187 protein-coding genes, 5 tRNA genes, 1 pseudogene and 1 riboswitch (1 of these 194 cut by a window edge) are annotated in these 230,686 nt (G+C 58.0%); of the genes and pseudogenes, 103 read left to right on the top strand and 90 right to left on the bottom strand.

Annotated elements, in window-relative coordinates; all coding sequences use genetic code 11:
• Window positions 1-1,382 carry the 3' portion of an ABC transporter ATP-binding protein gene (locus EKD05_RS00950; protein WP_129670424.1) on the top strand. Its footprint begins 508 nt before the window's first position, so only the last 1,382 of its 1,890 coding nucleotides appear in the window; its start codon lies off the left edge, out of view; the stop codon is at window positions 1,380-1,382.
• Between the two features lie 61 nt (window positions 1,383-1,443).
• On the opposite strand, the gene EKD05_RS25595 is transcribed toward EKD05_RS00950, so the two are convergent.
• Window positions 1,444-2,016 (bottom strand): hypothetical protein, encoded by a 573-nt coding sequence (locus EKD05_RS25595; protein WP_165360522.1) that lies wholly within the window; start codon window positions 2,014-2,016, stop codon window positions 1,444-1,446.
• A gap of 100 nt (window positions 2,017-2,116) precedes the next feature.
• On the opposite strand from EKD05_RS25595, the gene EKD05_RS00940 reads away from it, so the two are divergent.
• From EKD05_RS00940 to EKD05_RS00925, 4 genes are all read left to right on the top strand, one after another.
• On the top strand, window positions 2,117-2,377 hold the full coding sequence (locus EKD05_RS00940; RefSeq protein WP_129670422.1) for a hypothetical protein: 261 nt from the start codon (window positions 2,117-2,119) through the stop codon (window positions 2,375-2,377).
• 62 nt (window positions 2,378-2,439) lie between these two features.
• Window positions 2,440-3,372 carry a hydroxymethylglutaryl-CoA lyase gene (locus EKD05_RS00935; RefSeq protein ID WP_129670421.1) on the top strand — a complete coding sequence of 311 codons (933 nt, stop codon included), beginning with the start codon at window positions 2,440-2,442 and terminating at the stop codon, window positions 3,370-3,372.
• 2 nt (window positions 3,373-3,374) lie between these two features.
• Window positions 3,375-4,160, top strand: coding sequence for an SDR family oxidoreductase (locus EKD05_RS00930; RefSeq protein ID WP_129670420.1), 786 nt, complete (start codon window positions 3,375-3,377; stop codon window positions 4,158-4,160).
• Window positions 4,157-7,483 carry a S41 family peptidase gene (locus EKD05_RS00925; protein WP_129670419.1) on the top strand — a complete coding sequence of 1,109 codons (3,327 nt, stop codon included), beginning with the start codon at window positions 4,157-4,159 and terminating at the stop codon, window positions 7,481-7,483. Before EKD05_RS00930 ends, EKD05_RS00925 begins: the two co-directional genes overlap by 4 nt.
• Before the next feature lie 113 nt (window positions 7,484-7,596).
• Here EKD05_RS00925 and EKD05_RS00920 read toward each other — a convergent pair whose 3' ends face one another.
• The 5 genes from EKD05_RS00920 to EKD05_RS00900 all read right to left on the bottom strand — a co-directional run bounded on the left by EKD05_RS00920 (window position 7,597) and on the right by EKD05_RS00900 (window position 12,880).
• On the bottom strand, window positions 7,597-8,799 hold the full coding sequence (locus tag EKD05_RS00920; RefSeq protein ID WP_129670418.1) for an MFS transporter: 1,203 nt from the start codon (window positions 8,797-8,799) through the stop codon (window positions 7,597-7,599).
• 39 nt (window positions 8,800-8,838) lie between these two features.
• The gene (locus EKD05_RS00915) at window positions 8,839-10,482 is read right to left on the bottom strand and encodes an amidohydrolase (protein WP_129670417.1); all 1,644 of its coding nucleotides are present in this window, start codon (window positions 10,480-10,482) and stop codon (window positions 8,839-8,841) included.
• A 241-nt stretch (window positions 10,483-10,723) separates the two neighbouring features.
• A complete protein-coding gene (locus tag EKD05_RS00910; RefSeq protein WP_129670416.1) occupies window positions 10,724-10,882 on the bottom strand; it encodes a Flp family type IVb pilin in 159 nt (52 codons plus the stop codon).
• A gap of 156 nt (window positions 10,883-11,038) precedes the next feature.
• A complete protein-coding gene (locus EKD05_RS00905; protein WP_129670415.1) occupies window positions 11,039-12,112 on the bottom strand; it encodes a sensor histidine kinase in 1,074 nt (357 codons plus the stop codon).
• A gap of 9 nt (window positions 12,113-12,121) precedes the next feature.
• Window positions 12,122-12,880 (bottom strand): polyprenol monophosphomannose synthase, encoded by a 759-nt coding sequence (locus tag EKD05_RS00900; RefSeq protein WP_129670414.1) that lies wholly within the window; start codon window positions 12,878-12,880, stop codon window positions 12,122-12,124.
• A 124-nt stretch (window positions 12,881-13,004) separates the two neighbouring features.
• On the opposite strand from EKD05_RS00900, the gene EKD05_RS00895 reads away from it, so the two are divergent.
• The 7 genes from EKD05_RS00895 (at window position 13,005) to EKD05_RS00865 (ending at window position 21,299) form a co-directional block, all read left to right on the top strand.
• Complete coding sequence (locus tag EKD05_RS00895) at window positions 13,005-14,546, top strand: hypothetical protein (protein WP_129670413.1); 1,542 nt, start codon at window positions 13,005-13,007, stop codon at window positions 14,544-14,546.
• A gap of 30 nt (window positions 14,547-14,576) precedes the next feature.
• Window positions 14,577-16,121 carry a hypothetical protein gene (locus EKD05_RS00890; RefSeq protein WP_240695566.1) on the top strand — a complete coding sequence of 515 codons (1,545 nt, stop codon included), beginning with the start codon at window positions 14,577-14,579 and terminating at the stop codon, window positions 16,119-16,121.
• 66 nt (window positions 16,122-16,187) lie between these two features.
• On the top strand, window positions 16,188-16,943 hold the full coding sequence (locus EKD05_RS00885; RefSeq protein ID WP_129670412.1) for an NAD-dependent deacylase: 756 nt from the start codon (window positions 16,188-16,190) through the stop codon (window positions 16,941-16,943).
• 12 nt (window positions 16,944-16,955) lie between these two features.
• The gene (gene trpD, locus EKD05_RS00880) at window positions 16,956-17,984 is read left to right on the top strand and encodes an anthranilate phosphoribosyltransferase (RefSeq protein WP_129670411.1); all 1,029 of its coding nucleotides are present in this window, start codon (window positions 16,956-16,958) and stop codon (window positions 17,982-17,984) included.
• Between the two features lie 18 nt (window positions 17,985-18,002).
• A complete protein-coding gene (locus EKD05_RS00875) occupies window positions 18,003-19,862 on the top strand; it encodes a TrkA family potassium uptake protein (protein WP_129670410.1) in 1,860 nt (619 codons plus the stop codon).
• A gap of 3 nt (window positions 19,863-19,865) precedes the next feature.
• Window positions 19,866-20,666, top strand: coding sequence for an indole-3-glycerol phosphate synthase TrpC (gene trpC / locus EKD05_RS00870; RefSeq protein WP_129670409.1), 801 nt, complete (start codon window positions 19,866-19,868; stop codon window positions 20,664-20,666).
• Between the two features lie 162 nt (window positions 20,667-20,828).
• Window positions 20,829-21,299, top strand: coding sequence for a DUF4190 domain-containing protein (locus EKD05_RS00865; RefSeq protein ID WP_129670408.1), 471 nt, complete (start codon window positions 20,829-20,831; stop codon window positions 21,297-21,299).
• Between the two features lie 65 nt (window positions 21,300-21,364).
• Here EKD05_RS00865 and hpf read toward each other — a convergent pair whose 3' ends face one another.
• Window positions 21,365-21,946: a ribosome hibernation-promoting factor, HPF/YfiA family gene (gene hpf / locus EKD05_RS00860; protein WP_129670407.1), complete on the bottom strand. Its 582-nt coding sequence runs from the start codon at window positions 21,944-21,946 to the stop codon at window positions 21,365-21,367.
• Window positions 21,947-22,298: 352 nt separating this feature from the next.
• On the opposite strand from hpf, the gene coaBC reads away from it, so the two are divergent.
• The 7 genes from coaBC (at window position 22,299) to EKD05_RS00825 (ending at window position 32,192) form a co-directional block, all read left to right on the top strand.
• Window positions 22,299-23,519, top strand: a complete 1,221-nt coding sequence (gene coaBC / locus EKD05_RS00855; protein WP_129670406.1) for a bifunctional phosphopantothenoylcysteine decarboxylase/phosphopantothenate--cysteine ligase CoaBC — start codon at window positions 22,299-22,301, stop codon at window positions 23,517-23,519.
• On the top strand, window positions 23,516-24,667 hold the full coding sequence (locus tag EKD05_RS00850; RefSeq protein WP_129670405.1) for a HEAT repeat domain-containing protein: 1,152 nt from the start codon (window positions 23,516-23,518) through the stop codon (window positions 24,665-24,667). Before coaBC ends, EKD05_RS00850 begins: the two co-directional genes overlap by 4 nt.
• Before the next feature lies 1 nt (window position 24,668).
• Window positions 24,669-27,065 (top strand): glycosyltransferase family 39 protein, encoded by a 2,397-nt coding sequence (locus EKD05_RS00845; protein ID WP_165360521.1) that lies wholly within the window; start codon window positions 24,669-24,671, stop codon window positions 27,063-27,065.
• 165 nt (window positions 27,066-27,230) lie between these two features.
• Entirely contained in the window at window positions 27,231-29,468 is a 2,238-nt protein-coding gene (locus tag EKD05_RS00840) for a tetratricopeptide repeat protein (protein WP_240695565.1), read from the top strand.
• Window positions 29,452-30,363: a glycosyltransferase family 2 protein gene (locus tag EKD05_RS00835; RefSeq protein ID WP_129670403.1), complete on the top strand. Its 912-nt coding sequence runs from the start codon at window positions 29,452-29,454 to the stop codon at window positions 30,361-30,363. The genes EKD05_RS00840 and EKD05_RS00835 overlap by 17 nt, the downstream gene beginning before the upstream one ends.
• Window positions 30,364-30,378: 15 nt before the next feature.
• Window positions 30,379-31,359, top strand: a complete 981-nt coding sequence (locus EKD05_RS00830; protein ID WP_129670402.1) for a lysylphosphatidylglycerol synthase transmembrane domain-containing protein — start codon at window positions 30,379-30,381, stop codon at window positions 31,357-31,359.
• Between the two features lie 2 nt (window positions 31,360-31,361).
• Window positions 31,362-32,192, top strand: a complete 831-nt coding sequence (locus EKD05_RS00825) for a hypothetical protein (protein ID WP_129670401.1) — start codon at window positions 31,362-31,364, stop codon at window positions 32,190-32,192.
• Here the strand turns inward: EKD05_RS00825 and EKD05_RS00820 are convergent.
• The gene (locus tag EKD05_RS00820; protein WP_129670400.1) at window positions 32,155-33,456 is read right to left on the bottom strand and encodes a DNA methyltransferase; all 1,302 of its coding nucleotides are present in this window, start codon (window positions 33,454-33,456) and stop codon (window positions 32,155-32,157) included. The genes EKD05_RS00825 and EKD05_RS00820 overlap by 38 nt on opposite strands.
• 584 nt (window positions 33,457-34,040) lie before the next feature.
• Window positions 34,041-34,706, bottom strand: a complete 666-nt coding sequence (locus EKD05_RS00815) for an MBL fold metallo-hydrolase (protein WP_165360520.1) — start codon at window positions 34,704-34,706, stop codon at window positions 34,041-34,043.
• A gap of 439 nt (window positions 34,707-35,145) precedes the next feature.
• Between EKD05_RS00815 and EKD05_RS00810 the strand changes: the two genes are divergently transcribed.
• The 6 genes and pseudogenes from EKD05_RS00810 to EKD05_RS00785 all read left to right on the top strand — a co-directional run bounded on the left by EKD05_RS00810 (window position 35,146) and on the right by EKD05_RS00785 (window position 39,495).
• Entirely contained in the window at window positions 35,146-35,406 is a 261-nt protein-coding gene (locus EKD05_RS00810) for a type II toxin-antitoxin system Phd/YefM family antitoxin (protein WP_129670398.1), read from the top strand.
• Window positions 35,403-35,843: a type II toxin-antitoxin system VapC family toxin gene (locus EKD05_RS00805; protein WP_129670397.1), complete on the top strand. Its 441-nt coding sequence runs from the start codon at window positions 35,403-35,405 to the stop codon at window positions 35,841-35,843. The genes EKD05_RS00810 and EKD05_RS00805 overlap by 4 nt, the downstream gene beginning before the upstream one ends.
• A 195-nt stretch (window positions 35,844-36,038) precedes the next feature.
• A pseudogene (locus EKD05_RS00800) lies at window positions 36,039-36,191 on the top strand (VOC family protein); the annotation flags it as partial.
• Between the two features lie 719 nt (window positions 36,192-36,910).
• On the top strand, window positions 36,911-37,198 hold the full coding sequence (locus EKD05_RS00795; protein WP_129670395.1) for a DUF4212 domain-containing protein: 288 nt from the start codon (window positions 36,911-36,913) through the stop codon (window positions 37,196-37,198).
• Between the two features lie 14 nt (window positions 37,199-37,212).
• Entirely contained in the window at window positions 37,213-38,925 is a 1,713-nt protein-coding gene (locus EKD05_RS00790) for a sodium:solute symporter family protein (RefSeq protein ID WP_129670394.1), read from the top strand.
• Between the two features lie 99 nt (window positions 38,926-39,024).
• Entirely contained in the window at window positions 39,025-39,495 is a 471-nt protein-coding gene (locus EKD05_RS00785; protein ID WP_129670393.1) for a YcxB family protein, read from the top strand.
• A 1-nt stretch (window position 39,496) separates the two neighbouring features.
• Here the strand turns inward: EKD05_RS00785 and EKD05_RS00780 are convergent, their stop codons facing one another.
• From EKD05_RS00780 to typA, 3 genes are all read right to left on the bottom strand, one after another.
• Window positions 39,497-43,852: a hypothetical protein gene (locus tag EKD05_RS00780; protein WP_129670392.1), complete on the bottom strand. Its 4,356-nt coding sequence runs from the start codon at window positions 43,850-43,852 to the stop codon at window positions 39,497-39,499.
• Window positions 43,853-44,178: 326 nt separating this feature from the next.
• Complete coding sequence (locus EKD05_RS00775) at window positions 44,179-45,126, bottom strand: RNA polymerase sigma factor RpoD/SigA (RefSeq protein ID WP_129670391.1); 948 nt, start codon at window positions 45,124-45,126, stop codon at window positions 44,179-44,181.
• A 269-nt stretch (window positions 45,127-45,395) separates the two neighbouring features.
• Entirely contained in the window at window positions 45,396-47,228 is a 1,833-nt protein-coding gene (gene typA / locus EKD05_RS00770; protein ID WP_165360519.1) for a translational GTPase TypA, read from the bottom strand.
• A 267-nt stretch (window positions 47,229-47,495) separates the two neighbouring features.
• Between typA and EKD05_RS00765 the strand changes: the two genes are divergently transcribed.
• The 5 genes from EKD05_RS00765 to EKD05_RS00745 are packed head-to-tail and all read left to right on the top strand — an operon-like array spanning window position 47,496 to window position 55,728.
• The gene (locus tag EKD05_RS00765; protein ID WP_129670389.1) at window positions 47,496-49,916 is read left to right on the top strand and encodes a flippase activity-associated protein Agl23; all 2,421 of its coding nucleotides are present in this window, start codon (window positions 47,496-47,498) and stop codon (window positions 49,914-49,916) included.
• A 3-nt stretch (window positions 49,917-49,919) separates the two neighbouring features.
• On the top strand, window positions 49,920-53,372 hold the full coding sequence (locus EKD05_RS00760) for a flippase activity-associated protein Agl23 (RefSeq protein WP_129670388.1): 3,453 nt from the start codon (window positions 49,920-49,922) through the stop codon (window positions 53,370-53,372).
• Window positions 53,369-54,373 carry an aminoglycoside phosphotransferase family protein gene (locus EKD05_RS00755; protein WP_129670387.1) on the top strand — a complete coding sequence of 335 codons (1,005 nt, stop codon included), beginning with the start codon at window positions 53,369-53,371 and terminating at the stop codon, window positions 54,371-54,373. Before EKD05_RS00760 ends, EKD05_RS00755 begins: the two co-directional genes overlap by 4 nt.
• Window positions 54,370-55,101: a 6-phosphogluconolactonase gene (pgl, locus tag EKD05_RS00750; protein WP_129670386.1), complete on the top strand. Its 732-nt coding sequence runs from the start codon at window positions 54,370-54,372 to the stop codon at window positions 55,099-55,101. Before EKD05_RS00755 ends, pgl begins: the two co-directional genes overlap by 4 nt.
• A gap of 12 nt (window positions 55,102-55,113) precedes the next feature.
• Window positions 55,114-55,728: a sulfite oxidase-like oxidoreductase gene (locus EKD05_RS00745; RefSeq protein ID WP_129670385.1), complete on the top strand. Its 615-nt coding sequence runs from the start codon at window positions 55,114-55,116 to the stop codon at window positions 55,726-55,728.
• Between the two features lie 134 nt (window positions 55,729-55,862).
• Here the strand turns inward: EKD05_RS00745 and EKD05_RS00740 are convergent, their stop codons facing one another.
• Together EKD05_RS00740 and EKD05_RS00735 are read right to left on the bottom strand one after the other, a co-directional pair.
• The gene (locus EKD05_RS00740) at window positions 55,863-56,954 is read right to left on the bottom strand and encodes a hypothetical protein (RefSeq protein ID WP_129670384.1); all 1,092 of its coding nucleotides are present in this window, start codon (window positions 56,952-56,954) and stop codon (window positions 55,863-55,865) included.
• A gap of 224 nt (window positions 56,955-57,178) precedes the next feature.
• Entirely contained in the window at window positions 57,179-58,567 is a 1,389-nt protein-coding gene (locus tag EKD05_RS00735) for an FAD-dependent oxidoreductase (protein ID WP_129670383.1), read from the bottom strand.
• 90 nt (window positions 58,568-58,657) lie between these two features.
• Between EKD05_RS00735 and EKD05_RS00730 the strand changes: the two genes are divergently transcribed.
• Window positions 58,658-59,758 carry a hypothetical protein gene (locus EKD05_RS00730; protein WP_129670382.1) on the top strand — a complete coding sequence of 367 codons (1,101 nt, stop codon included), beginning with the start codon at window positions 58,658-58,660 and terminating at the stop codon, window positions 59,756-59,758.
• Window positions 59,759-59,886: 128 nt separating this feature from the next.
• A riboswitch (M-box (ykoK) riboswitch) is annotated at window positions 59,887-60,053 on the top strand.
• 358 nt (window positions 60,054-60,411) lie between these two features.
• The gene (gene mgtE, locus EKD05_RS00725) at window positions 60,412-61,764 is read left to right on the top strand and encodes a magnesium transporter (RefSeq protein WP_129670381.1); all 1,353 of its coding nucleotides are present in this window, start codon (window positions 60,412-60,414) and stop codon (window positions 61,762-61,764) included.
• 73 nt (window positions 61,765-61,837) lie between these two features.
• Here mgtE and EKD05_RS00720 read toward each other — a convergent pair whose 3' ends face one another.
• On the bottom strand, window positions 61,838-62,479 hold the full coding sequence (locus EKD05_RS00720; RefSeq protein WP_129670528.1) for a cysteine hydrolase: 642 nt from the start codon (window positions 62,477-62,479) through the stop codon (window positions 61,838-61,840).
• A 328-nt stretch (window positions 62,480-62,807) separates the two neighbouring features.
• On the opposite strand from EKD05_RS00720, the gene EKD05_RS00715 reads away from it, so the two are divergent.
• Window positions 62,808-64,187, top strand: coding sequence for an FAD-binding oxidoreductase (locus EKD05_RS00715; protein ID WP_129670380.1), 1,380 nt, complete (start codon window positions 62,808-62,810; stop codon window positions 64,185-64,187).
• A gap of 6 nt (window positions 64,188-64,193) precedes the next feature.
• Here EKD05_RS00715 and EKD05_RS00710 read toward each other — a convergent pair whose 3' ends face one another.
• Window positions 64,194-65,474: a DUF418 domain-containing protein gene (locus EKD05_RS00710; protein ID WP_129670379.1), complete on the bottom strand. Its 1,281-nt coding sequence runs from the start codon at window positions 65,472-65,474 to the stop codon at window positions 64,194-64,196.
• Between the two features lie 75 nt (window positions 65,475-65,549).
• Here EKD05_RS00710 and EKD05_RS00705 point away from each other — a divergent pair.
• A tRNA-Val gene (locus tag EKD05_RS00705) sits at window positions 65,550-65,626 on the top strand.
• A gap of 336 nt (window positions 65,627-65,962) precedes the next feature.
• On the opposite strand, the gene EKD05_RS00700 is transcribed toward EKD05_RS00705, so the two are convergent.
• From EKD05_RS00700 to EKD05_RS00675, 6 genes are all read right to left on the bottom strand, one after another.
• Window positions 65,963-67,198: a diaminopimelate decarboxylase gene (locus EKD05_RS00700; RefSeq protein ID WP_205703830.1), complete on the bottom strand. Its 1,236-nt coding sequence runs from the start codon at window positions 67,196-67,198 to the stop codon at window positions 65,963-65,965.
• A 48-nt stretch (window positions 67,199-67,246) separates the two neighbouring features.
• On the bottom strand, window positions 67,247-67,549 hold the full coding sequence (locus EKD05_RS00695) for a hypothetical protein (protein ID WP_129670378.1): 303 nt from the start codon (window positions 67,547-67,549) through the stop codon (window positions 67,247-67,249).
• An 82-nt stretch (window positions 67,550-67,631) separates the two neighbouring features.
• Window positions 67,632-68,351, bottom strand: coding sequence for an SDR family oxidoreductase (locus EKD05_RS00690; RefSeq protein WP_129670377.1), 720 nt, complete (start codon window positions 68,349-68,351; stop codon window positions 67,632-67,634).
• 607 nt (window positions 68,352-68,958) lie between these two features.
• Entirely contained in the window at window positions 68,959-69,864 is a 906-nt protein-coding gene (locus tag EKD05_RS00685; RefSeq protein WP_129670376.1) for an SPFH domain-containing protein, read from the bottom strand.
• A complete protein-coding gene (locus EKD05_RS00680; protein WP_129670375.1) occupies window positions 69,861-70,874 on the bottom strand; it encodes an SPFH domain-containing protein in 1,014 nt (337 codons plus the stop codon). The genes EKD05_RS00685 and EKD05_RS00680 overlap by 4 nt, the downstream gene beginning before the upstream one ends.
• A gap of 65 nt (window positions 70,875-70,939) precedes the next feature.
• Complete coding sequence (locus EKD05_RS00675) at window positions 70,940-72,115, bottom strand: zinc-dependent metalloprotease (protein WP_240695564.1); 1,176 nt, start codon at window positions 72,113-72,115, stop codon at window positions 70,940-70,942.
• Between the two features lie 118 nt (window positions 72,116-72,233).
• Between EKD05_RS00675 and EKD05_RS00670 the strand changes: the two genes are divergently transcribed.
• Both EKD05_RS00670 and EKD05_RS00665 read left to right on the top strand, forming a co-directional pair.
• A tRNA-Ala gene (locus EKD05_RS00670) sits at window positions 72,234-72,309 on the top strand.
• Window positions 72,310-72,319: 10 nt separating this feature from the next.
• A tRNA-Ala gene (locus EKD05_RS00665) sits at window positions 72,320-72,395 on the top strand.
• Window positions 72,396-72,463: 68 nt separating this feature from the next.
• Here EKD05_RS00665 and htpG read toward each other — a convergent pair.
• On the bottom strand, window positions 72,464-74,347 hold the full coding sequence (gene htpG, locus EKD05_RS00660; RefSeq protein WP_129670373.1) for a molecular chaperone HtpG: 1,884 nt from the start codon (window positions 74,345-74,347) through the stop codon (window positions 72,464-72,466).
• 373 nt (window positions 74,348-74,720) lie between these two features.
• Here htpG and EKD05_RS26995 point away from each other — a divergent pair, with 373 nt between their 5' ends.
• From EKD05_RS26995 to EKD05_RS00645, 4 genes are all read left to right on the top strand, one after another.
• The gene (locus EKD05_RS26995; protein WP_255426991.1) at window positions 74,721-74,843 is read left to right on the top strand and encodes a hypothetical protein; all 123 of its coding nucleotides are present in this window, start codon (window positions 74,721-74,723) and stop codon (window positions 74,841-74,843) included.
• Window positions 74,844-75,040: 197 nt separating this feature from the next.
• Entirely contained in the window at window positions 75,041-75,319 is a 279-nt protein-coding gene (locus EKD05_RS00655) for a hypothetical protein (protein WP_129670372.1), read from the top strand.
• The gene (gene rsgA / locus EKD05_RS00650) at window positions 75,300-76,271 is read left to right on the top strand and encodes a ribosome small subunit-dependent GTPase A (RefSeq protein ID WP_240695563.1); all 972 of its coding nucleotides are present in this window, start codon (window positions 75,300-75,302) and stop codon (window positions 76,269-76,271) included. Before EKD05_RS00655 ends, rsgA begins: the two co-directional genes overlap by 20 nt.
• A gap of 19 nt (window positions 76,272-76,290) precedes the next feature.
• Complete coding sequence (locus EKD05_RS00645; RefSeq protein WP_129670371.1) at window positions 76,291-76,506, top strand: hypothetical protein; 216 nt, start codon at window positions 76,291-76,293, stop codon at window positions 76,504-76,506.
• A gap of 109 nt (window positions 76,507-76,615) precedes the next feature.
• On the opposite strand, the gene EKD05_RS00640 is transcribed toward EKD05_RS00645, so the two are convergent.
• Entirely contained in the window at window positions 76,616-77,458 is an 843-nt protein-coding gene (locus EKD05_RS00640) for an MBL fold metallo-hydrolase (RefSeq protein WP_129670370.1), read from the bottom strand.
• The gene (locus EKD05_RS00635; protein ID WP_129670369.1) at window positions 77,455-78,366 is read right to left on the bottom strand and encodes an MBL fold metallo-hydrolase; all 912 of its coding nucleotides are present in this window, start codon (window positions 78,364-78,366) and stop codon (window positions 77,455-77,457) included. Before EKD05_RS00635 ends, EKD05_RS00640 begins: the two co-directional genes overlap by 4 nt.
• 284 nt (window positions 78,367-78,650) lie before the next feature.
• Between EKD05_RS00635 and EKD05_RS00630 the strand changes: the two genes are divergently transcribed.
• Window positions 78,651-79,409, top strand: coding sequence for an LLM class F420-dependent oxidoreductase (locus EKD05_RS00630; RefSeq protein WP_129670368.1), 759 nt, complete (start codon window positions 78,651-78,653; stop codon window positions 79,407-79,409).
• Between the two features lie 44 nt (window positions 79,410-79,453).
• Here the strand turns inward: EKD05_RS00630 and EKD05_RS00625 are convergent, their stop codons facing one another.
• Genes EKD05_RS00625 through EKD05_RS00615 form a run of 3 tightly spaced genes read right to left on the bottom strand, consistent with a single transcriptional unit; the run spans window position 79,454 to window position 81,764 of the window.
• Entirely contained in the window at window positions 79,454-80,533 is a 1,080-nt protein-coding gene (locus tag EKD05_RS00625) for a hypothetical protein (protein ID WP_129670367.1), read from the bottom strand.
• Between the two features lie 6 nt (window positions 80,534-80,539).
• Entirely contained in the window at window positions 80,540-81,517 is a 978-nt protein-coding gene (locus tag EKD05_RS00620) for a sugar phosphate nucleotidyltransferase (protein WP_129670366.1), read from the bottom strand.
• A gap of 4 nt (window positions 81,518-81,521) precedes the next feature.
• The gene (locus EKD05_RS00615) at window positions 81,522-81,764 is read right to left on the bottom strand and encodes a zinc ribbon domain-containing protein (protein WP_129670525.1); all 243 of its coding nucleotides are present in this window, start codon (window positions 81,762-81,764) and stop codon (window positions 81,522-81,524) included.
• Between the two features lie 378 nt (window positions 81,765-82,142).
• On the opposite strand from EKD05_RS00615, the gene EKD05_RS00610 reads away from it, so the two are divergent.
• From EKD05_RS00610 to EKD05_RS00600, 3 genes are all read left to right on the top strand, one after another.
• The gene (locus EKD05_RS00610; RefSeq protein ID WP_129670365.1) at window positions 82,143-83,936 is read left to right on the top strand and encodes a peptide ABC transporter substrate-binding protein; all 1,794 of its coding nucleotides are present in this window, start codon (window positions 82,143-82,145) and stop codon (window positions 83,934-83,936) included.
• Between the two features lie 231 nt (window positions 83,937-84,167).
• Window positions 84,168-85,172, top strand: coding sequence for an ABC transporter permease (locus EKD05_RS00605; protein WP_129670364.1), 1,005 nt, complete (start codon window positions 84,168-84,170; stop codon window positions 85,170-85,172).
• A gap of 59 nt (window positions 85,173-85,231) precedes the next feature.
• Window positions 85,232-86,215 carry an ABC transporter permease gene (locus EKD05_RS00600; RefSeq protein WP_129670363.1) on the top strand — a complete coding sequence of 328 codons (984 nt, stop codon included), beginning with the start codon at window positions 85,232-85,234 and terminating at the stop codon, window positions 86,213-86,215.
• Between the two features lie 158 nt (window positions 86,216-86,373).
• On the opposite strand, the gene EKD05_RS00595 is transcribed toward EKD05_RS00600, so the two are convergent.
• Window positions 86,374-89,544, bottom strand: a complete 3,171-nt coding sequence (locus EKD05_RS00595; RefSeq protein WP_240695562.1) for an AAA family ATPase — start codon at window positions 89,542-89,544, stop codon at window positions 86,374-86,376.
• Between the two features lie 166 nt (window positions 89,545-89,710).
• Between EKD05_RS00595 and EKD05_RS00590 the strand changes: the two genes are divergently transcribed.
• From EKD05_RS00590 to moaA, 4 genes are all read left to right on the top strand, one after another.
• Window positions 89,711-90,472 (top strand): MBL fold metallo-hydrolase, encoded by a 762-nt coding sequence (locus tag EKD05_RS00590; RefSeq protein WP_129670362.1) that lies wholly within the window; start codon window positions 89,711-89,713, stop codon window positions 90,470-90,472.
• Window positions 90,469-91,581 carry a glycosyltransferase family 1 protein gene (locus EKD05_RS00585; RefSeq protein WP_129670361.1) on the top strand — a complete coding sequence of 371 codons (1,113 nt, stop codon included), beginning with the start codon at window positions 90,469-90,471 and terminating at the stop codon, window positions 91,579-91,581. Before EKD05_RS00590 ends, EKD05_RS00585 begins: the two co-directional genes overlap by 4 nt.
• Before the next feature lie 83 nt (window positions 91,582-91,664).
• Window positions 91,665-92,756 carry an Mrp/NBP35 family ATP-binding protein gene (locus EKD05_RS00580; protein ID WP_129670360.1) on the top strand — a complete coding sequence of 364 codons (1,092 nt, stop codon included), beginning with the start codon at window positions 91,665-91,667 and terminating at the stop codon, window positions 92,754-92,756.
• A 411-nt stretch (window positions 92,757-93,167) separates the two neighbouring features.
• A complete protein-coding gene (gene moaA, locus EKD05_RS00575; protein ID WP_129670359.1) occupies window positions 93,168-94,229 on the top strand; it encodes a GTP 3',8-cyclase MoaA in 1,062 nt (353 codons plus the stop codon).
• 75 nt (window positions 94,230-94,304) lie between these two features.
• On the opposite strand, the gene EKD05_RS00570 is transcribed toward moaA, so the two are convergent.
• From EKD05_RS00570 to EKD05_RS00555, 4 genes are all read right to left on the bottom strand, one after another.
• A complete protein-coding gene (locus tag EKD05_RS00570; RefSeq protein WP_129670358.1) occupies window positions 94,305-95,030 on the bottom strand; it encodes a phosphate ABC transporter ATP-binding protein in 726 nt (241 codons plus the stop codon).
• Window positions 95,027-95,719 carry an ABC transporter permease gene (locus EKD05_RS00565; RefSeq protein ID WP_129670357.1) on the bottom strand — a complete coding sequence of 231 codons (693 nt, stop codon included), beginning with the start codon at window positions 95,717-95,719 and terminating at the stop codon, window positions 95,027-95,029. Before EKD05_RS00565 ends, EKD05_RS00570 begins: the two co-directional genes overlap by 4 nt.
• Before the next feature lie 329 nt (window positions 95,720-96,048).
• Entirely contained in the window at window positions 96,049-96,933 is an 885-nt protein-coding gene (locus EKD05_RS00560) for a substrate-binding domain-containing protein (protein WP_205703829.1), read from the bottom strand.
• Window positions 96,934-97,100: 167 nt separating this feature from the next.
• Window positions 97,101-98,216: a substrate-binding domain-containing protein gene (locus tag EKD05_RS00555; protein ID WP_165360517.1), complete on the bottom strand. Its 1,116-nt coding sequence runs from the start codon at window positions 98,214-98,216 to the stop codon at window positions 97,101-97,103.
• A 268-nt stretch (window positions 98,217-98,484) separates the two neighbouring features.
• Here EKD05_RS00555 and EKD05_RS00550 point away from each other — a divergent pair, with 268 nt between their 5' ends.
• Window positions 98,485-99,306, top strand: coding sequence for a tyrosine-protein phosphatase (locus EKD05_RS00550; protein ID WP_165360516.1), 822 nt, complete (start codon window positions 98,485-98,487; stop codon window positions 99,304-99,306).
• Window positions 99,307-100,059: 753 nt separating this feature from the next.
• Here EKD05_RS00550 and EKD05_RS00545 read toward each other — a convergent pair.
• Genes EKD05_RS00545 through greA form a run of 6 tightly spaced genes read right to left on the bottom strand, consistent with a single transcriptional unit; the run spans window position 100,060 to window position 105,030 of the window.
• On the bottom strand, window positions 100,060-101,415 hold the full coding sequence (locus EKD05_RS00545; RefSeq protein WP_240695561.1) for a lysophospholipid acyltransferase family protein: 1,356 nt from the start codon (window positions 101,413-101,415) through the stop codon (window positions 100,060-100,062).
• A complete protein-coding gene (locus tag EKD05_RS00540; RefSeq protein ID WP_129670354.1) occupies window positions 101,405-102,403 on the bottom strand; it encodes an NAD-dependent epimerase/dehydratase family protein in 999 nt (332 codons plus the stop codon). The genes EKD05_RS00545 and EKD05_RS00540 overlap by 11 nt, the downstream gene beginning before the upstream one ends.
• Window positions 102,400-102,804, bottom strand: a complete 405-nt coding sequence (locus tag EKD05_RS00535) for a type II toxin-antitoxin system death-on-curing family toxin (protein ID WP_240695560.1) — start codon at window positions 102,802-102,804, stop codon at window positions 102,400-102,402. Before EKD05_RS00535 ends, EKD05_RS00540 begins: the two co-directional genes overlap by 4 nt.
• Window positions 102,804-103,019 (bottom strand): hypothetical protein, encoded by a 216-nt coding sequence (locus tag EKD05_RS00530; protein WP_129670353.1) that lies wholly within the window; start codon window positions 103,017-103,019, stop codon window positions 102,804-102,806. The genes EKD05_RS00535 and EKD05_RS00530 overlap by 1 nt, the downstream gene beginning before the upstream one ends.
• A gap of 15 nt (window positions 103,020-103,034) precedes the next feature.
• Window positions 103,035-104,507, bottom strand: coding sequence for a lysine--tRNA ligase (gene lysS, locus EKD05_RS00525; RefSeq protein WP_129670352.1), 1,473 nt, complete (start codon window positions 104,505-104,507; stop codon window positions 103,035-103,037).
• Between the two features lie 49 nt (window positions 104,508-104,556).
• Window positions 104,557-105,030, bottom strand: coding sequence for a transcription elongation factor GreA (gene greA, locus EKD05_RS00520; RefSeq protein ID WP_129670351.1), 474 nt, complete (start codon window positions 105,028-105,030; stop codon window positions 104,557-104,559).
• Window positions 105,031-105,306: 276 nt separating this feature from the next.
• Between greA and EKD05_RS00515 the strand changes: the two genes are divergently transcribed.
• The 5 genes from EKD05_RS00515 to selA are packed head-to-tail and all read left to right on the top strand — an operon-like array spanning window position 105,307 to window position 111,785.
• Window positions 105,307-106,680, top strand: a complete 1,374-nt coding sequence (locus EKD05_RS00515) for a phosphomannomutase/phosphoglucomutase (protein ID WP_129670350.1) — start codon at window positions 105,307-105,309, stop codon at window positions 106,678-106,680.
• Window positions 106,677-107,819, top strand: a complete 1,143-nt coding sequence (locus tag EKD05_RS00510) for a phosphoglucomutase (RefSeq protein ID WP_129670349.1) — start codon at window positions 106,677-106,679, stop codon at window positions 107,817-107,819. The genes EKD05_RS00515 and EKD05_RS00510 overlap by 4 nt, the downstream gene beginning before the upstream one ends.
• A 14-nt stretch (window positions 107,820-107,833) precedes the next feature.
• The gene (locus EKD05_RS00505) at window positions 107,834-109,045 is read left to right on the top strand and encodes a 2-phospho-L-lactate transferase CofD family protein (protein ID WP_240695559.1); all 1,212 of its coding nucleotides are present in this window, start codon (window positions 107,834-107,836) and stop codon (window positions 109,043-109,045) included.
• A 3-nt stretch (window positions 109,046-109,048) separates the two neighbouring features.
• Entirely contained in the window at window positions 109,049-110,392 is a 1,344-nt protein-coding gene (locus EKD05_RS00500) for a putative sugar nucleotidyl transferase (protein ID WP_129670347.1), read from the top strand.
• A gap of 13 nt (window positions 110,393-110,405) precedes the next feature.
• Window positions 110,406-111,785, top strand: a complete 1,380-nt coding sequence (selA, locus tag EKD05_RS00495) for an L-seryl-tRNA(Sec) selenium transferase (RefSeq protein ID WP_370374865.1) — start codon at window positions 110,406-110,408, stop codon at window positions 111,783-111,785.
• On the opposite strand, the gene EKD05_RS00490 is transcribed toward selA, so the two are convergent.
• The 3 genes from EKD05_RS00490 to aspS form a co-directional block, all read right to left on the bottom strand.
• Complete coding sequence (locus EKD05_RS00490; protein ID WP_129670346.1) at window positions 111,782-112,516, bottom strand: PIG-L deacetylase family protein; 735 nt, start codon at window positions 112,514-112,516, stop codon at window positions 111,782-111,784. The genes selA and EKD05_RS00490 overlap by 4 nt on opposite strands.
• Before the next feature lie 2 nt (window positions 112,517-112,518).
• Window positions 112,519-113,499, bottom strand: coding sequence for a roadblock/LC7 domain-containing protein (locus EKD05_RS00485; RefSeq protein ID WP_129670345.1), 981 nt, complete (start codon window positions 113,497-113,499; stop codon window positions 112,519-112,521).
• A gap of 336 nt (window positions 113,500-113,835) precedes the next feature.
• Window positions 113,836-115,596, bottom strand: a complete 1,761-nt coding sequence (gene aspS, locus EKD05_RS00480; RefSeq protein WP_129670344.1) for an aspartate--tRNA ligase — start codon at window positions 115,594-115,596, stop codon at window positions 113,836-113,838.
• Window positions 115,597-115,898: 302 nt separating this feature from the next.
• Between aspS and EKD05_RS00475 the strand changes: the two genes are divergently transcribed.
• From EKD05_RS00475 to EKD05_RS00465, 3 genes are all read left to right on the top strand, one after another.
• Window positions 115,899-116,741, top strand: coding sequence for a WecB/TagA/CpsF family glycosyltransferase (locus EKD05_RS00475; RefSeq protein WP_240695557.1), 843 nt, complete (start codon window positions 115,899-115,901; stop codon window positions 116,739-116,741).
• A complete protein-coding gene (locus EKD05_RS00470) occupies window positions 116,674-118,227 on the top strand; it encodes an acyl-CoA carboxylase subunit beta (protein ID WP_129670343.1) in 1,554 nt (517 codons plus the stop codon). Before EKD05_RS00475 ends, EKD05_RS00470 begins: the two co-directional genes overlap by 68 nt.
• A gap of 141 nt (window positions 118,228-118,368) precedes the next feature.
• A complete protein-coding gene (locus EKD05_RS00465; RefSeq protein ID WP_129670342.1) occupies window positions 118,369-119,865 on the top strand; it encodes an aldehyde dehydrogenase family protein in 1,497 nt (498 codons plus the stop codon).
• Between the two features lie 122 nt (window positions 119,866-119,987).
• Here the strand turns inward: EKD05_RS00465 and ftsH are convergent, their stop codons facing one another.
• The 4 genes from ftsH to EKD05_RS00445 form a co-directional block, all read right to left on the bottom strand.
• Window positions 119,988-121,925, bottom strand: a complete 1,938-nt coding sequence (gene ftsH / locus EKD05_RS00460) for an ATP-dependent zinc metalloprotease FtsH (RefSeq protein ID WP_129670341.1) — start codon at window positions 121,923-121,925, stop codon at window positions 119,988-119,990.
• Between the two features lie 233 nt (window positions 121,926-122,158).
• A complete protein-coding gene (hpt, locus tag EKD05_RS00455; protein WP_129670340.1) occupies window positions 122,159-122,701 on the bottom strand; it encodes a hypoxanthine phosphoribosyltransferase in 543 nt (180 codons plus the stop codon).
• A gap of 13 nt (window positions 122,702-122,714) precedes the next feature.
• Window positions 122,715-124,142: a tRNA lysidine(34) synthetase TilS gene (tilS, locus tag EKD05_RS00450; RefSeq protein WP_240695556.1), complete on the bottom strand. Its 1,428-nt coding sequence runs from the start codon at window positions 124,140-124,142 to the stop codon at window positions 122,715-122,717.
• 219 nt (window positions 124,143-124,361) lie between these two features.
• Window positions 124,362-124,436: transfer RNA gene (locus tag EKD05_RS00445), tRNA-Met, on the bottom strand.
• Window positions 124,437-124,571: 135 nt separating this feature from the next.
• Here EKD05_RS00445 and EKD05_RS00440 point away from each other — a divergent pair.
• Complete coding sequence (locus EKD05_RS00440; RefSeq protein ID WP_129670338.1) at window positions 124,572-124,910, top strand: FHA domain-containing protein; 339 nt, start codon at window positions 124,572-124,574, stop codon at window positions 124,908-124,910.
• Between the two features lie 71 nt (window positions 124,911-124,981).
• Here EKD05_RS00440 and EKD05_RS00435 read toward each other — a convergent pair whose 3' ends face one another.
• Window positions 124,982-125,563 carry a DUF1997 domain-containing protein gene (locus EKD05_RS00435; protein ID WP_240695555.1) on the bottom strand — a complete coding sequence of 194 codons (582 nt, stop codon included), beginning with the start codon at window positions 125,561-125,563 and terminating at the stop codon, window positions 124,982-124,984.
• Between the two features lie 176 nt (window positions 125,564-125,739).
• Between EKD05_RS00435 and EKD05_RS00430 the strand changes: the two genes are divergently transcribed.
• A complete protein-coding gene (locus EKD05_RS00430) occupies window positions 125,740-126,006 on the top strand; it encodes a hypothetical protein (RefSeq protein WP_129670337.1) in 267 nt (88 codons plus the stop codon).
• Between the two features lie 72 nt (window positions 126,007-126,078).
• On the opposite strand, the gene EKD05_RS00425 is transcribed toward EKD05_RS00430, so the two are convergent.
• From EKD05_RS00425 to EKD05_RS00405, 5 genes are all read right to left on the bottom strand, one after another.
• Entirely contained in the window at window positions 126,079-126,582 is a 504-nt protein-coding gene (locus EKD05_RS00425) for a glutathione peroxidase (RefSeq protein WP_129670336.1), read from the bottom strand.
• A 112-nt stretch (window positions 126,583-126,694) separates the two neighbouring features.
• A complete protein-coding gene (locus EKD05_RS00420; protein WP_129670335.1) occupies window positions 126,695-129,763 on the bottom strand; it encodes a hypothetical protein in 3,069 nt (1,022 codons plus the stop codon).
• Window positions 129,764-130,170: 407 nt separating this feature from the next.
• Window positions 130,171-131,016 carry a TRM11 family methyltransferase gene (locus EKD05_RS00415; RefSeq protein ID WP_129670334.1) on the bottom strand — a complete coding sequence of 282 codons (846 nt, stop codon included), beginning with the start codon at window positions 131,014-131,016 and terminating at the stop codon, window positions 130,171-130,173.
• Entirely contained in the window at window positions 131,013-132,134 is a 1,122-nt protein-coding gene (gene carA, locus EKD05_RS00410; protein ID WP_129670333.1) for a glutamine-hydrolyzing carbamoyl-phosphate synthase small subunit, read from the bottom strand. The genes EKD05_RS00415 and carA overlap by 4 nt, the downstream gene beginning before the upstream one ends.
• A 156-nt stretch (window positions 132,135-132,290) precedes the next feature.
• Entirely contained in the window at window positions 132,291-133,538 is a 1,248-nt protein-coding gene (locus EKD05_RS00405) for a hypothetical protein (RefSeq protein WP_240695554.1), read from the bottom strand.
• A 236-nt stretch (window positions 133,539-133,774) separates the two neighbouring features.
• Between EKD05_RS00405 and EKD05_RS00400 the strand changes: the two genes are divergently transcribed.
• The 5 genes from EKD05_RS00400 (at window position 133,775) to EKD05_RS00380 (ending at window position 144,293) form a co-directional block, all read left to right on the top strand.
• The gene (locus EKD05_RS00400) at window positions 133,775-135,715 is read left to right on the top strand and encodes an ABC-F family ATP-binding cassette domain-containing protein (protein WP_129670332.1); all 1,941 of its coding nucleotides are present in this window, start codon (window positions 133,775-133,777) and stop codon (window positions 135,713-135,715) included.
• A gap of 3 nt (window positions 135,716-135,718) precedes the next feature.
• The gene (locus EKD05_RS00395) at window positions 135,719-136,489 is read left to right on the top strand and encodes a class I SAM-dependent methyltransferase (RefSeq protein WP_129670331.1); all 771 of its coding nucleotides are present in this window, start codon (window positions 135,719-135,721) and stop codon (window positions 136,487-136,489) included.
• Window positions 136,490-136,507: 18 nt separating this feature from the next.
• Window positions 136,508-138,079 carry an HD domain-containing protein gene (locus EKD05_RS00390; RefSeq protein WP_129670330.1) on the top strand — a complete coding sequence of 524 codons (1,572 nt, stop codon included), beginning with the start codon at window positions 136,508-136,510 and terminating at the stop codon, window positions 138,077-138,079.
• Between the two features lie 364 nt (window positions 138,080-138,443).
• Window positions 138,444-141,842, top strand: a complete 3,399-nt coding sequence (locus EKD05_RS00385; protein WP_129670329.1) for a S8 family serine peptidase — start codon at window positions 138,444-138,446, stop codon at window positions 141,840-141,842.
• A gap of 231 nt (window positions 141,843-142,073) precedes the next feature.
• On the top strand, window positions 142,074-144,293 hold the full coding sequence (locus tag EKD05_RS00380) for a serine carboxypeptidase (RefSeq protein ID WP_129670328.1): 2,220 nt from the start codon (window positions 142,074-142,076) through the stop codon (window positions 144,291-144,293).
• A gap of 39 nt (window positions 144,294-144,332) precedes the next feature.
• Here EKD05_RS00380 and EKD05_RS00375 read toward each other — a convergent pair whose 3' ends face one another.
• The 3 genes from EKD05_RS00375 to EKD05_RS00370 form a co-directional block, all read right to left on the bottom strand.
• Window positions 144,333-145,751, bottom strand: a complete 1,419-nt coding sequence (locus EKD05_RS00375) for a nitronate monooxygenase (protein WP_129670327.1) — start codon at window positions 145,749-145,751, stop codon at window positions 144,333-144,335.
• Between the two features lie 22 nt (window positions 145,752-145,773).
• A complete protein-coding gene (locus EKD05_RS25590) occupies window positions 145,774-145,932 on the bottom strand; it encodes a hypothetical protein (RefSeq protein WP_165360515.1) in 159 nt (52 codons plus the stop codon).
• Between the two features lie 123 nt (window positions 145,933-146,055).
• The gene (locus EKD05_RS00370) at window positions 146,056-146,439 is read right to left on the bottom strand and encodes a response regulator (RefSeq protein WP_097654913.1); all 384 of its coding nucleotides are present in this window, start codon (window positions 146,437-146,439) and stop codon (window positions 146,056-146,058) included.
• A 207-nt stretch (window positions 146,440-146,646) separates the two neighbouring features.
• On the opposite strand from EKD05_RS00370, the gene EKD05_RS00365 reads away from it, so the two are divergent.
• From EKD05_RS00365 to EKD05_RS00340, 6 genes are all read left to right on the top strand, one after another.
• Entirely contained in the window at window positions 146,647-147,552 is a 906-nt protein-coding gene (locus tag EKD05_RS00365) for an AEC family transporter (protein ID WP_129670326.1), read from the top strand.
• A gap of 303 nt (window positions 147,553-147,855) precedes the next feature.
• On the top strand, window positions 147,856-149,139 hold the full coding sequence (locus EKD05_RS00360) for a glycosyltransferase (protein WP_129670325.1): 1,284 nt from the start codon (window positions 147,856-147,858) through the stop codon (window positions 149,137-149,139).
• Complete coding sequence (locus EKD05_RS00355; RefSeq protein ID WP_129670324.1) at window positions 149,140-150,303, top strand: sugar MFS transporter; 1,164 nt, start codon at window positions 149,140-149,142, stop codon at window positions 150,301-150,303.
• Between the two features lie 401 nt (window positions 150,304-150,704).
• The gene (locus EKD05_RS00350; RefSeq protein ID WP_129670323.1) at window positions 150,705-151,640 is read left to right on the top strand and encodes a photosynthetic reaction center subunit L; all 936 of its coding nucleotides are present in this window, start codon (window positions 150,705-150,707) and stop codon (window positions 151,638-151,640) included.
• A gap of 71 nt (window positions 151,641-151,711) precedes the next feature.
• The gene (pufM, locus tag EKD05_RS00345; protein ID WP_129670322.1) at window positions 151,712-152,629 is read left to right on the top strand and encodes a photosynthetic reaction center subunit M; all 918 of its coding nucleotides are present in this window, start codon (window positions 151,712-151,714) and stop codon (window positions 152,627-152,629) included.
• A 68-nt stretch (window positions 152,630-152,697) separates the two neighbouring features.
• Window positions 152,698-153,501: a hypothetical protein gene (locus EKD05_RS00340; RefSeq protein WP_129670321.1), complete on the top strand. Its 804-nt coding sequence runs from the start codon at window positions 152,698-152,700 to the stop codon at window positions 153,499-153,501.
• A 186-nt stretch (window positions 153,502-153,687) separates the two neighbouring features.
• On the opposite strand, the gene EKD05_RS00335 is transcribed toward EKD05_RS00340, so the two are convergent.
• Window positions 153,688-153,996 carry an MGMT family protein gene (locus EKD05_RS00335; RefSeq protein WP_240695553.1) on the bottom strand — a complete coding sequence of 103 codons (309 nt, stop codon included), beginning with the start codon at window positions 153,994-153,996 and terminating at the stop codon, window positions 153,688-153,690.
• Window positions 153,997-154,001: 5 nt separating this feature from the next.
• A complete protein-coding gene (locus EKD05_RS00330) occupies window positions 154,002-154,760 on the bottom strand; it encodes an SDR family oxidoreductase (RefSeq protein ID WP_129670319.1) in 759 nt (252 codons plus the stop codon).
• A gap of 420 nt (window positions 154,761-155,180) precedes the next feature.
• Here EKD05_RS00330 and EKD05_RS00325 point away from each other — a divergent pair, with 420 nt between their 5' ends.
• The 7 genes from EKD05_RS00325 (at window position 155,181) to EKD05_RS00295 (ending at window position 163,649) form a co-directional block, all read left to right on the top strand.
• Window positions 155,181-157,043, top strand: a complete 1,863-nt coding sequence (locus EKD05_RS00325) for a VanW family protein (protein ID WP_240695552.1) — start codon at window positions 155,181-155,183, stop codon at window positions 157,041-157,043.
• Between the two features lie 264 nt (window positions 157,044-157,307).
• Window positions 157,308-157,775 (top strand): CBS domain-containing protein, encoded by a 468-nt coding sequence (locus tag EKD05_RS00320; protein WP_129670318.1) that lies wholly within the window; start codon window positions 157,308-157,310, stop codon window positions 157,773-157,775.
• A 15-nt stretch (window positions 157,776-157,790) separates the two neighbouring features.
• A complete protein-coding gene (gene pdhA, locus EKD05_RS00315; protein ID WP_129670317.1) occupies window positions 157,791-158,858 on the top strand; it encodes a pyruvate dehydrogenase (acetyl-transferring) E1 component subunit alpha in 1,068 nt (355 codons plus the stop codon).
• 1 nt (window position 158,859) lies between these two features.
• Window positions 158,860-159,837 carry an alpha-ketoacid dehydrogenase subunit beta gene (locus EKD05_RS00310; protein WP_129670316.1) on the top strand — a complete coding sequence of 326 codons (978 nt, stop codon included), beginning with the start codon at window positions 158,860-158,862 and terminating at the stop codon, window positions 159,835-159,837.
• Window positions 159,838-159,840: 3 nt separating this feature from the next.
• Window positions 159,841-161,127, top strand: a complete 1,287-nt coding sequence (locus EKD05_RS00305; RefSeq protein WP_129670315.1) for a dihydrolipoamide acetyltransferase family protein — start codon at window positions 159,841-159,843, stop codon at window positions 161,125-161,127.
• Between the two features lie 197 nt (window positions 161,128-161,324).
• Entirely contained in the window at window positions 161,325-162,596 is a 1,272-nt protein-coding gene (locus tag EKD05_RS00300) for a DUF190 domain-containing protein (protein ID WP_129670314.1), read from the top strand.
• Between the two features lie 12 nt (window positions 162,597-162,608).
• Window positions 162,609-163,649: an NAD(P)-dependent oxidoreductase gene (locus tag EKD05_RS00295; RefSeq protein WP_129670313.1), complete on the top strand. Its 1,041-nt coding sequence runs from the start codon at window positions 162,609-162,611 to the stop codon at window positions 163,647-163,649.
• Window positions 163,650-163,704: 55 nt separating this feature from the next.
• Here the strand turns inward: EKD05_RS00295 and EKD05_RS00290 are convergent, their stop codons facing one another.
• The 8 genes from EKD05_RS00290 to map all read right to left on the bottom strand — a co-directional run bounded on the left by EKD05_RS00290 (window position 163,705) and on the right by map (window position 169,657).
• On the bottom strand, window positions 163,705-164,241 hold the full coding sequence (locus EKD05_RS00290) for an adenylyltransferase/cytidyltransferase family protein (protein ID WP_129670312.1): 537 nt from the start codon (window positions 164,239-164,241) through the stop codon (window positions 163,705-163,707).
• Between the two features lie 253 nt (window positions 164,242-164,494).
• Window positions 164,495-164,872 (bottom strand): hypothetical protein, encoded by a 378-nt coding sequence (locus EKD05_RS00285; protein ID WP_129670311.1) that lies wholly within the window; start codon window positions 164,870-164,872, stop codon window positions 164,495-164,497.
• Complete coding sequence (locus EKD05_RS00280; protein ID WP_129670310.1) at window positions 164,869-165,198, bottom strand: hypothetical protein; 330 nt, start codon at window positions 165,196-165,198, stop codon at window positions 164,869-164,871. The genes EKD05_RS00285 and EKD05_RS00280 overlap by 4 nt, the downstream gene beginning before the upstream one ends.
• A gap of 182 nt (window positions 165,199-165,380) precedes the next feature.
• Window positions 165,381-167,462: a molybdopterin-dependent oxidoreductase gene (locus EKD05_RS00275; RefSeq protein WP_240695551.1), complete on the bottom strand. Its 2,082-nt coding sequence runs from the start codon at window positions 167,460-167,462 to the stop codon at window positions 165,381-165,383.
• Between the two features lie 79 nt (window positions 167,463-167,541).
• Window positions 167,542-167,904: a hypothetical protein gene (locus EKD05_RS00270; RefSeq protein WP_240695550.1), complete on the bottom strand. Its 363-nt coding sequence runs from the start codon at window positions 167,902-167,904 to the stop codon at window positions 167,542-167,544.
• Between the two features lie 104 nt (window positions 167,905-168,008).
• Entirely contained in the window at window positions 168,009-168,395 is a 387-nt protein-coding gene (locus EKD05_RS00265) for a YggT family protein (RefSeq protein ID WP_129670308.1), read from the bottom strand.
• A 200-nt stretch (window positions 168,396-168,595) separates the two neighbouring features.
• Window positions 168,596-168,868, bottom strand: a complete 273-nt coding sequence (locus EKD05_RS00260) for a hypothetical protein (RefSeq protein WP_240695549.1) — start codon at window positions 168,866-168,868, stop codon at window positions 168,596-168,598.
• 6 nt (window positions 168,869-168,874) lie between these two features.
• Complete coding sequence (gene map / locus EKD05_RS00255; protein ID WP_129670307.1) at window positions 168,875-169,657, bottom strand: type I methionyl aminopeptidase; 783 nt, start codon at window positions 169,655-169,657, stop codon at window positions 168,875-168,877.
• A 123-nt stretch (window positions 169,658-169,780) separates the two neighbouring features.
• Here map and EKD05_RS00250 point away from each other — a divergent pair, with 123 nt between their 5' ends.
• Window positions 169,781-170,152 carry a LysM domain-containing protein gene (locus EKD05_RS00250; RefSeq protein WP_240695548.1) on the top strand — a complete coding sequence of 124 codons (372 nt, stop codon included), beginning with the start codon at window positions 169,781-169,783 and terminating at the stop codon, window positions 170,150-170,152.
• A 134-nt stretch (window positions 170,153-170,286) separates the two neighbouring features.
• Here EKD05_RS00250 and EKD05_RS00245 read toward each other — a convergent pair whose 3' ends face one another.
• The 10 genes from EKD05_RS00245 to EKD05_RS00200 all read right to left on the bottom strand — a co-directional run bounded on the left by EKD05_RS00245 (window position 170,287) and on the right by EKD05_RS00200 (window position 183,887).
• Window positions 170,287-171,078 (bottom strand): hypothetical protein, encoded by a 792-nt coding sequence (locus EKD05_RS00245; protein ID WP_129670306.1) that lies wholly within the window; start codon window positions 171,076-171,078, stop codon window positions 170,287-170,289.
• Between the two features lie 55 nt (window positions 171,079-171,133).
• Window positions 171,134-172,090 carry a hypothetical protein gene (locus EKD05_RS00240; protein ID WP_240695547.1) on the bottom strand — a complete coding sequence of 319 codons (957 nt, stop codon included), beginning with the start codon at window positions 172,088-172,090 and terminating at the stop codon, window positions 171,134-171,136.
• Between the two features lie 14 nt (window positions 172,091-172,104).
• Complete coding sequence (locus EKD05_RS00235; protein WP_129670305.1) at window positions 172,105-174,084, bottom strand: ATPase, T2SS/T4P/T4SS family; 1,980 nt, start codon at window positions 174,082-174,084, stop codon at window positions 172,105-172,107.
• An 11-nt stretch (window positions 174,085-174,095) separates the two neighbouring features.
• Window positions 174,096-175,364: a P-loop NTPase gene (locus EKD05_RS00230; RefSeq protein WP_129670304.1), complete on the bottom strand. Its 1,269-nt coding sequence runs from the start codon at window positions 175,362-175,364 to the stop codon at window positions 174,096-174,098.
• A gap of 53 nt (window positions 175,365-175,417) precedes the next feature.
• Window positions 175,418-176,680, bottom strand: coding sequence for an ATPase, T2SS/T4P/T4SS family (locus EKD05_RS00225; protein WP_129670303.1), 1,263 nt, complete (start codon window positions 176,678-176,680; stop codon window positions 175,418-175,420).
• A 121-nt stretch (window positions 176,681-176,801) separates the two neighbouring features.
• A complete protein-coding gene (locus EKD05_RS00220; RefSeq protein WP_240695546.1) occupies window positions 176,802-177,632 on the bottom strand; it encodes an SAF domain-containing protein in 831 nt (276 codons plus the stop codon).
• 90 nt (window positions 177,633-177,722) lie between these two features.
• On the bottom strand, window positions 177,723-178,412 hold the full coding sequence (locus EKD05_RS00215) for a hypothetical protein (RefSeq protein ID WP_240695545.1): 690 nt from the start codon (window positions 178,410-178,412) through the stop codon (window positions 177,723-177,725).
• A gap of 9 nt (window positions 178,413-178,421) precedes the next feature.
• On the bottom strand, window positions 178,422-178,826 hold the full coding sequence (locus tag EKD05_RS00210) for a TadE/TadG family type IV pilus assembly protein (protein WP_129670301.1): 405 nt from the start codon (window positions 178,824-178,826) through the stop codon (window positions 178,422-178,424).
• Between the two features lie 30 nt (window positions 178,827-178,856).
• Window positions 178,857-183,677, bottom strand: a complete 4,821-nt coding sequence (locus tag EKD05_RS00205) for an SdrD B-like domain-containing protein (protein WP_165360514.1) — start codon at window positions 183,675-183,677, stop codon at window positions 178,857-178,859.
• 133 nt (window positions 183,678-183,810) lie between these two features.
• Window positions 183,811-183,887 (bottom strand) — tRNA-Pro (locus EKD05_RS00200).
• Between the two features lie 180 nt (window positions 183,888-184,067).
• Between EKD05_RS00200 and EKD05_RS00195 the strand changes: the two genes are divergently transcribed.
• The 12 genes from EKD05_RS00195 (at window position 184,068) to EKD05_RS00145 (ending at window position 196,621) form a co-directional block, all read left to right on the top strand.
• A complete protein-coding gene (locus EKD05_RS00195) occupies window positions 184,068-187,121 on the top strand; it encodes a S8 family serine peptidase (protein ID WP_129670299.1) in 3,054 nt (1,017 codons plus the stop codon).
• Window positions 187,122-187,233: 112 nt separating this feature from the next.
• Entirely contained in the window at window positions 187,234-187,359 is a 126-nt protein-coding gene (locus EKD05_RS26990; protein ID WP_255426990.1) for a hypothetical protein, read from the top strand.
• Between the two features lie 118 nt (window positions 187,360-187,477).
• On the top strand, window positions 187,478-188,329 hold the full coding sequence (locus tag EKD05_RS00190; RefSeq protein ID WP_240695544.1) for an alpha/beta fold hydrolase: 852 nt from the start codon (window positions 187,478-187,480) through the stop codon (window positions 188,327-188,329).
• Complete coding sequence (locus EKD05_RS00185; protein ID WP_129670297.1) at window positions 188,326-189,246, top strand: ABC transporter permease; 921 nt, start codon at window positions 188,326-188,328, stop codon at window positions 189,244-189,246. Before EKD05_RS00190 ends, EKD05_RS00185 begins: the two co-directional genes overlap by 4 nt.
• A 294-nt stretch (window positions 189,247-189,540) precedes the next feature.
• A complete protein-coding gene (locus EKD05_RS00180) occupies window positions 189,541-189,828 on the top strand; it encodes a hypothetical protein (RefSeq protein ID WP_097651011.1) in 288 nt (95 codons plus the stop codon).
• A 102-nt stretch (window positions 189,829-189,930) separates the two neighbouring features.
• Window positions 189,931-190,296, top strand: a complete 366-nt coding sequence (locus tag EKD05_RS00175; RefSeq protein ID WP_129670296.1) for a roadblock/LC7 domain-containing protein — start codon at window positions 189,931-189,933, stop codon at window positions 190,294-190,296.
• A gap of 75 nt (window positions 190,297-190,371) precedes the next feature.
• Entirely contained in the window at window positions 190,372-190,866 is a 495-nt protein-coding gene (locus EKD05_RS00170) for a roadblock/LC7 domain-containing protein (RefSeq protein WP_097651013.1), read from the top strand.
• Window positions 190,867-190,971: 105 nt separating this feature from the next.
• The gene (locus tag EKD05_RS00165; RefSeq protein ID WP_097651014.1) at window positions 190,972-191,559 is read left to right on the top strand and encodes an ATP/GTP-binding protein; all 588 of its coding nucleotides are present in this window, start codon (window positions 190,972-190,974) and stop codon (window positions 191,557-191,559) included.
• 44 nt (window positions 191,560-191,603) lie between these two features.
• Window positions 191,604-192,164, top strand: a complete 561-nt coding sequence (locus EKD05_RS00160) for a DUF4388 domain-containing protein (RefSeq protein ID WP_129670295.1) — start codon at window positions 191,604-191,606, stop codon at window positions 192,162-192,164.
• 234 nt (window positions 192,165-192,398) lie between these two features.
• The gene (purH, locus tag EKD05_RS00155) at window positions 192,399-193,916 is read left to right on the top strand and encodes a bifunctional phosphoribosylaminoimidazolecarboxamide formyltransferase/IMP cyclohydrolase (protein ID WP_165360513.1); all 1,518 of its coding nucleotides are present in this window, start codon (window positions 192,399-192,401) and stop codon (window positions 193,914-193,916) included.
• A 39-nt stretch (window positions 193,917-193,955) separates the two neighbouring features.
• Window positions 193,956-194,567 carry a bifunctional phosphoribosyl-AMP cyclohydrolase/phosphoribosyl-ATP diphosphatase HisIE gene (gene hisIE / locus EKD05_RS00150; RefSeq protein WP_129670293.1) on the top strand — a complete coding sequence of 204 codons (612 nt, stop codon included), beginning with the start codon at window positions 193,956-193,958 and terminating at the stop codon, window positions 194,565-194,567.
• Window positions 194,568-194,587: 20 nt separating this feature from the next.
• Window positions 194,588-196,621, top strand: a complete 2,034-nt coding sequence (locus tag EKD05_RS00145; protein ID WP_129670292.1) for an ATP-binding protein — start codon at window positions 194,588-194,590, stop codon at window positions 196,619-196,621.
• A gap of 31 nt (window positions 196,622-196,652) precedes the next feature.
• Here the strand turns inward: EKD05_RS00145 and rimM are convergent, their stop codons facing one another.
• The 4 genes from rimM to EKD05_RS00125 form a co-directional block, all read right to left on the bottom strand.
• On the bottom strand, window positions 196,653-197,171 hold the full coding sequence (gene rimM, locus EKD05_RS00140; protein ID WP_240695543.1) for a ribosome maturation factor RimM: 519 nt from the start codon (window positions 197,169-197,171) through the stop codon (window positions 196,653-196,655).
• Between the two features lie 78 nt (window positions 197,172-197,249).
• A complete protein-coding gene (locus tag EKD05_RS00135) occupies window positions 197,250-197,477 on the bottom strand; it encodes a KH domain-containing protein (protein WP_097651020.1) in 228 nt (75 codons plus the stop codon).
• Between the two features lie 47 nt (window positions 197,478-197,524).
• A complete protein-coding gene (rpsP, locus tag EKD05_RS00130; protein ID WP_129670290.1) occupies window positions 197,525-197,812 on the bottom strand; it encodes a 30S ribosomal protein S16 in 288 nt (95 codons plus the stop codon).
• A gap of 92 nt (window positions 197,813-197,904) precedes the next feature.
• Window positions 197,905-199,104 (bottom strand): VanZ family protein, encoded by a 1,200-nt coding sequence (locus tag EKD05_RS00125; protein ID WP_255426989.1) that lies wholly within the window; start codon window positions 199,102-199,104, stop codon window positions 197,905-197,907.
• A gap of 267 nt (window positions 199,105-199,371) precedes the next feature.
• Here EKD05_RS00125 and EKD05_RS00120 point away from each other — a divergent pair, with 267 nt between their 5' ends.
• The 11 genes from EKD05_RS00120 (at window position 199,372) to EKD05_RS00070 (ending at window position 210,476) form a co-directional block, all read left to right on the top strand.
• Complete coding sequence (locus tag EKD05_RS00120) at window positions 199,372-199,959, top strand: LysM peptidoglycan-binding domain-containing protein (RefSeq protein ID WP_129670288.1); 588 nt, start codon at window positions 199,372-199,374, stop codon at window positions 199,957-199,959.
• Complete coding sequence (locus EKD05_RS00115) at window positions 199,956-200,612, top strand: alpha/beta hydrolase (protein WP_129670287.1); 657 nt, start codon at window positions 199,956-199,958, stop codon at window positions 200,610-200,612. The genes EKD05_RS00120 and EKD05_RS00115 overlap by 4 nt, the downstream gene beginning before the upstream one ends.
• A gap of 251 nt (window positions 200,613-200,863) precedes the next feature.
• Window positions 200,864-201,562: a protein DA1 gene (locus tag EKD05_RS00110; RefSeq protein WP_129670286.1), complete on the top strand. Its 699-nt coding sequence runs from the start codon at window positions 200,864-200,866 to the stop codon at window positions 201,560-201,562.
• A gap of 118 nt (window positions 201,563-201,680) precedes the next feature.
• Window positions 201,681-202,361, top strand: coding sequence for a hypothetical protein (locus EKD05_RS00105; protein ID WP_129670285.1), 681 nt, complete (start codon window positions 201,681-201,683; stop codon window positions 202,359-202,361).
• A gap of 222 nt (window positions 202,362-202,583) precedes the next feature.
• On the top strand, window positions 202,584-203,474 hold the full coding sequence (locus EKD05_RS00100) for an acyl-CoA desaturase (protein WP_129670284.1): 891 nt from the start codon (window positions 202,584-202,586) through the stop codon (window positions 203,472-203,474).
• A gap of 220 nt (window positions 203,475-203,694) precedes the next feature.
• Window positions 203,695-205,170, top strand: a complete 1,476-nt coding sequence (locus EKD05_RS00095; RefSeq protein WP_129670283.1) for a circularly permuted type 2 ATP-grasp protein — start codon at window positions 203,695-203,697, stop codon at window positions 205,168-205,170.
• Between the two features lie 17 nt (window positions 205,171-205,187).
• Window positions 205,188-206,174, top strand: coding sequence for an alpha-E domain-containing protein (locus EKD05_RS00090; protein ID WP_240695542.1), 987 nt, complete (start codon window positions 205,188-205,190; stop codon window positions 206,172-206,174).
• 9 nt (window positions 206,175-206,183) lie between these two features.
• Complete coding sequence (locus EKD05_RS00085; RefSeq protein WP_129670282.1) at window positions 206,184-207,143, top strand: transglutaminase family protein; 960 nt, start codon at window positions 206,184-206,186, stop codon at window positions 207,141-207,143.
• Window positions 207,140-209,398 carry a hypothetical protein gene (locus tag EKD05_RS00080; protein WP_129670281.1) on the top strand — a complete coding sequence of 753 codons (2,259 nt, stop codon included), beginning with the start codon at window positions 207,140-207,142 and terminating at the stop codon, window positions 209,396-209,398. The genes EKD05_RS00085 and EKD05_RS00080 overlap by 4 nt, the downstream gene beginning before the upstream one ends.
• 3 nt (window positions 209,399-209,401) lie before the next feature.
• The gene (locus tag EKD05_RS00075) at window positions 209,402-210,256 is read left to right on the top strand and encodes a hypothetical protein (RefSeq protein ID WP_205703828.1); all 855 of its coding nucleotides are present in this window, start codon (window positions 209,402-209,404) and stop codon (window positions 210,254-210,256) included.
• A complete protein-coding gene (locus tag EKD05_RS00070; RefSeq protein ID WP_129670280.1) occupies window positions 210,222-210,476 on the top strand; it encodes a hypothetical protein in 255 nt (84 codons plus the stop codon). Before EKD05_RS00075 ends, EKD05_RS00070 begins: the two co-directional genes overlap by 35 nt.
• Window positions 210,477-210,676: 200 nt before the next feature.
• Here EKD05_RS00070 and EKD05_RS00065 read toward each other — a convergent pair whose 3' ends face one another.
• Together EKD05_RS00065 and EKD05_RS25585 are read right to left on the bottom strand one after the other, a co-directional pair.
• A complete protein-coding gene (locus EKD05_RS00065; protein WP_129670279.1) occupies window positions 210,677-211,579 on the bottom strand; it encodes a histone deacetylase in 903 nt (300 codons plus the stop codon).
• 8 nt (window positions 211,580-211,587) lie between these two features.
• Window positions 211,588-212,232, bottom strand: a complete 645-nt coding sequence (locus EKD05_RS25585) for an FHA domain-containing protein (RefSeq protein ID WP_165360511.1) — start codon at window positions 212,230-212,232, stop codon at window positions 211,588-211,590.
• Between the two features lie 315 nt (window positions 212,233-212,547).
• Between EKD05_RS25585 and EKD05_RS00055 the strand changes: the two genes are divergently transcribed.
• A complete protein-coding gene (locus EKD05_RS00055; RefSeq protein WP_129670278.1) occupies window positions 212,548-213,987 on the top strand; it encodes a M43 family zinc metalloprotease in 1,440 nt (479 codons plus the stop codon).
• A 279-nt stretch (window positions 213,988-214,266) separates the two neighbouring features.
• Here EKD05_RS00055 and EKD05_RS00050 read toward each other — a convergent pair whose 3' ends face one another.
• From EKD05_RS00050 to EKD05_RS00040, 3 genes are all read right to left on the bottom strand, one after another.
• A complete protein-coding gene (locus EKD05_RS00050) occupies window positions 214,267-214,605 on the bottom strand; it encodes a type II toxin-antitoxin system PemK/MazF family toxin (RefSeq protein WP_240695540.1) in 339 nt (112 codons plus the stop codon).
• Window positions 214,605-214,877 carry a hypothetical protein gene (locus EKD05_RS00045; RefSeq protein ID WP_205703827.1) on the bottom strand — a complete coding sequence of 91 codons (273 nt, stop codon included), beginning with the start codon at window positions 214,875-214,877 and terminating at the stop codon, window positions 214,605-214,607. Before EKD05_RS00045 ends, EKD05_RS00050 begins: the two co-directional genes overlap by 1 nt.
• A gap of 330 nt (window positions 214,878-215,207) precedes the next feature.
• On the bottom strand, window positions 215,208-218,609 hold the full coding sequence (locus EKD05_RS00040; RefSeq protein ID WP_129670276.1) for a tetratricopeptide repeat protein: 3,402 nt from the start codon (window positions 218,607-218,609) through the stop codon (window positions 215,208-215,210).
• A 344-nt stretch (window positions 218,610-218,953) separates the two neighbouring features.
• On the opposite strand from EKD05_RS00040, the gene EKD05_RS00035 reads away from it, so the two are divergent.
• Window positions 218,954-222,481, top strand: coding sequence for a hypothetical protein (locus EKD05_RS00035; RefSeq protein WP_129670275.1), 3,528 nt, complete (start codon window positions 218,954-218,956; stop codon window positions 222,479-222,481).
• Between the two features lie 74 nt (window positions 222,482-222,555).
• Here EKD05_RS00035 and EKD05_RS00030 read toward each other — a convergent pair whose 3' ends face one another.
• The 6 genes from EKD05_RS00030 to pepF (EKD05_RS00005) form a co-directional block, all read right to left on the bottom strand.
• On the bottom strand, window positions 222,556-222,969 hold the full coding sequence (locus tag EKD05_RS00030) for a MaoC/PaaZ C-terminal domain-containing protein (protein ID WP_165360510.1): 414 nt from the start codon (window positions 222,967-222,969) through the stop codon (window positions 222,556-222,558).
• A gap of 20 nt (window positions 222,970-222,989) precedes the next feature.
• Window positions 222,990-223,448, bottom strand: a complete 459-nt coding sequence (locus EKD05_RS00025; protein WP_129670273.1) for a MaoC family dehydratase N-terminal domain-containing protein — start codon at window positions 223,446-223,448, stop codon at window positions 222,990-222,992.
• 122 nt (window positions 223,449-223,570) lie between these two features.
• Entirely contained in the window at window positions 223,571-225,175 is a 1,605-nt protein-coding gene (locus EKD05_RS00020; RefSeq protein ID WP_205703826.1) for an acyl-CoA synthetase, read from the bottom strand.
• 99 nt (window positions 225,176-225,274) lie between these two features.
• Window positions 225,275-226,177, bottom strand: a complete 903-nt coding sequence (locus EKD05_RS00015) for a DMT family transporter (protein ID WP_129670271.1) — start codon at window positions 226,175-226,177, stop codon at window positions 225,275-225,277.
• Window positions 226,178-226,230: 53 nt separating this feature from the next.
• Window positions 226,231-228,042, bottom strand: coding sequence for an oligoendopeptidase F (gene pepF, locus EKD05_RS00010; protein WP_129670270.1), 1,812 nt, complete (start codon window positions 228,040-228,042; stop codon window positions 226,231-226,233).
• 283 nt (window positions 228,043-228,325) lie between these two features.
• Window positions 228,326-230,125 carry an oligoendopeptidase F gene (gene pepF / locus EKD05_RS00005; protein ID WP_129670269.1) on the bottom strand — a complete coding sequence of 600 codons (1,800 nt, stop codon included), beginning with the start codon at window positions 230,123-230,125 and terminating at the stop codon, window positions 228,326-228,328.
• Window positions 230,126-230,686 lie beyond the last annotated feature (561 nt).

The following is a 230,686-nucleotide window of genomic DNA, read 5'->3' as shown; positions in this document are numbered from 1 at the left end:
ACTGGCGTGCGATCAGTATTATTACGACCACCTTCAGCCTGATCCAGAATACGATCACGCTCAGTTCGTTTGCTGCTGGCATCCTTGCCTTTAGCCCCCTGGTCGCTTTGATTCTCTTTGGAGCAACTTTGCCCTCCTTTGTTGTCCAAACGCGTTATAGCCACCTGACTTTTCGCTTGCTTACCTGGCGTGCGCCGGAATCACGCCGCATGACCTACCTCGAACATCTGCTAACCGTTGATCAGAGTGCGAAAGAGATCAAGCTCTTTGCCCTCGGGGAACCATTGCTGGCGCGGTATCAGGAGATGTTTTTGAAGATTATGCATGAAGATGAGGATCTGGCCCGGCGGCGCTCACTGATCAGCACGCTCTGGGGGTTGTTGGCAAGCATCAGTTATTACGGGGCCTATGCCTGGATTGTCTGGCAAACGTTTGTGGGGGCGATTACGATTGGCAGTTTGACCTTCTACCTCACCCTTTTTCGTCAGAGTCAGGGCACGTTTCAGGGCCTCTTTTACAATGTGAATCAACTCTTTGAAAGCGGTCTCTTTCTTGAGAATCTCTTTGGCTTTCTTGAATTGCGTCCGCAGATGATCACTGGCGAAGGGCGACCAATGCCGCACCCGATCAGCCAGGGTATCGAGTTTCGCAATGTTGGTTTTCAGTACCCTGATCGCACCGAATGGGCGTTGCGCGGGATCAATCTGCATGTTAAGCCCGGTGAAAAGATCGCGCTGGTCGGGGCCAATGGGGCAGGCAAAACAACCCTGATCAAGTTGTTGACACGCCTCTATGATCCAACCGAGGGTCAGATTCTTCTGGATGGCGTCGATCTCCGTGCCTACAATCTTGAAGAACTACGTGCCTCAATTGGGGTCATTTTCCAAGATTTTGTGCGCTATCAAGCCTCGGCGCGGGACAATATCGGGTTTGGTCAGATCGAAGAACTTGCCAACGATGCACGCATCCGTCTGGCGGCTCAGCGCGGCGGCGCTGATGAGGTGATCGAACCGTTACCTCAGGGCTATGATACGATACTGGGGCGTTGGTTTGCCGGGGGGGCCGAACTCTCGGGGGGACAATGGCAGAAGATTGCCCTGGGTAGGGCATTTATGCGCAAGAGCGAAGTGCTGGTGCTCGATGAACCAACTGCGGCCCTCGATGCGCAACGTGAATACGAAATCTTTCAGCGTTTTCGTGAATTGACCGCCGGGCGCATCGCTTTTTTGATCAGCCACCGGTTTTCAACTGTGCGGATGGCCGACCGCATTGCTGTCATTGAAGAGGGCACGATTACGGAATGTGGTACCCACCGCGAGCTTATCCTGCTTGACGGTACCTATGCCCACCTCTTCAACCTACAGGCTGAAGGCTATCGTTAAAACAGGCACGACCACCAGATAACGGTGGTCGTGTCACGTGCAAGCTCCTGCGTCGGCGTGCTTACTTTTTGGAACTGTCGCCTGTGGCCGCTTTCATCATCATCTGGCTAAACTGGGTCTGCGCCTCAACCGCCTTCTGGGCGGCATCCTGCCACATCGCCATGATCTTCTGGCCCTGCGCCATATCAAACGTCTGCGCCATCATGCTTGGCTCAGCCTTCTTCAACATCTCGAACCAGTTCTCGGAAAAACGAACCTGCGTCTCAGTCCATGTCCGGGTCATCTCAAGCATCTGGCGTGTCCACTCAACCGAAGTTGCCGGCATACCAGGGATGGTTGGCATACCAGGGATGGTTGGCATACCAGGCATGACAGGCATGTTCGGCATGCCAGGCATGTTTGGCATGCTCACGGAAGAAGCGGCCACACTCTCGGCCCACAACTTGGTCAGTTCAAGTTGCTGCTCAAGAGCGTACTTTACGGTGCCACGCCAGGTATCAACGGTCTTCTGCCAGGCTTCTGGGCTCTGGGGTGTTGCCATCATTTGCATTGAGGAGACCCAACTCTCCCAGACCTTCTGCTGTGTGGTTGTAAAGGTCTTGAGCATATCATTCGCCTGCTTCGTCCAGTCCATGCCGACCCTCCTTGTATATTGCACTCGGTGTGCTGTTCTTAAAACCTTTGCGTCAATACATAGCTTATGTATGTTTTGAGCGTACCAGGAATGGTTACAGATGAGTTACGTAGGAATAAGAAAGATTATAACCACAGATTATGCACCTCGCAACCACCAGGATGATGAAATGCCAGATCAAGCTGTTTCGGCTGGCAATTTATTTGACACTCTGAGGTTTGACAAGCATCCTACGCTCATCTACCATGCAGATGAAGCCGCGTTTTTGCCACGTGTTTGGGGGCTTGCGGCCTCCAGGAATTTTGCTTGGGTTGGCGACAACGGCAAGCATTGCTTGCCGTTGTCGCCAACCCAAGCATAGGAGTGCAACGAAACGTGCATGCGTGCAGCAGAGCCGCTGGATGCACTACCAAGAGGTCGTTGATGACAAGCATTGCTAGCCCGATGGCCCTGCCTTCGTATGCCGCGATCCGCGAAGTCGGACCACGTGATGGGCTCCAGAATGAGTCGGTCGTGCTCACCACTGCCGAGAAACTTGAACTGATTGCGGCGCTTTATGCCGCCGGTCTGCGCCAGATCGAGGTCGGGGCCTTTGTCCGTCCTCAACAGGTGCCCCAGATGGCGAATACGGCCGAGGTGTTTGCCCAGTTGCCGCGCCATCCCGAGGTGATGTATTGTGCCATTGCTCCTAATTTGGTAGGGGCACGACGCGCGGTTGCGTCTCGCGTTGATCTTGTTCAGGTCTTTCTCAGTGCGACGGAAAGTCACAATCAGAGCAATGTCAACATGGGGGTTGCGCAATCGCTTGATCAGGTTGCCGAGATGAGTCTGCTGGTGCGCCAGGCTGGGATCGCTTTTGATGCTGTGCTCTCGGTGGCTTTTGGGTGCCCGTTTGAGGGCCATGTGCCGGTTGAACGGGTGCTCGATCTTTGTGGTCAGTTGCTCGATCTTGGAGCGGGCGAGGTGACCCTTGGTGATACGACGGGCATGGCCCATCCGCTGCTGGTGCAGCAGATCGTCCTTGCCTTCCGTGAGCGCTTTCCTCGCCAGTCCTTACGGCTCCATTTGCATAGCGCTCGTGGGGCCGGGCTTGCCAATGTGCTCGCAGCATTGCAACTTGGGATTACGACCTTTGATAGCAGCATCGGGGGTATCGGCGGGTGCCCATTTGCCCCCGGCGCTCCGGGCAATCTTTGTACCGAAGATCTGACGCATCTGTTGCACGAACTCGGAATTTCAACCGGGCTTGATCTGCCCGCGTTAATGCGTGCGGCCCGCCTTCTCGAACGCTTGCTGGGCCATGAGGTGCCGGGCCAGACGATCAAGGCCGGGATCTGTAAACATTTGACAGGATGAGTATGCCTACACTTGCAGGAAATGTTGTGGTTGTGACCGGGGCTTCGGCGGGCATCGGGGCCGCGACCGCGCAGGCTTTTGCGCATGCCGGCGCACACCTGGTGCTTGCCGCCCGTTCACCTGAACCGCTCACGCACTTGGCGGCGAGCCTGCCCGGCAACCATCTGGTTGTACCAACCGATGTGGCTGATCCGGTGGCCTGTCACAACCTGATCAGCCAGACGGTCAACCGATATGGCGCGGTCGATCTGCTGATCAATAATGCCGGCGTTGGCTTGTCTGGCCCGGTCAGCAGCCTCGCTCACGATGATCTCACCCGTGCCTTCGCCGTCGATCTCTTTGGCCCTCTCGCCCTGATGCAGGCGGTGCTGCCGGTGATGCGCGCACGCGGTCGTGGGCATATCATCAATGTTTCAACGGTGTTGGCGGTGCAACCCTTGCCCTATCTGGGTGGTTACGCTGCGGCCAAAGCTGGCCTTGAACGCCTGAGCGATGCCCTCCGCATGGAATTACAGGGCAGTGGCATCAATGTCTCGGTCGTACGCCCAGGCACAACGCGCACTGGCTTCAGCCAGAATCGTCTTGGCAAGGGGGGCGAACAGCGGCGCTTTTCACCCCCCGGCGTAGGTCCTGAGGTGGTGGCCCGTACTATCCTCCGGGTGGCCCGTCGCCCGTCGCGGGTTACCTATGTCACCGTTGGTGACCGTATCGGTGTGATCGCTGCGGCGCTCTTCCCGGGCCTGATCGAACGCATCCTTGGCAACGCGATTGGCTGGAAAGAAACATGAGCACACAACCCTATTTTCGGACTCCCAGCATCGATCCCGATGGTTCCCAGATTGCTTTTGTCTATGCCGGCGACATCTGGCTTGTGGCAGCCTCAGGTGGCAGGGCCGAACGCTTGACGGCCCACGCGGCCAGTCATAAGAACCCTCGGTTTAGCCCCGATGGTGCCAACCTCGCTTTTACTGCCGATCGCAATGGCAATGGTGAGATCTATGTGTTGCCCCTTGACGGTGGCGCGGTCCGCCAGTTGACCTTTCACGATGGTCGTTCAACCGTCGAAGCCTGGGCGCATGATGGTCAGGCGATCTATTTTACGGCGAACCGTGAGCAGATTGGTGACAGTATCTATCGGGTCAAGCTCACTGGCGGTACTCCGGCGCTCATCTATAGTGAACCCTACGAAAACCTTGGTGCGGTCAGCATCGATCCGACGGGTACACGTCTGGCCTTCTGCAATATCCGTGATCACTGGTGGCGGCGTGGGCCAGATCCCTTCTCGCCCGGTGAGATCTGGCTCGGCCCGAGCGCCGAGACCGATGCCTGGAAAACCGGGAATTATACGGCCTTGCAATTGCTTGCTGGCCCACAGCCAACTGGACTCGCAACCCAGCCTGTGACTGCTCTCCCTGGGGCCTATGCTGGCCGCAATGCCTGGCCGCTTTGGGCACCTGACGGGGCCGGGATCTATTTTGTCAGTGACCGTGATGGGGTCGAAAACCTCTGGTATCTCGCCCTTGATGGCGCCGAGCCACAACGCTTGACGACCTTTGAAGAGGGACGGTTGCTCTTTCCTCAGATCGCACTCAATGCTGGCTTGATTGTCTTTGAACGTGACTTCCAGATCTGGTGTCTCGATCTTGCTACGCGTGAAGCCGCTCCGCTCGCTATTACCGCCCGTGGTGATAGCAAGGTCACCCCGGTTCGTGAAGAGAGTTGGCCGCGCCATTTTAGTGAACTACGCTTGAGCCCTGATGGCAAGAAGATCGCCTTCGTTGCCCGTGGTCAGGTCTTTATTGATTTTGCTGATAAAGAGACGGAACGTGACGTGCGCCAGGGGCCTTCCTTCCGCGTCACCGATACCCGTGCGCGTGAACGCCAGGTCGCCTGGACGCCTGATAGCCGTAGCTTGATCTATCTCTCGGATCGTCACGGTGAAGATGAGATCTATCGCTACGATGTGGTTGCGCGCAAAGAGACACGGCTTACCACCGATCTTACCCCCAAAGCAATGCCGCGGATTTCACCCGATGGCAAGTGGATTGCTTATCTCAGCCAGACCGAAGCCGTGCATCTGGTCAGTCTGAACGGTGAAGAGGCCCGCGAATTGTGTCGGGCACGCTTTGTTGTCTCGGCCGATCTCTGCTGGTCGCCCGACTCGCGCTGGCTCGCCTATCTGGCTCAGGATGAGCACTTTTTTAGCAACAGTTATGTGGTGTCGTTGGACGGTGGTGAGCCTCGCCAGATCACCTTTTTGAGCAACCTCACGGGCAGTAATTTGCTCTGGTCACCGAACGGGCAGCACCTGATCTTTACCACCAGACAGTACCGCGCCGAGGCCCAAATTGTCTGTGTCGATCTGCGCCCTCAGAAGCCGCTCTTTCGTGAAGCCGAATTTGAGAAACTCTTTGAAGAGAAGGAGAAAGAGTCACCGCAGGAAGAATATAAGCGGCCAATCGAAAAAATTGCGGTTGAGTTTGAGCCGCCAACCGAGCCAGACGATCCCGATGAAACGCCCGATGCAACGGCACCACCGCAGCTTCCCGCTGATCGTGAGCCTGTTACCCGCACTGAGACGGCAGCGCAGGCGACGAACGCCTCATCTAGTGAACAGGCTGAAGCCAGCCCGATGATTGTGTTTGAAGGGATCGAGCGCCGCCTCCACTTTCTTACGCCTATCCAGATGGATGCCAGCGCCGCCGCGATCAGCCCTGATAGTCGCGATCTGCTGCTGCTCGCCGTTGTCGCCGATAAGGTTAATATCTGGAGTATGCCGCTCGATGTACTACGGTGGGGACAAGCACCACGTCAGTTGACCCATACCGAAAGCAGCAAAGCGGCTGCCCAGTTCACCCCTGATGGCCGAGCTTTTTTTCTCCTCGAAGATGGTACGATCACGATTCGCAAATTTCCTGCCGGCAATGAACCGGTCAAAGTGCATGTTCGTGGCGACGTAACGGTCGACTTCCACCGTGACAAGCAGCAAATCTTTCATGAAGCCTGGCGTGCGCTTCGTGACAATTTCTATGATCCTACCTTTCGCGGTCAGGATTGGGCCGTGTTGCGCGAGCGTTTCGCGCCCTTGATCGAAGGTGCCCAGACAAGCGATGAGTTGCACACCTTGATCAATTTGATGACCGGCGAGTTGCGGGCCTCGCATCTGGGTAGCAGTTCGGGTAGCTGGATGGGCAGTGATGGATATCTTGGGGTGCTTTTTGATCCAGTTGAACTCACCACAAGCGGCCGCCTGCGGGTGCAGCGTCTGATCCCTGATAGTCCGGTTGCCATGGGGCCTCAGCCACCGCGCCCCGGCGAATATCTCGTCGCGATTAATGGTACCTCGTTGACAACCGAGACGAGCCTGGGTCGCCTGATGCGCCGTAGTGTTGGCCGTCGTATTCGTCTGACGCTCGCCGAAGATCCTGACCATGATGGGCCAACCCGTGAGGTTGATCTGCGCCCCCTGAATGGGTACGACTACGCCTACCTACGTTATCGTGACTGGGTCATGAGCAATGAAGCCTACGTCCACCGGATCAGTGATGGACGGCTAGGGTATGTGCATATCGAGCGCATGAGTTACGATGCGTACCAGCAATTCCTAGCCGATCTTGATGCTGAAGCCCACGGCAAAGAGGGCGTCATCATTGATGTTCGCTACAACTCTGGTGGGCACACCGCCACCTTTATTCTTGATCTCTTGACCCGGCGTACCGTTGTGCTCAGCAGCTTTCGCCAACAAGCCACCATCGATGCGGCCCATATGTCTGGCAATCGTATTCTCAACAAACCAACCGTGCTCATCACCAACGAACATTCGGCCAGCAATACCGAAATGCTGAGCGAGAGCTATCGCCGGCTTGGGTTGGGCAAGATTGTCGGACGCCCGACCGCCGGGGCCGTCATCTGGACGCACAATATTCGCTTGATCGACGGCTCTTCCTTCAGGCTGCCGAGTTTTGCGGTGTTGACACCAGAAGGTGAGCACCTCGAGGGTCACGGGCGCCCAGTCGATGTTGATGTTACGCGTCCACTTGGTGACTGGGCGCTCGGACGTGACCGTCAACTTGACGCCGCCGTGGCGGTCTTGCTTGGCGAGAACGGGTGAGACTTACGGCCAATACCTTGCACAGAAGGTTGACTCGTGTTGACGCAAAGGCGCAAAGCTGCGCATACAGCTACTTCAAACCTCTGCGCCTCTCCGCCTTTGCGTCAAACAGCCTAATCCGTTGCTGATGCAGGTGCCGCCACTTCCCTGACGACACGCGGTGTCCCAGGCATTGCCAGTGCAAGCAGCGCCGCTGGCAAGCCCAGCAACGTCGCCCAGACCATCACCGTCTGCATGCCAACCTGGTTTGCGAGTTGACCAGCCACCCAGGTCCCGATGGCCCCACTGGCAAAGGTAAACCCAAGGATCAGTCCGGCGGCAAAACCTCGTTGGACGGGCAACATACGCTGGGCATGCACCACCAGCACGCTATGCTGACCACCAATCAGCAAACCTGCGCCTGCACACGCGATAAACGCAAGCGCAATCGATGGAGTCAAGAGACAAAGCAGACCAACCGGTACACTCAAGAGCAACGGGCCAACAATCGCCACGCGCATCCCGTGACGATCCGCGAGCATCCCATTGAGGATCTGCCCGACGGCCCCGGCAGCCATAAAGACACCGGCCAGCAACCCAAAGAGCGCTGGCTCCCAACCGCGCCCCTGGAAGAGTTGCGGCAGATACGCCTGATAGATTGCCTGGATCGACGAGCGCACTGCGACCAGCAACACAAACGCTGCAATCAGCACAACCCCAAGCAACGTCCAGGTACGTGCTGTCTGCTGGGCGGAGGTCTTCGGCTTTTGGCGTGGTTCTGCCTTGGTTTGCGTACGGGCCGAAGCGAGCAAGAGGCCAATGGGAATAACGGCAATTGCGGTTAACGGGAGCAACCCAATCGCGCCAAAGCGACCGGCGAGAATACCGGCGAGAAAAGGCCCCACTGCGAGGCCGACCTGGCCTGAAAAGAAGAAGATCGACGTCGCACTGGCCGCACGGTCAGGCAACGCCACTGACGAAGCTGCGGTGCCAATCGGATGAAAGAGGCCACTGCCAAGGGCGGCAAGCAGAAAAACGGGCAGAAGCCATGTCCAGGTGGGGGCAAGGGCTACCAGCGTAAAGAAGAACGCCATCCAGGCGACACTGACGGCCGCGAGCAGCATCGTATGGCCCTGGACCTTGTCGGAAAGCCAGCCAAACAATGGCTGTGACAATGAACCAATGAGCAGATAGATCGCCAGGGCCGTTCCGATCTGCGCATAACTCAACCCGAGTGGCTCTTTGAGCACAGCGAGCAACACGGCGCCCGTACTATTGAGCACATCAACCACAAAGTGGCCACTTGAAACAGCGATAAAGGCTCTATTCTTGTACATACCTACCGACGAAGGTCAAGCCTTCGCCTGCTCCTTTCCTCATCCGCCTGATGACGATCGTTCAAACACCACCTGCCCATCAACAAGCGTCATCGCTGCCGTTATCGCTCCAAGTTCATCCGCACGGCACTGCAAGGGATCACCGGTCAGCACCACAAGATCGGCCAGTTTACCGGGGGTCAGTGTCCCTTTCACTGCGGTTTCAGCACTTGCCACTGCCGGCCCATAACAATAGGCCCGTAGGGCTTCTTCGACCGTCAGGCATTGCTCGGCATACCAACCGTCTACCGGGGTACCATCGGGGCGTTGACGAGTTACCGCAGCGTGGATGCCCGACCACGGATTCATCGTCTCAACGGGCGCATCGGAACCAAAGGCGAGCGTCGCGCCACTGGCCTGGACACTGCGCCACGCATACGCCGAGCGACAGCGCTCACCCCCCCAGAGCTGCGAGGCGGCGGTGATATCGCTGGTACAGTGGATCGGCTGCATCGAGGCAATGATGCCGAGTTGCCCGAGACGAGGTATATCAGCGGGATGCAGCACCTGGACATGCTCAATCCGGTTCGGCAAGGCCAGCGACGGGAAAGCCTCAGGCTGAGCCTGGCGGTCGTGCAGCGCCCGTTCGATGGCATCAAGCACCTTGCGATTGGCGGCATCACCAATTGCATGCACTGCAACGCTTATCCCGTGGGCATTTGCCCGCCTGATTGTTGCCTCAAGCACCTCAGGTGGCATCATCGCCAGCCCCGTACTGCTCGTACCCTCATACGGCCTCAGCATCTCCGCGCTCTGCGAGCCAAGTGAGCCATCGGCAAAGAGCTTGAGCCCACCAAGGCGGAGCCAGGCATCGCCAAAGCCACTGCGCAACCCGAGCGCAATCGCCGCATCGAGATCGGGCTGAGCCATATAAACCAGACAACGTACGCTCAACCAGCCCCGCTGACGCATCGTTTGCAGATCACGTAAGGTAGTTGAGGCATCAGCAGGATCAGTGCCCGGAGGCACATGGATGCTGGTGATCCCATAGCTCAAGGCTTCATCGAAGGCCGCCTGCAGCGCACCGAGTCGGTCTTGCTCACTGAGTCGCGGTTCAACCGCACGCACCAGATCCATCGCTGTGTCAACCAGAATGCCGGTTGGTTCACCATCGTTGTCACGCATAATCTGCCCACCCGCAGGATCTGGCGTTGCTGCAGTAATGCCTGCCAGTTCGAGGGCGCGACGATTGACCCAGGCTGAATGACCATCCTTGCGCAACAGGATCACCGGGCGGTGAAGGCAAACCCGGTCAAGATCATCTCGGGTTGGCCAACGCCCCCCCCAGAGCACGTGATCCCACCCACTGCCGCGCAGCCAGGCCACCTGAGGCAACCGAGCATCCCGCTGGGCCACCATCTCCAAGGCCATCTCAAGCGTAGCAACGCCGGCCAGATTGGCTTCACGACGAGTAAAGCCTTGCCAGGTAATATGGACATGGGCATCGGTAAGCCCAGGCACAACCGCGCGACCAGCGAGGTCAATCAATTCGTGGGTTCCGCCAGCTATCGCCACGATCTCCTGAACCTGACGTTCGGTGCCAAGCGCAACGACTCGTCCGTCACGCACCGCAAGCGCCTGAGCCACTGGCAAAGCCGGGTCAAGCGTGTAAATCGGGCCATTGTAGAGGATCAGCGTTGTCATGCCATCAAGTTCCTGCACACGTGAACAATTGTTGTACTAGTCAAATAACCGGCACGACGAATTATACACCTTTTGCAAAGATCTTGCGCTCACCTCATGCACACAGGGCACAGCCCTCAAAATTGTTTGTGGGACGGCTCATCAACCAGCTTCGCTGGCTAATGAGATCGTCCCACAAAGAAATGTGCGACGTCCCTCGGTTTCGGAGGGGCGTCGCACATTAGGTTGACAGGAAAATAGACTATACCTTCAGGCCGCTATTAATACCCGAGAAGACCTGCGAAACCTTGTTGCCGAGTACTGTCAAAATACCAATAACAACAATAGCAATAAGCACAAGAATAAGTGCGTACTCGACGAGGCCCTGGCCCTCTTCTTTAGCAAAAAAGCTGCGTAGCATGTCTGTCACCTCCTTCCTGTTTGAGATATACCCCTGAGGGTTATTACCACATGCTCAGTATAATTTCACCCTGGCTCATCTGCAATAGTCTGAAAGTCCTGTCAACTCAGGGTACTGCCAGAAGTGATGACGTAGTCCAATAGACCACGCCATCGGTCAGGGTAAGGGTATGTTAGCCGCCACTCTGGTGCCTCGGTTTATCGCGCTCTCAATACCAAACTCGCCGCGCAGCAACACTTCGGCCTGTTGGCGCATATTGGCAATGCCCATACAGCGACGTGCACGGGCATGTTCCAGTGTATCACTCACGTGAAAACCCTGCCCATCATCTTCGATGATAATCTGCAACGTATGCCCAGAGCCATCGAGCAAGACGCGCACCTGATTGGCATTGGCGTGACGGGCTACATTATTGAGGGCCTCTTGAATGAAGCGAAAGATCATCACTTCATAGTGATTCGGCAAGCGTTGTTCAAGGTTCTGGATCATCAGATTTACCTCGAGCTTATTCTTTTCACTGAACTGAGTCGTATAACGGCGCACGGTCGGTACCAGGCCAAGGTCGTCGAGGGTCATTGGGCGCAAGTCAAAGATGAGCTTCCGGGTATCTTGCAGCGTTGTATTGATCGCGTTCTTGAGGGCGTTGAGTTCGGAACGAGCCTGTTCGAGATCATGATCAATCAGGCGATAGCAAATTTCAGCGCGCAGTACCAGGTTGCTCATGGATTGAGCTGGCCCGTCGTGCATCTGCAGTGAAAGGCGTAGGCGTTCGCTCTCTTGTGATTGAATGATATTGGCAATCATCGCTTCGGTGTCGATCCCGTTCTGGTTCTGTGCGCCAGCCGAGAAGCCTCCGGTCTGCATGGCTTCGAGGAGATCGCTGAGCAAGCCAACCACATTTGCGATTTGACCCTGTTGCGTCCGCAGCATATCACGCCGACTCTGGATCTGTTCCAGTTGCCCCCGCATGATCTGCAAACGCATCTGCACCTCCTGGGAGGTGGTGTAAAAGTTCTTGATCTCGTCTTTGCTGTAGCGTTCAAGGTTGACTTCGAGATCACGTACGCGATTGGAGACCGACAACTCGCGCTGGGCAAGTTTCTCGACCTCAATCGTGCTCTGGCGGACCAGAACTTCAACTTCACTGAGTTCGCGCCGCGAGCGTTCCTGGTCTTCACGATAGGTTGTCAGCGTGCCTTCGAGTTTCTGAATAAGCTCTTCGATTGACATAGATCTTCCTTAGATGCGCCCAAAGCGCAACTTCCAGACATTGATCAACGCTTCGAGGACGATGCGGCGCGACATTTTGGATCGCCCGACCCTGCGATCGGGGAAGATGATTGGCACTTCACGGATGGTAAAACCGGCCTGTAAGACACGGTAGACCATTTCAACTTGGAAGCCATACCCATTCGAGCGGATGCGGCTCAGCTCAAGGCGTTCGAGCACATGACGCCGGTAACAGCGAAAGCCCCCGGTCGCGTCAGCAACCGGCAAGCCGAGAATGAAACCAGCGTAGAGGTTGCCCCCACGGCTGATCAGTTGGCGACCAGGCCCCCAATCGGTGGTGCCACCCCCGGCAACATAGCGCGAACCAAGCACCAGGTCGGCTCCTGCTTCGGCTGCCGCCAGCAAGGCTGGCAAATACCCGGGATCATGGGAAAAATCGGCGTCCATCTCAAAGATGAACTCGGCACCTTCGGCGAGTGCCCGCTGGAAACCCGCAATGTAGGCACTGCCGAGCCCAAGTTTGCCAGGCCGACGCAATAAACCAAGGCGTGGTTGGTCACGCGCCATCTCTGCAACGAGATCACCTGTGCCATCAGGCGAACCATCATCAACCACCAGCACACGGAAGCGGTCATGCTCGAGAATGCGTGGAATGAGTTGCCCAATGTTCTCGGCTTCATTATAGGTTGGCACAATAACCGTACAGTTGGTGATAGCCACAAAATGAGGCAAAACAACTGGTCTGGTGGGTGAAATTGTAGTGAGCATAACAGGCCCATTCCTCCTCTCATATGAATATGCGACCGTTATCGTCTAATGGTATTATAACGATTGAGCGAACCAATAGCGATAGCCTGAGAGTATTGGTTTCTTACCTGACTGGATTACCCTCGTGCCCTCTACATCATCTGATCACACACGGCAGTTGCCCCTCGTGCGTCTGGATCACCTCTGGGTGTTGCTGGCGCTCAGTGTGATTGCGGTCTTCATCAGCCTTGCCCCGACAAGTCCCAACGATTTCTGGTGGCACCTCAAAGCTGGTGAATTGACCGCGACCACTGGCTTGCCCACAACGAATCTTTTTGCCTGGGGAGTGCCTCCCGAAGCCCCGTATGTCTATCAGAGTTGGCTCGGCGAGTGGCTCTTTTTTCAAATCTATACGTTTGGTGGCTTTCCCCTTGTGATCTTCGTGCGCAATCTTCTTGGCATAACCGCCTATACCCTGGTCGCGTATGAGACCCATGCCCGTAGTGGATCGTGGCGTCTGGCCGCCCTGGCGTCCCTCTTTGCGGCGGCTATGACGATTAATAACCTGACCACGCGAACTCAGAACTGGTCATGGGTGCCGTTTCTCGTTACTTTGTTTGTGCTGGGACGCTACGTTGATGGCCGCATCGGGCCACGCTGGTTGATCAGCCTGCCCCTGGTGATGATCTTCTGGGTGAATGTGCATGGTGCGTTCGTGATGGGTCTGTTGCTTGCCGGGGCTTTTGTGGTTGGCGAAACGTTGCGTCGCATCCTGCGGCAGCCACGTGCGCTGGCCTGGTATCGCCTTCGTCCACTCTATCTGGTCACTGGCGCAATGCTGCTTGCGACCCTGATCAATCCACTGGGCTTCGGCATTTTCAGCTACGTGCAGGCCTTGTTGAATGATCCGGCTAGTCAGGCGTTGATCGTCGAGTGGCAATCGCCCACGCCACGGAATCTTGCCGGGGCGGCTTTTTACCTTGGCGTGCTCGCCTTGTTTGCGGCGTTTGGGCTTGGACGCCGCCGCCCGACCATCACCGAGGTGATTCTGGTGTGTGGCCTTGCTTGGCAGAGCTTTCTTGGCGTACGCTATGTTGTCTGGTTTGGGTTTGCCGCTATGCCGATTATGGCCCAGAGCTTGGCGTCCGCACGGCCAACGGTCGGAACCACAGGGTTGCCAGCACGCAAAGAACGCGGCGGTGGCTCGGTCGCAAATCTGGCAGTGGCGCTCTTTTTGTTGATCGCAGTGCTTGCCGTGCAACCCTGGACAAAACCATATCTGGGTTTGCCCGCGCCCTATCAAGCGCTTTTTGTCGATATGCCTGGGGCGCCCCTGCTGTTTACCATTGATACGCCCGTGGCCGCAACTGAACACCTGCGCACCGAGCCGTGCGACGGTCGGCTCTTCAACGAAATGGGCTATGGTTCATATTTGGCCTGGGCACACTATCCCCAGGATCTGCATTTTATCGATCCCCGGATTGAGCTTTTTCCCTTTGAGCTTTGGCAAACCTATATCGACGTGAGTGCCGGGCGTGAGGTGGCGGCATTTCTTGATGACCACGACGTCAAGTGCGTGCTCCTGCACCAGACTCGCCAGGCAGGGCTGTCCACAACGCTTGCGACGTTCCCTGCATGGGAACGCACGTTTCAAGATGACACAAGTGAAGTTTGGCGGCGCCGTTGATTGCTTGGGGTGGTTGATGTAGTGGTAGATATGATGAAGGTCAAGCAGAGAGGACAAACTGGTCAGCGTGGCGTGAGCCTTGATCACGTCTGGCTTTTTGCTGGCGTCGCATTTGTTGCGCTCAGGGTTCTGTTGACGCCAATCCAACCCCACGATTTCTGGTGGCATATGGCGACTGGGCGCGTGATCGTCGCCACCGGGACGATTCCAACGGTCGATAGTTTTTCGTATACCCAGGCTGGGCAACCTTTTTATAATCAGAGTTGGCTGGCTCAAGTTGGGATGTATCTACTCTTTTCGGTCGGGGGCGCTCCGCTGATCATTTTCGTGCAGGCACTGCTGCTTGCATGTGCCTACGGGCTGTTGCTGCGTCTGGCGATCAGGCAGAGCGGGCGTCTTCGCTTGAGCGTGGGTGTGCTTTTGCTTGGTACGTTGCCTGCTTCGTTTGATAACTGGCTGGTACGCCCACAGAGTTATGCCCTGGTCATCTTTATTATCTATCTCTATCTATTGACGGTCTGGCGTGACCCTCACGAGCCACGACGACAACAGTGGCTCTGGCCGCCGCTGCTGCTGTTGCCCCTGCTTGGGATGATCTGGGTCAATGTCCACGGTTCATTTGTGCTCGGTGGTGCATTGATCGGGCTTGTCTTTGTGGGGGAAGTTTTGCGCCGTTGGATCGAGCGACGACGGGCACGGCGTCAGGGCAGCACCGCACCTTTGCGTCCACCCCTCGTGCAACTGATCATCATCGGCAGTTTGACCGGGCTGAGTTGGCTGATCAATCCTGGTGGGCTACAGGTGCTCGGGTATGTAGGCAATTTGCTGAGCAGTTCACAGGTGACGCAACTGGTCACTGAATGGGCGCCACCAACCACACGCGATCTCAATGGGGCGATCTTTTTTCTCTTTGTGATGGCGGGCATTGTCATTCTTGCGTATGCGCATACACGGCCTGATCCGGTGGATATGCTGCTCGCGGGGGCGTTTCTCTGGCTAGCGCTGGGGGCGGGGCGCAATAATATCTGGTTTGTTGCCGTTGTGAGTCCCTTGTTGGCACGGCAACTGGCGGCTTGGCGTTCCGCCGAGGTGCCGACACGTCCGCTGTATCAAGGGCTGCCGATGGCCAATGCCATACTCATTGGTTTGATCAGCCTCTTGCTCGTGCTTGCGTTGCCCTGGGTCAAACCCTGGCTTGACCTTCCACCCGAAGTGGGTTCATTGCTTGCGCCTGAGACACCAGTTGACGCGGTTGCCTTGCTCCGCCGGGATCCCCAGCGTCCTGAGCGGCTCTTCCATGATATGGGCTATGGTAGCTACCTAATTTGGGCTGCACCCGAGCAGAAGGTGTGGGCCGATCCACGGATCGAACTGTATCCTCTTGAGCAATGGCTTGACTATCAACGTCTTAACGCTGGAACGAAGGTCGAGTCCTTGATTGAAGCGTACCAGATTGACGGTCTCTTGCTCAGTAACGAACAGCAGGCAGCCCTGGTTGCGTGGGCCGAGGAACAGCCAGCCTGGGAATTGCGCTTTCGTGATGAGGTGAGTAGTTATTTTGTGCGCAGGCGCTAAATGGAGTCAATTGCAGCATCATGAGGGGCGCTGTATACTGTAGAAAGCATGCAGAGGAGGAAGGAGATGAACCAGATGCTTGAGCGGGCGAGCGAACTGGTTGCCCGGGCGCAACGAATTGTTGTGTTGACCGGGGCCGGGTACAGTCGCCCTTCCGGGATTCCTGATTTTCGCAGTGATGATGGGGTGTGGGCCTCGTATGATCCCGTGGAAGTTGCGTCGCTGCGGGCGTTTCGGCGTAATCCCGATACCTTTTACGCGTGGCTCGAAGGCTTGCTTGCGCCAATGCTTGCGGCTCAGCCGAACCCCGCCCATCTTGTGCTTGCCGAACTCGAACGTGCTGGCAAGATTCATGCGGTGATTACCCAGAATATTGATGGCCTGCATCAGGCGGGTGGCTCGCGCAAGGTTTATGAATTGCACGGTCATCTGCGCCAGGCAACGTGTCAGGGCTGTGATCGTCAGGTGCCGATGCCTTCTTTGCTCGGCGATGTACGGCGCGGCGCTGCCCCGCGATGCGAGTGCGGGGGGGCTTTCAAGCCCGATGTCGTGCTTTTTGATGAGCCACTGCCGCAGGGTATCTTCTGGTTGGCCCAGAAAGCGCTGGAAGAGTGCGATCTTGTCGTGGTCGCCGGAACATCGCTTGAGGTCGCGCCTGCGTGCGATCTTCCTTTGATTGCGCTGCGGCGCAAGGCGCGTCTGGTGATCGTCAATCTTGAGGCTACGTATCTTGATGATATGGCTGATGCTGTGCTGCGCGGCGATGTGGCAACAATCATGCCCGCCCTGGCCAACCAGGTGGCAAGAGTAATTGGTGGGTAGAGGGAGAAGATTTTGGAGATTCGTGAGGCGATTGTGGCGGTCGTTGCGGGCCGGGATTTGAGTCAGCATCAGGCGGCTGAGGTGATGGAGACGATCATGGCTGGGTCGGCGACCCCAGCGCAAATCGGGGCTCTGTTGACGGCCCTTCATTTGAAGGGTGAAACCGATGCGGAACTAGCGGGTATGGCTGAGGTGATGCGGCGTAAGGCGACGATGGTTGTTGCCGAAGGCCCTGTGGTTGATACGTGCGGCACCGGAGGAGATGGGTCGCTCAGTTTCAATATCAGTACAACCGCTGCGTTTGTTGTGGCTGGTGCCGGGCTGACCGTCGCCAAACATGGCAACCGGGCGATGTCGAGCGTCTGTGGGAGCGCTGATGTGTTGGAGGGTCTGGGGGTGCGCATTGAGATGAATGCGTCGGCAGTCGCACGTTGTTTGCGTGAGGCAGGCATTGGCTTTATGTTTGCGCCATCCTTTCATCCCGCGATGCGCTTTGCCGGGCCAGTCCGTCGTGAGATCGGAATTCGGACAGCCTTTAACATTCTTGGCCCGTTGACAAATCCGGCTCAGGCTCGCCATCAGGTGATCGGGGCAGCTTCAGTTTCCCTCGCCGAGAAACTGGCGCGCACCCTCGCCCGTCTTGACAGTGCGCATGCCCTCGTTGTCCACGGCGATGGTGGCATGGACGAACTAACCCTCAGTGGTACCAATCTGATTGTCGAAGTCCGTCATGGGCATCCAATCAGTTCATACGAGTTTACCCCCGAAGATGTGGGCCTTGCCCGTGCGCCCCAGGCGGCGCTGCGTGGGGGTGATGTCCTGGTCAATACGGCGATTGTACGGGGCATTCTGGAGGGCAGCGATATTGGCCCGCGACGCGATGTGGTCTTGCTCAACGCAGCGGCAGCCTTGATCGCAGGCGATAAAGCCTCTTCACTCAAAGAGGGGATCGCCCTGGCGCGTGCTAGCATTGACGGGGGCTCCGCGCTCGAACGGCTTGAGCGACTCATTGCGGTAAGCCATGCAACGCTTCACGACTGACTCGTGTGAGTTTGCACGATGAGCACACTCAACGCGTCGGAAGACGAAATTCGGCTTGAGCGCCTACGCCAGCGGCGACGAAGCTATTCGCTCTGGCGACTTTTGCGTGCTAATCTTTACGATCTGCGGATGCTCCTACGGCAAGCGTGGGTGCCGCTGGCGAGCCTCGTTGTTCTATTGCTTGCCAGTGCGTTGTACCTGCGGCTTGACTATTTTCCCCGCCTGTGTGTAGAATCTGGCGCATTCTGCGGGGTAGACGGCGACTTTGCGACGTCGCTCTATGCGACACTGCTGCTGCTTGTGTTTGAAGCTCCGACCGACTTTCCAAACGATTTGGGCGGGAGGCTCATCTTCTTTGGCGTTCCTCTCTTCGGGCTCTTCTTCCTGCTGCAGAGTGTGGTTGATTTTGCGCAGCGGCTCTTTGACAAGGGTTTGCGACGCGAAGGATGGCAGACCGCCCTCGCCAGTACCTTCAGTGGTCACGTGATTGTCTGCGGCATCGGGCGCGTCGGTTATCGCACGGTCTTGCAACTGCTTGATGTTGGGTACGAGGTGGTGGCGATTGATCATGACATGGGCAGCGAGTTTGCCATGACCATGAGCCGCTTGAAAGTACCGTTGATCGTGGGTGATGCACGTGAGCCAGAGGTCTTGACACAGGCCGGGCTCACGCGCGCACACAGCCTGATCGCAGCCATCAATGATGACCTGCTGAATGTTGAAATCGCGCTCGCTGCTCGCCGCAAATGCCCTGGCTTGCAGACAGTCATGCGGATTTTCAATCGTCAACTCGATGAGAATCTTGAGCTGACAATTGGACGCAATACTGCTTTTAGTTCATCAGCGCTGGCCGCACCGACGCTGGCTGCGGCCGCCGTCAGCGAAGCAATCTTGCATGTCTTTCATCTACCCGGCGGCCCCCTTGCCCTCTCGGAGGTGACGGTAGCAGACGAGAGTGGACTGACCGGTTTTGTTGGCGCGATTGAGCAGGCGTACGGGGTACGCGTTTTGCGGCTACGTGATGCCAAGCGTTACGAGCGCCGCTGCACATTCATGACCCGGATCGAAGGCAATGATCGCATCTTGCTATTGGGTAGCCTGGATGCCCTTGAACGGGCGCGTCGCGCCAACCGGGCTGATAGCAAGTTGAGTTTTCTGAGTGCCCAGATGCAACCGGTGCATAATGCACCACGCGCCAATACCGTCATTGTTTGTGGTATGGGCAAAGTTGGCTCGGCAATCATTCGGTTGCTTTTGCAGATGAAACCTCGGCCAAATCTCGTGGCGATTTGCATGCCCGATACGCCACGTTGGCAGATCGAGGATCTTGAAGCAGGTGGCGTACGTGTTCTACGTGGCGATGCGCGTGAGGCAGCCGTCCTGGAAAAGGCTGGCATTGCTGATGCCTATGCGGTCGCTGCTGTTGTTGGTAACGACCTCGTCAATCTGCAGATTGGTATGGTCGCACGTTCGCTCCGACCTGAGGTGCATCTGGTCTTGCGTGTGTTTAGCGATGTGCTAGCCGAACGGCTTTCAGGCCTCTTTGGGATCAATACGGTCTATAGCACCTCGGCCCTGGCGGCACCGACCCTTGCTGCCGCTGCCATTTCACGCGAGATCGATCATGCCGTTGATCTTGGCGAACGCATCTTTGCCAGCCAGGCCATTGTCATTGATGCTGGCAGCTCGTTGGGGCAACGAACCATCGGAGCGATCCGCGAGCAAGACAATCTGCTCGTGATTGCGCTGCAACACAATGGACATCTAACTCAACTTCCCACCCCAGAACTATTGATCGTTCCTGGTGACGAAATCATGGTACTCGCCGATCTGAAGGCCTTGCATAGGTTGCATACTGACGAGAAGAGGAAAGGGTAAGGTATGGCCCAAGAGACGATTCTAGATACGATCCTGGCGCACAAAGCAGTCGAGGTGGCCCGCCAGCAGGCCAAAGTATCGATGACCGCACTGAGCGCACGCATTGCGCGCGCACCGAAACCCCGCGACTTTGCCCTGGCGCTGCGTCGTGCCCATGGGACGGCCTTGATCGCCGAGGTTAAAAAAGCCTCGCCCAGCCGGGGTGTCTTGCTTGAACCCTTTGATCACCTTGCGCTGGCGCAGATCTACCGCGATGCCGGCGCTGCCGCAATTTCGGTGCTAACCGATAGGCGGTTTTTTCAAGGGAGCCTGCAATTCCTTCAGGGTATTCGCAAACTCCCTGGCATCCCGCCGCTCTTGCGCAAAGACTTCATCATTGACCCCTATCAGATCTACGAGGCACGCGCATATGGGGCCGATGCATTGCTCTTGATCGCCGGGGCGCTCGACGATGCCATGCTGCTTGAACTCCACGCCCTGACGGCCATCCTTGGCATGACGGCCCTGGTTGAAGTTCACACCGAACAAGAACTCAAGCGAGCGTTGGCCGTCGGAGCAAAGGTGATCGGGGTCAACAACCGAAACCTGCACACCTTTGTCACTGACCTGGGCACAACAGAAAACCTGGCTCAGCACTTGCCTGAAGGCCCTGAGCGTCCGCTCCTGGTTAGTGAAAGCGGCATCTTCACCCCCGAACATGTTCGCCAAGTGCAGAGCTACGGGGTTGATGCCGTTCTCGTCGGCGAAGCCCTTGTGACCGCCGCCGATATTGGCTTGTTGGCGCGGACCCTCGTCAATGCGTAGGGGAACCTTCGTTCGCTGGAAAAAAGGCAGCGAGGCTGGCTTTTTTCCAGCGAACGAAGCTCAGTTTGAGGGCGTAGCCCTACCAGACTTCTTGTGCAACTGTTCCCCCCAGCGTAGCGTATAATCCCTAGAAACCTTGCCTAGCACACCCTGGAGAATGCGATGATTTGTTCACAGTGTGGAGCAGAAAGTGCCGAGGGCCAGCGCTTTTGTTATAACTGTGGCGCACAGTTGAGCCAACAACAACAGCAGATGGATCAGCCTTCGCGGGTCACCCCGATAACAACGCCATACCAGCCGACGCAGCCTGATCCATACCCATATCAACAACAGCCACCTGCACCATATCAACCCCAGGTTTCTGGTGGCTATGCACCTGCGGTCATTCCTAATAGTCAGCTAGCCGTGATCAGCGTCATCCTGGGGGTGATCAGTTGGATCATCTTGCCGGTGATTGGCTCGATTGCCGCGATCATCTTTGGGCACCTAGGCCGCAGCGAGATCCGTCAATCGGGCGGGCGCATTGGTGGCGACGGGCTTGCTGTGGTTGGGTTGGTGCTTGGTTATGCCCAGGTGATCATTCTCGTCCTTGGTTTTTGCGCCTTTATGGCCTTGATTGTCGCTGTCGCGTAGCTAGACTAAAGATGACAAAACGGCCAGCAGAGCTGGCCGTTTTGTCATCTTTAGTCACCTGAAGCTTAGACAGGATCAGGTACGATCATCCCATAGTTGCCATCACGCCGACGATAGAGCACACTCAGTCGCTGCGAATCGGCGTCGTGGAAGACAAAGAAATTGTGGCCCAGCAGCTCCATTTGTTCAATCGCGTCGTCCGTAAACATCGGACGAAGCGTGAGTTGTTTCGTGCGAATGACTTCGTGTTGCGGCGGAGCATCGTCTTGATCGGTATCGAGTTCAGCCACCAGAATGTCAGCCTCAAGTTCGGAGGGAAAGACACTGGGTTGACGTGTCCGCTCACGCCTCCAGTACTTCTCTTTATACCGTTTGATCTGACGTTGCAGTACTTGTTGAACCTTGTCTACGGCGGTGTAGAGATCACTCGCCTCTTCTTCGGCCCGCAGGATAACCCCGTGCTCACCGACGAGTGTTACCTGCACCCGACTGACTTCGCCGGCATTGCGGTGTTGTTCAGTATGAACTTCAACCGTGGCGCTCGTAATCGCGCCCATATAGCGTCCCAGCTTGGATAGTTTCTCTTCGATGTGTCGGTGCTGACGCTCGGTGATCTTGCCGCTGCGACTTTTGACTGTCAGTTCCATCGGGGCCTCCATCCTAACTCAAGGGGGCGAACAATTCCAGCCTGTTCGCAGGGTGCGAACAGAAAAGCCCCCGGTACCATACCATGGTACCCAGGGACTCGATCACACATTAGAGGAGTATGGAAAATGGGCTGTGGTTGCGATTGACGATCATCGCTTGTCACTTCCTGAAAATACACACCACACCATTGTGGTGTGACAGCACGGTGAACAACCAAACCGATGTTGTTCAAAGATGCTGTTAATGAGTATTGTACTACGGTGTGCGCCCTGTTTCAAGAGGAAAAGCCGAAACTTTACGTCGCAACAGCTTGATGATACAATGCATTGGTATGCCATGTGAGGCGCTTTGATGGATGTCTTGCAAAACAAAAATATTATCCTGGGGGTCTGTGGCAGTATTGCAGCCTACAAGGTGGTGCAACTCGCCCGTGATCTGACCCTCGCCGGGGCTCATGTCCATGTCATCATGACACCCGCCGCACAGCGTTTTGTTGGTACAGTGACGTTTCAGGCCTTGACCGGCCATCCTGTGTTGACTGATATGTGGGCCTTGCCTGAAGATGGTGTGATCGGCCATATTACCCTCGGTGCTCAGGCCGATCTGGTTGTGATTGCTCCGGCTACGGCCCATACGATTGCTCGTCTTGCGGCTGGCTTGAGTGATGATTTGTTAACCACAACGGTGCTCGCAACGACTGCCCCCATTTTGCTTGCGCCCGCGATGAATCCGTTGATGCTTGCCAACCCAGCTACCCAAGCGAATCTCGCGACGCTGCGGGCGCGGGGGGTACATGTGATTGAGCCTGAAGTCGGGCGAATGGCCGAGCATGTTAGCGGTAAAGGCCGTTTGCCTGAGCCGCATGCCCTCGAAGGCATCATTCGTGCTACCCTTGGTCAACAGACTGGCCCCCTCCGTGGCCGACACGTGGTTGTTACGGCTGGAGGCACGCGTGAGCCAATTGATCCGGTACGCTACCTGGCGAATCGCGCTTCGGGACAGATGGGCTATGCCCTCGCGATGCATGCACGCGATCTCGGGGCAACCGTGACGCTCATCAGTGGCCCGACGGCGCTGCCAGCCCCTGCCGCGCTCACGACTGTCCAGGTTGAAACGGCTCTTGAAATGCAAGCCGCGCTCGACGAGGCCATCGGCCAGGCTGATATCCTGATCATGAATGCTGCCGTTGCTGATTTCCGTCCCGCCGTCGCAGCTGAGCATAAACTCAAAAAGCAACCCGCTACAGCCGGGATGCACCTTGATCTCGTCACCAACCCTGACCTGCTTGCTGGTCTCGCCGAGCAACACCACGTCTTTAAGGTTGGGTTTGCCGCCGAGACTGATGACCTCTTGAGCAATGCCCAGAGCAAGCTTGAACGCAAACGCCTTGATCTCATTGTTGCCAATGATGCGGTGACGAGCATTGGCCAGGAGACGATCGCTTTGACGTTGATTGATCATCACGGCATGGTCGCGCTTGAGCGTCGTCCCAAACATGAGGCCGCAGCCGAGTTGCTCGCGGCTATCGTTCCTCGTTATGAATGTTGGGTAAAGGATAAAACTTCACTATGACTAGTGAGCGTGAAGAGCCGACAGAGAAGCCTGTGCAGCGCGATCCTGACCGAACCCCAAAAGCTTCCGCTGCAAAGGAACCCCCTGAGCGCACGACTCGCCGCTCACCAGCGCCGACCAGCGCCAAGCCACGTGCCGCGCACGATGGTCGCTCCACCATGCCTCGTGAAGAACTTGCCGATCTCATTGTGGCGCTCGGCGATACGAGCCATCCGCGCCACGCTAGTGCTGTCAATGATCTGGTCGCCCTCGGGCCCGCTGCGGTTCCCGCCATCTGTGATGCCCTTGGCCCTAATAAGTCCTGGCTGACCGTCTATCGCGCCGCCGAGGCCGCCGGTCGTCTTGGCGATGGTCGTACCACCGGCCCGCTGATCCAGGCTCTCCAGCATCCCAATAGCAATGTGCGGTGGAGCATTGTGCAGGCGCTTGGGCAGGTCAGTGATATGCGGGCGATGATCGCGTTGCGTCGGGTGGCGCGTACCGATCAGGGGCGTACTACCTGGGGTGAGTCGGTCGCCGAAACAGCCCAGAGTGTGCTCGATGAACTGGGACGCCGCAGTGTCTGGGGCCAGGGCCTTGAATTGATTAAGACGGCGGTTGTCGCCGGCCTGATGATTGTTGCGCTGATTCTTAGTTTCAGTGTTGTGACCTCGCTGCGCGCCGAGTTGGAGCGCTTCGGGCGGTTTATTCCTGGCGAAACCGAGTTGCCCCTGTTTACGTTGCCCACACCTATGCCGACCACGACAACTGACGAGAGCACGGCTGGGGGCAGCGGGCTTGTGCTGCCTCAGCCTACGACGCTTGCCCAGCCGACAGTTGAGCCGGTGCTTGGCCCTACGACTCTCCCTGATCTTGCCACGGAACTGACCGGTACGGTGCTGCAAGAAGCAAATGTGCGTCCGGTGCCGAATACCGATAATCAGCCTATCGGTCGTGTCAGTACTGGCGATGAGATCGTTTTTCTTGCCCGCACCGCCAATAGTCAGTGGTTTTTGATCCGCCTCGCTGACGATGGTGTGTCGGGCTCGACCATCAATAGTCTGGATGGCACGGGCTGGATTAGCCAGGCGCTTGTTTCTGCGCCCACAGGTGAACTGGAAGTGCGCGAGGTGGATCTACCAGCGCCAATACCTGATGCGAATCCCTGAGATGTCGCTTTGTGTTGCGCGTTCAGTGTTGCTCGCGGCGCTTGCTGGTGCGGTGCTGATCGCTGGGTTGAGCCAGTTTCCCGCTCGCCATCTGGTTGATGTGGGTGGCTTTGATGCTGCCTATGTCCAGGGTTTCCACGAGGCGCAACGGGTGAACGATACCCCTGATGCGCCAGCATACCTTGAGGGTAGCAGTGGCGCGGCCCGCTGGTCTCGTGCCTCGTCGGCACTGCGCTTTCCTCAGGCTGGTTTGCCAGCGACGGTGACCATCCGCTTTCGTGGCCCACCGGGGCGCGACGTTCCGCTGGAACTCTGGCTCAATGGTGGCGGTGAACCAGTGCAACGCCTCGCCGACGCTTCCTGGCAAGAGGTGACCCTTCCGGTTAGTGGCGGGTTGCTCAAGGCAACCGATTTTTTTGTCGAGTTGCGTGCGCCCGTGACGCGCCTGCCCGATGGGCGCGAGGTTGGGGTGCTGGTTGATACGGCCCACTACGAGGTTGGCCCGCCCCCAATTACGCCCTATCCAGCGCAAATGTTCTACGGTGCGATCGTTGGGGCGCTGCTCGTTTTATTGGTGCGGCCCTGCTCTGCCACGACGCAGCCGACCGCAGGGCGCTGGTGGCACCACCGCTTCCGCCTTATCGCTGTTGGCATCATTGGCTACGGGCTGCTCTGGCTCTTCTTCACCCGTCTTCAACCACCTTTCTATCCCTTTGCTCTGCGCGAGTTGCCGCTGGTGATCATTGGTGCGCTCGGTGCGGTGTTGGTGATCCGCGATGGCGCGACGCTCGTCGAGCGCTGGCCGTGGCTGCTCAAGGTCGCTGCCCCTGCGCTGATGATCGCTATCTGGGCAGGCGCAACCCTGCTGGCTGCGCAACAGCATGTTACGCTCTCGCGGCCCGGCGTCGAAAACGATTTTCGTTCGTTTGCGACCCGTGAGACGCTTGAGCAGGTTTTTCGTGCCGATGGTTTTTACAACCTGGGCTATCCGCTCCTGCTCTGGCTGGTGAGGCCGTTGACGCTCGACAATGCGTTTCTTGCCGGTCGCCTGATCAGCGCCGTCAGTGGGGCAATCCTGTTGATGAGTGCCTACTGGCTTGCACGAAGTATGCTTGCGCCAGGGGCGGCCCTGGTCGCCCTGATGATGCTCGCCCTCAGCGGCACCGTGGCGCAGTATGGGCTCTATGTGGGTACGGATATGCCTTTTGCCGCGTGCTTCGTGCTCTGTGTCGCGGCGCTGATCGCCGGTCTGCAGGAGTCGCGCTCACCGCGTCAGGCCACGTTGCTGCTTGTGCTGGCGGGGATTGCGGGCGGTCTCGCCTTTCTCATGCGCCATCCGGGGCTGATCCTCTTGCCGTGGGGGTTGCTGCTACTGACTATTGTTGCCCTAACCAACCCCCAACAAATTCGGCGCGTCCGTGGGTTGCTCGTTTTTCTCGTCGCGTTCCTCGTTACTATCAGTCCTCAGATCATCATCAACACCATCCAGACCGGCCAACCGCTCTACAATCAGCAGGCCAAGAATGTCTGGTTGGCCGTCTATGGCAATATTGATTGGGGCCGTTGGGACGAAGCGCCGAATGAGATTGGGCTGGCCGAGTTGATTCTGCGCGATCCACCACGCTTTTTTGGCAACTGGGCCAACAATATCGTCGGCTATCTCGGCAGTGGGGCCGAGGATACGAGCGAGTTTGGTCGTGCAATCCAGTTGCGCCTGCTCGGCTTTCCCGCCAATTGGCTTGCGCTCAGCGGCCTGCTCGTTTGGCTCGCCCTGGTCGCGGGGACCCTCTGGCAGTTGTTTGCCCCTGTGTGGAACCGGATCACTGGTGGGTCGGCCTCACCTGATGCGCCTCAGGGTGGGGAAAAAGTTGGTGGGCTCCTGACGCTGATTGCGCTCTACGTCGTCACGGTCAGCACGGGTTTTCTCTTGCCACGCTTCTTTCTACCGCTTACCGCACTCTATGCCGTCGCCGCCGGATGGTTGTTCGGGCGTGTGGTTGGTAGTGGGCGTCTGCTTGTTGGTGCAGCGCTGTTCCTGAGTATGGTACTATGGGGAGGGTATGGGGCTGGCGTGCGTTATGTGCTGGATCTTCAGCCTGCCGATGAGATCGCGGCGATCCAGATGGTGCAGGCTCACGTCCCTACCGATGCGCTGCTGGCGGGCAATGTGCCAGCGCGTTTGCCGTTGACCAAGTATTCGGCGATCGCGCATCAGGTGATAGAATGGCCGTCAACAGAAGCAAGCCAGACAGGTATTACTGCCGCAGAACTTGACGCGGCGCGTGCCGCCGGTGCAACCTATTTGCTCTGGGATGTCGCGCAGGGTCGCCCGCCCTTAGACAACCCGGAAGCCGCCCTGATGGCACAGACCGAGCGCTATCGTCTCTATCGGTTATGATGGCTCCCAGGGCGAATGGTTATGCCAGAAAGCTTACGTTACAGACTACGTATTAGTCTGTGAAATAAGTTTTCTGATATTTTGTTACCCTTTTTGGTCTTTCAGTACATCATTCGGTATGCGCGACACAGGCTAGACCTCACAGGTCTGGTCGAGCGGAGAGATATGCAGCGTTCGTCGACAACAGTTTCATCAGAGAACCCCCGGTCTACCCAGCAAGCGCGTGCGCGTGGTCTGACGCTCCCTCGCATTGAACCGGTGACGATCGCCTTGATCGTGATGGTCTTGATCGGGTTGGCCTTGCGGATCTGGTTTATCAATCTCAGCCCGCTCGATCCTCGCTTTTCGGCCTCAGACGACGGCGACTATTACCAGCGGGCCTTGCGCCTCGCGACAACCGGCGAGTACCTGGATAATTCATGGCTGATCCGCCCGCCGGGGCATATTTTCTTTTTTGCGGCCGTTATGAAGCTGTCGCTCTGGATGGGCGATCTGGCCCTGACGACGCAACTGATTCGCGTGGTTCACGTTGGCTTCTCGTTGCTCTTGATTCCCCTGGGCTACGATCTGGCGCGCCGCCTTTTTCACCGCCCAGCCGGGCTCATCTTTGCCGGCATCCTGACGATCTGGTGGCCGCTGGTCGAACTCCCCTCACTGATCCAGAGCGAGCCGCTCTTTTTCTTTACCCTGACGATGCACTGCTGGATGCTGGTACGCTGGCGCGACGCTCACCATGCAGGTGCGCGGCGAGCCTGGTTCTGGCTGGTTGGCGCGGGATTGGTACTCGGCTATTGTGCGCTGACCCGTTCACCGGCGCTCTACAGTGTTGTCTTTAGCCTGCTCTTTCTTGCCGTCGAAAGCTGGCGGGGCAAGGGAGGTCCACTGCGTCTCTGGGCAAGTCGGTTGGCGGTGACCGCCCTGGCGCTGCTGATTCCCTTTGCGAGCCTGATCATCCCCTGGACGGTGCGCAACTATCTGACCTATGGGCAGATGATCATGATTGATACGACCGGGCCGATCAATCTGTGGCTCTCGTTGCAAGACGAACGCATTGATGGCGGCAAGAGCGTCCTGGCCGGTATGGAGCAGGGCGAACGGCAGCCTTTTGCCAGCGCCGAGATCAGGGCGATCTTGCGCGATGATCCGCTGCGCCTGGTGCGCAATGCCTGGCCCCATTTCACCCATATCTGGAAGGCGCAGTTTGTTGAAGATTTTTTTGTCAAGGTCAGCTTCTTCTCGCGTCCTGTCCGTGAAATGGCGGTGCTTGGACTGGTCGGCGACCTCATCTGGTTGACGTTTTGTGCGGCGAGCCTCTTTGCCGTCACGAGTCGCCCGCACGAAGGCGGTTTTCGCTTGATCGCCCTGGGGTGGGCCGCCTATTCCTGTCTGACCGTCATGCTGATCCACGTTGAACCGCGCTACCTGTTGCCGGTCTGGCTCTTTATGGCGCTGTATGGCGCAGCGGCCCTGGGTACGCTCACCCTGTGGCTCGCACGGCTCGGGCGTGATGCTCCGGCGGCCCGTGCCGAAGCGCGCGCCTACCTGCGTAGCCCCTGGTTTGGCGCGGGCGCCCTGCTCTGCCTGAGCTTTCTCGTGCTCGTGGTGAGCTATCGCGACTATCCGCAGATTATCAGTCGTGGGATCGAGCGTGAACGCCATCGGGCGGTCGCGGTGCGTGCTCAGGCAGACGGCGATTATACAGCAGCGATTGCGGCCTACGAGCAGATGATCGCAACTGACCCGAATTTTGTCGATGGACGGCTTGAGCTAGCACGGCTCTATCTTGCGCTCGGCGACTACGAGCAAGGGTGGGACGTGCTGAGTGAGCGCCACACCCATCGCGGCGACGTTGTCCGTGCGGCGCTAGCGCGGGCGCGGGGCGACCTGGAACTGGCGGCGGAGCTCTTTACGGATGCCGAAGTACGTGCCGGTGAAGATGTGCAAAAACTCGGGCTGACATGGCTGGAACCGGCCCCCTTGCGCAGTCTGCGCCTGGGGAACGGGCTCGACATCGGCTATCTCGAGGGCTTTTCGTTTGGCGAAACCCTGCCTTCGACCGACACAGGCCCGCCCCAGACCTATCGCTGGCTTGAGGCCGAAGGACGCCTTATCCTGCCGCTGCCTGAGCCGTTGCAAGAGGGTGATGTCGTACGGCTGCGCATGGCTGGAGGCATCGAAGGTGTTACGCCATTGCGCGTGCAACTTGGCACCACCGAGGTGACGATCCCGGTCGAGGCCGGGGCATGGCGTATCTATCGCCTGGCCGTGCCCGCCGAACTGCTTGGGGCGCAGGAGCTTGAGCTCCGACTCGCGGCCCCGACCTTTATTCCGCTCCAGGTCAACCCAACGAGCTACGATGCCCGCCGACTGAGTGTGAAGGTGAGTGATGCAGGTCTTGAATAGCACGGGGCAAGCTTACCCCTTTACGGTGACGGTCGTCATGCCGGCCTACAACGAAGCGCATGGCATCGCAGCGGTCATCGAGCGCGTACGCGCTGCGTTGCCCGACGCCGAAATCCTGGTCGTTGACGATGCTTCCACTGATGCAACCGGCGCGGCGGCGGCGGCGGCGGGGGCACGCGTCGAGCGGCACCCGGCCAATCGGGGCAACGGCGCCGCAGTGAAAACAGGCATCCGGCGCGCCACCGGCGACGTTGTGCTCTTGATGGATGCCGACGGCCAGATGGATCCGCGCTACATCCCAGCGATCCTCGATGGCATTGCCGATGGCTACGACATGGTCGTCGGTGCACGTACCCGCGATACGCAGGGCGACAGCCTGCCGCGGCGACTGGGCAACCGGGCGCTTGACGCGCTTGGCGGCTACCTGGTTGAGACCGAAGTGCGCGACCTGACCAGCGGCTATCGGGCGATGCGCCGCGAAATCATCATGGAATACATCCACCTCTTGCCCAATCGCTACTCGTACCCGACAACGAGTACGCTCGCTTTGCTCAAAGGCGGACACGGCGTTGGCTTCGTCACCATCGAAGGCAAACGCCGTGGCGGCGGCCAGAGCGGGCAAAAACTCATGCGCAACGGCATCCGTTTTGGCCTCATCATCCTGCGCATCATCTCACTCTTCGCCCCCTTGCGGGTCTACTTCCCGGTGGCCGTGCTCATGTTTAGCCTTGGCCTGCTGTCATGGTTGCTGAATGTGTTTCTGTTGGAACCAGCGCGGGGTCTCTACATTCCCAACTCAGCGCTTTTGCTCTTTGTCGGCAGCATCATCATCTTTCTTTTTGGCCTGTTAGCAGAACAACTTGCTGCCTTGCGCTTTCAACGTCACGAAAGGTGACTTTCACACGCACATATGAAAAAAAACCTGTCGTTGCTCCTCCGCTTGCTGGGACCAGCCCTGCTGATCATCTTTCTCATCAACGCGGATCTTGGCAAGCTCTGGTTGACCCTCCGTGAAGCGCAACTCTGGCCGATTCTGCTTTCGCTTGCCCTGATGCCACCCTTTGTCATCATCAAATCTTGGCGATGGGTACGGCTCTTGCGCGAAATGGGGCTGACGCTCAAACTCTCCGAGGCATGTCTGGTCTACACCGTCGGCCTCTTTTACGGCGCAACAACGCCAGGGCAGGCGGGCGATTTGCTCAAGGCAGTCTATCTCGGCGAACGCGGACAACCCGTCGCCCCGGCGATGTTGAGCGTCGTGCTCGACCGACTCTTTGACCTCCTGATCATGGCCGCGCTCGCCACGCTCGGCATCTTTGCCCTAGGGCAACTCCTGCCGAGTCGCGAACTGCAACTGGCGCTCGTCATCCTGATGGGCCTCGGGCTCGTCACCCTGACGATCTTCCTGCTAGCCCGCAAACCACGCGAATGGGTCTTGACAAGCGTCTTGCCGCGCATTGCACCGCGTTTCACGGCCAGCCTCGAACGGTGGAACGACCAGTTACGGCACCTCTCACTGAGCCCACAACTAATCATCGCCGTCACCATCGCCAGCCTCATCTCAGCAACCTTCACCTTTATCCGGCTCTGGCTGCTCTTCCTCGCGCTGGGTCTTGATCGTGTCCCCCTCTACGTCGTCGTCGGCGCTTCCGCCCTCGTCGCCGTCTTGCAAGTCCTGCCCATCTCAATTGCAGGCGTCGGCGTCCGCGATGCCGTCCTCATCGCCATCCTGCTCCCGTACGGCTACACCGCCGAACAAGCCCTGACGCTCTCGGGGCTTTTTCTGCTGCTCAACCTACAGCACATCCTGGTGGGCTTCCTCTTCTCACTGCGCGTCCCGCTGGTGAGCGGGGAAGTGAAGCCGAAGGTTGTGTCTGGGGATGAGGGGTAAAAATGGATCATTCTTCAAACAAGCAATTTCGCGGCTATAAAGCAGGTGCTTTACATACATTGTTTTTCCAGAAATACAATCCTGAAGACCCACAGGATCGAATTGATCTGAATATGGAGGAGATCAAGCAATATCTTGATCGCAGGGGTGAAACTCCCGGCAACATTCACAACTTCTTCAAAGACATCGTTCGCAGTGGAAAGATGCCATCGCAATTAAGCGAGCTTAAGCAACTTGGTTATCATATCATTCAGACGGAAAAAGGAGGAGCTTTTGTCCGATCAACTAATGATTCCGTCAGTGACATTGTTGACATATCAACCCAAGAAGTAATCTACGAGACTCTCAACAGCGATCTTCTTCCTGCCATAGTATGGGAACTCATCCGTACTGATGAAGGAGCGATCATGTCTATTCTTGAGTACTGTAAGATCCTGGAACGAGTGACTGGCGCTCATCAGGTTTTCCGTGTCCAGGCACCACTCAAAGTACAACCCAACGAAGTCGATGGCTGCTACGTTTTTGAGCAGAACGGATTGACGACCCTCATCGCAGTGGAAGCAAAATCAAAGGGGAGCGATGTCCTCTTAAAACACCAGATATTTGGCTCTGCACACCAGGCACTGAACCATTTTGGGATGTTTGTCGACGAAGTGAGACCAGTCGGAATAAAGATTCAACTAGATAACACCTTGCTGGTTGTCACTTTCGGTGCATATTCAGATGGTCATCGTACACCTGAAGTTGAGAGCGTTTTTCTTTTTACCTTCTCACGGATTCCATATCAATGGACAATTAAGCGGACGAGGAAAGGACAACTACCTCTTCTCTGATCCATTCTTTGGTGACGGTGGCGAGGCGCGTTCTAAAGAGATCAATGCTCTCAACTTTATAACCGACACGTTCAGCAATATCGGCCAGGATGGTACCGGTACGGATTGGAATGCGGAAATAGGACATCTGATCACCAACAACATAAGCTAGTTGTGCACCTGGCTTCAAGGTCTTCTTTAGCTCAATCAGATGGCGCGCCATACCACCAAAGTAGAGTTCGACCACGCGATGATAAAGCCGTTCAAATCCTGACGTCTTGCCAAGCTCGATCCGTCGTTCTTCAATCTGGCGTGCCAGTGTCTGCACACTTTCGACGCCCTCGATCCATTTTTGATCATCATCGACGGTATAGACATTACGAGTATTGCTGCGCAATAAACCTTGCTTCAAGGCACGTAGATCGCTACGATTTGTAATAAATCCCAGGATAACAGACTCAAGCCTTGTGGTTCTTGTATAATCTTTTTCATTAGGATACGGTGGAGATGTAATCACAATATCAAAAAGCTTTGCATGAGACTGGGTCGAACGTGAGTCACCACGAATGACACTACTATCTGGATGATAGGGTAGTTTTTGTACAATCTCAAGATCATGGGCAATGTTTTTACATTCGCTGAGCCAGATGCTCACAACATCAATATCACTCTTGGGCGGTGTAGCCCCAATCTCAGGACCAAACGCAACATTTCCAATGCGAGAAACGAGAGCTTTCGCAAGAGCTAATTCTTGGTACCCGCGATAGGGATTGGCTTGATAACCTCGCATTGTTTCAAGAAGAATTAGCGTACGATGAAGTGGCAACGGACTAATAAAGCCACGTGATAAAACTTGCCACTGCTCTTCGGTAAGATCTCTGAGCATTGTGCCACCACGAAAATCACCAAATAAAGGGGTGTCTCCATAGAGCGAAATGCCCGATCTTGCCGTCATATCCAGGGCTTCTTCTGCCACCTGTTGACAATGCGCGATGAAATGATCGGGATCGCATTGCCAAGAAGTTTTGGTAGTAGAGGCAAAATGAGCCATCGCATTTGCTTCCCAGCCACAGGAGCGAATGCCGAGTTTTTTGCATTCAACCAGGGTCGTACCCGTTCCACAAAAGGGATCAAGCACGACTGAATGCTCATCGGCACCTAGTTTTGCCAAATAGTCGCGAACCAGGTGCGGAGGAAAGGAAAGCACAAACCGATACCAATTGTGAACGGGGCTATCTTGAGGCATAACCATGTTCAACTGATTCTTCTTGATTTTTGAGGTCATGGTATCGCTCCTTAGCACTGATTTCAAGAACAATTGTATCGTAGGTACATCTTGCTTGCAAATACTGCGTGCTGAGCAAGTGTTCACCCTTGGGGTAACAGGCACGCCTGGGAGTGAGGGCGTCTTGCTGCACCAGTGGTGAGCGGCTCCTTCCAACGGACGCCGCCGAAAGGCCAGGGCGCAAGCCGAGGCACGTCCGTGTGCTGAGTCAGGCGCAACATCGGGATCCCGATATATCTGTTCGGCAGGCGCTTGCTTCACTCTTTGAGGAGTTTCAAGCTGACTCAGAGGTCATTCGAATGTTCAATTTCGTCTTAAGTGGGCAAATCGAACAAGAGTACGCTGGTAGCGCCGATGAACTGTCTGTTCATTGGTACGATATGGCGAGTGGACAGAATGGGTAAGCTTCCAGCAAGCGGCGCAATTGCCCATATTGCTGGGGTTCAATGCCCGCGGCTCGACACCCACAATGCATAGTGCGCTGGCACAGTCTCTGGGTAAGCGAGGTTTTTTTGCGGGGGAAGCATGTTCCCGGCATACCCGTCCCACCGATAACCAGAATGGTTCTGGCCGTGTTTGTCAGGTTATATCCGTTTTGCAAATGCTTGAATCCGTTCTGCGTCCCGAATGACGGGACCATGCCCAAAGCAAATCACCTGCGGCTTGAGCGCAGCAATCTTCTGGATAGATTTTTTGTTTGTCTCCACGCTTGTCGTAAAGATAGCGGGCGGTTCGCTGAGTTCTGGCATGGTGGTAAAAAAATTGATATTGCGCAGCACATCACCCGCGATCAATACGCCGTCGCGCTCGCGCCAAAAACAAACATGCCCAGCCGAATGTCCCGGCGTTTCGATGACGACAAAATCTTCAACCATGTCACCCTCTTGCAAAATGCGGTCAACGGGATGACCAGGTCCAGCCATAAAATTTTGTTCAAAGATGGCAACTGGGTGTTTGGGATTCGGCATGTTGTTGACCACAAGCCCGCTCTCAGCGGCGGATTGATCCTTCGCGCCCACCCAAAACGGAATCCCAAGCTTTTTGCATAACTCCGCGCTTGCGCCCTGATGGTCTGGGTGAGCATGGGTCAGCGCGTGGGCAGTCAAGCGGTGATTTCCAAGTTGGCGCAAAATGGTTCGCCCGGAAAACTTGATCCCCGCATCAATCAGCGTGGAGCCGATCAAGTAGGTGTTGACCAACTGACGCGGTGTGACCGGAATTTGAAAAACATCGTTTGCAATGTGAATCATATAGTCTCTTCTTCCTCCATTTGTGCAACCCTTCTCTGATGCAGAGTTAAAGGCATGCAACATTCTTCTTCTTTTTGAGCAGGAACCGCCAGCCTGCGATTATACTGACTAATGTTCCAATAATCAAGCCGATTTGCCTGGTGGCTTCATAAACCCTGACACCGTGGATTTCCTGGAAAAGCAGAGCCCGCATCAGCCATAAACGGTGGCATATGAACGCCATGGCGCGGTAGCCGCCCAATAATGTGCGCAGCCGACCGCTGCATCAGGGCGATTTGACACGCCGACAAGCAGGCGTGCGCCTTCCCGCTTGTCACGGCTTTTCTCTCAGCGGCGGCTGGATACAGGCGTTAGGTGGCTTAGAGCAGCGCTCTACCCCATTGACAGAGAAGGAAAAGAATATATACTGTACCTAGACAGACTAGACAGGAGGCGGGATATGAGCCGTACATGGCAGCTCCAAGAGGCCAAGAATAAGTTCAGTGAAGTCGTCGAAGAAGCCATCAAGCATGGGCCACAGGTGGTCACGAAACGCGGCGTAGAAACCGTTATTGTGATTTCATATGAGGAATATCAAAAGCTTATCTTGAGTCAACACAAGCTCTCTGAGTTCTTTCGTACCTCCCCTTTGGGAGACGTTGAAGAGGAACTTGATCTATCGCGTGACCCTCGGTCAGCACGAGGTAATATCGAACTATGAAATACCTTCTTGATACAAATGTCGTATCTGAGTTAATCAAGAAGCAACCAGATCCGAATGTTGTGCAATGGGTAGATGAACAAGACGCCGCCCGAATGCATCTCACGGTGATTACGATTGGCGAAATACGGAAAGGAGTAGCAAAGCTTCCTTCATCGCCACGAAAAGAGAACATATTTGCCTGGTTATCGTCGGATCTCCTTCTTCGATTCGATGGACGTATTCTCCCAATCACGACGGAGATAATGTTACGTTGGGGAGAGCTTACCGGACAATTAGAAATGAACGGTGTTGTTCTCTCTGCAATAGATTCTCTCATCGCAGCTGTAGCCCTTCATGGGCAATTCACACTCGTTACACGAAATACAGGCGATTTTCGGGGTACAGGCATCCCGTTACTCAATCCTTGGAAGACGAAAATAGAAGGAACGGGGTAGAGGCGCAAAGCGTTTCGAGCGAGGCGAGCATGATAAATAGAGACATACAGGCTTCTTATTTCCCTTCCATAAGAATAAAACGTGCCATAGTTGTCAGCCTTTTTTCACGACAGCCACCTAACGGGTACGTTATCCCGCCCTTGGAGTGCGACGTTTACTTGGGCTTCAAGGGGCGCATCAGAAAGGAGAAACCACATGGTAGAGCCCGCAAAGAACACGATTTGCCTCTGGTGCGATCGCGGCGCCGAGGAGGCGGCACGGTTTTATGCCGAGACTTTTCCCGATTCATTCGTCGGAGCGGTGCATCGAGCACCAGGCGATAATCCATCGTGCAAAGAAGGTGACGTGAAGCGTGCGTTCGATGCAATGATGACGATGAGAAAGATCAACGTTGCCACCATCGAGGCGGCGATATGTGGTTGAGATTCACGGGAAAGGTGGGCTCACAACCGTTTGCAGCGGACAGCGGCTTCGCCGCTTCAGGGTATGCGCCGCGAGCCAGCAAAGGTTGGGGTAGGCGAAGGTATTGGGTCTAGGATAAGAATCCTCACGCTTGTGCAAAGCCAGCAATGCTGGTTTTTTGCTGCGCACAAGCGTGAGAGACGGCGACTCTGGCCGTTTTTGGTGACTTCTTTACAGAAACTTTACAGAAACCTTAACGAAACCTGAAAAACGTCTGATAGATTAAGAACACCAAGTTACTGAACTCATATCCATAGTGCGTAACAGACCACCCTGGTTGGCCTTTGTGTCACGGTTTCACTGCGTGATTACCCTTGCTGACCAGCGTCTCTCCACGTTCGAGAGTGCCTTCATCGAGCTTGTTCTCAGGCAGCGCGAGGTTTTTGCGTGTGGAGCAATGCCAAAGCTGAGGTGCATGTTCTGTGCGTTGTGGTGATGTGAGTCAGGGACACAAGAGAGAGGTTTCAGCCACAAAGGAGGTTGGCAAAGCGAAGACAATACATACAGCGACTGGTTTTACGGCGCTTGCCACGCCTTGAGCCAGGGGTAACGGAAGCGGTTCGATCATAACGGAAGTCGTCGTTAGCACAAAGAGGAGAACACACATGGCCTCAACGCGCAAAGTTGCCGTGGTCGAAGGCGGCCAGGATGCAGCAATTGCCTATTGGAAGGCAAATGTTCGTCTGATCACTATTCTGCTGGGTATCTGGTTCTTGGTCTCATTTGTTGCTGGTTACCTGATGGCTGGGATTTTCAATAATGTCCCCTTTGGTCAGGTACCGCTGAGTTTCTGGATTGTGCAGCAGGGTGCGATCATCACTTTTGTTGTACTCATTTTCGTCTATGCCGTGGTGATGGATCGGTACGATCAGCGCTTTAACGTTCACGAATAATTGAGGAGACAACGATGTCGGCAGTAGAAATCTGGACCTGGGCTCTGGTCGTTCTGACCTTTGGGATTTACATCTACATCGGATATGCCAGTCGGGTGAATGATACAAAGGGTTTCTATGTTGCAGGTCAGGGTGTACCGGCGATAGCGAATGGTGCAGCGACGGCTGCTGACTGGATGAGTGCTGCCTCGTTTATTTCGATGGCTGGCTTGATCTCGGTACTGGGCTTTGAAGGTGCGGTCTATTTGCTTGGCTGGACGGGTGGCTATGTGCTGTTGGCCTTGCTGCTGGCTCCCTATCTGCGCAAGTTTGCCAAGTTTACGGTGCCTGACTTTGTCGGTGACCGCTATTACTCGTCAACTGCGCGTACCATCGCGGCGGTGGCGGCGGTCTTTATTTCGATCACCTATGTGGCCGGGCAGATGCGTGGTGTCGGTGTGGTCTTCAGCCGCTTCCTTGGCATGCCGATTGAATGGGGCGTGTTTACCGGCATGGTCATTGTGGCGTTCTTTGCGGTCATCGGTGGGATGAAGGGCATCACCTGGACACAGGTGGCGCAGTACTCGGTGCTGATCATTGCCTTCGTTATCCCCGTTATTGCCATTTCGTTGCAACTGACAGGCAATCCTATTCCTCAGTTGGCACTGATTACGAGTGACCTGGTTCCCCGGTTGAACCAGATCCAGATTGATCTGGGCTTCAATGAGTATACACAGCCTTTTGCTAATCGTAGCATGATTGATGTGCTTGCGATCACGCTGGCGCTTATGGCAGGTACCGCTGGTCTGCCCCACGTGATTGTTCGTTTCTATACGGTGCCTAATGTGCGTGCTGCACGTTATTCGGCTGGTTGGGCGCTGCTCTTTATCTCGTTTCTCTACCTGAGCGCACCGGTGCTTGCGATCTTTGCGCGCACCAACTTGCTCGAGAGCCTCAATAATCAGCCAGTTGCGCAAATCGAGGAGCTTGGTTGGGTGCAGAGCTGGAAGGCGACTGGCCTGCTTGCGTTTGAGGATAAGAATGGCGATGGTGTCTTGCAGATCCGTGGTCCGAAGGCGACTGATGGCATTGCTAACGAATTGACTAAGCTTGACAACGACATCATTGTGCTCTCGACGCCTGAGGTTGCTCAGCTTGCTCCGTTCATCATTGCGCTGATGGCGGCAGGTGGTCTAGCCGCTGCGCTTTCGACAGCCTCTGGTCTGCTCTTGGTGGTATCGAGTTCGCTTGCGCACGACATCTATTATCGCATGATCAACCCGAAAGCAACTGAAGAGCGACGCCTGCTCGTTGGGCGTATCGTGATCTTTGGTGCCGTGGTTGTGGCAGGCTATTTCGGGATCAACCCTCCGGGGTTTGTTGCCGAAGTGGTGGCCTTCGCCTTTGGTCTGGCCGCCGCGAGCTTCTTCCCGATTATTCTGTTGGGCATTTTTGACAAGCGCACCAATAGCCAGGGTGCGATTGCGGGTATGTTGGTTGGCTTGATCTTCACCGCCATTATGATCCTGTCGATGCGCTCGGTGCAGATCTTTGGTACCGAGACCCCGCTGATGGGCAACTTTATGGGCATCAGCGCTCAGGGCATTGGCACAATTGGGATGCTGCTCAACTTTGCGGTCACGCTGATCGTTTCGCGGATGACGCCTCCGCCTCCTGCTGAAATCCAGGAACTGGTCGAGTCGGTGCGTATTCCCCGTGGTGCTGGCGCTGCGAGCGCCCACGATTAGGATCGCAGGATCAACCAGCGTTGCTTTCTGAAGCCAATTGGGTTGACTGGGAAAACGCCAGCGTAGCTGGCGTTTTCCCAGTCAACCCCCTCCATCCTTATGGTTATTCAAAGCACCTTGACCCCTGAAGAGTTTCGCCGGTATGAACTGAATCGCCATTTTCGGCGCTCGATGTTCTATTTTTATGCCTTTATTTTTGCGGTGCTCACCGTCTACGCGCTCACCAATCCGACTGCGCCAATCGCGATCTATGTGGTTGCGCCTGTGCCGTTGCTCGCCTATAGCATCGGTGGCTGGGCGGCGATTATTCGCCGGAGCAATGATCCCGATCAGCCGGCCTTTTTGCCGATGCGGTATGAGTTGACGACAAGTGGCGTGCGTTTGGATACTCCGAAGGGCAACAGTAGCTTTACGTGGTCTGATTTTAAAGCGTGGCGCAAGGCGCTTGGGGTCTATGAGTTGACGCTGCAGAATGGCTTGCTACTTGTCTTTCGTGAGGCAGCGGTGCCCCAGGCTCAGATAAAGCAACTTGAGGATCTGTTGAAAAAACAGATCCAAGAACGTGCATAGCTCAGTTCCAGCTCCGTAGCTGGACTGCCCACGCACGGCCTGTGCGCACGAGGCGTTCCTGGTGGCGTTCGAGGATGACGTAAGCAACGACCATCAAGAGGCCGACGATGCCGAGCAGGACCCACTGGTTGGCAAAGCGGACATTTTCGAGTGTCATCCAGCTGACGCCGATGACAAAGAAGCCGATGCCCCCCACAAACGGCACCCGTAGCCGCGTGAGCGCGCCGTACCCCGCCAGCACCAGTGATTCACTAAAGAGCAGGATGCTCGTGAAGAGGCTGCCGTCGTTGCGGATCATGTCGATGAAGGTGACGCCAAGTAGTAGGATCGTCGCCACGGTTTCGATGAGTTGGGAGACCCGTCGCTGGCCCTGAAAGCGCCGCAGACCGGCGGCGAGGGCGAGCAGGTAGAGTCCTGACGGAATGACGTACCACTGCGCGTCGCGGAACCCCCAGTCGGCCAGTTGGCAGAGCATTGCCCCGACAAAACTCGCCCCGGCAACATAGGCATAGGCAAGTTCGCGCTCGCGTACCGCAAGGGTGACGAGCAAGAGCCCCAGGTTGACCAGCGCGAGCGTGAGTGGTGGCAGGATGCCGGTTGCGTTGGCTTCCAACCCGACCAGCAGGGCGAGCAGGGTGGCTACACCCAGGGTTCCCAAGACGCCAGGGCGTTGCCACACCGTTAGCCCCAGACGGCGCACCCCCCAACTTGCCAGACTCACGCCTAGCATACCGAGAATCAGCCATGCGGCGATCCAGACCTCTGCGCTGTTGGTGTAGGTCGTGAACCAGAACCATGCGCCAACCACGCCCAGGCCGAGGCTCGTCCAGGCAACGGCTTCGCGTCGTTCGAGACTCGCAATGAGTGCGGTGAGCAGCGCAAGCCCCAGGCTGATGAGCGCGGTCGACCCGGCATTCCCGATGGTGCCCGCCAGCGCCAGCACGCTGGACATGAGGGCGGCCCCGTAGATCGTGCCGTGGAAGAGCTTCGCTTCGGCAAGGGCTTGCCGGGTGCGCACGGCGAGGCTGAGACGCCGGGCAAGTGCGGCGGCGGCAATGAGCCAGGCGAGCCCAAGCAACACTTGTGAGCCTGCGTCGGCCCAGAAGATGGGCACACGCACGAGGCCTTCGGCGAGCACGGCGGCGACCCAGACCGCCAGCGCTGGCCCGGCCAGCTTAGTCTGGCGCAAACGTCCGCCGAGGAGGCCGAGGGCCAGGCCGGTTAGAAAGATGGCCGTGCCGATGAACCTGCCATCGGTACTCCAGGTCTGTCCTGCCAGGGTCATGGGCAGCAAGAGCATCGCGCCGCCGGCACCAATCGTCAGGGCATCATCCCAGAGGCGTGCCACCGGGCGTTGGGCGGCACGCAGGTGCAAAGCCCAGCCAACGCCAAAGAGCGCGAGCGCTTCAAAGCTACCGAGCAGCAGACTCAGGTCGGTGCTAAGCCCGGCGAAACGATGCAGGGCCTCAAGGCTGACCGCGAGCAGCATCAATGAAGCCCAGGCCAGCAAGGGCTGGCGTTCGAGCCAGACCAGAACACCGGCAAGCAGGGCGAAGAGGCCCGCGACAACGGCGAGATACGCAGGGCTTGTCGCCGCGAGCGCAAGCGCTCCGGCGGCACCTGGCACGGCGGCGAGATAGCCCCAGCGCCAGGCGTCGCCCCACGTGGGCAGGCGGTGATGAATGAACGCACTGAAGAGAGCCTGACCAACGACGATCACGGCCAGCATGAGCCCCGCCCCGGCTGGTTCGCCTCCGGGGAATTGCCAGGCCGCCGTGGTGAGCGCGGCCAGATCGAGGCTGAGAAAAGCGAGCGCGAGCATCCACTGGAGCCGGTAGCGCCAGCGCGCCACCAGATAGAGCAGGGTCAGCATGATCCAGGCCAGGCTGAGGTGGGCCGCATCGAACCATGCCACCAGGGGCGCACCGGGCAGGACCACAAAAGCAACCCGTTCATAGGGCCACGCATACGCGGGGCGGAAGCGGCGTAGGAACTGGCCGAGCAGCGCCAGAGCGACAGTGAGCGCAATGATGCTATAGGCAAGATCCTCGACCGCAGGTTGCCAAGCGAGGAAAAAGCTCTCGCTAGCCGCGAGCAGCACAGCGCTTGCGAGGAATAGCGCCGCCGGGTAGCCAAGCCGTGGCTGCCTCCAGAGATAGGTATGCAGACCGAGCAACGACGCCAGGGCGAGCCAGACGCCGACCGTGAGGCCGGGGTAGCGCCAGAACTCCAGCCAGGCGGTGCCGGCGGCAACCAGCGCCCAGCCACTGGCCCACCCGAGGGCCGGCCATGTCCAATGGCGAAAGGAGATGAGGCGTAGCCGTTCGCCGCCCAGACTCAAGAGTGCGGCCAGCGCAAGAGCAACCACCGCAACGACGGGCCCCTGATCAACGACAGAAACCAGGTGGTCGATGGCGATGGCGACGGCCAGGCTGCCTATGCCCAACCCGACGCCCGCCCAGGCGACATGGGGGCGGATCAGAGCCTGGCCCATAAAGATCACGGCGAGCAGCACCGCCGCAGCCAGGCGATGTTCGTCGCTCATCAGCGTCGGTTGACCAGCTATCAAGGTAACAAGCAGCGCCAACCCTTGCATGGTGTAATCGTAAGCTTGACGAAGCCGCCCGGGCCACCAGCGAGCACTGGCAAAAAAGAGGGCCGCCAGGGGCAACAGGTAGAGCGACGTGGCGCTGAGATCATTCAGGCGATCATTGATCACCACCCCAAGCCAGACAAAAAGCAGCACCCCGGCACTTGCCAGGCTTGTTGTACTCAACAATGGAACCTGTGTGCCGAGCCACGCAAACGAACCACGCTCGGCCAGGATCACAAAGGCGAGGCCAAAGATAATCAAGGGTGGCAAAGCCAGGCGCGTTGCTTCAAGGCTGATCAAGGCCAGCGGCAAGGTCAGGAGCACGAGCACGACCGCCCCCGTCAAACCTGGTCGCCTCAGTGGCGGCAAGCGTTGCGCCCCAACGATACTGAGCCCGAGATAGACGAGCGCGGCCAGACCAAAGCCCAACGCATTGAGGGCAAGGTCAGCGTTCAGCGCCATCAAGGTGACGCGCAGCGCGGCAATGGGCAACAACACCGCAGCCCAGAGCCAGGGCTCGCGCTGTTCGGTACGATACGCAACCTCGGCGAACAACGCGCCTGCCGCAAGTGACGCCGCGAGCGCAAAGGGCTCACCGGAGATGCCAAGATCGACTAGGGCGATCAGCGCGAGGCAGAGGGGTGCGCCGAAGAGGGCGACCATCCGCGCTCCGAAACCTAACCGAGGTACACTGGATTGAGCGAGGCGGTGTGCGAGGGGCAAGACGGCAGTCAGCAGCACCATGATCGGAAAGAGTTGCCACCCGAGGGCCAATTGACCAAGCGAAGCGGGAAAGAGGTTGGCTGCGGCAACGACGGCAGCCCCGCTATAAAAGGCCCGTCCTGTCCTTTGGGCGGCCACGAGATAGCCTGTCAGACTGATGACAGCGGTGAGCAACCAGGCCTGACGGGGGGCGAGTTCAAGGAGACCGGGGCGGCTCAGGGCAAACCCGACGACAGGAAGGAGCAGGGCAGCGACAAGCTGTAGATTCTGCCCGGCCGTTGCGAGATCGGGTTTGGTCGTCATCCAAGCCCCAGCAACCCAGATCAACCCGGTGGTACCCGCGATAATCGTCAGTTGGGCCAGCGGCGGCAAGACGGCCCAGTTAAAAATGATGAGCGTCAGGCTCGACATCAAGAGCAAGAACGTGCCAAGAAAGAGCAGCATGCGCCTTGTGCCGAGCGCAAGGAGGGCGGCACGTACCGAGCGGCGTGTCGTACGGGGCGGCGAGGGCGCCACCGGCGGGGGCGTACTGCTGAGAGGGGGCGTTGGTGCGGGTAGCGGGCTGACCTCACCCGCCGACTCGTTCGCGACTGCGGCAACGGGAAGAACATCTGCAGCGGCGAGCGGGGGCTGCAGCAAGGTCTCACCGAGGAGCGGCGCTGTGGGCATTGCTGCAGGCAACGGCGCTGGCGCGGGTGCGGGTGGGTGGCCCGTGGCAGAGGGCAGGGCAGGATCTGGTGTCATTGGGGCGGCATGCTCCCCCATACCTTGCTGCCCCTGGGCCGGGGCAACCTCTGGTTGACGGGTGAGGAGGGCGACTTCAGCAGCAAGCAACGCACGCACACGCTCAGCTTCTTGCGGAGAGATCCGCCCCTGCGTCTGCCAGCGCGCGACCAGACGGTCGAACTGGCTGAAGGTCGCAAGATCAAACGGCTGCTCGGCCCTGGCCTGGCGGCGCTGCTTGCTCCACCAGACCAGGCCCATCATCAAGACAGCGAACGGTGCGACAAAACAAACGAGGGTTGTGATCAGTGACGTCATCGCAACCTCCCCTGTGGGTTGTACCACAATGGCATGGGGCATATCCTGCACACATTGTACGCCAGGGGAGGTTGCAAAGGGGTAACAAAAACGGGATAGCGGGCAAACGTATACCAGCCCTGCTGATAATGCATGCCCGCTGCCAGGCATGCCAGAAGTGGTCTGTAACGTACGTTTTCTGGTGTCGTTCGCCGACCACGAATGGTGCCACGAAGAAACGAATACTATACAGAGCAGCCCATATTCGTTTCTTCGTGCGTGTTATTCGTGGTCGGCGGTGCTACCAGAAAACTTAGGTTACACACCACTCAACCCAATAGACTGTCTTATTCGCGTTCCTCGAAATAGCCGTGGAGGCGGCGGCCCAGCATTGGATCGCGGAGCTTGCGGAGGGCCTCGCTTTCAAGTTGGCGAACCCGTTCACGGGTAAGACCGAGGCGGCGTCCAATCTGCTCAAGTGTCATAGCGAGTTCGCCACTGAGCCCATAGCGCAGCTGCAGAATATTGCGTTCGCGGGGCGTGAGGTGCGCCAGGGCATCGGTAAGATCCTGGCGGAGCAACCCATGGCTAATCTGATCGAGCGGAGATGGTTGCAGCGGATCAGAGATAACCTCGGCCAGCGAGCCAGTGCCGTCGTCGGTATGTGGTTCATCAAGCGAAGCGGGCACGAGCGCGGCCTGTTCGGCTTTGGTGACCTGTTCAGGCGTCAGACCGAGGGCCTCGGCCAATTCTTCGCAGGTCGGATCACGATCGAGCATCTGGGTCAACTGTTGCCGCATGCGGGCAAGGCGTGACAGCCGTTCACCGAGATGCACCGGGAGGCGAACGGTTCGCCCCTGATCGGCAATAGCGCGCCCAACGCTCTGGCGGATCCAGTAGGTTGCGTAGGTCGAAAACTTGAGCCCGCGGGTCGGATCGAACTTATCCACAGCCCGCATCAGGCCAAGGCTCCCTTCTTGAATAAGATCGAGCAGACTCAGCCCATGGCCCTGATAACGACGGGCAATGCTAACAACAAGGCGCAGATTCGAATGGATCAACTGAGCACGGGCGCGTTCACCGGCAAGCACCCGCGCCTCGAGCTGCTGCCGTTCGGTCAGAGTCAACGGTTGGGTCTCATGGTCAAGCCAATGGCGTGCCTCGTGGCCTTCTTGCATCACACGGGCAAGATCTTGCTCTTGCCCAAAGGTCAACAATGGCTCATCGCCAATCTCGTTCAGATACAGAATAATCGAATCAGCCGCTGAAGGGCTGTTATACGCAGAATTTGTCATTAGTCTCCCCTTTCTTTTGTCGACACACCAACGCTGCGAGTCGGTGGTTGACACCAGAAAGACACGGTGGTTCCGATAGAATAAGACGAAGGAACCGGCTGGAGGGATGCGCAAGACAGGGCACACACCTCCCTGGGAGGGAACGTCAAGAGTCTATTATGGGATACGGGGGTAAGTAAGGGCTTAGGGAAAGATGAGAAATTGATGAGTATTTTTGGCTAACCAAGCTACCCGGCTTTGCCGGGTAGCTCGGGTAGCGGCAACATCATCTAGGCAAGAGCGAGGTCGCGTTTTTTCTTTTCGCGGCGGCGGTCGTCGGAGCTGAGCAATTTTTTACGGATGCGCCAGCCTTGCGGGGTCACTTCAACGAGCTCATCGTCGCCGATGTATTCAACGGCATCATCGAGGGACAGAGTACGCGCCGCATCGAGGCGAACATTTTCGGCCCCTTTATTATTGCGGATATTGGTCAGATGTTTTTCTTTGCAGACATTGACTTCGAGGTCAACATCGCGAATATGTTGGCCGACCACCATACCTTCATAGACATCCTGGCCTGGGGTGACGAAAAAGGTACCGCGATCCTGCACCTGATTGAGGCCATAGGTCGAAACTTTGCCGGTCTCTGAGGCAATCAGGGAGCCATTTTCGCGGGCATTGATCTCACCGCTGACCGGTTCATAGGCATAAAAGAGACTATTGAGGATGCCGGTGCCACGGGTGGCGGTGAGGAAGAGTTGGCGAAAGCCGAGCAAGCCACGGGTCGGCACGACATAGACATAATGGACGCCACCATCGTCACGGACGTGCATATCACGCATCTCGCCCTGGCGTTTCCCGAGCAACTCGACGACAACCCCCTGATAATCACTGCCAACCTCGATCTCGACCAATTCCATTGGCTCAAGGGTCGTTCCGTGCTCATCTTCGTGAAAAATAACCTCGGGCTTCGAGACCTGGAACTCATAGCCTTCGCGGCGCATGTTTTCGATCAAAATACCGAGGTGCAACTCGCCGCGGCCACTGACGAGAAAGACATCGGCGCTTCCCGTATCGGCGACCTTGAGGGCCACATCGCGCTCGGTCTCTTGATAGAGGCGTTCGCGGAGCTTGCGGGACGTCACAAAGGTACCTTCGCGCCCAGCGAAGGGGCTGGTATTGACGCCAAAGGTCATACGCACCGTCGGTTCTTCGACATTGATGGTTGGCAAAGCCTCGGGTTGGAGCGCATCAGCGATCGTATCGCCGATATTGGCATCACCGACACCAGCGAGGGCGATAATATCGCCGGCCTGGACACTCTCGGCGTCGTGGCGTTGCAAGCCATTGTAGACAAAGAGTTGGCTAATCTTGGCGGGGAACTGCGCCCCGGCGCGGTCAATGCGTACCAACGGCTGGCCGCGATTCAGCGTCCCGCGATAGAGGCGCCCGGTAACGATTTTGCCCTTATACTCATCATACGAACTTGTCGTCACGAGGAACTGGGCAGGGCCGTTGGCATCCACATCGGGGGCAGGGATGCGATCAATGATCGCCTCGAAGAGCGGCTCAAGCGAAGCATGGAGTTTCAGCGGCGAGCGGGCCGCGTGGCCGAGCAGGGCATTGGTAAAGATCGTCGCAAACTCGGCCTGCTCATCGCTGGCGCCGAGATCAACAAAGAGATCAAAGGTGGCATTGACAACCCAGTTGGGGCGAGACTGAGGGCGATCAATCTTATTGATCACCACAATCGCACGGTGACCAGCCTGCAGCGCCTTGCGCAAAACAAATTTTGTCTGGGGCATCGGGCCATCAACGGCATCAACCAGCAAGAGCACGCCATCAACCATATTCATTACCCGCTCGACCTCGCCGCCAAAATCGGCATGGCCGGGGGTATCAACAATATTGATCTTGGTACCACGATAGCTGACGGCGGTTGTTTTCGAAAGAATCGTGATGCCGCGTTCACGCTCAATCGCATTCGAGTCCATGACCCGCGCTTCGACGGTCTGATTCTCACGGAAAATGTGGCTCTGCTTGAGCATAGCATCAACCAGGGTTGTTTTGCCATGATCAACGTGGGCAATGATCGCAATGTTACGGATATCGGTGCGGCGCATAAGGCTCCTGAGTTTATGTTTGTGCTGGCATGCAGCCAACTGCGCTGGCTGCATGCCAGCACAAGGTGAGCTTTGTGGGGGCGGGCGATGCTTGGGGCTGCGCCCATGCACGTTCTCTTTAGGGCCGCAGAGCCCCATCCCCCTTGGAGGTCAACATCCTATTGTACCATGATCTATGACTTGAGCAATTCTGGTTGCCCAGGCAGGTTGACTCGTGTACAATGCCCACAGATTATTGTCTTGCCTTTGAGCTTGATTTGAGGTGCGATGAGCAGTGTTGATCTGCCCCGACACGCAACTGCCACCCCGTCACTGGCTGCGTCTGCCGAGCGTTCTGGCCCCTGGTTGTTGACGGTAGAGCATCTTGCCTACCTCCTGCTTGGGGTGGTCGCTCTGTTCGCACATGTGTGGGCGCTCGGGGATCGGGCGCTGCACCACGATGAGACGCTGCATGCGTCGTATTCGTGGTTTCTGCTGGTTGGACGGGGGTATCTTCACGATCCGTTGTTGCACGGGCCGTTGCTCTATTATCTAGGGGCACTCGGCTACTTTCTCTTTGGCGATAATGATTTCACCGCACGTTTGATGCCAGCGCTGGCTGGGACGGCGCTGACGCTGACGCCGTATCTGTTGCGCCGTGAACTTGGGCGTCCGGCTGCGTTGCTTGCGGCGGTCTATCTACTGATGTCGCCTGTGTCGCTCTATGTAGGGCGTTTTTTTCGCCACGACATTTATTCGGTGCTGTGCGAGATTCTGGTCTTTGTGGGGCTTGTGCGCTATGTGAGTACGCGACAGTTCCGCTGGTTGATGCTTGGCGCGGGAGCATTCGGGTTGATGTTCATCAATCACGAGTCGAGTTATCTCTTTTTGCTGATCATGCTGGCCCCGCTTGTCGTCGTGTTTCTGTGGCAGGTCTATCGGCCCGGAATTGCTTTGGTTGCATTGCTTGGGGTGGTGGTGGCGGCCCTGATTTTTGTTGTGCCGGGGCGGGCATTGGTTGATGGGGGCCATCATGCCATTCGCGATCCAGAGACCGGGGCGATGCAGCTTGAGCGCCCTGGTCTTTTTGGGTGGCCCCCGCTGCCAACCGACGATAATGGCTATGCGTTGCTGGTGCGCAATCGCGATGATGCGAGTGGTGGGCAAAGCCTCTTTGCCAATCTGGTAATCTATGTCGGTGAGTTGCTGCGCTTTTTTGCGCATCCGGCGGTGGTACTGGCAACTGGGTTGGCGTTGGGGACGTTGAGTGCGCTGATCTATCTGATCTGGCGTCGGCCCGGGGTTGATGGGCAAACGCCCTGGGAGCGTGCCTGTGCGCAGGAGGCTCCGGCGGCGCAGGTCTTTGCGAGTCTCGGGGGCGAGCGACGCTGGTTGCCTCCATTGCTGCTTTTTGGCGCGATTTATCTGGTTGGTTTCACCGCTTTCTTCACGAATATGCTCGGGGCGATCAGTGGGGCGGCTGGTTCGTTGCTCTACTGGTTGGCCCAGCATAATGTTGAGCGCGGGGGGCAGCCGGGGCACTATTACCTCTTTTTGCTTGGTGTGTACGAGCCGTTGCTGCTGATCTTTGGGGGTATTGGGCTGATCCTGGTGGGGATCTGGCTGGTGCAGCATGTGCGCGGGGTGGATGCGATGCAGGCGGTAACGCCGGTCAATTTTGCGGTGCTGCTGGTAGCCTGGTGGTCACTGGCGTCCTTGGGCATGTACACCTGGGCCGGCGAGAAGATGCCGTGGCTGACAATCCATATCACGCTGCCCTTTACCCTACTGGCGGGCTGGACGGTGCAACAACTGGTCTGGGGGCGACACGCGCGGCCAACAACCGACGCGCCATTGCCGACAGTGGCCCCGCGCCCGGCCTGGGTCATCTACGGAGCACTCTTTACGGCGATTATTGGGCTGGGCTTTACCCTGATGACTATGGTCGTAACCTACGGCGAAGAGGCGCGCCTTTATCCGTGGATGGTCGTGGCGGCGACGCTTGTCTTGATTGCGCTGCTCACGGTTGGCATCGGTTTGCGCTGGGGCAGTCGGGCGGCAACTGGGATGCTTGTGACATGTGTCGTGCTCGCGCTGAGCGTGTATACTGTGCGTAGCACCGTGCGTCTGGTCTATGTCAATGGGGATGTACCCCGCGAGCCGATGGTCTATACACAAACATCGCCTGATGTGATGCGGGTGGTTCGGCGTGTAGAAGAAGCGTCGATCCGACGTGGCCGCGGCCTGGCGATGCCGGTAATCTATGATAATGAGACCGTCTGGACGTGGTATTTGCGCAATTTCAGCAATGCGCAACGTGTATCGGGAACGCTGGGGACGGTGCCAGGCAACGAGGTAATGGCGGTCTTTCTGTTGCAAGAAAATCTTGACCGGTTCCCGGAGAATCGTACGCTCCTTGAGGGTTTTGTTGTGCAGCGCTACCCGTTGCGCTGGTGGTTTCCTGAAGATCAGGTCTACCGCCTTGGTTCGGGTTGGCGAGAAGTGCCGCTCGAACAGGCTTCACTGGTAGGGCAGTTGTTGCGCAATCCATTGGATCGCCAGGTTGGCGAGCGCTGGTGGCGCTTTTTGATCTTCCGTGACCCTGGGGCCGCGCTCGGTTCAAGCGACTTTGTGATTGCCGTGCGGCCCGAACTTGCGAACCAGATCGGAATTGGCCTTAGTGGACAGCTTGATGGTGGAACAAGATAGAACATGGCAGTTGAGACCATTGATCCAAACCCACGCCCGTTTGCCCTGACCCGTGCTTTTGATTTGGCGCGGGTGCGATGGGAAGTGGTTGCCTATACGCTGATTATCATTGCCAGTGTGATGGCCCATCTCTGGGGTCTCGACCGGATGGCGCTGCACCACGATGAGAGCATTCATGCCTGGTCGAGTTGGCGGCTGTATACTGGGGCCGGCGGCTTTAACTGCTGGAGCGGAGTGGAGGTAGAAGGCCAACCACGCATTGATCGGGTTTCGCCGACCTACTGTTATGATCCGGTCTATCATGGGCCGTCACTCTACTATTTCACGGCGCTAGCCTATTTCCTGTTTGGCGATGGCGACGCGCAGGCACGTTTGCCGATGGCGGTCGCTGGCATGCTCCTGGTCGCCTCGGCCTGGTGGCTCCGGCCCTATGTCGGGCGTGGGGGTGCCCTGGTGGCGGCGTTGTTGCTCGGGTTTACCCCGGCCTTACTCTACTATACGCGCTTTGCCCGCCACGATGGCCTGATGGTGCTCTGGGAACTGTGGATGTTCATTGGGGCGCTGCGTTGGCTTGATACCGGCAAGGCGCGGTGGCTCTATTTGACGGCAGTAGCAATCGCTCTAGCGATCGCGACGCATGAACTCTACTACATTCTCTTCTTTATTTTTGGCGTCTTTGTGTTAATGCGCTTGCTCGCCGAGAGTCGCTTTGCCCGCTATTTGAACTTCTTCTTGCTTGGCGTCATGGCGCTGGCGCTGGTCTTGATGGTCTTTAACCCGCGCATCCCGGTTGGTCAGGGGCTCTATTTTGGCGAAAAAGCCTTTCTGGTCGCGACGGCTTTTCTGCTTGCCTGGCTCTGTCAGAGTCTATGGGAGCCGCAGCCTATCTTGATTCCGCGGCTTCAGGAGTTGTGGCGTGAGCGGCGTGAGACGATCTGGATTGCACTGGGGATGCTTTTTGCGATCTATCTTGTGTTCTATTCTTCATTCTTTATTTATATGCGAGGGGCGCTTGATGGGTTATATGCGGGGTTAGCGTACTGGTTGGGTAGCCAGCAAGAGTATGCGCGGGGCGATCAGCCGTGGTACTACTACCTGATCCTCTTGCCGCTCTACGATCCGCTGGCGTTCGCGGCGGGCATTGGCACTGTGGTCGCAATGATTGTGGCGGTGGCGCAGCGCCTGCTTGCCGCCCGCAAGGCACGAGTGCCTGAGGCTTCCGCCGAAGACGAGCAGGCTCCGGCAGCCGAGGCGAGCATTGCCGTGCCGGCCAAACCGTGGCCACTCTATTCATTGCTGACGGTCTTCTGGTTCTGGACAGCGCTGATCATCTTTTCGTGGGCAGGCGAGAAGATGCCGTGGCTAGTCGTGCATATGGCGCTACCGGGCAACCTCTTGATGGCGTGGGTGGTTGCAAAGATGATCGAAGCGGCCAGGCCAACCCCCTTGGCCGAGGATGGGGCCAGCGAAGGCAAGCCGCTCACGTGGGCGACGATCTGGCTCGTCCCGGCGCTGACCAGTCTCATCGGGGTTGCGGTGAGCGTTGCGCTGTGGCGGCTTGGTGAGACCGGGGCAGGGCAAGAAGCGCAGCGGAACTTTTTGCAAGGGTTGGTGCCCCTGCTGATTGCCGGCGGTCTGATCTACTGGCTTCTCACGCTGGCGCATCAGCTTGGTGCCCGCCAGGTGGCCGCAGTTGCGGGGTTGACGCTGGTGGTACTGGTTGGGGCGTATACGATGCGGGCCACCTGGTTGGTCGTCTATACCCATCCAGATACGGCCATCGAGCCGATGATCTACACCCAGACCGCCCCGGATGTACCGCGGCATGTCGCCGATGTCCGCGAACTGGCCATCAATCTGACCCGTGGCTCACGCACCCCGCAAGATGTGACGGGCGGCTTGAGCATGCCGATCATTGTTGATAGTGGCGGGCCGTCGGGTGAAGGTTCGCTGGCGTGGCCGTTGCAGTGGTACTTCCGCGACTTTCAGCGAGTTGCGTGGACGAAACGCGAGGACTTTCAGACGAATCCAACGCAGAGCACCTTTGAGACCCAGATGCCCGACGGCACAACGGTGCTTGCCCCGGTGGTCATGCTCTACAAACCGCATGTGACCACTGAAGTGCGCAATGTGTTGAGTGAAGCATATGTGCAGCCCTATGGTCCGGCGAGTATCTTCAACTGGTGGTTCCCCGAAGGTGACAAGTGTTCACCGCAGAGTCCGGGGTACAAACGCTTTTATTACAGTACCTGGACGCCACGCGCTGAACTGGAAGGCACATCGGAAGGGGGAGGATGTGGGCGCGATATTTCGGCAGAGGTGTATGGGCCGTTTGAAGTGCTGAGATGGCCGTTCCGGCGCGAAAACTGGGGTACGTTGGGTAAATATGTGCTCTATCGCGAACTGCCCTACCCGCTGGTGCCGGGCGCACGCGAGATGGAATTCTGGTTGCGGCGCGATCTCGCCGCCGGGGTTGGTGACGACAGCACGATGGGGAGCGGCACGACTGGTGCAGCACCATCGTTGCGTCTGGTGGCCCAGCAGGTTGCAGCGGGGCCCCTGGAAGGCGGTAACCCGACCGGAGCGGCGGTTGATGCCAATGGCAATCTCTATGTCGCCGACACCGGGCGGCACCAGATCCACGTCTTTAGCGCCACAGGTGAACTGGTTCGCACCATCGGCGGTTTTGGCAACGAACCGGGGCAGTTGTACGAGCCGCGTGGCCTGGCCGTAGACAGCGCGGGCAACCTCTATGTCGCCGACACCTGGAACGCACGGGTTGTCAAATACGATCCCGAGGGACAAGTTATGGCAACCTGGGGTTCGGGTGAGAGTGATCTCGCCGACGGGCGACGGGCGACAATCACCGATGGCGACCCGGCACGCAACGAGGCGAATCCGCTGGGCTTCTTTGGGCCACGCGGCATCGCCGTTGATAACGAAGGCAGGGTTTATCTTGCCGATACCGGCAACCGGCGCATTGTCGTCACCGATGATACGGGCACCTTCCTCTACCAGTTTGGTGGAGCGGGGAGCGAACTCGGCCAGTTCAACGAGCCGACCGGGGTAGCCGTCGATGCACGGGGCAATGTCTTTGTCGCCGATATTTGGAATGGGCGGGTGCAGGTCTTTACCCCAGATGGGTCAGGCCGGGTGAGCAGCATCCCGCTGGTGACTTGGCGGATCAGCGGGTGGAATGAGAATACCTATGATGACCCGTCGATTGCCGTAAGTGCTGAAAGTACCGTTTTTGTAAGTGTACCGACCAGCAATCAGGTACTTGCCTTCAACCTGCGGGGTGATCCGCTGCTGCGCTGGGGAGGGCCAGGCGAGGATCTTGCCTCGCTGAATGGGCCGAGTGGCATGGCCGTTGATGCCGACGGCGGAGTGTGGGTGACTGATCGTCTGTCGGGACGGGTGCTCTATTTTGTCTTACCAGCGATTCAGATGCCATGATTTCACGGACAGTCGATTACAGCTATCTCAACCATTATGTCCCCCCGGTGACCGAAGGGGTTAGTGAACCCTGGCGGCAAGCCCTGGCGCGCCTGGGTGACTATACGACGCTGGTTGTCCGCACGACGAATCTTCGTCCACGCGACGTTGTCTTTTATGGGCAGACCGAAGCGCACCTGCTGGTGCGGATCTCGACCTTGAATGAACACCTCATCCTGCGCATTGCCCCGGAGGATGATCTGAGCGGCTACATCTTTTTTATGCGCTGCCTGAATGGGCAACAACTCCCTGGGCCACAGATTATCCAGCGTGATCTTTCGCGCAGCCTCTTGCCCTTTGCGTACACGCTTGAATCCTACGTCCCCGGGGTCAGCGCGGCTGACCTGACGGAAACGCACCTCTTGCGAGGGGCTGGGCGTCAGGCGGGGCGCGCCTTGCGGCGGATGCAGCGGGTGACGACACCGGGGATGGGGCGGCCCAACAAGCATGGGCGCTGGCCAACGATGCGTTGGCAGACGACGCTTGCACGGCTCGGCCTCTCGTTTGCCCCGCCGCCGACTGATAGCCTGGTTTTCAGCGAAGCTGAACAGAACGCCGTGGCGCGCCTGCTTGATGATCCGCGGCTGACGTGCGAGCATCCCGTCTTGATGCACGGCAACTTTGGGCCAGGGGCTGTGCGCTGTACCTCGGGGCCACATGTGCATCTTGAGGCTCTGGTCGAGCCGGGCACATGTGTTGGTGGTGACGGTCTTTTTGACCTGGCGACGGGCCTCTGTGCAAGTTATCCTGCCGCCTGGCGGGAGGGTCTGCTCGATGGTTACTGCGCGACGATGCCGTTAAGTGAAGCCGAACAGACACGCTTGCCTCTGTTACGGTTACTGGCGAGCTACTGGCTTGCCTCGTATCGCTACAGCCGCGCCTTGCCGCACGAAGCCGCCCGTGACGAAGCGCGGAGTTTGCTTGAAACCGTGGCAGGTATGCCGATCCGACAGGGGGCATGATGAGTAGCAAGCCGGAGATCCTGGTCTATCCGACGGTCGAAGAAGCGCAGGCGGCGACCGCACGTCAGATCGCGGACCTGTTGGCCCCATCTTCGCGTGCCCTGGTTGTGCTTTCGGGGGGGGCGGCCCCGCCAGGGGTCTTCCACCAGTTGGGCCAGCCTCCCCTGCGCAACCTAGTACCGTGGCACGCCTTGAGCATCCTCTGGGCCGACGAGCGGCTGGTGCCTTTTCATGATCGCGAAAACAACTATTTTCAGACCCGGAAAACCTTGCTTGATCATGTGCCCATCCCTTCCGAGCAGGTCTTTCCGGTGGCGACCTATTATCCGGTGGAAGAAGCCGCCCGGGTCTACCAAAACCAGGTCGAAGCGCTGCTTGAGCGCCATGCGGGGCAGATTGATCTTGCGTTGCTTGGCATGGGACCTGATGGACACACGGCGTCGCTCTTCCCCGGTTTTCCCCAGCTAGAGGCTAGCCCTGAGACGCTCGTTGCGCCCGTCACTGATGCACCGAAGCCTCCGCCAACACGCGTGACCTTGACGGCCCATGCGCTCAACCGAGCGCGTCGGGTCATCTTTCTTGTGGCCGGGGCCGACAAAGCCCCGATGGTACGGCAGGTGCTCCAAGGTGCTTATGATCCACAACGCTTGCCAGCGCAATTGGTGCGTCCGCCCGTTGGGCGGGTGACGTGGATGCTTGATGCGGCTGCCGCACGTGAGCTTGCATGATGAGGAGGGGCGATGTTCAAAGCGTACAAGAAGCAGGATGACCAGAATACCGCAGCCGAGGCCGGGCGGATACCACCGGGACAGTATGTGACTGACAAGTTTCCGGTACTGCACTATGGCAATGTCCCCTCGTATCCTGATGTAGAGCAGAATTGGGATCTACGTGTGTGGGGGGAACTTGAAACCACCGCACGCCTGAGCTTTGCCGAATTCCGGGCTTTGCCGACGGTCGAGATTGTGACCGACATTCACTGCGTAACCCGTTGGAGCAAGCTTGATACACGGTGGGGAGGGCTTCGGTTCAGTGATTTTCTGCAGGCGATCCCGACCCTATTGCCGACGGCAACCCATGTCATTGCGCACTGCGAATACGGCTTTACCGCCAATGTGCCGCTCGAGGTTTTGCTCCATCCTGATGCGCTGCTAGCCTACACGTATGAGGGTGAAGAGTTGACCCCCGAGCATGGCTATCCATTGCGCTTGCTCACGCCGGGCAAATATTTCTGGAAGAGCGCCAAATGGCTCCGTGGGCTTGAGTTTCTGAGCCATGACAAACTTGGGTTCTGGGAACGCTACGGGTACAACAACCATGCCGATCCCTGGAAAGAGGAGCGCTACGCGGAATAACGGACGCCGTGGCATCAGAACTCTGGTTCAAAGCGGAGCACGCCCGCCTCACGGGCAACAAGAGCAAGTTGACGGCTATCGGTACGCAAGAGCAGATAGAGGGCGGCTAAGTCTGAGCCTGAGAACGTCGTACGCTAGCGCAACACCAGAAAACCGAGCCAGAGGCCCATCACACAGATAAAGAGGGCGATAATCACGAGCGACGTCGTGAGGGCAAGCAGGAGCTTATGCGATCTGCCCGCACCCGACAGAGAGGGAGGGGGCGTGGATGGAGTTGGGCCAGACGAAGACGGGAATGGCACAGGTGGTGGAGCAGGAGGCAACGGCCCGGCGATTTCAGGAGGCACAGCCGGGGCGAGCATCTGGCCTGGGGATGGGTCGCTTGCCGTCACCGCTCCTAGAGCCTGAACTGACTCGACCGACGCAACGGCTCCGGGCGTTCGTCCGGCCATTAAGCGCACGGTCTGGAGGGCACTGCGCATCTCACGGGCGCATTGATAGCGGTTCACGGGCTTGAGCTCAAGCGAGCGCAGCACCAATTGCTCGGCGAGCACCGAGACGCGGGGATGGATCGCCCGTGGTGCATCAAGCATTGTGCCAGCCTGACGCTCGGGGGCTGGAAGCGGTGCCGATCCGGTAAGCAACTGATAGAGCACCGCACCGATGGCATAGACATCGCTCGTCGTCGTTGGTTCGGCGTGAAGATCGTTCAACTCGGGGGCACGATAGGGCGAGCGTTCGCTACCGACGTGGCGCACCAGCGCAAACGGAGCCAGAAAGAGGCCGTCATCGAGGGCTGACCAGAGATCCGTTGGGCGCAGATCGCCTACCAGCAGGGGCGGGTTGTGCTCGTGCAAATGATCGAGCGCATGTAATAGTTGCTCAATATACGCAAGGACTATATCTTCCGCCAGCGGCTCATCTTGCTGGCGGGAAACCTGGTCGAGGGGCTGGCCAACGGGATCATCGGTCACAACAAAATAACTAAACCCCTGCACAAAATGGTCGTGCAGGCGCAACAACATCGGAGCCTCGACCCTGGCGATCTGGGCTACGAGCGCTTGCACATCAGTCAACGCATAGGCATCTGGCTGGGGCAATTGCGCGATCATCACACGCAGCGCGTGACGAGTATCGAGCGCACGATAGATGACCTCGTCATCATACTCAGCGACCACCGCCAGGATGCGATAGTGGTCATGGAGAGTTGTCTCGGGTGCCAGCATCAGTTACCTCAGCGCCAATAAAGTCGTTGAACGACGATTAAGTAGTCTGTCAACTAAGTTTTCTGATGTTGTACGATCCTCATGTTGCCCCCTCCCCAACCCTCCCCCGCTGGGGGAGGAAGGCCAGAAACCTGTCGTTGACACACTATTACGGGTCGGTCAACGACAGGTTCGGATGTTCTTGGGAGCGCGGGCGGGCCGCCCGCGCTCGTGGCATACGTGCCTCAATCGGCAGCGATGGCTTCTTGTTCCGGGGTCAGTGTACCATTATTTATCGCTGTCATGATGCGTTCGACACACTGTTCAGCGCTGATGGTTGCGCCCTCGATCGAGGCCAGGAAATGCTGGCGCGTATAATCGCCGGCCAGGAAGAAATTGCTCACCGGGGTAGCCTGGTCGGGGCGATACTTATCAACACCGGGCAGCGCCTGGTAGACCGAATTGGGAATACGAACGATGGTATGCTTGAGCAGCTTCGCCTCACGGGCAATCGGGTGCAAGCGGCGGAACTCCTCCATCACAAACTGCACCAGTTCATCATCGGGCAGTTTGATCAAGTCTTCGGCTGGTGCGACCACAAACTGCATAATGCTCTTGCCGCCATTATGGTATTCGGGCGCAACCATCGCCATATCGGCATAGACACTCAGGTGCGTCCCGGCGCTAAAGAGCAGGTTATCGACCCCGGCAATCCGACGGTCGAAGAAGAGTTGCAGCGTAATGACGGGCGAACCCTTAAGGTGCTTGAGGTTCGCGAAATAGTCGTACTCGCGCAAACGATCAGGAATAATCTTGCGCAGATTATGGACGGGCATCGCCGAGATATAGACATCGCCGGTGATGGTGCTGCCATCATCAAGGACAAAGCCCATGACCCGCTTCGTCTCGGCGTCATAGTCAATGCTGCTCACCTTGCGCCCAAGCTCAACGCGACCGCCCATCTGCTCGATTTGCGCAATCAAGGGGCGCCAGATATTGGTATCGGGCGAGCCTTTGACGAGGGCCATTTTCGGCGCATTCTTTTCGTGGGCAAAGTGGAGCATTGCCGTCAAGGCAAGCTTGGCGGAGACCTTATCGGCGCGTTGAAAGTTGAGGGCCAGGGCCATCGTATGCATCACCTCATCGAGCGAGCGCTGGCCCATCCCGTGACGAAGGTGCCACGAGGCGTAACTCTCGTTATCCTGCTGATCGACATAGGACTGGTCGCCGAAGATCGGGCGGATCAAGCCAAGGCCCATGCGCACCTTGTCGCCGAGCGTCAGTGGCTTGAATTTGGCGACGCCAGCCAACCCGTTGAGCGGCGTCGGCAGCCAGGGCACAAAACTGATCCCCGCGAGGCCGTGGCGTTCGGAGGCAAAGATCATCTCGGCGGGCTTCCAATTGAAGGTATCACCGAGACCATACCGATCAAGAAAACCAAGGAGATGATGATAGGCTCCAAAAAAGACATGGAGGCCCGACTCGATCCAGTCGCCGTCGGCATCTTGCCAGGCGGAAACTTTGCCACCCGGAACATCACGCTTTTCCAGTACAATAACTTCGTGACCACGGTCAATCAAATTGCGAGCCGCAACCATACCGGCTGGCCCGGCACCAGCTATAATCACACGCATCGTAGGTGCTCTTTCGATAGTAATCTATTATCTAAAACGGTCGCCTATTACCGTTATATCATGGTTAAGAATCTGGCGCAAGGTATGCTCATGCTCATTGTTCGCGGCCTGGCAGGGGCACTTCTCGTAGGACTACTGCTCATTCAATTTCTGCATCTCCGTGGGCCACGGGTGCTCGATCTTCCCCCACAGCAGACTGTCGTTACCTGCAATGATCGCATTGGCCTGCACACGCGGCTGACGGGCATTGGTGACGAGGCCTATATTCGCGGTGCGTTGGAGCAAGTACGCGAGATGGGCGCGCCGTGGATTGTCGAGCTTTTTCCGTGGGCGTATGTGCAACCGCGCTCGCGATACGGCTACGACTGGGTCGGGGCGGATCTGGTGATCGAGCATGCGCGGCGTCAGGGGCTAACCGTGGTTGCCCGGCTCGACCTGGTGCCAAGTTGGGCGAGGCCGGCGAACACGACCGACCGCTACCTCGCTCCTGACTTTTACGACGACTACGCAGCCTACGTCGCCGCCTTTGCCGAGCGCTACGCTCCGCTGGGGGTACGGCACCTGATCATCTGGAACGAACCGAACCTCCGCTTTGAATGGGGCGAACGTCCGCCGGATCCTGGGGCCTATGCCGCCCTGCTCAAAGTCGTCTATCCGGCGGTCAAAGCAGTTGCCCCAGAGGCGATCATTATTGCTGGGGCACTCTCGCCGGGAAGCTCGCTGGAAGATGGCGCGAGTCGGATGGATGACATGCAATACCTCGCCTCACTGTACGATGCCGAAGCTGGGCCATACTTTGATATGTGGGCCGTGCATGCGTATGGGGGGCAAGAGCCGCCAGACGCGCCGCCGGGGCCAGAGCGGGTCAACTTTCGGCGCATCGAACTGGTACGAGCGATGCTTGACCATTTTGGTGACGAAGACAAACGCCTGATCATCACCGAAGGGGGCTACAATGATCATCCGCGTTGGAGTGCTGCCGTCCGCCCGGCTGATCGCGTACGCTGGACGATCGCCATGTACGAGCAGGCGCGCAGCTACCCGTGGCTCGAAGCAGTTGCATTGTGGCAACACAGCACCCCGTTTGCGACGCGCTCGTACCCGGATGCCTGGAACTTTGTTGCCCCTGACGGCACCCCGCGCGCTGTCTATCTTGCCGTGCAGGAGTATGCTTTTGCATGTGGTGCATGAGGCCAGCTTTGCTGGCCTCATGCACCACACACAGGGCGAGATGGACAGAGGCTGTCGCCAGGCGCAAACACTTGACAAAACCCCCTCACAGGCATACAATTTGCCCATAGAGAGTGAAATAGGCAGCGATGCTCCTTCGTTAGGCGCGGCGCTCCCACAAACAAAGGTCATTGCCTCGGCCCGTCGAGAGACGCTCAGAGGTACACGGCACTTCTCGGCTTAAGGGATGTGTTAAGATGACTGCAGCACGACTGCTACGTTGTGGGAACGCTTAAGCTCAACCAGGGGGGAGTTCATCAGCTTTTCTTGTGCTGATGCCCCCCACATGTGCATGTGAGGGGCATTTCGTTTATCTGGAAGGAATATGGACGTTAGTAGTCATTCACGGCGGCGCGGTGTCGCGCATACAACCGTCTTGAGAATCGCTCTCCCTGCCTGTGCCTCCACGGTGGGCGTGTGCTGATGACTGCATGCCCCTGATGTTGCCTCAGACCTGGTGAGCGTTGCTCCACCGGGTTTTTTATTCCCTCTGGAGTCGGTTGTACCGGCGATCTGCTTCTGGTTGGCCTTTGTGCCGACCCCGCGCCATGCTTTTGTCACGTTGCACACTGCACGTAACGGTGCATACTGCATGCACATAGCGGGGGGGAACCATGACCACGTTTCCGAGCACCAACGTTGAGGATATCCGCACGCTCGTTGCTGACCGCCAACTAGCCGAACTACGCACCATGCTTGCGCTCTGGCCCGAGCCTGAAGTTGCCGATCTGCTGATGGAGTTGAACCCCACCGAGCAGATGGTGGTCTTTCGCTTGCTGCCACGCCACATCTCAAGTGACGTCTTTGCCCACCTTGATACCGAGCAGCAGAACGAACTGCTGACCCAACTGAATAGTGAAGAGACCCGGCATTTGCTGGCGAATCTGAGCCCCGATGACCGGACGCAACTCTTTGAAGAGTTGCCAGGCCAGGCGACCCAGAAATTGCTCAATCTGCTTGGCCCTGAGGATCTGCGTGAGGCGCGCCAGTTGCTCGGCTACCCCGAAGAGAGTGTTGGGCGCTTGATGACCCCCGACTATGTCGCCGTCCGCCCTCATTGGACGATTGCGCAGGCGCTGCATCATATTCGGACGCGGGGGCGCGACAGCGAAACGATCAATACGATCTATGTCACTGATACGCGCTGGCGCTTTCTTGATGCGATTGATCTGCGGCGTTTCATTATGGCCGAGCCAGAGCAGACGGTCGAACAGATTATGGATCGGGCCTATATTGTGCTTTCGGCCTTTGATGACCGTGAGCAAGCTGTGCGTGCGTTGCGCCGCTATGACCTGGCCTCGTTGCCGGTCGTTGACTCGGATGGGGTGCTGGTTGGCATTGTCACCTTCGATGACCTGATCGATGTTGCCGACGAAGAGACAACCGAAGACTTCCACAAGAGCGCGGCGGTGGCCCCGCTACGGGCAAGCTATTCTGAAACGGGCATTCGCGAACTGGTAATGAAACGTGCGCCGTGGCTGATTGTCCTGGTCTTTGTGAATATTTTTTCGGGGGCGATTATTGCCGCTTTCGAGGAAACGATTGCAGCGGTGGTGGCGTTGGTCTTCTTTCTGCCGTTGCTGATCGCGAGTAGCGGCAATGCTGGATCGCAATCGGCGACCCTGATGGTGCGAGCGATGGCGATGGGCGATATCAAGATGAGTGACTGGGCACGTTCATTGGGGAAGGAGGTGCTGGTTTCTGCGCTGCTCGGCATCGCGATGGCTATGGCTGTCTGGCTGGTCGCTTTCTTCCGTACTGGATCTGAGGTGGCGATGGTCGTGTCACTGACGATGGTCATTCTCGTCATGGTTGGTAGCTTGATCGGAACGATCTTCCCGTTCATTCTGACTCGTTTTGGCCTGGATCCCGCGACGGCCAGTGGCCCCTTGATCACGTCGCTCTCGGATATTGCGGGGGTCTTGATCTACTTCTCGCTGGCAACCTGGTTGCTCGGCATTATGTGAGGGTTCTCGCCTCGATCATGCATGGCAAGAGGAAGCGGCCAGATGCATCTGGCCGCTTCCTCTTGCCATGATCTTACGCTTCGTAGCCACGTCCTGCGGCGGCGACTGCCTCGCCGCCGCCAAGGGCCGCCAGGAATTCGTCGTGCGTCATTGGCCGCGAGAACATAGGGAAGTCTTTGGTTGTCGCCATTTCTTGTTCTTCGGGGCTGAGCGTGGCAGTGCAGTTGGTCAGCGTAATCACGCTATACCCAAGCTCGTAGGCGGTGCGCATCGTTGACTCGACGCAGCAGTTGGTCAAAAAGCCGGCCAGGGCGACGGTCTTGATGCCGCGCTGGCGCAGGATGAAATCGAGGTTGGTGCTGGCAAAGCCGCAGAGGCCGCGCTTGCCTTCGACGACCAGATCGCCAGCTTGGGGCGTCAGGATGTCGATGATCTGCGCCCCCCAGGTGCCCTTGCGGAATGAATTGCTGTCAACCACGCCCTTCAGAATGCCATAAGGCTCGGTCGGCAGCTCGGGATAGCCCTCGGCGAAACTGATGGGCGCGTGAATGACGGTTGCGCCTAGCTCGCGAGCCTGCGTTGCCAACTCAACCGCGTTGGCAAGCATGTTATTCTGGGCCATGACCCCTTTCACCGCATCGTGAAGCGTTCCACCCTCCGACGTGAAGTCGTTCTGAAATTCGATCAAGACCACCGCAGTCGTTTTCGGATCCATCATTGGCTCCTTTTTGTTGATTTTTTCTATGCCAAGAGACAGCAATGCACGATCACGTGCTTCCTCGTCGGCGAGCCCTAGTGTATGTGACGCATGGCTGTGGTTTCAATTATGCGTGAGAGCGCGGGGGCTGTCAAGGAACATGGAATCTCTGCGTCTTGGCGTCTCTGCGTTAAAATAGCGGGGTGGTTTTTTTAACGCAGAGGCGGGGAGGCGCGGAGGCAGGAAGATGTATGCGAAATCTCTGCGTCTCCGCGTCTTGGCGTCTCTGCGTTAAAATAGCGGGTGCGTTTAACGCAGAGGCGCGGAGGCGCAGAGGTGGTGGGTGATGCATGATGCGTCGGCTGAGGTGGTGATTTGTGGGGCGGGGATTGCGGGGATTGCGACGGCCTATGAACTGGCGGCGACCCACGGGGTGCGGCGGGTTGTGTTGGTGGAACAGGGCGATCCGCTGGCGCTGACCAGTGATAAGTCGAGTGAGGCGTATCGCAATTGGTGGCCTGATGAGGCGATGGTCGCGTTGATGAACCGCAGTCTCGATCGGCTGGAAGCACTGGCCTTGGCGTCGGATCAGGCGCTTTTGCTCAATCGGCGTGGCTATCTCTATGTTACGCTCGATCCGGCGGGGGCCGAGCGGTTGCACGCGAGTGCGCAGCAGGTCAGTGCGGCTGGCGCAGGTCCGTTGCGTGTCCATGATGCTGGTGGATCGGGCGTGCCGTATGTGCCTGCGTCGGCGCATGGGTTTGTCGATCAGCCTGATGGGGCCGATCTCATCCTTGACCGTGACCTGTTGCAGAGGCACTTTCCCTGTTTGACCGAGCAGGCTGTGGCGGCGTTGCATGTGCGGCGGGCCGGCTGGTTTGGTGCCCGCCAGCTTGGCATGTTGATGCTAGAGCAGGCCCGTGCCGCCGGGGTGCAGTTGGTGCGCGGGCGCTTGTCTGGTGTTGACGTGGTGGGCGGGGCAGTGCGTGGGGTGCAGGTGGATCTGGTTAGCGGTGGCACGATGAAGATCGCGACGCCTGCCCTCGTCAGCGCGGCGGGTCCGCTTCAGCAGACGATCGGCACCATGCTTGGCCTGAAGCTGCCCATCTACAACGAACTGCATGTCAAGCTCTCGTTCAACGACCAGCTTGGCATCGTACCCCGTGACGCACCGCTGCTGATCCTCAACGATCCGGTGATATTGCCGTGGGCGACCGAAGAGCGCGAAGCATTGGCGGACGACCCCGCGCTGCGCTGGCTGCTTGAGCCGTTGCCTGCCGGGGCGCACGGGCGGCCCGAAGGCGGCCCCGGCGCGACAACACTGCTCTTGCTCTGGGATTATCACACGACGCCGGTCGAGCCGCTTTTTCCGCTCCCGGTCGATCCTTTTGTGAGCGAAGTGGTGCTGCGTGGCATGGCGACGCTCATCCCGGGACTGTCAGCCTACCTCGAACGTCTGCCGCAGAGCTATATTGACGGTGGGTACTACACCCGCACCCGCGAAAACCGCCCGCTGATCGGCCCCCTGCCGGTTGAGGGAGCCTACATCATCGGCGCCCTCTCAGGGTTTGGGCTGATGGCCGCGTGTGGCGCGAGCGAGTTGGTCGCGGCTCATATCGTGGGCACTTCCCTACCGACGTATGCCCCGGCCTTTGACTTGCGCCGCTACGATGATCCGGCGTATATGGCGCGTCTGGCGCAGTGGGGGGATGTAGGGCAGTTGTGAGCTAGCTTAGCGCCGCATTGGCTGCAACCGCAGATAGGTCAGCGTACGCCAGAGCCATTCGGCGGGACCATAGCGGAAGCGCCGCATCCACCAGTGGCTCAGCGGGATCTGGGTAGCATAGATCGCAATGGCGATCAGCCAACCTGCGGCCGGCCCAACCTGTCCAAAGAAGCCGAGACCGTAGCTGTAGAAGATCAGGGTCGCAATGATCGACTGCAACAGATAGTTGGTCAGGCCCATCTGCCCAACGGGGGCGAGCGCACTCAGCGGGCGTTGCCACGGATCACGGCGCGAGAGCAGCGTGATGCTACCGAGATACGCGAGCGACTGAGCCACGCCACCGATTGCCAGCGCCAGATTCGCAAAAGCCAGATCCCAACCAAAGATCGTCCGCGACGCCTGCATGATCGCAAAAGCATAGTACAAATTAGCTGGAATGCCGATCAGAAAACCCCAGATAACCAGGCGACGGAAGAGTGCCGTGTGGGCCTCGAGATCAGCAAAGATCTCGCGTTTGCCAACATAGGCCCCAATCAGAAACATACCCAGGACAGTCGGGGCCATCGTGAGGGTACCAAGCCAGATCGTCTGAAGATCGCGGGCGCGCTGGGCGGTGATTTCCAGAAACGAGCCCGTTTGATAGACTTCGCGCGCACGCTCAGCCTCCTGGGCAAACATCGCCTCTTGCGCGACAAAGGTTGCCTCGATCTGGGCGGCGGCCTCGGGCACAGTACGGCCAAACTCGATCAGGGCAGCGAGCGCCAGACTGAGCAGTTGCGGAATCACCAGAAAGATGCCAGCCCAGATCAGCAAAGTACGGGGGCGTTTGACCTTGCTAAAGAGCAAAAGGACAAACCCGAGCAGCGCATAGAGAACCAGAATATCACCGATCCAGATGAAAAAGGCATGAACAAGGCCAAACCCCAGCAGCACAAGCAACCGACGCAGATAGACCGTCCAGAACCTGCCGCCGCGTGCGCGTGCGCGCTGAAGCTGAAGCGCAAAACCGAGGCCAAACAAGAACGAAAAGAGCGTATAAAACTTGCCTTCGGTCAAAAAATGCACCAACCAGAGGCCAACCCGATCATACCAGGGCATATTTGGATCAAGCGGGAGCAAATAATCCTGAAACGGATTACTAAACAGATACATATTGACCGTCAGAATCCCAAAGAGCGCGAACCCGCGCAGGATATCAATCGTCGTAATGCGTTCAGTCTGGGGCACAGGGCGAGCGGGGGTTGCTGGCATTGGCGAAACGTCGGGCATTGGCGGTGTCTGTGTCATCGGTGGATCTCCTGTCAATGAGCGTTAGCCTTACTTGCGCGTCCTCAGCGCCTATGGTATACTTCGCGTCACTGCGGGCGATTAGCTCAGTTGGCTAGAGCGCATCCTTCACACGGATGAGGTCACTGGTTCGAGTCCAGTATCGCCCACCACTCCCAGTTTTTTCCACCAGTTGCCCTTCTCTAGCAGCAATTCTCTGCATCTCTTTTCTCTTTAGACAAGGTTTCAGGGTATTGTGCCGTTTACTTTTCTGCTCTGCTGCCGAAGGGAGTGCCGGCTTCAGCCGGCTAAAGCCGGCACTCCAGAAGACCAGAAAACACACGTTACCCACTACTGATTAGTCTGGGAAGTAAGTTTTCTGGCGTCCTCAGCCGTCCACGAATTGGGGCCACGAATGAACGAATAGCGCATGGAGCAGCCCATATTCGTTTATTCGTTCTCAGCATTCGTGGTCGGCGGCGCTACCAGAAAATTTATTTCCCAGACCACTAACAGATCGTCCGTAGATAATCCTCAATCGTTTCAGCGCGTCTGATCAGGCGGATTTGTCCGTCTTCTTCGCGCAGCAGTTCGGCAGAGCGGAGTTTGCCGTTGTAGCTGAAGCCCATCGCATGCCCATGCGCTCCGGCGTCGTGAATGATGAGTAGGTCGCCTGGGGCGAGGTTGGGTAGGGGGCGCTGGATGGCGAATTTGTCGTTGTTTTCACAGAGCGATCCGGTGATATCGTAGAGCGTAGCATTGGGTAGGTGGGCTTTGGCGGGTACGGTGATGTGATGGTATGCTCCGTACATCCCTGGGCGCATGAGGTTTGCCATCGAGGCGTCGAGACCCGCATAGGTGCGGTAGGTCTCTTTGAGGTGGCGGACTGAGGCGATCAGGTAGCCGTGTGGCCCGGTGATCAATCTGCCGCATTCGGTGAAGATGGCCGGTCGTGGCAGCCCTGTCCCGTCAAAGGTGGCCTCGTAGACGGCACGAATGCCTGCGCCAAGGGCATTCAGATCAACCGGTGCCTCCTCGGGGCGATATGGAATGCCGATGCCGCCCCCAAGATTGACAAACTCGAATGAAATCGCCAGGCTGGCACTCAGTTCCGCGACGAGTTCAAAGAGCATGCGGGCGGTCTCGACAAAATAACTTGCTTCGCGTTCGTTCGAGGCGAGCATTGTATGGAGACCAAAGCGCCGGATGCCCTGATCCCTGGCGGTGGCATAGCCGGTAAAGAGTTGGTCGCGGGTTACACCGAATTTCGCCTCTTCGGGGCGGCCAATAATCACATTGCCGGTGCGTTGCGCACCCGGATTATAGCGAAACGAGATGATCGCAGGCAGGCCGGCGTGGTGGGCCAGAAACGCGAGGTGGTTGAGGTCGTCGAGGTTGATCAACGCCCCGAGCCGTCGCGCCTGGATAAACTCTTCGGCGGGGGTCGTGTTCGAGGTGAACATGATCGATTCGCCGCCTAAGCCCACCCGTTCAGCCAGCACAAGCTCGGCCAGGGAGCTGCAATCGGCCCCGCAGCCCACTGCGGCTAGCAGCGCCAGGATATGGGGATTGGGCGTGGCTTTGACCGCAAAAAACTCGCGGAAGGTCGGTGCCCAGGCAAAAGCCTGTTGCAAGGCCCGGGCCGAGCGCCACATCCCTGCTGCATCGTAGAGATAGAATGGGGTTGGGTAATGGGCCACAAGCGCCTGGAGTTGGGCGACATCGAGGGGAAACTGGCCTGGCACAGAGGAGCCTCCTTCGCTGCTGATTGAGGGTGGGCAGACAGCAGCGAGCTAGGGGGTTGTTACCCCAAGCATCCGTGCCAACAGCACACTTTGGGCTTCGTTGAAGTAGCATGCCCGTTGACCGGCGGGGGTATAAAAGACAACATCGCCACCCGAGCCAAAAATGGCACGATAGCCACCGATCTCACGAATGCGCTTTTGCTGAACCGCCAGCAACGCACACAAAAGATCCGTTGCCGGCTGGTTCAACGTCAGTGCATCGTAGCCACGGACAACATGGTAGATCAGCAGGGCTGGTTCGGCGTTGGGCTCGTAGGTGATTTCGTAGTCAGCAATAATGTGTGTAGGCATGGTTGATCGCGGGGCAGCGGCCCCAAGCTCGGTACGCAGTCAGGACGGGCGAAGCTCGTCCTGACTGCGTACCATCCACCTCTCACAAATCGACTTGCCGCGGCATAATCGGCAACTCATCAACGCGCAGGCTCGCTGGCAATGTGCATGTCCAGAGAATCGCCTGAGCCACGTCGTCGGTGGTGAGCAAACGACGGCGGAAGGTCTCATCGGGATTGAGCGGGGCGAGATCGGCGTTGATCATCCCTGAGATGATATTAGTCACAAAGATATTATACGGGCGCACTTCCTGGGCGAGCGATTGCGAAAGCCCGGCGAGCGCAAACTTGGCCGCGCTGAAGGGGCTGATATTAGCGATGCCGATCTTGCCGACACGTGAGCCAAGATTGATGATCGTCCCGCTACGCTGGCGTTTCATATAGGGAATCACGGCCCTTGACGTATAAAAGACACCCGTCAGATTGGTGTCAATGATCGAACGCCATTCGCTATCAGTAAACTGCTCGATCGGTGAAATCTTCATCATCCCACCAGCACAATTGACCAGAATATCAATCCGTCCGAGCAGCGCAACCGTCTGCTCAATCAAGCGTTGCACCTGGGTCGAGTCGGTCACATCGGTGGGAATACTAAAACCCTGTTGCCCTTCACCGGCAATTTCCGCAACGAGGTGCTCGAGACGATCCCGGCGGCGAGCAGCAACAATGACGGTGGCCCCTTCGCGGGCGAAGATACGAGCAGTAGCGTAGCCGACCCCGCTAGAGGCACCGGTAATGATCGCAACACGTCCTTTGAGTTTCATGGACTCCTCGTGGCATCTGTTGAACTATTCTGTCTGCATAAGACGTACCTTCTTGATTATAGCTCAGCTTTGATGATGTTGTGCAGGTTTCTTTTGTTTTGTGGGGCGTTGCGGCCCCACCTGTGCATGAACCCAGAGCTACCACCCCAAATCTAGGGCAAGCACATCTTCTGCCGTCTCCGTCAACGGCGCGGCTCCTGGGCCAGGGTGACCGGAGCACCGTCAGGCTGATAGTCTTCCAGAAATTAATCCGGTCTAGCCCGCGCAGGCGGGCTTCGCTTCACCTAGCCGAGGGCTTCAGCCCCACGGCATCAGGCGCATAGCGGATCATTTCCTGTAAAATCATAAGCCCGCGGCTACGGGTCGCGAAGGCCGCCTGCGCGGCCTCATCCAGCCGGCGCAGGCGGGCTTTGCACGCAGGAGCCGAGCCGTTGACGGCGACCCCGGAGAGCTGACTTTGCCTCAGCCCTGCTCTTGGGCAGCGAAGCTCCAGCCAGCGAAGGCCGGCTTCGCAAACCCGAGCCGAGCCGAGGCGTCGACGGACACAGCAGGCGCGCCTGCCCGCTGTAATGCTTCATCTTTACCAATCGACACGACCGTATTGCGTTTATCCCTTCCCAGGCGGCGGCTCGGTCACCAGCAACTCAGGCAAGAGGTGGCTCTTGGGCGGGATCAGCGTGATCTCGGCCCCGCTCTCGGTGATATTTTGCAGTTCGAGAATGGTAAAGAGCGTATTGGCGATCTGCGGGTCGGCGCTGATTTCACGCAGCGCCTGCCCGAGGATTTGCGGGCGAATCGCCTGCGCACGCGCAAACTCAATCGCCGCCCGTCGCTCGGCTGTGCTGGTGATAATGCTCACCTGATTTACGCCATCCTGGCTAATCGCCGAGGTCACCTGGCGCAACCGGTTGACCACCTTGGCTTCGATCTGGCGGATCATGCCAACATCGCGAAAGTGGACTTTGCGGATATAGACCGAACCAAGCTGGTAGCCCCATTCTTGTGATTTGGGCGTGACCTCGTTGCGCACAACCTGGCTCATCGGGTGGCGGTTCTCAAGCATATCTGCCAGGGGCATATTGCTCAACGTCCGCACCACCGTGTTGCTCACATTCGCTGCCAACGACCCCTGCGGATCGGCGTTCTTGAAGAGATACGAAATCGGGTCGCTGATCCCCATCTCGTACCAGACCCCGATCCCCATTGGGGCGCCCTCTTCCGAGTTGACCGGCTGACTGCGCAGATACCGCTGATCAAGGCGCATATCGAGCACATCGCACCGCCCAAAGAAGTTGATAATCACCGCCTGCGGGCCTAATTCTATCAACAGGATATGCAGGCCTGGCTCGCGGATCACGCCGACAACTTTGCCAAAAAGGGTGTAGACATGGCACGTGCCTTCACGCACAACCGTGTAGATACCAAAGAGACGCACAAAACCAAGAAAGAGTGGCACCAGAATAAACAGGAGGAGAAACGTCACCCCCGCCACCGAGAGAGATAGCCAGATCATCGCTCCACCTCCATAATGACACGCTCCGCTTTGCGGAAGAGGTTCAGGCGCACATTGCGGAGATACGCCTCCAAGGCGCCGGGGCCACTGATATCAAGTTGATGAAGTTGCTCGGCCAGGGCTTTGAGCGGCTCGACTTCAGCCTGGGCCTTGAGGGTTTCGATTTCGACCGCCCGCTTCGACTGCACAATGGTCTGGTCAGCCCCGGCCTGGGCCAGGCTGATATCCGAAGAGACCTGGTTGTGGGCGGTATTGATTGCCGCCATCGCCGACTCAACCTCGCGTGGCGCATCAATCTCGGTGATAAGTGAAGCATCGAGCACAATGCCATACCGTACTGCCGACGAGAGACACTCGCGATCCATATGTTCGTTCAGATCACGCAGATTCTTGCGCAAATCGTTGATCGACACCCCGCTCACGATGCTCGAGTCAGCTGCGGGCGCACTGAGTTCGGTTGTAATCGGCGGCAAAATACCCAGTGGGGTAGGTGCTTCGAAGTTCGCAATGCGCTCACGCAGGATCGAGATGAAATAGCCCATCACATGCACCACGGGATTCTTAACCCCAAAGAGGTATGGATACAAATGGCGCTCGGAGACACGATACCGAATCTGGCCCTTCAAACCAACATTCAGTTGATCTTTCGTCACTGCTTCGAGAAACGTTCCACCGCCATTGGCTTTGGGATCTTCGAGATCCAGGGCCATATTGATCGTCTGGGTCGCAATCGATACCTTGTGAATACGCTCCCACGGCCATTTGAAGTACGGCCCCCCCGGCATAATCACGCGCACCTGCGGATAACGATAGCGCTCACGCTCCTCGGGCCGCAAAAACTCCGTGAACGGATCTTCGGCTGCCTGACTCGCCGGTAGACGTTCCGCACGCCCAAAAATTGTCTTGACCGCACGCTCATTCTGGTTCACGGTATAGAAACTCAACATGATATACCGCACTATGAACCATCCGATGAAGCCCATCATGATCCCGATAAGAACTGCACTCATAATGTGGTCACTGCTCCTCTTAGGGTTGTCGCCGAGGTGAACTGCATCGCGGCTGGCCCTGGACGCTAGCCCATCGCATCCATCCGCGCCATCCAGAGCGCAGGCTGCTTGATCTCTTCCATCGTAGGCAGGTGCTCGACACGCTCCCATACCCGCGCACAGTAGGCTTGGCCGCGCGCCTGGGTGACCGCGTTGACAAAGGCTTCACCCTGCTGATACTGCGCAAGCTTGAGATCCATGCCCGTGATCCGGTTGAAGACCTGTTCGATGATCGTCCGGGTTGATTGCCGCTGGGCCACCCGGTGCTCGATCTGGTCAAAGCTCGGCAAGAGCCGTTTGCCTACCGCGTTCATCACGTGGTTGCCGTATCCCTCAACGAGTGACATCAGCGCTTGCAGTTGCTCAAAGATGGCCCGTTGCTGCGGGGTGAGCATCAGTTCGATCCAGTGCTCGTTCGAACCCCAGTTCTGAATAAGGCGCATCAAGAGCTGCGGCAGGTTGAGCCCCAACCCTTCGAGTTGATCATTCAACTGATCAAAGTATTGTTGCAACAGATCACGGAAGTGCTGACGTACCCACGGGTACGCTTCAAACTCAAAGGCGTGCGTCGTTTCATGCAGCGCAATCCAGAGCCGGAAATCTTCGTCGTTCAACCCCAACTGCCCCTGCACCCGCGCGATGTTTGGCTCAACAAAATAGAGCGCCCCGCCCGTCGCGGGATCAGGTGATAACAGGCTCAAGTCGTATTGCCCCAACACCCGTCGGGCCAGGAAGCCGAGCAATCCGCCCATTTGCAAGCCAAGCAGTTTGCTGTTCACGTCACTAAAGAGCATCGCCATACCGTTCTGCGTTGCGTTGCGCTCGTAGATCGCCTCAATTGGGCGAAAGAGATGCTCAAATGAAGTGAAGTTCGCCTCCAGCCACTCGCGTCGATCATGAACATACACCCGGCTGATTGGCTCGGGCAGTTCGACCCCGAGGTATTCGGCAATCAGTGGCTCGCTCTGCTGCACCAGACGCAGATACTGCGCCTCGCGAAACGACCGCTCGACCAACGGGGCCTCTTCCCATTGCGACACTCGCAAGGCCATGGCCCGCGCTTGATCCCAGTCAATCAGACTCGTCTCCCGACGCTCAGTGCGTGTGCGCGTCTCAATATAATAACGTGCGGCGGCGCCGACGACTGCCCCGATCAGGAGCATGCCGCCTAGACGACGTAGATCAGTTCCAGGCTTCGCCACGACGATTTCCTTTCTCGCGAAATCCAACATAATAACAGCCAGTGTAGCACGGATGCCCGAACCCTGTCCAATAATTTGACAGCCTCCCTACCCCATGCTATACTCGTTGAGTGCGTGCGGGGGCGTAGCTCAGTTGGGAGAGCGCGACAATCGCACTGTCGAGGTCAGGAGTTCGAGCCTCCTCGCCTCCACCACACACACAACGGGGCCATAGCTCAGTTGGGAGAGCGCAACACTGGCAGTGTTGAGGTCTGGGGTTCGAACCCCCATGGCTCCACCACAAGCAACAAAGCGTGACGCCGAGCAGGATGCTCGGCGTCACGCTTTGTTGCTTGATCCACGGGGGCTTTATGCCTGCTCCGGCTGCGTACGCGCCGCCGCTTCGAGTAACTGCAGAATCCGCGGTACCATGGCCGCCGGGTTCTGGTGCAAGCCTTCGATCAACAGGGCATTATCGTAGAGTTGCTCGGCGGCGGCGGTGACAATCGGGTCGTTCACATCAGCCTCGACCCGCTGCGCCAGGGCGGCAACCAGGTTGTGGCTCAGGTTCAACTCAAGAATGCGCGGTGCCGCGTCAGCTTCGCGACCCAGCATCTGCTGGATGCGCTGCATTTCGCGCCCCATCATATCGTCGTCGCTCACCAGACGCGCCGGGCTATCACGCAACACCTTCGACGCACGCACGGTTTTGACCTTTTCACCCAGGATCGCAGCCAGACGCTCGGCCAGGGGCGCGAATTGCGCTTCGCTAATCTGTGGCTCGGGCGCAGCTACCTCGCCCGGCAATTCCAGGTCGGCCTCATCAACATTGCGCAGTTTCAAGCCTTCGTATTCACGCAACCCCGAAAGCATAAAGCCATCCATGAGGTCGGTCAACAGCACGACCTCGATCCCCCGTGCCGTGAACGGATCAAGGTGCGGGCTCGTCGCGGCAGCTTCGGGGCTCGCCGCCAACACATAGTAGATCTCTTGCTGCCCATCAACAATCCGACTCTTGTACTGGCCCAGGGTTGCCAATTCGCCCTCGCTGCGGGTCGTCTCGAAGCGCAATAGCTTGAGCAGTTCGTTCCGGCTTTCGTAATCAGTCGCAACACCCTCTTTGATAAAGACGCCGAACTCTTGCCAGAAGGACTTGAAGGCGCTCGCATCCTTATCAGCCAGATCATTCAACTCGCGGTGCAACCGGCTCGTCAACGTCTTCCGAATGCGCTGCATCACCGGTGACGACTGCACACTCTCACGCGATACATTGAGCGGCAAGTCTTCACTGTCAACCACACCCTCGATAAAACGGAAGTAGGCGGGCAGCAGATCCTTCGCCTCTTCGAGGATCAAGACCTTGCGCGAATAGAGCCGAACCTTGCCTTCAATCCGGCGCTCGATCAAGCCGCGCTCACGTTTGCCAGGAATAAAGAGCACGCTATGCAAATCAACCGGCACATCAGTCGAAAGATGCACATGCAGCATTGGCTCATCTGGCTCGAACGTCAATTGCCGATAGAGATTCTGATACTCTTCGGCTTCAACTTCACGCGGAGCACGCCGCCAGAGCGCCTTGCGCTGATTGATCTGCCGGTCGCCACTATAGATCGGAAAGGCAACAAAATCTGAATGGCGTTTCACAATCTGCTCGAGACGCCAATCATTGGCAAACTCGGCTGCATCTTCCTTCAAATGGAGCGTAATCGAGGTGCCGCGTTCTTCACGTTCAGCCGAGCCAATGGTGTAGCTATCGTCACCCGTGCTCTCCCATATGGCTGCCTCGGCCTCGGGACGGTACGAACGCGACACAACGCTCACCTTATCAGCAACCATAAAGACTGAGTAGAAACCAACGCCAAACTGGCCGATCATTTCGCTCGCCGTGGCCTTGCTGGCGTCTTTGGTCTTTTCAACAAATGCGCGCGCACTCGACTGGGCAATCGTGCCCAGGTGATCAATCAATTCCTCACGGGTCATGCCCGTCCCGGTATCAGTGATTGTCACCGTCCGTGCCTCTTTATCGGCACTTAGCCGAATCGCCAATTCCGCCTCGGCATCGCGCACGTCACGGTTGGTCAGCATCTCAAACTGCATCCGATTGAGCGCATCCGATGCATTCGAAATCAGCTCACGCAGAAAAATCTCACGATCGGTATAAAGCGAATGGGCCAGAATTTGCAACACCTGTTGCACCTCGGCCTTGAAGGTCTTTGCCTCGACCTGAGGCGCCTCAGTCGGCTCGGTCGTCATATACCAGCACTCCTTGCTTCTTCAAAAATAATTCTCCCTATTGTACCGCATCCTCTAACCTTCGCTCTTCAACAAGGAAAACGGGGGCGTGGGGCTACGGCCATGCGTATTACCTTTTGTATGTTGGTGTTTTTTGCCAGCGAAGCTGGCAAAAAACACCAACATACAAGTAATTCTTGGGTGCCGTAGGCACCCACCAGTACTTACTATAGATCACGAAGTGTTAGAATCACATTAACACTAGACTAACAAACTATATATAGTTCAGCCTGAAGACTGAGCAAAAGCCCATTGACAAGCCCTCTGCCCTATGTTATCCTTGCGCTTAGTGAAATTGAAACGATGCAGAGACGGAACGGAAGGAGCACGCAACATGACAATAGGAATCAACAGTGCGAACATCGGCGTTGCCGATACGGGCCTTGTGGTTCGGGTCGTTGTTGCCCGTGCCGCCGCGAGGGTCAGCCAGATCCCATTCCGCCTGCTCAGGAGCTAACTGCTCCCCTGATACGATGAGCAACAGGCTGTGGGTGGCTGATCAGCACCCGCAGCCTTTTTTGATCAAAAAAGGCCGTGGTGTGCCCAGCACCCACGGCCTTTTTGTCTTCACAACGAGTCCGCAGCACGTACCTTTGCTTTGCTGGTTCAACCGCCAGCCAAATAATCTACCCATAAACAGGCAGGAGCCATCCTATGATACAGCTTGATGTTGCAGCAATGACCACGCGCACGCCATCGGAGGAATTCGACAACATCCCAATGGGGAGGTCAGCCTTGCTTATTTTAGAGCGTGACGGCTCACTGCATCAATATTCCCCTGCCGAGGGCCATGCGGCCCCCTCGCAGGCAATGATCCATCTCCATCAAGAAGAGGCAAAACCGGGCTTGATCGACAACCTGCTCGCCTTTGCCTTTGATATCCTTGGCGTCACCAAGCTGGAGTTGCGTATCCATGAACAGCCAGAAGCTTGAGGCAACGATGAGCAACACAGACCAGACGCCAACTCGCCCGGATCGCTTGCTCGGTACGGTTTTGCGCGCCCAGAGTGGCTTTTTCTGGGTACAGACCAGTACCGAGACGGTGATCTGCAAGCTTCGCGGGCGCTTGAAACGCGAACGCCAAGCGAGTGATATCGCCGTAATCGGCGATCAGGTCGAAATTACGCTTGTTGGCAACGGCGAGGGGGCGATTGAAAGCGTCTACCCGCGGCGCTCCAAACTCGCCCGTCGCGCCGTCGGCACGCGAGGGGCCTATAAAGAAGATGTGCTCGTCGCGAATGTTGACCAGGTTCTGCTGACGTTCGCCTGTGCCCAACCCGCCTTTACGCCTCGTATGCTCGATCGTTACCTTGTTATCTGCGAACATAGCGGCCTTGAAGCCATTATCGTCGCGACCAAAATTGACCTGGTGGATCAGGCGGTTGCGACCCAACTCTTTGCCCCCTACGAACACATCAACTACCGTGTACTCTATGTCTCAAATCAGACCGGGCAAGGCCTGCAGGCAGTACGCGACACCCTCGCCGGGCGGATCAGTGTTGTCACCGGCAAATCCGGGGTCGGCAAATCAAGCCTGCTCAACGCCCTCCAGCCCGATCTCCACCTCGACACGGGAACTATCAGCACAGCCCTCAACAAAGGCCGCCATGTCACCACCGTGGCCGAATTGATCGCCCTCGAACTACCTGACAAGGGCTATGTTGCCGACACCCCCGGTATTCGCGAAATCGGCCTTTGGCAAGTCCCTGCCGATGAACTCGACTGGTGTTATCGCGAACTACGTCCCTACCTCGGCCAGTGCTATTTTGCTGGCTGTAGCCATATTCACGAACCAGACTGCGCCGTCCGTACCGCTGTGACCGCTGGCAAGATTGATCCCGCCCGCTACGACAGCTATGTAAGGCTGCGCCAGGGCGAAAGTTAAACGGGAGTAGAACTGAATCATGCCTAAAATCCGCATCAACCTGCGTGAACTGAACAATCTGGACGATCTGGATCTGATCGAAGAGACGGACGAACTGCTCGAACGTGAAGAGCGGGGCGGTGAAGAGAAAGAAAAGCGGCCAATTAACCCGATTGCCCTGCAACGCCGCCAGGAGGGTCGCAAATGGGGCAAGGAAGTCAACCGCATGCTGCGCGAACGCAAACAGTCGCGCTAAGCGCATACGCATAAAGCTTAGGGAGCCTACGCGGGCGGCACCATCAGGCAACTATACTTGAAGTCTAAGGTGCGCTTCTTGGGGGCCGTAGGCCCCCAAGAAGCGCACCTTAGACTTCGATAATCGGCCCCTCGCGGGCTGCCTCAAGGCGCAGCGACGACCCTATCGCCACGAGTTCAGCGCGGTAGTGGGCCACCAGGGCATCGAGTTGGGTGTCGGTGCGCGTCGGTGCATGGTGATAGAGCAAAAGTTGTTCGACGCACGCTTGTTGTGCCACCTCGATCGCATCCTCGACGCGACTATGCCCATAATCTTCGACCTCTTCGGCCCGCGTATACGGGGCACTGTGGATCAGCACCGTCGCCCCCTCGGCAAAATGCACGGCCTTCCGCCAGATCTGCGCATCACTGTAGCGCACATCGGTCATATAGACCACGGTTCGCCCGTGCTCTTCGATCCGATAAGCCCAGATGGGCGAATGCTTGTGCTGCGACAGCGGCATCGCCCGAACCGTCAGTTTTCCAACCTGAAGGGGATGCGTTGAGATCGGCTCAAAGCTATGCGTGGCCGCCATATGGGCCAGGCCATAGACTGGTGAATAGACCGGCGAGAGAATGCCATCATAGACCATACGCAAAGAACCGCGGATACTATCGGGGCCATAAATTTTCAGCGTATTGCCCGGTGTATGCACCAACCCCGGAAACGGCAAGCCTAGCAGGTGATCCCAGTACGTATGGCTGATCAACAGGGTCAACTCGCCCCGCCCTTCGCCAAATTCCCGTTGCATCAACTCATCGCCAAAGCGACAAAAGCCGGTTCCACTATCAAGAACCAGCAATTCGTCGTGGGCACCATAGATCACGACACAACACGTATTGCCCCCGTACCCCAGATACGCTGCCCCCGGGGTTGGCACATACCCACGCACCCCCCAGAACTGAAGCTTCATAGCGCTTCCTCTTTGTCTAGCACCATGCCCTCAAAGGCAGCGCGGATCACAAGGGGTGGCCTGGCTAGGGCTGACTGCTCTGCGACGATCTGGTCAACTTCATCATCCGATCGGTGCGGATCATGATGAAAGAGCACTAATTCGCGTACGCCTGCTGCTTCAGCAATCTCACGCGCCTGACTTGCGGTGCTATGCCCCCAGTGAGGAAACTGCGCATACTCAGCATCGGTAAACTGAGCATCATAGAGCATCCAGTCCGCATCACGGGCGAGTTCAATAATCTCCTCACGCATGGCGGCCAGTTCTTGCAATTCTGCATCCGAGTCAGTCGGCCGCCCTCGCCAGTTGATCCGTTCATCACCAAAGAGGACGGTGTGAAATGGCCCCGTATCAGGGATAAAAACCAGGCTTGCCGCCTCGGTCTCCAGACGATACGCCAGGGCTCGATACGGGTGATTTGTCCGTGCCGTGCTTACCTGCACCGAACCAAGCTTGAAACAAGATCCCTGATCAATTTCGTGGAAGTGTAATTCGGCCCGTAAATCCTCCAGACTCATCGGCAACAGCGGATCAGTCAGGGCATTGGCAAGCGTCGTACGCAGCGTCGATTGGGTGCGAGCCATGCCGAAGATATCAATGCGGTATTCTGGTTGATAAATGGGTTGAAAAAAGGGAAAACCAATAATATGATCCCAGTGGGTATGGGTCATCAACAGGTCAAGTTGCCGTGGCGGCGCAGGCTCAGCCGCCAGCGCATCCCCTAGCATCCGCAGCCCCGTCCCCGCATCAAGCATAATGCACCGATTAGTGGTACGCACCTCGACACACGTTGTATTGCCTCCATAACGAAGCACTGAACGATGTGCTACCGGGTACGAGCCACGGGTTCCCCAGATACGTACTCTCATGCCCTCGATCCAGAAGTCCTTCGCATAATTATGCTATAGTGTACAGGATAAATGCAATCTGTGTGGTCGTCTACCAGTTTCTCATAGGGCGCTTGCATTTGTGTGTGCTGTTAGACCAACGGATCGCCCTCATCTGCCCACACCGTTGGCGTCAACGCCTCGGCTATGGCATGCAAAGCCGACCTACGTTGGCTGGATGAAGGCCGCGCAGGTGGCTTTCGCTGAACAGGAGCCGAGGCGTTGACGCCGACGGCAGAAGCTCCAATCGCCATCAAGGAGACACAGTGAAACGGATCAAAATAGGGGTGCAACTCCATCCTCAGCATACCACATGGGCCTCGTTTGCCGATGCGGTGCGCCACGCCGAGGCCCTGGGATGCGATACGATCTGGAACTGGGATCATTTCTTTCCGCTCTATGGTGATCCCCAGGGTTCCCACTTTGAAGGGTGGACCGTCTTGACCGCCATGGCAACGCTGACAACCCGCGTTGAAATCGGATGCCTGGTCTCGTGCAATAGCTATCGCAACCCTGCACTGCTCGCAAATATGGCCAAGACGGTTGATCATATCAGTGGTGGGCGACTGATCTTTGGCATCGGGGCGGGCTGGTTCGAGCGCGACTACGAGGAGTACGGCTATACGTTTGGCACCGCACCTGATCGACTACGGGCGCTCAAAGAGGCACTCCCAATCATCAAGCAGCGTTGGGAGGTGGAAATTCCGCCCCCTGTACGCCCGATCCCCATTTTGATTGGTGGCGGTGGCGAAAAAGTCACTCTCAAGCTGACCGCCCAGCATGCCCAGATCTGGCATGGCTTTGGCACCCCCGACGTCATCCGACACAAACATGCGGTCTTAGACTCCTGGTGTGTCGAACTTGGCCGCGACCCTGCCGAGATCGAGCGCAGCGTCTCGCCTGCCAAAGGCGAAAGCCTAGAAGCCTATCTTGAAGCAGGTGTGACCCATTTCATCTATGGACTTGGCGAGCCATGGGATTTTGGCCCGGTGGAAGAAGCCTTGCGCTGGCGTGATGCCCAATAAAGCCTGAAAAAAAGCCAGCGTAGCTGGCTTTTTTTCAGCGAATCTCAAGTGTCGCGTGGCAATTGTTGCGCGTGCCCTTCCAGCCGCCAGAGGATCCGCTGCACTACCTGCGCATCAAACGCAACCTGCGCATTCTGTTGCGCATCGGTTGGCTCGAAGAGGCCCCGGCCTTCGGCGTCAAAACTATTCGCCACATACACCAGCGCCTCTTCCCGCACCTCACGCTCAAGCGCCAGATGTTGACGATAGAGGTGCCGCATCAATTCTGGTGACGGCCTGAGATTACGGAGTTCGCGCCGTCCGAGGATCGCGACCAAGCGTGCGTGGGCCTCACCAGGATCGCGCGTCGTTGCCGTCAGCATCACCCGCTGCAGCCCCACCGGTGGCGGGAGGAGATTGGGAACAACGGTACCCGTGGCGAGCGAGGGACTAAACTGGATCTGTCCTGCGTGGCGTAACACCTGATCAGCCAGGGGTGAATTGAACTGCGGCACATTGATCGTCGCAGTCAGAAAGCAATTACGCGGTACCACCGGATGCTGCGCTGCTGGAAGCCCACTCAAGACGAGACGCCGCTCGCCGTGTGGTTCCACCCGCAACAGTTGACTCAGATACAGATCGAGTTCTTCGAGAGTCAGCCCTTTGAGCAGCACCAGATAGGCTTTGCCAGCGTTTTCGGGCACTGCCGCCTCGTGCATCGTTTCGAGCAACTGACTAATGCCAAAGCGCGCATGAATATCGCGGTAGTAGGTACTCTGCGTACCGTGGCCTGTCCAACTATCCGACCCAATCGTCACAAACTGCCCACTATCCTGGCCGACGAGCGAAGCCGCCACCCCAGCCGCCAGGGCTGCCTTGCCCGCGCCTTCGCGGCCAGTCAGCACCACAAACGGGTTCGTCTTCAATGACACATAGTAGGCAACAAGCAGGGAACGTGAAAAGAGGCTTCCGAGATCATCAACCAGCCTGGCAACGAGTTGTTGCTCACCACTGCCAGCACAACGAGCGCGATAGGCTGAAGCAGGCGAGGTCATTGTGTTGACAGGGTGCGTCAACTTCCCCTGGCCCACACTGGCCTGACCACTGGCGTCTTTGCCAATGGTATGGAAGTTATAAGCAATCATAGGCTCCTATCCAAGGCGAATATCTGAGGCATCACCGATGTTCAGTTCGTGACTGATCCCATCGACATAAGCCTTATCTCCGATCAAACTCCCCGACATAATCACAGATTGGATTTGCGCACCAGCGTTCACAATCGTATTTTGGATAATGGATGTACGAATGACGGCCCCCTCTGCGACCGAAACATACGGACCAACCACCGAGTTTTCAATCACCGCATTGGGGGCAATATGCACGGGGGGAATAATCACCGAGTGCATCCCATCAACCATGAGGCTATGCCCGTGGTCTAACAGATACCGATTGGTATCCAGCAGCGCCTCGACCGTGCCGCAATCACGCCACATCGGCACGGCTTCGGCATGCAAAATCTCACCCCGTTCAATCATCACCTGCAACGCATCGGCCAGATAGTACTCGCCTTTGGTCTGGATATTGTGCTCCATAACATAGCCGATCGCATCCATCAAGCGCTGCGCTTCAGGCAAATAATAGAAGCCTACGACCGCCAGGTTCGAGACTGGCTCGATGGGTTTTTCTACCAGACGTACAATGCGCCCCTGCTCAACCACCGCCACCCCAAAGCGACGTGGGTCATCGACTTCTTTGCAGTAGATAATGCCTTCGCTGGGATGGGTCGCCAACCGTTCTTTGTCAATGCCGACGAGGCCATCACCAAACACCACCAGCAACGGGCCACTGATCTCATTGGCGAGATAGATCGCATCGGCTTGACCACGCATTTCCTTTTGTACAAGAAAACGTAGCGGAATATGACCGTAATTTTGACAGACAAATTCTTCGATTTGTTTGCCTAAATAGCCTGTCACACAGATTAGTTCGTCAATCTGCAAATGGAGAAGATCATCAATAATATGCGCGAGTACTGGTTTGCCCGCAACCTGCACCAGCGGTTTTGGTTTGCTAAATGTATGAGGCCGCAAACGCGTACCCAACCCTGCCGTCAAGATCATAACCCGCATAGCTTCAGTTCCTTGATGCGCACGTACCGCCGCAACATCCTGATCCACATCCCCCACCGGCAGGCGCACTCATCGCAGATACCTCTGAACGCAATGAACCACCACGGCTATGCGCGGCAAAGACCGATAACTGGCGGTGGACATGTTCACTTCCACAGGCGGGACAGGTAATGTCTTTGTCATCCTGATCCATCCGGCGCAAGAGATCAAAGTGACTATGGCACACGGCACAACCATACTCATACATTGGCATAGGGCCACCTCAAAATAGAACCTGATTTCCAGTTTGTAGCTTCCGTACCCTGATTATACCACGCCCCTGCCCAATATGGAACCTTGACAGCACGAAACGGACATGGTACGATTCCGCCACTTCAATGATGGATAAACCCACCCAAAACACGGGTATTTCTTCCCCATGCTCCGACACACTGTTGTGCCGGATGAACGACCATTTACGCTACAGAACCTCCTCGGCTGAACGCAATGAAGCTGCGGGCCGCTGATACTTGCCGCCTTGCAATCGGGGCGCACTCACGCACCCAGGAGAATGCCTATCGCGCTATTTATGGTGTTCTTTGCGTTGGCTTTTGTGATAGCTTTGCTTGCTGAAGGAGTATCTTCTATGAACAAATTGAACTGGCGTAGCAGCCTGGCCGTAGTCATGCTGCTGGCGCTGCTCTTGCCCATCCTGGCCGCCTGTGGTGGTGGCACGGCAACCGCCCCGACCACCCCACCCGCACCCGAGGCAGCGACAACTGCCCCGGCCCCTGATGCGCCAACCACCCCCCCGGCCCCTGATGCGCCAACCACCCCCCCGGCCCCTAGTGGTGGTACCGCTCAGGCCGGTGTGCTGCGGATCAATACCGAGAGCGAACCTGATAATGTCGATCCGCAAAAGTCCAGTTTTGTGCGTGAAATTCAGTTCATCATGATGGCCTATCAGGCCTTGATGACCTTCGATGGTAATATGGAACCCATCCCTGCCGCCGCCGAGAGTGTTGAGACCTCGGCTGATGGGTTGAAGTATACCTTCAAGCTGCGGCCCGATGGTCAGTATAGCGATGGCACCCCCGTGACGGCGCAGAATTTTGAGTATGCCTGGCGCCGCCTCGCTGACCCCGAGACGGCCGGTGAGTATCAGTCGCTGCCATGTGGCATCATCAAAGGCTATAGCGAGTATTCGGCTACGGCTTGTGAGGGCATGGAGATGGAGGAAACCCTCGCCCGTGACCAGGACGAGTTGCTGGCGAACTTCGGCGTTAAGGCCATTGATGACCTGACCCTCGAAATTGAACTCGTTGCTCCGGCTCCCTATTTCCTCTCGATGGCCGCCCTCTGGATTGGTGCCCCAGCACGCGAGCAGGATATCGCCCAGGGTGACGACTGGTGGTACTACCCCGAGAATTATATTGGTAATGGACCTTTTGTCCTGACCGAGTGGGACCACGGCAATCGGGCCGTCTGGGAACCCAATCCCAACTATGCCGGGCCACTTGGCCCTGTCGCACTGCAGCGTGTCGAGTACTATATGATCACCGAAAGCCAGGTCGCGTTCCAGGCTTATCAGAATGGTGAACTCGATATGCTCGCCGTTGCCCCCGAAGATCTCCAGGCTGTGCAAAGCGATCCGACACTAAGCCAGGAGCTCTTGCCGGTCAGTGGTTCCTGCACGTTCTACTTTGGCTTCAATACGACCAAGGCACCCTTCGAGGATCTCAAGGTGCGGCAGGGCTTTGCCCAGGCGTTTGACCGCGAAGCCTGGAACCGCGATATCTTTGGTGGTCTCGGCAGCGTGGCCTATAGCTTTATCCCCCCAGGCTTCCCTGGCTACCAGCCCGAGTTGCGCCTGTGGGAATTTGATCCCGAGGCGGCCAAAGCCATGATCGCCGAGTCTTCGTATGGCGGCGTCGAGAACCTGCCCGAGATCAAGTTGACCTATTCGGCCAGTGCGCGCAATAATGCCCGCTTCGAGTGGATGGCCGGCCAGTTGAAGACCAACCTGGGCATTGATGCCGTCCTTGACCCGATTGACCCGACCGCTTTTTCGGCGGCCACCAAGGATAACCCGCCCCAGATGTTCTCGCTCGGCTGGTGCGCCGATTATCCCGATCCCCAGAACTGGATCTCGCTCTTCCAGACTAATGGTCTGCTGAGCACCCGTGTTGGCTATTCCAATCCCGAGTTTGATGCCCTGGTGACGCAGGCTGATGTCGAGCAGGATCCCGTCAAACGGGCCGAGCTCTATGCTCAGGCGCAAGAGATCCTGGTGACTGATGCACCGGTTGCCTTCACCCGCAACGACGGTGGCTATGAACTCGTCAAGCCGTATGTCCAGGGTGTCACCGGCGAGACAATTACGCCGATTGATTACTGGTATGGCTTCTTCAACCTGCCGAATGTTGATGTCCAGCCCTGATGGAGTTTAGGGGCTTCCTTTCGTTGGAACAGAGCCAGCTATGTTGGCTCTGTTCCAGCGAAGAAGCCGGTTTTGGGGGCGCAGCCCCCAGCTATTTCACGTATGCTGGCACAAACGGCCAACAAAGTTGGCCGTTTGTGCCAGCATACGCACCGGGCTGGTAGGGCGACCGCCTTCGACATAATGCGTATGGGCCGCAGGCCCCAAACCCCTTGAGCGGAGCATAATGCTATGACGGCGTATATTATTCGTCGCATTCTCTGGCAGATCCCAGTGCTGGTTATTGTTGGCCTGCTGACCTTTGGTATTGCCAAAATGACGCCTGGGGGGCCATTTGATACCGATCCAACGCGACGTCAGATGTCACCACAGGTCGAGGCGGTGCTACGGGATCGCTTTGGCATGGATCTACCCTTTTGGCGCCAATTTACGCGGTATATGTTTCTCGATGTCGTCACCGATCCAAAGACTGGTGAACAAGCGATCCGCTGGGGTGCGATTGGCGGCAACTTCGGGCCAACCTATAGCTCGCGTGGGGCGCGTACCGTGCAGCAAGAGTTGTTTGGTGAGCGTGGAGGCAAGCCGAGCCGCTTTTATTATTCGGCCCGCCTGGGGGTACAGGCGCTCCTCTTTGCGGTGCTGCTTGGCATTCCGATGGGCGTGCTTGCTGCGCTCAAACAGAATACCTGGATTGATTATCTGGTGCTCTTGACCTCAACGTTCTTTGTTTCGCTCTCGACCCTCATTGTTGGTTTTCTGCTTGTCTTGATCTTTGCAAGCGGGTTGCAATGGTTTACCGTCTTGCCCAACTGGAATGATCCGATCCGCCCGTGGATTCTCCCCACGATTGCGCTCGGCTCAACCTCGCTCGGCTTTATTACCCGCCTGACGCGCTCGAGTGTCCTCGAGGTCAAGCGGCAAGATTATGTACGCACCGCGCAAGCCAAGGGCCTCAACGATCAGGTCGTTGTCTGGCGGCATATGTTGAAAAATGCGGTGCTGCCCGTCATTACGATCCTCGGGCCACTCTCGGCAGCGTTGATTACCGGCACGCTCTACACCGAAATTATTTTTCAAGTTCCCGGCATGGGTTCGCTGTTGATCGAAGCCATCGGCAAACGCGATTATTCCATGATCATGGCCGGCGCGCTGGTCTTTGTCTTTTTTCTTGGCCTCGCCAATCTCATGGTAGACATTGCCTACGGTGTGGTTGATCCGCGAATCAGCTATAAATAAGGGCGAGCCTCTGTCCCCACATATGCGGGGCGCAGCCCTCACCAACGGAGTACAACCATATGGCAACCACGGCCCGTTCAGCATCAGCGCTCGAAGAGCTCAACCTCACGGCAACAAAACCTCGAAGCCTTTGGGGGGATGCGTGGCGACGGCTCCGCCGCAATAAGGCGGCCATGCTTGGGATCACGATGGTGTTCCTCTATGTGTTTATCGCAGTTGCGGCACCCTGGCTTGCGCCCAAAAATCCGGTCACCCAGACTTCCAATAACAGCCTTCGCCCGCCGATCTGGGTCACCGATAATCCAAACCGCCAGCCGAATCCTGAACATATTCTCGGTACCGATACCAATGGCCGTGATATTCTGAGCCGCCTGATCTTTGCGACGCGCGTCTCCTTGATTGTGGGGGTGGTGCCACAGATCATTATTGTGGTGATCGGGGTCGGTATCGGCCTCGTGGCCGGTTTTCGTGGTGGTTGGGTTGATAACCTGTTGATGCGTTTGACTGAAATTGTTGCCTCCTTCCCTGATCTGCTCTTCATCATTACGCTCACCGTGGCTTTCCGCGAGACTTTATTTGGCAAGGCGTTTAATGGTCTCTTGTTGATCTTTACCGCCCTGGCTGTGGTTGGCTGGACGAGCCTTGCCCGTCTTGTGCGTGGGCAGGTGCTCTCGCTCAAGGAGAAGGAATTTGTCGAGGCAGCGCGAGCGCTCGGCATACCGACCAGCCGCATTCTTGTGCGCCATATTTTGCCCAATACGCTCGCCCCGATCATTGTGGCGGTTTCGTTCAGTATCCCTAGCCTGATCCTGGCGGAAGCGATTCTGACCTTTCTCGGGGTCGGGATGCGGCCTTCGGTGGATCCAGCCAATCCGTTGCCGACCAGCCTTGGGCAGATGATGACCGATGGGTTCAACAATCTCAGTTCCGGCCCCTGGATGTTGCTTTTCCCCGTCTTGCTACTCTCAACGCTCGTGATCTCTTTCACCTTCCTGGGTGATGGGTTGCGCGATGCGCTTGATCCGCGGGATGCCGGGCGTTAGGAGGGGGGAAGCGCACGCGCACCGGGCCATGGCCCGGTGCGCGTGCGCGAGTGCTTCCCCCCTACGGTGCCATCCGGGGCGGATGGGGGTGCGCTCTCAAATCCAGCGCAAGCAAGCTCGGTACTTGCGCAAAACTGCCCTAACGCGGCAACAGTGCTTCAAATGTGGGCAAGCTCATCAAGCAGACGCTGGCGCTTCCCTGCTTCGGCAATGCCACGAGCTTCGGCAAAGAGGGTTCGCGCTTCGTGGGGCGGCAAGAGCGGCGCGAGCCAGATGCGGATCTGTGCGGCCAGATGATGGGTGCCAAGCGCATCGGCTTGCGCCTGCGCCGTCGAAAGACGGTGAATCGCGAGACTCGTTTCGCCTCGTCGTAGCGCGACCAGGCCGAGGTTCGCCACTAGGCCCGCGATGCGCTCGGGGACATCAAGCCGTTCGGCTAGCGCCAAGCCCGCGCTAAAGGCCTGCTCGGCGTGATCTAGCTGCTCTCGGGCCAGGGCAAGTTCACCCTTGGTCGAGAGCAGGTAGGGTTGCAGACCAAGGAAGCCCGCAGCTTCAGCGAGCTTGAGCGCTTCACCAAGATAGCCTTCTGCTGGTTCAAGGTCACCAAGCAGGTGCAAATGGTACGCCAGATTGTTACGGGCCAGAATGCGCCACATCATGGCCTGATTCAATCTGTCGGGTGCTTCTGAAACCGCATCAGCGACATGCATTGCTTCGTGGTAATAGGCGACCGCCCGGGGCAAGTCGCCTTGCTGCGCCGCCACACTGCCAAGCTCAAAACGTACCTGAGCCAGTGCCGTCTGATCGAGGCTGGCCTGCGCGATCACGAGCCGCTCGGCTTCGCCGAGACGCAGCGCCGCTTCGCCGAGATCGGCGCCTTCCAACGAGAGCGCTGTGCCCCAGCGGAAGAGCGCCTGCGCACGTTCGCCGGGAGTGCCTTGGGTCGCCAGATCGCGCACCAGATCGATCACCTCAGCATAACGGGCCTGCGCGACAAGAACCCCGGCTAGCTTGAGGCGTGCGTGGTTAGCCTGCGTCTCGTTGGTGGCAAGCGCCAGCGCTTCACGGAGACGTTCGGCTGCGCGGGCACCTTCACCCTGTTGCGCTAGCGCCTCGCCCAGGTCAAGCAGAATGACAAAGCGCTCGGCGGGTTGGCTCCCCGCCAGGGCCTGCGCAAACAGAGCCGTTGCTTCGCTCCATGCCGCAACCGCAGTGGCCCTGCGTGCAGCACGCAAAGCATACTCGGCGGCGCGTTCGGGCGCGCCACCCTGCGCAAAATGCCACGCGATCATCCCCGCCATGGCATCGAGCTCGTTGCGATGCAGCGCCTCCATTGCCTCAGCGATCCGCCGATGAAGGCTGCGCTGACGAGGGATCCCAAGCTCGTGCCCTGCGACTTCGACGGTCAGGCTATGGTCAAAACGATACCGCCGCTCATCAAGCGGCTCGACCAGGCGTGCGGCTTGCAATTCGTCGAGGGCATCAAGGGCCGCCTGCTCAGAGAGTGCGGCTGCGCGGGCGGCAACTTCAAACTCAAATTCGCGCCCAGCCACGACAGCCGCATCAAGCACCCGTCGAGCACCTTCGGCAAGCCGCGTGAGGCGCGCTTCAATTAAACTATAGACGGTAGGGGGGACGATTGGGGCCGTTGCGCTATCAAGGTGCAGATGCCCATCAGGGCCAAGCATCCCCGTGGCGAGCGCGTGGCTAAGCACTTCAACCAGAATATACGGATTGCCTTCGGTCGTTTGTTGAATCCAGGCTGCCGTTGCTTCCACATCATGGGGGCAGAGTTGCTGGGCCAGGAAGGCCGTTTCCGTTGGGTGAAGGCGCTGCAGCGCTAGCCTCCGCAGATGGTTCTCACGTGTCAGACCGGCCCTCAGGGTTGCCAGCGCATGACGAGGGGGAACTGGGCGCGTCGTCGCCAGCACGCTGACCTGGGTGCCCTGGCTACGCCGAAGGAGGTAGCTCACCAGACCGAGCGTACTGGCATCGGCCCAGTGCAGGTCGTCCAACAACAACCCAACCGGAACGTGACGGACCAGCGCCATCACCAGTTGCGCAACGCCTTCCCACAAACGGGCCTCTTCAGCATTGCCCAGCGCGATTGGCTGACCAGGGAGCGCTTCTGCCAGTTCGGGCACCAGACGCGCAACTTCACGCAACCAGAGAGGGGCCAGATCAAGCTGAGCACGGAGCGCAGACCACCTGGGGTGCGTTGCAAGCATGCGCAAGGCGGCGATCACCGGTTGATACGGCAGACTCTGCTCGAGTTCACGCGCAGCACCAACAAGCACCAGACCATGCTCGGCAACATGTTGCCCCAGGAACTCGGTCGCCAGCCGCGTCTTGCCAATCCCCGGTTCACCCTCGATCAACACTAATTGCCCTTGCGTCACCGCCTCGGCGATCAGCGCCAGTTCTGTCTGCCGCCCAATAAATGGCAAGGCGAGCAACGACGGTGGCTGGAGCGGCGTCGGTGCGGACGGACGCGTGACCAGGGAAACTTCGCCTGCCCGCGACAACTCGACGGCAACATGCTCTGCAGGAGGCCGCACAAGCGCATCGGTAATAAGCGCATCATAGAGCTCACGAGTTGCCTGCATCGGCGGCACCCCGACCTCGGCATCAAGCAGATCCTGCAGGTGCTCGTAGCGCCGGATCGCACCTACTCGGTCGCCGGCATAATAGTGGAGGCGCATCGCATCACGTTGCAAATCTTCCTGGAGCGGATCAAACGCAAGGGCCTGACGTAGCGCATCAAGCGCCACCTGATAGGCTTGGCGTCCCTCGGCGAGTCGCGCCAGGCGGGTGAAGCCGCGAATTGCCAGCATCCGTGCTCGTTCACGCTCGGCGGCCAGCCAGTCCTCGAACGGCTCAGCATCAGCAAGACTGAAATCGGTGAGCAGATCATCACGATAGCCATGTAAGGCCCAGGCAAGGGCAGCCTCATCAGCATTAGGCTTCTGGATCGTCGCCAACAACGTGCGATAATCAACGTCAGCCTCCAGGCCAAGTTGGTACTCACCAGACACCAAGGCTGGGCCAAGCGCACGCCGCACCGCGTGCAACGTGGTGCGCAACAACTGCTGAGCCCCACTACGGTCATGATCAGGCCAGAAGAGGCCCAGCAACTGCTCGCGGCTCACCGGCGCAGTCTGGGCTGCCAGGTAATAGACGAGTGCCCGGGCGCGGCGGCGAGGTAACTCAACGATCACCCCATCACGCACAAGCCTCGGCGCACCAAAGAGCGTCACCACCAGCATAACCACTCCCATTGGCAACAATTGGATTTCATTATAGCCGATCCGTAGGGGCGCAGCAGCCATCACAGGAGCCTGTGAACCCACAGGGGGGCCATGGGCTGCTGCGCCCCTCCACCCTCGGGCCGGTGCCCCACCCGTGGGTACGGCATTGGATACATCGTTATGATGCGCCTTGGCCTACCTGCATGCTATACTGTACGCATGTCTATCAGCCATTGAGGATCGCCATATGTGGCTACGTTTTTTGGGAACTGGTACCTCGATGGGGGTGCCGGTCATTGGGTGCAAGTGCGCCGTCTGTACATCGTCTGATCCGCGCAATCGGCGTCTCCGCACGGCAGCCTTGCTTTCCACTGGTACCGAGACTATTTTGATTGATGCGGGCCCCGATTTTCGTGAGCAGGCCCTGATCGCAGATCTCTGTCGTCTTGATGCGGTCTTGATTACCCATTCCCACTTTGATCATACCGCAGGCATCGACGATCTTCGTCCACTCTGCTGGAGTGGGAGCGCCATCCCGATCTATGGGAGTCCCCAGACGCTCGGTGATGTGCGTGAGCGCTTTGCGTATGCGTTTACCGAAACATCAGTCGGGTCAACCCGCCCGAGTCTTGATCTGCGCCCAGTCGTGGAGCCATTTACGGTCGGCTCGTTGACGATTCAACCCTTTGATGTGATGCACGGAAGCTGGACGATCACGGGGTATCGGGTGGGGCGGCTTGGTTATATCACCGACGCAAGTGCGCTATTGCCGACAGCCTGGGCGCTGCTGCGCGACCTTGATGTGCTCGTGCTGAATGCGTTACGCTACGAACCCCATCCGACGCACTATTCGGTTGCGCAAGCCCTTGAAGTTGTCGCTGCCTTGAAGCCACGCCGCGCTTTCTTTGTCCATATGAACCACAACATTGACCACGCGCTTGCCAGCCTTGACTTGCCCGAGGGGGTGGCTTTTGCCTATGATGGGTTGGAAGTTCAGGTGGAGCTGTGACCCGGATCGGCGTTGATGCACGCCTCAATGCGTATCGTCAAGGTGGCATCGCCCAGTATACCCGCCAGTTACTCGGCGCAATGGCGACGCTTGCGCCCGACCTTGAGTTTGTCGCCCTCCAACACTATCGTCAACGCGAGCCGCTCGCTGTTGGCCCCAATCTCCACCATGCTACGCTGATCACGCCGCCCCATCATCGCTACGAGCAACTGAGTCTTCCACTTGAGCTCTGGCCGCGACGACTGTCACTCTTGCATTGTCCCGATTTCATTGCCCCGCGCCGACGGCGCTGTCCGGCGGTGATTACCATCCACGATCTGGCGTTTCTCCATTATCCTGACATTCTCGATGCGGACGCACGTCGCTTTTATGCGCAGATACCCGAGGCTGCCCACGATGCCGATGCTGTCATTACCGTTTCAGAGGCAACGCGCAACGATATTGTCAGCCTCCTTGATCTGCCCGCCGAACGGATTACCGTGATCTATGAAGCGGCCGATCCGAGCTTTCAACCGCTTGGTCTGCTACCTGATGCGACGCGAACCATCAATGGGCGTCAACTGACCGCAGCGAGCTTTCTGCTCTTTGTGAGCACCATCGAACCACGCAAGAACCTGGAGACGCTGCTCCATGCGCTTCGCCTCTTGCTCGATCGCGATTCCCGTATCCCCTACCAGCTCGTTGCTGCCGGCGCACCGGGTTGGCTCGACGACCCGATCTATCGCCTCGTGCGCGAGTTGCACCTGGCTGAGCATGTCTGGTTTACGGGCAAAGTGGCGCACGACGAGTTGATCTGGCTCTACAACGCCTGTCGCCTCTACCTCAACCCGTCGCTCTACGAAGGTTTTGGCCTTCCTGTGCTCGAAGCGCTTGCCTGTGGGGCACCGACGATCGTGGCTGATACAAGCAGCCTGCCCGAGATTGTTGGCCAGGCCGGGATCTGTCTCCCGCCACGTGATCCTGAGGCCTGGGCCGATACAATCGCCTCGCTCTGGCATGATGAAGCCGCACGCACCGCTTTGATTTGGCGGGGACCACCCCACGCGGCCCGGTTCACCTGGCAACGTGCGGCCCACGCAACGCTCGCCGTCTACCGGAGCCTCCTCTAAAGAGTTTCAGCACACAATCTGGTATAATGAAACCAACCCCTTGAGATAGTTAGTTCGTAATCGTACGTGGAGCGTTTCCCATTATGGGTCTTTTTTCACAGCAAAGTGCGCCGCTGACCGAGCAACAGGTGCTTGCGGCGTTGAGTACCGTTCAAGAGCCCGAGCTTGGTGGTGACCTTGTCTCGCGGCGTATGATCAAAGATGTACGCATCAATGGTAGCAGCGTCCATTTCACCATTGAATTGACGACCCCGGCCTGTCCGCTGAAAGATCAAATCCATGCCGAGGCCGAAGCTGCGGTGCGTACCATTCCTGGTGTTGAAGAGGTCACGATTGAGTTTACGGCCAATACCCGTCGTCCGGCGGGCATCCCCGATCAAGCCCCTATTCCCGGCGTGGCCAATGTGATCGCCGTCGCCGCTGGTAAAGGCGGCGTGGGCAAGAGCACCATTGCGGTGAATCTGGCCGTGGCCCTCGCGCAAGAGGGTGCACAGGTTGGGTTGCTCGATGCCGATGTCTTTGGCCCGAGTTTACCCTTGATGCTGGGCGTCAAAGGTCAGCCCGAGGCTTTCCAGAATGACCAGGGTGAAGCGATGATGATCCCGCTCACCGGCCACGGCATCAAGTTGATCTCGGTCGGGTTTCTGATTGATGAGACCCAGCCGGTGATCTGGCGTGGCCCAATGGTGAGCCAGTTGTTGCGGCAGTTTCTCTACAATGTGGATTGGGCACCGCTCGATTATTTGATTATTGATATGCCCCCCGGTACCGGCGATATTGCGCTGACCCTCGCCCAGAGCCTGCCGCTCACCGGGAGTCTCATTGTCACGACGCCGCAGGCGGTTGCGACGGTTGATGTCGTCAAGGCGATGGAGATGTTCAAGAAGGTGAATGTGCCGTTGCTCGGCATTGTCGAGAATATGGCCTATTTCCAGGCGCCTGATACCGGAACTCGCTACGATATCTTTGGTAGCGGTGGTGCGGCACGGCTCTCTGAGCAACTCGGGGTTCCCTTGCTCGGTCAGATCCCCCTGGGTATGGCTGTCCGCGCTGGTGGTGATACTGGTGCGCCGGCAGTGATCAGTGATGCCGATGATGCCTATGCCGATCGGTTCCGCGATGTTGCCCGCAAGCTCGCTGCCAGGATCAGTGTGTTGAAGTTTGTCGCAGCGTGAGAGGCTGCCTGAAGGAGTGCCGGTTTATGGTTTTCAAGGAAATAATCCGGTACGTGCGACACGGGCGAGGCCTCACAGGTTTGGTCGAGCGGATTCATTTTTGGAAAACCGTTAGTAGTCTGTAACAAAAGTTTCCCGGTAGCACCGCCGACCACGAATACTGAGCAGGAATAAACGAATATGCGCGTTGCGGTGCGGTATTCGTTTCTGCGTGGCCCCATTCGTGGTCGGCGAACGACACCAGAAAACGTACGTTACAGACTAATTAGCCGGCACTCCGGAGCAACCCGTTGACGTTTGCGTCAGCCTCTCAGGATGCAGAGTAATTTGCCCTCGTTTGTGACCGTACCATCGGCACCAACGAGGGCAACGCACCCGGTGGATATAAAGTGACAATGAGGTCATGCAGCCATGGAACGTGATCCAATCAAGGCGACTATCCCGTTGACCTTTTTTGAGCCACGGGAGATCCCGACCTATGCGACCGATGAGCCGGCCCGTGATAGCTTTGGGCGGCGCATTGATTATCTGCGGGTTTCCCTGACTGATCGCTGCAATATGCGCTGTGTTTATTGCATGCCCGCCCTTGGGATGCAGTTTGCCCCGCGCCCCGAGTTGCTGACCAACGATGAGTTGTTGCTGGTGATCCAGGCGGCTGCCGCAGCCGGTTTCCGTAAGCTCCGCTTGACCGGTGGCGAACCGACGCTGCGTCAGGATATCGTCGAATTGATCGCGGCGATGAAAGCAGTGCCAGGCATTGAGCATGTGGCGATGACGACGAATGCGCTGCGTCTCCGTCGCCTCGCCGGGCCACTCAAAGAAGCCGGTCTCGATCGGGTCAATGTGAGCATTGATAGCCTCGATCCCGCCAAGTTTCGCCAGATGACCCGCGGTGGCAATCTCGATGAGGTCTGGGCGGGTATTCAGGCCGCTGATGAGGCTGGCCTTCATCCAATCAAGCTCAATGCCGTCATTGTGCGGGGCATGAATGATGATGAAGTCGTCCAACTCGCGGCCCTGACAACCCGGCATCCCTGGGAGTTCCGTTTTATCGAGGTGATGCCGCTGACGGGGGTAGCCGGCCTCGCCGAAGAGGGTGTCATCAGTACCGCTGAATTGATTGCCCGCATCGAGGCCCATTTTGGTGCGCTGACCCCCTATGGTCAAGATCCAGCCGATCCCGCCCGGCGTTATCGCATCCCCGGTGCCCCCGGCAAGCTTGGTTTTATCAGTGCCGTCACCGATCCCTTCTGTGCAACATGCAATCGCATGCGCCTCACAGCTGATGGGCGGCTCCACCTCTGCCTGTTGCGTGACGACGAGGTTGATCTCCGTTCGGCCATCCGCGATGGCGCGACGGTCGCGGCGATCGAGCAGATCGTGCGCCACGCCGTGCAGATCAAACCCTGGGGCCACGGCCTACCCGAAGGTGTCTTGCCCACCGTGCGTGGCATGTCCCAGCTTGGCGGGTAGAGAAACCCGTGCCGATGCAGGTGAAAACGACCAGCGAAGCTGGTCGTTTTCACCTGCATCGGCACGATTATGCGCTTAATACAGCATATCCCCTTTGATAAAGGCCGTTGTCCGGGGGTCGCGTGGGGCTTCAAAAAAGATTTCGGTGGGGGCGAGTTCGATGATACGCCCGTCGAGCATCAAGGCGACACGTTGGGCGAGGCGTCGTGCCTGAAAGATGTTATGCGTAACGAGGATGATCGTCGTGCCACGGCGGTGTGCCTCAGCGACGGTGCGCTCGATCGCGGCGATGTTCGCCGGATCAAGGTTGGCCGTTGGCTCATCGAGCAGCAAGACCTCTGGCGCAATGACGAGCGCTCGCGCCAGGGCCACCCGTTGCGCTTCGCCTCCCGAGAGGGTATGGGCTGCCGCCCGCGCCAAGTGGGCCAGGCCCACTTCCGTGAGCGCTTCACGCGCACGCTCGCGTGCCTCTGGATGCCGCCGTAAACGCAAACCATAGGCGACGTTGTCGAGCACACTGCCACTGAGCAGGGCAGGCCGTTGAAAAACGGTCGTCACGCGCCGTTGGAGCGCGAGCGGCACCCGTGAGCCAAGCACGTGGCCGGCAAACCGTACCTGACCCTGCACAGGCGTCTCGAGAAAGTTGAGGATGCGCAGCAACGTGCTTTTGCCTGCGCCCGATGGCCCCACGAGCGCCAGCAACTCGCCTCGTTCGATCTGCAACGATGGGATATCGAGCACCAACCGCTCGCCGTAGCGTTGCTGGATCGCCTCAAGTTGATAGATTGGCTGGGCCTTCATTGCTTCGCTTTGAGCAAAGTACCCTGGAGTTGCAACATCGCCAGGTTGATCACGAAGGTGATCCCGAGCAAGACCAGGGCGAGGGCAATTGCCACATCAAAGGCTCCCTTGCGCGTTTCCAGCACAATAGCGGTCGTCAGCACCCGCGTCGAACCCTGGATATTGCCCCCAACCAGCATCACCGCACCTACTTCCGAGATGATTCCACCAAACCCGGCAATCAATGCCACCAGCACGCCCACCCGCGCTTCCCAGAGTATCGCGAGGGTCGTTTGGGTTGGACTGGCCCCCAGGGCGCGGATCTGTATACGTAGCGCTGGATCCACCGCGAGCACGGCCGCCATCGTAAAGCCAATCACCAGAGGGAGCGCCAGGATGACCTGGGCAAGCACCATCGCACTTGGGGTGAAAAGCCAACCAAGAAAACCGAGCGGGCCTGAACGCGAAAGCAAAAGAAAGACAGCCAGGCCGATCACGACCGGGGGAAACCCCATCCCCGTATAGACCAGGGCAATGACGAGTTGACGCCCTGGGAAGGTATGCAAACCAATCAACGAACCAAGCGGAACGCCAATAATTGAACTGACCACCAACGCAAGCCCAGAGACTTGCAACGAGAGGATGATGATCGCCCAGACATCGCTGTTGCCACCAACCAGCAGGTTGATCGCTTCTTGCCAGTAATTCATGCTATCTTTTCTGATGTTGCCGTTCTGAGCGTCCGCGCCATTTAGTGGTGTGTAACAAAAGTTTCCCGGTAGCGCCGCCGACCACGAAGAACCCTCACGAATAAACGAATATGGGCTGCCCCATGCGCTCTTCGTTTATTCGTGGCCCCGTTCGTGGTCGGCGAACGACCCCAGAAAACGTAAGGTTACAAACTATTTAGGATCTGGCGCAGAAGTTTGCTGACACACCTCTGGCATTGCCACTCATCGCACGCTTGGCGTCCAGATACGTTTGCAACACCCTTCACGCCTTTGCGTCAAATCATCAGCAAACGGACGACACAACCTCCTTACGTCGCGGCAGGATAAAAGAGCGGTTGCCCAAAACGCTCGGCACCATACGCACCAATCATTGCCTGCGTTTCGGGTGAGGTAAGCCACGCGGCAAATTCTTCGGCCAGGGTCGCATTGATGCCCTCGTGGCGGTCTGGATTGACAGGGATAACGCCATACGGATTGCGCAAACGCGGATCCTGATTCTCGGCAACCGTCGCTCCGCCAACCAGGATCGTCAGATCAGGCAAACTGTCACGCATCGCAAGAAACGTACCACGATCAGTGAGCGTATAAGCTTCTTGCTCATTCGCCGTAATCAATGTTTCGCCCATGCCCTGCCCAAGTGAACGATACCAGTTCAATTCAGCTGTCGGTGTAATCCCAACCGAGCGCCAGATGCCTAGTTCGGCTGTTGAGGTACCGCTATCGTCGCCCCGTGCGGCAAACACCGAACCTGTTTCGGCAATCAATGTGAAGGCCTCAGCCGCAGTTGCGATGCCTGCAATCCCGGCGGGATCCGCAGCAGGGCCAACCACCACAAAATCGTTATACATCACATCGCGACGATTGATGCCATAGCCATCGGCCACAAAAGCATCTTCACGGGCACGGGCGTGTACTAGCACCACATCAACATCGCCACTCTCCCCAAGCGCCAGCGCCTGCCCTGTGCCTACCGCAATCACTTCGACCTGCGCATTGAAACGCGCTTCAAAATCGGGCAGAATGGCCTCGAGCAGGCCCGAATCAGCGGTCGAAGTTGTTGTTGCTAGCCGCAATACCTGTGGTTCCGCTGCTGGAGGTTCGGTTGGGGTAACTTGTGCCTGAGGTGCTGTACCGCAGCCAATGAGCGCACCCAGCATAAGCACGACGACGAACATGTAAATGACGTTTCTCAAGAGTCTTCTCACTTTCTAAGCATCTTCCATCGGCAGTTGGGGGCCGTAGGCTCCCAGGAATCTTTCATTCACTGGAAACAAACCGGCTACGCTGGCTTGTTTCCAGCGAATGAAGGTACATTTGGGGCGGAGCCCCTAGGCATAGGTTGAGGGCTCTACCCCTGAACCTATGACATATGAGGCATCCACGCGGTATGCAGCGCATCATACCCTGGCAGCGCCTGAATAGCCGTACGCAACGCAGGTGTTACCAGTGTTTCGAGCAACACGCCAAACCACGGCGTTGCCATATCACTCGTGCGCACAGCAAGGTCATAACGTTCGATGGTTAAGGGGATAAAAGCGAGATCCATCGCTTTTGCCGCAGTATGCAGGCCTAGGGCGACATCGGCACGGTGGGCGGCAATCGCTGCGGCTGCCGCAAGGTGGGTTGTCACCGTCCGAACGGGAGGCTCAAGCAGGCCAGGTGCAAGGCCAGCCTGGGTGAGCAGGTGGTGATAGAGTGCGGCGGTTCCCGATCCTGGCTGGCGTGCGACAAAACGCAGCCCTGGCTGGGCCAGGTCTGCGATACTGCGTAGTCCGAAGGGGTTGCCATGGCGTACAATCAAGCCCTGCTCGCGTTCGGCCAGGGTGATCAATTGAATGGTGCCAGCAGGCGCAAGCGCCGCGATCGCGGCTTGGTTGTAGGTTCCCGTACTCGGGTCAAGCAGATGCATCCCCGCCAGATCCGCTTCACCATTCACGAGTGCCCGCAGCCCTGCCATGCTCCCCACGGCCTGCCATTTCAGGTCAAGACCAGGATCGAGTTTATGCAACTCGCGCCCCAGCAGATCAAGCGAGAAATCATGGCTCCCCTCGAAGCGGATATGTCGCTCGTTCCCTGTCACCGCTTGCCGCGTGGGGGGCGGCGCAGGACGCCAGCGTTCACCCTCTTCGCGTACCAGCTCACTCAGAACTTCGATGCTGATACCCGCAGCCAAACCATCGCGCACCAGGGTCTCAACAGTTGCCTGGAGACGAACTGCCGCCTCAGGCGAGCGTACGGGTTCAGCAATAGAGGCCCCGCGCCCGGGGCGGCTTTCGATCACGCCCTGGTTGCTCAATTCTTGATAGGCGAGCAGCACCGTATTGCGATGCAGGCCAAGGTCTTTGGCAAGCGCCCGTATGGTTGGCAAACGATCCCCTGCCTGTAACTGACCACGCGCACACGCTGCTTTGACCTGAGCCACAATTTGCCGATACATCGGTTCATCAGCATGCCGGTCGAGGCGCAACCACTCCATTGCAATACCACCATTAGCATACATGTCACAGTGACAACAGTGCCAATCATATCACATCTTGGGTGGATGTGTGGCAGCAAAGCTGCCACACATCCACCCAAGATGCCAAGTGCATTATCCATCGATAAACTGGTACAATAGTAGAATGAAGCACCATCAGACAACAAATCAGGATCTCACCATGCGTACATTGCTCCGTTCTACAACTGTTTTGAGCATGGGGTTGACAGTTATGGGCCTTTTCCTTCACAAGTTCAAAAGGGGGCGGATGCGTGTGGCCGCTCATCCGGCAGCCATGCCGCCTGAGCGTCGCGAGGCTCACCGGCGCATCAAGCTCACCGGGGCCGCTAATTTACGCGATCTGGGTGGCTATCATACCTACGACGGGCGTCGGGTTCGCTGGGGGTCGCTCTATCGTTCCGATCACCTGCACCACCTGAGCCGTCGTGATCAGCAGGTTCTGAAGCAACTGGGCCTAGTCACCCTGATTGATCTGCGCAGCGAGGCCGAGCGTGTACGGCAACCGAACCGCTTGCCAGCCCATCATGGCATCAACGTCGTCGAAATTCCCATTCTCGAAGAGACGAGTAGCCTGATGGCTGATCTCCGCGAACGTTTCGAGCGCGGAGACCTCGATGGCATTGATCCCGCTGCGCTGCTCAGCGAAGCCAACGAACAGTTTGTTACCTGCTTTACACCGTCATTCCGCCAGTTTATTCAGACAGTCCAGACGACTGGGGGCGCACCGCTGCTCTTTCACTGTACTGCGGGCAAAGACCGTACGGGTTTTGCGGCAGCCCTCACTTTGCACTTGCTCGATGTCCCTGGCGAGACCATTCTGGCCGACTATTTGCGGTCGAATGAGTATACCATCAGCGCACGGCGGCGTGAGTTAGCGTTGATTCGCTTGACCCGTGGCGAGCATGCCGCGAGCCTCGTGCGGCAGCTTCTTGGGGTTGAAGCCGCCTATTTGCAGACTGCGTTTGCGACGATTGATCGCATCTATGGCTCCTTTGATGCCTATGTCCGTGATGGGCTTGGTTTGCAAGAGGAGGATCTGGCGCAGTTGCGCAGCGCTCTCCTCGAGTGATACCAATGGCGCTGCAAGGTAGCGCTCTGTCTTGCTGAGTACCAAGTGGCCCACGGGCCAGTGGTGTGGAGCGAAACAGTGCCGGTGCGTAGCCTGCACGGTCACCCCGAACGGAGTGAGGGGTCTTCCGTGCGGATCCGTGCAGATTCCTCACTCCGCTCCGCTGCGTTCGGAATGACAGAGGACACACTGTAGCCGACAACACGGTTTGTTGCTTAGGAGCGCAGCGAAGCATCGCTGCCGTTGAGAAGCCAGAGTCCCTTCACTGCGCTCCTAAGACGTAGTGCCGACTTCAGTCGGCTGAGGCCGACTAAAGTCGGCACTACCACTCCGTAGGGCGCAAACTGTCACGTGCCTACGAACCTTGCCCAAGCAACAAAACCTCATGGTCGGATCGCAACGCCTCCGCGGTCATGCCGAACGGAGCCGCAGGCGCCGTGAGGAATCTGCACGGATCGTCATGGAAGACCCCTCACTTCGTTCGGGGTGACATGGGCGGGCCGGTGCACCACCCTGGTTGCTCACGGCATCACTGGCCCACCGGCCATGTGATACTCAGGGTGACAATGTGGCCTTTTCAACGGTAAATAGTGTACCCTCGGAGTGCCGGCTTTAGCCGGCTAAAGCCGGCACTCCGAGGCAAACCGTCGCCTTTTCAGACAGCCTCTACGGCGTGTTTTGCACCCAAAAAATGCCAATTCATGCTGGCATTTTTTTGGGTGCGTTTGGTGGACGTTTTGGGAGAACGAGGACTCAAAAGATCGAAGAGCGTTCTTCGAGGCGACGATCGATCGTCGCTTGAATCGTCGTGCGCACCAGTTCGGAGAGGCCGAGCACGGTCAGCGGATCATCAGCTTCCGCAGGATCATACATATCGGTGCGCAGCGGCTCACAGAAGGTAATGCTCCAGCGAGTTGGCAAAGGAATAAAGCCGAGCGGCCCAAGCCACGGGAAGAAGGGGGTCAACGGGAAGTAGGGCATCCCCAGTAATTTCGCCAGATTCTCGGCATTGGCAAACATCGGGTAAATCTCTTCAGCCCCAACGACCGCCACGGGCACAATCGGAGCCTGAGCGCGAATCGCCGCCTGGACAAAGCCACCGCGCCCAAAGCGCGCCAGTTTGTACCGGTCTTTGAAGAGCTTGCCCACTCCCTTCAAGCCCTCGGGAAAGACGCTAACCAGTTCATCCTGTTCGAGCAACCGGATCGCATTTTCGGGGAGACCGGGCACCTGGCCGAGGGCGGCGAGGGCGGGAGAGACAAAAGGCAGGGTGCTAAACCAGTGCAGGTGCATACTGCGCACAAGGCGCTGATTCTGGGCTGGATGCTCTTCGGCAACCGCCGTGGCAATCATCGCGCCATCCCACGGCAACACACCACTATGGTTGCCCACCAGCAGCGCTCGACCCTCAGCGGGCACATGCTCAACCCCTTCGACCGAAACACGCCACCAGGTACGGTAGAGAAACATCAGTGACGGACGGACAAGATCGATGATTTCGCGATCCATGCCGTACGCATCAGTCACATACTGACCACTCATCCGCCGTTTGATAAAGGCCATCTGCTCATCAACCTGATACCGCAAGATCATCCCGATGCCCTGCCAGAAGGCCGGATCGAGATAATCCTTCAGATCGATGCCGCGCAGCATCTCATTGACCCGCTCGATCTGCTGGTCGGTCATCTGGCGCATATTGTCAGCAATCAACTTGAGGGTGCCTGCGGCCAGTTTGCCCATTGCATCCACATTGGTATTGGTCTGCTCGGCAAGATTGCGCAATTCAAGCTCGTTCTCATAGAGACTGCTGGCACTCGCCCCACTAATCGGCACATCATCGTCATGCGCGTGATCGTTCTGGCGATCACTCCAGAAGGGAGGAGGTGCCGATGTTCGCGCACGTTGAACGGGTGGGGGTGGTGTCGTCACCAGAAGTTCCTCTTCTTCTTCAGCGAATACCGGAGGCTTCGGTGGCGCATTCCGGTTGCCCATGGCTGCGGCCTTGCGGGGCGTAGGTGGTGGAGGCGCACTCATGACCGGGATCTCCTCCTCGATCTCACCAGGCTGCTCTTCAGGCCGCTGGTTTTGACGCACGTCATCACTCATCATGCACTCCTTCGTTCCGACGCTCTAAAAAGGCACGCAAGGCTTCGGCAGCCAATTCACGACGTGCCAGATCAGGCTCATCAGCTTGCAAGGCCATCAACGTATCGACTGCGCTATGCTCTGGAGCCCACCCGAGGTCGCCATGGGCACGGCAGGTGTCAACAATGCAGCTATGGCGTAAGAAACTTAACTCAAACGGCCAGTGACCGAGGATCGCACGATTTCCCATCGCAAACGCCAGCGACACCACTGGTTCAAGCACTATTTTTGCTTTTCCACCGGCCAGTTTGATGGCCTGCGAAAGACAGATGGTATCGCTAGAGGCGAGGTTGAAGGGCCCCGGTGCGTGTGACAGGGCCGCCATAGCAAGCCCACCAGCCGCATCTTCTAGATGCAGCAACTGTAAACAGGGATCGAATCCGGCCAGCATGGATGGGTTGGGTTGCCGGAGATAGGTAATCAGAGGGGAGCTATCACCGATCAGCGGGGCACAGCGCACAGGCACCAGCGACAATTGCGGATGGCGTGCGGCAAACTCCGCGCTAAACTGTTCTACTTCAAAGACATCACGGAGCCACCCCGGGCCATTGATTTTGGCGAGGGGACGATACTCGGCGATATATGTTGGATTCAGCGGATTCGCCCCATAGAGTGCCGTATGGCTACGCAAAACCACGCGCTGGACACCAGCTTTGGCGCAGGCCCCCAGCAACTCCATCGAGCCGAGCACATTCTGTTGGACAGCTTCTTCGCGACTGGCCCCATGTTCAACGAAGGCAAGCTGCACAACGACATCAATCGCCTCGGCGCGAAGCAACTCGACCATCTGCAAACCGCTCAAATGGGCAAGAAGCCAGTCAGCGCGTCCAACTGGTGCAGGCGGCGTTTTGCGTCCCAAACCAATAATGCTCACTTCGGGAAAGACACTGAGCCGCTGCGCCACCTGTGCCCCCAGGTGACTATCGATCCCATTGATCAAAACCCTTGTCATCCTGCCCCCTCAGGCTGTACGACGCTTTCGCGCAGCCACTGCTCGAGGCCCGCTTTATCAAGATCAGAGTGATTCAAGGCCCGAAAGATCCACGCCAATTCTGCCGTTCCGATTGCTGCCTGCAATGCGGCCCCGTTGACCTCAAGAAACCGCAAAAGAACCAACAATGCAGTTGCATCATTTGCCCCTATAAAAGGATGGCTTTTGACCAACATATAGACAAGCACGGCAGCTTTGCTGCACAGATCAGGATAGAGTTCGGCCCCGAACATCGCTTGTTGCGGCGCACTCAATACGGTCTGGAGACGATCCTGGCTCTTGATGCCCAAAAGACCACCGTAGCGCTCAACGGCATACGCATGCAGATCAAGCAGATCGTCTTTGGTCAGATAGTGCATCATTACAAGCCAGTAATTTGTCGAAATGCCTGGTCGTACTTATCGCTCACACCTTTTGCCCAGTCGCGCAAGTGCGGGCTCATCGGGCGACGGAGCAAAATTTCTTGCTCGGTAAAGATTAACTCAACGAGTTCCTCTTCACCAAGCCCTGCGGCACGAAGCCAGCCTTGCACAACAGCCGGCAAATTCTCACGCTCAATCGTAAACGATCGTGGCATTCACGCCACCTCCCCTTATGATTCGCGCCGACGCATATGGGGAAAGAGAATGACCTCACGAATAGTAGGACGGTCAGTCAGTACCATGAGGATGCGATCAATCCCCATGCCGAGGCCACCCGTTGGCGGCATCCCATACATCAGAGCGTTCAGATAGTCACGATCCATCTGATGGGCTTCGTCATCACCGGCGGCAAAATCGCGCCCCTGATCAAGAAACCGTTGTTCCTGGTCAAAGGGGTCGTTCAATTCGGTAAAGGCATTGCCCAGTTCCATCCCGACCGCAAAAGCCTCGAAACGTTCAGTAAAGGCTGGATCGTCAGGCTTGCGCTTGGCCAGCGGCGACAGAGCCACTGGATAATCAATGATAAAGGTTGGTTGGATCAGCAAGGGTTGCACATAGACGCTGAACAACTCATCAACCTGTTTCGCCCAGGTCTCTTTGCGTTCGACCTTCAGGGTGCGGGCATTGATGGCGTGGTGAAGGGTTACGAGATCATGCGCCTCACTGATATCAATCCCGGTCTGTTCGACAATCGCACCCGTCATCGACAGTCGCGGCCAGGTACCCGTGAAATCAATCACCTGGCCTTGATAGGCAGCCTGCGGGCTTCCAGTCACGGCAATTGCCATGGCGCGCATCAACGCCTCGACCAGATCCATCATATCATGATAATCGGCATAAGCCTGGTAACATTCCATCATGGTGAACTCGGGGTTGTGACTACGGTCGACTCCCTCGTTGCGGAAGTTTTTGCCGATCTCGTAGACCCCGGGAAACCCGCCGACGATCAAGCGCTTGAGGTAGAGCTCGGTTGCGATACGCAGATAGAGTTCCTGACCAAGGGTATTGTGGAAGGTCTTGAATGGTCGTGCGGCGGCCCCCCCATAGAGCGGCTGCAGCACCGGCGTTTCGACTTCGAGGAACCCCCGCTCATCAAGCACCCGGCGCATCGCCGTCACGGCTGCCGCCCGTGCCCGAAAGACCTCACGTACCTCGGTATTGACGATCAGGTCAAGGTAACGCTGACGATGACGTTCTTCAACATCAGCTAGCCCCGCCCACTTTTCTGGAGGAGGGTTGAGTGCCTTGGCAAGCATCGTCAGGCTCAGCACAAAGAGTGACGCTTCACCGGTCTTCGTACGGCGCAGCGTACCAGTTGCCTGCACAATATCAAAGGTGTCAAGATCGTCGCGAAAGCGTTCAAACCAGTGATCACCAAGGTCAGCGCGGCTCAGCCAGAGCTGCAGCGTCGCCGTGCCGTCCTCGATATGGGCAAACGCGAGTTTGCCCATAATGCGACGGGCACCCACAATGCGCCCAGTCACCGTAAGCTCAGTCTGCTCGGCCTGCAACGTAGCAAAATGGGCCATCACCTCGGCAAGAGTATGGCTACGGTGGGCGCGGGTTGGATAAGGCTCGACACCGGCGGATTTGAGACGTTCAAGTTTGGCCGCACGCTGAGCCTGAAGATCGTTTAATTCCATCAGTTCACGATTACCCTGCAGCAAACGCTGACGTGCAGCATCTCGTTTGTTACCGCACCTTCACAACGGTGAGTTTCATCACACCTGAAGGTGTTTGCACGGTCACTTTATTGCGGGCGCGCTTCCCCAGGAGCGAAGCCCCGATCGGCGACTCGTTGGAGATACGACCTTGACGCGGGCTTGCCTCGGCACTGCCCACAATCGTCCAGGTTTCTTCCTCACCGTCTTCTTCGAAGCGTACGGTCACCGAAGAGCCTACGCGTACTTCGCCATTGCTGATCTGGTCTTCATCAATCGTCTCGGCGCGTGAAAGAAGGCTGCGCAATTCGCGGATCCGGCCTTCCAGGAGGGCCTGCGACTTTTTGGCATCCTCGTATTCACCACTCTCCGAGATGTCACCAAGTTCTTTGGCTGCGGCAATACGCTCGGCAACCTGCTTGCGCTCAACCGTTGAGAGTTCTTCAAGCTCAGCTTCGAGCTTTACGCGGCCCTCACGCGTCAAATATGTCGGCTTGTCTGTCATAATTTCGCTGCCTTTAGTCCTGTCACGTTGGCCCATAGGAGCGACAGTATGGAAGGGTCGCCTGGGGGCGATCCCTGCTCCCGGGCGATGCAAAATGAAGAAACTGAGAGCAGTACTCTCAGTTGTGTTGACGGGTCGCACAGCCTGGCACCGGCTTCTTGCAACCGTTACATATGCCAATTATAGCGGGTGTCTGCGTAGTTGTAAAGAACCTTGACGGAACCGCCCCTTTACGTTAGGATCTCAACGCACGTCTTTTGCCTTGGGAGCAGTAGCATGGGCCTGAATCAGACGATTTTTCGCGCCTACGACATTCGTGGCATTGTCGATGATGATCTCGACGAAGCGGTCTATACACAGCTCGGTCAGGCAACCGGCACCTTGATCTGTCGGCGCGGCGGCCAACGGGTCGTGGTCGCCCGCGATGCGCGGCTCAGTTCGCCCCGTTTTGCCGCCGCGCTGATTGATGGTTTGTGCTCGACCGGCTGTGAAGTGCTCGATATTGGTCAGGCACCAACGCCGGTTATGTATTTTGCCGTCGAGCATTTGCGCGCCGATAGCGGGGCGATTGTGACGGCGAGCCACAATCCCCCAGCCTTCAATGGCCTGAAGTTGCGCCTTGCCCATCCCGTGTATGGGAGCGAACCAGCCCCTTCTGAGATGATCCAGGAGGTCGGGCAGCTTGCCTTGACGGGTGATGTGGTGCAAGGCAAAGGAAGTGTGACCCACCTTTCGGTTGATGAGGCGTATCTGCAGAATGTGACCGGGTTACTCAGTTTTGCCGGCAAACGGCCCCGCGTCGTGCTCGATGCAGGGAATGGGGTGGCCGGACCTATTGCAATGGCAATGTATGAGGCACTTGGCCTTGACGTTATTCCCCTCTTTATTGAACCAGATGGCACCTTTCCGAACCATCATCCCGATCCGCTCAAGGCCGAAAATCTGCAACAATTGATCGTGGCGGTGCGTGAGCATCAGGCTGATCTCGGGATCGGGCTCGATGGTGATGGCGATCGCCTCGGTGTGGTTGATGGCGATGGTACCATCGTCTTTGCCGATCGCTACCTGATTGCCCTCGCCACGTATCTGCTTGGTCGCCGCAAAGGGTCAGTGATTTTTGATGTAAAATGTAGTGCTATCTTGCCTCAGGCGATTCGTAGTCTGGGGGGGACGCCAGTATTGTGGAAGACCGGGTATACCAACCTTTCGGCCAAAATGCGTGAGACGAATGCGGTCCTCGGGGGCGAGCTCAGCGGCCATACGATTATCCCTGAAGAAGGCCACTATTTTGATGATGGGGCTTTTGCCGGGGCTTATCTGCTCTATGCGTTGCATCAACTTGGCACCAACCTGCGCGAGGTTCTGGCCCCGTATCCGATCTTGCCTTCGATTGATGAAGGGCGTATCCCTTGCGCTGAGCAAGATAAGTTTCGCGTGATTGAGCATGTGTACGAGTATTTCCGTGCCACACACCCGGTGATTGATGTTGATGGCGTACGCGTTGATTTTGGCGATGGCTGGGGCCTGCTCCGTGCTTCGAATACCGAACCAGCTCTGACCAATCGTTTTGAAGCCCAGACGATGGAACGAGCGCAGGCCATCCGCGATCTGATGATGGGTGTCGTGGACAAACTCCGAAGGCGCCTATGACCCAGCGTTACCGTCCGTATGCATTGGCCTGGCAGGCTATCTATAGCGCGGATTTTACCCTTGATCAGGTGCGTCAGCGGGTGATGACGCTGGCGCGTGGCTTGAGTACACGCAAGCTGAGTTGCCTCGTGGCGTATGATACGCGGTTTATGGGGCCGCTCTTTGCCCGTGATTGCCTCGAGATCTTGCAAGCACACGGCGTTGAGGCTAGTCTCGCCAGTTCGCATATGCCGTTGCCCGCTCTGCATCACGCGCTCGATGAGCATCTCGCCCCCTGTGCGCTCTATGTGTCGGCATGCAATCGGCCCTATTACTACAATGGCCTTGCGCTCCTCACCGATGGTTCGGTCCAACTTTCGCTTGAGCCAGATCCAGCCCAGGCGACGGCCCCACTCTTTCCCCATGCTGATCCGTTACCCGCCGATCAACTCGTTGATCTGCGGCTTCCCTATTTTGCGGCGCTCCGTGAGGCGATTGATCTTGACCTGATCCGCCGTACCTCCCTGACCATTTTTGTTGATGCAATGAATGGGACGGCAGCCGGTGTTGTGCCCGCCCTCTTGAGTGATAGTGGGCAGACCCGGGCGATTGAAATTAACCGCGAACCAGATCCGCTCTTCGGGCGCAGTACCCCCGCCCCGGTGACCGCCGGGCTCAATCGGTTGAAAAAGCTCGTCCGTGAAAGTGACTCGCACCTCGGTCTGGCGATTTCAGCTGATGGAACCGCGCTGGCCCTCGTTGATAAGAATGGTGAGCAACTCGACCCGGCCGAGACGGCGCTCTTGATCGCAACCTATATGGCTCGTCAGTATCGTCAACGCGGGGCTGTGGTGATCCCGCCCCCCGACCTAGCCTCGCCGCTCGCTGGTCTGCCACGCGTCACGGCTTGGGAAGAACAGACTGGTCTGCGCGTCGAAGGTCTGCGTGATCCCGCCGAGCGCCTCGTTGAATTGCTTGCCCTTCCACGTCAACGCCCCGTTGTTGGGGCTACGCCCGACGGTGAAATTATTATCGGACGCTATGCAGGATATGCTGATGCGATTCTGGCCGGTCTGGTGTGTATTGAAATGGTTGCGCGCAGTGGTGGCAATTTGCGTAGTTTGATTGATGCCCAGCGTGAACAGTTGCTCAAACCCTAAGCAAGCCAGGTCGCTTGCTTCGACCAATTTTTATGCGTAATATTATTCGTCGGTTTGCTTCACTCGGTTACCTGACTGCTCCCCTCGCACTGACGTTTGTGGGTGTGGTGCTGCTATCACTGGGTGTCGCCTATCTGTTCATTCACCTCTACCGTTCCCTCGAGGATCTACCCACCTTCTTTTCGATCCTGACGTTGCAATTTATGCCTCGCCCATGGCGCGCTGTGCTGTTGAGTGGGGCCGGGGCCGTCGTGCTTGCCTTTGGCCTCTGGCAATTGAGCGGGGTGATGATTATCCCGCTCCGCCAGGGGGAGACCGGTGCAGGCGATGATGTGGTGCTCGGGTATCGCCGTGATGCCCCCCCCAAGTTGGTCGTGCTCTCGGGCGGCCCCGGTATGCTGATTCTCAGCGCGATGGGCGAACAGGTTCGCCAGTTGACCTGCATTGTTCCGGTGCAAGATCCGGTTGAATATTACTACCGTGCCTCGGGGCTCTTTGCGACCCAGAATGTCTATTATGTGGTGCCAACCCCCGAGCCAATCCAGGTGATGGCGCACCTTGACGATGGTACCTCAATTGATGTGCGTCACCTCTCCTTGAATCAGCAGATTGCCCCACGCCACGTCGTGGATCTTCACCTCGCACGCAACCCTGCGTCTGAGTCGATTCAGGTCACTCGCCTCGCCCTCGAGGCGCTCCGTGAGGCCGATGCGATTATCCTTGGCCCCGGAAGTCTCTTCGAGAGCATTCTCCCTAATTTATTGATTGATGATCTGCGTGAAGCGATTGTCCGTAGCAAGGCGCGCAAGATCTATGTCTGCAATCTGATGACCGAGCCCGGACGAACCACGGGGTTCAGCGTGGCGGATCATATTCGGGCGATCAAGACGTTTGGTAATTTCACCCCCGATGTTGTCCTGGTCAATGCCCAACGCATTGACCCCGAAGTCTATCGCCTCTATGCAGCCGCGCTGCAGTCGCCGGTAGTGCTGTCACCTGAAGAGTATGAAGAGACGGCCCTTGTGACGGGGACGAATGGTGGTTCCGCAGGCCGCCGTGGGGTGATGATTGAGGGGAGCCTGGTGATCGAGGCCGATCTCGCCTCGTCGGTGATCCAATATACGGCCTCGCTCAATAATCCCGCCGAACAACGTGCCGTGCGTGTGTTGCGCCACGATAATCAGAAGCTGAGCCGGGCTATTCTTGCGCTCTTACGCCAGGGGTGACACATGAGCCTCATTGTCTTTGAAGATGAATTGTGGCAGCGCTTCGCAACGCTTGTGCAGGCCCGCCCTGTCTTTGAATTGCGCATTGGTGGCTATACGGTGCGTGAGCGGATCGAGGCGACCGTACGCTCGTTGCGGCGTGATGAGACATTGGCCCTGGGTATGGCGCGGCCTCATTTGATGAAGTGCTTCGGTCCTTCCGCAGGGTTGACGGCGTTTCTTCAGGCTGGTGAGCCGGTTATCTTGGTCAATGGCCGTGCGCTCGATCTGGCCTGGTTGCCCCGGTTGCTGGCCGAGCCATTGAATACGGTCTATCTCGCCGGCGATACCCTCCTGGCGGCCTATCTCTCACCGGCCCTGGCGAGTGCCGTGCTCTATTTTGTCCAGTCACAGCACACGAGTGATGCGCGTGATGAGTTGTTGCGCTTTGCGCGGGCGCATGATCTTGGCCCCGATGAGCCACCCCTGCTGCTTGGCTTTCCCTGGGATCTGATCAATCAGTCGGGTGAGCAACTGGTGCGCGATCTGCCGCTCCTTGAACAACGATTGCCGTTGCTCACGACCGCGCTGCCCAATGTCGTGGTACGCGGCGAACGGGTCTATGTTGATCCACGCGCCCGCCTCGATGGGCCGCTGGTGTTGGATGCCCGCGATGGCCCGATCTTTATCGAGGCCGAGGCCCATATCGAGCCCTTTAGTTTTCTGCAGGGGCCAGCCTATATTGGCCGGGGGAGCCTGATTTCTAGCGCTCGTATTCGCGGCGAAACGGCGATTGGCCCGGTTTGCCGCGTCGGGGGTGAGGTCGAAGCGAGCATTATCCAGGGCTATAGCAATAAACATCACGATGGCTTTCTCGGCCATTCCTGGCTCGGTGAATGGGTCAATATTGGGGCGATGACCACCAATAGCGATCTCAAAAATAATTATGGCAATATTCGGGTCAATCTTGAAGATCTTGGGCAGTTTGATAGTGGGGTGATCAAGCTCGGGATGTTCCTCGCCGATCATGTGAAGCTCGGTATTGGCCTGTTGCTCAATGGCGGCACCATGATTGGCACAGGAAGCAATGTTTTTGGATCGCAGAACATTCCTAAAAATATTCCTCATTTCACCTGGGGTGGCGATACGCTGCGCGAGTATCGCATTGATGGCATGATTGGCGTCACTCGCACGGTGATGGGACGGCGCAAGCGCGTGTTGACCTCTGATTACGAGGCGTTGCTGCGGGCGGCCTTTGAGTTGACCCGAGCGAGCCGTGGGGCAGTCGCCCAAGCCCCTGTTTCACGGCGTGACTATGCTTCGCCCCGTGCCCTGGCGCAAGCCGAGCAAGAAGCCATTGCAGGCTGAGAGTGAGGCGTTGATGCTGACCAGACGTGATCTGCCCAGTGTTGATCGGTTGCTCCAGGTGGTACGCACCGAGGCCGATCCAGCGTGGCCTGGCGCGTTGCTCCGTGAGGCGGTACGCGCCGAACTCGACGATCTGCGTGGGCGCTTGCAGGCCGGGGAAAAACGTGAGGCCGTGCCGCCCGAGGTCTTGTTGCGTACCCTGGCTGAACAGGTTATCGCCCGCATCACCACCGAACTTCGCCCTAGTCTGCGCCCGGTGATCAATGCGACCGGGGTGATTATTCAGACCAACCTGGGACGTGCCCCGCTCAGTGTAGCGGCTCGCGCTGCCATGCACGCAGTTGCCCCTGGTTATAGCAATCTTGAGTATGATCTCGTTGTCGGCAAGCGGGGCAGTCGCAATGCTCACCTCGAAGCGCTGCTGACCCGATTGACCGGGGCCGAGGCGGCGCTGGCCGTCAATAATAATGCGGCCGCCGTCTATCTGGCGCTGATTGCGTTGGCGGCCGGGCGCGAGGTGATTGTCTCACGCGGCCAGGCGGTCGAGATCGGGGGCGGCTTTCGCATCCCCGACGTCCTTCGCCAGAGTGGGGCAACGCTCGTTGAAGTTGGCACGACCAATCGCACCTATGCGCGTGACTATGCCGCAGCCATCACCGAGCGCACCGCAATGCTGCTGCGTGTGCATAGTAGCAATTTTCGCCTGGTTGGCTTTGTTCACGAGGCCAGCCTCGCTGAACTGGCGACCGTCGCACAGACCCACGGGGTGCCGCTGGTCGACGATCTTGGCAGTGGAACCCTCTTGCCGACCGCCCCCTTTGGCCTCGCCCCCGAGCCAATGGTACAAGAGAGTATCGCAGCCGGGGCTGATCTCGTGACCTTCAGCGGTGATAAATTGCTTGGCGGGCCACAGGCCGGGCTACTGGTAGGCCGCGCAACATTGATCGCTCAACTCCGCCGACATCCGCTCGCCCGTGCGCTACGCCTCGACAAGACGACGATTGCCGGCCTCGAAGCTACGTTGCGCAGCTACCTCCGTGGGCAAGCACTCAACGAAATCCCCGTGTGGCAGATGATCAGCGCCCCCTTGCCTCGCCTCCAGGCGCGCGCCGCAGCGCTCGCCGCAGCACTGCAAGCGGCGGGCATCGCCGCCAGCGTCATGCCGTGTCGCAGTGCCATCGGCGGAGGCTCGCTGCCCGGCGAGACCCTGGCAAGCGTTGGCGTTGCTGTGTTGCCAGGGCCGGTCGGGGCCGAAGTGCTGATGCAACGCTTGCGCCTTGGTGAACCTGCGGTCATTGCGCGCATCAGCGACGCGCAGATCCTCTTTGATCTGCGCACCGTTGGTGAAGATGAAACCAATGCGCTGGTTGCGCGGGTGCTTGACGCGAGCTAATTCTCGACGCGGTGGAAGGTCTCGGCCATCGGTAGGCCGAAGGGTTCGCCGCGTTCAATGGCCCACTGGCGGATCAACTCAGCCAGTTCCACCTGATCGGTGCCAAGCTGACTCACATGGCAGCGCAGAGCCGCGAGTTTCAACTCGAAGGTCGTTGAAATATCAACCGCAAAATTGAGGTGCGGTGCCCCCACGACAAAGAGTTCTTTAACGCGACTCGGGGGCAAGCCCTCGGCCAGTAACTCGGGGAAATCCCAGCCATTCTGGGCTGCCGGATAGACCGCTGCCAGGCTCGCCTGGGCGGCAGCCAGATGATCGGGATGGTAACGTCCAATCACATACCCCGGCGTCCAGACCCGGTCAGGTGACTGACAGACAAAGCGATAGGCCCTGGTACGGCGGATCTGGCGCACAATATCGCGGCGTAGCGCAAGACTAGGTTCGAGCATCCCATCGGGATAATCGAGAAAGACCACCTCCTTGAGGCCCATCACTTCTCCTGCGGCGCGTTGTTCAGCTTTCCGAATGTTGCTAATCCGACGGCGCTCTGCTGGCCCCACATCAATGGCATCATCAGGCCCGCCCCCGCTGCCATCCGTACAGACCACCAGGGTCACCTCCCACCCTTCTTGCGCCCAGGCCGCAAGGGTCGCCCCACAACTAAATTCGGCATCATCGGGATGGGCGACAACAGCCAGAACGGTGCGTTGCTCATCAGCGGGACTGGTCATACTCAATGCTCCTTATCTGAACCATCACGGACAACGTGTAGAATTTCGTCACAGGCACGCAGGGTCGCCAGGCGGGCCCAGCCCAGCGAGACCGTCGGGCCAATGGCAATCAACAACAAAAGCTTGGCAACAGTCACCATAATGATACTCTGCTCGGGGCCTTCGTGAATCACCAGATGTCCCAGTTGGCGTTGCCCAAGATTGCGCCCGATCTCGGCAAGCGCCTGCGTATTGCCAGCGGCAAGGGCCGCAACAGCCGTGACATTAATATCGCGCCGCCGGCTCCAATGCGTGAGCACAATGCCACTGATATCGGCCAGCAGCACACACTGGACATCCGGCTCCATCACAATCTCTTTGAGGGCCAGCCGCATCGCGTGGATCTGCGCACTCGAATACGTACGCCCCCGCCAACTCGGGCGCCCGGTCGGGAGTTGCAAGGTCACCGGTGCTCCCTGATCGTCTGATTGTTTGGGTAGAGGTGGCACTGGTCGGGTGGATGAAGGCGGGGACATTTTTGGTGCTGGTGGTTGAGGTGGCGCAGCGGGATGGGGCATAGGGGCGGGAGGCAGCGTACCATCGGGAGCAAGGCGCTGCGACGGGCGCGGCAAGAGCTTGATCGGATCGAGCAAAAGATCGACGGCAAGCCTCATCCGTTCAGGTGAAATCGGCTTTTCGAGCAAGCAATCAATCTGGAGTTCAGCAGCTCGTTCAGGCGTCAGATCTTCGGGACTTACCGTAAAGACAATCACGGCTGTTTTGGGATCAAGCTCACGGACGTGCTGGACAAGTTCGAGCCCACTCATTCCTGGCATGCGAATATCGGTAAAGAGCAGATCGACTGGCTGACGTGCAATCGCCAGCAGGGCCGCCTCACCTGAAGAGACCGCATGAACCTCATACGGCGAATCATCGGTAAGCGCCATCGCAACGATCCGGCGAATATTAGGATCGTCATCAACAATCAGAATGCGCTTCAACATATGGTATACCCCTGGGATCACGGAGCACCCCCAGCAAGCAACGATGCAATGCTTCCGTGTTGTCTTTGTAGTATAACGCACTCTGAGTGTGGGGGCACGGTAGCGCCGTGCTAGGGCTGTTGCAACGTCCACCTGACCGGAGCACCGTCGGCTGAAGCCCTCGGCTACGGGTCGCGAAGGCCGCCTGCGCGGCCTCTCCAGCCCGCGCAGGCGGGCTTGGTACGCAGGAGTCGAGCCGTTGACGGCGACGGTGACCCCGGAGAGCTGACGCTGCATCAGCTCTAGGCACCGTGCCCTTACCGGCGGCGCCGTGCCCCTACCGGCGCCGCCGTGGCCCTACCGCAAGGTGATATGCAACTCTTTGAGTTGCCGCTCATCGACTGGCGATGGGGCTGCGGTCATCAGATCCACGGCCTGCTGGGTCTTGGGGAAGGCCATTACTTCACGGATGGTACTTTCATCGGCCAGGATCATCACAATGCGGTCGATACCAGGGGCAATGCCACCGTGAGGAGGCGCGCCATACTCAAAGGCTTCGAGCATATGCCCAAATTGTGCCTGGGCCAGTTCGGGGGTAATGCCAAGCAGATCAAAGAGTTGTTGTTGCACATCGCGGCGATGAATTCTGATGCTGCCACCCCCTGCCTCATACCCGTTGAGCACCAAGTCATAGGCTTTGGCCCGTACCTTGCCAGGATCAGTTGCCATCAGATGCATATCGGCATCTTGCGGCGCGGTGAAAGGATGGTGAACCGCGTCCCACCGCCCTTCGTCCTCATTCCACTCGACCAGCGGGAAATCGAGTACCCAGGCAAAACTGAGCGTATTGGGATCGGCGAGCTTGAGGCGCTGGGCAAACTCGCGGCGCAGGCGGTCGAGCGCTGCGGCCACGACCGTCGGTTGATCGGCGACGATTAACAGCAGATCGCCAGGTTGGGCGCCCATCCGTGCGACGATGGCGCTCATTTCGCCTTCGCCCAGATTTTTGCCAAACGAGGAGCGCACCTCGCCACCATCAGCAGGGACAATCGCCCAGGCGAGTCCTCTGGCCCCACCGATCTTCGCAAACTCGGTCAACTCATCAATCTGCTTGCGCGAGTAGCTCCCACAGCCGGGAATGCAGAGCCCCTTGACCTCACCGCCATTGGCGAGAGCCTGCTGAAAGACTTGAAACGGTGTTGCCGTAAGCAGATCGCTCAGGTTGACCAGTTCAAGCCCATAGCGCAGATCGGGTTTGTCGCTGCCATAGCGGGCCAGTGCCTCGGCATACGTGAGGCGCGGAAAGGGTGTCGGTACGTGCTTGTGGGGCACAATAGCGCGACAGAGCTCGCTAAAGAGTCTTTCGATCAGTTGGATCACATCTTCCTGATCAACAAAACTCATCTCCATATCAAGCTGCGTAAACTCGGGCTGGCGATCGGCGCGCAGATCTTCATCGCGAAAGCAGCGTGCGACCTGGAAATAGCGATCATAACCTGCGACCATCAACAACTGCTTGAGTTGCTGGGGGCTCTGGGGTAAGGCATAGAACTTGCCGGGATGCACCCGTGAAGGCACCAGATAATCACGCGCACCTTCGGGCGTTGACTTGATCAGGATCGGCGTCTCGATCTCAAGAAAACCCTCCTGGTCAAGGAAATCGCGCATAAATTTGATGACCCGATGGCGCAAGATCAAGTTACGCTGCATGCGTTCGCGGCGCAGATCAAGATAACGATACTTGAGGCGAATCATCTCGTCTTCGCCACCCTCCTGCGCAATATAGATCGGCGTGGTACGCGAAGGATTGAGAACCTCGGCTTCGAGAGCCTCAACCTCGATGGTTCCGGTCTCAAGGTGTGGGTTCACAGCCTCAGCCGGACGGGCGCGTACACGTCCACGAATCTGCAGGACATACTCCGAGCGCGACTCTTCGGCCACCTTATGGGCCATTGCCGTAATGCTATCGAAAACCACCTGGGTGATGCCATAGCGGTCGCGCAAATCGAGAAAGATCAACTCACCATGATCGCGGCGGCGATGCACCCACCCCGCCAGAGTCACCTCGTGGCCGATATGCTCAGTGCGCAGCTCGCCGCAGGTGTGCGAGCGAAACATAGACTCTCCTCTTTTTACCGAAACAATCCTCATTATAACACGGGCAAGGATACGCTATAATTATGCCAGTTGGTCATCGCCCTCCGGCAAGGGTGCTGGGGCCTGCGGACATCAAGAGGCGTGTCTTCATTGGTCAAAACGCCAGCTAAGACACGGGCTAGAGGCAATACTTTTCAAAGAAGGACGAGAAGAGACCTCATAGGTCTTGATGATGGCGTCCCAATGCCGACAAGCAGACCTGTGAGGTCTTATTTGAAAGGTATTGGGGCTAAAGGGCCGATGAAGATGAAGGTAGAAACGTCTTGACGCATCCACGACGAGTGCAGATCCTTGGCGTAACGATTGACGATGTGCTCGAAGCGGAGGCCGTCACGCGGATTACCGCGATGCTTGAAAGCGGAGGTGCCCACCAGATCTGTACGGTCAACCCTGAATTTATCAATGAGGCCGCTCGCAACCCTCGCTTTGCCGAGGTACTTGCGCAGGCCGATCTCTGTACCGCCGACGGCATAGGGGTCTTGCTCGCCGCACGTTATCTTGGGACGCCCCTGCGCGGTCGCGTGACCGGCGTCAGGCTCTCCCATCGCCTCGCCCAACTCGCCGCTGAACGTGGGTATCGGCTCTTTTTGCTTGGCGCGGCGCCCGGGGTTGCTGAAGAGGCCGCTGCGGTCTTGCAGGCAACCTACGCTGGCCTCATGATTGTAGGCTGTGTAGCGGGTTCGCCAGCCCCGCGCCACGAACCCTTCTTGCAACAGGTGATCCGCGCCGCTCACCCTGATATCTTGCTGGTGGCCTATGGTCACCCCAAACAGGATCTCTGGATTGCCCGTAATCAACCGATCCTCCAGGTTCCCGTCGCCGTGGGGGTCGGTGGTGTCTTTGATTATCTTGCCGGACGGGTGTCTTTTGCGCCCACATGGGTACGCCAACTTGGGTTAGAATGGCTCTATCGTCTTGTTTCCCAGCCACGTCGCTGGCGCCGTATCATTGATGCCGTTCCCTATTTTTGCTGGCGTGTCGTGTCTACTGCTTATAGGTTGGAGGGTGCAAACCCTCATATGTTCACGGAGTATCCTGATGCCACAGACGACCGCAGAAAAGATCGAAGAGCTACGCCGACGACGCGAAAAAGCCCAGACGGGTGATCCCCAGGCCATCGAGAAGCAGCATGAGCGCGGCAAAAAGACGGCCCGTGAGCGCATCGATCTCTTGCTTGACCCGGGTTCTTTTGTAGAGCTTGATGCGTTTGCTGTGCATCGCACCGCTGCGTTTGGGATGGAACGCCGCAAGCCGCTTGGTGATGGTGTTGTGACCGGCCATGGCACCATTGATGGGCGCCCGGTCTGTGTCTTTGCCCAGGATTTTACGATTTTTGGCGGGAGCCTCGGCGAGGTTTTTGCCGAGAAGATCTGCAAGGTGATGGATCTTGCGCTCCGTATGGGTGTGCCATGCATTGGCATCAACGACTCGGGCGGCGCACGCATTCAAGAGGGTGTGGTGAGTCTTGGGGGCTATGCCGAGATCTTCTACCGCAATGTTTTGAGTAGCGGGGTGATTCCGCAGCTCTCGATTATTGCCGGGCCATGTGCCGGTGGGGCGGTCTATTCGCCGATTATGACCGACTTCATTATGATGGTCAAAGGTTCCAGCCAGATGTTTATTACTGGCCCCGATGTCATCAAAACGGTCACGGGTGAGGAGGTCGGCTTTGAGGAGCTTGGCGGCGCGATGACCCACAATTCGCGCAGCGGTGTGGCCCATTTTGCCACCGATAGCGAAGAAGATAGCTTCGAGCAGATGCGGTTGCTCTTCTCGTTCTTGCCTTCGAACAATATGGAAGATCCGCCCTACCAGGCCCCCGAAGATGATCCCGAACGCATGGACGAGGCATTGCAGACGGTTGTTCCTGATAATCCGCGCAAAGCCTACGATATGGTCAGCGTGATTGAAGCCGTGGTTGACGATGGCTTCTTCTTTGAGGTGCAGCCCTACTGGGCGCGCAATCTTGTGATTGGCTTTGCCCGGCTCGATGGCAATGTCGTCGGCGTTGTGGCCAACCAGCCGATGCAGATGGCAGGTACCCTCGATATTGATAGTTCAGTCAAGGGGGCGCGGTTTGTGCGCTTCTGCGACGCCTTCAATATTCCCCTGCTGACCTTTGTCGATGTGCCAGGTTTTATGCCGGGGACGCAGCAAGAGTATGGCGGCATTATTCGCCACGGTGCCAAGTTGCTCTATGCCTATTGCGAGGCGACGGTGCCCAAACTGACCGTGATTACCCGCAAAGCCTATGGCGGGGCTTATGACGTGATGGCCTCGAAGCATATCCGCGCCGACTTCAACTTTGCCTGGCCGACTGCCGAGATCGCCGTGATGGGCGTGGATGCCGCTGTGCGCATTATCTTCCGCAAAGAGCTTGCCGAAGCACGCGATCCGCAGCAGCGCCTGGCCGAACTCGTCAATGATTACCAGGGCCGTTTTGCCAACCCGTATGTTGCCGCCGAACGCGGTTATATTGATGCGGTCATCGAACCACGCGAAACGCGCCCTGCCCTGATCAAAGCCCTCAAGATCGCACGTACCAAGCGCCAGAGTATGCCTACGCGCAAGCACGGCAATATTCCGCTTTAGAATACCAAACACCGCCTTGCGCACAAAAAGCCAGCTATGCTGGCTTTTTGTGCGCAAGGCAAAGATGTTCGAAGCCCACCAAGTGTACTTATCCGTATGGTACCATAGACCCAGGCTCGTTTGAAGAAGAAGGAGACAAGGATGTCCGAGACACGTCTGTTCATGAATTTTATTAATGGTGAGTTTGTGCCGAGTCTGGGTGGCAAGACGTTTGAGCGGCGCAATCCGGCAGATACCACTGATCTCGTAGGCATCTTTCAAGATAGCAATGCCGATGATATTGAGGCCGCCGTTGCTGCGGCCAAGGCGGCGTATGCAACCTGGCGCAAGGTGCCGGCACCTCGCCGTGGCGAGATTTTGCTCAAGGCTGCCGATCTGCTCCTGGCTCGCAAAGAGCGCTATAGCCACGATTTGACCCGTGAAATGGGCAAGCCGCTCTTTGAGGCGGGCGGCGATATTGTCGAAGCCATTGGTATGGCGCAATACGCTGGCAGTGAGGGCCGCCGGATGCACGGTGTCACGACGCCGTCAGAGTTGCCCAACAAGTTCCAGATGAGCATCCGTCAGCCAATCGGTGTGATTGGGATGATTACGCCGTGGAATTTTCCGATGGCGATTGCCTCGTGGAAGATGCTGCCTGCGCTCGTCTGTGGCAATACGGTGGTGATCAAACCCGGTGAAGATGCATCAATCAGTACCTTTAACCTGGTCGAGTGCCTCGTTGAAGCAGGCTTGCCGCCGGGGGTCGTCAATATTGTGACCGGCCATGGCCCGAGTGCCGGTCAGCCGCTGGTCGAGCATCCCGATGTGCCGGTGCTTTCTTTTACCGGCAGCACCGAGGTGGGTCGTCTGGTCTACGAGCTAGGTGCCAGGCAGATCAAGCGGGTCAGCCTCGAAATGGGGGGCAAAAATCCGCTGATCGTGATGGACGATGCCGACCTTGATCTGGTCGAGCAGGGCGTGGTCTGGGCAGCCTTTGGCACGACAGGGCAGCGCTGTACAGCGACTAGCCGCGTCATTGTCCATCGCAAGGTTGCCGAGCCATTGATCGAGCGCCTGGTGGCCCGTGCGCAGGCGTTGCAGATTGGCAACGGTCTGCACCCCGCGACCGAGATGGGGCCGCTGGTCAATGAAGCGCAACTCGAGCGAGTGCTTGGCTATATCGAGGTGGGCAAGGCTGAGGGGGCCACGCTGCGCTGTGGGGGCCACCGGTTGACCGAAGGTACGTATGCCAGCGGTTGGTTTGTGCAGCCAACCATCTTCACGGGCGTACGCCCAACGATGCGCATTGCCCGCGAGGAGATCTTTGGGCCTGTCTTGAGCGTCATCGAGGTTGAGAGCTTTGATGAAGCTCTTGCTGTCGCAAATGATGTCGCGTATGGCCTCTCTTCATCGATCTATACGCGGGACATCAATGCGGCCTACCGGGCGATGCACGAACTCGAAGCAGGCATTGTCTATATCAATGCACCAACGATTGGCGCCGAGATCCACCTGCCCTTTGGCGGGGTGAAAGCAACAGGCAACGGCCACCGCGAGGCGGGGCCGACAATGCTTGATGTGTTTAGCGAGTGGAAGAGCGTCTATGTCGACTACAGTGGTAGTTTGCAGCGGGCGCAGATTGATAATGCAGAGTAAGGCCAGTTCCTTTCCGGTAGGCCTCACAGCTCTTCAAGACCTGTGAGGCCTGCACACTTCGCAGAAGCACCAACACGAAGGGGGCCTTGTGGCCCCCTTCGTGTTGGTGCTTCTGCGAGACGTTACGCGGGCAACGTCCCTGACGCAGGTGGTGGCAGCGAAGGTGTATTCTGGTGCCGGGTGCCATTCTGACGGGTCATATCAATCACCATCGGCTTGACCCGGCTCATCAACTCAGCGAGTTGTTCGCCTTCGACCGTCTCGAATTCGAGCAAGGCATTCGCCATATCGTCTAGCACATCACGGTTATTGATCAAAACCTGATAGGCCGTCTCATAGGCTTCAGTCGCCAGGCGATGCACTTCCGAGTCGATCTGGCGGGCAACCTCATCACCATAGTTGCGCTGCTCGCTAATCTCGCGACCGAGGAAGATCAACTCTTCCTTCTCGCCAAAGACGATTGGCCCGAGCTTGTTACTCATGCCATACCGCGTGACCATCGAGCGAGCCGTGCGCGTCACGCTCACCAGGTCAGCCGACGCACCAGTCGTAATCTCTTCTGGCCCAAAGATAATCTCTTCCGCCGCACGGCCACCCATTGCCACAACCATATCAGCCTTGAAGTAGGCCAGGCTCTGTAGGCCCAGGTTATCCTCATCGGGCAAGAAGAGGGCGTACCCACCGGCGCGACCACGCGGGATAATCGTCACCTTCTGGAGGCGATTGGCGCGGGGCATGGCCGCACCGGTAATCGCGTGCCCTGACTCGTGGTAAGCGACCACCAGTTTTTTGCGGTCAGTCATCACCCGTGAACGGCGCTCGGGACCACCGAGGGCAACACGCTCGATCGAGTCTTGAAGTTCAGACATCCCGATCTTCTTCTTCGAGCGCCGGGCGGCCAGAATGGCGGCCTCATTGACCGCATTCATCAGGTCAGCCCCTGAGAACCCAGGCGTCAACCGAGCAATGATCTCCATGTTGATATCATCAGCCAGTGGCTTGCCTTTGGTATGCACCTTGAGGATATCAATGCGGCCACGGACATCGGGCGCGTCAAGCACAACCTGACGGTCGAAACGACCGGGCCGGATCAACGCCGGATCGAGCACATCGGGCCGGTTGGTGGCGGCGACCACGATCACATTGGTATTGGTATCGAAGCCATCCATCTCGACCAGGATCTGGTTGAGCGTCTGCTCGCGCTCATCGTGCGAACCACCGAGCCCGGCACCGCGCTGACGGCCAACCGCATCGATCTCATCAATAAAGACGATACACGGCGCATTGCGCTTGGCCTGATCAAAGAGATCACGCACACGCGACGCACCAACACCAACAAACATCTCGACAAACTCAGAACCAGAGATGCTAAAGAATGGCACCCCAGCCTCACCGGCGACCGCACGCGACAAGAGCGTCTTGCCTGTCCCAGGAGGGCCAACCATCAACACACCCCGCGGAATACGGGCACCGAGGGCGGCAAACTTATCAGGAAACTTCAGGAACTCGACAATCTCGGTCAGATCCTGTTTCGCCTCTTCCTGCCCGGCGACATCGGCAAAGGTCACCGTTGGCTTATCACCGGCAAACATGCGTGCGCGGCTCTTGCCAAATGACATCGCCTGATTATTCGAACCCTGCGCCTGGCGCATAAAGAAGACAAAGAAACCAATCAGCAGCAGGGTTGGCAACAGGATCGTAAAGATGCTCAGCAGGCCACCCCATGCTGGTGCAGGGGCAACCTGCACACTCACTGGCCCGCCATCATTGCTATTCAAAGGAATACCATAGCTTGCCAGCAGCGACATCACACTATCGCCCGTCTCGAGGCGCGAGCGATACTCACTCCCATCACGATATTGGACAATGATCTGCTCATCACCGGCCTGGGCTTGAATTGTCGCAACACGCCCGGCTTCGATATCAGTAATGACTTCGGCGATACCTTTTTCATTATTCTGGGTTGTTGAGCCACCAAAATATTGAAAGAAGAGCGCCAGAGCCGCGACCAGAATGATCAGATAGACAAAACTATTTTTCAGCCAGCGATTGTCACCCATATGTTGCTTCTACCCTTCCAAAAGCTCTGTGCTCTTTCCGTGCCAGCCCGGGATTCTTGTTGTAGCTGGTCAAAAACCCCAGCACAGTTGGGGTTTTGACCAGCTACAGCACGATTCTTGGGGGCCACAGGCCCCAATACCCTACTCAGAGGCATTGTGAACGTATAGTGCAGTATAACAGAGTGGTGCCCCTGCTTCAAGGGAACCAGATCACACCATATTTGTAATCTAGATCACTCGGTGTAGATTTCAGGGCGAAGAATGCCGATATAAGGGAGGTTGCGGTAGCGTTCAGCATAATCCAGACCATAGCCAACCACAAACTCATTGGGGATATCAAAGCCCAGGTAATCAACCTTGACCTCGGCTTTGCGGCGTTCGGGCTTATTGAGCAGGGTACAGATGCGCAGACTGGCGGGGTTCCGCCGCTGAAGCTGGGCACACAGATAGGCAAGGGTCAGACCGCTATCGATAATATCCTCGACAATCAAGATATGGCGACCGGCAATATCGGTCTCGAGATCCTTGAGCATCCGGACAACGCCACTCGACTCGGTGCTGGCACCATAGCTCGCAATGGCAATATAATCTACCGCCAGGGGCAGGTCAATGGAACGTGCCAGATCAACCATAAAGGTCGCACATCCCTTGAGAACCCCCACCAGCAAGAGGGTGTCGCACTCGACATAATCCTGAGTGATCTGCCGTCCCAACTCATGAACTCGTGACTGGATCTGATCGGATGGAATCAAGACCCTGGCAATGTCATCGCGCATTGAATTCCTCTTCTCATCCCGGCATTCCCTGGCCGGGAAACCTGCGTATCCGTTGTGAAACAAGCCCTACCCATATTGTACGCTGAGTCGTTGGGCTGGCAAGAAAGCGTTCGTCAGCACGCAGCCCGGCAAGCCAGACAATCGCTGTCGGGGTTGTGAGGAGAGGCCAGCCATCCCGCAGGCGGCGCGGCAGTTTGCGGTCAACCATAAAATCTTGCACTTTCCGACTGCCCGGCCCGCCAATAGGACGAAACCGATCGCCGGCGCGCCGACGGCGCAGGATGAGCGATCCAGCGAGCCGGTCAGCATCCAGGGCGACCCACCACGCATCTGGTTCAGGTGGTGGTTCTTCCTGGACAAAACACCACCATCCATTGCCCAGTTCGACCGCACCCGGGACAGACAAGTGGATTTCATCGTTGCTCAATTGGGGAACATCAGCAATCTGCCGATGTCCCGGTTGACTGAGTTGCAGGGTGGCATCTTCCACCTCAAGCACGAGCGCATGCCCAAGCTGGAACTGACGTCCGACGTGGTACATTGCCTCACGCGCCGTCTCGATTAGCGCCAGGCTTAGATCAGTGACCCCGAGTTGTTCGGCGGCACGACGCAGAGCCTGGCGTTGCAAGGCCAAAGGCAAGGCAAGCAAGCGTTTACGTTGCAAGGCGACGAATCCGTCACCTACCGTGGCGAGGTTAGGCCAGATCTGATCAAGCTGGCTCTGGATAAAAGCATAATCATCCGCCAGGATCTGTGCTGTACGCCCGAGGGTGGCGACGAGTTGGGGATTCTCGTTGGCAAGGATCGGCAATAACTGACGGATCCGCGTACGGGCATAGCGTTCAGCGCGGTTACTCGGATCGTCAACCGGTTCGAGTTGCCAGAGGGAAGCATAGGCGAGCAGTTGTTCACGAGCAATGGCAAGCAGAGGGCGGAGCAGCACCGGCCCGTCCTGCGTGGGACGTGAGCGCTCAGACGGTGCCCATGCATCCCAGGGAACCGCTTCGCGCATGCCGCGCAACCCGGCGAGACCGGCCCCACGGAGGAGGTGGAGCAAGACCGTTTCGGCCTGATCATCGGCGTGATGGGCGACAACCACCGCGTCGGCCCCGATCTCCATCGCTGTTGAGGCCAGAAAGTGATAGCGGGCACGGCGTGCGGCCGCAGGCAAACCCTCGGCGTGGGCCTTGGCGAGGTTTGGCACATCGCGGCGGGCAAAGGTTCCCGGCACGCCCCAGGTTGCGGCAAGCGTCGCAACATACTGAGCCTCGGTTGCAGCTTCGGGGCGAATCCCGTGATCAAGATGGGCAATATGGATCTGCGAGCCGCCCTGGGCTCGCAACCTGGTCAGCAGGTGCAATAAGACCAGCGAATCGGGGCCACCCGACACCGCGACGAGCAGCAGAACCTCAGGATGGTCGAGGTGGTACCGACGCAACACCGTGCGTACATGATAAAGGAGCGCCTCGTGCATAGGCTAGGAGATAGGAAATAGGCCGAGCGCAGCATCCCCATGCCACCCTGAGCGGAGCCGAAGGCGGAGCGAAGGGTCTCTGGTGTGCCACAAGAACGGCGATGATGCCCTGCGCTCAGCATGACACGTTTCGTGATCATACGAAAGATGAAAACGATGGAACGTAGGTACGTTCCATCGTCTTGGTGGTGTCGGGGGCGGGATTTGAACCCGCGACCTAACGATTATGAGCCGTTTGCTCTACCGCTGAGCTACCCCGACCAGCGCTGGACATTGTACCATGCGCACCAATAAGCGTCAACAAAGTTCATTCCTTCTTGACATCGGCACACGCCAGTACTATAGTAGTTAAAGATCCACAACAAAAATTTTCCCTCTGGTAGAAAGTAGAGTCACATGGCACGCGCACTCGCATTGCTTGGTGTTTCAGGCTCACGTGTTGGTGAAACAACCGTTGTAACTGGTCGTAGTACCATTATCGGCTCTACCCCGGGATGTGGCATGATCTTGCTGGATCGCCTCATTTTGCCCCTTCATGCCGAGTTACGGACAATCCTTGATCGCTGGTTTATTGTGCCGCTTGATCCTCGGGCAACCGTCTTTGTCAATGGCGAACCGGTCACGTCTCAGCAACGCATCGAAGAAGGAAGCCTGATCACCCTTGGCACGGTGACCTTTAAAGCTTCGCTTGAAAGCCTTGCTGAGCGTCAGGTTGGTGGCGGCTCGCGCTGGTAGCGAACGCATGAGATAAAGAAGCGGCGCGAGACCAAGGGTCTCGCGCCGCTTCTTTATCTCATGCGTTCGTTTTAGATGACCCCATTGGCCCAGAGATGGAAATCATTGCTAATGCCACGGGTAAACCCATTGATCATCTGGGTCATCTTGAAGGACATTGTGCGCTCGCCAATCGACTGAAGCAGCGTCGTTGGCATCATGCGCAGCACATTGGGCACCGGGATCGACATGTCAATCTCAACGGCATATTCAATGAGGGTGCAACCATGCCCTGGCCGAAAGAACGCGTCGGCCGAGAGTGAGCCGTGGAACAGGCCCTCGTCGGAAGAAAGAGGAGGACCATCCTTGGCTGGATGGATCCGGATAGCCTTGCCAGGCTCGTGGTGTGCGTAGAGATCGAAGACCGCCGCCATATTGTGCCCATGCCCGTCAGTTGCCCCGACGGTCAAACGATAGCGGTCTGGCCCATAGGGATAACAACTGAGGGCATCGGGCAAGAGTTCGAAGACGGCTGGGACATCGCAGAAGTATTCATACGCCAGATCGACAGGTGCAGCAAACTGAAAGATGTGAACCGCTTGCCCACCGAGATCAATATAGCGCCTCGCTCCCGCCTGAGCCATCGGTGAGCGAAACTGGTGCAATGCCCTCATTGCTGCCCCCATTTCATATATGCAAACCTTCGCTCGCTGGATTATAGCATTACAGCTACCCAAATGCAAGACAAAAGATTGGTGTGGTTTCACAACCGGTCGCGTTCTTTGCGTTGACTTTTTGCCTCCCACGTCATACAATAGGAGTAGCGGAGCTTGATTTCAAGGAGCGTGTTATGACCAATCGTCCCGTCGGTGAGAATAATACCGGGATCTTTACGCTACTCTTTCGTGAAACTGGTCTCTTTTTTGAGCAAGTGTGGAAGTGGACTGAAGATCAGGCCCGCGAGGATCGCTTGCTGATAGCTGACGACGACCGACGCCGGCTCACTGATGCCGAGACGCGCAAAGCTGAAGCTGAAGCACGTCTGCTTGAACAGATCCGTCTTGCGAAACAGGCTGGCCTTGATGTTGATGAGATCATGCGGCGCGTTAAGGGGTGAGTTTTTTGGTGCCGCACACACAAAAGACCAGCATTGCTGGTCTTTTGTGTGTGCGGCACCAATGGTGAACGTCTATACCATGGCTTCAGGCATTGGGGTTTTCAGCAGAGCAATAAGATCGCGCTCAATCGCTTCGGGGGTGTCGGTCGGGGCATAGCGCCGCCGAACCGTTCCGTTACGGTCAATCAGGAATTTGGTGAAGTTCCATTTGATTGCCTCGCTCCCAAGAAAGCCAGGTTGGGCACGCTTGAGATAGTCGTAGAGCGGATGGGCCGTCGGGCCATTTACGTCAACTTTGGCAAAAATCGGAAAGTTGACGCCGTAGGTCATCGAACAAAACTGCTGGATGTCTTCGGCGTTCCCTGGCTCTTGAAAGCCAAACTGGTTGCACGGAAATCCAAGGATGACCAGGCCATCGTCTTTATATCGCTCGTACAACGCCTCGAGCCCAGCGTATTGCGGCGCAAAACCACATTTGCTGGCGACATTGACAACCAAGACCACTTTGCCACGATACGCGGCAAGAGATTGTGGGGTGTTGTCAAGCAACGGTGCTTCAAAATCGTAAATTTGCATGGGTGTTTATTCTTTCTCTCTATTCACTATTTTTCACGATAACGTACCTGTGCAGTACCTGTGCATATACTATACATCATCTTGACAATTCTGGCAATAGAGCATGAACGTATCAGTGTGGCAGAGCAGATGCGTCGATCACCTCTACCTCAGTCAGGGTTAACATGTCGCCGTTGTTGCCAAGCGCAAGCCGTTCACCCGTTCCCGGATCATACAATCCGATGACAACACGATAACGACCCGGTGGCGCATCCGGTGCGATTGTCAGGGGTATGTCTTGCCAGAGTCGTTCGCCCGGTTGCCATACGCTGATGGGCCGCCAGTCGCCACCTGCTAACCCGTCCCATTGGGCGATTTTTTGCTCGTTGGCATCAAGCAGTTGCACAAAGACGAGGTAGGGTTGCGTGGCCGGTGCCTCGGCCCGCCAGAGCAAGCTGAGCCGCAGGTTGTCGCCACTACGCAGCCGTTCTTCACTCAGTTCGTAGCCTTCCAGCGAGGCAAGCGCACCAAAGGTGGCTTCAAGCGCCTGCGCGGGTGGGTCAATCGTTACCGCTACCGTAGTGGCGCTCAGTGGTTCGATGGCTTCGACCAGACCATTGCGCCGCGCAAAGGCGACGAGTGGAATGAACCGGCGTATCTGTTCGCCCTGGTAAATCCAGAGGCTTGCGAAGTATTGCCCGTCGCGCAGATCAATGGCTTGTAGGCCGATATCTGTGCCATCGAGATCCGCCGTCGGGGTCTGGAGATCAAGGTGGAGGTGGTAGTCGCCATCAGCGGGCAAGGTGATTGTTGTACCGGCATAATGACTTGGGGTTCCACGGTAGCCTGTGAGCTCTTCATAGATCTCGATGGCAAGCCGCAACTGTTGCGTGCTCTGATTACGTATGCGCAACTCCAACTCTACTGCGGTCTCAAGCGGGCTTGTGCTGGTCGTGACATCAAGGATGAGCCGGTTGCGGGCCGGTTCGAGGCTAGAGGCTTGGAGCGTGCTCTTTTCGAGGGCGGCCCAGTGCATCTGCACAGGTTCATCAGTTGGCTGCAAGGCAAGGCGCACTGGCATTGAGATGGTGCCGGTCTGATAGATGGTCAGCCCGGGCGTGAGGTTGAGACGCTGCGTTTCGTTGCCTATCGTGAGATCGATGGTCTGGTTGATCAGTGAGACAAGCGCCAGTTCGAGGTTGTTTTCGGCTGGTGTGCGATCAGAGACCGGGGCAAGGCTCAAACGAGTAGCAGTTGCATAGATCTCTAGGGGCTGTTCAGGTGTTGCTGCTATGTACTCGCCCAGCCCGTGGCTCGCACGGAAGCGATTCGTTACGGTTGCAGGGCACGCCGGTGCGACGTGAGAGGGTTTCAGGCCGCTTAGCCAGGCAATGCGTTCAGTGGGGGCAGGATAGACTGTGACCAACTCATCGCGCCAGAGGGCCTGATTGGCAAAGCCGTGGTCGAGCGGGTTTTCTTCATGTAGCAGGACAGCATAGGCGGGCATGGCCGCGCTGCGTGGATGATCACTTGAGGCAAAAGTCCCCCGCACGAATCCCTCCAGCGGGCGTTCACGCAACCAGTAGGCCCAGGCCCCCTGCGTCGTGCCACAAAGTGCGGTCGCTGCGGCGGGTGAGAAGAAGACCGGGCCAGGTTGCACGAGATCGGTCGCAAGATGGCGCAGTTCATCAGTTGCAAGGCTATAGCCACGTGGCCCACTCGCATACGTTCGTGTTGTCCCCAGGCTAGCCGTGCTGCTTGCCACAAGCACAACCAGCGCCAACAGCGCACCGACTACCTGGAGGATCCGGCGCTGACCGACTGCGGCCCCAGTTGCGCCAAGGCCGGCACCGGCCAATCCAAGCAGCAGTGGGGCCATATAGCTGGCCCCACGAAAGTAGCCATACGGATAGGCGACCACAAAACGTAACCCTAGCAGATAGATCATTGCGCATAGGGCGAGCCCGAGCGTTGCCCCACGTTGCGTTGTACCACGCCAGACGCCATGCCCAAGCAGCAGGGCGCCTGCGGCCAAGGCCAGCCAGCCTAGCCACACTTCGATACCCGTCGGATCAATTGGCTCGGGATGGGTAAAACGCAGCCAGCCAGCCAGGATCGGTGGTGGCACAACAAAGTCGATCCCCATAAACGGGGCTTCCGCCTCAAACATCCCCGGGAAAGCCTCGGGCGCACGCAGATTTGGCACAAGCCCAATGATCCCGCCAAGCGTCAGCAATGCAACGCCGCGCATCACGATTGTTCCAGGCGCATCGCGACGGGCAATAAGCGCTGCAAGCCCCAGCCCTAGCCCCAGCGCACCAAAAGCCGTCAGGATCGGCCAGTAGAGACAGGTGAGCCCGCCCATCAACAAACCAGCCCCAAGGATTGTTCGCTTGCCACCCTCTTGCAGGGCCAACACCGTAACGGCAAGCGCTGCTGGCAATACAGCCAGCGCAGCGAGACTCGCGCTAAAGTTGTTATACGTAAGCCAGAGCAACAGACTACTCAGGGCAGTCAAGGCTACCCCCAGCAACGCACCTGCTCGCTGCACACCGAGGGCCCCTCGTAACAGCGCATAGAGCGCCAGCAACCCAACGCTCCGCAGAGTAGCCTGGAACGGTACCCAGCTATCCCAACTCTCCCATCCCCCGGGAAGATCGGCCATGCCCTGGGCATAGGTTGCGCCAAAGGCGATCAGATGAATGGGCTGATTCAGCAGCAATGAACGGAGCGGGCCAGCCGGGGCTGTTTCTAGCGTCGGATAGCTATACTCTTTGAGATAAGCCGCCAGCGACATATAAAATTCAACATCGAGCCCATAACCAAACGACATCAGACGGCCAAAAGCCAATGCAGGCGCAACACAAAGCAGCCAACACATCATGCTGAGCCCAAGCAAGGGCAGTAACTCACCTACTGACAAGATCCCTGGAAGGCGTTTGTGCCTCCGGGTTATCATGGCGCTAACCAGTAAACCGCCACTAACCAGTAGCGCAACCGGCAGGATCATGCGCAACGTAAAACCAGTGATGGTTCCATAGAACCCAATGATCGCCAGAAACGCCAACCCAAACGCAGGCGCTAGGGTCATTTCATGGTTACGCAACGCTGCTGGCAATATCAGCATTGCCAGACCAAGACCGCAAAAGATCAGAAGGCAGCATTGCACGACACTAAAAAGCAGCGCTTGCAATATCAGCATCACAAACCTTTCATCAGCCCATCAAACATGCCATGAACCCAACGCCTTATTGTAGCACCGTCCCTCGCGCGCCTTAATGGTCTTCCAGAAATGAATCCGCTCGACCAGACTTGTGAGGTCTCTTCCTTACGGTGATCCTTGATCAGCAAGGCAAAGCAAAGCGAGACAAGGCCAGACCTCACAGGTCTGCGCGTCCGCATTGGGACGCCATCATCAAGACCTGTGAGGTTTCGCCCGTGCCGCGCATACCGGATTATTTGCTGAAAGACCATGAGCCAGCACTCCGGAGCAACCCGTCGACTTTTCAGACAGCCTCTGAGCTTGACCCCTGTTGACGCAGAGCGCAACATCAAACCTTTGCGCCTCTGCGCCTTTGCGTCAAACTCTTTGAGGCGGGTGCGTTGCCCCTATGCTGGGAGATAACGAAAGATCAAGATAAACTGATGCTGCTGGTTGGCAACAAACGCAAAGGGATACCCAAACGGGTAGAGGTTCATACTCTGGTCGTGCCAGATGCGGTAACCACGGTATTCGAGCGCTGGGAGGTGGCGCAGCCTGGCAACGATGTCGGCATGCAGCATATTATGGTGTTCGGCGGTTGGTTGGAGATCTTTGGTAAAGAGGACAAGGTGCCCACGGGGTTTGAGCAGGGTGAGGGCCTCAGCCACGATGGCGTGCAAGGCGTCGAGGAAGTCGTTGTACGCGAGGTTGCCCAGATCATCGGGAGAATGGGTAAAAGGTGTTGCGGCCCCTTGTCCCCGTTTTTTGCGCTCACCGGTCTTCGCACGGGCCTGCATCGCGGCGTACGGCGGATCAGTCAGGATCAGGTCAAATGGTTTTGCCTGCACCTCGGGGATGCTCGTCAGGTGCCGGGCATCCCCAATCAGGTAGGGTTGTGGGGCAAGACCGAGGCGTTCACAAACCGCCTGGTAGATCGCGCCATATTGTGGTTCCAGGTCAACTCCTACCGCATGGCGTCCTTCGAGGGAACAGGCGAGCAAGGTGCCCCCCACCCCGGCAAAGGGATCAAGCACCCGCCCATCACGCCGCGTAAAAAAACGCACCAATTCAGCCAGCAACTGCGGTGGCTTGGGCGACGGGTGCTTCCGCCGCAGATCGTGGGCATAGCTCTCGGGGCCACTGGTTGGATACGCCGTACTGATCACCGAACGCAACGCATAGACCCACTCGCGCCCTGTCAACTCATTCAGGCGGTTCCGCGGATCGACGTCGCCCTCTGGCGCCTCAGTCAACCTTTGCCCTCCATCATACTGACAAAGTCACGGAAGAGGTAGGTTGCATCGTGCGGGCCAGGCCCGGCTTCGGGATGGTACTGCACACTGAAACAGCGCAGACCAGGATGGCGCAACCCTTCGACCGTCTGATCATTCAGATTGATGTGGGTAATCTCCACCTCGGCTGGCAGGCTATCGGGATCAACGGCAAAACCGTGGTTTTGCGACGTAATCTCGACCCGCCCGGTGGGCAGATAGCGTACAGGATGATTGGCCCCGTGATGCCCAAACGGAAGCTTGTAGGTGCGCCCGCCGAGCGCCAGGCCCATCAACTGATGCCCCAGGCAAATGCCAAAGACGGGCACCTTGCCGAGCAACCCACGTAGCGTCTCGACCGCATAGGCCGCCGCCGCCGGATCACCCGGCCCATTGGAATAGAAGACCCCATCAGGCTGCATCGCCAGCACCTCGCTGGCCGGAGTCTGCGCCGGAACAACCGTGACCCGACAGCCGTGATCGGCCAGGCGGCGCAAAATGGTGCGCTTGAGCCCGAAATCATACGCGACCACATGGCGAGTCAAGGGCGGCAGCAGCGTCGTGCCATAATCTGGCCCAAACGGAGCCGACCCTTCGCTCCAAGGATAAGCCTCATCACAAGTCACCACCCTGGTCAGATCGAGGCCTTCCATCGAGGGGGCCTGGCGGGTCTTGGCAAGCAAAGAAGCTACCGCCTCACCAGTGGTTGAAAGAATACCGCGCATAGCCCCTGCCGTACGGATATGGCGGGTCAGAGCGCGTGTATCAATCTCGGCAATCGCCACAATCTGGTGGTCACGCAGCAACTGCGCCAGGCTGCCGCGGGCGCGCCACGAACTATAATCCTCACTATAGGCGCGGACAATGAAACCAGCCACCTGAGGCTTCAACGACTCGGGATCAAAATCATTCACCCCAGTATTGCCAATATGGGGGGCCGTCATCGTCACCAACTGCCCGCTATACGACGGATCAGTCAGGATCTCCTGATAGCCAGTCATCCCCGTATGAAAAACAACCTCACCAATGCGTTCACCGGTCGCCCCAAACGAACGCCCCGGAAACACCCGTCCATCCTCAAGCACTAGCACAGCGTCCATAGGTGTTGTGATCGCAACCTAGCGCGGTCGAGCCAACAACGACCAGCATTCTCGCTATTGTAACATGACCAAAGCGTCATGGTGCTTCGTGACAGACAAGCAGGCCAGCATAGCTGGCCTGCTTGTCTGTCACGAAGCACCAGTGTACTTCACCGATTATCGCGCTGCGACAGGATCAACCGCCGGGGCAACCGCGGCCTCAGGCCGAATGAGCTTGCTGTCCAGTTGGAAAATCGAGGCAATCGTGACAAGCTGCACGGCAACCAGCGGGGCAAGCACGGCATAGTAGCCAAACGAGAACTTGTCAACGACGCCGTTTTGTACCAGACCAACGTGCAAGAAGAACATCCCGAAGACGAAGAGCGCAACACCGGGGCAGATCAGCGCATAGCTCGCCGGGCTGCGGCCTTCACCCATCAGGTAGGTGCGGAAGTAGCCAACTTTGTGCAGGACAATGAAACCACCCACCGCAAAGTTCAGCTGCAACATCAGGATCGAGCCCGTCAGCAAGAACATCATTCCAGGCTCGGTGGTGTGCAGGCCAAAGCCGTGATGCAGACCGTGGCTGATGCGCAGCAGGGCGATCCCGGCCAGCGTCAGGATTGGAATGGGGATCCAGAGGCTTGCACCGGCTTCGAGGTTCAGACCGTTCAGCAGCATTCCACGCAGGCCAAGGATCATCTTGGGCAGGCCAATCAAGACAGCGGCACCAAGGAAGAGCATCGCAGCAAGAATGCTGACCGTAATCGTGAGCTTGTTGTCGCTCATTGCGGCAGGCGCAGCCAGACCAACGGCGACCATTGTGAAGGCCATCGCCGCCTGCAATTGGCTGAAGCTGTTGTTTTTGTCATAATCAAAGTTGCCTGCCATCAGCATCCGGCCAAAGTAGTTCATGAAGATCCGCAGCGCCAGGATGCCAACCAGCAGCAGCGCGGTCAATGACAAGGGGAAGAGATACTCGACAATGTTCCAGAGACCTGGCACAAAGACGGCCCCGGTCGCAAAGAGCACGTTCACCGTCATACCCAACGTCAATGGCAGCGCCATCGTTGCAACAGCGCTGTTGTTGTTCAACATGCGCTCGTAGGCCGGCGTACGGCGAAAGGCAGCGTACTCGCGCAAATTCCAGAAGAGCAGGCGCAGATGGCGGAAGGCAAAGAAGAGAATGCCCGCCATGCCCAAGAAGACCAGGAAGCTCTGTACGCCACCAGCACCATTCAAGAACGCCGCAATGTTATCGAAGGTGACAATCGGCGTCTGGGGATGCGGTACCAAGAAGTTCAGATAAATGAAAAACGCAACCGCCATGCCTCCGTTCCCCAGCGAGGCCAGAAAATAGAGGGGTGAATAGCGCTCACCAAGCTCCCGCCGCAGACCAAACCAACGTTGTGCAACATTCAACATACAGACCATCCTCCTAGAATCGAGACTTTTTGTTTCCAGTGGTGCGCTTTGCACGCTTCTTTGCTGATATGATGCAGCGTTGCACAAAAAGGTTACAGGGTTTGTAGATATTCTGCGCTGGTTTGGCGAGCTTTGCTCGCCAAACCAGCGCAGATGGGCGCAGGGGCAGGGTGTGCGCGGCACAGGCAATGGTATAATGGTCATGGTATCCGTACGAGGAAGTTTTTAGGCGCACTATGACGTTGTTAAGTGTTGGCAATCTGGGCAAGTATTATGGTGCCGAGCAGATCTTTCAGGATCTGAGCTTTCAGGTTGCCCGTGGTGATAAAGTGGCCCTCGTTGGCGTCAATGGCGCCGGCAAGAGTACGTTGCTCAAAATCATTGCTGGTCTCGAGACCCCCGATAGCGGCCAGGTCGCCGCGGCGCGTGGCCTGCGTGTGGCCTATCTGGCCCAAGAGGTGCGCTTTCAAGGTGACCGGACGCTCTGGGAAGAGATGGAGGCGGCGCTGAGCAATCTGGCCGATCTGCAGGCCCAGATGCTTGCGCTCGAGCCAGTCATTGCCGCGACCGATGCCCCCGGCTGGGCCGAGGCGATGGACGCGTATGGTGAATTGAGCGCTCGCTTTGAGCACGGCGGCGGCTATGAGATCGAGCCGCGCATCAAGCGAACGCTCCAGGGTCTGGGCTTTCACGAGGCTCAACATCACCAGCGTCTCAGTCAGTTTTCTGGTGGCCAGAAGACGCGTGCGGCCCTCGCAGCCACGCTGCTTTCAGATCCCGATCTGCTGCTCCTCGATGAGCCGACCAATCACCTCGATATGCAGGCTCTCGAATGGCTCGAGCAGTTTCTGCGCAATTGGGACGGTACGCTGATCGTTATTTCGCACGACCGCTACTTCCTCGATCGCGTGACGAAACGTACGCTGGAAATAGATGCCGGTCGCCTCGAAGAGTACCCTGCCGCTTATAATAAGTATCTGGAACTCAAGGCTGAACGGATGGAGCGGCGTCTCAAGGAGTTTCAGGCGCAGCAGGATTACATCGCCAAAACCGAGGATTTTATTCGACGCTACAAGGCTGGGCAGCGTGCCCGCGAGGCGAAAGGCCGTGAGAAACGCCTCGATCGCCTCAAGCGTGATAGCTTGGTGCAACGCCCGAAGGATCAGGCCAAATTACGCCTCTTCCTCGATACACAGTTGCGGAGCGGTGAGCTTGTGCTTGCCCTTGATAAGCTGGTGATCGGGTACCCTGGCGATCGCACCAGTGACTCTGATCCGCGCGTCTTGCTCCGCGTCGATGATGTGGCGATTCATCGTGGCGACCGGGTCGCGCTGCTTGGCCCCAATGGCAGCGGCAAGACGACGTTGTTGCGCACAATCCTCAATGAACTCAAGCCCCTCCAAGGACATCCGCGGCTCGGCCACCAGGTTCACCCTGGCTACTATGCGCAAGGCCACGATGTGCTCGATTGGAATGCAACCGTGATTGAAGAGTTGACCAGGGTTCGGCCAAACCTTGGCGAGCCTGCCGCCCGCAATCTGCTCGGTCGTTTCCTCTTCAGTGGCGATGATGTCTTCAAGCGGGTCGGCGACCTGAGCGGCGGCGAGCGCTCGCGGGTGGCGCTGGCCCAATTGACGTTGCTGCCTGGCAATTTGCTGATCCTCGACGAGCCAACCAATCACCTCGATATCGGTGCCCGTGAAGCGCTTGAGGGGGTGCTCAAAGAATATCCCGGTTCGATCCTCTTTGTGTCCCACGACCGCTATTTCATTGATGCACTCGCCGATAAGATCTGGTTCGTCGACCAGGGCCGTGTCCGGGAATATATCGGTGGTTATACCGATTTTGTTACCAACCGTGAAGCTGAAGCGGCCCGGGTACCCCAAGAACCTGAAGCACGGGAAGCCGATCTGCCCAAAGCTTTGCCGACGTCGCAGGCGCCCCGCCCCGAACCCGTTCGCCAGAGTCCCGAAGAACGTCAGCGTAAGCGACGTCTTGCCCTGCTCGAACAAGAGGTTGCCCTGCTCGAACAAGAGCTTGGGCGACTCAAAGCCGAGCTCGAAGCCGCCAGTGCGACCCAGAATATCAAGCAGATCACCGACCTTGGCACGCAATATGCCGAGCTTGAGACGCTGCTTGCCGCCAAATATGCCCAGTGGGAGCAACTCGCCGCCTAAGCCGTGATCTATCAGAACTATGCATCTATCTATGATGCGATCGGCCAGACCGCTTTTGCGGCCACCCTTGCCGAGCGCATCCTGGCAGCGTTGCCCCACAGGCCCAGGCGGGCGCTTGATCTTGCCTGTGGGACGGGGGCGGCCACCTTCGTTTTTGCTGCCGCCGGACTCACAACCGTCGGCGTTGACCGCTCCCCCCAGATGCTTGCCTTCGCTCACGCCCGTGCCCGGGCAGCCGGTTTTGCGGTGACTCTGATCGAGGCCGATCTCCGTGCGTTGCCCATCACGACCATCGCCGAGGCTTCACCGCATCAACCAACCCTGGAACCTGCGAGCTTTGACCTCATCACCTGTCTCTATGATAGTCTCAACTATCTGACCGCAGATAACGAGCTTGCTCAGGTCTTGACCAGTGTCAGCTATCTACTCAAGCCAGGTGGTCATCTCTTTTTTGACCTCAATACCGAGCACGAATTCAAGACCTGGACCGAGAGCGATCAGGTCGTCTACGATGACCAGGGCATCCTCGTGTATAATCGCCTCAACTATGATCCAGACCGTCGCCTTGCGGCAGGCCACATTGGCTGGTTTGTCCGTGACGATACCGGGCGCTGGTGGCCTGGCAGCGAAACCCATACCGAGCGTGCCTGGTCAGACAATGATGTGGAGGCCGCCCTCACGGCCGCTGGGCTGACCCTCGTCGCCCGTCGCACCCCTCGCTGGGAGCCAGCCCCGGCTGATGCACCCCGTATCGTGTATCATGCGTACAAATGACCTTTCTTGTATAAAGCTATGCATGATTTACACACAGCCCTGGCTGAACTGGCCCATTTCTGTGCCGCACACGGCGTTGAGGCATGGCTCGTTGGGGGGGCCGCCCGCGATCTCGCTCGCGGCGAGGTTCCCACTGACCTGGATGTTGCCGTGGCAACTGATGGGTATCAGCTTGCCCGTGCTTATGCTGATGTGCGGGGGGCCTCGTTTGTCGGGCTTGACGAAGCCCGGGCGACGGGTCGGGTCGTCATCACCGGGGCGCAGCCGCTCACGCTCGATCTGGCCGGTCTGCGTGCGCCAACCATCGAAGCAGATCTCGCGCTCCGTGATTTTACGCTCAACGCATTAGCGTTACCACTCCACTTTTGGACGCAGCCGACTGTTACCTTTGCTGATCGCGTGCCCGATGCGGCCTGGCTCGATCCAACCGACGGTCTTGCTGATCTGCGTGTCGGGGTGCTCCGTCCGTGTAGCCCTACAAGTCTTGCTGATGATCCGTTGCGTGTTGTCCGGGCCGCGCGCTTTTGTGCGCGCCTCGGGGTACAACCCCATGCATCCTTGCGCCCACTGATGCTTGCCACCGCCCCGGCGCTGGCGAACGTGGCCGCTGAACGTATCAGCGACGAGTTGCTCAAATTGCTCGATGCCCCTGTGTCGGCCCCCTGGTTGCACTACCTCGATGCCTGCGGTGCGCTCACCGTCATGTTGCCCGAACTCGAAGCCGCCCGTACCTGTAGTCAGCCGATTGTCCACTTTCTGCCTGTCCTGGCCCATAGCCTCGAAACAGTCGCTGCCCTTGATTGGTTGCTCAGTGGGCTGTTTGGTGAAGACTCGGTTCGCCTGTCTGCTGCCAGCGATGATCAACCTGAACCTGCCTGGCTTCCGGTCGCGGTGCAGACGCACCCTGGCCTAACGCGCACCCTGCCCTTTGCTGAAACATTGGCGCCGTTGCTGGGCGCTCCCTGTGGGGCAGGGCACTACCGCCGCGCCGCGCTGCTCAAGTTAGCCGCGCTCTTGCACGACAATGCCAAACCGCTGACTCGTGTGGCCCATCCCGACGGCACCGTTACCTTCTATGGACACCAGAGTCTCGGTGCCGAGCGCGCCGCGCTGGCCGTGCGGCGTTTGCGCCTGAGTCGACGGGATGGCCGCTATATCACGCTGATCATCCGCGAACACATGCGCCCCGGCCAACTCCGCACCAGTGAGGTGCTTACCATGCGTGCGGTGAGCCGTCTCTTCCGTGACCTCGGCGACGCCGGGCCTGATCTCTTGCTCCACGAACTCGCCGATCACCTGGCAACGCGCGGGCCAAACCTCGATCCCGCAGGATGGCAAGCCCATCTGGCCTGGGTTGAACTGCTCTTGCAGCACTACTATGCCCCCCCGATGACAAAACGCCAACCCCTACTCAACGGCCATGAATTGATGGCTGCCTGCAATCTGCAACAGGGGCCACAACTCGGCACTCTGCTCCAGGCAATCGCCGAAGCGCAGGCGGTGGGCGAAATCACCACCCGCGACCAGGCACTTGAACTCGCACGTGCTATGCTTGCCTCTGCGGGTTCAGAAGCAAACACTCAGGTGTAGTTGGCAGGCTACTGCTTGTGCGCGCAAGCATCATTCCTGGGGGCCGTGGATCCCCAGAAAAAAACAAACCCCTCCCAAAATGAACCAAGTAATGGTACAATAGGCAACTAGACTGCCATAAATATCAAACATATGGTTTCTACCCTCCTCACACATAATCATTTCTATACTCCGCACTTTCAGATGTCAGTACGTTGTAGAATTGTACTGCTCGTCAATCTTGCCTTGAAGCCTGAATTCATCTGGGTCGTGAACGCGCAGACCGATCAAGTGCCGCAACTGCGAAGTTGTGCCACCTGACAGGTTCCATCCCTTGCTCTCATCAGCCAATGTTGGCTCGTTGGGTATATTGAAGGAGGCACGGATGTTGGGTCGTGGTCGTTGGTTGTTAGTGACACTGGCCTTGACAATGCTGGTGTCGGGCTTTGCGTTCACATTTGCGCAAAGCAATCTGGGCAGCGGGTCGTTCACCGCCGCGCCAGAACGGATTGTCCCCGTCTCAGCGGCAGATCTGGACGCATTCCTGTATGAGCGGGTGTCCGCCGAAGATGCGGCGCTGATCGCCGGGATGGTGGCCCGTGATCGCATTGCCCCGCGTGGTGCCGTGATCCCTGCTGCGCAACGCGGCGAGGACACCACCATTGCCACCCTCGAAGCCATGGGCGACGAGGTGATCGATGTCGTGGTCTATCTCGATATGCCTGCCCTGGCCGAGCAGGTGAGCATCAGTGGTGCCCAGCGCACCGCGTATGCCAGCCGCATTGCGCAGGTGCAGACACGGGTCGGTACTGAGATTGAGGCGCTGGGTGGAACGGTGATCACCCGCTTCACTACGCTCAGCAGCGGCCTTGCGGTGCAGATGCCGGCCAATCTTGCCGGTCGCGTGAGCCGCATCGCTGGCGTCGAGCGCCTGTCGCATGTCCGCAATTACACGCGTGACCTGACCGAGACGGTGCCCTTCATCGGGGCCAGCACTCTGCAAAACCTGAATGTCACCGGGGCTGGCGTCAAAGTTGCCGTCATTGACTCAGGGATTGACTTTAGCCACCTGGCCTTTGGTGGCCCGGGAACCGTGGCTGGCTGGGAAGCCGCCTACTATGGCGCTAGCCCTGATTGTGACCGCGCGGCTGATCACGATCCTGATTGTGCCTATGCGCAGCCCGCCGATCCGGCGCTCTTTGGCCCGGCGGCACCGCGCATCAAGGGTGGCTTTGACTGGCTCGGTGAGCAGTGGGGTTCGCTCAATCCTGACGGTTCGACCAATACGACTATTATCACTGATAGCAACCCGATTGACTTTGAAGGCCACGGGACGCACGTCGCCGACATTATCGGTGGTGTGGGCTATCCGGCGGGCACCAATGAAGATGGAGCCTACCCCGCCAAGGGTGTCGGGGTCGCCCCCGATGCTGAGATCTATGGCTTCAAGGCGTGTGCGTCGTTCAGTTCCTCGTGCAATGGTCTGGCATTGCTGGCTTCGGTTGACAATGCCGCCGATCTTGACCGCGATCCTGCCACCGCTGACCCGGTTGATGTGATCAATATGTCGCTCGGTTCAAACTATGGCCAGCCCGAGGATGATCTCACCTACTTCTCGAATCGGGCGGCTGGCATGGGCATTATCGTGGTCGCGTCGGCGGGGAACTCGGCCGACAAGCCCTTCATCGTGGGAAGCCCCTCAATGGGTGATGGGGTGCTGAGTGTGGCGCAGACCGCCGTGCCCTCGGCGACGCGCTATCCGCTCTTCTATGCGAGCAGTACGGTCAGTGGCACGATCAATACCGCCGTCTTCCAGAACTGGTCGGTGCCCCCGACGAATGTCTTGATCCAAGGCCCCGTTGTCTATGGCAACGCGGATGGCTCCAATACCAACGGGTGTGCGGCGTATACCACCCCTCTGACCGGTTCGGTGGTTCTGGCCGATCGCGGGGCGTGTAATTTCAGCCTCAAAGCCAAAAACGCATCGGATGCCGGTGCCGTCATGTCACTGATTGGCCTGGTGGCCCCTGGCGACCCCTTCGAGGGTGGCGATGGTGGCGATCGCCCCATCAACATTCCGTCCTTTATGATCAGCCAGGCCGCCTCGAACCTGCTCAAGGCGCAGATTGAGAATGGTGTGGTTGCCGGGATCGATCCCGCCAATGCGATTAGCCTGGCGAATACGATCGTCGGCAGTTCGTCGCGTGGCCCGCGTAATCACGACAATGTGATCAAGCCCGACATCGGTGCGCCTGGTGCTTCGATTTCGGCGATCGCCGCTGGTGGCGCCGCAACCGGGCCGTTTGGCGGCACCTCTGGGGCCGCGCCAATGGTCTCGGGTGTGGCCGCGTTGCTCAAGCAGGTCTACACGGATACCCTGATCGTGCAGCAGTACAAAGCGCTGCTGATGAATACGGGCAACCTCGAGATCTGGCAGGGCGATCCTGGGACGGTGCTCGCACCAATTACCCGCATTGGTGGTGGTCAGGTGGATGCAACCGCAGCCTACTCGAGCACGCTCGTGGCCTGGGATAGCACCAGTGCCTCGTCGCTGGCCTGGACAGGCAGCATGTCGTTTGGCTATCAGACGGTTGCCGAGAGCCAGACCGTGACCCGTACCCTGACGATCAAGAACATGGCGAATACCGCGCAGACCGTGGCGCTCGCGTCGGCTTTCCGCTATGCGGAGGATGCCGATCAGGGTGTGGTGGTCACGCCCGCTCAGTCAGAGGTCACCATTCCGGCCAATGGCACGGTGAATGTGCCCGTCGTGATGACCATCGATCCCGCCGTCCTGCACCCCTGGGTGGTCAATAAGGGTTCGCTTGGTGCCAGCGGCGCTGCCCTGACGTTCCAGGAGTACGATGGCTCGGTGACGATCACGCCGACCAGCGGGACCCCGATCCATGTTGTCTGGCACGTGCTGCCCAAGGCGGTGGCTGATGTGTCAGTCGGTACGACCAGTCTGGTCTCTGAGACGACCGTGTTGAACAATGCCTCTTCGGTCGTGACCGGCGAGGTTGACATCTTCGATCTTATGGTTGCCGATGCCAACGACTATGGCTATACCGTCGGTGATTGTGCTTCGGGTGGCTTTGACCCCGGATGCAATCTGTCGCCTGTCGACCTGAAGGAATTCGGTGTCCGTGCAACCACGGTGGTGAGTCCGAACGATTTCCTCGAGTTCGGTGTGACCATCTGGGATAACCCGTATCGGGCAGGTCAGTACCCGGTCGAGATCGACATCTACGTTGACGCCAATAACGACGGCACCGATGACTATGTCATCTTCAACGCCGATCTCGCGCTCAATGGGAGCGACGGGCGCAATGTGGTCTTTGTGGTTGATCTGGCGGCGACGCCCAGTGTGGCCGTTCCCGTCTACTTCATCGACTCGACGTTCAATACGCAGAACTTCATTCTGCCGATGGATGCCGCGCTGGTTGGGGTGACCCCAGGACAGCCCTTCAGTTTCAGCGTCTTCCTCTTCGATGCCTACTTCGGTGGCCCCCCGTGGGATTGTGCGCCCAAGGTGAACGGTGTCTGCACTGGAACGTATCAGTACACGCCTGGGCTGTCACGTTTCGCCATCCCCGAAGCTGACCGCTTTGTTGATGTGCCTCCTGCTGGCAGCGTCAACGTCGCCTGGACGTCAAGCCCCGAGGGGGCTGCGGCGTCGCCATCACAGACCGGCCTGCTCTTTATGCATCGCCGGGCTCTCGTAGGCCGTGAGTCGGATCATGTGCTGAAACTCAACACCTATCTGCCCATTATTCAGCAATAGCCATTCCGGTTCGTGCATCTTCGCGCCCAGCGCCAGGGTTCCTGGGAACCCTGGCGCTGGGCGCGATGTTTTGTCTGGCAAGCAATAGCCCTTCTTGCGCAAGAAGTTGATAATGAGGGTACAATAGCGGGTATAGGCGTCACCTGAGCCACATAAGACCAGTTACGCTTGTGGTGCACGTCTATATGGTCGACGCTGGAGAGTCGGCCGCTTACATACAATGAGGTGTCTGTGAAAACGATCGTGATTATTCATCCGGGTCGAGGTGATGAGCAGCTTACGGTCAAATTGCTCGGGCAGGCGATTACGATGCGCCGGATCGGATGTGCCGGTGATGTTGAACAGGCCCGCGAGTTGATTCTGGCGCACGATGGACAGGTTGATGCCATTGGTCTTGAAGGGATGCCTGGTCGTTTACGCCTGGGCAATGCCAGTCGGGCCTATCCGCCTGGTCAACGCCTGCTGACCGCCGCGCACCATACGCCCACGGTGGATGGCAGCGGGGCACGGGCGATGCTTGAACGCTGGGCCGTGACCTTGGTCGAGAAAGCGCAACCGGGCATTTTCAGCCAGAAACGCGTGCTGATGGTGCCTGGCCTCAACCACGAGGGCCTCAGCCATGCGCTTGATCGCCGCGTCGGGGCTGTCCGTTATGCCGATCCGGTGCTCTATTTTGGGGTGCCGGCCCTACCTGGAATCGGGAGCCGTATCACCCTCGATAGTCTGGCCGGGCCAACCCTTGATCGCCTGCGCGAACTCAGCTTTGCCCAACTCGCCCACCCGCCCGTTACGAAAGGCGGGCGGCGTGCAGCCGCTCAGTTCCACTGGGCCGATGTGCTTGCCGGTGATGTTGATCTGATCCGGCGCTGGGCACCCCGCGACCTCAAACATAAACTTGTTGTGACGACCGCTGTGACCAAAGAGGATCGCGCTGATTTGCGCGAACGAGGGGTTTCGCTGGTGGTTGCGCTCTTCGATGCGCTGCTTGAAGGAGCCGATCCTCGGCATAGCTCAGCCGCCGCCATCGAGGCCGCCCTCGTCGCGTTACGACCCTCGCCCGATGCCCCCCTCCGCGAAGATACCTATCTTGATCTGCTGGCCGAATTGAACTGGATGCCCTCAGTCTATCCGTTGCAACCAAGTGAAGCAGGGATCAATCGGTTTGCTTTTGTCATCCACCCACTGAACGTGAAGTTCATTCATCAGCATAAGGTGTTTCGCTGGACCCGCTATCTGCCGGATGGTCTGGTTGAGGCGGTGGCGGCCTATGTCCCGCCCCTCTATTTGGGCAAGATCAAGGGCGGTGTCTCGCCCGCGACCGGTCAACGGATCGAAGGTCACTTGATTAGCCTGGGGGCAACCCCGCGCCAGATGATGCGCCACCACGAGCGTTTTACCTATCGCCAGTTGAATATCGCTGCCCGGATGTCGGAACGCCTCGGCGCACGCATTATGGGCCTCGGTGCTTTTACCAGTGTGGTTGGCGACGCCGGCATTACGGTGGCCCACGAGGCCGAGCTAGCGATCACCAGTGGCAATAGTTTGACGGTTGCAGCCACGCTCGAAGCGGCCAAACAGGCGGTGATCAAGATGGGCGCGACGGATCTTGCCCACGGGCGGGCGATGATCATTGGGGCTACCGGATCGATTGGGTCGGTCTGTGCGCGCCTGCTGGCCCAGGCGATTCATGATGTGGTGCTGGTCTCGATCGAGCCCGAAAAGCTCATCGCCCTCAAACGTGCGATCGAGGAAGAGGCCCCCGGCTCACGGGTCGTCATCGCGACGCATACCGAAGATATGGTCGAGCAGTGCGATCTGATTGTGACGGCAACCTCGGCTTTTGGGCAACGCATTATTGATATTAGCCGCTGCAAACCCGGTGCCGTGATCTGCGATGTGGCGCGCCCCCCCGATATCAGCCCCGCCGAAGCTGCGCTGAGGCCGGATGTGCTCGTGATCGAGAGCGGTGAGGTCTTGATTCCGGGCGTCACCGATATCGGCTACGACATTGGCCTACCCCGTGGCACCGCGTACGCCTGTCTTGCCGAAACGGCGTTGCTGGCGATGGATGGACGTTTCGAGGACTATACGCTAGGGCGCAATATTTCGATCGAGCGGGTCAAGGAGATCTACCGGCTCTTCAAGAAACACAACTTTCAATTGGCCGGCTTGCGTTCATTCGAAGCGTATGTTACCGAGGAAGATTTTGCGCAACGACGTGCGCTTGCTGCCCGTCTGCACGCCGATTCTGCCCTCTTCAAACGCACGCAGGCCGAGGCGCACGAAAAATTGCAGCACCTGCCCAAAGCGGCGAAAGGCGTGCAAGAATCGGTCTGGCACCAGGCTAGCACCCAGGTACGCGAATGGACGATCCAGGGCGCCATGGCCCTTGGAAGCCAGATCAGCCGTCGCCTTCCCCAATCCGCCCGCGACGAAGAGGTTCGCCGTTGAGGTTGAAGAGCGCGGTCTTAGCTGCTGCTCGGCGAGCGTTCAACGCTCACCGAGCAGATAATCAATCACATCACCTGCTGAGTAGCTCGTGCGTCCCCCGAGGAAGTCACCAATATTCTGCAACTCATCGCCACTCGTCAAGAGAGGCGGCTCGATGCTGCCATCGCGACGCTGTTGGGCAAAGCCCACATTGGCCATCAGCGCATTGCAGAGGCACTTGCGCCCCTCGGTCTCTTCGATGGCCCCACCCTTTTGCACAAACGCCGCAATTGGCTCACTGGCACAGCGAAAACCAATCTCACCCTCGGGGGTCACATAGGCCGAGCGCAGATACCCGAGGTCGCAGATGCGTTCACGAGGTTTTTCAGCCCCCGGATCGTCTGACCAGTGTACCACCTTAAAGGGATACCCGGTAGGCGACGCTCGCGGATCGGTTCGTACCTGAACTTCACCACGCACGGCAGCGGCCAGAATCGAAGATCGATATTCGGGAGCAAGGCCCGATTCTTCGCAAAACGCAAAGAGGGTTCCCACTTGAATCCCAACCGCCCCGGCAGCCTGGGCTTGCTGCAACCCCTCGGGGGTACCAACGCCACCAGCGACCCAGAAGGGCAAGCCAAGCTCACGAATTTTCGCGAGATCAACCGCATCACGGGGGCCATAGACTGGCTCACCATCCTCGTTCAGTTGCATTTCGCCGCGAGGGGGAGCATTGTGACCACCGGCAGTCGGACCTTCCACAACGAATCCATCAACGCGGCCACTCGCCTTACGCGCGAGCATCGTTGCGAGCGAATTACTCGCAATAATCGCCAGAAAAGCGGGGCGACGCAACGTCGGCTTTGGGCCTTCCCAGTACTCACCTGGGTCAAGGCGCAGCAACGCGTTTGCCCCCGACGGCAACCCCTCGACATCAAAGGCCATCGTCGCGGGCTGATGTTCGGCCAGGGCATCAAGGGCCGCAGGAATATCACGTGGAATGCCCGCCCCCATCAAAACAACATCAACCCCGGCCAGAATTGATCCATAGAGCATCGGGAGATTGGGCAGTTGCACCTTGGTCAACAGGTTCATGCCAATCGGCCCCTGATGACCCTCGCGCGCCAGCGTCACCTCAACGAAGGCCCCGAGCATCGCGATCTCCTGGCGCGTACGCGGTGTCTCTTGCCGAAACATCGGCAAGAGCGCGTAGGGCGTGTTAGGGGGGCGGCCTTCCGGCAGAAAATAGCGTTCGAGCATCCGTTCGACGACATGTGGCATCGGAAACTGCGCCATGGCGCGGCGCATATGCCCGTCAGGATCGCCATCCTGCAGCCGTCGCATCAGCACTGTATCAACCCCCGTCCCCGAGACGACCCCCAGTTGACCGCAGCGTGCAACGGCGCGGGCAAGTCGCCAATCCGAAATTGCGACGCCCATTCCCCCTTGAATAACTGGAGGCAGTGACGCTGCTGACATAGCTTCTCTCCTGCCAATACAACTAAGTCTCATCACGCACTGGCACCTTCAAACGATCGGTACGCTGGCGTTCCTCTTGCATATACGGCGTCTCTTCCCGGGTTAAAGGTAAGAGGATGAAGGTCAACAGACACATCACCCCGAGCAGGATAAGCGGAAAGAGATTGATCACACTTTGCATAACGATACCTCCGCATCTAAACATGCGAAGGTATCCTACTCGGTGAAGTGTAACCAATCAATGAGAACAACGTGACAGAGTTCTCACAGTCACACGAGTCAGACGTGCTACCTGAGACAGCGCCTAACGAAGAACATCCCGTACAATCTGCTCAAGGCGATCGAGGGCAAATGGTTTGGGCAGATAATAGTCAACGCGCTGCTCGCGAGCACGTTTTTCAAGCTCAGGCGTTGCATAGGCCGTAATCATTACAACACGAGTATCGGGCGATGTCTCTTTGATTGCCGAGGCCAACTGCAAGCCATTCATCCCTGGCATATTGTAGTCGGTAATAACCAGTGGAACGGGGCGCAGGGCGATCTGCGCCAAGGCATCGGCACCACCATTCACAGTGATAATGTCGTAGCCACCGGTCATATCACGCATGAGACGGTGCAAAATAATCAGAATATCGGGCTCATCTTCAACGAGCACGATTGCTGGATTGCGGCCAGAGCCATCAGGCATGACGCAACTCCTATTTTACTGGCAACTCAACCGCCAGTCTCGATCGCTCAAGCGAACCGTACCTTTTGTGAGAGCAATTGTAGCATACCGTGCTATTGCGGGCAAGAGAGAAAGAAAAAAAGCCTTTGACCTTTGGGGTAACAACTGATGGTATCATTGACGGGTTGTTGCCCCAGGAAGGTACGTTTGCCGCAGGAGCAGATCATCATGACCCAGTTGCCCGGAATCTTTCTCAACGTGCTTGTGCCCGTCTTTGCGCTCGTCTTGCTTGGCTACATAACCGGGCCGCGGCTTCAATTCGAGGCACGTACCCTTTCGCGTCTGGCCTATTTTATCCTCACCCCGGCATTTGTCTTCAATGTGCTCAGCCAGACCCGCATTGAAGCTGCGCTGGCAGGGCGAATGATCGGTTTCATCACCCTGGTTTATCTAGGCTCGATTGTGATCGCCTTTGTCACTGCCCGTCTCTTACGCCGTTCAGCCGCGATGACGGCAGCCTATGTGATGATCGCAGCGTTTGGCAATGTTGGCAATTTTGGGCTGCCAATCATTCAATTTGCCGAAGGCCCCGAGGCGCTTGGCATTGCCACGATCTATTTCCTTGCTAATCTTGTGCTTGCCTTTATCGTTTGTGTCTCGGCAGCCAATTTTAGCCATGGATTTAGTATGCGCATTGTCATTCAGGTCTTCAAGACCCCGGCTCTGCTTGCGCTGCTTCCGGCCTTGCTTGTCAATTGGTCGGGGCTTGCCTTGCCGACTGTGGTGAGTCGCCCGCTTGATCTGCTCTCTGGGGCGCTGATCCCGACGATGCTGCTCGTGCTTGGCGTGCAGTTGGCTAATGCGGGGGTGCCGAAACTCAGTGCCGATCTGCTGATTTCGAGCTCGATCCGGCTGATCAGCGGGCCGGTGCTCGCGTTCGCGACGGTTGGCTGGTTTATGCTGCCAGCCCTCGAACGCAATGTTGGGATTTTGCAGGCCAGTATGCCTACGGCTGTGCTGGTTTCGATCATTGCGATGGAGAATAAACTGTTGCCTGAATTTGTGACGGCAACGGTCTTGTTCTCAAATGTGGTGAGCATTGTGACGCTGGCGATTGTGCTCGTGTTGCTGTGATCCGCCGGTCGGCGGTGGGGTGTGGAGCGGCTTCGCCGCTCCACACGATTTTTTGGTTCGGTTTGGCGGCGAAGCCGCCAAACCGAACCAAAAACTGGGGTGTGGGGCGCAGCCCCAACGACTTTGCCTCAGCCCTGGGAGGTTCCTGGACGCTGCTTGTGGGAAGAGCGAAACAGTGGTATAACTCTACATGGTGGGCCCTGGCCCACTATGCTTTTGTCATGAATATACCCATGGATGGGCGGATGTGGTGCAGGATGATCCTGCTGCCCTTCCGTCTCTTTTTATCAGGAGCGATCGTTCGTGCGTGTTGCAATGTTGAGTGTTCATAGTAGCCCGCTGGCCCGTTTGGGGGGCAAAGAGGCTGGCGGGATGAATGTTTATGTCCGCGAACTTGCCCGTGAATTGGGGAGTCGTGGCATTCCGGTTGATATTTTTACCCGTACGCAGGGCCGTGCGACGCCAACCATTGAACCCCTCTCGTGTGGCGTCCGGGTGATTAATCTGCATGCGGGCCCCGCTGCGCCGTACGATAAGAATCTGGTGCAGGTTCACTTGCCCGAGTTTGTGAGCCGCGTACGTTGTTTCGCTGATGGCGAAGATCTGTCGTATGATGTGATCCATAGTCACTACTGGTTGTCAGGTGAAGCGGCGCTCCGCCTCCGTCGTAGTTGGGGCGTGCCAGTCGTGCATATGTTCCATACCCTCGGTGCCCTGAAAAATAGTGTCGCCCGAAGCAAGGAAGAGATTGAGACGAACCAGCGCATTGCGATCGAACGCCGCTTGATGCACGAGGTGGATGCAGTCATCGCTGCAACCTCACTCGACCGTGCCCAGATGGTCTGGAATTATGGGGCCGAGGCCGACCGGATCAGCGTTGCTCCGTGTGGGGTTGATCTCAAGCGCTTTCACCCTTCTGATCAGGCTGTTGCACGTCAGCGTCTTGGGTTGCCCGCCAATGAACGCCTGTTGCTCTGTGCTGGACGAATGGAGCCGTTGAAGGGGATGGATGCCCTAATCAGGGCGCTGGCGTTACTCCGCGAGCAGGGCCGACCAGATGCTGATGAGCTTCGTGTGGTGCTGATCGGTGGTGAACCCGAAACCCGGCCTCAGGCGTGGAATGCCGAGCAGCGTCGGCTCGATGCGCTCCGTACCCATCTGGGGGTCGCCGATCATGTGCGCTTTTTTGGCGCCCAGCCGCAAGAGTTGCTGCCAGCGTATTTTGCGGCTGCCGATCTGGTTGCGGTTCCTTCCCACTACGAGTCCTTTGGCCTTGTTGCGCTCGAGGCGATGGCCTCTGGTGTTCCAGTGATTGCCTCGCGGGCCGGCGGCCTTGCGCTGACGATCGAAGATGGACGCAGTGGCCTGCTCGTCCCTCCTGATGATCACCACGCGCTGGCGGAACGGATTGCGTGGGTGCTAGACAGGCCGTTGCTGGCGACGCAGCTTCGTGCAGGTGCCCGCCAGCGGGCCACGGAATATGGATGGCCGGGCATTGCCCGCCGCATGAGTGCTATCTACGAAACGCTGGTGCGCGAGCGCCAGCATGCCCGTGCCCTCCGCCGTCCTGTTGCGCAGGTTTCGTAAGTGGCCCTCCTGCCACGGCTCAACCGGGGGCCAACCCTTGCGTTGCTCTGCGCCGTCTATTTTGGCGCAGGGCTTAGCCTGGCCTCCATTGGGCCAAACTTGAGTGCGCTGGCCGCAAATGTTGGTCGTGACGTGGCTTTGATCGGCAGTCAGTTTACCGCTTTTTCGCTTGGGACTGTTCTGGTGCAGTTTGTGGTCGGCCCCTTTAGCGACCGCTATGGTCAGCGTACGGTGTTGAGTCTGGGGCTGTTGATGATGGGGCTCGGCATCCTTGGCGAAAGCCTCAGTCGGGATCTGACGCTCTTGCTCGTGTTCGCTGGTCTCGGTGGGCTTGGTTTTGGCTCGATCCTCTCGGCGGGGAGCGTACTTGTGCCACGGCTGTTTCCGGTACGGGGCACCTCGGCGCTCAACCTGATCAATCTCTTTTTTGGGGTTGGCTCGATTGTCGGCCCGCTGGTGGCAGGTCGCACGCTTGCCCAATGGGGAAGCCCTTTGCCAGCGCTCTGGCTTGGGGCTGGCTTGCTGCTTGGGCTGTTTCCCCTGGCTCTGTTGGCTGCGGAAGCCGATGTCTCTATTGAGGGCACACTCAACGGTTCTGTCCCGTGGTTGCTTGTCTTGCTGTTGGGTTGCTTGCTGCTTGTCTACAGTGGCACCGAAATTGCCCTCGGGGGATGGGCCGCCCTCTATCTGGAGATCGGGGCTGGCATGGCGCCGGCGCAAGCTGCCATTGCCGTTGCAGGCTTTTGGTTCGCCCTGACCCTCGGACGTGGGGCAGGTGCTTTGCTCGGGTTGCGTTTCAGTGCCCTCCAGGTACTTTTGATGACGATCATGCTCTTGTTGTCTGGCTCGGTTCTGCTCTTCTTCATGGTTGGCAATCCGACCGGTTCGATAGGGGCGCTGCTGGTGCTCGGGCTGGCCTTCGGCCCGATCTTCCCCACCACGATGGCCCTGGTTGCGGTTACCTCGGGGGGCCGAGGCACGGCGGCTGCGGTGGCCCTTGCCATTGGCAACAGTGGCGGTGCCATCATTCCCCCCTTGATGGGCCTGGTGCTCAGTCGTGCTGGCCCCCCGGCGGTTGCGCTGCTCGTCGTCATTTCGACGAGTATCGTCTTCCTCCTGGCCTGTGCAGTGGTGGTAGTTAGCCGACGTGCGCAACAGTTGTAGCGAGACAACAAAGCCGTCCCGCTCGCTATGGGTGACTGCCAATCCATGCCCCGTCACATCTGGCAGGTCACGGGCAAGAGCGAGCCGTGAAGAATGCCATCTGAGCCACCGGCTCAGATGGCGTTCGTTGACTATATGCAAGACAAATTGTTGCGGCTCATTGGTTAAAAAAACGGCCCCTTCAGGACTTTTTCTGATTGCAATGCGAAAAAAATGGTTGCGAACTCTTGCTTGACAACCCTATTCAAGCGTATTATACTTCGTCCAAGCGCGTAAGATTTTGTCTTTCTTGCAAGATCCCCTGAGTATGCGACACGAATGGGGGCATGCCCAACTGGCGCATCCCTATTGCGTAATGTTATGCCCCGCTGTACTGAGTCGTCCTGGAAAGGGAGCCGGCCATGAGTGGTACGAAGGCAAAGGACCCACGTTTCCCCGATTTTGGTTTTACTGTGGAAGAAGGAGCGCGTTCAACACGAGTTCCGGGGGGACGCACGATCGAAGAGATGGAGCCCGAATATAAGATTAAGGGCAAAACAACCTTCAGCGCCCTCTTCAAGAATGACCCCTTTGATTTCTGGGTGGGGCCGTTCTACGTTGGTTTCTGGGGGTTTATTTCTGTCCTTGGGATTATTTTCGGTAGCTACTTCTACCTCAATGCAACCGTCGTCAACGGACCGTTCTCGCTACCGCAGAACTTTTTTGCCGGACGCCTTGATCCTCCGCCTGCCGAAGTAGGTCTGGCCCTGGTCAGCCCTGGGCAACCTGGTTTTGTCTGGCAGATGACCGTACTTTTTGCCACGATTGCGTTCTTTGGCTGGATGATGCGCCAGGTTGACATCAGTATGAAGCTCAACATGGGCTACCATATTGCTGTTGCCTATGGTGTTGTCTTCTCGGCCTGGGTGACCCTCCAGATTATTCGGCCCATCGCCCTCGGGATGTGGCACGAAGGTTTTGTCCTTGGTGTTATGCCCCACCTCGACTGGGTTTCTAATTTTGGTTACCGCTACAACAACTTCTTCTACAACCCCTTCCACGCGATCGGGATCACGGGGCTCTTTGGCTCAACCTGGCTACTTGCCGCTCACGGCTCACTTATTTTGAGTGCAGCGCAATATCGTGGGCCTGAAGGCGGAGATATCGAGAATATCTTCTTCCGCGATACAATTGTCTACTCGGTTGGTGAGTCAGGCATCCATCGTCTTGGGTTTATCTTTGCCTGCGGTGGCGTTCTCTCAGCTAATCTCTGTATCCTCTTCTCGGGTTGGCCCGTGCAGGATTGGGTGAGTTTCTGGAATTTCTGGAATGTCCTTCCCTGGTGGAGTGGGGTGTAAGCCGCTGAGGAGCAGGGCGTGCTGCCTATCCTTTGAACCAGCGCTTGCCTACACAGTTGAGGAGTAGTCTTATGGCGACAATGAATAGAACCCCCGGCGATCTTGAACTGGGGCCTAATCCGCAGGGACGGATCGGCAAGGCGATAGAGCTCCCTGTCCTTGAAAACTTCGGCCTGGATAGCCAGATTGGCCCGACGTTCCTTGGTCTTTGGAATGTTGCGGCGTATGTGACCGGTGGGATCTTTACCTTTATCTGGTTGTCGGTAATGGCGATGCAGGTCAACTGGAACCCGATTGCATTTGCGAAGTATTTCTTTGTCTTGCAGATCGACCCGCCCGCTAGTTTCTATGGCCTTAGCTTTCCCCCCCTCCATCAGGGTGGCTGGTGGCTTATTTCGACCTTCTTCCTGACGATTTCGATCTTTTGCTGGTATATGCATCTCTATACCCGTGCAAGGACGCTTGGCATCAAGCCCTATCTGGCGTATGGTTTCACCGGTGCGATTATTCTCTACCTCGTGATCTATATCATTCGCCCGATGTGGATGGCCGACTGGTCTGAGGCGCCTTCGCATGGCCTCAAGGCGTTGCTTGACTGGACGAATAACGTGAGCGTGCGCTACGGGAACTTCTACTACAACCCGTTCCATATGCTCTCGATCTTCTTCCTGCTTGGTTCAACAGTGCTGCTGGCAATGCATGCTGGTACGATCTGGGCGCTTGAGAAGTATGCCGCCCACGAAGAGTGGGACGAGTTGCAGGCCCCTGGTACCGGTACCGAGCGGGCGCAACTCTTCTGGCGCTGGTGCATGGGCTTCAATGCCAATGCGTACTCGATCCACATTTGGGCCTTCTGGTTTGCCTGGCTCTGTGGGGTGACTGGTGCCATCGGTGTCTTCCTCTCGATGCCCGATTTTGTCAATAACTGGTTCCAGTGGGGGGTCGAGGCTGGGATTGCTTATCCGCAGTTCCTTCAGCCCGGTCAATAAGGCCCTCTGCGTTGCCTGAAGATCGTTCATTATGGGCAGAGCCTCCGCATAGCGGGGGCTCTGCTGATATGTTGTCATTTGAGGTGCCGCTGCTCGGTGTGCCTCTGGTTGTGCATGCTGCGGTAGGCTTTGAGCCGATGCTGCTGCGTTGTTTTCGCCAGTGGCTTACGTTGCCTGCCTCATTGCGTGCTTCCACGCCCCCGGCAAGACTCCATCTGCTCGTGCAAGCCCCCCAGCCTGATGAACCTGAGGCGATGGCATCGTCGCGTTTTGTGGTACGGAGATATGCGGATACGGTCGTCGCTGCTCAGGGCAGCAATCTGTGCAGTGCTGACCTGAAGCAGGGTGTGGCGGTGGCGTTTCTGACCCCGGGGTTGAGCGGCAACGAGGCCGTGGTTGTGCCTCAGGTGATCGAGTATCTTGGCCTGTTGCTCGCAAGTCGTCACGACCGGCTGCCTGTTGCGATGGCTGGCCTCGTGCTTGACGGGATGGCGGTTCTGCTCAGTGGCGAAGTGGGGCTTGTCAGTGCGCTTACCAGGGCATCCATTGAAGCGGAGATGGCGCTGCTGGCCGAGCAGACGGTCTATCTCAGCTTGGCGCACGGGTTACGCGTCTGGGGGCATGCCAGTGAGGGTACGGGCAACCGGGCAACCCATGCTGAACGGGTGGTCACATGCCTGGTCGAACAAAGAACCGGACAGGCGAGCCAACTTGAACGGCTGGAAGCTGCGCTGGCTCAGCACGAATTGCAGCAAAAGACCGAGGAGCAAGCCTGCGCGGCCCTGGTGAAAGCAGGCGTGTATCGTCTTGCCGTGGGCGCAGATATGGCTCCGGCGGTGGCGTTGCTGCGTCATCTCGCGAGTGAGGGCTAGAGGGTCGTGTTTGACGCAAAGGCGCAGAGGCGCAAAGGTGCCTATGTTGGAGGCTGTCTGAAAAGGGTGTCAGCATCGTGCGCCACCACGTGGTGTGCCCTTGGAGTGCCGGCTTTAGCCGGCTAAAGCCGGCACTCCGAAGCAAACCGTCGCCTTTTCAGAGAGCCTCTTGGCAACATCTTGGGGCTAGAGGATCGCATCCCAAAGATAGTCGCGCAGATCGATCCGGTCGTTTGCATCAACCACAACCCCTTCAGCTTCGAGCAGGGCCCGTTGCAACGCAGGTTCGTAGGCGTTGGTAATGAGGCCGCGGTGATTGACAACCCGCCACCACGGCACCTCATCTTCACTAGACAGGCGCAGGGCATGCAGGGCATAGCCCACCAGCCGCGCCTGTCCACCAAAACCAGCCAGTATAGCAATGCGCCCATAGCTGCTGACGCGCCCAGGCGGGATCTGGCGCACGACGGCATAAATCGCCTCGTAACTCTGCACTAGTGTCAGGCCAATCTGCCGCCGTCAACCGGGATGGTTGCGCCGGTGACAAATGAAGCACCATCGGAACAGAGCCAGATAACGGCACTGGCAACTTCATCGGGTTGGCCTAGGCGTCCGACCGGTTCCCCTTCGGCAAATTCCTGCAAGATCGCTTCATCGCCGCCAGTAAAACGGTCAATCATCGCGGTATGGATCGTACCGGGGCAAATCGCATTGATCCGAATATTACTACGGGCATATTCGAGGGCGGCGGCGCGGGTCAAACCAATAATGCCATGCTTGCTCGCCACATAGGCTGAAACCCCACGCGAACCAGTCAAACCGGCGACGGACGAGGTATTGACAATAACGCCACTGCCCTGTTTGAGCATCTGCTGCAACTCGTACTTCATCGAGAGCCAGACCCCTTTCAGGTTGATGCCAATCACCTCGTCCCAGACTTCCTCGGGGTACGCGTCCATCATCGAGCGTGCGCCCTCGATCCCAGCGTTGTTATGGGCAAAATCAAGTCGGCCATAGGTAGCAACCGTCAGATTCACCAGGGCTTCGATATCGGCACGGCGCGAAACATTGGTGCGTACAAAGAGTGCATCAGTCTGCTCGGCACGGACCATGGCGGCCGTCTCTTCGCCTGCGGCCTCGGCAATATCAGCCACCACCACCTTGGCCCCGTGGCGGGCAAAAGCGAGCGCACTTGCCCGTCCAATTCCCGAGCCGGCTCCGGTTACCAGCGCCACCTTGCCAGTGAACTGTCCAACCATCACGTAACCTCCTCTATGATCAGACTCTGGCCTCATCGCCAGAGGAACAGCCTGTTCGCGGCCATGATACAACACTTTTGCCTTGCAGATCTGTGCCAGGAGGTGGTTATGCAGGGCGATTGCATCATACGCAACCGGATACAAAAAGACGCTTTATCAGGGCACCCGCCAGGGGTGCCCCTACTACAGGCCGGGGGCCGGATCCGGTGTACGGGTGCCCTGGCGGGTGCCCTGGCGGGTGCCCTGGCGGGTGCCCTGGCGGGTGCCCTGGCGGGTGCCCTGGCGGGTGCATACACGGAAGATGCAATCGTCATATACCTCAGCACGCTGCTTCTTGACAGAGCCATGGCTAGGGTTGTACACTCATATTAGTTCTCGTTGCATAGCGCAACAGTTGGGTTCACTTTCCGTGGGATTGCTGTGTCAACATCGTTTCCTGACCATATAAGCGACGAGCGGCTGGCTGATGATGTGCCAGAACCGCGTCGGCGTACATCACTCTTTCGGCATCTGATCGAGTGGTTGATCCTGGTGCTCGTGATTGTCGCGAGCATGACGGCAGCCCTTACGTTGACCTTGCTCTTCACTGAGCGTCAATACGAGCAACGCATCTACCCAAATATCCATATTCGAGGGGTTGATGTGAGTGGGATGACGGTCGAAGAGGCCCGGGCGGAGGTCGAACGGGCATACGGGGCTTTTCTCTATAATCCGGTCGAATTGCAGTTTGGTGAGGCGAGTTGGCATCCTGCGGCTGATGAGCTTGGGTTGCGCCTGGTGCTCGACGATGCACTGGATGAGGCGCTGGCCTATGGGCGAGGCGCGACCAGGCTCGAGAATGTGCGCATGGCGGCGACCGTCTGGCAAGAGGGCATGGATCTGCCGCTTCGCCTTGAAATTGATCAGCAGGTGATGCAGCAATATCTGCTTGGCCTTGCTGCGACGATCGAAGATCCGCCGCGTGATGCAGCGCTGTGGCTTCAGGGTGCCACGGTTGTGCAGCAACCAGAACACTGGGGCCGCCAGGTGCTGATTGACGAGACGGTGGCCGATATGACGGCGACTGTCCAGGAACTGGTACGGCGCCCGGTGGTCGTGCGCACGCGCGAGGTTGAGCCACGCTTGCGTGATGCAGAGGTGGCGCCTTTTGCCGATGAACTGCGCCTGATGCTCAGTGAGCCCATTGTGCTCAACGGCTCAACGGGAGCGTGTGGGCAGGGTTGTCAATGGCAATGGTCAATTGACGAACTGGCCTCGTGGCTGAGTGTACGACGCATCGTTGGTGAGGATGGTGAGCCGACCTATGCGATTAGCCTTGATCCCACGGAGATCCGTAACCTGTTGCGCCCACTTGCCACGGCGGTACGTGAAGAGGGCACCTTGCCGAGGGTTGCCTGGAATGGCGGCAACCTCGTGATTACGGCCCCTGGAGCCAATGGTCAGGGCATGGACGTTGATCAGGCGGTCGCTGACATACGTTCGCTGTTGGCGCACGAAGAGCGAACAATCGAGCTACCAATGGTGGCGATCCCGCCACCGGTGACGGCGAATAATCTGGCAAGCCTTGGCATTACCGATCAGGTGGCCTCGGGCGTCAGTTCGTTTGCGAACTCTGAGCAGTATCGCATTACCAATATTCGTGCGGGAGCGCGGCGGATGCATGGGGTGCTGATCCCGCCGGGGGCACGCTTCTCCTTCAATGATCAGCTTGGATCGGTTGACGCCGCAAATGGCTTTGTCGAGGGTTTGGCGATTGTCAACAACCGGACGCAGAAGGAGTGGGGTGGTGGGCTGTGTCAAGTTTCAACGACCGTCTTTCGGGCGGCGTTCTTTGCTGGCGTGCCGATCAATGAACGCCATGCCCATGCCTTTCGCATCAGTTGGTATGAAGAACTTGGAGAACCACCAGGGTTTGATGCGGCCATTTTCACCCCGTATAACGATCTGCGTTTTACCAATGATACTGGTCACTGGCTCTTGATGGAGAGCTATGTGGATCTGAGTCGGCAGCGTCTGTCGGTGGCCCTCTATGGGACGCCAACGGGTCGCACGGTGACCTATGATCACCGTGTGGTTGCGCGGATGCCTGCGCCTACCGCCCCGGTCTACGTGAATGATCCGACGAAACCGGTGGGTTATGTACGGCAGAGCGACGTGGCGCGCGGTGGGATCACAATCGAATTGTATCGTACGATCACCAGGGGAGGTGAGTCATCACGGCAGACCTTTGCGACGGAGTTTCGCCCCTGGCCGAATATTTATGTGCGAGGGACGGGGCGGTAAAGGGGCCTGCGGCCCTCACCTTACAAAAAAGGTGGTTGTTTTGACGCAAAGGCTTCCGCGAAGGTGCGCTCACGCTTCGCACTTTTGTGTGATCTTCTTGGAAAAGGATTGGGCCTACGGCCCTGCAGCAAGCTTGTTTGGGGGTGTAACCCGCGGCAATGTCTGGTATACTGAACCTGAAGGCGTTCTCTTTTTTTGAGAATGATATTTGTGCTTTTTGTCACAATTAAGTGAAAAAGGCGACAGCAAAGAAGGAAGTGGGCAATGAAGGCTCGCGAGATCATGACCACCGAGGTGATCAGAATCCTGGATGATGCCACCGTCGAAGACGCGGCACGCTTGCTGGCGCGGAATCGGATCAGTGGGTTGCCAGTCGTCAATGAGGCGGGCATTCTGATTGGTCTGGTGACTGAGCTTGACCTCATCGCTCGGCAGGGGCGTCTCGTGAGTGATATTATGAGTCGAGGGGTCATCACGATTGGGCCTGAGACCGAAGTTGAACAGATCCAGCACCTCTTGACCAATCAACGGATTCGGCGTGTGCCGGTCGTCGAAGATGGCAAAGTGATCGGAATTGTGAGTCGGTCGGATCTTGTGCGCCAGATTGCGATGCGCTGGGTCTGCGGTATCTGCGGTGAGAGTGTGCGTGGCCTGGAACCACCTGACTACTGCCCCAGTTGCGGCGCGGGCGCGACGGCGTTTATTCACGATGTGGTGCCGCCTGGTATGTAACTGAGGAGTGACCAGATGGTCAAAGAAGCAAATGTGGTATACCCGTCGCTGGTCGACGAAGATGCCAATGAGTTACGTCACTATTACTATCAGATGCTCTTGCTCAGGCGCTTTGAGGAGCGTACGGGCGAGATGTATGTGAAGGCAAAAATCGGTGGTTATTGCCACCTGAATCTTGGTGAGGAGGCGACAATTGTTGGCCTCATGGCCGCCTTGAAGGCTGAAGATTATATTTTCACGAACTACCGCGATCATGGCTATGTGCTGGCACGCGGAACCCCACCCGGGCCAATTATGGCCGAGTTATTCGGCAAAGAGACCGGGGTGAGTGGAGGGCGGGGTGGCTCGATGCACCTGTTTGATGCCGAGCGTCATTTTATGGGCGGCTATGCGATTGTCGGGGGGCAAGTGCCCCTTGCGGTCGGTGCTGCCTACGCCCTGCGCTATCAGGAAAAATCCGGGGTCGTGGTGGCCCAGATGGGCGATGCCACAACGAATATCGGGGCTTTTTATGAGTCGCTCAACCTGGCGAAACTCTGGAAGTGTCCGGTGCTCTTCTTTATTGTCAATAATGGCTATGGCATGGGAACCTCGGTGGCGATGGGCTCTTCGGAGCCGGATCTCTGGAAGAAGGGGGCTTCATTCCGCATTCATGGTGAGCAGATCGATGGCACTGATGTATTGGCTGTACGTGATGCTTGCCGCCGTCTGCGTGATTATGCCGAGCGCGAGGCTGATCCGGTGATCCTTGACATGGTCAGTTTCAGATTTCGCGGGCACTCGGTGATCGACTCGGATCGTTATCGCAACCCTGAGTTTGTGCGTAAAGGCCGCCAGGAGCACGATCCGGTGCGCAATTTTGCGACCTTGCTGCATGAACATGCGATCATTGATGATGCCTGGCTCAAAGCCACAGCCGATCAGGTTGAACAAGAGATTCAGCAGGCAATCGATTTTGCTAATGCGAGTTCCGATCCAAAGATCGAGGATCTCTATCAGTTTATGTATGCCACCGAAGTTGCCAATACACCTGGCCCCGAAGATGCACTCGCGGCGGTGAAGATCAATCGGGGAGAGGTGTAAGATGCCGATCATTACCTATCGTCAGGCGTTGAACGATACACTTGGCGAAGAATTAAAACGCGATCCGAATGTGCTTTTGATGGGTGAAGAAATCGGTGTCTTTCAAGGCTCGTACCGGATTACCGAGGGCTTGCTGCAAGAGTATGGACCCAAGCGGGTGGTTGACACCCCGATTGCCGAAGAGGGTTTTGTCGGGGTGGCGATTGGTGCAGCAATGCTTGGTTTGCGCCCAGTCGTCGAAATCATGACGATCAACTTTATCCTTGTAGCGATTGATCAGGTTGTGAATCATGCCTCGAAAATCCACTACATGTTTGGTGGGCAAGTGCGGGTGCCCCTGGTGATCCGCACCCCTTCGGGTGGCACCGGCCAGCTCGGCGCGACCCACTCGCAGAGTTTCGAAAACTGGTTTGCCTACTGTCCCGGCCTAAAAGTTGTGGCCCCCGCAACCCCGTATGATGCCAAAGGGCTGTTGCGGGCTGCGATCCGCGACGATGATCCGGTGATGTTCATCGAGAGTCTGGCGTTGTATGATACCAAGGGCGATGTGCCCGAGGATGACGATTTTGTGGTGCCGATCGGGGTGGCCGAGGTTAAACGCACTGGTACCGATGTAACAGTGATTTCGTATTCACGGATGACGGCCGTAGCGATGCAAGTTGCGCAGCGCATGGCGAACGAGGGCATCAGTGTTGAAGTGGTTGATCTACGTTCGCTGCGCCCGCTTGACCGTCCGACGATCATCGCGTCGGTCAAAAAGACCAACCGCGCCGTCGTAATCGCCGAAGACTGGTATTCGTATGGCGTCACCGCCGAGATTGCGGCCACGATCCAAGAAGAGGCCTTTGACTATCTTGACGCACCGGTTCAGCGCGTCGCAGGCATCGAAACCCCGTTGCCCTATGCCAAAGATCTTTCGGCGGCCTCAAAGCCGAGTGCGCACAGTTTGATCTACGCGATTCGCAAGGTGATGGAGTGAGCTATGGGTGAGATAACAATGCCGCGCCTGTCTGATACGATGTCGGAGGGTGCGGTTGGGCGCTGGCTCAAAAAGCCAGGTGATCAGGTTGAGGTTGGTGAGATTATCGCCGAAATCGAAACCGATAAGGCGACGATGGAACTGGAGTCGTTCGAGAAGGGAACCTTCCAGAAGATTGTGGTGGCTGAGGGTCAGACGGTACCAATTGGCGAAGTGATCGCCTACATTGGGGATGGCCCGGTGGAAGAAGCCCCGGTGGTCAAGGCACCTCCGGCGAGTGCGGCCCCACCTGCGGCCCCGGCGAAAGCGGCTCCGGCGGTTGCCCCGGTGGCAGCGAGTTCCGGTGGGAGTGACGAGAATGGGCGAGTACTTGCGTCGCCTGTTGCCCGACGCATTGCCAGTGAACTCGGCATTGACCTGCAGCTTGTAGAGGGGACAGGCCCGGGCGGGCGCATTGTGAAAGAGAATGTCGAAGCCTACGCGGCCACGCTGACAGGCACGAAACCTGCGCCTGTGGCACCGGCGTCGGTTCCAGCCACGCCGCCGGAACCGACACCGGCCCCGCTTGCCCCGGCAGCGCCCCCGAAGGCCCCGGCTTCGGCGACACCGATGTCGCGGATGCGCAAAGCGATTGCGCGCGCCATGACCGAGGCAAAGCCAGGTATTCCGCACATCTATGTCTCGATGGAGATCGACATGGATGCGGTGATGGCGTTGCGTGAGCAACTCAATGCCGCAGGTGCCGCGCCGGTCAAACTCTCGGTCAATGATCTGGTCGTCAAAGCGGTGGCCAAGACCCTCAAAGCGATGCCAGCCGTGAATACAAGCTTTGTGGTCGGTGAAGATGGGCAACCGGCGATCGCGCATCACGCAGCAATCAATGTCAGTGTAGCCGTCGCGCTTGATGATGGCCTGATAGCGCCGGTGATCAAAGATGCTGACACAAAGAGTGTCGGCACGATTAGCGCTGAGATCCGCGCCCTGGCGAACAATGCACGTGAGGGCAAGATCAAGCAGAACGAGATCGAGGGCGCAACCTTTCAGGTCACGAACCTCGGTATGTTTGGCGTCAGCGAATTTGGCTCGATCATCACCACGCCCCAGGCGGCCTCGCTCGCGGTCGGGGCCGTCCGCAAAATCCCAGTCGTGCGTGACGATGCCATCGTCGTGGGTCAGGTCATGACCGTCACGCTCAGTGCCGATCATCGGGTCGTGGACGGCGCAGTAGCGGCACAGTTTCTCCAGCAACTCAAAGCTTTGCTCGAAACCCCGTTGAGCATCCTGATCTAGGATCAATACCTTGCAAAGAAGACCTCACAGGTCTGCTCGTTCGCATTGGGACGCCAGCATCAAGACCTGTGAGGTCTCTTCATGCGCCGTTGACCCCGAGCCAAAGGCAAGCAACAGTTTCTCCTTCAGGGCGAGGACGGGGAGCCATTGCCCTGCCGCCATGCTTTGCGCTATAATCACGGGAGGAGGAACATGTGATGGCGGTTGAGGCAAGTGTTCAGCGGGTGCGCATCTATCTTAGCCAGAGCGATCAGTGGCAAGGTGGCCCACTCTATCTGGCGATTCTCGAACGGCTCCGCAGTGCCGGGGCGACCGGAGCCACGGCGCTGACGGGGCTGGCCGGGTTTGGGCCGGGGCAGCGTGGTCGTCTCGCCATGCTCAATGAGTCGGGGTACGATCTACCGGTCATCATCGAATGGCTAGATCGCCCCGAGCGGGTTGTCCGCATTTTGCCGCTGCTCGACGATCTCTGTGGTGAGGCGATGGTGACCAGCGAGCCGGTGCCTGTCTATCGCGCGACGTTGCGTGCGCGCGGGCCGTTCAGCGCTGATCGCTCGGTTGGCGATCTGATGCAAACCGAACCTCCTACCGTTACCAGTGCTACCCCGTTGCTTGAGGCCTTGCGCCATTTGGTCACCGATAAACTTGCGGTTTTACCTGTGGTTGATGCGACTGGCCAGCTCGTGGGCACCCTGACCGACCAGGATGTAACCTGGCGTTCACCGCTACGGATGCCCGTCTGGATGCTCACCAGGTTAACCTCTGCTGAACGTGAACCGCTCGTGCAACGGCTGAACGACCTCACGGTCGGCAGCATCATGACGACGGAACCACGGTGTGTTATGGAGACGATCGCGATCCCGCAGGCGCTGACCACGATGATCGAATGGGGCCTCCGCCAGGTACCTGTGGTGGATCGTCACCGCCGACTCGTTGGTCTGCTTGATGAAGACGCTATCTTGCGTGAAGCGGTAACGCAAGCCCAGAGCAGTGCTGATGAATCCGCAGTGCGTGAGGCTGAACCTCCACCCCCGGTGAGCCTAGTGATGCAGACGGTCTTTCAAGCGGCAACCACAACGCAACCGCTCAACCATGCCCTGACGCAACTGTTGGCAACGCGCCTTCAGCCGCTCTTTGTCCTTGATCCTGAGCGTCGCCTCGTTGGTATGCTCACCCTTGGCTCAGTCTTGAAGGGGTTGGCTGGCGAAGAACGAACGAAATTACTGATCGCCCTTCAGCAGCCTGAGCCCCCAGAGAAGGCCAGCTTGCCAGGGCGCGATCGTCCCCTTGCTGAACTGCTTGAGCCGCCGCCTCCTTCCCTTGTCCCCGAGATGAGCCTGATCGACGCGGCCCATCGCCTGATCGAGCTTCAAGCGACCCAATTGCCCGTCGTGAATGGCGAACAGACATTATTGGGTATAATAGCGCCTGGTGGACTCGTCCGAGCTCTTTTGCAACAGAGTGAATAAGGTACCTGGAATATGAGTAAAACGGTTTTGATTACTGGTGGGGCCGGGTTTTTAGGCATCAACCTGGCCCGGTATTTGCTTGAGCGCGGCTATGCTGTGCGTTCGCTTGATATTGCCCCCTTCGACTACCCCGAACGTGATCGTGTCGAAGTGCATACTGGCGATATTCGTGATAAGGCCGCGGTTGAACGTGCTATGGCGGGGGTTGACATCGTTGTCCATACCGCTGCGGCCCTTCCTCTTTACAAACCCGCAGACATCTTTTCGACCGATATTGACGGCACGCGCAATGTCATTCAGACGGCGCAGACCCAGAATGTCGAGCGTTTTATCCACATCTCAACCACAGCCGTCTATGGCATTCCCGATCATCATCCGCTGCTCGAAAGCGATCCAATGGATGGGGTTGGGCCGTATGGCGAAGCCAAAGTCAAAGCCGAGCAGATCTGCCTCAGCTATCGTGAACAAGGCATGTGCGTCCCGATTCTACGACCCAAATCGTTTATTGGACCTGAACGCCTCGGCATTTTTGCGATGCTCTACGATTGGGCCAAAGACGGCAAAAACTTCCCGCTGCCAGGCAACGGCAAGAATCGTTATCAGTTGCTTGATGTTGAAGACCTGTGCGAAGCAATCTATCGCTGCGCAACGCTTGAGCGCGAACAGGTCAATGATACCTTCAATATTGGTGCCAAAGTCTTTACAACGATCAAAGAGGACTTTCAGGCCGTTCTGGATGCTGCCGGCTTTGGCAAAAAGATTATCACCTTCCCGGCTGCCCCGATGACGGCAGCGCTGGTCGTGCTCGAACGCCTCAAGCTTTCGCCAGTCTACAAATGGGCCTATGGCACGGTCACCGAAGATTCTTTTGTTTCGGTGGAGAAAGCCGCCCGCATCCTGGGGTTTGAACCGAAATACTCCAACAAGGATGCGCTGGTGCGCAACTATCGCTGGTACATCAACCACCTCGGCGATTTCCAGCATGCCACCGGCGTTTCGCACCGTGTCCCCTGGAACCAGGGAATTCTCAAGGTAGTCAAGGTCTTCTTTTAACGCTAATGGTACGTACACAAGATGTCAGCCCAGTTCGCATCTTGTGTGCGTACCATCAGCGTTTTCTGGAGGCTTCGTCCTGAGCCAAGGGATCGCGTCCATAGACAGTCACGATCCGCTCGATCAACGTGGTCGTACTACGACCGGCGCTATACGGCAACAGTTGCACCTCACCGCCATAACTGAGCACCAGTCTTGCCTCGGGCAAGCGGCTCAGATCTGGTGAAAGATCGGGCGTGCTGGCATAATCGCCCCCTTTGACATAGAGATCGGGACGCAACGCAGCTACCACGTGCTCGGCGGTCAGTTCAGCAAAGACGGTCACATAGTCGACCGGGCGCAAGGCATTCAACAGCAACGCCCGATCCTCTTCGGGGATCAGCGGACGTTGCGCCCCTTTGAGCGCTCGGCTCGACGCATCCGAGTTGAGGGCGACAATCAACCGATCCCCAAGCGCACGTGCCCGCGTCAGATACTCCACGTGGCCCGCATGCAGCAGATCAAAGATCCCGTTGGTTAACACCACACGCAAACCCTGTTCTCCCCAGTGAGCACGTTCCTCAACCAGCGTCTCCAACGTACAAATTGCCATTGGTGCGTGCCTTTTGATAATGCTATAGCAAGCCTAGACGATTTGTGTCTGAGGAGTGACGGCTTTAGCCGGCTAAAGCCGTCACTCCTGTTTACAAACCCGTTAGGTTTGTTATGTGCGAACGCATGCGTAGTCTGTGCATGACATCTCTGATGATTTGACGCAAAGGTTTGATCCATCTCCATGCGGAGCTTTGCGCCTCGGCGCCTTTGCGTCAAACAACCCGTCTTATTTGCAAAGGATGGGAACTGAGTCAGCGATAGGGCGAACTCAATACGCCAAGCAAACTCATCGCTACTGCCACCACCAGAGTACATACGTAGAGAATCACCACCACTGATCCACCAGAAGGCGCACCGACGAAGAACGCGGCCGTGAGGAACACCGTCGTCAAAGGAAAAGTCTGCGTGTTTGCCAGCCAGAGCCCGCGGCGCCAGTTGCCCCGGCGCACCCGTTCACCGGCAAAGCGACCAATGGTTGTTCCCGCTGCGGAAATCAGTGTCCAGAGAAAGGCCGCCGTAAAGAGATTCCAGGCTTGCTCGGGACTCGTCCAGCGAAACGCACTCCCCCCGATCCAGCCAAGCAGCGCACTCACCCCAAGCGGAATTAAAAAAGCCAGAGAGACCTTCACACCGACCTCGCTTGCTCAGCCACAAGTTGGGCATAGGTTTCCTGCGTAATGAATTCTCCACCCTCGATCGATCGGCTTATCTCATTGCGTTTCCGGTCGAAGGTGAGTTCGGCATACATCAGCCGAAAACAGCGCGCATCCATGATCTCTTTCCGCAAATGGTAGCCTTCGACGCTCTCGTTGTCATCGTAGAGCACGGTGAGATCATTGTAGCGATGCACCCGCACATGCACCGGTGCGCCACAACGGCTGCACTGCACATAGAGGTGCAGCGCAGGATCTTCTTGTTGGGCCTGACCGCCAAACAAACGCCGGAAGAAGTTCATACAGAAAACCCCTCTTGTTGCTCTGGTTGGGAACCAGAGCAACAAGGATTGCTGGGGCTACGCCCCAAAACCTGGCTTCTTTCGCTGGAAAAAAGCCAGCTATGCTGACTTTTTTCCAGCGAAAGAAAGATTCCTGGGGGCCGCAGGCCCCCAAACCTCCAGACCCCATCCCTGAATCAAAGCTATGAGGCAGGCCGAACATAGACAATATTTGAATGAAACGTGCTCTGTCCAGCGAGATCAGCCAGGGCATCGGGGGTTGTCCAGTTGATGTTGCGCTGATGACGGGAGAATTTTGCCCAGGGGCCTTTGGGGGCCACGGCCACGCCAGGCGGGACATCGTCGGTAACGCGGACGCGCAGTTCACACCAACCCCGCTGGTTTTCTACAATCACATACGCGCCATCACTGATCTGACGTTGCGCCGCATCAGATGGATGTATTTCAATGAATGGTTCGCCCTCTTTGGCCCGCAAGCTAGGTTGATTCGCCAGACTCGACGAGACAAAGTGGTGCGATGCGCCCGAAATGAGGATCAGCCCACCGGTTGCACCATACGCCCGTGCCGCGACATACTCGGCGGGCTCTTCATAGTAGGGCAAGGGGTCAAGCCCACGGGCTTCCATCAGACGCGAGGCGAGTTCAACCTTGCCTGAAGGCGTCGCAAAACGCAGATCCCCAAAGGGGATGTCGGTTGCTTCGGTAAAGTGCAACGGCACTGTCCCCTCTTGTTGCAGGCGTTCGAGGGTAATGCCGGTGAGATAGGGATTCGTCGCCCGCGAAGCTTCAAGTACCCCAGCAAGCGCCTCTTCGGCGCTCTCGTGCAGCCAGGGTTCGGTATAGCCCATGGCATGGGCGAGCAGACGACTCACGTCCCAGTTGCTTTTGCACTCGCCGGGGGGCACAACCGCCGCATGATTGTATTGCAGGTAACGATGCCCATAGGCCCGATGGAGATCCGTGTGCTCAAGCTGGGTTGTGGCAGGCAAAACGAGATCGGCATAGTCGGCGGTATCAGTCATAAATTGCTCGTGTACCACCGTAAAGAGATCTTCGCGCTTGAGGCCCTCGACGATCAGGCCGGCATTGGGCGACGACGCCACCGGATTGGCACAGTAGACAAAGAGTGATTTGATGGGCGGATCGGTCACTTCGCCAGTCAGGGCTGCCCCAAGGCGATTCATATTGATCACCCGCGGCACCGGTGGGCACTCGCTGCGATGGCTCAGCGCCTCGGCATCCCAGGTGGCATAGCCGCCAGTTGAATAGCCTAGCCCCCCACCCCGTACACCATACTGCCCAACGAGCGCAGGCAAGCAGAGCAGAGCGCGAAAGATCTGGCCGCCATTTTGATGCCGCTGCACACCATCGGCTGTCTTGAGCAGGGCTGGTTTCGTCGTCGCATAACGACGAGCCAGGTTAACAATTGTTTCGGCAGGTATCCCCGTGATGGCAGCAACGTGATCAGGTGAATACGCACGAGCTCGTTCGCGCAGTTCACGCCAGCCGTGGCTATACGCCTCAAGCCAGGCCTCATCGTGCAAACCCTCGGCAAAGATCACATGCATCAACCCGAGGGCCAGCGCCCCATCAGTCGCGGGACGGGGCTGCAGATGTTCATCCGCCGAGCGTGCCGTCAGCGTGCGGCGCGGATCGATAACGACCACATAAGTACCGGCTTTCTGCGCCTCGCGGAGAAAGGGCATAAAATGTGGCCCGGTACTCGCAGGATTGTGTCCCCAGATCAAGACCAGTTTGCTCTGGCGCACATCGGCATAATCGGCACTATGGCGTGCCCCGAGGGTTGCCATCACGGCTGCGTGAGCCGCCGCCGAACAGATCGCCCGCTCGAGCCCACTTGCCCCCATCCGCCCCCAGAGACGTGCATCCATCATCACCGTCTGCACCAGGCCCAGGGTGCCACTATACGAATAGGGCAGGATCGCCGCTGCTCCGTACTGAGCAATAAGCGCCTGCCAGCGGACAGCAATGGTGGCAAGTGCCTCGTCCCAACTGATCCGTTGCCACTGACCTGCGCCCTTGGGGCCTACCCGCCGCAACGGATAGAGCAGACGCTCATCACTTGTCACCCGTTCAAGATAGGGGCGCACCTTAGCGCAGAGCCAGCCGCGGGTCACCGGATGTGCTGGATCAGCATAAAACCGAACGGCCCGCCCATCCTGCACCTCGGTAATCGTTGCGCACGTATCGGGACAATCGTGGGGACAGGCCCCCCTGAAGCGTACCGGCTCATCCGTCATCATCTTGCTCCTCACCGCCCTCAACTCCATTGTCGCGCAGCAAGGTTAGCTACGCTAACCTTGCTGCGCGACAAAACAACAACTATCCATGGGAACGGTCATCTCCAGCAATAAATTGTGGTACAACGGTATCATCAAGATCGAGCAGACGGGTTGCGATCCAGGCAATGGTAAACGTTGGAATCGGCTGAGTAAAGGGAATGAGCGCCTCAAGCGCCGCCTTATTGCGCAAGCCACGCAGCCCTAGGCGATCCAGGGTAATCCAGCTAATCGGCGCAGCAAAAATATCGAGCGCAAAATCGAGCAAGTCGAGCAAAATGACCAGTGAGAGCGGAACATACTGGAGGGTCGTAAAAAAGCCCGCGTGGTACGGCACACGCAGCGCCTTGATCTGGTGCCACATCAAGGCGAGCCCGATCACCGCAATGAACAGCGCAACACCCATGGCAACCAGGATCCAAAAAAAAATAGTACTAAGGTTTTCTAGCATTGTCATCATCTAGAGCAATATTATGAAGTTGGCACTTCTAAAACGAACAACATATCTTCTTATGTTGACGTTCGTTCGGAAAGGTTAGTTGCGCTCGCCTCCCAAGCGTCATTGCGCTCAACGTACACGCCATCGTGGTGCTGACTTCTATAGTGCCAAATCACGAGGGCAAGCAGCGGCACCAGCAGGGTGACCAGCAGGGTTGAGAATTCCAGCACAGCCCCGAAAGGTGGCTGGGTCGCATTCAAGAAATCAAAGGGCCTCACGAAAGGGGCTGTCACCGTGTACAATACCATGATCACCGGATTATCGGGGCGTGCGGCAAGCGCCCGCGCTACCAACCGGGCGAGCAACAGCATCTCGCATGCGCCTGCAACGATCAGCACGCTGGAAGCGATCGGATTTGTGCTTAATCGGTGGATCTGTTCGGCTCGTTTTTGCGTCATGGTATAGTAGTATTACAACAAAGGCTTGCATATGCCAACATCAGGATGCCATCCCCATGTCAACCTGAGCAGAGGCGCAGCCAGAGCAAAGGGCCGCTCGTGTGCATCAGAACCCAAAATGCTTCGCTGCGTTCAGCATGACAAATTTTGTTGTCGTAGCAGGGCAGGTGTACAATAAGAGACATGGGGTTGGCCGCCAATCATGATTGGCGGCGACCATCGTCCCAATCGCCCCAATCGCGCTCTTCAGCAGCACGGATTGCCCGGCGTTTGGCAGCGCGACGTGACAGGGGTATAACATCGTTCAGGACAGCATAGAGGGCTATTTCCTGGTCGGGATGATCCTCAATCAAGCTTGCGATCAGCGTCATATCGACGCCACGAGCCTGTAACAAGGCGGCAATCCGGTGAGCTTCGTCTTGATCTTCATCCACCAGAGCCATGATTAATTGGGTTTCGAGTGGTATTGTCATGTCTGTTTATGCAGTTAATAAAAGCGGCCCTTGATCCGTAATGGCAAGGGTATGTTCAAACTGAGCCGAACGCTTGCCATCAGCAGTGCGTACGGTCCAGCCATCACGTTCAAGCTTTGTCTCGGCAACGCCGGCATTGACCATTGGCTCGATGGTAAAGACCATCCCGGTCATAATTTTACGACCTGTTCCATGTTCACCATAATGCAGGATGGTGGGATCTTCGTGGAGGTTTCGTCCCAGACCATGACCAGTATATTCGCGTACAACACTGAATCCATTGCCCTCGGCATAACGCTGAATGACCGCGCCAATATCACCAAGCGTTTTGCCGGGATGCGCCTGTTCAATCCCAAGTTCGAGACAATGACGGGCGGTATTCAGCAAGCGCTGAGTCGCTTCATCAATCTCGCCGACCGGAAAGGTCTCACAGGCATCGCCGATCCACCCGTTGAGGCTCAGGCCAATATCAATGCCGATAATATCACCCTGACGGAGGCGAACCTTCTTGCTGGGGATACCATGGCAAATGACGTCATTGACCGAAGCACAGATCGTACCCGGAAACGGTGGCGTTGCGGGCCAACCGCGGCGACGTTGGGGTACATACCCTTTATAGACTGGTTCGGCTCCACGCGAGCGGATAAACTCTTCGGCAATGGCATCCAGTTCCAGCGTAGTGATCCCCGGCCTAATCTGAGTGCGCAGGAGTTCGAAGGTTTCACGCACAAGTTGCCCTGACTCGCGTAGCAACTCGATCTGATGCGCGCTCTTCAATGTGATGGCCATGTCGTCCCTTGACTATACAGATTATGTTACTTCATCAGCTATAGTATACCCGATTCTTTCGAGTGAGTGAGGCGCCCAGTGTATCTTTTTCAACGACCCCTGACCCGTGTGCTAGGAGCAAGTTTGTTGCTGCTGATTCTGGTGGCGTGTGTGCCCGAACCACCACAGAGTGTTTTGCCGACCTTGCCAGCGGTGCTCGATATTACCCCGGCACCGACCCTTGACATTGATGCAACCGCAACTGCTTTTGCGTTGATCGCGCTCCCAAGCCCAACTCCGGCCGCTCTCTATACGATTCAGCCTGGTGATACGCTCAGTGACCTGGCCCTCCGTTTCAATACAACCATTGATGAACTCTCGGTTGCTAATGGTATTACTGATCCCAATGCGCTCCAACCTGGTCAGACCCTGATCATTCCGTCGCTGTTGCGTACGCCCGTCACCGAAGGAGTGGTGCCCTTGCTGACCCCAACCCCAACGTTGTCTACGCCATGACGCGAGAAGACTAGGCGACGTCGCGGGCGGCTTCGTCGCACGAGACCTGCCAGGTGTGCGCCACAGGGATCCTGGGCGTACCGGAGAAGTGTCCCGGCACCCACCTGGCAGGTCTGCCGTCCGCCGACAACTTCTCAGATAGTGCTGAAAAGGCTCCCTCCGGCGGTCATGACAAACAGGAGATTCGCGAGAATGCCGACAACAAGGCTGATGGCAACCATCAAGAGCAGGTACATGGTGCGGCGACGGATCATGCGCTTGAATTCGCCCTGCAAGATCAATTCGAGGGTCTCTTGATGGGCGGCAAGCACGGTCTCTACCCGTGCTCCTTCGGCCTCGGCCTGGGCAAGCGCATCGGCTACATCGCAGAGTTCGCGGCACCCTCGGTCGCGTGCGGTGAGGCTCAGCGCGGCAAAGGGCCGGAGTCGCTGGTCAGCCCCGGTTTCAAGCGCGTCACTCACCAGCGCTTGCATCACAGCCAGACGTGGATGGGGTCGTCGGGTATAGCGCCGCATGATTTCAATCGGTGCTTCAAAGCTGCCTAGTGCAACCCGTACAAAGCTGATAAAGCCCGGCGTGAGCCGCCGTAAGGCTGCGGCCTGCCGTTCGTGCCGCAGTTGGGGGAGGCGTGGCAAGACAAAGCCTAGCCCAAGATATGCCGCGAGGGCGGCGCACACCAGCAGGTTCGCCTGGTTCCCCCTGACACCGCTCCCCATCGCCGCCCCCAAGAGCAGCGCGGCCAGGCTGAGGCCAGCCAGTTGCCCGGCCAGCAGCCGCCCTGTCGCCGTCAACGGTGTGTTGCTGAAGGTGAAGGAACGGCGGGACAAACTTTGACTACCGATGGTGAGTCCGAGAAGGCTGAAGAGTCCACCCGCGAGTGCCATCGTATAGAATGGCGCTCCAGGAGCGAGGAAAAGATCAGGCATAGGGGCCTCTCTATTCTTTCAAGCAGGTTGATGTTCTGCTCTGCGTGAGCAGAACCTAATAGTCGGCATCCTCAACCTGGGCGAGTGCGAAGCCACCGAGGACTGGCAAGATCAGGGCCAGGCCAACGATCGGGGCGACAAGCATGCCCAGGGGGGTGGTGTACGCGACAATAACCCGTTCCCACTGTGTCCAGCCTAGATAGAGCGCCATAGTTACGCCAGCGAGCCCGACGGCCACGCCGCTATACCGCATCTGGGCGAGTTCAGTACGTGCTTCGTCGCGTCGGCGATCCGATGCTTGCAGCGCGGCATAGGCTGCTTCGCAACGCCGCGCCAACACATCCTGGGGCTGCCCGACCGAGGCCCCAAGATGGTTGAGCAGGTTGGCATGGCGGCGTGAGGGCGTCTGATCGGCGAGCGCAATCACCACCTGTTGTGCCGTGGCAATGCCTCCTCCTTCCAAGGGCATTCCCTGGCGCGAAACCAGGTAGCTCCATTCGCTCTGCAAGGGGCCAGAACCAAGATCGACGGTCACCCGCTCTAGCGCAGGACGTAAACCGGTGCCTGCTTTGAGCAGCGCACTCAGACGCCCAACAGCAGCCGTTAACTGCTGATCAAGTTGCTGGATATAACGCTGTTCAGCGACCAGCACCATTGCCCACACGAGCAGAGCGGTCAGTGGGAGCCCCAACAAGAGCGCGAGACTCAACGGGGCAAACAAAACCAAGCCGATGCTGAGCATGATCGCAAGCACAAGGCCAGTTGTGACGAGTTGCGCTGGCGTGATGACCACAGGTGCCCAAAGCAAGGCAAGATCAGGTCGCATATGCTCAGGCATCGAGGCAAGCCTGTGCCGCTGCCGCTTTGTTTGCACGGTGACCGTCAGCCTGATCAGGGCAGGACGGACAAGGGTGGCAAGGATCAGCAACGTCAGCAAGCCGGTCACGGGCAAGACTGCGTGGATCAGCCACGCGGTTTCGGGATGGGTAATCGCAACAAGAAGTGGTATCATCGTCGTATCCCTGGTTAAGTAGTTAAAGCTTCAAGCGCAGCCTGCACCGGGCCGAGCGCGTCGCCACCAATCTCACCGGCGGCGTGTAGGATGGCGAGTGCGTCGCGTCGCGTTGCGAGCGTCTCAAGGGCGACGCTCTTCGACAAGACCATCGGATCGCACTGGGTCAACAAGTCAACCGCATCGCGGGCACGACCTTGCGTCAGGGCCAACCGTGCCTCGGCAATCTGAGACCGGGCCAGGTAGTCACGGTCTTCACCAGCCGCAATCGTGCGCTCAAGGTGCTCCCACCCCCCCGCAGGGCTGTGGGCTGCGACGATCGCCAGATCTGCCATGACTTCACCATAGGCGGCGCGTGCGTCAGGCCAACGACGCGAACCAAGAGTCGCCTGAATAGTGGCCTCGGCCTGGCGCGATTGGATCGCCATCGTGCTGGCAGCCTCGAGATCGAGTTCAAGGACGCGCTGTGCCGCAGTGACAAGCCGTTGATCGCGGCGATCACTCCAGGCTCGCCGCAAGATTGCCAGCGCCTGCGTTGCATCGCCCGAACGCGTGACGGCACTTGCCCGTGCAATGGCTTCACTGACCGCAGCATGGGTTGTCGCGGCTGCACGTACATCGGCCCGCAATTGCAAGAGCTCAAACCGACGCTGCAAGGCCTCTGGGGTTCGCGCCTCTGTTTGCCAGACCAGACGATCATCATGGGCGACGGCCTCGACGTGCCATGTCACCTCGCCTTCAGTATGTTTCACGCGGGCCAGCGGGACAAATCGAGGGCGTAAACGCTCGCCCTGCGCCTCGACACCATCAAGGAGCAGGATCTCGTCAATGTAGCGCCGTCCGCTCACCTTCTCAAGGTGGATCACGACCTGAAAGTTATCGCACGTATCTTCGAGCGCATGATCACGTCGCCCTTCGTAGATATAGGCGCCTGGCATGGCCGCACAGTCGGCAAAACGGCTTACCGCACGCGCTGCCGAGCGGGCGTGGATGGTGGTCACAACGGCATGGCCGCTGACGGCAACGGCGAGAATTGCCCCCGCTTCATCGGCACGCGTCTCGCCGGGTGCGACCAGCGAGGGCGTCTGGCGCAAGACTTCACGTGCTGCGCGCCCAAAGGCCCCCCGTTCGACGGCGGTCTGCACCAGTTCGCGCGTCCACGCCCGATGACGAACGTTGATCTCCAGGGTGTTGTCCTCAATCGTGATGACATGCGGCTCGCCCGGCCACGAGTTGACCAGGGCTTCGAGCAGTGCCGTTTTGCCACACCCGGTCTCGCCCGCAATGATGAAGGAACAGCCCGCCCGCACAAGCAGGCGCAAGAGATCGCCCACGACCTGATCACACGCCCGCCGACGCAGCAGATCATCGAGCACCCAGGCATAACGCCGCCCGCGACGAATGCAGATCAGGCCAGTCCCATCGGGCGTACACGGCGGAATGGTGACATGCATCCGGGTTCCATGCGCAAGCGGTAGCGTGTCTTGGGGACGTGAACGGTCGAGCGGTACATTCAAGCGCGCCGCCAAGAGCATCGCCCGATCCAGGGCTTGACGCGGATCCTGGAACCGCTCGGCAACCAGACTAAAATCAGCTCCTTCTTCCTGTACCATAATCAGATCACCAATGATCTTTACCTCCTGAATGCGCTCATCATCCAGGTATGGTTGGGCCGGTCCCCAGCCGAGCGCCTCTTGAAAGAGCCGTAAGAGTGAGCGTTCATCAGTTGGCAAATGGCGCAATGGCCCATACCCTGCCTCGACCTGATGCCCAATCTCGGCACGCAAGACGCGTAACACTTCTGGATCGCGTACCGATGCTGGTGCCACCGGGTCAAGCAAGGTCGCACTCATGCGATCACGAAGCGATTCGCGTACCGCCTGAAGCGTCAGGGCATCAAGGCCACTCGTCGGAGCATGCCCCGCCGTAACTGGACTCAAGTTGGTCAGGCCACCATCTTCAATCACGGTCAATGGACGATGTGAGGTCAGCATGTGCTCTCTCCTTACGCGACAGCCGGTGTCGGCAACGCCAGCGCCCGATCACCGCGGAGGCGGGCATGCATGCGTGCCCAGAAACTCGAACGCGGCATCGGGAGCGTTGGCTGCAACCCGAGTCGGACACAGAGTGCATCGGCGACACGGTGCACTGCACCCGCAAACGTTGAGTGTGGCCCAAGATCCAGCATCGAGATATAGCCGTCGTGCTCGTCGGCAAGACTGGCTAGCCGTGGCGCTCGTGGCAAAGTACCCAGGGGCCGTACCTGTGGGTAGCGACGCTGAAAGAGCGCGGCAACATCAGGTACTGTTGCCGTCACCCCACGCTCGGGTTCGATAAAGAGCAACGTACACCGTTCGAGACTATCCGGGGCATGGTCACGCAAATGGTCGAGCAGGTGGCCTACGCCCATGCGCTCGCGTGCGCCAGGAGGTGTGGGCAAGATCACGGTGCCGCCACATTGCAGCACATGCGTGGCATACGGACGTCGTAGGTAATCCGGAGGCGTATCCACAATGATGAGATCATAGCCACTCAGGGCTGCTGTCCCCTGATAAAACCCTTGCCAATCGGGCAGACGCACATCATTTTCGGCACGCGCAACGGCATGCGACCCGATCAGAAAATCAATGGCCCCCCAACCTGCAGCCGTGCCACGCGTATGCTCAGGTTGGTAAATGAACGGCTCGATACCCGTCGGATTCCAGTGCGCTGGTCCACGCTGAATCAGATGCAGATACGATGGCGCACTCGACGGCACCCGAAATGCCGGGACAAGACCCGGATTCGAAATGTCACTATCCCAGACCAGCACCTGCAGGCCACGCCGCCGTAAGCCTTCGGCAAGGACACAGGTCGCAAAAGTCTTGCCAATACCGCCTTTAGCGGCACCAACGGCGATGACGGCGCTGCTGCGGAGGCCCGTGCCAGGGCGTAGGCCGAGCTGCTCGCCCAGCCAACTGGCGACAACCGCAGGATCGCGTTCGGCAAGGGCAGGCAACCCGGCACCCTGGGCCTCATTCAGGGCGGCTCGTGCGGTACCGGGAAAGTTGACGAAGACCCGTACCCCTGTTCGCCGTGCGAGTGTGGCGGTGCGCCACAACTCGGCGAGCGGTGCTGCGCGTGTATCATCAAGGTACAGCGCGTCGGGGGGGCGTGTTCCTTCGATCAAGCGATTTACCTGATCGAGTTGCGATGGTGCCAGCACCGCAAGATCGCGAAATTGTTCGATGTGCGCTGCAAGCCCATCCATTGCTGTAAAAATGATCAATTCCATCGAGGTCTCTCCTCTTAGGCGTTATCGGCGTGGCCGCAACGACCGCGCCCTTCTCAGAAACGGCCAAGTCCCCACGCCGCATTGACGTTGCCAGTCTGCACGAGACGCTCGTAATACTGGTCATAGCTAAAGAGCGTATTGGTCGGAAAAACATCCCCACTCTGCCCTTGCGCACCTTGACGCAAGACCTCTTCAATCGAGAGGACGGCACGTCGTCCACGGGCTGTCTGTCCGATGGTGACGACAATCAGATTGACCGTATCAGACGTAATCAAACCACGGACAATCTGCGCTGCTGCTTGACCACCACCACCTGCTTCGGCGGCGAGACCAAGCATTGCCATCCGTTCGAGGTTGCGTAAGGCACCCTGGACCCCGCCGGCGTGGATCGTTCCGACGCCGGGGTGTCCAGTCGCCGCTGCTTGGAGCATCGCCATCGCTTCGCCCCCGCGGACTTCGCCCACAATGATGTAGTTCGGTTTCTGGCGCAACGCAAACGTCACGGCACGGGTGAAACCGCCCTCTTCCGCCGGAGCTTCAAGGTGGAGGCTGTTGGGCGAACGGGGAAGTTCGCCCCCATCTTCGACAAAGACGAGCCGCATCCGTTGCCCAACGGCCTGTGTCAGCGCTGCCGTCAAGGTTGTCTTGCCACTCCCCGTTGGCCCCGCGACAAGCAGCGATGCGCCTGAAGCGAGGGCTGCAAGCAAGATTTCTGAAGCCTCACGCGAAATGATGTGTGCCTGCACAAGATCATCAAGCGTTCGCCAGCGCTCAGGCAAGAGCCGGATCGAGAGACTCCGGCCCATCCGTGAGACAGGTGGCCCGGTGATGGCATAGCGGAGCAGATCGGCCACGCCCTGGGCCATAGGCGGCCAGTCGAGCACATAGGGTAAAACCTTCATATCGCGCAACAACAACTGATGCTGGGTCCAGGTGATCCAGTCGGGATGTGCTGTGACCCCAGTGCAGACCATCGCACCCCGTTGCACCACATAGAAGGGCTCTTCGGGCGGCCCGTTGTACAAAATATCCGAGACCTGATGTTCGGGATCGCGCCAGATCTCGAGCGGGCCGTACCAGTTGATATGAACCCAGTCGTCGCTTCCCAACGCTTGTCCGACCCCAAGGCGCGCAAAGGCTTCTTCAGGCGGTAGATCCCAGCAGTCACGGAAGCGTCCACTGCGCACAAGCATCTGCAACTCTTCGGTGATCGCTGCATAATCAGGTCTGATGCGCAGCGCCCTCTTGCGTTCCTCGTTGCTCTGCCCTGCACATGCCGCCAGTTCGGTCTCGACTAGATCGCACTCGGTATGCATATAAACCTTCTTTCTCGGCACTAGGGTGGCGCTCAGGCAGGGCTTGACCTGGCTGAATATCTCACGGTGCGCCTCGCTATCAATGTCGCAAGCTTCGCTTGCATCTCTTCGCCTTCCCGTCTCAAGGCTGTTCACTTCCAGGCACAGGGCTATTGGTTCCAGGAAGTGGCGTATGTGCCCCGGGTAGTTCGTTCGCGTCAACGTCAGCGGGCTCTCCTTCAGGCGCAGGTGCAAGCAAGGCCGATAGGGTGACCTGGCCGATATCGAGCCGGTCGAATGCGCTCAGGACGTCTGACGTGCTGCCGTAACGCTCGCCCCACATTGGCAACCCAGCCGCCTGCAGCGCCCAGATGGTATGAGCCTGATAGGGGGTCATCTCAAGGTAAGCGGTGGTTCCTTCAATCCAGAGCACCCGCACCGAACTGAGCAGTCGGCACGCATATGGTCGTGGTGTCCCGAGTTCGCCCTGGCTGACCGTCATTCTGCTTGGTGTTTCGCCTGCTGCCGCTGCAATTGCCGCATCACAGAGCGCCGGATCGCCCGACGGATCGCTAAAACCAAGATTGACACGATCACGGTAATTCACCGGCCCGAGCGCCGCGACGCTGAAGGGGACTGGCACCATATTGACCGTCAGTTGCTCGCCATTCGGATAGACAGGCTGATCCGGTGGGGCCGCCATAAGCATCCCTGGTTGCACGAGATCATTGACGCCGAGGTTGCGCGCCGCATACTGCCCAATAACAAGACTCGTGTCAGTTATGCCCGCCAGAGGCACCGGACGATGCAGAGGTACCTCAACCATGCCCAGGTCTTCGGCCACAAGCTGTTGACCAAAGGGCACTTCATGGATCAAGACCACGACCTGTTCGGTTCGTTGGCTCTCGAGATATCCCATCACCGCAAAAGCAAGCGCTGCGATCAAGCCTGCCGCAAGCATTAGAACTGGCAAAGGATTTGCCTTCTTCCGAGTCAGGGCCTGCCCTAAAGAGGGCGCGTTGGGCGTCATGGTCGTCATGGTGTTCGATCCTTTCCAAAAAACTCAATAGATAAGCGGGGTCACAGGCTCTAGTCGATCTGCGGCGATAATCAGGGGTGTATAGGTGCCCCACCCGACCAACCCCTTCATCGTCGGGCGAACCTCGGCACAGATCAGGGGCGTGGTTTCAGTTGGGACATTGACCCCGTTGCTATAGGTGCAACTCCCTCCTGCGGGCAAGACGGTCCAGCGTACTTGTGCGGTGACGCTTGCTGGCGAAGCAACGAGGCCCCGGACACTCGTGAGGTTGGTGCGAAAGAGTTCGGCGGCAACCCCAAGAATGGCGGCACAGGCTGTCCCCTGGGCCTGGGCAACGGTCACTGACTGGCAGGCCGCGCTGCCCCGTAGCTCGATCTCGCCCCGGGCAAAGGCGGCATAGTCGAGTTGCTGTACGGCCGAGCGCGTTGCTTGTTGCAGGGCATCTTCAACCATAGCGACCTCAAGCCAACGCTCCGCAACTTCGATCACCAGCAGGGTAAAGAGCACGAGAAAAGGTAGAATGATCACTGCCAACGGAATGATCTGCCCCGCTTCCCTCGCCGAACGTAGCCCCCCGAGCCGTCGCCGCCATTGCCATTGCGCTGCGGTGCCACGCAATGAACGCTGGGGCTTGCTCTGAAGTGGCGTTGTCTCACGTTTGCTGGAGGCAACCTGTGATGCGTGTTCAAATGTGGTTGGTTGCTCTTGCTTCATCTCAACCTCCTATTGCTGATCACGCTCGGCAGCGCGCACAGCTTCAGACTCAAGGGTGAATTCGTTGAAAAAGGGGGCTACCGGCGCCCAGTACGCTCCCTGATAGGCAATGTTGACCGTGATCGGGTCGTAACGTCGGCACGGTGTCCGCAGACATTCGATCCGCACCTGCGCCGCATCGGCCCGTGTTCCCACCCCCGCATTCAGCACTGCTGCCGCCGCATCATAGGCCGTTGAAGAGGCCCCGCCCGCTAGCGCAGCCTGATGTGCGGCTGCACGTGCGGCCTGGTTGACGGTGTAGCCTGCCAACAGGATCTGACCAATGCAGACCAGCCACAAGACCAGGGCAAGAAAGATGCCAATCACCAGCATAAATTCGACAATCGCCTGTCCACGTTCACGTCTGACTATCATTTCGTTCCTCCTTGCGGTGTTCCGCTGTTGTTATGGTGTCGTTGGTGAGCCACCTGGACGATTGCCCGGGCCAACGACACTCCGGGGGACAACCAGCGTGATCCCGAACGTCTCGGGGTAGATCTGGCGCACCTCGGGAATGCTGGTGAGCCTGATTGGGTTCAGCGTCCAGTCGCCCAAGGGTGCGCCAGGGTAGAGGTTGACGACCCAGACTTCAACTTCGATCTGGACGGTGAGCCGTACCTCCTCCATCGGGTCAAGCGTAAAGAGGTACACATCCGACCGCATCGTTGGCAGTGGGGTGCCCGCTGGCCCGCGATGGGTCCAGTAGACATGGCCCTGACTCTGCATCTCGTTTTCGGTCAGGGGGGCTGTTGGCAAGACGGCGTTGATTGGCCCGCCCACGCTGCTCGCCCCAGGGTAGCTGTAGGTGCAACCAGCAAGTGCCGTCTGCTCAAGGGTGCTGCTTCCTACCCGACACCCGACTCTCCCGGCCGCATCAGCGTCGCTACGCGCATCAATGGTGCGTCCGTTGCCCTGGTAATTCACCATGCTCCAGCCTACGACGCGTCCGTAATAGGCGTATGGCAAGAGCGGGTCGAGCCCACTGAAAGGATCTTGAACCCGTAATGCCGTGAGCCGTGGCGTGAAATCGAGCACTTCCCCGGCTGGCCACGTGATCCGGTTTCCCTCCGAGAGATAGACAGCATCGTTCGGGTCACTCCCGCCATGGTTTGGGTCAAACTCTGAGTGCATCGCGAGCCGTACTATGCCCGTACCATCAATGCCCGCCGGAGGAGCAACAATATCAGTTGTATCGGCGGCACTGTTGTCAATCGTTTCATCACCAGGGGTTGTCGTTGCAATCCTCGCCGCCAGCCCAACGATAGCCCCTGGCTGCTCGCGCACCCGTACTGTCAGGTAGAGATCGCCGCTCGCTTGTGCGGCAAGTGTCCCGTAGTCAACGACGAGCATCGGTGCGCCGCTGGCATCAGTCGTGCTCACGTAGCCCCCAAGGGGAACCCCTGCGGCATCGCTCACCTGTTCCAGTTCCGCATTGCTCGGCAACATAATCCTCAAACTCGTCCCCGCAGCCGGGCGAGTCAGGTGAGCCGGATGCCGTAACGCAGGCGGCAACGTCAGACTCGCCGTGTTATTGCCGTATTCCACGCGGAACCTGACAAAGCTCAGCCAACCAGCCGGGCCTGCGGTGGGGAGACTCTTGTTGACAGCTTGCACTCGTACCCAGACATTCGGGCGTGTGACGTCGACCTGATCGCTGGCACGGTTATTCGCCAGGGTGCTGCTGCGTTCGGGCGTCGCACCAGCAATGGTTCCGTGGGCTGTCAAGGTATTGGCGGCATACGTCGCTGCCTCCAGGGGCGTCGCTGGTAGTTGCACCGGCAGCGCTACATTCCCCGTTGCATGTGCATTGATCTCACCGAGATCGCATTGCACCCGCAGGTCCCCATTGAGCGGCGCTATACTCTGACAGTTGCCAGTAAGGTTGCCTACCCGTGTTTCGGCATCAAGTGTGACCGTCAGCACACTGCCCCGGCTGATCCCAGGGCCATTATTGCGATAGCTGAGGTTGATTGTTCCGGTCTCGCCAACTGGCAACGGACGAGGGTTGATCTGCAGGCTCAGGCCAAGATCGGGGTACTGCACCAGCGTTGTGGTGGTCGCCTGATTATTGTCGAGACGATCACCTTCGTCTGTCGTGTTGATGTGTGCCTGATTGACCACCGCACTGGCTTCGCCTGGCAGCGCCATAACCTGGAAACGGATCGTGCCATGCCCGCCTGGCACAAGGGATGGCAAGGTGCAGGCGATGGCCGACCCCACATAACGATAATGGCAGATATTGCCAGGGTTCTGCTCGAAGGCGACAAAAGCAACCGTTGCAGGCAACTGATCGGTGATCGCAAGATTACGGGCGACCGTACTCCCACTGTTGCTGTAGTCGAGTTGATACGTAAAGGTCTCGCCAACCAGTACTTGGGCCGGCGCTGTTTTGCTCAGACCAAGCTCGGGACGCTGCAATTCGGTGGTGTGGCGCGCTTCGTTATTTGCGGTTGTCACCTCGTAGCTCGTCGTACTGAGCGTGGCCTGGTTTTCGACTGACCAGCGCACCGCCTCTGGCGGACTAAAGGTTGTTGCAGCGCGTACGGTCAAACGGATGCTGCCCGTCGCCCCTGGATTCAGTGAACCAATACTCCAGCGCAAGTCATTCCCATTGATCGTCGTGGGTGCAGGCTGCGCTGCAACATAGGTGAGGCCAGAAGGCAGGCGATCACGCATCTCGACACCTGCCGCTACACTGCTTCCCTGATTGCCATAGGCAAGGGTATACTCAAAACTCGCCCCGGCACGCACACTGGGTGGCCCTTGTTTGGTGACCCAGAGATCGGCCTCACTCACAAGGCCCAGATCAAGATCGTTCCGCGTCTCATGCGGTTGCAGCCTGATCCACCCCGTTGCATACCCCGTACTGGCATTGGCATCACTATCACGGTTGCGGTCACTGCCCTGCCTCAAGAGCGTCGGCATAAAGGGCAGGTTGCTAAAATGCACCTGATAGATCCCAGGGGGAAGATCGGTGAAGGCGAACGTCCCGGTGCCCCCGGTTGTCACCGGATCGACCAGATGCGGCAACGTCGCCCCAAGCGTCGACTCTTCAAGCGCTACCGTGACCCCGGCAACCCCCGTTGCCCCATCATCTTGCAGGCCGTTACGATTCGTATCAAGCCAGACCCAATCCCCAATCCGTCCCGTTGGCGGCTGTTTGGTCAGACCAAGATCAAAAGTGCGTTCATCAGCACGATTCCAGGGTGGACGGATGGCATATTGACTCAGATCTTCATTGGGATACGCAAACTCGATGATGCCAAGTGCTGGATCAACATTGCTGCGAATCGTATCGTCAGCTACCGCATGAGGCAGCGTGAAATGATACCCGGCCTGCGCCAGCGTTGCCCGTGTCCATTGACCCGGACTCCCACCGCTGGCTGTGATCCGGATGCCCAAGTTGGTATTGGGCGGAACGGCAAACAGGTAACGCCCCTGGCTATCAGTCACCGCACGGGCTGCCGAACTCATCACTGGGGCCGAACCAGGCAACCCCTGAAACAGTTCGAGCGCAACATTGCCCATCGCTGGCTCACTTGCCTGACGAATTCCATCGCCATTCAGGTCATCCCATACTCGCCCACCAATCAGCGCGTAGTTGCACAACACCTCGAGGTCGCCCAGGTTCGAGGCTTTCGACGCCGACGCGGTGTCGCCTGCAATCAGTGGGGCGCGGCCTGAAATCGCACTACTCGTCACCGCTCCACTGGCTTGCTCGTAGACCCGAACCTCCTGCGCACTGCGTCCGCGCAACGCCGTTACACCCAGCGTTGTCCCAATGTTCTCGACCGACGTTTGGGCATTCAGGACACTCGCCATCGCCCCCATATGGTTTTCGATATGGGCAGGCATTGGGTCAGTCGCAATACCCTGATAATCGTTATCTTCGTAGGCTTCACCTGACTGGAAAACCCACTGCCACGAGCTATTCAGGCGATAGGTGAGGGTGTCACCCTGCGCAATCGAGCTGTAATGAAAGGCTGGAGTCTGGGTATTGCCATTGAAGCTCTGATCGCCCGTGCGATCACGGAGGCCGAGGATCATCAGCGGACGGCCCTGGGCCGGTGAGCCCGTCGACGGTGCTTCGTTGAGGAATTCGATCGCTGTCAACATTGGCTGAGCGTAAAAGATACTGTTATCAAAGCGAGGCAGATCCTGCATCTGGTTACGCCACGGGTTCCAGCTACGGGTCAGACCAGGCCACTCGCTATACACCTCTTCAAAAACCGTGCCCGCATGACGCTGGCGAATGCTTTGGATGAGCGTATTGCCAAGATCCTGGTGCAACGAAAGTTGCCAGGGCCCAACACCTAGGTGCTGGGCAAGGACATAGATCTGTGGCGGTACCTGAAAATACTCGCCGCTGCCCGTTGCTGCACCACCGCCACGCGCAGCGCTATCGGTCAAACCAACAACTAGATGAGGCGCATTGCGATCTGAAGAAAAGGGCCAAAAAGCAATTGCAAACGGCCATAAATCAACCTGGACAGCCGGATCAGACGAAATAACACCCAGATCGATGGGAAGTGAACCGCTATAGCGCGGCAGACCTAGCCCTGTCAGATCAAAGCGTTCGATCCGTTTGGGTCCAAGATTGACAACATAGAGCGTACGCCCATCAGGGCTGATGGTGATATCACCCAAACTGGTTGTGCCGACACCGGCAATCGCTTGCTCATCGGTGTAATTTGCTGGAATTGAAGTGGGGCGAGTGACGCCGCTTGCCCCGGGGGCCGTAATGTGTCCCTCGAGTTGCCACCCGGTCGACGTGCGGGCCAGCACATAGATCGCCCCAGGACCGCCAGGCCCATACGGGGTTAGGCGTTTGGTATAGGCAGCGGCAAAAATGCGTTCACGTCCACTTACCGCGCCATCATCATACGCCAGACCATAGACCGCTCCAAGATCACCAATGGTGGCAAGGATCGAACCTGCCGAATTCATTGTTAGGCCCTGGACTGCGGGGAGGTTCCGCGCCGCAGTGGCTTCGGTCGTTGAGCCGGGGGGCAGATACATCGTATTGGCATAACGACTGGTAACAAACTGGTCAGTCTGTTGCAAACAGCCAACCGCGCTCCCAAAAGCCCCGGCAGGGGTCACATGGGCCTCGACAGAAGCTGGCCGCAAAACCAGACCAGCCGTAGAGAACAGGGGAAGCAGGAAAAAGAGGAGCAAAGTTCCACGAAAAACCAACTGAAGCAAAAACGCTTGATAGTAACGCATACATTCCTCTGGCTCGCTTGGGCAAATGTCCTGACTCATAGACCGCACAAGCCCGCCAGAAGATGCGCTTTCAAGATAAATCCAAAAAAGACGAAGGCCACTTGCTAATCAGCAAGTGGCCTTCGTCTTTTACTGGTCGGGGCGACTGGATTTGAACCAGCGACCTCCTGAACCCCATTCAGGTGCGCTACCGGTCTGCGCTACGCCCCGTTCAACCTGGTTGATTATAGCGCGTTCATGCGGTTCAGTCAAATCATGGGCCAAGACAAGCATACCCGTCTATTCACACAGAGAACTTCATGGTATAATATGTTAATCTTTGTACATTTATGACTGCGTTCTCTTATGTGAAAATTTAACTTTTTTATTTTCTCTCAAGGAGCAAGCATCATGATCAAGCGTTTAGTGTCTCTCTTGAGTCTGTTGGTTATCAGCATGCTAGCGCTTACGTCGATGCGGAGTTATGCCTTTTCCCCAGATACCCACGCAGAACCCTCAACCGTTGCTACCGCCCTAGGCGCACAAGTGACCAAGGTGGAGGCTCACGCTGACGAGGGTCTGGCTCGTTATATCGTGCAACTCGTCGATCCACCACTCGCAACCTATGCAGGAGGCATTGCAAGTATCCCTGCAACCAATCCCCGCCTTGCTGGCACCAACCGACTTGATCCTCAGTCAGCAGCAAGCCAGCGCTATCGCGCTTATCTGGCGCTCCAGCGCCAGCAAGTTATTGTGGCAGCTGAACAGATCCTCGGTGACAAGCTCTTGGTTGAACAGGTCTTCGCTACGGCCTTCAATGGCTTTGTCAGTGTGTTGAGCCCAGAGCAGGCAACGCAGCTTGCTTCCCTTCCAGGGGTTGTGCAAGTGACCCGTGAAGCCTATCGTCAACTGCACACGAATGTTGGCCCGTCAATTATTGGGGCAAGTCAGCTTGATACACGCCCGGCGATCTTCCGGGCTGACCTCAGCGGAGCCAACGAGGTTCCTCCGGTCTCTGCTGAGGCCACGGGCAGCGCCACATTTCATTATGATGCGACGAGCAAGCTGCTTCGTTTTACCATTAGCAGCCGTGGCGTCACAGTCAGTGGGCCAGGGGCACAGATCCACCAGGCAGCGGCAGATGCGAACGGTTCAGTTGTTGTCGATCTTGCGCCCTACCAGCTTATCAATGGTCAGTTCCTCGGTAGCGTCACCCTGAGCCAGGCGGTTGAGGATGCGCTCTTCGCGGGCGAACTCTATGTCAATCTGCACGAGGCACCTGATTTTCTGGCTGGCAAGATCCGAGGTCAGATCCTGCCCAACCGTGGGGAAGGGATCCTCATCGGGGTGATTGACACCGGCATTGATCCTTTCAATCCGACTTTTGCCGCAACTGGGGCTGATGGATATACCCATACCAATCCGTTTGGTGAAGGCGTCTATAAGGGCGTCTGCGCCGACGCTGAGAGTTCAGCCTATCACGATGGCTTTCGCTGCAATGCCAAGCTTGTTGGAGCGTATACCTTCCCTGCGACCAGTGACAGTTTTGACCCTGTGGGTCGTGCCAGTCCATTTGATGACTATGGTCATGGCTCACATACCGCCAGTACAGCTGCCGGCAACGTATTACATAACATCCAGGCAGAAGGATCTACGTTTGACAAGATCGGTGGCGTAGCTCCTCACGCGAACCTGATCATTTACGATGGCTGTTTATATGATAGTTGTCCAACATCGGCCCTTGTTGGCGCCATCGATCAAGCGACACAGGATGGTGTTGCGGTGATCAACTATTCAATTGGGGGCTCTTCGCGTGACCCATGGGTAGAACCTGATGCGCTTGCCTTTCGCAATGCTCTGGAAGCAGGGATCCTCGCGTCCGTCTCGGCTGGAAACAGTGGCCCGTACACAGGTACCATTGGGGCACCTTCAAATGCACCGTGGGTGATGAGCATAGCGGCCACAACCAAAACTGACCTGACCGCCGACTTTAGCTCACGTGGGCCTGATGCGACTGTTCCCGATGTGCTCAAGCCTGATGTGGCTGCGCCAGGGGTTGATATTATTGCCGCAGTGACCGTTAATTGGGCGGGCGAGCCTCAGTTTGCGATTCATAGCGGCACCTCGATGGCCGCCCCGCACAATGCGGGGGCTGCTGCCCTGCTCCGCCAACGCTATCCCGCGTGGACACCATCAGAAGTGCGCTCGGCCTTGATGACGACAGCAGAACAGACCTCTGATGACCCCTTTGAGGTTGGCGCAGGGCGGATCAATGTCGGGCGCGCAATGCGCGCCGGGTTTGTGCTCGATGAGACTGCCGCCAATTTTGCGGCAGCTGACCCGGCTCTGAACGGTGATGTGACAACGCTCAATCTCCCGAGCCTCACCAATCGCGACTGCTTTGGGGGATGCATCTGGATCCGTACACTCAAGAGCACATTGCCGGTAACGACAACGTGGACCCCAGCCTTTACTAGTACAACCGGGTTAGTTGTCACCGTCTCACCAGCAACGATCACACTTGCCCCAGGGGCAACCCAGACGATCACGATTACAGCAAGTGGGGGCGAGCTACCTGTTGAGGCTGGCGGGACAGAGGCAAGAGGCCATCTTACCTTCATACCTACAATAGGCGTACTGTCAGCAACAGGTGATCTCCCTCGTGCAAGCTTCCCGCTTGCTATTACAGTGCGCAATAGCAATCTGCCTGCAAACATCAATATCCGCACGAATGCCCTGACACAGACGATTGAACTTGACACGACAGCAATAGCTATCACCGATCTTCAGCACGCGGTCTATGGAATGGTGCAGGCGGATCGGCAACCCATCAGGCTTTCACCTTACAGCCGTATGTACACGAAGGTGCTCACGCCATCGCTTGACCGTACGATGCGCATTCTTGTTGAAACTGCCAATTCAACCGCACCTGACGTCGATATTTTTGTTGGTTTTGACAACAATAACGACGGCGTTCTTGAAGATAAAGAAGTCCTATGCATTGGCTTCACCTACTCGGCTGAAGAAACGTGCGACTTGCTCGGCCTGCCTCATCTGCGCGACAAGTATGGTTTACAAGAAGATGCAAACCTTCTGATCATCGTTTGGCTCTGGTCAAGTGGCGCTGCCGTAGATACCCTTGATCTCTATACGGCCGTTGTGCCGACAACACCAATCGATCCTGGCAATCTGACTATCACCGGGCCACCAAACCAACCCGCAGGCCAACCTTTCAAACTCAGGGTTGGTTGGTCACTGCCCAGCGATAGGGTGATGCATGACCGCTTCTATGGGGCTTTTACGCTCGGTAGTGCGCCGGGCCTGAAAACGAGCCAGAACCTAGGCGTGACCCGCATCAATATGCGTTATGTTGCTCACATTGCCTATCTCCCGTGGCTTGCCGTACCGGTTCCCTCTTATGAGCGCCAGTTTGTCGAATTGCCCCCTACCAGCGGCCCAGAATAGCATCGCATGTAATCCCCGAAAATAAGCGCACAGTGAGTTATTCCTTCAGAAACGCATGGTCTGGGGCATAGCCCCAGACCATGGACAAGCCATGGGCTCCAAAGCAGGGCTGATGCAACGTCAGCTCTCCAGGGTCACCGTCGCCGTCAACGGCTCGGCTCCTGCGTGCCAAGCCCGCCTGCGCGGGCTGAATGAGGCCGCCCAGGCGGCCTTCGCGACCCGTCGCCGAGGGCTTTAGCCCGACGGTGCTCCGGTCAGGTGGACGTTGCAACAGCCCTAGGCTCCAAAGGCCCAGGTGCCACAAGCTACGGGGATTGTGGTACACTTGTCACCAGCAAGTAACAAAAGGAAGCAATGTGAACAAACTACAGCACAACCATCTCGAGATCAATGGCATCAAGATGCACTATGTGACCGCAGGTCAAGGGCCGCTGGTTTTGTTCCTGCACGGCTTCCCTGAGTTCTGGTATTCGTGGCGGTATCAACTGGCGGCCCTTGCCGATCAGTTTACGGTTGTCGCTCCTGATCAGCGTGGCTATCATCAGACCGATAAACCATCTTGGGGTTATGAAATCGATGTGCTGGTAGCTGATGTCGTTGCGTTGATCGATGCCCTTGGTCATCAGCAGGCGCTGCTCGTCGGCCACGATTGGGGCGGTGCTGTGGCCTGGGCCACCGCAATGAATTATCCGCATCGCGTCCGTCGCCTCGCGATCCTCAATACGCCCCATCCCGTGGCTTTTGCCAAAGAACTGCGTACCAATCGCCAACAACAACAGCGTAGCCTCTATATGGGCCTCTTTAGCCTGCCCTTTTTGCCTGAACTGCTGCTCAAGGCGAATGACTATGCGTTGATCGGCTTGGCGCTTACTTCGGCTACGCGACCCGATGCGTTGAGCGAAGATGATCTCGATACTTATAAAGATGCGCTTAGTGTCCCTGGGGCGTTGACCGCAGCGCTGAATTGGTACCGCGCCGCTGCCCGTGGCGGGATGCAAGGGCTGACTGGTGGCAAGGTGCGGCGCTGTGAGGTGCCAACATGCCTTATCTGGGGCGAAGATGACCCCTATCTCGGGGTGGAACTCGTGGAAGCAACGCGCCCCTATGTGACCGACCTGATGGTTCATCGCTTGCCTGGCGCTGGTCACTGGGTCCAACAAGAGGCTCCCGAAGAGGTGAATCGACTGCTGGGGCAGTTCTTTACATGATCCGCTTACGCAACAACCCTGTCTTGAACCGTGAGCTCCGCGGGCGGATACGGGGGAATCGCCCGTTGATCATTCTTGTGGTCTATCTGACGCTGATTGCCAGCGTGACGTTGCTTGTCTATGCTGCCGCGTCGGATTCCTTTAGCGGTGCCTTCAATGATCCCGAGGCCGGGCGGCGCATTGGCAAGGCGATCTTCTTGACGGTGATGACGGCGAGCCTTATTCAGGTTTGTGTGATCACCCCCTCACTGACAGCCGGGGCTATCTCAGGTGAAAAAGAACGCCAAACCTATGATCTGTTGATTACCACGCTGCTCTCACCCTTGCAGATCGCCCTTGGCAAGCTCGTCTCAGCCCTGGCTTTTGCGCTGCTGCTCATCGCGGCGGCGTTGCCTATGGCCGGGCTCTCCTTTCTCTTTGGTGGCGTCACCGGCACCGAATTTGTCATTGGGGCGCTTGGGTTGATTGTCACCGCCATCTGTTATGCCACGATTGGCCTCTTCTGGTCGACGGTGATGCGTACGACGCTCTCAGCAACGGTCGTGGCACAGGGGACAATCATTGGGGTGCAACTGCTCTTGCCCTTTCTGCTGGTAGTCACTACCATCCTGACGAGTCAGTTCAGTGATAACGTCCTGTTTATCTATGGGGTTGGTCTGTTGGTCAGTTTCCATCCCTTCATGGCCCTCGGTGTTACCGCTGGACTCCTCGCCGAGGGTGAAAACCCGATCTGGTTTACCGTGCCTTCTACGCAAGGCGATCTGCCGCTTCCTTCACCATGGATCCCCTATGTCTTCATCTCGCTCGCGCTGACGATCTTTTTCCTTATTCTTACACTGCGTATGCTCAAGCCAGTCCAGTACAACCTGACGCGTGCCAGATCTAAAAAGCAGGGCTCAGCGTCCGACGCCGCGTAAACGGGGATGGAGCTTACGTTATATGCGCAACGGGCGAGACCTCACAGGTCTTGATGCGGGCATTCCAATGCTGAGGCACCGAGTGACCTCACAGGTCTTGAGGCTGGCGTCCCAAGGCGGACGCGCAGATCTGTGAGGTCTTCTTTGAAAAGTGATGCAATTGCCCTGCGTAGGCGTACGCAAGACTCGACAGCCTGAAGGCTACATGATATGATAATAAGTACTTACACTTCGAAAGGTTGAAAGCGGTATCTGTAGGCGTGATTTGCAATAGGGTTGGCAAGGAGCGAACGGATGCAGCTCGACCTGACCAGCAAGCGAGCCAGGAAACTGATGCGTGAGCACGGCCTGACGATCGAAGAGATTCAGCAAATTGTGGCGTCGGCTCGCATTAACCTTGCTACGTTTGACCCCGAATATCGTACGAATGTCACGCAAATTGCCGAAGAACTCGCGAAGAGTCGCCCGACGATCTATGGCTGGGCGGATCGTGCCCTGGCCGCAACGGTCTATTCACTCCGCAATATTCGTACCGGACGCCCCCCCAAAGAGCGTGAGCGCACGAATGGCAATGAAACGTAGGCATGACTGGTCATGCCTTGGTTCGCCCAATGTGTATAATAGGCAGAGGTAGCCGCACTGGTGTTGCCTCGGTTCCGAGCCCTGTCAAGGAAATCGCGCCCTATGAGCAGTCATTTGCAGAATCTGCTGAATAGCTTTCGGACGCTGTCCAGTGTTGAACTCGCCGCTGTTGTTGCTCCCGATGGGTTGCTCATCGAAAGCCTGGCTGAAGCCGAGCACGACGTTGATGCTATCTGTGCCGTGGCCTCGAATAGTCTGGTGCTCGCCGAAGCGCTTGGGCGTGAAATAGCCAAAGGTGAACCTCGCCAGATGGTGTTGGAATATGGCGAGGGCATCGTGATTATTGAACCGATGAGTAGCGATGCGCTGCTGCTGATCATGACAAATAGCCGTGATGACCTGGGCTATCTTCGCTTTCTTGTTGCCAAGCATCGGGTGGCAATGCTCGAAGCTTTGAGCGCAATCTGATCCGCACTGTGCTATAATTTTGCGGAACCAACAGCTCCATATCTGCCCACAGGCACAAGATCAAGGTAGGCCGTGATGGATCCACAGTTGACAAGTATCATTGTCCCGACTGAAGAACTCAGGCACATCGAAGAGTGTCTTATTCGGCTTGTTGAGGATACAGGCAGCGATTATGCGCTGCTCCTCGATAAGAGTGGGCAGGTTATCTCTTCGCAAGGGGACGGTGATCGCCAAGATATTACGGCTCTCGGGGCGCTGATCGCGGGTGTCTTCGCTTCGTCACGTGAGGTCGCGAAACTGCTCCGTGAACGCGATTTCCGCGCTTCGTTCCAACAGGGGGTGCGTGAAAATATTTTCATTGCTCTGATTGAAGAACAGTGGATACTCTGTATTATTTTTAACAAAGGAACTCATATCGGCCTTGTGAAGGTGTTGACCAAGAAGGCGACCGATGAACTGGCCTCGGTGCTTGAACGGGTACGTCAGCAACACAAGGCTCGCGATGAGGTGCTGGGCTCATCGTTCCGCACTTCGATGGAAGACACCATCGATCTGCTGTTCCGCGACTAGCCGTAGGAGGTGGCCGGGGATGCTTTGCGAGCGTTTCTCGCCGTTGCGCAGTGTGGCTCTGTCTGCGCCCTGGTCGCTGCTTTGTGCAGGTATACGAGAAAATCTATGGCGCTGATCAATGTTGCAGCTCGTGAGATCCACTGTAAGATCGTGTATTATGGCCCTGGTATGTGCGGCAAGACGACGAATCTGCGCTATATCCATAGTCAGGTTCCCAAAGAGGTCAAGGGCGATTTGCTCTCGATTGCCACCGAGACGGAACGTACCCTCTTCTTTGATTTTTTGCCCCTCGATCTCGGCAAGGTGCGTGGCTTTCAGACCCGCTTCCACCTCTACACGGTTCCTGGTCAGGTGCTCTATGAACGTACCCGCGTTGCGGTACTCAATGGGGCCGATGGCGTCGTTTTTGTCGCTGACTCGAATAAGAGTAAAATGCAAGAGAATGTGAATAGTTTGAAGGAACTTGCCCAGAATATTACGCGCCAGAATAAGCGCTTTGCCGAGTTCCCAATTGTGATGCAGTATAATAAGCGCGATTTGCCGAAAGAGGTGCTGGCTCCAGTCCCGACAATGGATCATTTCCTCGGAGTGACGCGTATGCACTGGCCCCGCGTCGAGGCCGTCGCTACTGTTGGTACCGGTGTCTTCGAGACCCTGCGCGCGATTAGCCGTGCAGTCATTAGTAAGTTGTAAGACGACGCTGGTGTCGTGTTCGCCCCTAACCTCCTGAGATATCTATGGCCCTCGCAGGCGATTTGAGTGAATTTCCACTCACTGATATTATCCAGCTTATCCAGTTGAGTAAGCAGACCGGCGGCGTCCACCTCAGTGGGCCGTGTCGTGGGCAAACCCTCGAAGGCTGGATCTATTTCCGTGATGGCAAGATTATCGGGGCCACCAGCCCCGGTCTGGATCCCCTCGCTGCACTCTATGCCTTCTTTACGCTCACAGCGGGCCCTTTTCGTTTTGACGATCAGCAACGCCTCGCTCAGCCGACGATTTCCCTCTCGAATGAGCTCTTGATTATGGAGGGCGTGAACCGCCAGGATACTTGGCTCCGCATCGAGCAGGCTCTCCCTTCGCTCGATCTGGTGCCCCGGATTTTGATCAATCCAACCTCAAGTACCGCCGAGATTCAGCTCGATCCTACCGAGTGGCGGATCTTGACGATGGTGAATGGGAAGAATAGCGTCGACACAATTGTTCAACGCAGTGGCCTCGGTGAGTTCCGCGCATGTGAGATCCTGTCACGCCTCATTGAGGTGGGCCTCGTGACCGTCAAGGCTTACCTCGCTTGAGCGGTGTGCCAGGGCTGATGCAACGTCCACCTGACCGGAGCACCGTCGGGCTAAGGCCCTCGGCTACGGCGACGGCGACCCTGGCGAACTGACGTTGCATTAGCCCTGAGCGGTGCGCTTGCGTAAGCACACCATGAGCCGAGATGTGGTAAAATAACGCAGCTTGCGACCCTGCCCGTCGCCTCGGGGAGGGTCTTCATGTGTCTGTATCGTCTTGTTTCATATGGAGTTGTTGTGCGTGCTCTGATCAGTGTCTATGATAAAACCGGGGTCGTTGATCTCGCCCGTGCCCTGCACGCGATGGGGGTAACACTGCTTTCAACTGGCAATACCCAGCGCTTGCTGGTTGAGGCTGGTTTGCCCGCCATAGCAGTGAGTGAGGTGACGGGCTTCCCCGAGATCCTTGATGGTCGGGTCAAGACGCTCCATCCTGCTATTCACGCCGGCTTGCTCGCTCGTCGCGATCGCCCCGCTCATCTCGAACAACTCGCGGCCCATGGCCTCGCGCCAATTGATCTGCTGGTCGTCAATCTCTATCCCTTCCAGCAGACAGTCGCTCACCCTGAGGTGACCCTCGATGAGGCGCTTGAGCAGATTGATATCGGTGGAGTGGCGTTGCTCCGCGCTGCGGCCAAGAATTTCCATGATGTCCTAGCCCTCGTTGATCCCGCTGATTATGCCCCGGTGCTCGCTGATCTGCAGGCCGGGGCTGTGCCAGTTGCGGTGCGTCGCCGCCTCGCCGCCCGCGCTTTTGCCCATACAGCTCGCTATGATGCCGCCATTGCCGCCTATCTCAATGATGAACTTTTGCCTAGTACGCTCAGTCAGGCCTGGCCGCTTGCCCAGCCCTTGCGCTATGGCGAAAATCCTCATCAACACGCGGCGCTCTATGGCGAGTTCCATAGCCTTTTTGCCCAACTCCACGGGCGCGAGCTTTCGTACAATAATATCCTCGATACCGCTGCTGCCGCTGAGTTGATTGAAGAGTTCCCCGCTGCATCCGCCCCTGCCGTGGCGATTGTCAAGCATACCAATCCCTGTGGCGTTGGTACAGGTGCAACGCTGCTTGAGGCCTGGGAACATGCCTTTGCGACTGATCGCGAGGCTCCGTTTGGGGGGATTATTGCGGTAAATCAGTCCCTCGATGCCGCCCTCGCGCAGGCTATTGCCGAGATCTTTACCGAGATTATTATTGCCCCTGATTTCACCCCCGAGGCGCTCGCCCTCCTCTCCCGGAAGAAGAATCTTCGCTTGCTGCGGGCGTTGCAGCCGGTCGCCAGCCTCGCTGGCCTCCAGGTGCGGAGTGTGCCCGGAGGGGTGCTTGCCCAGGAGCCGGATCGGACGGCAGTTGAAGCCGAAGAGGCAAAGGTGGTGACCCAGCGTGCCCCTACTCCCGAAGAGTGGCAGGCTCTACGTTTTGCCTGGCGCGTGGTCAAGCACGTGAAGTCGAATGCGATTGTCTATGCAGGCCCAGACCGTACGCTGGGTATCGGGGCCGGTCAAATGAGCCGCGTCGATAGTTCACGTCTCGCCATCTGGAAGGCCCAACAGGCCGGGCTGTCGCTGCAGGGCAGTGTGGTGGCAAGCGATGCGCTCTTTCCCTTTGCCGATGGGGTCGAAGCGGCCCTTTCGGCTGGTGCGACCGCGATCATTCAGCCTGGTGGCTCAGTCCGCGATGCCGAGGTGATCGCCGCCGCTGACGCCGCAGGTGCGGCAATGGTCTTTACGGGACGCCGCCACTTCCGTCATTAGTTGCCCTCTGGCGCTACTGCAAAGATGAGACATGTCTATATGAAATATGATGCCAATGGCCTTGTTCCGGCGATTGTTCAACATGCACGCACTGGCGAGGTGTTGATGCTCGGCTGGATGGATGAAGAGGCGCTCGCCTTAACCCGTACGACCGGGCGGGTAACCTTCTGGAGCCGCTCGCGACAGGCGCTCTGGCGCAAGGGTGAGACCAGCGGCAACTGGCTAGATCTGGTTGCCATCCGTCAGGATTGCGATAGCGATGCGTTGCTTGTCCTTGCCGAACCCGCCGGGCCGACGTGCCACACGGGCGCGCGGAGTTGTTTTTATCGCGATCTCGATGGCGAACCGGCCTCGAGTGCGGCCCCGCCTGCCGCGATCCTGGGGCGTCTGGCTGATCTGATTGCCCTGCGCCGCACGATGCAGCCCGAAGAATCATATACTGCCAAGTTGCTCCACGGTGGGGTTGATCGCATTGGGAAGAAGATCGGGGAAGAGGCCGCCGAGGTTATTATCGCGGCCAAAAATGGTTCGCACGCGGAATTGACCTATGAAATGGCCGATCTGATCTACCATAGTCTGGTGCTCTTGCAGGATCAGGGCCTTCCAGTTGAAGCCGTCTGGCACGAATTGGAACGTCGGTTTAGCCCATAAAAAGCATGCTACAGGGGCCTATGTCGGAAACGAAACAGAAACATGTTGGACGGGTGCTCTTGCTCGCGGTTGATCCTGCTTTGCGTAGTTCGTGTACCGAAACGCTCCGCAAGGCAGGGTTTGCGGTGCTGCATCAATGGTCGGTTGAGACATCGGCCCGGGTGCTCGTTGCCAATACCTATGATCTGGTCATTCTTGACCTGACCGACCCAGCCCAGGCTGATATGACGACGCTGGCCCAGTTGCGCGAGCGCGGGGTGGATACACCGATTCTCTTGATCAGTGCTGAGACAACGGTTGCCCATGCCTCGCGCGCTATGCGCTTTGGCGCACGCGGGATGCTGCTGTTGCCGTTTGCACCTGAAGAACTCAAGAGCATTGCTCTCGATCTGGTCGCTGAGCGGCGCGCTGCCCGTTCACGCGATCGCGTCGCCGCGCTGCGCCCGGCCCTCCGTGTGGGCCAGCGTCTCCTTGGTGAACTCGATCTGCCTCGTCTGCAGGAGCAGATTATTGAAACGGTGCGGGCTGAACTGGATGCCGACCGTGCCTCACTCATGCTGCTCGAAGACGATGGCCTGTGGCTGCGGATTGTCGCTTGCTCGGGGTTGCCCGAGCCAATTACTGTGGGGCATCGTAGCCCGGTGCAGCAGAGTCTGTCGGGTTTTGTGGCAACCCATCGCCAATCACTGCGCATTGATGATAATGGCATTGTGTCACCACCAGCGACAAATTTGCAGGGCAAGCTCTTTGAGGATCAGATTGTCTCGGCCGTGTGCGTGCCCGTCCTGGCCGGGAATCGGGTGCTCGGGGTACTGACCGCAGCCAAGGTGTTGAGTGGTACGCCCTTTAGTGAGGCTGATCAAGAGTTGCTGCTGCTCTTGGCGGCGCAAGCAGCGATTGCGATTGAGAATGCCCGTCTCTATACGCAAGTCGCCGAATCAGAGGCGCGCTATCGTGCATTGTTGCAACACGCCACTGATGCGGTGCTGCTGCTGGATGAAGCAGGGTCGTCGATTCTTGATGCGAACCTGGCCCTTGAACAGTTGAGTGGCTATCCAAGCCAGGATCTGATGACGCTCTCCCCTGACGTGCTCTTTCCCGACCTGGCAACCCTGCTGGCTGCGGTTCGTTACAACGGCCAGCTTCATCAGCCGCTTGAACAGCGCGAGATCGAGACGGTGTTACGCACCCGCCACGAACAGACGTTGCCCGTGGCCGCAAGTGTGAGCCTGGTGCCCCACGCAGGGCAGCAGTTGTTGCTCGTGATCGCCCGTGAGATCAGTGAACGCCAGCGGATCTCGCAACAAATGGTGCAGGCCGAAAAGCTTGCGGCGCTGGGCCGCCTCTCGGCATCGCTGGCCCACGAAATCAACAATCCCTTGCAGGCCATCCATAATTCGGTGCATCTGATGCGCAGTCGCCCTCTCACCGAAGAGAAACGCCAAATCTACCTCTCGATGACCCAGGACGAGATTGAACGCCTGATCAGCATTGTGCAGCGCATGCTCGATTTCTATCGGCCTACCCGCGAGGGCATGCGCCCGGTCGAGATCAATGACATTCTTGATGCGGTGTTGACCCTGATTGAAAATCAGGTTCACACCCAGGGTGTTCGCATTGAACGCGAAGGCGCGCCGCGTCTCCCACGGATCTTTGCGATTAGCAACCATATGAAACAGGTTTGCTTCAACCTGATCTTCAATGCGCTGGAAGCGATGCCTGACGGTGGTATTTTGTCTGTGCGGGCGTATTTCATCGACGCTGACGCACCTGATACAGACGACGCGAGTTATATTGCTGTCTCGGGCAGTCAGGGGCGGCAACCGCCGCTCCGTCCGGCTGTCGTGGTTGAGATCAGTGATACCGGAACGGGGATTGCCGCTGCTGATCTGCCGAAAATCTTTGAACCGTTTTACACGACGCGCACCAAAGGCACGGGGCTTGGCCTCGCGGTCAGCTACAGCATTATCGAGCAGCATCATGGGGAACTAGCGGTACGTTCAGAGATCGGCAGGGGTACGACCTTCCGGATGAAACTACCGGTTGCGGAATAGCGGGGCGAAGCCCGTTCGGGGTAGCTAGGGCCTACAAGAGGCCTTCGATCGGGTCTATCACCACCACTCCAGCGGCGAGATCGAGGCGGCCAATAAAGGTGTGAACCATCGGGACGAGCGCATCGGGTTGGCCGGGGCGCGCAATCACAAGGATCTCACCGGCCCCGGTCGTGAGTACATCACGCACAGTGCCAACGTCTTGCTCGGCGACCGTCACCACCTTGAGCCCAATGAGTTGATGAATAAAATACTCATCGTCGGCGAGTGGGGCGGCCTCAGACTCGTGGATATAGATCTCGGCCCCGCGCAAAGCTTCGGCTGCTTCACGACTGGCAACGCCCTCAAGCGTCAGCACAAGTTGCCCAGGCTTATGTTCGTGGAGGCGCACCATCGTATACTGGGTACGCTGCTTGCCCACTTGCAGCGTGAGCCGCTTGACGTGGTGCGCAATATAATCGGGGCGGTCGGTCACCCCGCGTACTTTCAGTTGTCCCTGTACCCCAAAGGGGGCCAGGATCTGACCAATCAACAGCAATTGCTCGTCGCTCATAAATCTAGATAAAAAGAGCATGCAGCTTGCCGACACCCTGGCACAACGCACGGTTCAGCAACCTGCATGCAATTCGTATTACTCAATATCAACGTGGACACGTTTATTCTGGCGTGCCGCAGCCACACCCATCAAATCACGGATAGCCTTGGCAACCCGGCCACTTCGCCCGATCACCTTGCCCGTCTCGTCAGAGGCGACGGACAACTCATAGGTTACGGTAAACCGACCAACGCGCTCTTTAATGTGGACGGCCTCGTGGTTATCCACCAGGCTCAACGCAATATATTCGAGCAGTGCTTTCATTGCGAACCCTGCACATCTAATCACTCAGCGCCTGATCACGCTTGCAATTACGCCTCGACAGGCTCAGTTGAAGCCGGCATAAGTTTGCCTTCACTATCGAGCACGTGAACCTGCTTGAGCAACCGCACGACTGTATCGCTCGGCTGAGCCCCGACGCCAAGCCAGTAGCGTGCGCGATCAGCCTTGATCTCAAGCACCTTGGGTTGACGAACAGGATTGTAGTGACCAATAATTTCAATAAACCGACCATCACGAGGCGAGCGTGCATCAGCCACAACGACGCGGTAGCTAGGCTGTTTGGTCTTGCCAGTGCGGCGAAGACGAATTCTAACCATAGGTGTCTATTTCCTCCAGGACACTATATCAGACGCATACTAAGCGTTCAGTATACCACAGATTCACCCGGTAGGTAGCTAGCCCTAATGCCCTAACGCTCTGGGTGTCCGAGCAGGAAGCGCACATGGCTTCGTTGGAGGTGGTAGATCATGCCACCGCTCAAGGCACCGCTGACCACCAAGCAAAGACGGACAAAACTGGCTCCCGGCCCTTCTTGAAAGCCAATGAGAGCCTCTATGGCGAGGGCGGCTCCGAAGGCAATGAGGATCAGACGTGGCAGATCCTGCGCCAGGGGTAGTTCGGCCCGTCCGCGCCATTCGGCGCTGATGTAGCCGAGCACGGTAAAGGCTGCCAGGTATTCGAGCAGGGCTGCAGGATAGCGTGCGTTCACTGGCTCGATCCGGTCAGTCAGGCCAAAGGTGCCGTGCCATGCGGTGAGTTCGCGGAACGGCGGCCAGAGGGCGAGCAGGATCACGTAGATGGTGAAACCTGGCAGAATACGCCCGAGGGTGATTCGCTCAAAGCGACGCTCGGTGATGCGCCACGGGAAGGCAGCGCGAGCAACGGTGAGTAGGGCCATCCCAATGACCAGCGGGACTGTCGGGAAGATGTGCCTTACGCCAGGACTCATCCCGAGCAGACACCAGCCTGCAGCAGCGAGACCGACCCAACCCTGCGAACGTAGCCCGATCTGGCTGCCCCACATACGGTAGATATCACTGAGGATGATCGCCCCACTCACACCGATGAGCCCAGTCAAAATCCAACGGTCGGGTTCGATCTCTAGGGCGAGAGCGTTCATCCAGAGCAGGGGTATCAGCATATACAAAAGGCCCATGAGCGGGGTTTCAAGCGCCAGACGGCCAACCATCGCCGGTGTCATCGCAATACGTGCCGTCAGGTGATCATAGAGCCATGCGCCTGCGACAGCCCCCAGCGTATTGGCTACCACATCTACCGGGGCGGCAGTCCGCACCGGGAGGAAGAGTTGCAGACTCTCGATGCTTATGCTCAACGTGAACCCCAGGATGAGTGCCCTGCGGCGAGTCCCGCCAGTCAGGCGATAGAGAAAGCCGATGGGAAGCAACAGCATGATATTCTCGATGATATCGTCGAGGCGCACACGCAGATCGATTTCAAACTGCGTGGGGATCACGAAATAGAAAGGGTAGAGGGTCAGCAAGACGATCACAAGGATGAAATAGCCGAGCATCGCGGTAGCGAGCCGGGCGCGAGTAGAGTGTAGCGGTAACATATGGGTGCTCGTTGGGTTGGATGACCGGTGAATCATATGTATGCTGGCGCACATGGCGAGCAAAGTTGGTCGTGTGCGCCAGCATACGTTCTGCGAGACCGCAGGGCTACGCTGAAAATGGGGGGAACCACGTTCCCCCACGCCCCCGTTTTCCTGCGTGGTGGTGCGCCGGCAGGCGCATCGTGTGCTGATGCAAAGTCATCTACGGACTTTATCTAACGCTCCTGGGACTTTGCATCAGCCCTGGGCGAGACCGCAACGTCGCAACGCTGCGCCTAACGCATATGGTACAATAATCTTGCTATGGCGCAATCATTAATGTATCTTCTGCTCTTTGTGGCTCTCGTTTTGCCGATTCTCGGCGCGGTTCTGCTGCGCTTGGCGCATCGGCGGATTGGTGAACGCACCATGGTGATCGGTGTTGCGTTGATCTTTGCCCTGGCGATTGGGGCCGCACTAGGGTTGTCGCGTGCCGAGACAAATGTGTTGCGGGTTGGCAATTTGACCTTGCTATTGCCAGGGGCACCGCCAGGTGCGCCAGTGGTGCTTGAGCTAGACCCAGGGTTGACAGAAGATCCGAGGCCGACGGCTATGCCCCCTATTCCCACGTTGACCCCACGGCCAACGGCGACGCCTACCGCGACGCCTGAGCCAACGGTGACGCCAGAACCGACACCTGAGCCGACGTCTGAACCGACACCTGAGCCGACGCCTGAGCCGACGCCTGAGCCTCCTGCTGGGGGCCAGCGTTATACGGTTGTGGCTGGTGACACCTTCCGGAGCATTGCTGAGCGCTTTGGAGTGAGTGTGGCTGATCTACTACGCGTGAATAATCTTACGCCCGAGCAGGCTGATAGCCTGCGCATAGACCAGGAGTTGATCATTCCGTGACGACGATCCATACGATTGAACGCAAACCACGCCAGACAACCGATGAGGCTCCCCCACTGCTCTTGCTGATGCATGGCTATGGGGCGAATGAACACGATCTCTTTGATCTGGCGAATTATGTTGACCCCCACTTTTATGTCGTGAGCGCACGCGCACCGCTGACGCTCCCGTGGGGTGGGTACGCCTGGTATCATCTCGGGGGGACGCCTGGGCGGCTGATCCCCGACCCGACGACGCGGGCGCATGCGGTGGAATTGGCCCAACGGTTTGTGGTCGATCTGCCGGCGCGGATTGGCACGAATCCGCGGCGTACCTATCTGCTTGGCTTTAGTCAGGGGGCCATCATTAGCCTGGCGCTCTCGGTGCATATTCCCGAGGCAATTGCGGGCATTATTGCCTCGAGCGGCTATCTCGATCCCGAGTTGCTGCCGACCGATTTGCCTGAAGCCCTGACCAACATGCCGATTTTGCAGATGCATGGCACGTATGATGATGTGATTCCGGTGACTGCTGCCCACCATACCCGTGCTTTGCTCGAACCATTGCCAGTGCGGCATACCTACCAGGAGTATCCAATAGGGCACGGCATTCACCCCGATGGCGTGCGGTTGATGCAGCAATGGCTCGGTGAGCGCCTCGCCGAAGAACGCTGATCAAGAAGGCTGCGTCAAAGAACACACCCTCGCGGAGAGCGCGTCCTTTTTGTGTGCTTTTGTCACCAATGGTACTTCGCGCAACACGTCAGTGCGAGGTTACGCTCGTTGTAGAATTAGAGGCTGTCTGAAAAGGGTGCCAGCATCGTTCTCCACCACGTGGTGTGCCCTTGGAGTGACGGCTTTAGTCGGCTAAAGTCGGCGCTCCGGAGCAAACGGTCGACGTTTCAGACAGCCTCTTAGGGGCCAGTATGTGGAATTCAGAGCAATGCGCGGCGTGTGGGAACGAGTTACGCGATCGCTACTTCACCCTTGTGGGGCGGCGCGAGCGTTACTGTGCCAATTGTATGGCGACACGACCTCGTTGCGCAAGTTGCGGTGCACCAGTGGGTGAAGCTCACTGGCGCTTGCATGATGGCCGTTTGCATTGCGCCCACTGTCATCTTACCGCCATCTATGACCCGCTGGTTGCGCAGGCGCTCTTTGACGAAACGGTTGCCGGGGTGGTGGCGCAACTCGGCATGACGCTCAATGTAGGTGTCGCCCTGCGGGTCATTGATGCACCGACGCTCGAAGCTCTCCGGAGCGAAGGAGGCACAACCCCAGGGCCAGGCTTGCAGACATTGGGTATCTATCAGCGTCGCGGGCATCTGCGGGCAATCTATATGCTCTATGGGTTGCCCCGGTTGACCTACCGCACCACGGTAGCCCATGAATATGCGCATGCCTGGCAGGGCGAACATTGCCCGTTGCTCCAGGATGATGCATTACGCGAGGGTCATGCCGAATGGGTCGCCTACCAGCATCTCTGCTGGCTTGGTTGTACGCGTGCTGCTCAGCGTATGCTTGAAGCCCAGCATCCCTACCGGTCGGCCATGGAACGTGTGCGCGAACTAGAACGGCGCGTTGGCCTCAATGGGGTTACGGCCTATATGAAACGCGCCGAGTAGGGCCAGGCAACAAAGGCTTTACAGCTTTGATAGGGCGTGGTATGATCCTGCTCAGTAGACTGTGATCAGTCACGTTATGTCTTGAGTTAGGCCACAACAGAAGCGAGGGAGGTTCAGCATGGCCGTCGAACCTGTTACTCAATCACATGCGTCAGCAACCCCTGAAGTTGCGACACGCCCCCGCCCCCGGTATGCCCGTCTTGCGCCTCTCTACAAAGCCTTGATCTGGACCTCGTTTTTTATCAACGCAATCTTGCTTATCATCGTCGGGCTGCTGGGCGGTATTTTGCTGAATAACCGTAATCAGGTCAATTCGATTGTTGGCAATACCCAGACGTTTGCGGCGGCCAATCTCTCTGAGTTGCAGGATGTGGTGAAAGATCTCGAAGGTGCGACGATCATCTATACCGTCCCCCTTGATACCCGCTTGCCGATCGAGCTTGATGTGCCGATCAATCCCGACACCATCATGACCGAGCGCAATATTGTGCGCCTGACTGAACCAGTCCCCCTAGTGGCCCCGGCAGCGATTACTTTCCCCGGTGGCGGCGGCAACCTCAATGCTACCGTCAGCATTGAGTTGCCTGCTGGCCTTGAGTTGCCTGTTGATCTGAATATGAATGTCAAACTTGTTACATCCATTCCAGTACAACTCGATGTGCCAGTGAATATCCCGCTCGCAGAGACCGAGCTCGGGCCACAGTTTCAGCGGCTTGGGGCCATTGTTGATCGCCTGGTCAACCCGCTTGCCCCGCTCTTGCCGATGCCCGCAACGCCGCCTGATAGCAGCCAGCGCTAGGGCCAATGAGACGGGGGCTTCTCTCTAGAGGCATATGTCTCTAGTCATATGTGACAGAAGGCACAAGGAATTCGGAACGTGACTGCTGACTAGCCTGACAGCACTTCCGGGGGACGCGCCAGCAACGTATACTGCTGAAAGGAGGAGGACGTCGCACGCGGGTAGCGCAGCAAGTGCGCCACAGCGACGGCCTTCGCAACACTACTTTCAGAGGAAATACCTATGGCACGTACTGTCCCCAATCGAGTGGCCGAAGAACCTGTCATCGAGAAATCATGGGCCGAAAAGCTGGTTGTGCTTGCAGTGGTCGTCATTCCCTTTCTTGGTACCATTGTGGCAATCGTGATGCTCTGGAATCAGTGGGTCAACTGGGTTGACCTCACACTGATGCTGGTGCTCTACATTATTTCGGGGCTCGGCATTACGGTCGGGTTTCACCGCCTGCTTACCCACAAGAGCTTTGAGACGACCTGGTGGATGAAGCGCTTGATGCTCATCTCGGGGAGCATGGCGCTCGAAGGTGATCCCATCACCTGGGCTTCGACGCATATTCAGCACCATGCCCATTCGGACGGCGAGGATGACCCGCACAGCCCACTCGAAGGGCTGTGGCATGCGCATGTGGGCTGGATGTTCAACCATAAGCACAAGGTTGACGTGTACGGCACCTGGCTCAAGAAAGACCCCGATGTCGTGTGGGTCGCAAAGACCTGGGTGCTCTGGGTGGCCGTCGGTTTGATCATTCCGACACTCATTGCCGGGTGGAGTGGCTTGCTCTGGGGTGGGTTGGTACGCATCTTTTTGACGCACCACATCACTTGGAGTGTCAACTCGATCTGTCATACGTTTGGGCGACGTGACTACCAGACCCGCGACGCGAGTCGGAACAACTTCCTGGTGGGTCTGCTCGCCTTTGGTGAAGGCTGGCACAACAACCATCACGCCTTTCCTCGTTCGGCTTTTCATGGGTTGCGCTGGTGGCAGATCGACTTTTCGGCCTACCTGATCCGAGGACTCGAACGGGTTGGGCTCGTCTGGAATGTCGTGCGGGTAAAAGAGACCGATTTGCAGCGCCGGGTCATTCCGGCAACGGCCGATGGGATGGGTGATTGAGCACTGTGCAGCGCACATGCGCTGCATAATGCGCTGGTGAAGCGTGACACGCGGTCAAGGAGACCGCGTGTTATTGATTCTAGTTGACGAAATGCGAGGCACGCAGTACTATATCCACTAACCCTGAGAGCCAAACTGAAGCAGTCTGGGCAGCGCTGCCCGCCTCTACCTCTCTTGTGATCTCTGTTTTTGCAGTGACAGATGTAGCTCTGGATATCCTATGCTCACTGAACGCAGCGCTCCTGAGATCGATCACCCGCTGTTCAACAGCTATACCCTCGATACCGCCTATGACGAGATGTTCACGGCAGAGGGTCGGGTGCGTCCGCCGTACATGCCGTTGTACCGCCGTTTGTTGGAATTATCCGCTGAGGATCTGCACGGGCGGCAACGTTATGCCGATCTGACGTTTCTCAACCAGGGCATTACCTTTACGGTCTATGGTGATACCGAGGGCACCGAGCGGATCTTTCCGTATGATCTATTGCCGCGGATTATTACGTCGAGTGAGTGGGCGGTGATCGAGGCGGGGCTGAAACAGCGCATTATGGCGCTGAATATGTTCCTGGACGACATCTACCACGAGGGCAAGATCCTGACCGACAAGGTCATTCCCCGTGAACTTGTCTATACGTGCCACCACTATCGCCGTGAGATGCGCGGGGTGGATGTGCCGGGCAAAGTCTACACCTCGGTTGTCGGAACAGACCTGGTGCGCTTGCCTTCGGGTGAATTTGCGGTGCTGGAAGATAATCTGCGAGTGCCCAGCGGGGTCAGTTATATGCTGACCAATCGCGGGGTGATGAAGCGGGCTTTTCCACGCCTCTTTGCGCATACGGGGGTGCGCCCGATTGATCATTATGGGCAGGTGCTACTGACAACGCTGCGTTCGCTGGCCCCGGTGCATCGGCCTGATCCGACGATTGTGGTGCTGACCCCAGGGGTATTCAATTCGGCCTATTTTGAACATACCTTCCTGGCTCGTCAGATGGGCGTTGAACTGGTCGAAGGCCGCGATCTGCTCGTTCACGACTCGGTGGTCTATATGCGAACGACGGCTGGTCTGCGCCAGGTTGATGTGATCTATCGGCGCATTGATGATGACTTCATCGATCCACTCGCCTTCCGCCCCGACTCAATCCTCGGGGTGGCCGGGCTCTTCAATGCCTATCGGGCGGGCAATGTGGTGCTTGCGAATGCAATTGGTACAGGTGTCGCTGACGACAAGGCCATTTATGCCTATGTGCCAAAGATTATCCAGTATTACATGGGTGTCGAGCCGATTTTGCCCAATGTCGAAACCTATTTGTGCGAAGATGATAGGCAACGGGCCTATGTGCTTGACCATCTCGACAAACTGGTTGTCAAGTCGGTTGGTGAGTCGGGGGGCTATGGTATGCTGATTGGGCCACATAGTACCGGCGAAGAACGTGAGCGCTTTCGTCGCTTGATCGAGTATGAACCGCGCAATTATATTGCCCAACCGACCTTGCAACTCTCACGGGCACCCTGTTTTGTGGATGGGGCCGTTGAGCCGCGGCATGTTGATTTGCGCCCCTATATTCTGAATAGTGGCGACGATCAGATCACGATTGTGCCGGGGGGCCTGACCCGGGTGGCGCTGCGCAAAGGTTCGCTGGTCGTCAATTCGTCACAAGGCGGTGGGAGCAAAGATACCTGGGTGCTCTTTGAGTAATAGCATGGCAAAAACCTATGCCTGATATAACTGCGAAACCAATGCTCTCGCGGGTGGCTGATAACCTCTACTGGATGAGTCGCTACCTCGAGCGGGCGGAACATACGGCGCGGGTGTTGGCAGTCGGTTTGATGCAGACCATTGATCAGAACCCCCGGCAGGCGCATCCGCGTTGGACGCGTTTGCTCGAGGCGATTGGGGCCTCCTCGTTGGCTGATGAAGAGGCTGATGCCTCACGGATTACGGCGTCGTTGACGTTTGATGCCGAGAATCCTCATTCGATTGTCTCGTGCATTGCCTCGGCTCGTGCCAATGCGCGCCAGGTGCGCGAACAGATCAGTTCCGAGATGTGGGAACAGTTGAACCGGGTCTATTTGCGGGTTCGCGCATCATCGGCGGCCCAGATCTGGCAAGGTGAGCCAATTGAGTTCTATCAGCGCTTGAAGGAAGGGGCGCATCTCTTTCAGGGCATTACCGATGCCACGATGAGTCACGGTGAGGGCTGGTTTTTTATTCAGGTCGGACGCTACCTCGAACGGGCCGGGGCGACCGCGAAGCTGCTCGACACTCATTTTCAGGTCTATTTTGCGCCCGAAGCGGAAGGCATTGCGCTGCTCGAGTTTAATGACTGGGTGACGTTGCTCAAAAGTTGTACCGCTTTTGAGGCCTACTGCAAGGTCTATACGGCTGATGTGCAACCTCCCTCGGTCGCAGAATTTCTGTTACTCGATAGCGAGTCACCACGTTCGGTGCGTTTTGCCGCTGACCGGATCGAACGCGGCCTCCAGGCTATTTCTCGTTCAACCGGGTCGCGCTGGGCTGGGCGTGCCGAACGGCTCGCCGGACGTTTGCGCGCTTCGCTTGATTATGGTCAGGTCGATGAGATTATGGCCGAAGATATGCATGCGTATCTTGATGCTATTCGCCGCCAGTGCGGGGCGATTCACGCAGCGATCTATCAGGCCTATATTACGTATTCGGTTGAGTCAGCGATTGTTCAGTAGCTTTTCCTTATGTATTACTCGATTTTACACAAAACTCGCTATCGGTATAGTGCGCCTGTGACTGAGAATGTGACCGAAGTACGGATGCAGCCTCGTTCAGAAGGGTTGCAGCGTTGTCTGAGTTTCAAGTTGACGACAACGCCATCGGCACGGGTGAATAGCTATACCGATTCGTTTGGCAATATGATTCATCATTTTGATATTCCAGCCCCGCATCGCTCGATTACGCTGACGGCCGAAGCGCTGGTGATTTTGCCTCCGTTTGATCCGTTGCCTCAGGCCCTCGATCCGGCTGCCTGGTATCAGCTTGATGCGATGAAGGCGAACGAGGATGTCTGGGATTTCCTGGTACCCAGCCATTTTGCCCGGCCAACAGCTGAACTCAAACGCCTTGCGCAGGAGCTTGATCTGCGCCGTCGCGATGATCCGCTCAGTTTGTTGTGTGAACTGAATCGACGGATCTATGAGGTGTTTGACTATGATGTTGAACAGACCACGGTGGAGTCGCCGATTGATGTGGCGCTCAATTCGCGACGGGGGGTCTGCCAGGATTTTGCCCATATTATGATTGCGCTGGTTCGTCTGCTGGGCGTTCCGTGTCGCTATGTCAGTGGCTACCTCTTTCATCGCGTTGAGGATCATGATCGCTCTGAGCAAGATGCGACCCATGCCTGGGTCGAAGCCCTGCTGCCTGGTCTGGGCTGGATCGGGTTTGACCCGACCAATAATCTGATTGCCGCCGACCGCCATATTCGTACCGCCGTCGGTCGCGATTATGCCGATGTGCCACCCACCCGCGGGGTCTTTAAGGGGCGCGCCGAGAGTCATCTGGCCGTGGGGGTCAAGGTGATGCCGACTGAGGCCCCTATTCCTGCCGAAGAGGTGCAGACCAAGCCGCTCGGCGGGGCTGTGTTGCCCCCCGATGAGCCTGAGGGCGAGGAGCAGCAGCAGCAGGAGCAGCAGCAGTGACCGAGGCGGGGCGCTCGGGGTGGCAACGGTGGTTTGTTGGGGTGTTGGGGGCGGTGGCGAGCTATGTTGTGTTGGCGCTGCTGGTCTTTTTGCCGGTGGTGCCCCGTTTTGCACAGGCGTTCCAGGGTGGCCCGATCGCCGGGGCGGATGGCTGGCAGCATACCTGGCATGTCTGGTGGACGGCTTTGGCGGTGACAACGGGGCAGAACCCGTTTGTGACGCCGTTGCTCTTTCATCCGCAGGGGGCGTTGCTCTATGTGCAACCGCTCAATGTAAGCAATGGCTTGCTGGTGTTGCCGGTGACGCTGGCCTTCGGGCCTGTGGCAGGCTACAATACGGCGGCGTTGCTCTCGTTTGTGCTGGCCGGTCTGGCCGGTTACCTGCTGGCCTTGCGGGTTACTGGTGCCCACCTGCCTGCGTGGATCGGGGGCCTGGCCTTTGCCTGGGCGCCCTTCCATATGACCCGGCTCTATGATGGGCAACTTGAGTTGATGACGGTGCAGTGGCCGGCGTTGTACGCCTTCTTTGCCTTACGCGCCGTCGAAACCCGTCGCGTGCGCGATGCGCTGCTGGCCGGGTTAATGCTGGCGGTCACGGGGTATACCAGTTGGTATTACCTGCTCTTTCTGCTGGTCTGGAGTGTGGCTTTTGCGTTGCTCTGGCTTCCTCGTGGTGTGGGCAAGACCGGGGTGGCGCGGGCGGGTTCTTCCCCCCATCCAGAGGGGCAGGAACGAGCAAGGCGTGATCCCCCGCTCGACCAGCGTTACCCGCAACTGCTGCGGCAGTACGGCGTGTGGCTGCGGCAGTGGGTCGTCATCGGGTTCACGGCGCTGCTTGTGCTGGCGCCTGTGCTGATCCCCGCCATGGCGAGTCTCTATGGCCCTGAGCGGGATCTGGCTGAGGTCAACCCCGAGGAGGTGCGGATCTCCTCGGCGAATCTGCTCGACTTTGCCTTGCCCAGCTATCTGCACCCGCTCTGGGGGCCGACAGTCGCCGCGACTGCAGGGGCGACCTGGCACCCGTTGAGCGCCGATTGGAATGTGGCGCTGGGGTACACGATCCTGGCGCTGGCGTTGATCGGCGGGGCGCTGGCGTGGCGTCAAGCCTGGCGCTGGTGGGTTCTGGCTGGGGTGGGGATGCTCTTTGCGCTTGGGCCAGCCTTGCAGGTTGGCCCCTGGCAGACCGGGGTGCCCATGCCCTACCGGTTGTTGCAAGCGTTGCCTGGGGCCGATTTTGCGCGGCGGCCCCTGCATTTCACGATGCTCACGACGCTTGCCCTGGCCCCGTTGGCGGCACTTGGCATGCGTGAAGTGCTGGCACGGGTTGCGGGGCAGCCGCGTGGCAGCAGGACAGACGCATCAGCGATATGGCAGCCACTGCGTTCTTGGGTGGTGCTTGGCACGGTCGTGGGCCTGTTGAGTTTTGAATTGCTGCCGGTGCGATGGATGCTGCACGATGCGGCGGTTCACCCCTATTATGCGACGCTTGCCCCTGACGATGGAGCCTTGCTGCATGTCCCGCCGCCGCTCTACAAAGCCTTTGCACCGCAGAAAGCGCAGATGACGCATAAGGCCCCGATCCTGGGTGGGTATCTGGCACGGATTCCACGGTATGATGTCAGCTATGCGCCTGGCATCCAGCCCTTCTGGCAGATGCGCCCTGAAGCAGGCCATCTGCTCGATCCTGTTGGCGCGGCGCTTGCCTCGCTGAACTACTATGGGGTGGGCCAGGTGCTGGTCAACTGGGATACGATCCATCCCGAACGACGACCGCTCGTAGAGGCGGCGTTGGCGCAGGTGTTCCCCGAGGTTGCCCCGCTTTACAGCGATGCGGTGCTGGGGGCATATCTGGTGCCCACCATAGAAGAAGCGGCATCGTTTGGTTACTTTGGATCTGGTTGGTATGACGAAGAGCAGAACGATACACAACGCTGGCGCTGGATGGGTGCGCAAGGCGATATTATGCTGGTGAATGCCGCCGCGACGCCTCAGCGTGTCCGGATCTTGTTGAACCTCGCGAGTTATGCGGAACCGCGTGACGTGACGGTCTCGCTCGATAGGGTACCGCTTGCGACCCGCACCATTCCGGCGCAACCCGCGAGTGCAGTGCGCACCCTGTACCTCCTGCTGGCTCCGGGTGAACATCGGCTGTCGTTGCGGGCAACGACGGCCACCGAAGTCAGCAGGACAAGTCAACGTGAACTCAGTCTGGTGCTGAGCGGGATCGAATTGGTCTGGTTGCAAGAGATGGAGTGATCAATGCCGATCGAGATTCGGGTGGTTCAGGAATATCAGGAATACATGGCGTGCGAAGAGATCCAGCGCCAGGTGTGGGGGCCGGTGAATTTTGCGTTTGTGCCGCACCATATGTTGCTGACGGTGCAGCGCAACGGGGGATGCGTGCTGGGGGCCTTTGATCGCGATGCGCCCGGCCAACCAATGGTTGGCTTTACCTTTGGCTTTCTGGGGCGCACCGAAACAGGCCAGTTGAAACATGCCTCGCATATGGCGGCGGTGCTGCCGGGGTATCGTGATGCCCGGATCGGGGAGCGGCTCAAGTGGGCGCAGCGTGACGAGATGTTGAAGCAGGGGATTACATTGATTACCTGGACGTTTGATCCGTTGATTAGCCGCAATGCGCGGTTGAATATCAGCAAACTCGGGGCGATCAGCCGTACCTATATTCGCAATATCTATGGCCCAGAGCCCGAAGATCCGCAGGGTGTCTTGCCAAGTGACCGCTTTCAGGTCGAGTGGTGGCTCAACGATGAGGCCGTGATGGCACGGAGCCAGGGGCTGTACCGTGGCCCCGATGCCGAGGCGCTGCGCACACGGGCACAGCTTGCCAACCCGAACCCACTTGAGCCAAGCGACGAGCCGAGCGGTGACGCCTTTCTGATGCAGATCCCACTTGAGGTGAACAGCTTGCTGGTCAACGATCTGCAACGGGCGCGGGCGTGGCGCTACCAGATCCGTGCGCTTGCCGAGGCTGCCTTTGCCCAGGGCTTTGTGGTGACTGCCTATGCGCCCGACAAGGATGTCGGGTACTACCTGCTCGAACGGCGTTCAGGAAAAGATCTTGAACGTGACCGTGCGCCAGGTGATCGTCCATGACCTCGTGGTGCTGCCTATTTTGGATTGGTTTTCCGAAGTGGTGGTGCAGAATAGTACCATGATCAGCTTGCTCGCACTGGCAACCCAGTTCGGGTGGCTTGATGTTCTCGTGCGAACCCTTACCACGATTATGCGCTACCTGCGGGCGACGAGGAGGACGAACGCCCGGAAGAAATGCCCCACTACCGATCAGCGCTTTTTGCAAGCAACCGCGAGTTGACCCCAGGGCTGATGCAAAGTCTTCCCGATCGTCTGCAGATGATGCAGATGAGAGCGTCCGCATCTGCGTCATCTGCGGACGCTATCTAACGCTACGGGGACTTTGCATCAGCACACGATGCGCCTGCCGACGCACCACCACGCAGGAAAACGGGGGCGTGGGGGAACGTGGTTCCCCCATAAGAAGCCTTCGTTGCCCAACTACTTCGTTGCCCACTGGGCGGCTTCGCTGATCGTCTGGAAGTGGATCGCGACGCTATCGCTGATCATCCGGGCATAGCCGCCGGCCATCGCGACGGCGACCGGCAGGCCAGCGGCGTGACAGTAGTGAAAGATGATGCGGTCGCGTTCAGCGAGGCCATGTTTGGTCAGGGCGAGGCGACCCAGGCGATCATCAAAGTAGGGGTCGGCCCCAGCCAGGTAGATCACGAGTTCGGGGCGGGCTACTTCGAGGGTGTGGCGCACGCCCTCTTCGAGCGCATCGAGGTAGGCATCGTCGCTGGTACCGTCAGGCAAGGCGATGTCGAGGTCGCTCGTCGCTTTGTGAAAGGGAAAGTTGGTTGCACTGTGGATCGAGAAGGTAAAGACACGTGCCTCGTCCGCAAAAATTGCTGCGGTGCCGTCGCCCTGATGCACATCGCAGTCGATCACGGCGACCCGTTGCACGCGCTGTTCAGCTTGCATCACCCGCGCAGCGACGGCGCTATCATTAAAGACGCAGTAGCCGGCCCCGTGATCGGCAAAGGCGTGATGCGTGCCACCCGCAAGATTCACCGCTACCCCGTCACGCAAAGCAGCACGACACGCCTCAATGGTTGCCCCCACCGAGCGGCGCGAACGCTCGATCATCTGCGGCGACCACGGAAAGCCGATCCGCCGGATCTCCTGACGACTCAGGGTACCCGCGATGACGCGGCCAACGTAGGCCGGGCTATGCACCAGCATCAGTTCAGCGTCACTGGCAGCCTCGGGAACCCTCAGCGCTTCAGGCTCAACCAGACCCGCGGCGACGACCTGCTCACGCAAGAGCGCATACTTTGCCATTGGGAACCGATGGCCTGCGGGGAGGGGCAGGACAAATGTATCTGAGTAAAAGATCTGCAAGGGAGGCGTCAGGATTTCTCAGGCAAATAGACGGTCAAGATATAGCCCATCCCGCGGCGGGTTTGCAACAGTTCATCGGCTTGCCCGACGCGGCGCAAGGCGGCACGCAGGTTGCTGACTGCCCGGTCGAGCGCCTCGGCATCGAGCCCGGGGTCATAGTCGCGCCCCCAGATAGCCTCGGCACACGCCTCACGGCTCACCAGTTCACCTTGGCTCCGATAGAGGCGGCTCAAGAGTCGCTGCTGATTGGGGGTCAATTCGAGCAACGCATTGCCCAGGTAAAACGCCTGGGTGCGCTCGTCGAGGCGCAGGCGGGTATGCGGTACCACAGTGGGATCAGGGTCAAGGAAACGGAGCAGTTCGCCCCCCAGCCCTGGGGCAATCGTATCGTGGTTGCTCAAGATATGCGGGCCGTTGATCAACTGCCCATTGACGAAGGTACCGTTGGCACTCCCCGCGTCGTGCAGTAGATAACGTGGCCCTTCGCGCACAATGCGGGCGTGCAACCGCGAGACCGTCTGCCGATTGATCACCACATCGCACAGCGTTGAACGCCCGATCGTGTACTCGTCGGCCCCAAGTACCAGTTCAGTCGGCGTCACATCATCACTGAGCGCAATCAGGCGCGCAAGAATGGCATGCTCGTTTTGCATAGGCCTATTGTACCGCGAGTCGTGCTTTTGTGGGTGTGTCGTTGCGCGGCTGACGCCTTAAGACTCCAACGAAAGGGTTATGCGGATGAGGGGCACGGCGGCGCCGTGCCCCTCCTCTGCATAACCCTTTCGTTTTGGCTGGTGAAACCTTTTGGCGTGACATGGGACCGACGCAGGTACTAGTTCCGCATAGGACTGACAGTCACTATACGCTCTTATGCTCGTGTTCTATACTCAAGGGTAGACATTCTTATGTGTCGATCTTAAGGCCATCATTCCCCGCATTCTTGCACAAAAAGAAGACCGGAAAAACTTATGAAACCCCATCTGTCGCATCGTTTGGTTACCTCTGTGGTTGCGCTGGTAGTTCTGCTCGGTGTGACGGTTACGCTTGCTCGGCCTGCTTCCTATGCGCAGACCGACCAATCTGCCACGTGGTCGTTGCCCCCTCCTCGTGCGCATAGCCATGTTGCCGTGACCAGCGATGGCGCGGTGAGCGTTGATCACCAGATTTTTCCCGATTTTGCGTCCTATTTCACGTCGCCCTTTTTTCGCCTGACCGGCAAGCGCTGTGGAACGCAGGTTCCTGACGATCTCGCGAGTCTCCAGGCGAGCCCGGGCGATTGCACGCTGACGCGCACCGCGATCCAGCAGGCGTACTGGCCCAATGAGGTCTATGTTATTCCGACAGTCTTTCACATTATCTATGCGAGCGATGGTACCGGTAATCTTTCGGATCAACGCATTCAGGATCAGGTGCGTGTGCTCAACGAAGATTATCAGGCGCTGCCTGGTACAGCCGGTGCGCAGGGAACCAATACGCGGATTCATTTTCAACTGGTTGGCATCACGCGTACCATGAATGATGCGTGGTTCCAGGATCAAGATGAATTGGCGTATAAGCAGGCTTTGGGTTGGGATCAGAGTCGCTATCTCAATGTGTATGTCAATACCGCGAGTGGCTTCCTCGGTTACTCCTACCTCCCTCAGCAGCAGGTGCCGAGTGTCTACGATGGGGTGGTGATGCTCTATCAGGCGATCGGTGGGCGTGATCTGCCCGACGCCGCGCCGTATGATCAGGGCCGTACCCTGGTCCACGAGGTTGGCCATTACCTTGGGTTGCTGCATACGTTCGAGGGTGGGGGCTGTTTTGACGGCTATGAGGCGGGCGATTTGCTTGCCGATACGTCTAGTGAAGATGTAGAACATTATGGCTGTACTCCGTCAATGACCTGTGGCACGCCCGACGATATTCATAATTTTATGAACTATACCGATGATACGTGTATGTGGCGCTTTACGGTTGAGCAGGCCAATCGGTTGGTATGCAGCCTCGTCAACTATCGCTCGACGCTTTACAACATCGGGGCCGTCGCGGTCAATCAAACGCCTCCACCTGATCGAGTTCAGGCAGGGCAGCCTTTGACCTATACGCTGGCTGTGCAAAATACCGGCCAGGTTGCGCTTGATGCGCAGATTACCAACATCCTGCCCTCGGCGACGCTGACCTATACGCTTGCTGGCGAATCCCGCCCCATTGTGGATGGCAAACTCGCCTGGACAACGACGATCACGGCCCCCGGCGGAACCTGGACCGAGACGCTTGTGGTGACGTTGCCGATGACCTATACCGGCACGGTCACAAATGTCCTGGAAGTCACGTCGCAGCAGGGCGTGACCGGTGCATTTACCAGCGTAGTTACGGTGGGTGAAGCGGTGCGGTATCAGGTGTTTTTGCCGCTTGCGATGCGGTGATGCTTTGACGCAAAGGCGCGAAGGCGCACAGGCCGGTGTCCTGCTCCACTAGGTTCGTATACCCGCTGGAGTGTGGCGGCCATTCGGGTAGCTCTGGGGTTGAGCCCTGGATGCCCCTAGAGCCATTGCAGCTTCCTGTCGTCGCCGTGAACGACAATCAGATGCCGTGGCATCACTTTGGCCCGTTTGAAAAACGCTTCCGTGAGCGAAGGATACTGCAACAACCGGTTTGCAATCGGGTAAGGCAGGCCTGAACCTCGTGAATTGGATGGTATTACACTACACGTCGAGTACGAGGCGTAAGCCTTCTTCAACCTGGCTCAATGTGGTTGCGGAAATACGATCAACGTATTCGTCGAGCATTGACTTGTCGAGGGTAATGATCTGCGAGACGTTAATGACGGAGTCTTTTGGTAAACTCGATTCAGTTGCGGGAAGGAAGACGTTGCCGGGGGCTGTTGCAAGGCGCAGATTACTGGTTATTGCGACAATAATCACGGTCGCAAGACGACTTCGCGTAAATGCATCAGCTTGAATAACCAAGACTGGCCTTCGATAGCCTGATGTTGAACCTGTTGGCTCCGGCAGGTTGGCCCACCAAAGATCTCCGCGCTGCATTACCATTCTTCCGTTGGCACTATTTGCCCTTGCGCGGCGATATACGCGGGATCAAGTGTAGATTTCTCTTCCCCGTACAGAGTATCAAGTGCTTCGGTGATGCCCTGGTAGCGGAATGTATTGAGATAATGCTGAATAGCCTTGGCGTATAACTCGCTGCGGGAGAGACCCTTATCCTGTGCGTACTGCTCCGCTGCGGCAAACAGCGGGTCTGGAATAGAGATGGCTGTTTTCATGACGAGAGTATAACAAAAGTTATACCCCGCTGTCAAGGTCTCTCTCCTTGGCACCACCGATAGCCATAGCCGGCCCAACGTGAAGTAGACGGCGATCTTGCCACCTACACCCCAATGATACGTGCTACGCGGCGATCTTGCCACCTATGACCTGCCATTCCTGTGCTACACAGCGGTGGTGCCGCCTACACCTGTCGTATCCTGGACGCCATTCAAACGGTCGATGTCAGACAACTTCTTGACTACCGCAAGCTCCTGGGTCTGTCCGAATCACCCCATCCCCTAGGGCGATGGCATCATACGAAACCGGAGACAAAAAGACGCTCGATAGCCGTCCACGAATTGGGGCCACGAAGAAACGAATCATTATGACCCGGCGTCGATCATCCGATGCACTTCAACCTCTTCGAGGTACGAGCGGCGCAACACGGGATCAGTGATCATCGCGGCGCGTTGTTCAAGGATGGTGCGGGCTTGCTTCACGACAACTTCGGCGCGCGGATCTTCCAGGGCGGTCAAAACACGCCAGCAGGCGGCAAAGATGCGCAGCAGATCTTCGCTGCTGTGCAGGGCGCTGTCGTTTAGGTGGGGTAGCAGGGCTTCGACGTCGGTGCGGGCGGCGGTGCGATCGCCGTTCACCAGCGCGGCCAGCGCGAGGCCAGCGCGGGCTTGCATGGCACGCGCTGGTTGATGCATTGCTAGCCGTAGTTCCAGTGCTTCACGGTAGAACGCAAGGGCAGCGTTGGCATTCTGCTGCGCTAGGGCGATGTGGCCGAGATAGGTGAGGCTGTACGCGATGATCGAGCGTGCGCCGAGTGTGCGAGCCAGGTTCAGCGCCTCTTGCGCATAGCGTTGAGCTGTGGCCTGGTCGCCTATTAGGTGAAAGAGCAACCCCAACCCACTGAGGCTGTGTGCTTCGCCGAGACGGTTGCCAATCGCCCGACGTAGTTCGAGCGAGGCCTGGTAGTACCCGTACGCCTGTTGGTACGCGCCCTGTTCGCGGGCCGTGCGCCCCAGGTTGACCAGGGCGATGGCTTCGCTGCGGCGATCACCAGTGCTGCGACTCAGGTTCAGTGCGGCGGTGAAGCGTTCTTCGGCTTCGCAGTAATGCCCTTCGTCGTACGCGACGACGCCAAGGTTGTTGAGCACCATGCCTTCGCCGGGGCGATCGCCGCTGGCGCGGTCGATCGCCAGCGCAGCCATGTAGGCCTCGCGGGCCTCGCTGCAACGTCCTTGCTCTTCGGCGATCACGCCGAGATTCGAAAGCGCAATGCTCTCGCGCTGCGCATCGCCGAGGCTCCGTGCGAGCAGCAGCGAGGCTTCGTAGGCGGCACGGGCTTCGGCGTAGTCGCCGCGAATCTCGGCGAGCCAGCCAAGCCCCGAGCGGCAATCGGCCTCGAGGTGCGGCAAGCCTGCCGCCTCTGCATGAGCAAGTGCCTGCCGCAGATATGTTTCACCGAGGCTATACTCGCCTTGACGGGCATGCGCGTTGCCACGAAAACGCCCCACCAGCGCCGCAAGTTCGGCGTGATCCTCTAGGGGCAGCAGTTCCTCGATCTTGCCAAAAAGAACAACCGCCGCGCCGTGTTGCCCCTGTTGCGAGGTGAAACGCCCTTGATAGGCGCGCAGACGGGCGATGGCGGCGACACGCTCAGCGGCAAAAGATGCGCTCGGTGCGGTCTGGGATGTCATCATCAGCTGATCAGCCGCGCTCTGGAAGAGCCCTTCGCCTTCGCGCAGGAAGCCCAGGCGTTCGTAGAGCAGCGCCAGCGCATCGGCAGCCGCGCCCAGGCTTGCCGCATCGCCGTGCTCACTGGCCCGCTCCCACGCTTGCCGCAGATTTGCCAGGTCGGCGCGTAACCCTTCAGTCACTGTGCGCGGATTGCGTCCGGTCAAGGCGGGCAGGGCGGACGCCAGGGTCTGGAGGAAGTAGGTGCTATGGTGCGTACGGGTTGCCTCGGCCCCGCCCGCTTCGAGGCGTTCACCGGCAAACTGGCGTAACAATTCGTGCAACTCGTAGCGTTCGTCGCGTTGCCGTACCAGCGATTTTTCCACCAGCGCCCGTAGCAATGGGCGTATGGGCGGATCAACCAGGTGCCCCAGCACCTGCTCGGCGGCGGCGAGCGTACAGCCGCCGCGGAAGACCGCCAACCCGGTCAGCGTGGCGCGTTCCTGGGCATTGAGCAACTGCCATGAATGGTTGAAGATCGCCCGCAGGCTCCGTTGACGTGCCGGGACATCGTGCAGCCTGGTGGCAAGAAAATCGGTGTTGCGCGCAACTTCCTGGGCAATGGTGGCGCACGGCAAGTCACGGGCCCACGCGGCGGCGAGTTCGATGCCCAGGGGCATACCTTCGACCAGGCGACAGATTGTTGCGACCGCCGGCGCTTCGCGTTCATCAAGCTGAAAACGCGCACTGACCTGGATCGCTCGCTGCACAAAGAGTTGCACAGCGCTATAGTGCGCCAGTTGCGGCGGCGTCAGCATCGTTACATCGCGGGGGTAGGCCAACCCTTCCAGGTCAACGAGCCACTCGGCCCGTAAGCGCAGCGGCTCGCGTGACGTGACGAGCAAGCGTACCTCGGGGGCGGCTTGCAAAATCGCGTTGATGATGGGCGCAAGCTCGGGCAGGTGCTCGGCATTGTCGAGCAGAACGAACATCTGACGTTCGCGCAGCCCATCAAGTACCTGATCGAGCGCAGACCGCGTTGGATCAAGGTGCCAGCCCAGCGTTGTCGCCAGCGCCGCCGGTACCTGGTCGCTCTGTTCAAGTGGCGTGAGTGCGACAAAAACAGCCCCGTCGCGCATCGTCGCTGCGTGCGCAAGCGCCGTCTGGCTTGCGAGGCGCGTCTTGCCGATGCCACCGGGTCCGATCAGGGTGAGCAGGCGGCAGGCTGGATCGGCCAGCCGTGCGGCGAGCAGATGCAATTCCTGCTCGCGCCCGATAAAGCTCGTTGGTTCGCTGGGAAAGCCGAATAGAGTGGGCTGGGTTGGCGCAGTACGGATGGGTGGCACCGGCGTATGGGTGAAAGCACCGGAGCGCAACCGTCGGTAGAGCGCGCTAACCTCGGCAGAGGGGGCCACGCCAAGTTCACGTTCCAGCACGCTCTGGTAGCGGTCGTAGCTTGCGAGCGCCGCGAGCAGTTGCCCGTGATGGGCCAGCAAGAGCATGAGGCGTTGCTGCACCTCGTCGTCAAAAGGTTCATCGGCCAACAGGGCCTCGGCGTGGAGAATGCCCTGCGCATAGGCCCCCTGATCGAGATAGATCCGGGTGAGCTCGCGGCGGGCCATCAGCACGAGTCGCCGCAAGTGCTCTTGCTCAGCCAGGACCCATGCCTCAAACGTCGGCGTATCGCGCACCGCAAAGCCCTGCAGAAACTCGCCCCGATAGAGCGCCAGGCCCGCTTCGTAGCGGGCAGGATCGACCAGATCGCGCCCAGGGGAGAGCAACCGGATCAGTTGCGCTGCGTCGAGTGAGCAGGGTAACTGTGGATTCAAGCCGACGTCACGGCGCGACGTCTCAAGATACGGGCCGAGCACCTGACGCATCCCGGTCAACAAGACACTCAAATTAGCCCGTGCGCGATCAGGGCTCAGCATTTCGCCCCAGAGCAGATCGGCCACAATCTCGCGGGCCACGGGCCGCCCAAGATAGGCCAGATAGACAAGCAACGCCTCGGCCTTGCGCGACCCAAGCTCGTCCAGGGGCTGACCATCACGTTGCAACGTGAGCCCACCAAATGTACGAATGTCGAGACCTGTCTGCATGCATACCTGTTGTGCTAGAGGCTTCTCTTAACGGAAGGGCCGTTGGCCCTTCCGCCTTAAGAGAAATTTTACCATGCTCATTGGCCCGCGCTAAGGTTTTGCTAAGAGTCGCTCTGGTATCTTGAGTCACCATTGATGAGTAGTCTGTGAATGAAGTTTTCTGGCGTCCTCAGCCGACCACGAATTGGGGCCACGAATAAACGAATACCGCACTGCAACGCCCATATTCGTTTATTCGTGATCAGTATTCGTGGTCGGCGGCGCTACCGGGACATGTAGTTCACAGACTAATGAATTTGTTCGATTTACGCTGCATACAAGAGCGTTACGCAAGGAGTCTAGCTGTGAAACGAAGCCTTCTTTTTCTCCTCCTGATCGGTTTTTTTGCCACGTTGCTCGCTGTGCCGCCTGCGGCAGCGCAGATGGAGTACGACGATGATCCGTGGGCGCTGCCACCGGCCCTAGCGCAAGAGCCGCTCGATTGCACGAATTCGCCCTTTGGCCGTGCGATCATCCTTGGTTCCGAGCAAGAGATCTTTGTGGGGATGCGCGGTGCGGGCGCGGGACGCCAGGGCTGGGTGCTGCACGATCAGTTTGATCTGAATCCTGATGGCACCGCGTTGATCCGCGATGGATCCTGGCCGGCCACCGACGAGACGCCCAATGCAAATGCGCAAAATGTCAGCGCCCTTGCCAGCACGACCGGCAAGTTTCGCTTCGAGAGCGATCGCACGCAACTGGTGCAGGTCTACACCGGGGCCGATGGCACGGTGCGCTGGCTGGTGCATGAAGAGGGTCAGCCCGTGCTCGAACGGAGCCTGCTGGTCTCGAATTATGCCTTGCTGCAAGTCGCTTCGGGCGTGCTCAGTCGTGCCCCTGGGCGTACCGAACGCCTGGCGCTGGCGAGCCGGACAGCGATTGGCTCGCTCAACGTCTTCATCATCGAGCCGCTTCGCGATAGTCAGGTGGCCCTCGCGACCTGGCGCACCGATCAGGACGGGCGCAAAGATGTCGTTGATCTCCAGCTTGCTGTCGGCGACCTCAACGGCGATGGCTTCAACGACGAGATCATTCTCGGCTTGAAGAAAGTGGACGGTGAAGTCGAGGTGATCGTGTTGCGTTACGACCCTGACTATACTGGGCCAGATGGTGGCCCCAATTTCAAGAGCAGGCTGCGCGAGGTTGCGAACTTCACCCTTAATACCGGTACTCCCACGCTGATCCGGGTAGCGGCAGCCGATCTTGATGGCCGCCTCACAACCGGCCCGGGCGCAAGTCAGGGCTCAGGCGACTACAAAGACGAGATCATTCTGCTGACCGATACCGATCAGCCAGATGTGCGCCCCTTGAGCCCGCAGTATACGGTGCAAACCTTCGCGCTCAATGCCTCTGCTGAGAATCCCGAGGTTGAACAGATCGTGCAACGCGGCAGTTCAACCGTGGTCGTCACCCTAACCTCGAACCTGACGCTCGCGACGGGCGATCTTGATGGCAGCGGACGCGCCGAGATCCTCGTGGGCGAAGTTACCCCCGATGACGTGGCGGTGCGTGCTTTTGATGGAGCCACCGGCACCCCGCGTGAACTGGATCGCTTTGCGCTTCCGATGACCCCAAGCCCCGGTCTTCCCCTCGCGGTTGCGGCGGGCGATCTTGACCGCGATGGGCTGCACGAGGTTGGCCTGGCCTTGCTCAATAATCAGGCGTTGCAGGTGACGACGCTCGCCTATCAACCCGACACGACGACCCTGAGCGAACGCGATACGGTGACGGCGAACGATGGTGGCCGCCAGAATGCGACCTCTATTGACCTGGCCTTTGGCGATTGGAACGACGATTCGCTCAAGGCGCTCTATGGCGAGCCGCAGGGTAGTTCGATCACCTGCAAGACGGTGCAGGAACCAAATATCGTCTCGGTAGTACATGCGCCGCCTTATTGGCAACGCCTGCAAGGCAATCGGCTCCGCCTGGCCTCGATTGGGCAATCAACCAGTTTTGCCCAGACCGACGAGCGTGCGTTGACAGTTTCAAGCTCGCATGCAGTTAGTGCTTATTTTGGTGGTGGATTTGAGGCTGATTTTATCTTTGCCAAAGTTGCGGCCACAGCGCGGGTGACCGCAGGCTATCAGTATACGGGCAGCGTCACGAATCGCGGCGGTACCACCGAAGGCAAAACAACCCGCGAGGCCTGGACGAATGATGCCGGCAGTTTTGCGGCGATCGAGCGCACCACGTATGACTGCTACAACTACCGGGTTGTCCAGGACGGCCAGGAACTCGACGCGGGCATGCGTTTCTGCGAGTACAAAGACTACGCCTCAATCGCAACCGATGTGGGTCGCTGGAACAGTCTCTTTGGGCCGGCCAACAACCCGCAGGCACTCCAGTGGATTCCACTCAACCGCGACTGGGCCAATCTCGCCCTCTTCCGTCGGGCGACCGTGGCGCAGTCGAGTACTGTTGGCGACGCCGTCGCAGCACGCGCTATTGATGGCATCATTGATCCCGCCTTTGCCAATGGTTCCGTGACGCAAACCGAAGCTGAGGATGCGCCTTGGTGGCAGGTTGACCTTGGTCTCACGCAGGAACTTGGCGCGGTGCGGGTCTGGAATCGCAACAATCTGGGCTGCGACGATCTGACGTGTGCCGCGCAGTTGCGTAATTTCTATGTCTTTGTCTCGGATACCGACTTGCGTACCATCTCGAACGATCCTGCGGTGCTCAAAGACGATCCCCGCGTGGCAACCTTCTTTAGCGAGGGTCAAGGCGGGCGCGTCACCAACATCCAGACCTATCGCAACAATGCGCCAATCTTTGGGCGCTACGTGCGGGTGCAACTCGCCGGGACGGGCTATCTCGCGCTTGCCGAAGTGCAAGTCTTTGGCGAGCGCCAGGTCGATCCTGATCGCTACCCGATCAATGTCAGCGACAGCGATCCCAACGATGGCTACTTTACCGTCAGCCTCTACAACCCGCTGACCGGAGGCATCGAACAGGTGCGTCAGCGTGGGCGTTTGCTCTGGAATGGCGCCAACTACGGTGTGCTCGCGGCACGTCGCATCTCGGTCGGCAACCCTGTTTCGTCGTGGTCATTGACCGAAGAGCGTACAACGTTTACGACGCAGGCCGACGCGACGAGTCACAGCGTCAGCATCGGGGCCGAGTTTGATGCTGAGGTGAGCGCCGGTGGCGGCAAGGTCGTCTTTGGTGGGGGCTACGAGTACACCTCGGGTGTGATCACCGAGGATGTGCGCTCAACGGCATGGGGGACATCGTTTGAGCTTGGTGGCGGAGTTCAGGGCTTCCCGGCCACCGTAGGTGGGGTTGCGCTCGGGCCGGGCCAGTGCGAATACGGGTTCCAGCCCTACTACTACGAAGTGACCGAAGAGTCGAGCACCGGCTTCCTGCATCGCTTCATTGTGGTTGACTATACGGTGCCCAACGCCTCACTCAACCGCAATAATCTCGCCTTCTGCCGCCAGCCAACCGCCAATCAGCCGATCGTCGAAGCCGACATCAATACAGTGGCTCCTGGCAGTAGCCTGATCTTGACCGCACGCGGTTTTACCGACAACAGCGAAAACCTGATCGAATTGCGCTACCCTGGGCAGGAAAACTTTCGCCAGGTCGCACGGATCCGCATGAGCAGCATCGGCGAACTCGTTTTTGTCCTCGCCACTTCGCCCAACGATCCACCGGGCGACTACGCGGTACGCATCCGCAGCGTTGCCCAGGGCACCAACCTGGCCCAGGCTCAGGAAGCCACAACCGCCTTTACGCTCAGCACCGACGCCGCCCTCGTCGAACCTGCGCCCCCCGGCGTCCCGGTCTTTAGCCTCCAACCGCGGCTCTATCTACCATTGATCTCCCGCTAGCGGCGGCGTCAATACGCTCTGGACGCACAACCAGCCAGCAAAAGCTGGCTGGTTGTGCGTCCAAAAAGAAAGCCCTACACAATCGCCATCATCGTCCCGACGGCTTTCAGTTGCTCGCCATCGCCACGTGCCCAGAGCTCAGCGGTGAACATGATGCGCTCATCGGACATGCTTTCAGCTCTGGTGATGGTGCCGCCAACGTGCAAGGTTTCGCCGGGGCGGGTCGGGGCGCGAAAGCGTACCTGAAACTGGAGCAGGCCATTTGGCCCGGCGATGTCGGTCGCCAGCCGCCCGAGCATGCCCATCACCAGCATGCCATGCGCAATCACGCCGTCAAGCCCCGCTGCCTGCGCAAAACTGGGGTCGGTATGCAATGGGTTATAATCACCCGACGCTGCCGCATACGCGACAAACAATTCGGGGGCAAGCGGTCCTTCGGTAAAGCCGGGGATCGTGTCGCCAACCTTGAGTCGCCTGGATGCTGCCACGGCCTTCTGCTCCTCTCTGCTTACCCTTCTTCCCCACGCACAACGACGACCAACTGGTCGGTCAGCACCAATTCGCTCTGATCGTTATACCAGCAGGTTTCGAGCGTCAGCACTTCAAACGGCCCGCTTTTGCCCGTTTTCTGTTCCAGTTGCACCAGTTCGGGGGCGGCGATCAATTCATCACCCGCGAAGATCGGCAGGTGGTACTCATAGCTCTGCTCGCCGTGCAAGAGGCGGGGCAACGGCGCGCCGATTGCCTCGAGTTCGGCCAGCAACGCGGAGTTCGCCCAGAGGCCATAGCGCGTCGCGAGCGTTGGCGGCGCAGGCAGGTCAGGCAACCCAGCCGCCTGCGCCGCTTCGACCGAATGATAGATCGGATCGGTCTCGCCGAGCGTTACCGCCAGCGCCCGGATGTGCTCACGCTCGACCGTCACGGTGTAGGGGCCAAAGGTGCGCCCAAGGTTGGCTGGATCAATCATGGTCTTCCACCACCCCCGGCAGATCACGCATCGTCCGCAGATCGCGCAAGCCGCGCACCTGCGCCGACAGAAAGACCACGCCCCCGTTCGACATCGTCAACCCGTCGTGAGAGACGACGCCGCTACTGACTCTCCTGTTCAGCCCGCGCCCGAAGTTCGATCCGCCGAATTTTGCCACTGATGGTCTTGGGGAGGTCACGGACAAACTCGATTTCGCGGGGGTACTTGTAAGGGGCCGTATTGGTCTTGACAAATTCCTGGAGTTCATGCTGTAGCTCCTCTGATGGTTGCGCACTCGACACCAGTACGACATACGCTTTCACGATCGCGCCGCGGGCCGCGTCGGGCTTGGCGACCACCGCCGCCTCGGCCACCGCCGGATGCTCGATCAGCGCACTCTCGACTTCAAATGGACCGATGCGGTAGCCTGCGCTAATGATCACATCGTCTGACCGTCCGACAAACCAGTAGTAACCGTCTTCATCGACATACGCCCGATCACCGGTGACATACCAATCGCCCCGGTGACAGGCCACTGTCCCATTTGGATTGCGCCAGTATTCTTTGAAGAGCCCGACCGGGCGTTCGGGGCGCACCCGTACCGCCAGATCGCCCTCTTTGCCGGGGGGCAGCGGCTCGTTCTCGTCATCAATGATCGCCAGATCGATCCCCGGCAACGGCTTGCCCATCGAGCCAGGACGGATCGGTTGGCCCGGCGGATTGCCGCACAACAGCACCGACTCGGTCTGCCCATAGCCGTCACGCACCGTCAAGCCGGTCGCCTCACGCCAGACCTCAATCACCTCGGGGTTGAGTGGCTCACCCGCACTGACGCACGAACGCAGGGTCGAAAAGGTAAACGCCTTCAGATCTTCCTGTACCAGCAGCCGATAGATCGTCGGGGCGGCACAGAACGAGGTGATCGGATAGCGCTGCAAGAGTTCCAGTGTCTCGTGGGGGTTATATTTGCCGCGCCCATCGTGGATAAAGAGCGCCGTGCCCATATTCCACGGCCCAAAGAGACTACTCCATGCGGCTTTGGCCCACCCGGTATCCGACAGATTCCAATGCAGATCATCGGGCGTCAGATCGAGCCAGTATTTGCCGGTAATGCGATGGCCAATCGGATACGAGGCGTGGGTATGCAGCACCATTTTGGCGTTGCCAACGGTGCCCGAGGTAAAGTAGATCAGCGCCGGATCAGTGCCTGGCGTCGGCATGCGCGCCCGTTCGGGTGCCCCGGCGCTGATCAAATCCTCAAAGCCAAGCGTCCCCTCAACCGGTGAACCAACCACAATCAGATGCTGAAGGGTTGGGCACTGATCGCGAATCGCCTGGATCTTGGTCGCCCCATCGGCATCGGTAATGACCGCCCGCGCCTCGGCGATATTGATCCGATAGATGCTATCCTTCGGGGTCAACAAGATGGTGGCCGGCATCGGCACGCCCCCCATCTTCATCAACCCGAGGATGCACTCCCACCACGCGACAACCCGTGGCAGCATCAGCAGCACTCGATCACCGCGCTGCAAGCCCATTGCTTCAAGCCCGTTCGCCAGGCGATGCGAGCGTGCCCGAAACTCGGCAAACGTGATCTGCCGCTCTTCACCTGTCGGCCCAACCCAATGCATGCCCAATTTCTGCGGATCGTCCGCCCACCGGTCAATCACATCATATGCCCAATTGAAATCCTCAGGCATTGCGAGATCGATTGCCACCGTCACCATTGACCTCCATCGGATCAGGCCCTCCATCGGGCCATGCGGCATTCCACAGGGATATAGCGTTATCCTACTTCAGACGGCTTGATTATGCAAGGAGTCGGTTCAGCGCGAGCGCATCACCAGCCAGATCCCTACGGCGACCCCGGTTGCGCCAAGGGCATCAATCGGACGCAGCGGGTCGCCCAGCAGCAAAGCCCCCAGTACCAGGCCAAAGACCGGGGTAAGAAAGAGGAACGTATTGGCGCGACTCGCATCACCGTGGCGCACCAGGAAGAGATAGAGCAACATGGTGACCCACGAGAGCATGATGCACATATAGATCAGCGCCACGATGAAGTTCGTATCCCAGATCACCTGGCCAACCGGTTCCCAGAGGAAACTTGGGATCAGCAAGGCAACCCCGCCGACGAGCAACTGGATCGCATTCATCCCGGCCAGGTCGTACGGCAAGGCCCAGCGCTTGAAGAGGATCGTGCCCGTAACCATCGAGACGTTGGCCACAAGCACCAGCGCCATGTGAAAGGGGCTTTCGCCGGTGCCCATCCGTGCCGACATCAGAAAGACCACGCTGATAAAAGCCAGCCCAAGACCAAAAAACTTCTGGAGCCCGAGCCGTTCACCGAGCAAAAACGGGGCGGCAAAGGCGAGCATCAACGGATTGGTGCTCGCCAGAACCGCCCCCGTGCCTGCGGTAATGCCCTGCAGCGCGGTCGCCGTAAAGCCAAAAAAGAAGGCAAAGCTCAGGATTCCCAACACGCCGAGCCGCAGCCAATCGCGCAGCGTGCGTGGCAACGAGCGACGCAAGAAGATCACGATGAGCAACAAGACACCGCCTGACAAGACAAACCGCAAGCCCATTAAAAAGAGCGGAGGGCTGCTTCGCAAGGCAAAGGCCACGGCAATAAAGCCCGTAGACCAGAGAAACGAGAAGGTGAGCGCAAGGCTGGTATAGACTGGAACGGAAAGATGGCGAACCCCTGACTCAACTGGCGTCGTCGCTTGCATAGAATGCTATGTCCCCTCTGCGCCTCCGCGCCTCCGCGCCTCTGCGTTAAAACTCACGCCCCATCCATCTGCTCAAGCTGCTCCAACAACAGCCCAAACGTCTCCATCGCGGCCTGCACCGGGGCCGGCGTTGCCATATCCACCCCCGCCCCGCGCAGCAACTCGATCGACGAACGCGACGAGCCGCCGCGCAAGAAGCCCAGGTAGCGCTCGACCGCCGGGGCGCCTTCGCTCATCAGTTGCCGACTCAACGCCAGGGCCGCCGAGAGCCCTGTCGCATACTGGTACACATAAAATTTGTAGTAGAAGTGTGGAATCCTCACCCACTCAAACGCGATCTCGTCATCAAGCGTCACCGCTGGCCCGTGATACCGGGCGACCAGATCATAATAGCGCTTGCTCAACCCCTCTGCGGTGAGCGGCTCGCCGGCCTCGACGCGGGTGTGCATGTCCAGTTCGAAGCTGGCAAACATCGTCTGCCGAATGATCGTCCGTCGGATGTCTTCGATCTGCTGGACAAGCAGCATCCGCCGGAGCTGCTCGTCGTCGCGGTGCTTGAGCAGATAGTCGGTCAGCAGTGCTTCGTTGAGGGTCGAGGCGACTTCGGCGACAAAGATTGTATAGCCGCCATAGATGAAGGGCTGGTTGCGCCGTGAAAAGAAGGAGTGCATCGAATGACCCAGTTCGTGGGCCAGCGTAAAGGCGTCGTTCAACCGATCCTGGTAGTTGAGCAAAACATACGGTGGTGTGCTATAGGATCCGCCGCTGTAGGCTCCACTACGTTTGCCTACGTTCTCGTATACGTCAATCCAGCGATTTCCAAAAGCCTTCTGCAAGGCCGCCGCATACTCATCGCCGAGGGGCGCAAACGCCGCGAGCATCATCTCACGCGCCTCACTGAACGGCACGATCAACTCGGGCGTCGGCACAGGCTGCGCATAGAGATCATAGATGCGCAGCTCATCGAGGCCCATCAGCCGCTTGCGGATCTCCATATAGCGATGGTTCAGGCCAAGATTAGCTTCAACGGTTGCGAGCAGATTGTGGTAGACCTCCACCGGGATCTCGTTTGGATCGAGCGCCGACGCCAGGGCGGAGCTATAGTTGCGGATGCGCGCATCAAGCACGTGCGTCCGGATTGAGGCCCCGAGCGTCGTTGCCATCGTATTGCGGAAAGGCCGATACGCACCATAGTAGCCCTTAAAGGCATCGTGGCGCACCTGCCGATGGTTGCTCTCGAGAAAACGCCCATACCGTGCGTGCGAGAGTTGTACGGTTGCGCCGTTTTCGTCGGTAATGCTCGGAAAGGTCAAATCCGAGTCGGAAAGCATCTCGAAAACTTCGTAGGGTGCCCGGGTTACATCACTAAACTGAGCCAGGACGCCTTCAACCTCAGCCGAACGAATATGCGCCCGCTGCCGATTCAGCTTCGCAAACTCATACGCATATACCTTCAACGCCTCGGTCTCGGCCACCCATCCTGCCAGGATCTCCTCGGGAATCGTCAAGATCTCTGGTTCAACATAGGCCACAGAGGCCATCACCCGTGCCGCAAACGAACCGGCCCGCTCTTGCAAGGCCTGCCCAATGGGATCAGTCGCATCAGAGTCTTTGCGGTGCATCGCATAGACATAGAGCGCATAGATCCGCTGTGCAACCTCGTCGCGCAATTGCAACACCTCGCCAAGGTGCTCGCCACTCTGCCCCAGGCTCCCCTGGAATGACGCAACCTTGCGCGCCAACTCCTCAACCGCCGCCAATTCCCGTTCCCATGCCTCAACATCGGCAAAAACAATGCTTAAATCCCACGTATATTCAGTGAGGGCCTCACTGCGGGTCGGGATTTTATGGGTATCAACGCTCATGGTATGTATACTCCTCATTTGTGTGTAGTCTGTCAACGAAGTTTTTTGGCATGCTCGCAGCCTTGTCATACTGAGCGCAGCGAAGCATCTCTGCCGTGGGGCCGCCTGAGACCCTTCGCTTGCGCTCAGGGTGACAAGCTATCGGAAGACTTAGTTCCCAGACCAGTAACTAGCCTGCCAACAAAAGTTTCCCGGTAGCACCGCCGACCACGAATACTGATCACGAAGAAACGAAGAGGGGCGGTGCGCTCTTCGTTTCTTCGTGCGTGTTATTCGTGGTCGGCTACCCCACCAACGCTTCCAGCCGACTGACAAAACCTTCCAGCACCGCAAAGGCGCGATCAAGCGGCTCGGGGGAGGTCATGTCGATCCCGGCCAGCTTGAGTGCGTCAAGTGGATAGACCGAACTGCCCGCGCCGAGGAAACGCAGGTACTTCGCTTGGGCTTCTTGATCGCCACGCAGCACGTCAACCGCCAGTGCATTGGCGGCGGCGATGCCCGAGGCGTACTGATACACATAAAAGTTGGCATAGAGGTGCGGGAACTGCGCCCAGACGATGCCATCACGTTCGGGGTCAACCTTGACGGCTGGCCCGTACCCGCGCGCGAAGAGGTCACTCAAGACGCGGTTCATGCCCGTGGCGGTCAATGGTTGCCCCTTTTCAGCCTGGTCATGCACATGCTGCTCAAATTGCGAGAGGATCGGCATCAAAAAGAGATAGCGATGGAAGTTGGACATTGCCTCTTCGAGAATCGCGATCTCTTCGTCGCGTCCGGGTTGCTTCGCCAGCAGGTGGCCGCGGAGCAGCGCCTGGTTGAAGTTCGAGGCGACTTCGGCGACAAACAACGCATAGTCGGCATAGATCGGTGGCTGGTGTTGCTGCGTATACCAGGTGTGCATCGAGTGGCCGAGTTCGTGGGCCAGTGTGCTGACATTCACCAGCGTACTATCAAAGTTGAGCAGGATAAACGGGTGCGTGCCGTAGCTTCCGCTCGAATAGGCCCCGCTCGTCTTGCCCTGGTTGGGATAGACATCTACCCAGCGTTGCGTCGTTAGCCCAGTCTGGGCCGTCGTCTGGTAGGTGGCCCCAAGTGGCGCGACCGCCTGGGTGACGATCGCAACAGCCTCATCGAAGCTATACCGCAACGGCGGGCCAAGGGGCGCAAAGATATCACATGCCTCGATCTGTTCAAGGCCCAGCGCCCGCCGCCGGATGTCCCAGTAGCGGTGCCAGATCGGCAAATGGCGGTTGCACGCGTCAATCACATTCTCATAGACGGTGCGTGGAATGTTGCTGGCAAAGAGGCTCGCGTCGAGGGCGCTTGGGTAGCGGCGGGCGCGGGCATTGAAGACATCGCCTTTGACACTGCCCGCATAGATCGATCCGATTGAGTTTTTGAAGCGCAAAAAACCATCTTGATGGCTGCACCAGGCATTGTAGCGCAGGGTACGATCAGGGCTGTGCAGCAATTCTTCAATCGTGCTGGTCGTTACGGTATGCGGTTCGCCCTGGGCATCAAGCGCGTCGGCAAACTGCAGATCGCCCTCGGCCAGCATTTGATACGAACTATAGGCCGCACTCAGTGGCTCGGCCGCCTGGGCGAGCAGTTGCTCAACTTCACCCGAACGCACATGGGCCGCCCGTCGGCGCAGGTTCTCAATCAAGTGCCGATACACCGCCAATTCCGGCTCAGCCGCGATCATGCCATCGAGATGCGCCGGCTCAAGCGCGAGCAGATCAGGCTCAACAAACGCCGTCGTTGCCCCCAACCGCGCATAGAGCCCGATCGCCTGATCGCGCAAGGCTGCCGCAGCTTGATTGGTCGTATCAACATCAAAGCTCATGCTCGTATAGACAAACAGCCGCCCCATCAACACCTGAGCTTGCTCAAAATGTTGCAAGGCCGCAAGCAATGTCGCCGGTGCGTCACCCAACCTCCCGGCATACGCAGCCAGTTTTGGCAATTCACTCGCTAAACGCTGGGCATCGGCATGCCATGCGGTTATATCTGGATAAACATTGGTAATGTCCCACGTAGATTGAAGTGAAACTTCGGATCGGCGAGGTAATGTCTTTGCCATATCTTTCCTTATTCATATGAAGAGCTTTCACGAGCAAACGTAATCTGTCCATTATACCAAATCCCTTCAACCTGGATGCGCGTTTAGACACAATGCTTTGCAAAGAAGACCTCACAGGTCTGCACCTGAGAGCGAGGGCGTCCCGCCCTCGCTCTCAGGAAGGTCGGAAAACTTACGTTACAGCATTGGTCTTATCTTCTCTTTGCGAGACCGATACACATTAGGGACTACGCAGTGGCATTAGGACGCACCCCGTCACCAAGGCGCTTCGTTATTCCGGCCTGACCGCCGTTTCTGCTTGGGTATAAACTTGCCAACCTTCACGGAAGGGTGTACATGGAGTGTTACCTGACACGACCACGTATGCCCACCCGAAAGGCTGGCGTTTATGTATCATACCATCTTCGAGCCCCTGACCCGACGGCAACACCGTCGTATTGTGCGCCTGCTGGCGCTGGCCCTGCTGCCCCTCCTGCTCGTGACAAGCACCGGGTACGGAGCCGAACGGCTCCCCGTGACGGTCGCCGTGGCGCGCTCGGTGCGCCGGATCCGCTGCCGCCG

The organism is Candidatus Chloroploca sp. Khr17, from assembly GCF_004138165.1.
In the GTDB taxonomy this organism is placed as follows: domain Bacteria; phylum Chloroflexota; class Chloroflexia; order Chloroflexales; family Chloroflexaceae; genus Chloroploca.
The sequence above is the reverse complement of the archived record's forward strand: the minus strand, read 5'-3'. Positions and strand labels throughout refer to the sequence as shown.

What these genes read in the sequence shown, in the direction of transcription:
- EKD05_RS25595 (WP_165360522.1), bottom strand. Translation starts at nt 2,016, where the DNA reads ATGGACTGGACGAAGCAGGCGAATGATATGCTCAAGACCTTTACAACC.
- EKD05_RS00940 (WP_129670422.1), top strand. Translation starts at nt 2,117, where the DNA reads ATGAGTTACGTAGGAATAAGAAAGATTATAACCACAGATTATGCACCT.
- EKD05_RS00935 (WP_129670421.1), top strand. Translation starts at nt 2,440, where the DNA reads ATGACAAGCATTGCTAGCCCGATGGCCCTGCCTTCGTATGCCGCGATC.
- EKD05_RS00930 (WP_129670420.1), top strand. Translation starts at nt 3,375, where the DNA reads ATGCCTACACTTGCAGGAAATGTTGTGGTTGTGACCGGGGCTTCGGCG.
- EKD05_RS00925 (WP_129670419.1), top strand. Translation starts at nt 4,157, where the DNA reads ATGAGCACACAACCCTATTTTCGGACTCCCAGCATCGATCCCGATGGT.
- EKD05_RS00920 (WP_129670418.1), bottom strand. Translation starts at nt 8,799, where the DNA reads ATGTACAAGAATAGAGCCTTTATCGCTGTTTCAAGTGGCCACTTTGTG.
- EKD05_RS00915 (WP_129670417.1), bottom strand. Translation starts at nt 10,482, where the DNA reads ATGACAACGCTGATCCTCTACAATGGCCCGATTTACACGCTTGACCCG.
- EKD05_RS00910 (WP_129670416.1), bottom strand. Translation starts at nt 10,882, where the DNA reads ATGCTACGCAGCTTTTTTGCTAAAGAAGAGGGCCAGGGCCTCGTCGAG.
- EKD05_RS00905 (WP_129670415.1), bottom strand. Translation starts at nt 12,112, where the DNA reads ATGTCAATCGAAGAGCTTATTCAGAAACTCGAAGGCACGCTGACAACC.
- EKD05_RS00900 (WP_129670414.1), bottom strand. Translation starts at nt 12,880, where the DNA reads ATGCTCACTACAATTTCACCCACCAGACCAGTTGTTTTGCCTCATTTT.
- EKD05_RS00890 (WP_240695566.1), top strand. Translation starts at nt 14,577, where the DNA reads ATGATGAAGGTCAAGCAGAGAGGACAAACTGGTCAGCGTGGCGTGAGC.
- EKD05_RS00885 (WP_129670412.1), top strand. Translation starts at nt 16,188, where the DNA reads ATGAACCAGATGCTTGAGCGGGCGAGCGAACTGGTTGCCCGGGCGCAA.
- EKD05_RS00875 (WP_129670410.1), top strand. Translation starts at nt 18,003, where the DNA reads ATGAGCACACTCAACGCGTCGGAAGACGAAATTCGGCTTGAGCGCCTA.
- trpC (WP_129670409.1), top strand. Translation starts at nt 19,866, where the DNA reads ATGGCCCAAGAGACGATTCTAGATACGATCCTGGCGCACAAAGCAGTC.
- EKD05_RS00865 (WP_129670408.1), top strand. Translation starts at nt 20,829, where the DNA reads ATGATTTGTTCACAGTGTGGAGCAGAAAGTGCCGAGGGCCAGCGCTTT.
- hpf (WP_129670407.1), bottom strand. Translation starts at nt 21,946, where the DNA reads ATGGAACTGACAGTCAAAAGTCGCAGCGGCAAGATCACCGAGCGTCAG.
- coaBC (WP_129670406.1), top strand. Translation starts at nt 22,299, where the DNA reads ATGGATGTCTTGCAAAACAAAAATATTATCCTGGGGGTCTGTGGCAGT.
- EKD05_RS00850 (WP_129670405.1), top strand. Translation starts at nt 23,516, where the DNA reads ATGACTAGTGAGCGTGAAGAGCCGACAGAGAAGCCTGTGCAGCGCGAT.
- EKD05_RS00845 (WP_165360521.1), top strand. Translation starts at nt 24,669, where the DNA reads ATGTCGCTTTGTGTTGCGCGTTCAGTGTTGCTCGCGGCGCTTGCTGGT.
- EKD05_RS00840 (WP_240695565.1), top strand. Translation starts at nt 27,231, where the DNA reads ATGCAGCGTTCGTCGACAACAGTTTCATCAGAGAACCCCCGGTCTACC.
- EKD05_RS00835 (WP_129670403.1), top strand. Translation starts at nt 29,452, where the DNA reads ATGCAGGTCTTGAATAGCACGGGGCAAGCTTACCCCTTTACGGTGACG.
- EKD05_RS00830 (WP_129670402.1), top strand. Translation starts at nt 30,379, where the DNA reads ATGAAAAAAAACCTGTCGTTGCTCCTCCGCTTGCTGGGACCAGCCCTG.
- EKD05_RS00825 (WP_129670401.1), top strand. Translation starts at nt 31,362, where the DNA reads ATGGATCATTCTTCAAACAAGCAATTTCGCGGCTATAAAGCAGGTGCT.
- EKD05_RS00820 (WP_129670400.1), bottom strand. Translation starts at nt 33,456, where the DNA reads ATGACCTCAAAAATCAAGAAGAATCAGTTGAACATGGTTATGCCTCAA.
- EKD05_RS00815 (WP_165360520.1), bottom strand. Translation starts at nt 34,706, where the DNA reads ATGATTCACATTGCAAACGATGTTTTTCAAATTCCGGTCACACCGCGT.
- EKD05_RS00810 (WP_129670398.1), top strand. Translation starts at nt 35,146, where the DNA reads ATGAGCCGTACATGGCAGCTCCAAGAGGCCAAGAATAAGTTCAGTGAA.
- EKD05_RS00805 (WP_129670397.1), top strand. Translation starts at nt 35,403, where the DNA reads ATGAAATACCTTCTTGATACAAATGTCGTATCTGAGTTAATCAAGAAG.
- EKD05_RS00795 (WP_129670395.1), top strand. Translation starts at nt 36,911, where the DNA reads ATGGCCTCAACGCGCAAAGTTGCCGTGGTCGAAGGCGGCCAGGATGCA.
- EKD05_RS00790 (WP_129670394.1), top strand. Translation starts at nt 37,213, where the DNA reads ATGTCGGCAGTAGAAATCTGGACCTGGGCTCTGGTCGTTCTGACCTTT.
- EKD05_RS00785 (WP_129670393.1), top strand. Translation starts at nt 39,025, where the DNA reads ATGGTTATTCAAAGCACCTTGACCCCTGAAGAGTTTCGCCGGTATGAA.
- EKD05_RS00780 (WP_129670392.1), bottom strand. Translation starts at nt 43,852, where the DNA reads ATGACGTCACTGATCACAACCCTCGTTTGTTTTGTCGCACCGTTCGCT.
- EKD05_RS00775 (WP_129670391.1), bottom strand. Translation starts at nt 45,126, where the DNA reads ATGACAAATTCTGCGTATAACAGCCCTTCAGCGGCTGATTCGATTATT.
- typA (WP_165360519.1), bottom strand. Translation starts at nt 47,228, where the DNA reads ATGCGCCGCACCGATATCCGTAACATTGCGATCATTGCCCACGTTGAT.
- EKD05_RS00765 (WP_129670389.1), top strand. Translation starts at nt 47,496, where the DNA reads ATGAGCAGTGTTGATCTGCCCCGACACGCAACTGCCACCCCGTCACTG.
- EKD05_RS00760 (WP_129670388.1), top strand. Translation starts at nt 49,920, where the DNA reads ATGGCAGTTGAGACCATTGATCCAAACCCACGCCCGTTTGCCCTGACC.
- EKD05_RS00755 (WP_129670387.1), top strand. Translation starts at nt 53,369, where the DNA reads ATGATTTCACGGACAGTCGATTACAGCTATCTCAACCATTATGTCCCC.
- pgl (WP_129670386.1), top strand. Translation starts at nt 54,370, where the DNA reads ATGATGAGTAGCAAGCCGGAGATCCTGGTCTATCCGACGGTCGAAGAA.
- EKD05_RS00745 (WP_129670385.1), top strand. Translation starts at nt 55,114, where the DNA reads ATGTTCAAAGCGTACAAGAAGCAGGATGACCAGAATACCGCAGCCGAG.
- EKD05_RS00740 (WP_129670384.1), bottom strand. Translation starts at nt 56,954, where the DNA reads ATGCTGGCACCCGAGACAACTCTCCATGACCACTATCGCATCCTGGCG.
- EKD05_RS00735 (WP_129670383.1), bottom strand. Translation starts at nt 58,567, where the DNA reads ATGCGTGTGATTATAGCTGGTGCCGGGCCAGCCGGTATGGTTGCGGCT.
- EKD05_RS00730 (WP_129670382.1), top strand. Translation starts at nt 58,658, where the DNA reads ATGCTCATTGTTCGCGGCCTGGCAGGGGCACTTCTCGTAGGACTACTG.
- mgtE (WP_129670381.1), top strand. Translation starts at nt 60,412, where the DNA reads ATGACCACGTTTCCGAGCACCAACGTTGAGGATATCCGCACGCTCGTT.
- EKD05_RS00720 (WP_129670528.1), bottom strand. Translation starts at nt 62,479, where the DNA reads ATGGATCCGAAAACGACTGCGGTGGTCTTGATCGAATTTCAGAACGAC.
- EKD05_RS00715 (WP_129670380.1), top strand. Translation starts at nt 62,808, where the DNA reads ATGCATGATGCGTCGGCTGAGGTGGTGATTTGTGGGGCGGGGATTGCG.
- EKD05_RS00710 (WP_129670379.1), bottom strand. Translation starts at nt 65,474, where the DNA reads ATGACACAGACACCGCCAATGCCCGACGTTTCGCCAATGCCAGCAACC.
- EKD05_RS00695 (WP_129670378.1), bottom strand. Translation starts at nt 67,549, where the DNA reads ATGCCTACACACATTATTGCTGACTACGAAATCACCTACGAGCCCAAC.
- EKD05_RS00690 (WP_129670377.1), bottom strand. Translation starts at nt 68,351, where the DNA reads ATGAAACTCAAAGGACGTGTTGCGATCATTACCGGTGCCTCTAGCGGG.
- EKD05_RS00685 (WP_129670376.1), bottom strand. Translation starts at nt 69,864, where the DNA reads ATGATCTGGCTATCTCTCTCGGTGGCGGGGGTGACGTTTCTCCTCCTG.
- EKD05_RS00680 (WP_129670375.1), bottom strand. Translation starts at nt 70,874, where the DNA reads ATGAGTGCAGTTCTTATCGGGATCATGATGGGCTTCATCGGATGGTTC.
- htpG (WP_129670373.1), bottom strand. Translation starts at nt 74,347, where the DNA reads ATGACGACCGAGCCGACTGAGGCGCCTCAGGTCGAGGCAAAGACCTTC.
- EKD05_RS26995 (WP_255426991.1), top strand. Translation starts at nt 74,721, where the DNA reads ATGACAATAGGAATCAACAGTGCGAACATCGGCGTTGCCGATACGGGC.
- EKD05_RS00655 (WP_129670372.1), top strand. Translation starts at nt 75,041, where the DNA reads ATGATACAGCTTGATGTTGCAGCAATGACCACGCGCACGCCATCGGAG.
- rsgA (WP_240695563.1), top strand. Translation starts at nt 75,300, where the DNA reads ATGAACAGCCAGAAGCTTGAGGCAACGATGAGCAACACAGACCAGACG.
- EKD05_RS00645 (WP_129670371.1), top strand. Translation starts at nt 76,291, where the DNA reads ATGCCTAAAATCCGCATCAACCTGCGTGAACTGAACAATCTGGACGAT.
- EKD05_RS00640 (WP_129670370.1), bottom strand. Translation starts at nt 77,458, where the DNA reads ATGAAGCTTCAGTTCTGGGGGGTGCGTGGGTATGTGCCAACCCCGGGG.
- EKD05_RS00635 (WP_129670369.1), bottom strand. Translation starts at nt 78,366, where the DNA reads ATGAGAGTACGTATCTGGGGAACCCGTGGCTCGTACCCGGTAGCACAT.
- EKD05_RS00625 (WP_129670367.1), bottom strand. Translation starts at nt 80,533, where the DNA reads ATGATTGCTTATAACTTCCATACCATTGGCAAAGACGCCAGTGGTCAG.
- EKD05_RS00620 (WP_129670366.1), bottom strand. Translation starts at nt 81,517, where the DNA reads ATGCGGGTTATGATCTTGACGGCAGGGTTGGGTACGCGTTTGCGGCCT.
- EKD05_RS00615 (WP_129670525.1), bottom strand. Translation starts at nt 81,764, where the DNA reads ATGTATGAGTATGGTTGTGCCGTGTGCCATAGTCACTTTGATCTCTTG.
- EKD05_RS00610 (WP_129670365.1), top strand. Translation starts at nt 82,143, where the DNA reads ATGAACAAATTGAACTGGCGTAGCAGCCTGGCCGTAGTCATGCTGCTG.
- EKD05_RS00605 (WP_129670364.1), top strand. Translation starts at nt 84,168, where the DNA reads ATGACGGCGTATATTATTCGTCGCATTCTCTGGCAGATCCCAGTGCTG.
- EKD05_RS00600 (WP_129670363.1), top strand. Translation starts at nt 85,232, where the DNA reads ATGGCAACCACGGCCCGTTCAGCATCAGCGCTCGAAGAGCTCAACCTC.
- EKD05_RS00595 (WP_240695562.1), bottom strand. Translation starts at nt 89,544, where the DNA reads ATGGCTGCTGCGCCCCTACGGATCGGCTATAATGAAATCCAATTGTTG.
- EKD05_RS00590 (WP_129670362.1), top strand. Translation starts at nt 89,711, where the DNA reads ATGTGGCTACGTTTTTTGGGAACTGGTACCTCGATGGGGGTGCCGGTC.
- EKD05_RS00580 (WP_129670360.1), top strand. Translation starts at nt 91,665, where the DNA reads ATGGGTCTTTTTTCACAGCAAAGTGCGCCGCTGACCGAGCAACAGGTG.
- moaA (WP_129670359.1), top strand. Translation starts at nt 93,168, where the DNA reads ATGGAACGTGATCCAATCAAGGCGACTATCCCGTTGACCTTTTTTGAG.
- EKD05_RS00570 (WP_129670358.1), bottom strand. Translation starts at nt 95,030, where the DNA reads ATGAAGGCCCAGCCAATCTATCAACTTGAGGCGATCCAGCAACGCTAC.
- EKD05_RS00565 (WP_129670357.1), bottom strand. Translation starts at nt 95,719, where the DNA reads ATGAATTACTGGCAAGAAGCGATCAACCTGCTGGTTGGTGGCAACAGC.
- EKD05_RS00555 (WP_165360517.1), bottom strand. Translation starts at nt 98,216, where the DNA reads ATGGAGTGGTTGCGCCTCGACCGGCATGCTGATGAACCGATGTATCGG.
- EKD05_RS00550 (WP_165360516.1), top strand. Translation starts at nt 98,485, where the DNA reads ATGCGTGTGGCCGCTCATCCGGCAGCCATGCCGCCTGAGCGTCGCGAG.
- EKD05_RS00545 (WP_240695561.1), bottom strand. Translation starts at nt 101,415, where the DNA reads ATGATGAGTGATGACGTGCGTCAAAACCAGCGGCCTGAAGAGCAGCCT.
- EKD05_RS00540 (WP_129670354.1), bottom strand. Translation starts at nt 102,403, where the DNA reads ATGACAAGGGTTTTGATCAATGGGATCGATAGTCACCTGGGGGCACAG.
- EKD05_RS00535 (WP_240695560.1), bottom strand. Translation starts at nt 102,804, where the DNA reads ATGATGCACTATCTGACCAAAGACGATCTGCTTGATCTGCATGCGTAT.
- EKD05_RS00530 (WP_129670353.1), bottom strand. Translation starts at nt 103,019, where the DNA reads ATGCCACGATCGTTTACGATTGAGCGTGAGAATTTGCCGGCTGTTGTG.
- lysS (WP_129670352.1), bottom strand. Translation starts at nt 104,507, where the DNA reads ATGGAATTAAACGATCTTCAGGCTCAGCGTGCGGCCAAACTTGAACGT.
- greA (WP_129670351.1), bottom strand. Translation starts at nt 105,030, where the DNA reads ATGACAGACAAGCCGACATATTTGACGCGTGAGGGCCGCGTAAAGCTC.
- EKD05_RS00515 (WP_129670350.1), top strand. Translation starts at nt 105,307, where the DNA reads ATGGGCCTGAATCAGACGATTTTTCGCGCCTACGACATTCGTGGCATT.
- EKD05_RS00510 (WP_129670349.1), top strand. Translation starts at nt 106,677, where the DNA reads ATGACCCAGCGTTACCGTCCGTATGCATTGGCCTGGCAGGCTATCTAT.
- EKD05_RS00500 (WP_129670347.1), top strand. Translation starts at nt 109,049, where the DNA reads ATGAGCCTCATTGTCTTTGAAGATGAATTGTGGCAGCGCTTCGCAACG.
- selA (WP_370374865.1), top strand. Translation starts at nt 110,406, where the DNA reads ATGCTGACCAGACGTGATCTGCCCAGTGTTGATCGGTTGCTCCAGGTG.
- EKD05_RS00490 (WP_129670346.1), bottom strand. Translation starts at nt 112,516, where the DNA reads ATGACCAGTCCCGCTGATGAGCAACGCACCGTTCTGGCTGTTGTCGCC.
- EKD05_RS00485 (WP_129670345.1), bottom strand. Translation starts at nt 113,499, where the DNA reads ATGTTGAAGCGCATTCTGATTGTTGATGACGATCCTAATATTCGCCGG.
- aspS (WP_129670344.1), bottom strand. Translation starts at nt 115,596, where the DNA reads ATGTTTCGCTCGCACACCTGCGGCGAGCTGCGCACTGAGCATATCGGC.
- EKD05_RS00470 (WP_129670343.1), top strand. Translation starts at nt 116,674, where the DNA reads ATGCCACAGACGACCGCAGAAAAGATCGAAGAGCTACGCCGACGACGC.
- EKD05_RS00465 (WP_129670342.1), top strand. Translation starts at nt 118,369, where the DNA reads ATGTCCGAGACACGTCTGTTCATGAATTTTATTAATGGTGAGTTTGTG.
- ftsH (WP_129670341.1), bottom strand. Translation starts at nt 121,925, where the DNA reads ATGGGTGACAATCGCTGGCTGAAAAATAGTTTTGTCTATCTGATCATT.
- hpt (WP_129670340.1), bottom strand. Translation starts at nt 122,701, where the DNA reads ATGCGCGATGACATTGCCAGGGTCTTGATTCCATCCGATCAGATCCAG.
- EKD05_RS00440 (WP_129670338.1), top strand. Translation starts at nt 124,572, where the DNA reads ATGGCACGCGCACTCGCATTGCTTGGTGTTTCAGGCTCACGTGTTGGT.
- EKD05_RS00435 (WP_240695555.1), bottom strand. Translation starts at nt 125,563, where the DNA reads ATGAGGGCATTGCACCAGTTTCGCTCACCGATGGCTCAGGCGGGAGCG.
- EKD05_RS00430 (WP_129670337.1), top strand. Translation starts at nt 125,740, where the DNA reads ATGACCAATCGTCCCGTCGGTGAGAATAATACCGGGATCTTTACGCTA.
- EKD05_RS00425 (WP_129670336.1), bottom strand. Translation starts at nt 126,582, where the DNA reads ATGCAAATTTACGATTTTGAAGCACCGTTGCTTGACAACACCCCACAA.
- EKD05_RS00420 (WP_129670335.1), bottom strand. Translation starts at nt 129,763, where the DNA reads ATGCTGATATTGCAAGCGCTGCTTTTTAGTGTCGTGCAATGCTGCCTT.
- carA (WP_129670333.1), bottom strand. Translation starts at nt 132,134, where the DNA reads ATGGACGCTGTGCTAGTGCTTGAGGATGGACGGGTGTTTCCGGGGCGT.
- EKD05_RS00405 (WP_240695554.1), bottom strand. Translation starts at nt 133,538, where the DNA reads ATGTTGAATGTTGCACAACGTTGGTTTGGTCTGCGGCGGGAGCTTGGT.
- EKD05_RS00400 (WP_129670332.1), top strand. Translation starts at nt 133,775, where the DNA reads ATGACGTTGTTAAGTGTTGGCAATCTGGGCAAGTATTATGGTGCCGAG.
- EKD05_RS00390 (WP_129670330.1), top strand. Translation starts at nt 136,508, where the DNA reads ATGCATGATTTACACACAGCCCTGGCTGAACTGGCCCATTTCTGTGCC.
- EKD05_RS00385 (WP_129670329.1), top strand. Translation starts at nt 138,444, where the DNA reads ATGTTGGGTCGTGGTCGTTGGTTGTTAGTGACACTGGCCTTGACAATG.
- EKD05_RS00375 (WP_129670327.1), bottom strand. Translation starts at nt 145,751, where the DNA reads ATGTCAGCAGCGTCACTGCCTCCAGTTATTCAAGGGGGAATGGGCGTC.
- EKD05_RS25590 (WP_165360515.1), bottom strand. Translation starts at nt 145,932, where the DNA reads ATGCAAAGTGTGATCAATCTCTTTCCGCTTATCCTGCTCGGGGTGATG.
- EKD05_RS00370 (WP_097654913.1), bottom strand. Translation starts at nt 146,439, where the DNA reads ATGCCTGATGGCTCTGGCCGCAATCCAGCAATCGTGCTCGTTGAAGAT.
- EKD05_RS00365 (WP_129670326.1), top strand. Translation starts at nt 146,647, where the DNA reads ATGACCCAGTTGCCCGGAATCTTTCTCAACGTGCTTGTGCCCGTCTTT.
- EKD05_RS00350 (WP_129670323.1), top strand. Translation starts at nt 150,705, where the DNA reads ATGAGTGGTACGAAGGCAAAGGACCCACGTTTCCCCGATTTTGGTTTT.
- pufM (WP_129670322.1), top strand. Translation starts at nt 151,712, where the DNA reads ATGGCGACAATGAATAGAACCCCCGGCGATCTTGAACTGGGGCCTAAT.
- EKD05_RS00340 (WP_129670321.1), top strand. Translation starts at nt 152,698, where the DNA reads ATGTTGTCATTTGAGGTGCCGCTGCTCGGTGTGCCTCTGGTTGTGCAT.
- EKD05_RS00330 (WP_129670319.1), bottom strand. Translation starts at nt 154,760, where the DNA reads ATGGTTGGACAGTTCACTGGCAAGGTGGCGCTGGTAACCGGAGCCGGC.
- EKD05_RS00320 (WP_129670318.1), top strand. Translation starts at nt 157,308, where the DNA reads ATGAAGGCTCGCGAGATCATGACCACCGAGGTGATCAGAATCCTGGAT.
- pdhA (WP_129670317.1), top strand. Translation starts at nt 157,791, where the DNA reads ATGGTCAAAGAAGCAAATGTGGTATACCCGTCGCTGGTCGACGAAGAT.
- EKD05_RS00310 (WP_129670316.1), top strand. Translation starts at nt 158,860, where the DNA reads ATGCCGATCATTACCTATCGTCAGGCGTTGAACGATACACTTGGCGAA.
- EKD05_RS00305 (WP_129670315.1), top strand. Translation starts at nt 159,841, where the DNA reads ATGGGTGAGATAACAATGCCGCGCCTGTCTGATACGATGTCGGAGGGT.
- EKD05_RS00300 (WP_129670314.1), top strand. Translation starts at nt 161,325, where the DNA reads ATGGCGGTTGAGGCAAGTGTTCAGCGGGTGCGCATCTATCTTAGCCAG.
- EKD05_RS00295 (WP_129670313.1), top strand. Translation starts at nt 162,609, where the DNA reads ATGAGTAAAACGGTTTTGATTACTGGTGGGGCCGGGTTTTTAGGCATC.
- EKD05_RS00290 (WP_129670312.1), bottom strand. Translation starts at nt 164,241, where the DNA reads ATGGCAATTTGTACGTTGGAGACGCTGGTTGAGGAACGTGCTCACTGG.
- EKD05_RS00280 (WP_129670310.1), bottom strand. Translation starts at nt 165,198, where the DNA reads ATGAACTTCTTCCGGCGTTTGTTTGGCGGTCAGGCCCAACAAGAAGAT.
- EKD05_RS00275 (WP_240695551.1), bottom strand. Translation starts at nt 167,462, where the DNA reads ATGATGACGGATGAGCCGGTACGCTTCAGGGGGGCCTGTCCCCACGAT.
- EKD05_RS00270 (WP_240695550.1), bottom strand. Translation starts at nt 167,904, where the DNA reads ATGGGTGTTGCGCTGTTCATTGCGGTGATCGGGCTCGCCTTGATGTGG.
- EKD05_RS00265 (WP_129670308.1), bottom strand. Translation starts at nt 168,395, where the DNA reads ATGACGCAAAAACGAGCCGAACAGATCCACCGATTAAGCACAAATCCG.
- EKD05_RS00260 (WP_240695549.1), bottom strand. Translation starts at nt 168,868, where the DNA reads ATGACAATACCACTCGAAACCCAATTAATCATGGCTCTGGTGGATGAA.
- map (WP_129670307.1), bottom strand. Translation starts at nt 169,657, where the DNA reads ATGGCCATCACATTGAAGAGCGCGCATCAGATCGAGTTGCTACGCGAG.
- EKD05_RS00245 (WP_129670306.1), bottom strand. Translation starts at nt 171,078, where the DNA reads ATGCCTGATCTTTTCCTCGCTCCTGGAGCGCCATTCTATACGATGGCA.
- EKD05_RS00240 (WP_240695547.1), bottom strand. Translation starts at nt 172,090, where the DNA reads ATGATACCACTTCTTGTTGCGATTACCCATCCCGAAACCGCGTGGCTG.
- EKD05_RS00235 (WP_129670305.1), bottom strand. Translation starts at nt 174,084, where the DNA reads ATGCTGACCTCACATCGTCCATTGACCGTGATTGAAGATGGTGGCCTG.
- EKD05_RS00230 (WP_129670304.1), bottom strand. Translation starts at nt 175,364, where the DNA reads ATGGAATTGATCATTTTTACAGCAATGGATGGGCTTGCAGCGCACATC.
- EKD05_RS00225 (WP_129670303.1), bottom strand. Translation starts at nt 176,680, where the DNA reads ATGCATACCGAGTGCGATCTAGTCGAGACCGAACTGGCGGCATGTGCA.
- EKD05_RS00215 (WP_240695545.1), bottom strand. Translation starts at nt 178,412, where the DNA reads ATGAAGCAAGAGCAACCAACCACATTTGAACACGCATCACAGGTTGCC.
- EKD05_RS00210 (WP_129670301.1), bottom strand. Translation starts at nt 178,826, where the DNA reads ATGATAGTCAGACGTGAACGTGGACAGGCGATTGTCGAATTTATGCTG.
- EKD05_RS00205 (WP_165360514.1), bottom strand. Translation starts at nt 183,677, where the DNA reads ATGCGTTACTATCAAGCGTTTTTGCTTCAGTTGGTTTTTCGTGGAACT.
- EKD05_RS00195 (WP_129670299.1), top strand. Translation starts at nt 184,068, where the DNA reads ATGATCAAGCGTTTAGTGTCTCTCTTGAGTCTGTTGGTTATCAGCATG.
- EKD05_RS26990 (WP_255426990.1), top strand. Translation starts at nt 187,234, where the DNA reads ATGCAACGTCAGCTCTCCAGGGTCACCGTCGCCGTCAACGGCTCGGCT.
- EKD05_RS00185 (WP_129670297.1), top strand. Translation starts at nt 188,326, where the DNA reads ATGATCCGCTTACGCAACAACCCTGTCTTGAACCGTGAGCTCCGCGGG.
- EKD05_RS00180 (WP_097651011.1), top strand. Translation starts at nt 189,541, where the DNA reads ATGCAGCTCGACCTGACCAGCAAGCGAGCCAGGAAACTGATGCGTGAG.
- EKD05_RS00175 (WP_129670296.1), top strand. Translation starts at nt 189,931, where the DNA reads ATGAGCAGTCATTTGCAGAATCTGCTGAATAGCTTTCGGACGCTGTCC.
- EKD05_RS00170 (WP_097651013.1), top strand. Translation starts at nt 190,372, where the DNA reads ATGGATCCACAGTTGACAAGTATCATTGTCCCGACTGAAGAACTCAGG.
- EKD05_RS00165 (WP_097651014.1), top strand. Translation starts at nt 190,972, where the DNA reads ATGGCGCTGATCAATGTTGCAGCTCGTGAGATCCACTGTAAGATCGTG.
- EKD05_RS00160 (WP_129670295.1), top strand. Translation starts at nt 191,604, where the DNA reads ATGGCCCTCGCAGGCGATTTGAGTGAATTTCCACTCACTGATATTATC.
- hisIE (WP_129670293.1), top strand. Translation starts at nt 193,956, where the DNA reads ATGAAATATGATGCCAATGGCCTTGTTCCGGCGATTGTTCAACATGCA.
- EKD05_RS00145 (WP_129670292.1), top strand. Translation starts at nt 194,588, where the DNA reads ATGTCGGAAACGAAACAGAAACATGTTGGACGGGTGCTCTTGCTCGCG.
- rimM (WP_240695543.1), bottom strand. Translation starts at nt 197,171, where the DNA reads ATGAGCGACGAGCAATTGCTGTTGATTGGTCAGATCCTGGCCCCCTTT.
- EKD05_RS00135 (WP_097651020.1), bottom strand. Translation starts at nt 197,477, where the DNA reads ATGAAAGCACTGCTCGAATATATTGCGTTGAGCCTGGTGGATAACCAC.
- rpsP (WP_129670290.1), bottom strand. Translation starts at nt 197,812, where the DNA reads ATGGTTAGAATTCGTCTTCGCCGCACTGGCAAGACCAAACAGCCTAGC.
- EKD05_RS00125 (WP_255426989.1), bottom strand. Translation starts at nt 199,104, where the DNA reads ATGATTCACCGGTCATCCAACCCAACGAGCACCCATATGTTACCGCTA.
- EKD05_RS00120 (WP_129670288.1), top strand. Translation starts at nt 199,372, where the DNA reads ATGGCGCAATCATTAATGTATCTTCTGCTCTTTGTGGCTCTCGTTTTG.
- EKD05_RS00110 (WP_129670286.1), top strand. Translation starts at nt 200,864, where the DNA reads ATGTGGAATTCAGAGCAATGCGCGGCGTGTGGGAACGAGTTACGCGAT.
- EKD05_RS00105 (WP_129670285.1), top strand. Translation starts at nt 201,681, where the DNA reads ATGGCCGTCGAACCTGTTACTCAATCACATGCGTCAGCAACCCCTGAA.
- EKD05_RS00100 (WP_129670284.1), top strand. Translation starts at nt 202,584, where the DNA reads ATGGCACGTACTGTCCCCAATCGAGTGGCCGAAGAACCTGTCATCGAG.
- EKD05_RS00095 (WP_129670283.1), top strand. Translation starts at nt 203,695, where the DNA reads ATGCTCACTGAACGCAGCGCTCCTGAGATCGATCACCCGCTGTTCAAC.
- EKD05_RS00090 (WP_240695542.1), top strand. Translation starts at nt 205,188, where the DNA reads ATGCCTGATATAACTGCGAAACCAATGCTCTCGCGGGTGGCTGATAAC.
- EKD05_RS00085 (WP_129670282.1), top strand. Translation starts at nt 206,184, where the DNA reads ATGTATTACTCGATTTTACACAAAACTCGCTATCGGTATAGTGCGCCT.
- EKD05_RS00075 (WP_205703828.1), top strand. Translation starts at nt 209,402, where the DNA reads ATGCCGATCGAGATTCGGGTGGTTCAGGAATATCAGGAATACATGGCG.
- EKD05_RS25585 (WP_165360511.1), bottom strand. Translation starts at nt 212,232, where the DNA reads ATGCAAAACGAGCATGCCATTCTTGCGCGCCTGATTGCGCTCAGTGAT.
- EKD05_RS00055 (WP_129670278.1), top strand. Translation starts at nt 212,548, where the DNA reads ATGAAACCCCATCTGTCGCATCGTTTGGTTACCTCTGTGGTTGCGCTG.
- EKD05_RS00050 (WP_240695540.1), bottom strand. Translation starts at nt 214,605, where the DNA reads ATGCAGCGCGGAGATCTTTGGTGGGCCAACCTGCCGGAGCCAACAGGT.
- EKD05_RS00040 (WP_129670276.1), bottom strand. Translation starts at nt 218,609, where the DNA reads ATGCAGACAGGTCTCGACATTCGTACATTTGGTGGGCTCACGTTGCAA.
- EKD05_RS00025 (WP_129670273.1), bottom strand. Translation starts at nt 223,448, where the DNA reads ATGATTGATCCAGCCAACCTTGGGCGCACCTTTGGCCCCTACACCGTG.
- EKD05_RS00020 (WP_205703826.1), bottom strand. Translation starts at nt 225,175, where the DNA reads ATGGTGACGGTGGCAATCGATCTCGCAATGCCTGAGGATTTCAATTGG.
- EKD05_RS00015 (WP_129670271.1), bottom strand. Translation starts at nt 226,177, where the DNA reads ATGCAAGCGACGACGCCAGTTGAGTCAGGGGTTCGCCATCTTTCCGTT.
- pepF (WP_129670270.1), bottom strand. Translation starts at nt 228,042, where the DNA reads ATGAGCGTTGATACCCATAAAATCCCGACCCGCAGTGAGGCCCTCACT.
- pepF (WP_129670269.1), bottom strand. Translation starts at nt 230,125, where the DNA reads ATGGCAAAGACATTACCTCGCCGATCCGAAGTTTCACTTCAATCTACG.